Here is a 183,214-nt window from a genome sequence, read left to right as displayed (position 1 = left end):
CCGCCGACAGCGACTGGTTAGCAGTAGAACTCACGGTCACCGTCTTGTTGAAGGCTAGCCAGCCACCGCAGACACAGATTCAGCACCTACTGGAGGAGGTCGTGAGGTTCTCGATGTGATCGACTGAGTCTTGAATAATCTCACAGTACTGTTTAGAGACGCTGATGGACCGCTCGGCTGCGTCCTTGTTTTTCAGTGGCGTCTCCTCGTCCGGTCGGTGTCGAATATCGATACAGCGATCATCCGGGTGAAAGTCTTCCAGATCAATCGACTGTAACGTACCGAGTCGGATGCCGGTGTGCCACAGTAGCGCGAAAACAACGTGCTTGCGGCTGGCGTAGTGGAACCGCTTCAGGTACTTCAGAATCTCCTCGGCTCGGTCGGTGTGCAGTTCAACGTCACTGGCTTCGTCACCCGGCTCAAGCGTCGGTATGAGTACCTGCTCTCGAAGCCCTTCCTCAACAGCATCGATTGCCGCGCAGAACTCCAAGAACATCTGCAGCGTCCGCAGCTCGTTGACCAGCGTAACTCGCTTGATTCCCTCCGACCGCCACGTCCGGTATTGGTGGAGTTTCCGACCAGTGAGGTCGTTCATGTTTTCGAGATCGTGCTCGTCGGCCCATTCTCGGAACCGCGAGAGCCGATACTCGTGGTTCTGCAGTGTCGTCTTCGCTACCTCCGGCCGACGATGTTCGAGATATAGATCAATCGCTTCTGGTGGGGAGATCGGATCTAACTCACTCATCGTCGACCACCTGACCGATACCGCCGTGATAGTTCTCGACGCCCGCCTTCAACCGTACCTTGTCGCGGTCAAGCAACTCGCCGGTCTTCCGATCTCGAAGATCGTAGAACACGCCATCGACTTCCCGATGACGTGCACACCGCTGACACCAGAAGTGGTGGTTCGTCGGCTCCCACGACCGGTGACCATTGGGGCAGGTGAACCGCCACCTGTCCCGGCGGTTCTCAATATCTACAACCTGTTTGTTCTCTGTCGACATCACGTCTCGCTGACGGATTGGGGGATAAAAGATCAAATCCTCGTGCGCAGAGTGAAAGTGAAGGTTTCGGCGAAAGTGAAACTCTTGGGTACTTGAATGCGGTGCTGTCGGTCGACGTGCGGGAGGTTGATTACTCCCGAGATGGTTTGCTATCATGGCTTTCGTGCTACCTCACGGAAGCCCGCGCGGACCTGCTGTCCTTAGCAGCGGGGTCCGCTATTGCGTACAGTAGATCTATCGAGCAGCGATAGGTACGCAAGTGCTTCCGTTGTTGACGAACAGGACTACAATAACTTATACTTTGATGCTACTTGGTATTAGAAACGAACTAAATAGGATCACAAATGTGGCCTCAGGAGATGTTATGATGCATAGGCTGTTAGCTAAGCTATGCGCCCGCTAGTGTCGTGGATGACTAAATCGGATCCAGTGATCCTAGAGCTACTCTGTGAATCTGATTTGGAAATGCCGCCAGTAGTCATTTCACATAATATTGAAGGATTATCTCACCCTACGGTGAAGCGTCGTCTTCCAATACTGGCAGAACATGGGCTCGTTGAGAGAATATCTAGCAAAAGAGGGTACTACCGAATCACTGAGCAAGGTTGTGCCTACCTTTCTGGAGAGCTAGAAGTAAATGACCTTGAATAGGAGAGGCTGATTATGTGGACGCAACGTGTATTCAATTCGTATATTTCCCCTAATCACTTCATTTATGTATGACAAACATAATGACCAATCACAATGCCTTCTGAGAAGCTTATTCCATATAAACTAGAGATCCATGAAAAAAATTATCCAGAGAGCAAGTATGATCTTTCTAGTTTGCATACGAGTGACCCAACGTTACCAGATGATAATATAATAGACAGTATAGAGAATTTTCTAACTGATCTTGAAGGTGAAAATCTCAAGGACCCAAAGAAAGAGAAGACATTCATAGTTGAGCAGCTTCGGCGTAATGGAAACGTAATTGATGGGTATATTTCGACAGGAGATTACGGATACGAAGCGGAACTAAAACATGTCGACACTGGGGATCTAACTCATGAAAAAGGCGAACTTGAAGCGGAACAAATGCCGTTTTATTTCATGTTTTATCTCCCAGAAACTGTAAAGGGTGAAATACACGGAGACGGTGAGCGATTGATATTTGTCTTACAACAAATTAACAATCGTGGTATCAAAACGGCCCTAAAAAATAAGCTTCTGCCATATTTGCTTGAAAATAGTGAAAATTCAGTGGGAAAAGTACGGCCAGTGTACACAACAAGAGTTTACGAGCAATTAATAGACTCAAATCGAGTCATGCGGTTGGATGTACAAATAAACAAATTACCGGGTGACGATGAAAGTAGGTCGGAAATAATTAAAGGACTTTCAGTGGAAGATACGAGAGAACAGACACTTGTTCTAAAAGCAGAACAAGGTGGTTCTATTGAAAAGGCCAAAGAAATTGTCAGAAAATTAAAAGACAGCAACAAAGAATTCGCTGAAATTGTATCGAATGAGGTCGAGCAAGTCGATGCGAAGGTCAAGAATTCTGGTGGCCGCTACGAGACCATACCCTTGATGAAAAATCAGATGGCAATGAGGCGAGATCTGACGGGTGATGGACTTGAATATGATAAGGGTCTATTGACACCAGAATGTCTTCGTGACGAGACAAAAGATCTATTGACAGACATATTCAATTCAGATATAGTGAAACCACCTGAGTTCGGCAATGAATTGGACCGATGATATTCAACAATTTGTATAGGATATGTGAAGACCACTACGGCTCGTTAAATTCCGAGACTGGTTATAAATCACCAGCTAGTGAATTCATTTTGGTTTTTTCATTTGCATTAGTCCCTATTTTAATAGGAACTGTACTCGGTTATTTTGTCACAATTTGGTCTGGTTTCATAGCGGCATCAGCACCTGTGCTTAGCGTTTTGACAGGTTTTTCAATTAATACACTGGTGCTTCTAATGGGATACAGTGAAGAAAATCCACACCCATATGAGCAAAACACGATAAAAAAGACAAAAGAATTTACATTATACTCCATACTTATAGGTATATTAGTGATTATTGTGCTTGTTTTTGGTTTTATATTATCCCGCATAGAGGTCACTTCGCCCAGTGAAATAAACTTCTTAATTTCAGCCTTTGTATATTCGATAATGGCTCATTATTTCATAACATTGTTAGTAATTGCACATCGGCTATACAATCTTGTTCATCCATAGATCGCCATAGTGATGGGGGTGTAAACACAAACAAACGGTTGCACGTCGAAAGATCGGCTTTCCCGTTTTTGCACAACTACTCGGCAGTGAGGTTGTGCAATTCTCCCCTCAATCCGGCCCATGCCCATGGCAATCTCGTCGACACCAAGAGCGATTCAGCCGATGTTTATATACTGAGTCAGGTTCAGTCACCGGAAAATCCTAGGAATCGCGGGGGGTTGTGCAACTATGCGGATCGAGAAAACCGATACACGCGCTCGGAAGTGGGAGTTCCTGAAAGAGGCGACCGGTGAAGATGCGACTTCGAAGGCGCTTGACTGTGCAGCGGACTACTACCTCCGAATGTGGGGCGACACCACGGCAGTCCCGAAGGGCAAGCTCGCCGAGTTGATGACGGCCGCACAAAATCGTGGATCGCTCACACCCGAGGAGATCGCCGAGATACTGGATACCGACGAACTCCCCGTTCGGTGTGAGGTGTCCGTGTCCGTCGGCCGTCAGTGAAACGGCATCAGAGAAAGCCCATCGTCGTCTTCGTCCTTCTCGACGATGATGTGAGCGTCGGCCAGTTCGTCGTTGTCGTCCATCAGTTCGAGATCTCGCAGGAACTCTTTGGGTAGCGTGATGCCACCAGAGCCGTTTCCGAGGTCGCGCAGCTTCCTGATTTCTCGTGCCATACCCCGGCAGGTCATCCGCTAAATATTCAATCTATGGACCTAATCACATTCAATCCAGTATTTCAATTAGACCTTACCTAACTCGGCGAAACAGAGATCGAGACTCTGAGATCTATCTGAGCGTGACCCTGTGAGGCCGGTCCGAGGAACCACCTTGCACGGACCTATGACTCGTATAGATCTCGTATTGGACCGAGATCGGGCGGACCACCGTCGACGACGGGACGGATCAACCACGCACCTTCTCCCATTCGCTTAATGTGCATCAACTGGTCGACCGACTCGTCTTCATCCTCGGGGAGAATCCCGTCCATCTTCAGCTCGTCTTTGTCCAACGCCACCAGTGGGGTGCCGTCGTGTTCTCGAAGCGTTCGGATCATCGAGCAAGGCGGCCATCCGCTTCACAATAGCTTTTCCGGACGGTTTCGGCGATTGATCGCCGTGGAATCGGTGACCGAAACACCGCGGACAGTGCTGCGGGCGGTTCTGGCAGACCGCGTCGACATATCCGCGTGTCCGTGTCCGGACACCCCCACCCGTAGCCCATGGCGACGCGAGGCGTCTGATTCCATGGGCTGCGGGCTGGCGTTCTATATATAATGGCGTGCACAGGCGCGTAACCTAAAAATAAACATTACTCCGTAAAATATTCCAAGACATGAATGATGCGAGTGATGAGAGTTTTTGTGAAATTGTAGAAGGTACGTTCTCAACATCTCAAGAAGATCGTGTAGGAGACGAAATTCCACCAGAAGAATTGGAGCGTCTAAAGGATCAGATTAAAAATAATCCTGAAAAGCGGACAGTACTCAACGAACACAACCCAGATGAGGTAATTGGTGAAATTATAGATGTCTGGACAGAATGGGATGATGAGGGGGAGATACTTTTTCTCAGAGGAAAATTTGGAATATTTGAGAGATTTGAGGATATTGCAAACGAAATGAAAAGTGGTGAAAAAACGGGTTTGAGTATTGGAGGTTACTCATATCCAAACATCTCCAAAGAGGAATGGGGTAATAGAAGCCCAGATGCTCTTGTTGAGATACCTGCAGATGAAAAAAGAGGATTTTATGAAACGATTGAGTCATACAATCTGAATTGCCGGTTGAAAATAGAGAAATCACTGGCTGAAATAGACGTTTTTGAGTTTTTAATCCAGAACCATGAACAGGTGATTGAACTGACAAAAGCTGTAGCTATCTGGTATTTAGGTAAGAAAAGCGGTGATGCGAGTATCGAAATTCCAGAAATAACTTTGTTTAAAAATGAGTCTGATATTAATATTGATATTGATATTGGTAAGGTGATTGGAAACGTGATAAGTGAGTTGAATAAAAGGACTACACAAGATGAAGTTGTACAAAAAGAAGATGTAGAAGATGTTGTGAAAGAAAAAATCGATGATATGTATGATGTGGATAGAGAAAAACAGAGAGAACAATAACATCTATCCATAATCGTCGTTCTCAAATATTGTCTCGTTAATGAGAGTTTCGAGCGCGTCGACTGGAGGCTGGGGGAGGGGGCTGTGGTATTTTGTTGATGTGGCCTTAGCCACACCTGCTAAGCAATAATCGGAACCGCCGGTTCCGGTTCGATCTTGACCGGGCCCATGCCCACGGCGAAGATCGTGACTCACTCGAACCCAAGAATAAATCAGATTTGCACAAGTGGGAAAGCAGAACAAACAGAATTGCTGAAATTAAGTAACTGAATAAAGATGTCTCTCAGCAGTCGGCTGGTTAGGTCGTCGTTCTCCCGTTCTTCCACGCCTCCCATTCCTCCTCGGTCACCGACTCAATGGCGTCTCGGAACTGCCGGGCAGCACTCGAACCCTTCTTCGGGGCGACAGTCTTCGCTTCGAGGCTCTTGTATCGCTTCTTCGTCCCGTCTTCGAGTTCGAGCACAGCGTGCACACCGTGGGCACCGCCCCGGTCGTCGTGTGTGGCGAGGTAGGCGGTTTTGATCTCCCTGATCACCTCTCTCGCCTCGTAGGTGTCTTCGGGCTGGTAGGCGACCGTCAGCAGCTTCCTGCAGTCGCTGGGGTCGCTGTTGACCGTGATGTTGTACTTGCGGCGGGCTTCCGACCACTTCGACCGTGAGCGTCCTGTGGCGGCTTCTGCGGCTGTCAGCACAGCGTCTTCAACAGCCTCTCGAAAGCCCTCCTCGGCAGCCCGAACCCGACTGAGCAACATCTCCCGCTGGTGCTTACTCGCTATCTCAATCTTCCCGTAGGTGTGCCGAAGCACCGACTCACACCGGTCGACTACCTCTCGAATCGTTCGATACGAGTAGTCCGTTTCCTCGGCTGCCTTTGCGGGCGATACTTCCCCACCATCGGTGAGCAAGTACTCGATCACCTCCTTGTCGCTCTGGGTCGTCGTTCCCCACAGCGACATGACCGCTGCTTCCTGGGCGTCTTCGATCTCCGGCAGCGGACAGTCGACGAGTTTGCGTGATCTCTGTTGCCCATCCTCGGCGGTGAAGTAGGGGTCCGGAAAGAACGGCTCACCGCCACAAATCGGCAGTTCAGCCCAGTCGAGCGTGTTGAGAAGCGTTTCCTCTAACTCCCGAACCATGTCGTCGGTATCGTCCCAGTAGACCGTCTCCTCGGTGATCTTGGTCTGGAACGAAACTTCGAGTTTCGGATGGTACAGCGGATCGTCCGGCTCCCGATTCTCCGGATACTGCGAGTAGTAGTGTTTGATTTCCTTACCGAGGGTGTGGCCTTTGATGAGATCGTGTGAACGCCGGTCGCTGATCTGAGTAGAGACGTAGTACCCCGGCAGTTTCCGGTGGTCTTCCTTGTGTTCGCGGTAGCCTTCGCGGTCACCTTCGAGCAACTGGTGAGTCCGGGCTATCGGTCCATCAGCCGCGTACACCGGACCGCTCTGGGATCGATCGATTCGAACATACACCGCCGCGTCGTTCCAGTTGCTCACTTCGTGAGGACTCTGGAGGTACTTCGGGTTCACATCGAAGGCCGTGATTACTTCGAGGGCGAGCTGGTGGTACAGGTCGTGGCGGATATTCGATGCCTGAATCTGCACATCGATGTACGGCCCGCCGAGATTCGGGACTCCACGGACCGGCTCACCGTTGGCGGTCAGGTTCGGCCACCGCGGACGGACTGTGATTGTTCCGCCCCGGACTCGGCGACTCTGGTCGGCCTGATTACCGTTGTAGAGGCTGTCCTTCGCTACGAAGTAAAACCGGAATTCGGGTACCGTCTGCAGTCGGTACTCCTCGTGGTTCCACGGGTCGAGCGGGTTGTCCGTGTCGTAGTCGTAGCACAACGCCCAGCGGTCACCGTCGAACTGAATACTCCGCGTCGGCTTCCCCTCGGTCTGCCACCCATCGTGGTCCTTCCGTATCCGGTCCATCGCAAAGTACGGCCCAAGCCCATGCTCAGCGAATACCAGGTGGAGGTCACCCTCGTGGGGAGCGCACTGCACGAACGTGTCGACGGTCATCTCGAACCCCCGAATCCGGCGAAACAGTTCGAACAGATATGCTCGGCATCGCTGTCGAGCACCCGCCGGGCGTCCGGTTCGCGGGCGGCCAGCCGGAACGTCCGTTCGAACTCTCTGGTCGAACAGATCGCATCGATTCCGCACTCCGGACAGGTTCGACCGATTCCCGTCGACGTGAGTCGCAGGCTGCTGTCGTCGAGCCGGTCGAGGATAGCATCAGCCAACAGTCGACGGTGGCAGTAGCGGTCGTCCTTCTCCCAGCACACCAGCCACACCGTCGTTTCGGCGGCCTGTTCGGCGACGACGTCGACCACTTGGTCGACCGTGGTGAGGTGCTGCTGGTACCGCTCGGCGAAGTTCACCGACTCCCACGCAACCTGTGACGGATTCGAATAGCCGTCTTCCTCGGCAGCGTCCTCTACCTGCTTGTAGGCGTCCAGTAAGTCCGACGGCGGTGCGAGGGCGTCGATGTTACGCTCTACGAGGTCGTCTATCCAATCCTGCGTGTATCGGACGACCGAATACACCACGTCGTCGGCAGCGGGTTCGGCCTCTTGGTTCGACAGCGCCCAGAAGTAGGTCGTTCGAACCGTCATGGCGACCCCCTCCGAACCTCACTTTCGTCGAAGATCCGGCTCCACGCCAACTGAGCGTAGTCGGCCCGATCTCCGGTATCGATCCACGAAAATACGAGGCTGCTAACCGACGTGGCAGGGACGACCTTCGCGGCGATTACCGAGCGCTCCGGTCGCGGTTCACAGACCGCGAACAGGTAGACACCCGCCTCGTCGACAAGCCGCTGGTGTTGTTTGCGTCGAAGTTGGAACCGTCCGCGTCGCTGGGATTGCCCGTAGACGGCCATCGCCGACTTGATTTCAACAACCGTCCCCACTTCGAGCACACACAGCCCGACGAACGGCAGCATGGGCGATGGGCAGAGGAGTTCTGAAACCCGCGCGTCGTAGTGGCGGGCTTCCGTGTCAGCGACATACTCCAATTCAGGGTGTCGCTGTATCACCGCACTCTCGGCGTTCTCCCCGCCCCGCTTCGAAGATGCCGCGCGGCTCATTGGCACCACTCCGCTGTTTCGCTGCCGTGTCGACCGGGCGATTCCTGCGGGTCCGGCGTCGACACCTCAAGTCCGGCTGCACTCCCCTCTCGGAGTCGAACCAGTGTGTCGCAGTCGTGACACCGATGAGCGCGGTTGTCGTCGTCACCGTAGACCCGGCGGAAATCCCGCGTGACGTAGGAATCGCAGTACTTGCACCGGGATTCCACCCCTGCCGCGAGGTTCATCGGCATGAGGCGACACCTCCCGGTCCCTCGGCGTGATCAGCCGACAGCGTGTACCTGGCACTGCGACCGAGTGCTATCGCTATCGGCAAGGGAAACGGCTCAAACGCAAACCTACGGATAGAGCCACTAGGAACGCCAAATATGAGGTGGAGAGAACCCTCTCCATGGCGTTTAATTACAAGTGGACTCGCTGGGATTTGAACCCAGGGCCTCTTCCTTGCGAAGGAAGCGATCTACCGCTGATCTACGAGCCCGCATCCGAACAGAGCCGAGCACCGCACTTGTATGTTCTGTTTCGCCCTACGTATCCAACACGCCAGCCGCCCCCGCCAGCAACCCGAGCAACAGCCCAGTGAAGTGGGCCACCAGCGCGACGCCCGGTCGGCCAGTCGCAATTGTCACCACCAGCGCCGCCAGCGCGAACAGCGCGAACTGCGCCCGCGGCGGGAGCCGGATGCGATCCAGGAGCGTTGAAGCCACCACGTTCCCCGCCAGCAGGTAGCCGAAGAGTCCAAAGACCGCGCCGCTCGCGCCGAGGACCGCCGTGCCGGGGCCGAGGAGGCCGGTCGACACCACCTGTGTGATCCCCGCGAGCGCGCCCACCGTGAGGAAAAACAGGTGGAACCGCAGGCGCGTGGTTCGGCGTTCGACCAACAGCCCGGCCAACAGCAGTGCGAGGCTGTTCGACAGCAAGTGCGGGATCGAGCCGTGGGCATAGACGCTCGTCACGATCGTCCAGGGGTTGGCGGTGATCGGCGGCGCGAGCACGAACAGTCCGATAAGCCCGACGAGGCTGGTGACTCCCTGGAGGGCAAAGACGATCACGAAAAGCAGGAGGGTTTCCAGTGTGGGGCTCCGTGAAGAGGCCATACTGTAGGTTGGTCGACCAGCTTAAAAAGCGATGTTGTGATCATAGAGCAGGGTGTTGGGGGCTTTCTGATTCTCCACAGTCGACACTCCAGCAGTCGACCCACAAACCCAATTACAGACAGTCGACACCCCAAACCCGACGATACCAGCAGCTCACCCGGATAAAACAAATGAAAGGTATGAGGCGCGGGACGCCTTAGCGCCGCGGTGGGTTCGGTCGCAGATCGACGAACGAGCCGCGACCGCTCGGTACCGAAGATCGGCCTCGAATCAGTCTTCGAGGACGATCTCGATGCTCACGTCGTTGGGCACCTGCACACGCATGAGCTGTCGGAGCGCACGTTCGTCGGCATCCAGATCGATGAGCCGTTTGTGAACGCGCATCTCCCAGTGCTCCCACGTGGCGGTCCCTTCGCCGTCTGGCGACTTCCGCGATGGGATGTTGAGCTTCTTTGTCGGCAGTGGGATCGGGCCACTCAGCGTGACACCGGTCTTGTCTGCGATCTCCCGAACATCGTCGCAGATGTTGTCGAGATCCTCGGGGTGCGTGCCAGCGAGGCGGACGCGTGCTTGCTGCATTATCGCTCGTTGACTTCGAGCACTTTGCCTGCCGCGATGGTCTGACCCATGTCACGGACGGCGAAGCTGCCGAGTTCCGGGATGTCGCCGGATGGCTCGATGCTGAGCGGTTTCTGCGGTCGAACGGTCACGATTGCGGCGTCGCCCGACTTGATGAAGTCGGGGTTCTCCTCGGCGACCTCGCCGGTCGCGGGGTCGAGCTTCTGATCGATCGACTCGATCGTACAGGCGACCTGTGCCGTGTGGGCGTGGAAGACCGGCGTGTAGCCAGCCGTGATCACGCTGGGGTGCTGCATGACGACGAGCTGGGCCTGGAACGTCTCGGCGACGCTCGGCGGGTCGTCGGCCGGACCACAGACGTCACCGCGGCGGATGTCGTCCTTGCCGATGCCACGAACGTTGAACCCGACGTTGTCGCCGGGGCCCGCGCTCGGGACTTCCTCGTGGTGCATCTCGACGGTCTTGACCTCGCCGCCGACATCGGAGGGCTGGAAGGAGACGTTGTTGCCTGCTTCCAGCGTCCCGGTCTCGATACGTCCAACCGGGACGGTACCGATACCCGAAATCGTGTAAACGTCCTGGATCGGGAGTCGGAGCGGCGCGTCCGTCGGCGGCTCGACTTCCGGCAGGTCGTTGAGCGATTCGAGCAGGGTGTTGCCGTCGTACCAATCCGTTTCGTCGGAGGCTTCGGCGATGTTGTCGCCCTCGAAGGCCGAGATCGGGATGAACTCGGCGTCGTCCGTGTTGAAGCGGACCTGCTTGAGGAGCTGGGTGACCTCTTCGCGGACTTCGTTGTAGCTCGACTCTTCGTAGTCGACGAGGTCCATCTTGTTGACGCCGATGATGAGCTCGTTGATACCGAGCGTTCGGGCGAGGAAGACGTGCTCGCGGGTCTGGGGCGCGACACCGTCGTCGGCTGCGACGACGAGGACCGCGTTGTCAGCCTGCGAGGCTCCCGTGATCATGTTCTTGACGAAGTCACGGTGGCCCGGACAGTCTACAATCGTGAAGTAGTATTTGTCCGTGTCGAATTCCTGATGGGCGATGTCGATGGTGACACCGCGCTCTCGCTCCTCTGCGAGGTTGTCCATCACGTAGGCGAACTCGAATCCACCCTTGCCCTTCTCTTCGGCTTCTTCTCTGTGCTGTTCAATCACGTGCTCTGGGACGGACCCTGTCTCGAACAGGAGTCGTCCGACGAGCGTGCTTTTGCCGTGGTCGACGTGGCCAATGATGGCCAAGTTCTGGTGCGGTTTCTCACTCATGGTAAGTAACGCGCTAAGGCGCTCTGTGGGGAGTCTTTTGACTGATTCCCGTAAAACCATTTCGATACGTCTCCCCCAGCACCACCACGCTGTCTTGCGGTTTGTGCGAGCAAGTGACACACACGACGCCAGTATTCGACAGCCGATCGTCAGCCGATTGCCAGCCGATCGGCCACGGTCGTTTTTTAAGTCTCCGTGAGCGTACGACGTGTAATGAACGCTGGCCGCAGCCGACTCTCAGTGGGCTGTCTCCTCGTCGTCCTTCTCGCCCTCGCTGCCAGTGGTGGTGTGTCACTCCTCGCCGACCCCGTCGACGCCCAGTCGGGGTCAGTGTTCGTCCAACAGGACGCGATCGCCGCCGACGAGATCCGGATCTCGATCGAGCTTCGAGAGGACGGCTCGGCCGCCTGGAGCCTCGGGTTCTGGCGTGTCCTCGACGATGACGACAGCAGGACGGCCTTCGACTCCCTTCAGCGCGACATCGAGTCCGACCCGCAAAACTACACCGCGGAGTTCGCCACCCGCATGGAGACCACCGCCGACGCCGCGAGCAACGCGACCGGCCGGGAGATGGCCGTTGGCAACGTCACCGTCGGCACCGAACAGCAGTCGCTGGCCCGGGAGTACGGCGTCATCCGCTACAGCTTCGAGTGGGAGGGGTTCGCCAGGACCGACGGCGAGGAACTGTATGCGGGCGATGCGATCGAGCGGCTGTATCTCGGCGACGGTACACGCCTCCTGATCAGCTGGCCGGAGGGGTACGACCTCCAGGAGGTCGCGCCCGATCCGGATAACCGACGCGAGACCGCCGTGCTCTGGCAGGGGTCGGACACCGAGTTCATCGCCACCGAGCCCCGTGTCGTCGTTGCTCCGTCGGGACTCGGTCTCGGGGCTATCGCCGGACTGCTGGCTGGGTTCGCACTCCTTACGGGCGTTGCTGGCTGGATCCTCCGGCGACGGTCGGCCGATGGCTTCCCTGGAGCAGAAACGGATGGACCTCCTGAAACCCCGCCCGTCTCCGCCGACTCGGAAGCCAACACCCCACAGACCGATCCGGACGCCGAACCCGAGTCGGTAGAAGAAGACACCAGGAGCGACGCTCAGCCGGACCCATCGCTGTTGAGCAACGAAGAGCAGGTCATGCAACTGTTGGAGGCCAACGGCGGCCGCATGAAACAACAGACGATCGTCGAGGAACTCGGCTGGACCGACGCCAAAACGAGCAAGGTGGTAAGCGGGATGCGCGAGGCCGGAACCATCGAGTCGTTCCGGATCGGTCGGGAAAACGTCCTCACGACACCCGACGCCGACCCGCGGGAGCCGGGTCCATGAGCGGGACACGGCAATCGGCGGTTCTCGACACAATCGACAGACGGAAGCGGATTGAAAACGGACGAAAATGGGCGACAACACCGCCAGTATATAACACGATACGAGACCTACACCGAGTACAATGAGTCGAATCGGGACTATCCTGCTGGCGGTCGCCCTCGTGAGTGCGCTGGTGGCGGTGCCGCTCGGCGTCTCCGCGGCGGCCACAGTGCAGATCGAGACCAACGAGAGCGAGCAGGTCGCACCGGGTGAACGACTGGCTGGCGTCGTCGGCATCCAGGAGGCCGCCGTCTCGGGAGATCTCTCGGAGCGACGCTACGAGGCGCGACTCGACCGCGCCGACACCGACGCCGAGCGGGCCGCGATCGTCGCCGACCGCCGCGATGAGATCGACCGCCGACTCGCCGACCACACGGCCGAACTCGCCGAGCTCCGGGCGGCCCGCGAGGCAGGCAACATCACCGAGGGCACCTACCGCGCGAGGGTAGCGACGCTCGCGGCTGAAAAAGGCAGTACCGAGCGGGCAGCCGAGCGGGCCAGCGAGACCGCCCGCCAGCTCCCGGCAGCGGCACTCGACGCACGCGGCCTCAGCGTCGAGGACCTCCAGGAGCTTCGAGCCAACGCGAGCGACCTCGGCGGGCCGGAGACGGCCGCGATCGCGCGCGAGATCGGCGGGCCGAACGCCAGCACCCCCGCCGTCGGTCCGCGGCGCGACGATCCCGCCGCGTCGGCTCCGGATCGAAACGCCAGCGACCGAGCCGGAACGACCGACGACCGCCAGCCCGGTAGATCCGGGGCGCGTACGGTCGACGGCACCAACCGGTCGACCGGATCGAGCGGTGCCGACGGCGCAGCCGGAGCCGAGGAGTCGTCACACCCCCGTCAGGGCAATCCGGACGGCAGTGGCCAACAGAATACGGCCAACCGGAACGGACCGGCGGAGCCGACAGATCGGGCGGAGAACGCGCCACCCGACGCTGGCCAACGCTCGAAGGGGCAGTAACCGACAATCCGGTTATTACTCGACAATCAGCACCCGATTCGGCGTCGATACCCACTGCGTCCGTTTATAAATAAACACCCGCTAACAAATACAGACAAGCCCGGCACGGGTTCGGTGGACTCACATTCGCCCGCGCCGCCGTCAGTGGCTCAGTCGACCAGTCGGCTCACGTCAGACAGCACCGCGGTCGCCGTCTCGGGACCGCCCGCACCACGGCCGCTGATGTTGAGCCGTCCGGCGTGGGTAGTCTCTAGCTGGACGATGTTTAAGGTCCCCGTCACCGACAGCGGGCCGTCGGCGGGCACCAAGCGCGGTCCCACACTGACGCCCTCGGGCGTCGACTCGCCGATCAGCCGGATCGTCCGGCCGTCCTCGGCAGCGAGATCGAGGGCGGTCCCTGGAATATCGGTGATCCCGTCGACCACCGCGTCTTCGAGGGTGAACTCCTGGTCACCATCGGCCAGAACGTTCGAGAGGATGACGAACTTGAGGGCGGCGTCGATCCCCTCCACGTCGAAGGTGGGATCGGCTTCGGCGACACCGAGGTCTTGGGCCTCCGCCAGGACGTGCTCGTAGTCCAGCCCCTCGGCGGCCATCCGCGAGAGGATGAAGTTGGCCGTCCCGTTGAGGACGCCGCGGGCAGCGGTGATGTGGGTCGGGCCGAAGTCCTCGATCGTCGAGAGGATCGGAATCGCGCCGCCGACGGTGGCCTCGAACCGGATCTTGCCCTCGCTGTCGGCCTCCAGTTCCCGGAGCTCGCCGTAGCGTTCGGCGACCGGTCCCTTGTTGGCCAGCACGACGTGTTTGTCGCGTTCGAGTCCCTGCTTGACGTGCGAGAAGCCGGGCTCGGCGTCGCCCAGCGTCGTCGGTGTGGCCTCGACCAAGACGTCGTAGGCACCGCCTACCGCGTCGTCGGGGTCGGCCTCACCGACGACGCCCTCGTCGGATTTGCGCTGCAGGACGGCTTCGGCGTCGACGCCATCGGGATCGACGACGGCCGACGAGGAGTCCGCCACTGCGGTGACGGTGTGGCCGTACTCTTCGGCGAGTTCGACGACCGACCGGCCGACCGCCCCCGCGCCGAGCACACAGAGCCGTGCGCCGCTCATTGGCTCGCCTCCGTGAGGGGTTGAATTACTTGGAGCTCCTTGTCGGCAGCGATCTCCTGGAGCTTTGCCAGCGCATCGCCGTTGGTCCCCGACCGGGTTTTGAGTCGGAGCCGCGCGCTCGACGTCTCGTCGCGGCCACGCGGGGCCGACAGGGAGAGATCGGTCAGTGAGGCGTCGGCACAGGATTCGATCTGTTTGAGCGTATCCGAGAGGTCTGTGTCGACGAGGTGGCCGACCAGAATGACGACCAGCTCCTCGTCGTACCGCTCGGAGCCCGCCTGAACCACGTTGACACCGGCCTCGCGGAGCGATTCGACGATAGTCTCGAAGCGCGTGGGCGCACACGAGATGTCGACCTCGACCGGAATGTGGCCCCGTGGGGTGAGGTTCCCACGTTCGTGGTAGATCGACAGCAGATTGCCGCCCGCCTCGGAGATCGGCTCCAGGGCGCGAAGCAGCTCGCCCGGCTCGTCGACGAGTTCCAACCGAACAGTGTGGGTCTGGACCTCGCCGCCAGTGTCGCTCATCGGGTCACCTCCGGGGCCGACGACCGTGTCGTGTCCGACCGACAGCAGATGCTCCCTCGTGCGATGCTGACCCGTCGGACTGCGGCTGACGTTCCCGTCCGCATATACATCAACCGTGTTTTTTCAGCAGGTATAAGACTTCATCGAAGCCTCGCCTTGCCAGTGGGTCGTCGATTCGTATCGGGCCGGGAGATCCACCGCAGAAAACGCTGCCTACCAACCGGTAGGCACTGACTAAAGCGAGTCGGGGCCGGGGAGATCGCATCCGGCCGGTAGATCGACTTAGATGTAGTCGACGCTCGGCGGCAGTTCGAGCTTCATCCCCTTGCGCTCTCGGATATCCATGATCTTCTCGTCCTGGAGGTTATCCACGAGCACGCGGAAGCCCGCGTTTTCGGTGTTCCACGAGGCGCGGCCTTCGGTGGCCGAACGAACATCCGAGGAGAAGCCGATCATCTCCTCGACAGGGGCGAGCCCCTCGATCACCATGAGGTCACCCTCCTGGTACATATCGTCGACAGTGCCGCGTCGACCCTGAATCTCGCCGGATGCCGACCCCATGTACTCGGACGGAACATCGATGCGGACGTTCTGGACCGGTTCCAGAAGCTTGATCTTCGCGTCGATCAGCGAGCGGTGGACCGCATCACGGGTTGCCGGAATAACCTGTGCGGGACCGCGGTGGATCGTGTCCTCGTGCAGCTTGGCGTCGTGAAGTCGGAACAGGGCACCCTGGACCGGCTCGGCGGCCAGCGGGCCGTCTTCGAGGGCGTCTTCAAGCCCCTCGATGACGAGTTCCATCGTCTCGTTGAGGTGCTGGATACCCTTCGTCTCGTCGAGCAGGATGTTCGTCTTGAACATGTGCTCGACGTTCTGCGAGTCGTCCTTGTCCATGCCCGCTTCCTGGAGCGCCTCACGTCGTTCGAGCTCGGGCATATTCATCGAGGCCTCGCCGAGCTGGATCGTGTCGACGATCTCCTGGCTGAGGGGTTCGGCGGTGAGGTAGAACTTGTTGTGGTTGTTCGGCGAGACGCCCTCGACTTCGCGGGATTTCTCCTGGGGCTGCTCGCGGAAGACGACGATCGGTTCGCCGGTGTGGACCTGGATTCCCTGATTGTCGCGGATACGGTGAGTGATGACTTCTAGGTGAAGCTCGCCCTGCCCGCTGATCAGGTGTTCGCCGGTATCTTCGTTAATTTCGACGCGAATTGTCGGGTCCTCTTTGGCGACCTGCTGGAGCGTCTTGATGAGCTTCGGCAGGTCGTCCATGCTCTTGGCCTCGACGGATTTCGTGATGACCGGCTCGGAGATGTGTTCGATCGACTCGAACGGTGTCATCTCGACGGAGGAGACAGTCGAACCCGCAATCGCGTCCTTGAGACCAGTGACCGCGGCGATGTTGCCTGCGGGAACCTTCTCGACTTCCTCGCGTTCGCCACCCATGAAGATCCCGACCGACTGGACACGGTTGGTGCCCGCCGTCCCCGAGACATACAGGTTCTGGCCCTTTTCGATGGTACCGGAGAACAGTCGCCCCGTGGCGATCTCACCGGCGTGGGGGTCCATCGAGATGTCGGTCGACATGAAGACGACTTCGCCGTCCTCATCGACAAGGCGCATACTTTCGGCGAGCTCCGATTCGGGGTCGCCACGCCAGACCGTCGGAATACGACGGGGCTGGGCGTCGACCGGGTTCGGGAAGTGCTCGGCGACCATGTCAAGCACGACGTTCGACAGCGGCGTCCGCTCCTGGAGCTCGTCGCGGCCCTCCTCGCCGCTGCGTTCGAGCTCCATGATGTCGCCGAAGTCGATCCCGGTTCGCTGCATCGACGGCATCGAGACGCCCCACTTGTAGAGGGCCGACCCGAAGCCGACCGTACCGTCTTCGACCGAGACGGTCCAGTCGTAGTCCTTCTCCTCGGTCATCCCGCGGATGAGCTCGTTGACGTCGTGGATGACATCCAGGAGGCGCTGCTGCATCTCTTCAGGTCCTTCCTGAAGCTCGTTGATGAGGCGGTCGACCTTGTTGATGAACAGTGCCGGTTTGACACCCTCGCGGAGTGCCTGCCGGAGCACCGTTTCGGTCTGGGGCATTGCGCCTTCGACCGCATCGACGACCACAAGTGCGCCGTCAACTGCGCGCATTGCGCGGGTCACGTCGCCACCGAAGTCGACGTGGCCGGGGGTGTCGATGAGGTTGATGAGGTGGTTGGTGTCCTCGTACTCGTGGGTCATCGAAACGTTTGCCGCGTCGATGGTGATCCCACGTTCCTGTTCGTCCTCTTTGGTGTCCATCGCGAGCTGCTGGCCAGCAGTCTCGTTGGAGATCATGCCAGCACCGGCGAGGAGGTTGTCCGAGAGCGTCGTTTTCCCGTGGTCGACGTGAGCGGCGATGGCGATGTTCCGGATGTGTTCCGGGTTGTCCATCAGCCGTTCACATTCTTGAACGATCTTTTTTCGTCGGCCCATTATACAGGGTGCTACCAGCAGGAGGGTCAAAAGGGTAGTGTTTCGCCCTGCGGGAGTTCCCCCGACTCCGACCGCAGCACGCCGGAAAACCGAGCTCTCAGTGTGAAACAAGATACCATACCATGCGTTCGTAATCAAGCGACGACTGACCCCGAGTCGGGCCGCTACTCGATGGTGTCTTCGGTCGGGATCGCGGCTTCGAGCTCCGGGATCCGTATCGGTCTCGCATGCGAGACGATCATCGTATCGTAGGAGCGATCCGAGGAGACCGACGAGCCGACACTGAGCGAGCTGGCGATCCGCCCCGCGTTCCGACTACCGACGAAGACGATACTCGCGTCGTTGTCCCTGGCGAACTTGCGGATCTTGTTTGCGATCGTGCCCGACGGGGAGTTCCGACCGACCGAAATGTGGTGGAACTCGGCATCCGGGGCGATCTCGGCGACCGACTCCTGGAGCTCCTCGATGATCGCCTCGCCGTCGAACGGTTGATCCGGTTCGATCCAGCCGCGCTCACGAGCGTAGGATTTGTTGTTTCTCGGTACGACCGACACGGCGACCACGCCCTGATCGAACACCGTGTCGAACTGCGCGGCCCGGACAAGCGCCGTCTTCGACAGTTCGCTACCGTCGAAGGGAAAACTAACGTCATTAGTCGGCGGATCCGGTCTGATATCAATAGCGTTTGGTATGGAGTGTTCAGTCTGTTCCGCCATCGTCGGTCGACTCCGGCTCTTCGCAGGCGTCGAGAAACCCGTGGTACGGACAGACGTACTCGTCGCGGATGAGCTTCTCGTCGACGACAGTCAACCCCAAGGAATCCAGCTCCTCGGTGATCCGGTTGAGATCGTCGTGGTCCGTGCCGATGGCGTTGACGTAGACGTTCCGCTCGCCGGTCATGATCTCGCGGACCGCGGTTACGCCGTGGATCTCGCGGGCCCGGTCGGCGAGGCTGTCCCGCTCTGGGATCGGCGCGGTACAGATGATCTTCGTGTACAGCGGGTAGCCCGCCAGATCGTAGTCGATATCGAGATGATACCCCCGGATGATGCCGCGTTCTTCGAGTCGGTTGAGGCGTGTCCGAACTGTACTCGACGAGAGATCGAGCTTTGCGGCGATATCACTGGAGGAAGTCCCCCGGGCGTCCTGCTGGAGGTAGTAGAGAATCCCCCGATCGATGTCGTCCAGCTCCCCGTTTTTCATCGCTACTGTAGGGTGGCGTCCGGGGGACCTATCAGTCTTATGTACGGACCCCCGCCCCGCGGCTGTCGACACACAAGCCGTATATACTCCTATACCTCCCTATTAATAACAATAATCTATATATTCCCGTATTATTTTGACGGATCGTCAATTGAAACCGCAGTTTTATCCGCTCCCGTCATATAGTAGTCGACAACGGACCCGTCAGCCAATAATATTATATGAAAGAGTTAGAACGCGACCTCGGGCTACCCTCGGTGCTTGCGATCAGTATCGGCGCGATGATCGGCAGTGGTATTTTCATTCTCCCGGCGCTGGCGCTGGATATCGCCGGTCCGGCAGTGATTCTCGCCTATCTGTTGGCCGGGCTGCTCGTGGTGCCAGCGGCGCTCTCGAAATCCGAGATGGCCACGGCGATGCCCGAAGCCGGGGGGACCTACATCTATATCGAGCGTGGGATGGGCCCCATGCTCGGGACGATCGCCGGGGTCGGCACCTGGTTCTCGCTGTCTTTTAAAGGTGCGCTCGCGCTCGTCGGCGGCGTTCCCTATCTCCTCTTGCTGTTCGATCTCCCGTTGAAGCCGGTCGCCCTCGGGCTCGCAACGGTGCTGATTCTGGTGAACATCCTTGGAGCCAAACAGACCGGTCGGCTCCAGTTGGTGATCGTCGTCGTGATGCTGGCGGCGCTGGGCTGGTTCGCCGCTGGCAGTGCTCCCAGTGTCCAGTCGGCGAACTACGCGAACTTCTTCGGCGACGGCGTCGGTGGCTTGCTGGCCGCCACCGGCCTCGTGTTCGTCTCGTATGCGGGCGTGACGAAGGTCGCCAGCGTCGCCGAGGAGGTCGAAGACCCCGGCCGGAACATCCCCCTCGGCATCCTGGGTTCGCTGGCGTTTACGACCGTATTGTACGTCGCGGTCGTCACCGTGTTGGTCGGCGTCACCGACCCCGGCAGCGTCGCTGGCTCGCTGACGCCGGTGGCGGTCGCCGCCGAGCAAACCCTCGGGCAGGCGGGCGTCATCGCGGTCATCCTCGCGGCGATCCTCGCGTTGATTTCGACCGCGAATGCGGGCATCCTCTCGTCGTCCCGCTACCCCTTTGCGATGAGCCGAGACCAGCTCGCCCCGCCGACGTTTTCGACGGTCAGCGAGCGGTTCGGCACGCCCGTCACCTCGATCACGCTGACCGGTGCAGTGTTGCTGGTACTGATCGCGTTCGTTCCGATCCTGGATATCGCAAAACTCGCCAGCGCGTTCCAGATCCTCGTCTTCGGGCTGATCAACGTCGCGCTGATCGCCTTCCGCGAGGGGACAATGGAGTACGAACCGGAGTTCACCTCGCCGCTGTATCCCTGGATGCAGATCTTCGGTGCGATCACCGGCGCGCTGCTGCTCACACAGATGGGAACGATCGCGCTCCTCGGCGCAGTTGCCATCACCGTCGGGAGCGTCGTCTGGTATTTCCTCTACGTCAAACCCCGCGTCAGTCGGGAGGGGGCCGCCAGCGACGCGATCCGCCGACAGGTCGGACAGAACGCCCTCTCAGAAGTCGAGACTGCGCCGGGCGACGGCACCCAGGAGGTGCTGGTCGCGCTGACCAAGGAACTCGACGAGGGCCGCGAGCGGGCGCTGATCCGACTGGCCGCCGATATCGTCCGTCCCGAAAACGGGCGGGTCGTCGTCGTCCGGTTCCAGGAGATCCCCGATCAGGCCCCGCTGACCGAGGGGGCCACCGTCCAGTCGTCGTCGGATCGCTCCTTCGAAACCCGGATCGAGGGCCTCGCCGACGACTGCGGGGTCGACATCGAGGCCGACGAGATCGTCAGCCACGACACCAAACACGCGATCGTCAACTTCGCCGACAACCGCGGCGTCGACACGATCATCGCCGAACACGAGCCGCTCCGGCTCCGCTCGCGGATCGTCGGCGACCCCATCGACTGGGTGGTCCGCCATGCGCCCTGTGACGTACTCTTGGTCGACAATCTCGGCTACGACGAGCCCAAACGGGTCGTCCTCTCGGGCGACGGTGGCCCCTACGCCCCGCTGGCGGTCAGCGTCGGCGAGGCCGTCGCCGCCGCCAACGAGGGGTCGGTGTCACTGTGGTATCCGGCCGAGGGGGGCCACACCGACCAGCAACAACAGCGCGTCGACGACTACCAGACGGAGCTCTCGGAGCTACTCTCGGTGCCGGTGGCGGCCGAACCGATGCGGACCGACGGCGGCCAGCTCCAGCAGCCCGATCTGTTGGTCCGGCGCGGCCCCGACCACCGGCTCCGCAGCGCCGTGGTCGACGAGCGACCGACGATCCCGACGCCGGGCTGTACGACCGTCACCGTCTACCCACACGAGTCACGCCGCCCGTCGCTGCCCCGTCGCCTCGTCGAGCGCGTCGTCTTCTAACACTGCCTTCGGCTGCTGGCCGCGAAACACCCATATAGCTGCCCCTCCTTGGTAACAGTACGCATGGATGTTCGAGTGCAAGGAACGGTCGCCCCGGACCCGTTTTTGAGTGCGGCCGCACTCCTGGAAACCGAGTATGAGCTCTCGCGGCCGGTCGACGTCCAGATCCGTGAGAATCCCGACGAGCGAACGTGGGCGGCCCACTACGAGGACCGCCACGTGCTCAACATCTCCCGGCAGGCCGCCACCAGCGTGATGGCCCGCGAGCTCGCCTTACACGAGTTCGCCCATATGGCTCGCTACGAACAGCGGCATGCCTCCCACATCCAGTCGACCGAGGAGGCACTCTTTCTCGCATTGGCTGGCAAATCCGTCGAGCGCCGCAAACTCTCGCATTGCTACCAGATCGCCAACCATATGAAGGACATCTACGCCGATGATATCACCCTCGATCTGGCCCCGGCCACCAAGCTGATCGACTTTTTCGCCGCGAAACTCGCCGACGCGCTGGCCGACCGGCCCGCCGAGGACGACCGGCCGGACTCCCGGCTCGAAACGCCGGGGGCCGACCCCGAGATCACGGCGGTCAACGCCGCCTTCGCCCTCGGGCTGGTCGAGCGTCACGGACTGGTCGACAGGAGCCACCGACTGTACGATCTCGCGGGGGCGGCGGCCGCCGACGCACCGGCAGTCGATCTCTCGGGATTTAAAGAGCGGTTCAAATCGCTCGGCGACGAGCCCTCCGAAAGCGAATATCGCAAGGCACTGGTCGACGTAACGCGGGCCTACGCGACCGCCGAATAGGCGAGGAAGTCGGTAAACGGAAGGGCTTTTCGGGGAGAGTGGTATCCGACAGTATGGGTCAGCTGAAACGTCGGGCAGTCGGCTATGTTCTCGGGATTGCAGTTCTCATCTTCGTCTCCGCGCTCGCCTACCACTTCGGGAGTCTGACCTACGAGCCATCCTACCCCTACTCGTTTCTCCAGTCCGTACAGTTCGTCGTCGAGACGTTTACGGCAACCGGCTACGGCTCGCATTCGCCGTGGGAGAGCCCACAGATGAACGTGCTCGTGATGCTTCTCGATATCACCGGGGTGGCGCTGTTTTTCGTCGCACTCCCGGCGGTCTTTCTGCCGGTGTTCCGACAGGCGATCTCGACGTCGGCCCCGACGACCGTCGACGAGAAGCTCCGCGACCACGTGATCGTCTGTTCGTTCTCCTCGCGTGTGGAAACACTGATCGACGAACTGGAGGCCGACGGCGTTGACTACGTGCTACTGGAGGCCGACGGCGATCGGGCCGACGAGCTCTCCGAGGAGGGGTATCCGATCGTTCACGCCGATCCGGAGTCCGTCGCCGGGCTCAGACGGGCCAACATCAGTACGGCACGGGCACTCGTCGCCGATGTTTCGGACCGGGTCGACGCGAGTATCGTGCTGGCGGCCAGAGAGGCCAACGGCGACCTGCAGGTCGTCAGCGTCGTCGAGGACCCCGACCGCGAACGCTACCACCGGCTTGCGGGGGCCGACACCGTGTTGTCTCCCCGAACGATCCTCGGCGAGAGCCTCGCCGGAAAACTTACGACTGCGGTTCGGACGGATTTCGAGGACGCGGTTTCGATCGGCGAAGAGTTCGCCATCGCTGAGATTCCCATCGACGGCGACTGCGAGCTGGCGGGGACGACGCTGGCCGAGAGCGCGATCCACGAGCGATACGGGGTGACGATCGTCGGCTCGTGGCTCCACGGCGATTTCGAGATGCCGCCCGATCCGGAGTTGGTCCTCGACAGCGGCACCTACCTGATCGTCACCGGCCGAGAACCACAGCTCCAGGAGCTCGAACGCGAGGCGACCTCCGCGGTCCGCCGGTTCAGCCATGGGAAGACGATCGTCGTCGGCTACGGCGAGGTCGGCGAGATCGTCGCCGGACGGCTCGACGAGTTCGACCTTCCCTACACCGTGGTCGACGAGGCCGACCGCGAGGGCGTCGATATCGTCGGCGACGGCACCGACCCCGAGGTGTTGCGGGCAGCGGGCATCGAGAACGCCCGCTCGGTCGTGTTGGCGCTGCCGGACGACACGGCCACCGAGTTCGCGACGCTCGTGATTCGGGATCTGAACCCGGAGGCAGAGATCGTCGCCCGCGCCGAGACCGCCGGGGCCATTCAAAAGACCTACCGCGCGGGCGCGGAGTACGTGCTCTCGCTTTCGACGGTCAGCGGGCGGGCGATCGCCTCGGAGGTCCTCGATACCGAGAAGATCCTCTCGATGGATACCCAAATCGAGTGTATTCGAACGACCGCCGCGGGACTCATCAACGAAACGCTCGCGGGAGCCGGAGTTCGCGAACGCACCGGCTCGACAGTTGTCGCCGTCGAACGTGACGACGAGCTGCTCACTGATCTCGGCCCCGACTTCCGTTTCCAACATGGCGACGAACTGGTCGTCGTCGGCACCGACGAGGATACCAACCGATTTGTCGAACAGTTCGGCTGATCACGAGCCTCAGAGCGTAAACGAGATGGTGTCGGTGATCGTCCCGCCATCGACACCGACGATCTCGATGTCAGCTTGGTACTCACCGCCGTTTTTCGGATCACGCAACCTGTCGATGGTGATCTCCGCGTCGCCGTCGATACTCGTATCTTCCGTGCCGTCTGCGAGATCCCACGTCGCGGTATGGCCGCCGTTGCTCGTTGTTTCCTCGAGTATCGTCACGTCGTTCGTATTCGTGAGGTCGATCGTTACCGTCGGGTCGCTCTCGTTGAAATTCAGGCTCTTCCGGAAGACGTCTGATGGATAACCGATCGTAATGGAGTCGACGTCCTCGTCGAAGTCGATTCCCGGCGTACTCCACGTGTGAATCGACCCGTTTCCGCTCTTGGTGAGCGAGAGGCTCCAGCCGCCGGTCACGGTGATCGGATCGCTCTGTTGGGCCGTATCCCCAGCTACTTCAGCGACGAAATCTGGTTTGTCACCCGACTGACCCGTGTACGTGAACGAGCCGCTTGTCGTCTCGGTGGGATCGAGTGTGTAGTCGGTACTCTTCTCGGTCGACCCGTCGATGTTCAGGTCGACATCCCGAGTGTCGGTTCCCTCTCCAGTGTTGGTTACGTCGAAGGTGATCGTGATCTCGTCGCCAACGGGGACCTCACTCGGCGTACTGAGGTTCGAGATTTCGAAGACGCCATCGCCAGTCGAGGTCGTCAGCGTTGCCCGGATCCGGAACCGATCGCCATCCGATTTGAAGAAGGTCAACGTCGGTTCGTACGTCCCCGAACCCGGGTTGACGATGCCAGCGTTCCCGTTCTGTGCATCGCCGATAGTGACGCGGGCCTCGCCGTCGATAGTTGCGTCATCCGTTATATCGAACGTTGCGGTAGGGCCAGTGTAGTCCGCAGCGTCGAGACTAACGGTTTCGAAACGCGGATTCCCCGTCGACGTATCGTAAAATTCGACCGTCACTTCGGCGTCGGTGAGCAGATCGAAACTCGCGCGGTCGGTGTCGAACTCGTAGTCGGCTTCGATCCGGTCGATGGTTTCACCGGTCGTGATCTCCATCTCCCAGCTATGTGTCGACTCCGTGTTCTCCGTGCCGGGTTCGATATCGAACGACGATGCGTCGTACGTGTTGGCTCGATACGGGACGACTCGAAAATCACTCGTGGATGAGACCGAATCAGCAAACCCTGCGGAAGTCGCTGTGAGACTGCCGCTAATCGTGATGAGTGCGCCCCCGCCGAGGATGAAGTTCCGTCGTTTCATGCGTGCCCGGTCTTCGGTTCCCTGTCGAGCCTGGCAGACGTATCCAGGAGGCCAACAGGGTATGTCGTATCAACCTGTATGGATCGAAGATATATCAATATTCGTGTGTACCGCCGTCGGTCGGCGGTGGACATTGGGCTGCCGCGAGGTCGGTGTCGCGAGCATGTGGGAAACGGGGCCGTTCAACTCATAAAGAGCCGCCGGTCGGCCCGTTCGTGAGTCATTCCCATTACGTCCGCCAGTGGCGCAAACGAGTACATCGCCCCGAGTTCGGCGTCGCGATACTGCTCGCAGACGTCTTCGATGACCGGAAACAGCCTCGACAGCTGCGACTGGATGTCGGTGTGTCCGAACCGGCCGAGCCGTTGGGCAGCGCCTAACAGCCCGGCCACCGTGGAGTAGGCACTGACGACCGCCGCCTCCCGGCAGCCGAGTCCGGCGCGTTGGGCGACCACACCGAGGGCGACCGGATAGTGGCCCGCCGTCCGGCCCTCGTCGACAGCGTTCCGGTAGTCGGCGACGATCCCGTCGACCTCGACCGTACCGAATGGGCCGTTGTCGGTCTCGGCCAGGAGATCCAGGAGCTTCCCACCGGCCTTTTCGGAGCTTTCGCGGAACTCGGCGGGGAGGGTTGCTGCGCCGAGTCGGTCGTCTGCCGCCAGGACCCCATCGAGATCTCCGGCCGCCGCAGCGCGGTGGGCGTGGCCGAGCGCAACGATCTCCGCGGGCCCGATCACACCCTGTAGATAGCCCTTTATAAGCTCGCCCAACTCCTCGCCGGTCTCGATATACCCCTTGTTGATGTACTGTTCGACGCCGTAGGAGGCCGTATACGTCCCGACGGGGAGCATCGAATCCGAGAGCCGCAACGCCGTCAGGAACGCCCCAGAGTCAGTCATGGCTGTGGCCTCCCGGATGGCTGTGATCGTGATCCGACTCGTGGCTGTGATCGTGATCCGACTCGTGGCTGTGATCGTGATCCGACTCGTGGCTGTGGCCTCGATCCGAATCACGACCGTACTCAACCGGCTGGTCGCTGTTTATAAACCGGTCGGCGTCGACGACCTCGTAGCACGTCTCGGTCCCCTCGGGGAGATACGGTCCGAGAACGTCTTCGATGATCGCCTTGTCGGCCGCGACGGGTATATAAACGGTCCCGTCTTCGACCGCGATATCCCAGTGCTGGTTGCCGATTCGGTGGCCGAGTTCGACCGCCGCCAGCAGCGTCGCGTCGGTCGGCTCCAGGAGGTCGATCACGAACGCCTCGCGGGCTTCGAACTCGACGACGACCGCGAAATCGTCCTCGACGACGAGGACATCGCCAGCCGACAGTTCCGGCTGGTCGACGAGCACGCCGAGATCGGTCCCGGCGTCGGTTGCAACGCGGAGCCGTGATTTCCGCCGGTTGGAGCTCTCCAGGACGACCCGTTCGAGAGTCCCGGCGGCCTCGTGGGCCTCGACCCGCTCGGCGAGTGTGGGGTCGTCGAAACGGTTGCCGACGACGCCGTCGACGCGTTTCATCGCTTTTCCTCCCCGATCGGTGCGCCGACACCGAGCAGCGTCTGTCGGCTCTCGTCCCACGCCGCCTCGACTGCCGTCGTCACGTCGGCGCTCCGGTCGCCGAGCACCCGAACCGTCAGCCCGGCGTCGTCCTTTAAAAGTGACGTGCCGCCGTGAACGGCGGATAGCTCGGCGAGCCGGTCGTGAATCGCTTCGGCAAGGTCGTCGAGTTCCTCACAACTGGGTGCGAACACGTAGAGCGTCCCGATGACGCCGAACTCGCCGACAGTTGCCGGATCGCGTGGGTCCCGCTCGCCAGGTCGGAGGTCGACCGCGTCCGCACAGACCAGCGACTCTGTGACCGAGGCTTCCAGGCGACTGTGGAAGTGATCGAAACTGAACGGCTCGTGGTCAGTGAGTCCACTGGGCACGAACACGTCGCCGACGATTACCGTCGCGTCGTCGGCCATCTCGACCGATGTGGTCTGGAGACACCGGGCGTTCTCGTTGAGGATCGTCGGCCCCGGGATGTATTCGAGATGCGCCCCAGAGTCGGCGACGAGCGTAGCGTCCAGATGGGCGTAGCTGGCTTTCATGCTTTGGACCTTCGTTGCGCTCTGGGTCGTCACGTGGGCGCGCGCACCGGGACGAGCCTCGACCGAGAGCGTGTGGCGATCGCCCTGAGTGACCGCGCCGGTCGGGTCCTGGAGGCAGATCGTCGTCAGTCCGGGTGCCGGATCGCTGTCCAGAGTACCGGTGAGATGGTAGGGTACCTTGATGTAATCCGACAGCAGCCGCGTGGGGTTGTCGCCCTCGCGGCCCACCACCAGCTCGGCGACCCCGTTTTTGCCGTGGCCGAACGCCGGGGACTGCGGCAGGTGTTGCTCGCCGTACTCCTGGAAGGCTGGCGGCACCGCTTCCCGTTCGGTGCTCACGCGAACAGAACGCTCCGTTCGATGGCGTCGACGACTTCGTCGATTCCGTCCTCCGCCTTGCAGTCGGTAAACAGGGTCGGCTCCTCGCCGCGGACGGCCTGGGCGTCCCGCTCCATCACGTCGAGATCGGCGTCGACGTAGGGCGCGAGATCGGTCTTGTTGATCACCAGCAGGTCGGCCTGTGTGACCCCCGGGCCGCGCTTGGCGGGGATGTCGTCGCCCTCGGCGACCGAGATGACGAACATGAAGAAGTCCGCCAGCTCGGGATTGAAGGTCGCCGCGAGGTTGTCGCCGCCGGACTCGATCAGGACGACATCTAGTTCGGGATGAGCCTCGGTGAACTCGTCGACTTTGGCGAGGTTCATCGAGGGGTCCTCCCTGATTCCCGTGTGTGGACAGGCCCCGGTTTCGACACCCGCAACGAGGTCCTCGGGGAGTCGGCCCGCGAAGGACTCCTGGAGCTGCTCGGCGTCGGCCTGTGTCATGATGTCGTTGGCGATCACCCCGACGTTGTAGCCCGCCTCGTCAAGCCGCGGCACCAACTGTTTGACCATCGCCGTCTTCCCGGAGCCGACCGGCCCGCCGAGGCCGACCTTGGCGACGTCTCTGTACCCCATCAGTCAAGTTGCTCCTCGCTGTCGGCCCGGATCGGCTCGTGAACCGTCACGAGTTTCGTCCCGTCGGGGAACGTTGGCTCGACCTGTACCATGTCGACCATCTCGGGGACGCCCTCCATGACATCCTCGCGGGAGAGCAGGCTCGTCGCCTCCTTGCGGATCTCGGCGACGCTCTCGCCCTCGCGGGCCCGTTCACAGACCCAATCGGAGATGTAGGCGACCGTCTCGGGATGGTTGAGTTCGATGCCTCTGTCCTTCCGCCGTCTGGCCAGCTCGGCGGCCATGAAGACGGTGAGTCGTTCGTTGTCCTTGGGTGAGAGTTTCATAGCGTGTACCTCTGTGCAAGCGGCAGCTCCTCGGCCGGTTCGCAGGTGACGTGTTCGCCGTCGACCTCGACCTCAAAGGTCTGGGCGTCGATCTCGATGTTCTCCGGCGCGTAGTCGTTGTGCAGCATATCGGATTTACCCACGTCGCGGGTGCCCTCGACGGGCCGAACGGTCGAATCGAGATCCAGTTCCTCGCCGATATCGTTCTCGTAGGCGGCCTGGCTGACGAAGGTGGTACTCAGGGCGTGTTTCGCCTTGCCGACCGCGCCTTCACGCGAGCGCTGCATCACGGGCTCGCAGGTCATCAACGATCCATTGGCCTCGCCCATCTCCGAGTGGACGGGAAAGCCGTTCTTGATGACGTATTTGGGTTTGATGCCGAAGAACGCAGGCTCCCACAGCGCGATGTCGGCCATCTTGCCCGGTTCGAGCGAGCCGATGTACTGATCGATGCCCGCGACCTTCGCGGGGTTGAGCGTGTATTTGGCGACGTAGCGCTCGATACGGGCGTTGTCCGCGCCCGTCCCATCGTCGGCTGGCAGCGGCCCGCGTTGGGCCTTCATCTTGTGGGCGGTCTGCCACGTCCGGCAGATGACTTCGGCCATCCGACCCATCGCCTGGGAGTCGGAGGTCATCATGCTGATCGCGCCCATGTCGTGAAGCACGTCCTCGGCGGCGATGGTCTCCGAGCGAATCCGCGACTCGGCGAAGGCCACGTCCTCCGGGACGTCCGGATTGAGGTGGTGACAGACCATCACCATATCGAGGTGTTCGTCGAACGTGTTCGTCGTGTAGGGCATCGAGGGGTTGGTAGAGGACGGCAGCATATGCTCGTAGCCGATGAGTTCGAGCACGTCAGGGGCGTGGCCGCCGCCTGCACCCTCGATGTGGAAGGTGTGGATCGTCCGCCCGTCGATGGCCTCGAAGGTGTCCTCGACGAACCCAGATTCGTTGAGGGTGTCGGTGTGGATACAGACCTGGACGTCCTCCTCGTCGGCCACGTCGAGCGCACTGTCGATCACTGCCGGGGTAGAGCCCCAGTCCTCGTGGAGTTTGAGGCCGCAGGCACCGGCTTCGATCTGTTCGTGGATCGGTTCGGGCTGGCTGCTGTTGCCCTTGGCGTAGAAGCCGACGTTCATCGGGTACTCCTCGGCGGCCTCCAGGAACCGTTTGATGTTCTCGGGACCGGGCGTACAGGTCGTCGCGCCGCCGCCGTAGCCGCCACCGAACATCGTCGTGATCCCGCTGGCGAGGGCGTGATCGAACAGTTCCTTGCTGTTGAAGTGGACGTGGATGTCGAACGCGCCGGGCGTGGCGATCAGGCCGTCGGCGGGCACCGCGTCGGTGCTCGGGCCGATGATGAGGTTCTCGTCGACGCCGTCCATCGTGTCGGGATTACCAGCTTTCCCGAAGCCAGCGACTTCGCCGTTCCGAACGCCGAGGTCGCCTTTCTGGACGCCGAGGACGGGATCGATGAGGACGACGTTGGTGTAGACGTAGTCGAGCGCGCCCTCCGCTTGTGTGGTCCCCGGCTGCATGCCCATCCCGTCGCGCATCGTCTTGCCGCCGCCGAACACCGCCTCGTCGCCGTAGGTCGTGTGGTCGTGTTCGATCTCCGCGAGGAGATTGGTATCGCCGAGCCGAACCCGGTCGCCCTCCGTGGCTCCGAAGAGGCTCGTATAGTTCTCCCGTGAGAGTTTTCGGCTCATTCTTCAGCCTCCATGTAGCCCTGCTCACGGGCCCGTTCGATGGCTGCTTGCTTTATCTCCTCGTCGTCAAGCGGCCCCTCGACGAGGCCACCCATGCCGTTCATAATTCGGTTGCCGCCGAAGGCCACGAGGTCGACGTCCTCCTCACAGCCTGGCTCAAACCGGATCGCAGTCCCGGCTGGAATGTCGAGCCGCATACCATAGGCAGTCTCACGGTCGAAATCGAGCGCGGGATTCGCCTCGAAGAAGTGGAAATGCGAGCCGACCTGTGAAGGTCGGTCGCCGGTGTTCTCGACGGTGACGCTCGCCGTCTCTCGGTCGGCGTTGATCTCGACGGGTACGTCGGCCGTCAGAAGTTCTCCTGGAACGAGGTCGCTCATCAGGGCTCGTCCCCCATCTCTGCGGTTCTGGTATCGATCAGTTGGACTAACATAACAGATCCTGATTTGTATAACTCAAATAAAACGCTTTCTTTCAGTGTAACTCTGACGGTTGAATCGGACAATCGGGGAGTTATCTATAATTTATACCTCAAAAACTGGCTGCTCGTACATTCTTGTTTTACACAGGGCAGGGAACCCCCGAAGCCACCGACTGTGGTGGGTCAAACCCCGAGTTCAGCTGCCGTCGAGTCGGCGACGAGCTTCCTCGACCGTCAGCGGGATCGGGTCGTCACCGTCGAACAGTCGGACCACCTGCGGCGGCCGGAGGTTGCAGTCGGCCAGCAGTTCGGTATCTGTCAGAATCTCGCGTGTCGGCCCCGAAGCGACCACCGAGCCACCCGCATCGAGCAACAGCACCCGGTCGGCGAGGTGGGGAAGCAGTTCAGTCTCGGGCGTCGAGGTGACGAGGGTGATGCCGTCGTTCGAGAGTTCGGCGAGGAGATCGAGGATTTCGCTTCGGTTGGCCGCGTCGACGTTGCTCAGCGGCTCGTCGAGCAGGAGGACTTCAGGGTCGACGGTCAGTGCGCTGGCCAGTGCCGCCCGCCGCTGTTGGCCGCCGCTGAGCCGGAACGGCGGTTTCGAAAGGAGCGAGGAGAGCCCGAGCCGCTCGGCGATCGCCTCGACGCGGCGGTCGACGTCCCGCTGAGGGGCGTCCTGCTGGGTCGGGCCGTAGGCCAGATCCTCCCGAACGGTCGGATTGAACAGGTAGTCGGCGGGGTTCTGGGTGAGCACGCTCAGCCGATCCCGGACCGAATCGGCGTCGGTCGTCTCGCCGAAATAGTGGAGCGACCCCGCGTCGGGCTCGATCAGTCCACCGAGGACCTGCAGCAGCGTGCTCTTGCCAGCCCCGTTGGGACCCAACAGTGCGACCCGCTCGCCGCGCTCGATCCGGACGTCGACGCCGTCGAGTGCGGTAGTTCCGTCGGGATAGCTGTAGCCCAAACCGATCGCCTCGATCACCGCCTCGCCATCGTCCGGGTTGGTGGTCGATACATCCCGGTCGGCGTCGGCGGTGTGATCGTCGCTGGTCGTCACGCGACGGTCACCCCGAGAACCGTCACGGCGACGACCAGCCCGAAGGCGAGATCGGCCCGCCCGAGCCGGGTGGGCGGCCGGTGGGGCGTGCCGCCGGTGCCGCCGCGGGCACGGGCGGCCCGCCCGACGCGCTCGCCGCGTTCGAGGCTCCGCAGCAGGAACGTCCCGAGGAAGTTCCCCGAGTCGCGCCAGGTCCGCCGGAGATCGGGGTCCGTGAGCGTCCGACTCCGGCGAGCCCGGACCATCCGTTCGAGTTCGGCGAAAAACACCAGCAGATACCGGTAGGTGATCGCCAACAGCAGTACCGCGATCCGGGGCACCCGCAGCCGGTCGAACCCCGACAGCAGCGTCGAAAACCGGGTCGTCAACAGCAACAGCGACAGAAAGCCGACACAGGCGGCCACCCGGACCGTAAAGGTCGCCACGTAGTCGACGCCCTCGACCGACAGCGGGACGACCGAGAGCTGTGGGCCACCCATCAACACCGCCTGTGGCGCGACGACGACCGCAGCAACGAGGGGTGGCCCGGCCAGTCGACCGAGGAACGTCCGAAGCGGAATCCGCGAGGCGACAGCCAGTAGCACCGACAGGACGACCAGGGGACCGACGATCCGCAGTTCCTCCTGGAGCACCGTCACGACCACGAGCGCGAAGACGCCGACGACTTTCAGGCTCGGTGCGACCGCCTGCAAAAAGCCCTTCCGAGTCGGAAGCTCCTCGATCAGGAGGAACCACTGTGCCCGGGAAGCGATCGCCGCGACCGTCCGGTCGAACACGTCACTCCGCATTCGGTTCGGTGCCGAGCAGCCGACCGATCGCCCCGGCGACGACCAGCGTCAGCGCAGTCCCGACGACCGCCGCAACGACGGTGCCCGGTGCCGTACCGAGCCCCGCTACGGCGTAGTCCGGCATGAGGGCGATCCCGACGGCCTCGGCGCTGTCGGCCGCACCGGTGGCCTCGGCGGCGTTTTCGAGCGGTTCGGCGTAGCCGACCGCCCCGGCCGCCCAGCCGAACAGCGGCGTGAGCAGTGTCAAAACGAGCAGTATCGCCAGTGCGCGGGGGAACCAGTCGGGACGGGCGTTCACGAAGGGCTCACCTCCGCGGCGGCGGTCGGCTGGAGATCGGGCCGGGCCTCCGCGAGGAACCGGTAGACGACCGCCGTGATGGCCCCCTCGATGAGGCCGAGAACGAGGTGGCCGACACCCATTATCGACAGCGTCGTCAGCAGCTGGTACTCGAAGGCCGACGACAAGCCGAGTTGGAGCCCGGCGGTCAGTGCGCCCGCGGTGATCCCCAGCCAGCCCGCGACGAACGCCGCCCGGTACTCGCCGTAGGGGGCGAGCAGTCGGTAGAACCCGTAGCCGACGTACACCTCGACGATCGCCATGTTGAACACGTTGGCTCCGAGGACGACCAGCCCGCCGTCGCCGAACACCAGCGCCTGAATCGTCACGACGGTCGCCACACACAGCGCGCCGAGATGCGGCCCCAACAGGATCGCGGCGAACGCGCCGCCGACGAAGTGGGCGCTCGTCCCGCCGGGAATCGGCCAGTTAAGCATCTGTGCGGCGAAGATCCCCGCGGCGACCACGCCCAACAGTGGCGCGCGACTCTCGGGAACCCTGCGACCGACGCGCCGGGCGGCGAGCCCCAGGATCGCCACCGAGAGCGCGCCGAACAGCACGGCAATCGTTATGTCGACGTATCCGTCCGGTATATGCATATCTGCCGTATCATCCGTCCCTGCAATAATACTTTGGTATCGTGCAGTATTATTGGATCGAAGCAACCATTCATATATGTCTCTTGAAAATAGGTGGACGTATGACCGACGACCTCGACCGTATCAGTCTCACGCTCCCCTCGACGATGACCGACCGGCTCGACGGCATCGTCGACGACTGGGAGTACGATAGCCGCTCGGAGGCCGTTCGGGACTCGTTGCGGGATTTCTTTGGGACCTACGAGTGGGAGACCGGCGGCAACGGCCCGTTTCACGGCACGATCGTTGTCGTCCACGACCACCACGTAGCGGGGCTGGCCGACGACCTCCAGACGATCCAACACGAGATGGCCGACGTCATTACGTCAGTCCAACACATCCACCTCTCGCATGACTCCTGTATGGAAACGCTGGTCGTTACCGGAGCTGGCAGCGAGATCACCGACCTTGCAAACCAACTGCGGGCGCTCAGCGGCGTCCAGCAGGTCAAGGTGATCGTCGTCGACGAGTAGCAACCGCCGGAGAGACCCCATCTCGACGGTGTCGACCGACACCGCGACCACACCTCGCGCGCTGGCGATCCGTCGACGATTTTTCCCGATCTCCCTCGGCTACTATCGCTCCGCTCGACTAATTACATTTAATTAAATATAATTGAATGCAGTTTTGATAACAAACATTCAGCTAACCGAGAAAATAAGAAACGTTCGTCAACACTGATTCGGAGAAACACCCATCAAATACGGATATATCGAATATATAAGGAAATATCAATACCTACTACTCCCCTGTAGAATATATTTTATCAGGAGATATTGTCTGAAAACATTTTTATATACCTCCCATCTTCACCGTTCTGTCGAACATGAGTAGACAAACGATGTCAAAACGAACTGATCAAGCCGAATATACACACAATTTTGTCGAAGTTCTTGGTGATCTTCAATGAACTCTGATCGCGTCTCTCGCCGCTCGGTACTGGCTGCGGCTGGGACCGGACTCGGTATGTCGGTCGCTGGCTGTTCCGGTAGTGGTGGCGGCAGTAGCGGTCCGACGGTCGGTATCCTGGAGGATCGCTCGGGGAACTTCCAGCTCAACGGGACCTCGAAGTGGCAGGCCACGCGGCTGGCGATCGAAGAGATCAACGAGAACGGTGGACTCCTCGGCGAGCAGATCGAGATCGTCGACCCCGACCCACAGTCGGACAACTCACGCTACCAGGAACTCACCGAGCGACTAATCTTACAGGATCAGGTCGACGCGCTGTGGGCGGGCTACTCCTCGGCGACACGGGAGGCGATCCGCCCCATTATTAACGAAAACGAGCAGCTGTACTTCTACACCACCCAGTACGAGGGCGGCGTCTGTGACAACACGATCTTCCCGGTGGGTGCGACCGCCCGCCAGCAGCTCGGGATCGTCACACCGTACCTCGCCGACGAGTTCGGCGAGGACATCTACATCATCGCCGCCGACTACAACTTCGGCCAGCTGTCGGGCGACTGGGTCAACGTGTTGGCCCAGGAAAACGGCTACAACATCATCGGCGAGGAATACATCCCGCTGGACGAGACCGACTTCTCGTCGGTCATCAACCGGATCCAGGACGAAGACCCCGACTTCATCATGTCGATGCTGGTCGGGGCGAACCACGAGAACTTCTACGACCAGCGGGCCACAAACGGGATGGAGGACATCCCGATCGGCACGTCGACGGCGATGGCTCAGGGCCACGAACACATCCGCTACGACCCGCCGGCGCTGACCAACGTCTACGCGGGCGTCAGCTACATGGAGGAGCTCGGCGACCTCCGGGAGGGCGAGAACTTCGTCGAGGACTTCTACGACCGGTGGCCGGACGCCAACTACCTCAACCAGGAAGCCCAGAACAACTACTTCTCGGTGTACCTGTGGGCCGAGGCCGTCAGAGAGGCCGAGACCTTCGATCAAGAGGCTGTCATCGAGGTGCTCGAAGAGGGCCAAGAGGTCAGCGCCCCCTCCGGCGAGCTCACCCTCGACGGGGCGACCCACCACATGGAACACGAGATGCGGGTCGCCGAAGCCGACGAGGAACACGAGATCTCCTTTACCAACAACGAGCGCATCGGCCCGAGTTTCCTCCGCGAGGAGGTCGAGGGCGGCGCAGGCTGTGACCTCCGTGAGGAAGACAAGACCACCCAGTACGTCCCCAGTGACGTCTACGACGTCTAAGGTGTACCAATGAGCATCTGCAGACAACCACCAAGCCGTCGGAGGTCGGTGCGCCGTGATTGAGGTGGCAGCGACGCCGCTGCAGCTATCGGCCCCCAGCCTCGGAGCGCTGTTGTTCCAGTTCCTCAACAGCTTCGGTTTCATCATCCTGGCGACCGTCGGACTGGCGATCATCTTCGGGATGATGGGCGTCATCAACCTCGCCCACGGCGAGTTCATCCTGATCGGCGTCTACGGCACCGCCCTCACCTACCACGCGGGCGTCCCGCTACCGCTGGCGATGGTCGCTGGCGTCGTCGTCACGACGATCTTCGGCGTCATCGTCGAGCGAACGGTCGTCCGCCATCTCTATGACCGGCTCTTGGATTCGATGGTCGCAACGTGGGGGCTGGCACTGGTCATCTCCCAGCTGCTGTTGATCGTCTTCGGGTCGAGTCTCGACAGCATCTCGACCCCCATGGGCAGCGTGAGCTACGGACCGTTCAGCTCCTCGATCTACCGGAGCATCTTCCTGCCGATCGTCGCCGTCGCCGTCCTCGGCGGCCTCTACGTCCTGTTTACCCGCACCGAGTTCGGCGTCAAGGCACGGGCGACGATCAAGGACCCCGAGACCGCCCGCGCGATGGGCGTCGATACCGACCGGATGTACGTCTCGACGTTCGCCATCGGCTCCGCGCTGGCGGGGCTGACCGGCGCGCTGTACGCCCCCGCGCTGGGATCGATCACCCCGAACCGCGGAAGTACATTCCTCGTCGAGGCGTTCGTCGCGGTCGTCGTCGGCGGTCCCTCTGTCATCATCGGCACGCTGTCGGCGTCGGCCGTCCTCAGCGTGTTCAACGCCACGGGGAGCTTCTTCTTCGGGACGTTCATCGGACAGATGCTGCTGTTGCTCGTGGCGATCGTCGCGCTGCGGCTCCTGCCGGATGGGATCACCGGCTACGTCAAAGACTGGCAGCAACGCCGGAGGGCCGAGCAATGAGCGAGTCCGTCGACGCCGAGGCATCGGTGCTCGACCGGCTCCGCGGTCGGCTCGAAGGGCCCAACACCTACGGCAACTCTCTGCCGTTTTGGGCCGTCTTCGCGGTCGTGATCGCTGGCCTCGCCCTGTACCCACAGTTGGTCGGGGTCTACACCGTCATCCAGACCTCCCGCTACTTCGCGCTCGCGTTCCTCGCGTTGAGCCTCAGTTTCATCTGGGGGTACGCCGGGATTCTGAGTTTCGGTCAGGTGGCCTTCTTTGGCGTCGCGGCCTACACCTTCGGGATCATCGGCCTCAACTTCAGCTCGGCGACCGAGATCATGGCTGCCCTCGTCGGGGCCATCCTCGTCGGCACCGTCGCCGCGGCCATCGTGGGCTACTTCATGTTCTACGGCGGGGTACGGGACACCTACGTCACGATCATGACGCTGGTCATCGCCCTCGTGTTGAACACGTTCATGGCCCAGACTGCTGGCAGTGAGTGGGCCGTCGGCGTGGCCCAACTCGGCGGCTTCAACGGGATGGATATCCCGAGTCTCACCCTCGGCATCGGCCAAAGCGGCTTCGTGCTCGAACGGGCGGCGCTCTACTACGCCCTGCTCGCCGCACTCGTGGTCACCTACCTCGGTCTGCGCGTCCTCGTCAACAGCAGCTTCGGGTTGACGATGGTTGCGATCCGCGAGGACGAGGCCCGAACGAGGACGTTCGGCTACGACGTGCCGTTCGTCAAACTCGTCGTCTTCACCATCGGCGGCGCGCTGGCCGCCGTCGGCGGCGTCTTCTACGGCAGTTGGGGCAACTACATCGATCCAACCGTCTTCGGCATCGCCTTCGCGGCGCTGCCGGTCGTCTGGGTCAGCGTCGGCGGCCGCGAGTCGCTGGTCGGGGCGCTCGGTGCGACGGTGCTCATCGAGCGGATGCGAACCGAACTCTCCAGCGGGATCGGTCCCATCGGCTCCGAGTGGGCCCTCGTCATCGTCGGCGGGCTCCTGTTGGGCGTGATCCTCTTCATGCCTGCCGGGGTCGTCCCGACGGCCGACGACCTGATCGCCCGACTGCGCGACCGCCGAACCGAACGCGGACAGTCGACCAACACACCAGAGGAGGCAATCGAATGAGCACCCAGGACATCAACGTCAGACAGAAACCTGCCGTTGCCGCAACCGGTGGCAACACCGAAACCTTGCTGGCAACCAAAGCACTCACGAAGAACTTCGGCGGCCTCACCGCCGTCGACAGCGTCGACTTCTCGGTCACCGAGGGGGAGATCCGGTGTCTCATCGGCCCCAACGGGGCGGGCAAGTCGACGCTCCTGGAGCTGATCACCGGCCAGCTCTCGCCGAGCGAGGGCGATATCTACTTCGACGGCGAGGATCTGACCGGCATGGAGACGCACAACCGGATCGACACCGGCCTCAGCGTCAAGTTCCAGTCGCCGCACGTCTACGAGAACCTCACCGTCGAGGAGAACCTCCAGGTCCCGCTGCAGCGAACGGACCGCGATACCGAGACCGTATTGGCCGAGACCCTCGAACGGATCGACCTGACCGAGAAGGCCGACGTTCGGGCCAGCGAACTCTCCCACGGCGAGAAACAGCGGCTCGAAATCGGGATGGCGGTCACGCTCGATCCGACGCTCATGCTGCTGGACGAACCCGTCGCCGGGATGTCGGTCGACGAGACCGCCGACGTCGCCGAGCTGATCCGCTCGCTGCACGACGACGGGATGACGTTCCTCGTCGTCGAACACGACATGGAGTTCGTCCGCCGGATCTCCGATCAGGTCACCGTCCTCAATCAGGGCGAGATCTTCCGGCAGGGACCGATCGAGGAGATCGAGGCCGACGAGGCCGTCCGCCGGATCTACCTGGGTGAGAACGCATGAGCCTGACCGTCTCGAACCTCTCGGCGGGCTACGACGGCACCCCGATTCTCCGGGACGTCGACTGCACCGTCGAAGACGGTGAAATCGTCGGTGTCGTCGGCCGCAACGGCGTCGGCAAGACGACACTGTTGAAATCGGTGATGGGGCTGCTCAAACCCGAAGCCGGAGCCGTCCAGTTCAACGGCGAAGATGTCACCGCCGAGTCAGCGGACGTCCACGCCCGGTCGGGGATCGGCTACGTCCCGCAGGGCCGTGACGTGTTCCCCGGCCTCAGCGTCGAGCAGAACCTCCTGATCGGCGAAAACATCGGTGCGGGCGAGGAGACGCTCTACGATCGCGTCTACGAGTACTTCCCGATCCTGGAGGAACGCGCCGATCAGGACGCCGGGACGATGAGCGGCGGCCAACAGCAGATGCTCGCCATCGGGCGGGCGCTGGTCGGCAATCCCGACCTCCTGCTCGTCGACGAACCCTCCGAGGGCGTTCAGCCGTCGATCGTCCAGTCGATCACCGAGGACCTCACACGGATCAACGAGGAGTTGGGAACGACGATCCTCTTCGTCGAGCAGAACTTGTCCGTCATACAGGGACTGGCCGACCGCTGTTATGCGATGGACCACGGCCGGATGGTCGACGAACTCAACGGCGAGGCGCTGGCCGACCGCGACCAGCTCGAAGAGTACCTCGTCGTCTGAGCATCCCACACCGTGTTCCTTTTTAAATAACGACCGACAGCGGATGCTATCCGTCGACTGAGCAATTTAAAAACGATAGCTGTCGCTCACACGCTTATAAAACGAAAAGTCGGCTCCTGGATTAGCGGGCTGCGGCGGCGACGCGTTCGCGTTCTTCCTTCTGGTTGATCGCGTAGGTGCCGACGTCGTAGTCGGCCGCGCCGGTGAGCTGCTGGGCGAGCGCCTCGGCAGCACTCGTCGACGATTTGTAGCTCGCGTTTTTGGTCCCCTCGGCGAGGAACTTCAGCGCCTCGTCGACTCGTCGCTGTGGGGCGACGTCGACGGCCTTCGGAACCGAGATGCCACCGTATTTGAGGCGGACGGTCTCCTCGCGCGGGGCGGCGTTCTCGACGGCGGTGACGAGCACCTGGATGGGATTCTCGTCGGTCCGCTCGTGGACCTGCTCGAAGGCGTCGCGAACGATGTTGGTCGCGCGCTGCTTCTTGCCGGTGTTCTCCTCGGTCTGCATCAGGCGGTTGATGAGCCGCTCGACGATCGAGATCTCGCTTTTCTCGAACTGTTTCGAGGCGTGTCGACCCATCGTGTGGGCGATCGGCGTGACGTTGAGGTAGCGCTTGGTCGAGGGGTCGTCGTACTCGATCTCGCCGACCTCCCAGACGCCGAACAGCAGTGCGCTCTCGACTCCGTCGTCGCTTGCTTCGGCATCGGCTGCTTCGGCGTCGGCTTCGGCTGCCTCGGCCTCGACATCCTCGTCGACTTCGTCCGCATCTTCGGGGGCGTCAGGTTCGCTCTCGGACATTATCGCACCGGTTTCTCGGCGTTGCCGCGAACGAGTTCGATCATCGAGACGCCGTTTACCTTCTCGACTTTGTAGTTGACACCCGAAAGGTCGCCCATTGCGCGACCCTTCGCGCCACCGATCCCGGCGATCGTGACCTCGTCGTGTTCGTCGATGAAGGAAATCGCACCGTCACCGGGACAGAAGGCGGTGACCTGTTTGCCGTTCTTGATCAGCTGAACACGAACGCATTTTCGGATCGCGGAGTTCGGCTGCTTTGCTTCGATGCCGACCTTTTCGAGGACGATGCCGCGGCCCTGCGGCGCGCCTTCGAGCGGGTCGGACTTCTTTTTGAGCCCGCGCTCTCGTCGAGCGTACTCGGAGTCGGACCAGCGTCGCTTCTGCCGGTCCTGCTTGAGCTTCCGGGCGGCATATTTGCCGTTAGCCATGTAGCACTCCCTTTCGGATACGGCTACTTAAGCGTCCCTCTTTCGGCCTGTCGAAACGGGCTGAGATCGCTTCTTAGGGGTCGCTAATCGAATCTGAGACTGTTTCACACAACGACCAGAGAACGACTCGCAGGCCACGAAACGCATCGAGAGCCGCTTACAACGAGTCGACCGTCGCCGATAACAACGGTCAGCGACGGCCGTGTTTTTAAGTCAGCTGGATGTCGTCGATATCGTGCTGTCGGCGCGCCAGCCGCCGGGCGGTGTCGATATGTTGGCCGTCCGCGCCGATGGCGACGCCGCGGTCGGCTTCGACGACCTCGACGTAGGCGACAGTGTCGCCCTGTTCGGAGATCGTCACCCCGCGGACGACCGCAGGCGCGAGGGCGTTCTCGACGAACGCTTCGGGCGTCTCGGCGTCCTCGACGAGGTCGACCGTGCGACCGATCTTTTTCTCGACGCGGCGGACGGTCCGCCCGTCGGGACCGATGGCGTCGGCCATCTCTCCCGCGGGGATCAGAAAGACGATCCGATCGCTCTCGACGAGACAGTCCGTCGGGCTGACGCCGGTCTCCTCATCGAACAGCCCGATATACCGCCGTGCCTCGTCGGAGAGCGTGACTTTCATATTAGTCGTCAGCCGGGTTGGCGTCGATCGAGCCCATGCGGAGCTTCACGTCGCCGGTCCCGAGTGCGATCGGTTTCCCGGCGATGACGTTCTCGATGATGCCATCGAGGTCGTCGCTCTGGCCGTGGATCGCGGCGTCCAGGAGGTGGTTGACCGTCACCTCGAAGGCAGCCCGCGCGAGCACCGAGTCCTTCGAGCCGGAAATCCCGTGTCGACCGATCGACTCGATGGTTCCTTCGTTGGTCATGATATCCGCCACGAGCATCAGGTGGCGGATGTTCACGTCGTCGAGCCCCTGTTCGCGGAGCGTGTCGCTCGTCTCGTTGATGATCGCCTCGCGGGCGGCCTCGATCCCGAGTTCCTCGCGGATCTCGTGGATGTTGTTACAGGTCGAGCGGCTGGCGTCGACGCCCTCGATGGTGAGCACGTCGCCGAAGGCCGACCCCTCGGTGTAGAGGACGAACTCCTCGCCGTCGTCGGTCTCTTCTTTCCGAATGACGACGCGGGAGATGTCCTCGATCCCCTTGAAGACGATCTCGCGGAGGCGCTCGACCAGCTGGAGCAGCTCCCGGTAGCTCGGCTCGTTGGGGCCGAACTCGATAGCCATCCCCTGCTGGCGGGTCGAGACACCGAGGTTGTCCTCGATGGTTTCGGCGATCTCCTGGGCAACGAGGTTGGCGTCGTCGACCGTCGGCCAGCGTTCGAGGAGCGTCTCCTCGTTGAGATCGATCCGGACGAGCATATCGGCCACGTTCGTCGAGACATCACCGAGCGCGAGGATCTTCGTCGCTTCGAGCGCCCAGACGACCTCGTGGGCCTTCTCGCGGTCCTCGGCGTACTCGTCTTCGAGATACACCGTCATCATCGGCGTATCCGGCGTTTTTCGAGCATCCACCAGCTCGATTAGCCGGGGCAGGCCCTGAGTCACGTCGATCTCGGCGACCCCCGCGTAGTGGAACGTGTTCATCGTCATCTGCGTTCCGGGTTCGCCGATCGACTGGGCCGAAACCGTCCCGACGGGTTCGAGGGGGTCAACACGGGTGTCGACGTACTGCGATTCGACCGCACGGGCGATCTCGTCGGCCTGCTCGGTCGTTACGCCCTCACGGGCTTCGATGGTGTCGTAGACCCGGTCTTTGAGTCGGCGGGGCAGATCGGTGTCTTCGACGACTGCCTCGATGTCGTCGGTGATGTGGTTGTAGTCGGCCATGGAATCGTACTCGGCGTCAGTCATCGGATTCCACCTCCTGGAACCGCGGCTCACTACGCTCTGAAAGGTTCGTCGGCGGCTCGCGCCGACCGAGGAACGCTTCCTTTTCGCCCTCGCTGTCGAACTCGGCGTCGACGACGCGGTCGGTGATCGACTCGACATCGATATCGAAGTCGTCGTCCGAGGAGACACGCACCGGCGAGGTGCCGTCCTCGCCGAACTCGAACTGGATGACCGTATCCGAGGTGTCCCGAACCGTCCCGTCGTACTGGACTTCGAGCTCGGACAGCGCGTTGATCAGGCGGCGCTGAAGATATCCGGATTTCGAGGTCCGGACTGCCGTATCGACCAGCCCCTCGCGGCCACCCATTGCGTGGAAGAAGAACTCCCGCGGGGTGAGCCCGCTACGATACGAGTTCTCGACGAAGCCGTGAGCCTCCGCGGAGAGGTCGTTCTCCTCGTAGTGAGCGAGGGTCCGGTCCTCGTAGCCACGATTGATCCGCTCGCCGCGGACTGCCTGCTGGCCGACACAGCCAGCCATCTGGGTGAGGTTCAGCATCGAGCCACGGGCCCCCGAGCGGGCCATGACGACCGCCGGGTTGTCGTCGCTGAAGTGGTCGTCGGCGATTTCGCCCGCCGAGTCCCGGGCCTTGCCGAGCGTCTGCATGATCTTCATCTCGAGGGTTTCGTCGACCGTCCGGCCGGGGAGCGATTCGAGCTCGCCCGCCTCGTAGGTGTCGATGAGTTCCTCGATACGGTCGTAGGCGTTGTCGATCGCCTCGTCGACCTGCTCGTCGGCGACTGGTGGGATGGACTCGTCGTCGATCCCGATCGAGAACCCGAAGTGCATGATCGCACGCATTGCGAGGGCGGCGACCTCGTTGATGAACACGCGGGCGCGTGTCTCGGAGTACTGTTTGACGATGGTATCGACGATCTCGCCGCCGAAGGCACCGACGGCGTCCTCGTCGATCGTCCCTTCGAGCAGTTCGCCGTCCTCGATGACGACATCCTCGCCGGTCGAGGACGTGAAGTCGAGGTTCAGCCCGTCCGGAAGGAGCAGCGAGAAGACTGTCCGGCCGCTCCAGTAGGGGCCAGCCTCGTCCTCGCCGTCGGGGTCGGGCAGTTCGTCAACGCGCGTCGCTCGCAGCAGATCGAGCGCCTGCGTCTCGGTGAAGTGGGGATTGTCGTTGGTCAGCAAGTAGGTCCCCGAGATGTGGTCCTGGATCGCCCCGATAATGTTCTCGCCGAAGCGCGGCGAGAGGATCTGCTCCTGGACACGCATCAGCACACGGGCCTCCGCGCGGGCCTCCTCGGTCTGCAGCGCGTGGAGGTTCATCTCGTCGCCGTCGAAGTCAGCGTTGTACGGCGGACAGACAACCGTGTTGAGTCGGAAGGTCTTGTACGGCATCACGACGACCTCGTGGGCCATAATCGACATCCGGTGGAGCGACGGCTGGCGGTTGAAGATCACGATGTCGCCGTCGACGAGGTGGCGGTTGACCTCCCACCCCTCCTCGATCTTCGTCGCGAGCTCCTCGCAGTTTTTGGGTGTGACCTTCAGTCGGCGGCCGTCGGGCCGTTTGACGTAGTTGGCACCGGGATGTTTCTCGGGGCCGTTGGCGACGTACTGCCGGGCCTCCTCGGTGTTGCGGTCGGTGACGTTGATCGTGATCGTCATCTCGCTGGCCACGCGGTCGGGAATCCCGACCTCGTTGAGGCTCAGCGTCGGGTCCGGGCTAATGACGGTACGCGCCGAGAAGTTGACGCGTTTCCCCGAGAGGCTGCCACGGAAGCGTCCCTCTTTGCCTTTGAGTCGCTGGCTGAGGGTTTTGAGGGGTCGACCCGAGCGGTGGCGGGCGGGTGGGGTGCCCGAAATCTCGTTGTCCACGAAGGTCGTGACGTGGTACTGGAGCAGCTCCCACAGGTCCTCGATAATGAGCTGGGGGGCTCCTGCCTCGCGGTTCTCCATGAACCGCTGGTTGATGCGGATGATGTCGACCAGTTTGTGTGTGAGGTCGTCCTCGGAACGCTGGCCGTTGTCGAGGGTGATCGATGGACGTGCGGTCACCGGCGGCACCGGCAGCACGGTCATGATCATCCACTCGGGCCGGGAGTTCTCCGAGTCGATTCCCAGCACTTCGATATCCGAATCCGGGATGTCCTCGAACCAGTCCCGGATGTCGGAGGGCATCAGCTTGTTCATGTCCTCTTCGGTGAGGTCGACGTCGAGTGCCTTTTCGAGGGCCCGTCGGTCCTCGTCGAGCGGGCGGAACTCGCCGCCGAGGATCTGGTTGATCCGCTCTAAGGAGATGCCGGTCTGGTCGGCCAGCTCCGAGGGACTGATTCCCTCGTCGTCTTCGTCCTCGTCGTCGGGCTGCATCGCTTCGGCGATGACTTCCGAGTATTCGGATGCGAGGACGTTTTCGACCTCGTAGTAGGTCGTCGGCTTTTCGTGTTTGATGTCGGCCTGCGGCGAGCCGCAGTGCGGACAGGTGTTCTGCTTGCGGGCCTCGCGGACGGCCGATTTGAGGACCGTATCGGGGTCCTTGCCGAGTTCCTCCGCGCGTTCGAGCTGGTCGCGGAACTCCTCTTTTTTCTCCTCGACCAGCGTCAGGCTACCGCACTCCCGACAGGTCGCCCGCAGGAGTCGGCGCATCAGCGTCGTGAAGCCGACGTGGATGACCGGTGCGGCGAGTTCGATGTGGCCGAAGTGACCCGGGCACGACCCGGAGTGCTGGCCACAGGTCCGGCATTCGAGACCGGGATCGATCACGCCGAGCCGTGGGTCCATCAGCCCCATGTCGATGGGGTAGCCGTCGTCGTCGTAGGTGTCGGCCGTGATCACTTTCGTGGCCGACAGGTCGCGGTACGTCTCGGGATCCATCAGTCCGAACCGGATCCCACCGAGCTGTTTTGGTGTTTGCATTGACATTGTGTGTTGGCCCTTAGACTGCGTCCTCGAGTTCGAGTGTTGGTCGGATGCCGAGCGCCATCAGTTCATCAAGAAGGAGCTTGAACGCGTAGCTGATCTCCAGTTCGTGGATGTTGTCCTCGCTGCCAGTCGCCGGATCGTAGACACGGCGCTGTTCGCGGTCCTGGACCGCGATCATTCCCGTATCGGCCGAGACGTAGACCGTCTCCTTGTCCGAGGAGTCGAGCAGGCGTTCGTTGAGCACCATCGCAGCCCCGTGGCCGATGATGGTGTCCCGCTCCATCTCGCCGACACGGAGGCCACCCTCACGGGCACGCCCCTCGGTCGGCTGGCGAGTGAGAACCTGCACAGGCCCGCGGGAGCGGGCGTGCAGTTTGTTCGAGACCATGTGGTAGAGCTTGTGGTAGAAAATCGTGCCGACGAAAATCTCGGCGTCGATCTTCTCGCCCGTAACGCCGGAGTACATGACCTCCTTGCCGGAGGATTTGAAGCCGTGGTCTTCGAGGGCTCCGCGGAGTTCCTCCTCGTCTTCGCCCTGGAACGGCGTCCCGTCGACGCGCCGTCCTTCGAGCGCGCCAACCTTCCCACCGAGCATCTCCAGGACGTGGCCCACAGTCATCCGCGATGGGAGTGCGTGCGGGTTCAACACGAGGTCGGGAACGAGTCCTTCCTCGGTGAACGGCATATCCTCCTGTGGTGCCAAGTGCCCCACGACACCCTTCTGACCGTGCCGGGAGGCGAACTTGTCGCCGAGCTCCGGAATCCGTTCGTCCCGAACTTTGACCTTCGAGAGCTTCGAGCCGTCCTCGCCCTCCATCAGCGTGACCGTGTCGACGACGCCGTCCTCGCCGGAGCGCATCGTCACCGAGGTCTCACGCCGCTTCTGGGGGCTGAGACCGCCCATGTCGTCGGGCTCTTCGAGGAACCGCGGTGGGCTGGTCTTGCCCAAGAGAACGGAATTCTCGTCGACCACTGTCTCGGGGTTGACGAGCCCGTCGTCGTCGAGGTGGGTGTAGGCGTCTTCCCCGCGTGCGCCGCGGACGTCCTGACTCGGGATCTCGAAGTGGTCTTCCTGACCGCCGGGGTAGCGTCGTTCCTCGCCCTCGTAGGTTCGGAAGAAGTGCGACCGCATGAGGGCCCGGTCGACCGATCCCTGATTCATCACGAGCGCGTCCTCGATGTTGAACCCCTCGTAGCTCATCACGGCGACCGTGAAGTTCTGGGCTGCGGGCCGATCGTCGTAGTTGATCTGTTCAGTGGTCTGCGTCTTGACCATCGAGAGCTGCGGGTAGTGCAGGAGGTGCTGGCGCGTGTCGGGCCGGATCCGGTAGTTCGCGGATGGCAGCCCGAGCGACTGTTTCATCATCCCTGCGCCCATCGTAATCCGGGGGCTGGCGTTGTGTTCCGGATACGGAATCATCCCCGCACCGATCCCGAAGATCAGGGAGGGATCGATTTCGAGGTGGGTGTGTTTCTCGGTGATGTCGTCTTCGTCGACCGCGATGAGGATGTCCTCTTCCTCCTCGGCGTCGATGAACTCGACGTAGCCACGGTCGACGAGGTCCTCGAACTCGAGGTCGCCGTCCTCGACGGCCTCGATCTCCTCGTCGCCGAGCAGCGGCTCGCCGTTTTCGACGACGATCAGCGGGCGGCGGGCCCGACCGGCGTCGGCGTTGATGATGACCTCTTGGGTGCGCCCGCGTACGGAGACGTTGACCATGTCCGAGACGTCGCCGCGGCGGCGGGCTTCGCGGATCTGTTCGGCGAGCTGTTCGGGGTCCGGGTGGGTTCCAACCAGACTACCGTTGACGTATACTTTCGCTTCTCGTGCCTGAGCCATTGTTAGTCGTCCGCCGGGGTGCTTCGTTCAATGCTGTCAATGCCGGGGATCCCCTCGACTCCCATCGACGACAGCTCTCGTTTCAGTCCCTGTTCGTCCTCGATATCCTGACTCAGCTCCATCGCTTGGGCGAAGTTCTTCACCAAGCCACAGTTCGGCCCCTCCGGCGTCTCGGAGGGACAGATGCGACCCCACTGGGTCGCGTGGAGGTCCCGTGCCTCGAAGTGCGGCTGCGAGCGGGACAGCGGCGAGCGGAGTCGGCGCAAGTGAGACAGAACGCCCATGTAATCAGTTCGGTCGACCAGCTGGCTCACGCCGGAGCGGCCACCGACCCAATTGCCCGTTGCAATCGGGTGTTCGAGCCGTTCGGTGAGTACGTCGGAACGAACGACGGTGCTGACAGAGAGATCACGGTTCCGCATATTGGCGCGTTCGAGCTGGTATTTCACGTCCCGCGAGAGTTTATTGAGTGCGGTGCGGAACAGATCGGTCATCAGATCGCCCGAGACCTTCAGGCGTTTGTTGGCGTAGTGGTCCTTGTCGTCGGCCTCACGGCGGTCGAGTGCGAGCTCGAAACAGGCCTCGGCCATTCGACAGAGGTAGTAGGCCTTGTTGATGCGGATCTCCTCGTCTTCGGCCCCCTCCTCGTGGAGGTGCGGCAGGAGATACCGATCGATGACGTAGTTCGCCCGTTTGAGCTGGTAGTTCTTTCCTTGACCACTTGCGACGCGTTTGCCCAGCGTCTCGATGGCCTCCTCGGTGGTCTGGACCGAGGCTTCCTCGAGGTTTTCGAGCATGAACTTCACGATCTCCGGATCTTCGGAGACGCGGTGGACGATCTCCTCGTCGGATTCGAGCCCGAGTGCCCGGACGAGCGTGACGAAGTCGACGCTGCCCGAAACCGATGGGAAGCTCACTTCGAGGAGCCCTTCGCGGTTTCGCTCACAGAGGACGAGCGCGCGGTAGCCACGGCGCTGGCTGAACGTTTTGGCGACCTGGATGTCGTCGCCGTACTTGGTATCGTGTTCGGCCAGGATCTTGTTCGGCGCGAGGTCCTCGCTCGTCATCAGGACGCGCTCGGAGCCGTTGACGATGAAGTAGCCGCCGGGATCGACGGGGTCCTCGCCGATCTCAATCAGTTCCTGGTCGGAGAAGCCCTGGATGTTGCAGTTCTGGGAGCCGACCATGATCGGCATCCGGCCGACCTTGGTTTCGGTGGAGTCGACGACCTGTTCGGGTTCCTCGTCGCCGCCGCGGATGATCGACATCTCCATGAAGACCGGAGCGGCGTAGGTGATGTTCCGGAGGCGGGCCTCCTGCGGATACAGGAGTTCTTCGGAGCCGTCGGCCTCACGCACGCGCGGTGTGAGGATTCGGATGTCGCCGAGCTCGACGTAGACGGGCTCTTGGCCCTCCTTGTCGCCGATGTCGGTGTCGATCGTCTCCTTTTCGTCGACGACCTGCTGCATGCCGCGGTCCAAAAACGCGTTGAACGAGCGGAAGTGGTGTTCGGCGAGTCGGTCCTCCTCGAAGTACTCTCGGGAGATTGTGCGTCGGTCTTGCCGGTTCATTCGATCACCAGTCGGTATGAGGTCGCGGTGTCGGTGGTCCGCGAGTCACGAACGATTTCGATTACGTCACCCGGTGTGGCGTCGTCGGGGAGTGCGGGATCGTTCAGTTTGATTTTCGGTAAGTCGGTACGGCTGAGACCATACTCCTCCAACACCGAGTCGATCTCGGCGTCTTCGAGGACGGTATGATCCGGGACGAGTTCATGTTGGCTGACATCTACCATGGGTGAGTTGTCTGTCGGTGGGAAGAAGCTACTGTCACGAGATACTACAGCCAGTTACTGATCCGAGCCATATAACAGTTGCCAACTCCGCCCGACACCAGCGGCTCACCGACCGCAGGAGGGCGTGATACTGTATGGCAGGCCGTCGACTACTATAGGCTTTTGGGCCAGTTCGGTACCGGCTACCACGCGGCCTTCAAAAAGGAAGCCTTATTTGTGTCTCGGGGAGACGTTGTAGTACGGTTCGCCCGGATGGTGTAGTGGCCCATCATACAACCCTGTCACGGTTGTGACGCGGGTTCAAATCCCGCTCCGGGCGTTTATAACCCGGCAGAATCAGCGTCGCGTCTATTATAAAAAGAACTCACGAATCCGAATCGCCGAGTCGCCGCAGGAGCGCGCCAGCCGCGCCGAGTCCGGCAATCGCGGCTCCTATGCCGAACCCCAGGGTTTCGAGGTCGGTCGACCTGCCGTCAGCCGACGCCCCAGACGTGTCGGGAGTCGGCTCGGTCTCGACCGCTCGGTTCTCTAGCGTCGACTCTTCGACCGGCAGCTCGTCGCTCGTCGAGAGCTCAACGGGGGCCGGAAGCGGGCCGGATCGTAGATTGATCGAAACGAGCTGGGCCGCTTCGAGGCTACTCGTCGTGAGAATGAAGCGCGGATCTTCAGCCCAGTCGCCGGTTTGCATACTTTCTGCGAGCCCCGGTGCCATCCCGAAGGCGTTGATGACCTCGCTGTCGTCGACAACCAGGAGGCACGGCTCCGTGTTCTGGGGGTCCTGGTCGTAGGTACATCGCGAGCCACCGTCCTGTGCAACGCCTGTGTCGACGAGCTGCTGTTGGAACCGCTCGGCAGCCGACGCCTCGACAGTCACCGGCACATGGGGGCCGGTTCGATCGCCTTGGGTCGCCGAGCCGACGCTCTGGAAATCGTTGCTCGTGAGCGCGCCCTCGTCGGTGACGTACTCCCCCTGCTCGTCGTGGTAGATGTCGATCCGAACGACGCCGCGGCTGCCGATGAGGTCCTGGATGTCCTCAATATCTTCAGCGTCCTCACCGGAGACGCCGATCACGAGTACGAGGCCGGTGTCGTCGCGTCCCTGCCGGACGGTGGCGTCGTCGATGTCAGCGGCCGCCAATCTGGTCTGGATGACGCCGATCGACTCGTCGCGGGTCTGCTGTGTCAGGCCCTCGGTGATCTCGTCGTAGCTGTAGCTGCCTGCGTCCAGTGCAGTCTCAAACTGGTCGACTGAGACGCCGGAGTCGACGACTTCGATAGTTCCCCCATCGTCTCCGGACCCCAGTCGGGCGATCACGTCCCGCTCGGCCGTCTCGGGGAGTTCGTCGGCGACCGCTGCAGCGGCTTGGGCCTCGCTGTCGCCACCGAAGTCGACGCTATCGGCGGTTCGTCCAACGAGTTCGGTACGAATCCACGTTCGGTCGGCATCACCCGACTGGAAGATCGGGGTGGCAGCCCCAGCGCCCGTCATCCAGACAGCGCCAGCACCCACAGCAAGCGGCGTCTGTACGGCTTGGCGCCGACTTAGTCTCACGGTCGGGTCCGCCGAACCCCCGTTGTTGGAAACCATTAGTTCGTAGTTTGAACATGTCTTCTTAGTAATTATGGTGTATTGACTAATTGGATGTGGTGAGTCTGGGCTGAGGAGTCGCCCGGGATTCTGTGATCGTTCACTGGTCGTCGGGACCGATGCCACCCTCGTCCAACTCGGTTCCGTCGGTCGACTCGGTCTCGGAGTCGACACTATCGGTCGTTTCACCGTCGTCACTATCGGTCCGTGGCGGTCGGTAGCAGTAGAGATAGCCGTCGTGGCGGACGTAGTAGGCGTCATCGTCCGGATCTTCGATGACGCTGTTGTCGGTATCGATGGCGAAGTCGACCAATCCAGCCAGCGAGTCGGCGTCGGCCTGTGGGAGTTCGAACGCCTCCGAAGGGAGTTCGATCGTCGAGATCCACTCGTCGAACGTCTCGCGGTCGTCCTCGTAGGCCAGTCTCGCCCGTTCAGTCTCCGAGAGTGTCGATCGATCCGAACGGACGACGCCACCGAGCAGCCCCAGCGCAACCACAAGCAAAAGCGGTCCACCGACGCTCCGGAGCGGGCGATCGTTCCGGTCGACGGTCACCGGCCGTGTGGTCTCGTAGGATTCGACCGTCGGTTCGGCGTCTGTGACGCTGTAGGTCGTGTCACTGACTGTCACGGGCATGGTGTAGGTCGCCGTCTCGTCGACGCTATCGCCATTGATCTTGCCCTGAGCAGTGATCGTCGCCCGAACGAACACCTCGACCTCGCCGGTGGAGCCACCGAGTTCCTCCTGGATTCGGCCGATCCGTTCGGTGACCGCGCTCATATCCTGGGAAAACGAGACACGAACGGGCTCTCCAGGAGGTACTGACTCGACAGTCGCGTCGTCGAGGGCGCTACTCGTCTGCCAGTAGACCGTCGGCTCGGTGCCCTCGCTGTCGGGATCGACCTCCCGAAGCACCAGCGACAGCGACACGTCCTGATCGAGGTCGCCGCTCTCACGCGCGTCGTACGTAGTCCGGAACGTCCCATCGAGTTCCGGCGAGAGACGGGTGTAGTAAACTGATCGGTTTTCGAGGGTCGTCCCGACCGGAAACAGGGAGTTGTCTTCTTGAACGGTCGCCGAATGATCGAACGCCCCGGTTTGCTCCCATGAGACCGTCGACTGCTGTTCGGTCGTCGTTGCGGCCCCAACGTGTGCCGTATACGTCAGCCACCCACCCACAAGGACACACCCGAGAAGCACCGCACAGACAACAACGAACTGATTGTCGAGAACGGCCCGAGCGCGGCGTCGCCAGTCATCCATATTGGTTGTTAATTAATCCTGTTTAGCTTAGTTATTCGAACCATTACACCCGTTAGGGGCGGATTACTATCGGTAGAGACTGTTTACTAGCCGACGGAGGTGCGTCGACACCGGGACCTCACGGCTTCGCGTCCGTATTCGGAGCCGATCTGTGCCAACAAGTATGCGGCCGAATAGATAGAAGGAACCGCCGATCAGTGCGTCGATGGCCGCGATCGGGAGCCACGGGTGGATCACGTACAGACTCTGGATCACCGGCTCCGGAAGCACGGCGAGATACCTGTGTTCGGTAACATACCGTCGGTAGTAGCCGGTCTCGCTTGGAGCATCCAACTGGACGGTCGCTGTCTCGGTCGCTCGTGGCTGGACAGTGAGGGTGTGTGGCCGAACAGCAACACCCTCGCTTGCGGGTTCGATATAGGAGACGGTCGGGATGAAGCCACCGTTGTCGACGGGGTATGCCACGTCGGCTGATTCGCCCTGTGGAATGACGGTGGGTTGGTCGGACTCGAAACTCGCACTCACGATGCCGTACTCGTGGGTTCCGGCCGGTGCAACCATCGCCACGGTCGCAGTAACGATCAACAGCAGGGCACAGCCACCAACGAGAACACGTGTATCGAGTCCAGTCTCTCGGGATGTACCCCGGCCAGCCCGCTCCGGGAGATTATCACGGCGTTCACCGACCACATACCAGAGTAGCGTCCCGATAAAAAACGAGAGGGCGAGCGTCTGGGTGTCGACGAGCGATCGGACACCGAGTGCTGCGGCCAACTGTCGCTGTGTCGTATCCAACACGGACTGGACTCGTTCGACACCAGTGCCGAACCCCGGGATCACAACGACCTGCCCGTTGACCTGCAGTGCCTTCGCAACGATCTGTGGCTCCCGTACCGGGGGTTCATCACCGTCCTGATCGGTAAACGGGTTCCCATCACCGCGCGTAATGTAGCCGCGTTCGGTTTCGTCGACGACACGATGGGTCGTCAGTCCACCCCCGTGGAGCTCTTCGGCCTCGAAAACGACGACATCGTCTTCCTCAATTGGGCCAGCTATTTGTACCGGAATCGGCACGAATCCGTCTCCGGGCTCCATCGTCGGCGACATACTTTCGGTTTCGACGTAGGAGAGCAACACCGGCTGTCCGAGTAGTTGCCCGGCAACCAAAGCGAGGATAACGACGATCGCGATGGTGATACTAACACGCCAAACGGGTTCTTCGGTACTCATTGATAACGTATGAAACAGGCTTGTGGTTTGGTGTCGCTCAACAGTCCATTGTAGCACGGCCGAAATGGGGTTCGGTGGTGGTTACCACCGGTGCGCAGGCGAAATACGGTGTTGTTGCCCCCACCAGGAAGCAACTCTCACGACGAGTGTGCGTCGTCTATGTTCGTATCGATCTCCGCCCGCAGGTCGTTCGGGATTTCAGCGGCATCATCCGCATCGTACGTCTCGGATTCGTCGATGTAATCGTCGAGTGTTGGTGCCATCGGTTAGGCCTCCGTTGCAGTGATTTCGATCTGTTCGTCGACACGCAGATCCGGTTCGCCGTCGGCTTCGAACGAGAAGGCGATCAGGTGGAAGTCCTGATCATCGCCCGGCGTCAGGCGGATCGGATTGTTGATCGCTGGCACGATAGCGACGCCCAAAAGCGACTGTGGGAGCTCCGTCTCCAGGAACACGAGTGGATCGATTTCGACATCGATCGCTTGAGTCCCCTGGTTCGTGATCCGAAAGACGTTGAGGAACGTCGACAGCGCGTTAGCGTTGACGCCCTCGCCGCCGCTGATGGCCGTGCCGATATTCGAGTTGCTATCGGTGAGGTCGACCCCGAGCGTGTCCTGTGGTGTCGTATCGGCGTACGCCCCGTTCGGTCCTGGATGGGACTGTAATCCGAGGTACGCACCGGCGTCACCGGAGACGACGACATCGAAATCGCGCTCGGCGGTGACGCTGCTGAACGCGCCGGTGCCGATCGCCGCGCCGCCGCCGACCAGCGCACCGAGACTCACCGCGAATGTTCGTCTGTTCATCGTTGTTAGGCAGTCGCACTGATCGTCACACCGGAGATGATCTCGGCGCTGTCACCGAGTCCGGACCCGCGCGTGTCGATCTGGAGACTGACGACGACGCTCTCACCGGCGTCGAGTGTGACACTGTCCGAACCGAGCTGTGTCCCATTGCTGTAGGGATCACTCACCGAGGAACTGTCGACCGCGTAGAAGCCGATCAGGTCGGTGTTGTCCCCGGACTTCGAGAGGCTGACATCGACCGACTGTGTGCCCTGGTTCGTGATCTGGAACAGGTGATCGATCTCCGTCAGTGCGTTGGGGTTGACACCGTCACCGCCCCCGGCAACGCTCTGGCCGGCGTCGAGGTCGATACTCAGCGTTCCGGATGAGCCGTCATCCGTGACGTACTCTTCGTTCGCACCACCGGTGCTGCTGAGTCCGAGATAGGCCGCCGAATCGTTGGCCACGGCCACGTCGACGTTCCGACTCGCGGTGACACTCGTAAACGCCCCGGTACCCATTGCGGCTGCCCCACTGGCAGCAAGCGATCCAACTCCGACAACAAATTTGCGTCGTTGCATGGTTTGTCTTACCTCGTATTGCGCGCCGCCTTCGAGCCAGAGGCATCGACGCCCCCGTTTTACGGCGCGTACTGATGCCGTAGGGAGAGACACACTTTGGAATGGACAGACTATCAATGAAACAGAAAGTAGGCGAAAGCTGGTAGTGAGTGTATAGTGACGTTCCCAAATCTTGTTAGTCAGTTAGGCAATCCATTCGTCGAACAATCTTTTGTAGAGTAAATTATGCAGGGTTGAGTTGTCAGACATACTGCCTGTGGGCTGATTAGGAGGCGTCTAGAAAGAACGGTGGCGAGATTGTCCCGAGAACCGAGAGGTTAGTAACTGTATAATAACCACGCTGTGGTAGTATACAGCGCTTAACGTGTGGTATGTCGACAGTTACTGAAGTGGTTGGATATCAAGACAGTACGCAAATAGATGACGACTCCCCGCACCGTCCTTCATCCGAGACAACCAGAGACATGTACCGCAGGATGGGTCGACAACGAATGATCTCGAAACGGCAGGCGCTACTGCTGGCAACATTGGGTATGGTCGGCGTTATGATGATCGGTGCCAGCGGTGCGAGTTCAGTGACCGCAGAGCGTGGCGTTGAGATGGCTGTTGCGGGAGATAACGCTGCGGTCGTCGGCTTCGAACAGCGAGCGATTCATACGGCAAACGGGACAACCGAACTTGAACTGACGGTGCGAAATCAGTTCGGTACGGAAATCGAACTCACAGCTATCGAAGTTGGTGTCGGTGGCACGACTGAACACCTCGCTGAAAATAGCCCGCTTGAACCGGGAGAACACAGAACGGAGCGGTTTGTCGGCGTGTCGTGTACCGATGAGATCACAGTCCACGTCTCCGGTACCGATATCGACTCCCGATTCGATCGACCCGTTCAGTGTTAGCGACATCGACTCCGGGCTGAGAAGCCACGTTTCGGATCGACAGTTATCGCCGGGATAGTGGAGTCGGATGAACGGAAGTCGACCAGTCGTCAGGATAGTGGTACGGTATCGCCACACGGAGCGGGGGCAACTAATAAGGCTTAAACGTCTCCCCCGGATACGAATGATTGCAGCAAGCCCGGATGGTGTAGTGGCCCATCATACGACCCTGTCACGGTCGTGACGCGGGTTCAAATCCCGCTCCGGGCGCTTTTTCCGAGCTCAAACCTCCAGCGAGGCGTTTCATCGGCGAGCGATTACAGTGTTCAGTGATACAACCAGAGTGGATTTGAATCATGCTGAGGTTCTGCGAACGTAGCGAGCAGGTTCTCAGCCCGGGTTCAAATCCCGCTCCGAGCGCTTTTCAGACATCGAATCAACAACCAATGAACGCCTGATCCTACCGTTGAACAACTCACCGCAGGAGGAAGTACAGACCGCTACCGATGAGAGCGATCACCAACAGCACGATAATAAACAGCCCCGCGACGGTCGGATAGACGAGTGCAAGCGCAATAAAGAACGTAAAGGCAAACAGGGAAAATAAGACGAGAAACAGGCCGATAGCTGGCTGTTGGGCGGTTGCGAGTGCGATTCGCTCCTGGATGTCGAGTTCGGTCAGGTCGACGTCCGCGGCCGCAGGCTCGTCGGTTGCGGGCCCATCGGCGTCACCCGGCGGTTGTGCTGAGTCAGCCACAGCGGTACGTACGACTGGGGGATTCCTGAGTGTATCGCTTACAGCCGCTCGTCCCAGTCGAGCCACTCGTATTCCCAGCCAGCGGGGGCGAAATATCCCTGTTGGTCGAACTCGGTGTCTTCGCGTTCGGTCCGGTTTCTGACGGGGCTGCTGGCCTGCTCGCCGTCGACCAACATCGGCCGGAACCGCACCGCGCCGAACTGCCCGGTCTCCTGGATAGCTCCGTTGTCGTGGTCGCGGTCGAACGCCACGAGCGTTTGACTGGTCGTCCCGCGGGGGACCACCAGCCGCCCGCCGGGGGCGAGTTGGTCGACGAGCGCCCGCGGCGGCTCGACGACCGCACACTCCAGGAGGATTCGATCGAACGGCGCGTACTCGGGGAGTCCCGTCGCGCCGTCCCGCCGGTCGACCAGCACCTCGTCGTAGCCAGTCGACTGGAGGTTCTGCCGGGCGACCGAAACGAGCTGGCGGTCGATATCGATCGCATGAACGTGGCGGCCGCCAACGATTTCGGCGAGCGCCGCGGCCGTGTAGCCGACGCCCGCGCCGACGATCAGCGTCTCGTGGTCCGGTTCGGCATCCAGCGCGAGCAGCAGCCGGGCGACCAACTGGGGTTGGAGACTACGTGAGCCGGGGCTGTCGCCGTCGGTTTCGGGTTCGGTAAACTCGTGGTGTGGGACCGTCTGGAGGGCGTCGACGAGTATGGGATCGAGCGGCTGGTCGAGGCTGTACTCCAGCCCGTCGACCATGTCTGCCCGAAGCGTTTCGCGATCCATTGTGGGGACTCCGGTGTGGACGGTCTTTAACGGTCGGACCTGTCGGCTACCACGCCGACCACGCGCTGGTGGTCTCGTCGGTGCCGTAGATCCGTTTGATGTCCTTGGCGTAGACCATATCGCCGCGCTCGTCGAACTTGTCGAAGCGGTAGCCCTCGGCGTCGTCGCGGACGAAAATCCCGGTGATCGTGAATTCGTCGTCGCCGAAGGAGTCGGTCTCGCCGACGGTGAACTCGTAGTCACCGGGGACGTTGACCTTCAGGCTCCTGGTGTCGTCCCGCGAGCCGTCCTTGGGGTGGAGGGTCACGTTGACGCCGACGTTGTCGACCGCGCGCGTCCAGACGGTTTCGACGTCTTCCATGATCGCGCTCTCGAAGCGGGCGTCGCTGTCTGTGAGTTCGAGGCCAGTCACCCGGACCTGCAGGATCGCCTCGGGGGTGTCGACGATGAACTCGTCGCCGACTTCGACCGTCTCGTTGGGGTCGGCTTCGAGCCGCGTGCTGAAGGAGTCGCCGTCCTGGGAGACGATGACCTTCTTGTCGACCGCGGGCGTCGACTCGATTTGGGTCTTGTGGACGTGGCTACACTCGCTACACCGGACCGTCACGTCGCCGCCGGGTTTCAGCACCTCGTGGACCGTTTCCTCGCGTGGTGAACAGGAGGGACAGGTGAGTGCCACCCTGTCACCGGCGTCTATGTCGCTCATAGGCGGTTCTCCGAGGGCGGCGGGTAAAAAGTCGTGCTTGTCGAGGCGGTATGGGGGTAGCTACCGTAGCGGACTCCTATTCGGGTAACTCGATCTCGACACCATCGACGTAGACGGTTGGCTCCCGGAGAATCCCGTCGAGATGCAGCGGAGCCTCCGTCTCGCCGCCGATCGAGGCGTTGTCGCCGATGGCGATGTGGACAGTTCCGGCGGCCTTCTCGTCTAAGAGAACCGAGCCGACCAGCTCGTCGACGCCGACGTTCGTTCCGATCCCGAGTTCGGCGAGGTTGTAGGCGTCCTGTCCGGCCTCCTCAGCAGCGGTCTCGATCTGTGCGCGGATCTCGTCGTCACTGATCTCGGTCACATAGCCGTCTTCGACCTCAAAAGTGAGTTGATGGTCGGCATCCAGGAGACCGTGAGGTCGCATCGTCCCATCGACGACGTAGGTGCCGGTCGCACTCTCGGGGCTGACGAACACCTCGCCAGCCGGGAGGTTCGAAAAGTCACCCGGCTCGTGGACGATTCCGGTATCGAGGTGCCACTCGCGGTCGGCGATTGCGAAGGTGATGTCGGTGCCCTGCGGCGAGGTGACGCGGATCTCGTCGGCTTCGCGGACCTGCTCGTGGACTGTTTCGGAGTGGGCGGCGATCGCCTCGTAGTCGGCATCGAGGCCGGTTACGAAGACGTCCTCGGTAATCCCGGGGAGCGTGGCACCGCGGGCACCGGCCTCACAGGCCGCGCCGCGGGCGCGGGTGTGGCTGAGGCTTTTGGTCGTCGGAGCGAGGAAGACGTCGGCCTCCCGAAACGCCGCCGCGATGGGTTCGGGCGGCTCCGCGCCGTGCTGTGGGCCCGGCGGGTAGCGGACGATCACGGGGTCGTCGGTGATTTCGCTGGCGACAGTGTACAGCATCTCGCCGATTCGCTCACGCTTGTCGTCGGTGATGATCAGGCAGGTCTCCTCGCTGCCGAGGTCGTGACACTGGGTGAGTGCCGTTTCGGCGGCGGCTCGAAGGTCGGAATCGGTCATACAGGCCATTGCCGTCGACGCGGGTTAGCAGTTACTGTGTTTGATTCGGCGAACACACTCGTGGGTGGTCGTCGGCAACCGGTGTGCATAACATCCTGTTGACCGTAGCGGGCCGTAGTGATGGAACAGGCATCAGCACAGCCGACACCGGGGAATCGCCTCCAACACATCGGCGAAGCGATTCTCGTCATTGTCGGTGCCTATCTCGCTGCGAGCCTTGCGGTGACTGTCTTCGATCCACTAGTGACCGCTGCGGTCGGTGGTTCGGCCTCGACCAACGCGGTTCGGATCGTCCAGACCGTGTTGCAGTTCGTGACGATGATCGCCGTCGTCGTGGGGTACGGACGGCTCGTCGACACCGAGCGACTGATCAGGGCAGTCGTCCCCAGCCCTCGCGGCGTCGGGGTTATCGTCGGCGGAACCGTCGTACTGTTGGGCGGCCAGTATCTTATCAATCGGCTGCTCGAAGCGATCGACCTCTCGCCGGGGGCTAATCAGGCTGTGCTGGCGGGGGCTGGCGACCCGGTGTACTATCTCGTGATGATCGTCATCTCGCTGCTGTTCGTGGGTCCGGCCGAGGAGCTGTTGTTCCGGGGGGCCGTCCAGGGGCGACTCCGCGAGTCGTGGGGCGCGTGGCCAGCGATCGTCGCCGCGACGGTGCTGTTCGGGCTGATCCACATTCCCGCGGTGAGCGGCGGGTTCGGGGCCCAGCTCTCGTATGCGCTGCTGGCCGGGGTGCTCGGTATCGTGCTCGGCTATCTCTACGAGTACACCGACAATATCGTCGTTCCGGCGGTGACCCACGGCTGCTACAACGGGACGCTGTTCGCAGTCCTGTATCTGGGTGAGATCGGCTATATCGGTTGAGGGGTCACGAAACGGTCGACAGCCGAATCAGGCCGGGTTTTTCCGCGTGAGGTCGCTGCCGCAGATCGGACACCGTTCGTGGTCGTCGTCGAAGGTGCGGCCACAGCCGCCACACTGGAACTGCCACTCCCGCTGCTCGGTGATCCCGTCCCGGGCGATCACCTGGACGGCGACGTTGAGCCGCTCGGCGACGTTCTGCATTGCGTAGTCGTCGGTGACCAAGGTGCCGTCGAGTTCGAATGCGGCGGCCACAAGAAGGAGATCGGTCTCGGAGAGTTCGTCCGCGTCGCCGGTTTCGGTGGCAACCCGCTGGACTTTTTCGGCGGTGCCGTCGGCGGGGATGTGAATGTGCATTCCCGCACCCTCCTCGGCATCGAATCGGAAGGCGTGTTCACCCTCTAGTTCCTCGTGGACCTGTGGCACCGACGCCGTGTCATCGTCGGTATGATACTCGTGAATAAAAGCCGACGTGTCGAGAATTTCCATGCGTTAGCGAGAGACGACGATGTAGTCTTTGACGGCCTGAACGCCACTGATCGGGATCTTGAGCCGACCGGCGTCGTCGGCCTCGAATCCCGAGGAGTGTGCCGAAATCCCCTCGTTGGGGACGACAAGCAGGTTTCGGAGCCCGCCCGTCTTCATCTCCATCGTAATGTTGTACAGGTCCCCGAGTTCGGTTCCATCCGCCCCCATCACCGCTTTCCCGGAGAGGTTTTCGGCGAGTATGTCTACCATACCTCTGCTAACCGGACGGAATTATATAAACGCCACGGGGACTGTCTGACGGTCGTCTGTCGCAACCACGATCCCGACGACTCCGGCGTGTCGGGATCGAACAGTCTGTGGCGACAGCGGTACAGCACCCCACTCGCGTCCATCACTATAGCCCGAAGACGGGATGAACCGGAAGTTGAAACACTTAACACCGACGCCCCACTGGATTCCTGTAAAGCGACCTTTTGAGGTTTTATCCCATGTCTGATCAAGCCCACTCGTTACGTACACCCATCGTTGCCGTCCTCGGCCACGTCGACCACGGCAAGACCAGTTTGCTCGACAAGATCCGCGGCTCGGCGGTCAGCGACGGCGAAGCCGGGGCGATCACCCAACACATCGGTGCGACAGCCGTCCCGCTCGATACGATCTCCGAGATGGCTGGCTCGCTGGTCCAGCCCTCCGATTTCGATCTCCCCGGACTCCTGTTCATCGATACTCCTGGACACCACTCGTTTTCGACGCTCCGCGCGCGTGGCGGCGCGCTCGCCGACATCGCGATCCTCGTCGTCGACGTCAACGACGGCTTCCAGCCCCAGACCGAGGAGGCCATCGACATCCTCCAACGGACGGGGACGCCTTTCGTCGTCGCTGCCAACAAGGTCGATACGACCCCGGGGTGGAACCCGGTCGAGGATTCGCCGATCAAACCCAGCTACGACGGCCAAAGCGACGCTGCCCGCAGCCGGCTCGACGAGAACCTCTATGAGCTGATCGGCCAGCTCTCCGACCGGGATTTCTCGGCGGACTTCTACTGGCGGGTCCAGAACTTCCGGAACAACATCGGCGTCGTCCCCTGTTCGGCGCTCACCGGCGAAGGCGTCCCCGACATCCTCGCCGTGCTGATGGGCCTCTCCCAGCGGTTTATGAAAGCCGAGATGGAGATCGACGTCGAGGGCCCCGGCGAGGGGACCGTCTTGGAGGTCAAGGATCAACAGGGGTTCGGAGCCACCCTCGATGTGGTCGTCTACGACGGAATCATCCGCGAGGGGGATACGATCGTCGTCGGCGCGAGCAACGAGCCGATCGTCACCGAGGTCCGGGCGCTGCTCCAGCCGCGGCCGAACGCCGAGATCCGGGTCGAAAAACAGTTCGAACAGGTCGACAGCGTCGGGGCGGCCGCCGGTGTCAAGATCGCCGCGCCGGATCTCGACAACGCGATCGCTGGCGCTCCCGTCCGGGTCGTCCGCGACCGACCGGAGGAAGACGTGGTCGAGGAGGTGAAGGCTGAACTCGCCGAGATCGAAGTCGGCACTGAAGAGGAGGGCGTCGTCGTCAAAGCCGACACCCTCGGCAGTCTGGAGGCGATGGCCAACGCCCTCCAGGAGGCCGAAATACCGATCCTTCGGGCCGAGGTCGGCGATATCGCTCCGCGTGACGTGGCGGTTGCGGGCACGGCCCGGGAGGCCGAGAACAAAGCCATTCTCGGTTTTAACGTCGATGTGCTGCCGAACGCCGAGCGCGAACTCGAACAGGCCGAAGTGCGGCTGTTCAGCGATGACGTGATCTACCAGCTGGTCGAAGAGTACGACGAGTACGTCGAGGAGATGAAACGCTCCCAGCAGGAAACGATTCTCGACAAGATCATCCGCCCGGCGCGGTTCCAGATCCTCCAGGACCACACCTTCCGCCAGTCCGACCCCGCCGTAGTCGGGGTTGAAATCATGTCCGGGACGGTCAAGAACAACGCCAACGTCGCCAAATTCGAGAACAACGAGCCCGATCGGGTCGGCCAACTGTCGGGCATCCAGCTGCAGGGCGATGACGTCTCGGAGGCCCGGGCTGGCCAGCGTGTGAGTCTCGCTATCGACGGGCCGACAGTGGGCCGACAGATCGAGGAGGGCGACGAGCTGTGGATCGACCTCCCCGAAAAGCACGCCAAAATCCTCGAACAGGAGCTTTCCGACGAGATCCCGGCCGACGAGCTTGAGGCGCTGTCGGGCTATTTAAACAAGCGCCGGAAACGCGATCCGTTCTGGGGCAAATAGCAGCGCTTCGAGAGCCGCTGTGAGGCGGTTCGGCACCGAGACCTGTTTTAAATCACAGAGGAGGCAAATATCCCTAACAGCGTCACGATCCATCGCCTCGCTCCTGGTGTCGTCCGCTGGTCGATGTGACCGGAACTGTCATTTCTAATATAAATAATCGCGATATTGAAACTGATGGCAAAAACATTTATGATTAATCATGTTAGAAATCTATTCATATGGTACAGGAGAGAAAAAAGAGCCAAAAGACACGTCCTGGACCAGTATCCAGACGCCGGTTCGCTCGGATAGCCGGAACGGCTGGCGTGGCCTCGATCGCGGGCTGCTACGGTGCCAGCGGGAGCGAGGGTGTCGAAATCCTGGGCAACCAGAACCTCGCCCAGAACATGGACGTGCAAGCGTTCTACGACGCGGGAGTCTCCGAGAACATCAGCATCGAGATCACCGCCGGCCCCGAGGATACCGACGCACGGGCCGAAGAGTTCGTGACGTTGCTCGATGCCCAACAGGAAAAGCCGGACATCATGGTGATGGACAACGGGTGGACGATTCCGTTTATCGTCCGGGAGAGTATCGTCAATCTCGAAGCGGAGATGGACAGCGAGTTCATCGATCGGGTCAAATCCGAGAGCTTCGAGATGCTCGTCGAGACCGGAAGCCATCCCGACACCGGCGAGCTGTGGGCGATTCCCTTCTTTCCCGACTTCCCGACGATGCACTACCGCAAGGACCTGTTTCGGGACGCAGGCTACACCGACAGCGAGTTCGACCGGTGGTCGACCGACCCACCCTCCTGGAGCGAGTGGAGCGCCAGCGTTGCGGAGGTCCACGACAGTGCCGACGTCGACTACGGCTACGTCTGGCAGGCCGACAGCTACCCCGGCCTCTCGTGTTGTACGTTCAACGAACTCATGTCGAGCTACGGCGGGGCGTACTTCGGCGGCCTCGATACCCTCTTCGGGCCGGTCGGTGATCGGCCCGTGACGGTCGAAGAAGAGCCAGTTATCGAGGCGCTCAACGTCGCCCGCGACATGGTTACTGGCAGTAGCGAGGCCTCGCAAGACATTGCGCAGTGTTCGCCCAACGTGGTGTTCGGCTGGACCGAACAGGAGACCGACGGCGCGTTCGTCGGCGATACGAATGCAGTGGCGATGCGCAACTGGACCTACACGATTCCGCTGGCCGAAGACCAGTTCGAAGGCGGCCAGGAGTTAGGTGTGATGCCGATGCCGTACGGTGTCCCGGAGGGCGAAGCCGCTTACGAGGGACTCGGTGGCACGGCCGCGGCACTGGGTGGGTGGCTGGTGGCGGCCAATCCCAATACTACCGATCTGGGGTCGACGCTGGAGGTCCTCCGGGCGTTCCACTCCGAGGAAATCCAGGCCGCACAGTTGAACGGGCCGGGGTTCCTCCCCCATCAGCCGGATCTCGTCGAGAGTCTCGCTGGCGAGCATCCAGCTTTCGGCGACTACTCCGAGACGCTGCGAATCGCAGGTGATAACACCGTCGCGCGACCGGTGACGCCGGTCTGGTCACAGCAGTCCCAGGAAGCCTACCAGGACATCAACGACGCCCTCCAGGGCCGGAAGCGCCCAACCGAGGCAATGAGCGATTTGGAAGGCGCGTTCATCGACTTGGAGAACATCTCGTGAACACTCGATCCACAACCATGCACCAACCAAATCCCAGGGGAACGGACCATGGCGACTGAACAGCGACAACAGCAACAGGGCTGGAATCCAGTCTCACGCGTCCTCAACTGGATGGAGCAGTTGAGCGAGGAGGCCTACGCCTATCTCCTCTTGGCACCGGCGTTTCTGGTGTTGTTCACGATCGCACTCTGGCCGCTGTGGCGAACGTTCAGAGTCTCGCTGTTCGCGGACAATCTGTTCGGTGCGGCCAAAACCGGCGAGTTCGTCGGCCTCCAGAACTACATCGAGGTCCTCACCAACCAGAACCCACTGCTATCACGACCACTGATCGACCTCACTGGCGGCACGCCGTTCTTCCGCCAGGCACTGTTGGTCACGCTCGCGTTCGCCGTCATCAGCGTCGTCTTCGAGACCCTGATCGGCTTCGGACAGGCCTACATCATGTCCAAAGAGTACCGCGGTCGGCGCTGGGTTCGCGTCGCGATCATCCTGCCGTGGGCGATCCCGATCGTCATTCAGGGAATGCTGTTCTTCCTGCTGTTCAACCCGTCAGTTGGGTTCCTTTCCGATCCATTACAGGCGATCGGGCTGTTCGGCTCAAACCCACTGACCAGCAGCACGAACGCGTTCGTGATCGTCACTGTCGCCGACATCTGGAAGACCTCAGCGTTCATGGCACTGCTGATCCTCGCGGGAATGCAGAGTATCGACAAAAGCCTCTACGATGTCGCAGAGGTCGCTGGCGCGTCGCCGTGGCAGCGGTTCCGCCACATCACCCTCCCGCTGATCTTCCCGGCGCTGATGGTCGCGATGCTGTTCCGCACCATCGACGCCATGCGAATCTACGGGATCATCGAAGCCTCGGGGGCTGGCTGTGGCACGGTTCCGTCGCTGTCGTGCCTGGTCGTCGACACGATGTTCGGCGTCACCCAGGCCTACGCCTCGGCGGCGACGATCGCGTTCATCACGGCGTCGATTATCGCCCTGGTGATCGGCGGCTACCTCGTCGTACTCAAGCTTAGTCCAGAGGGGTCCTACCAATGAGTCAACCAACAGGAACCGAGCGTTCGGATGACGAAACGCGTGGTCCACTCAGCAACTGGGTCGACAGCGCGATCAAGAACCCGAAGAAGGTCTACCGCGCGATGTTTTACGTGGTCGTGATCTTCTTCCTGTTTACCACGCTGTTCCCACTCTACTGGCTGACGATGATCGCACTCTCCAATAGCAACCGCGTCAGCGAGGGTGTCGGTCTCCTTCCTGCTGGATTCGACCCCAGTTCGTTCGTCGAAATCTTCCAGCAGATCCCGCTGCATCTCTATCTGTTCAACAGCTTCGTGTTCGCGACGCTGACGACGATCTTCGTGCTGATCGTCGCCAGCCTCGCGGGCTACGCCTTCGGTCGACTCGAATTCCGCGGCAAGCGCACGCTGCTGTTGACGGTGCTCATAATCAGCTTCTTCCCACCGGCGGCGTTCTTTATACCGCTGTTCCAGCTGTTCACCCAGCAGATCGCCTTCCTAGGACTGACACCGCCGGAACTGTACAGCACGCCCGGCGGCGTCGTCGTCCCCCTGAGTGCGATCTTCATGCCGCTGGCGATCTTTATTCTCACTACCTTCTACAGTCAGATCCCCGATGGGCTCGAAGACGCCGCCCGCATCGAGGGGACGACCCGGCTCGGCGCGCTGTTCCGGGTCATCATCCCGCTGTCAGCACCCGGTGTCGCCACGGCGGGGATTCTGACATTCATCGCGGTCTACAACGAATTCTTCTTTTCGTTCCTGATGACTGGCACGGCGGCCCAGGATTGGGCCCCGATTGTCGACGGCATCATCTCCTACCAGTCGCAGTTCCAGGTCCGGTACGACCTGATGGCAGCCGCCAGTATCGTCGCGGTCGTTCCCGTGGCGATTCTGGTCGTCGTGGCACAGGAAAAGATCGTCAGCGGACTCACCTCCGGAGCACTGAAAGAATAATGGCAACCATCACCCTCCAAGACATCAGAAAAAAGTACGGCAGCGACGTAGCGATAGAAGGCATCAACCTCGACATCAGGGACGGCGAGTTTGTCACGCTCGTCGGCCCCTCGGGCTGTGGGAAGTCGACCACGATCGAAATGATCGCGGGGTTGACCAAACCCACCAGCGGCACCGTCTCGATCGGTGAGCGTGACGTGACGGCCCTCCCGCCGAAGGATCGAGGGATCGCGATGGTGTTCCAGAACATCGCGTTGTTTCCCCACAAAAACGTCTATGACAACATCTCCTTCGGCCTGCAGTTGCGGAACTTCGATAAAGCGGAGATGGATCGACGCGTCGAGGATGCCGCCAACACGGTCCAGCTCTCCGGGATGCTCGACAGAATGCCCAGCGAGATGTCCGGCGGCCAGCGCCAGCGCGTCGCTATCGCCCGGGCGATCGTTCGGGAGCCTGACGTGTTCCTGATGGACGAGCCGCTGGCAAACCTCGATGCCGAGTTGCGGGTCCATATGCGGACCCAACTCCAGCGCATCCACAACAAGCTAGATACGACCATCGTCTACGTTACCCACGATCAGGCTCAAGCCATGACGATGTCGGATCGGATCGCGGTCCTCAACGACGGTGAACTCCAGCAGATCGATCCACCATTGGTCTGTTACCACGAGCCAGCCAACCGGTTTGTGGCTGGCTTCATCGGTTCGCCCGCGATGAACTTCATCAGCGGCGAAATAACCACGGACGGGTTCCGCTCGGATTCGGGACACGGCGATGTTGAGTTCGATCCGGCAGCGATCGGGGTCCAGGCTGGTCAGGACGTGACTCTCGGGGTACGACCGGAACACGTGATTCCGGTCGACGAGGCCGTCGGCGACGTGACCGATACCATCGAGACCTACACCGACGTCATCGAGCCGATGGGCGACGAGATATTCGTCTATCTCGTCACCAGCAAGGGCGAAACGGTCGACATGGAAGACCCCAGCGCCAGCGGCCAGATCCTGATGAACGTCGGCCCCGGCACTGACGTGGCGGAAAACCAGGAGCTGTCGGTTGTCTTCGACAAAACGAATCTGCATCTGTTCGACGCCGAAACTGAGGAAGCACTCGCCCACGGGCTCTCCGAGCCGGTGCGGGTCGACACCAGCGTCGACACCAGTGCAGACTCCGAGGTGAGTAGTGACGACGACTGAGGTGTGTGTGCCACCGACGGTACTGTCGGCAGAGCGGAACGCGGATCCGACCCGTTTGCGTAGAGTCCGTAGAGCACCCGCGCCATAGTATATAAGTAATCTGACTGCAATATATACAGAGTGGGTGAATCAGTATATGACTACGCAACCACGGTTTCGTACTGCGTTTCGAGGCGGACAGCTCACCGAGTTCGATCTCCTGTTGGCGGCGATTCCTCTCATGCTGCTGGCAGGGATTGTGAGTGCATACCTGCTGCCGGTCCCATCGTTCGTCGGGATCACATTGGGTGCAGCACTGGCTGGAACTCTCGTCGGCTACGGTATCTACGCCATCATGCGACTCCAGCCGCCCACCAACACGAAGTCGACGTTCGATGAGCGAGTAAACCGCCTCGACTGACCCCCCTGTTTCACCCTGTTTAGAAGTGTGTGACCGATTCGCTACACCAACAGCCGACAGTAGCGACGCCGGTCACGTGCCGACAGGCAGCTGGCCTTGAACGGTGACTGCTGGCGGGTCGTGTATAAGAATATAAGTATGGTGGGCAGTACATTATATCTAATTAGGTGGCTCGGTGGATGGCGCAGACCCAACACACGGTCGACGAGACGAGACCGGAACGGAACTGTTCGGAGTTCGATCTCCTGCTCGTAGCGATCCCACTGGCGCTGTTGGCAGGCGTCGGGAGCGTCGTCCTCTTCCCGATCCCACAGTTCGTCGGCGTCACGCTCGGTGCGGCTGTCGCTGCGTGCCTCGTGGGCTACAGCATCTACGCCATCGCACAGTCGGCATATATGAGCGCGGAAGAAACCGCAGGTAGCCACCACACGACAGCTGAGTAAAAACAGTCCCGTCGAGCCTGTTCGATCGTGTTATCGGCCGGTCGGCGTGATCCCGTCGCCGACAGCGTCCATGACCTGCATCACGGCACTCGCTGCCAGCCCCTGGGCGACTTCCTGCTGGGTATCCGGATCGAGGCCGCTTTCGAGCTCGTCCGGATCGGGCGAGTAGCCCGCCGTGACCGGATGGCCCGCCGGTGGATCGACGGCCACCGTCGCGGTCGCCCCACTGCCGTAGGTCAGCTCGGAGCCGACCTGATACCCCTCGGGGAGATACGATTGAGTCTCGTCGACGATACCCGCAACCGCGACTCGGAGGGCATCTTTTTGCCCCACAGAAAGATCCTCCGCGCTCGTCGACTGACCCCCACCAACCGGTGTCCCACCTGCTCCGGTATAGTTTCCGTTCATATGAATTGTAGCTACAGTTGGGGAGACGGTCGTAAAAAGGCGTCGCCGCATCACACAGCCGTCTGAGCGACCACAACGGCACTACAGGATCGGCTCGCTCTCGCCGTAGGCTGCCAACACGACGGCGGCCGTGTACTGGCCTGCGACCGGTTCGACAGTCGAGAGATGGACGTCCCGGTCGGTGATCGTCCACTCCCGAAGCTCACAGCCAGCCGCAAGCCCACGCCGGATTTCGGCCTCCACCGCTTCGGGATCGTCCCCCGAGGCCTCGTAGAACAGTCCTGGACCGGGGCCGGTCGCCCAACCGATACCAGTAGTAATCGCTTCGGCGCTACTCTCGGGCCCGGCGACGGTCTTGCCCTGGACGACCGTCAGCCGGTTGCCCGCCGGGCCGAGATCCGGAGCCTCGTCGACGACTTCCAGGCGGCCGTCGGCCGGGATCACCGACGACACGGTGATCAGATTGTAGTTGTGGAGGTTCGCGTCGGCAAGCGCAGCGTCGTAGGCCGACATTTCGGTCGGTGCGACGCCGACCCCGCCCGCGACGTGAATCGTACTCATTACTGTCGGTGGACGCCGACGGGGGTAATCGGTTACGAATCGAGACTAGTACTGGTAGCGCACGACGCCGTGTTCGGTCTCGCCGCGGTCGAGTTTCTCGCGGGCGTGGTCGATGTCCTCGCGGGTAACGGTCGTCCGGTCGTTGCGGATCGCGAACATCCCGGCCTCGGTGACGAGGCTCTCGATGTCGGCCCCGCTGTAGTCGTCGAGTTCCTCGGCGAGTTCGGCGAAGTCGATATCGGGGTCGACGTTGATCTCGCGGCTGTGGATCTCCAGGATCTTCTCGCGACCCTCGGGGCCGGGTTTCGGGACCTCGATGAGGCGGTCGAACCGGCCGGGCCGGAGGATCGCCTCGTCGAGCATATCGAAGCGGTTCGTGGCGGCCATAATCCGGATCTCGCCGCGGTCGTCGAAGCCGTCCATCTCCGAGAGTAGCTGCATCATCGTCCGCTGGACCTCGGCGTCGCCGGAGGTTTTCGAGTCGGTCCGCCGGGAGGCGATGGCGTCGATCTCGTCGATGAAGACGACCGCGGGCTCCTCTTCGGCGGCCAGCTGGAACAGGTCCCGGACCAGCCGCGCGCCCTCGCCGATGAACTTTTGAACGAGTTCGGAGCCAGTCATCTTGATAAAGGTCGCATTGCTCTCGTTGGCGACGGCTTTCGCCAGCATCGTCTTGCCGGTTCCCGGCGGGCCGTGGAGCAACACACCTGACGGCGGCTCGATGCCGACCGCGTCGAACTGCGCGGGGTTATCGATGGGGTCTTCGACGGCCTCCCGGACCTCCCGGACCTGTTCGTCGATGCCGCCGATATCGTCGTACTTCACGTCGGGCGACTCGGTGACCTCCATCGCCTGGGCCCGGGAGTCGGTTTCGTCATCCAGGACCATCTGGACGCCGAACGATTCGTTGATCGCCACCCGGTCGCCGTTTTCGATCTCCTCGTAGAGCTGCGGGGAGACCTCGGTGAGGACCTCCTGGTTGTTGCCGTGCTGTTTGATGATGACGCTCCCGTCATCGGTCAGCTCCTCGACGCTGGCGATGTAGAGCGCCGAGGTTTTGAGCGCCTCGTTGCGCTCTTTGAGCTGGGAGACCTCCTCTTGGAGCTCGCTTCGGCGGTCGGTGGCCTCGGCCAGCCGGTCGTCGAGCTCCTCGTTGACCTCGACGAGCCGACGGAAGTGTTTACGGATCGCATCGAGCCGCTCGGCTGTCGACATATCGGGATCGAGGTCCAGCCGTGGACGGTCGGGAAGCGACGGGCTACGTGACATTTGTTGGCTGTGGTTAGTGCCGGGCGTAAATGGGCCTTTGGGTCTCGGGGAATGTTCGGGCCGCCCAGCAATCGGCACACCTCCCCGAGACCAGCCCTCGGGCAATCGACCGGCGTCAGTAAATCGATCGGCGTCAGTAGGGAGGGCTACCGAAGCTCGTCGACGCGGTCGAGGTAGTCGCCGTACACCGACAGCGCCGACTCGATCGGATCGGGCGAGGTCATATCGAGGCCCGCGATATCGAGGGCCTCAATCGGATAGACGCTGCCGCCCGCCCGGAGCATCTCGCGGTAGGCCGCGGCCCCGTCGCCACCCGTCTGGCCGTCTTCGAGGATTCCCTCGACGATCGCAACCGCCGCCGAGATGCCGGTCGCATACTGGTAGACGTAGAAGTTGTAGTAGAAATGTGGAATCCGCTGCCACTCGCGTTGGATGTGGTCGTCGACCGCCGCTGGCTCGTAGTAGGCTCCTTTGAGATCGCCATACAGCTCGTCGAAGACGTCGGGCGTCAGCGGCTCGTCGTTCTCTGCGCGCTCGTGGATCTGCTGTTCGAACTCCGCGAACATCGTCTGCCGGAAGAGGGTCGAACGGAAGCGTTCGAGATACTCATCCAGGACGTGCAGGCGAAGTTCGTCGTCGTCGACGGTCTCCAGGAGATGGTGGGTCAGCAGCGTCTCGTTGACCGTCGAGGCGACCTCGGCGACGAAGATCTCGTAGCCCGCGTCGTGCCACGGCTGGGCCTCCTGGGCCAACTCCGAGTGCATCGAGTGGCCCAACTCGTGAGCAAGAGTAAACATCGAGGCGATGTCGTCCTGGTAGTTCATGAGGATGAACGGCTGGGTGTCGTAGGTGCCCGAGGAGAACGCGCCCGAGCGCTTGCCGCGGTTCTCGTAGACGTCGACCCACCGACTTTCGAGGCCTTCGGCCATTCGCTGTTGATAGGCGTCGCCTAACGGTTCGACGGCCTCGACGATCCAGTCTTTGGCCTGTTCGTACTCGATATCCGGCCCTTCCTCGCCGGTCAGCGACATATAGAGGTCCCACGGCTGGAGCTCGTCGACGCCGAGTGCGTCGCCTTTGAGTTCGGCGTGGCGGTGGAGGAGATCGAGGTTCTCGTGGACGGTGTCGACGAGCGTATCGTACACTTCCGTCGGAACGTTTGGGCCGTCGAGGGCGGCCTCCCGGGCGGTCTCGTAGTTGCGGGCACGGGCAACTTTGACGTCCTTCCGGATCTGCTTTTTAAGCGAGGTACCGACCGTGTTTCGGACGTTCTCCCACTCGTCGTAATACTGCTCGTGGACCTGTTTTCGGAAGCTTCGGTCCTCGTGTTTCAGCAGTTTCGTGAAATTTCCCTGGCTGATTTCGATCTCCTCGCCGTCGGGGTCTTCGACAGTCGGGAACGTCATATCGGCGTTGGCCAGCATCGAGTAGATGTCGCTCGGCGAGCTGGTGACTTCGCCCAACTCCGCGAGCAGTTCCTCGACCTCCGCCGAGCGGGTGTGCGGTTTGGCACGCAGCACGTCATCAAAGAACTGGTCGTAGGCCGCGAGTTCCGGCACCTCGTCGACGTATTCCTCGATGTCGGCTTCGGTCAGCTCCTGGAGCTCCGGTTCGATGTAGGAGACCGCACTGGATGCCTCCGAGGACAGCGCCTGGGCTTTCCCCGAAAGCGCCTGATACTCCTGGTCGCGGGTGTCTTCGCTGGCCCGGAGGTTGGCGTACACCCCGAGTTGAGAGACCTCACGCATGATCTCTTCGCGGAGTTCCAAGAGCTCCAGGAGTGTCTCGGAACTCTCCGTAACCCGTCCCTCGTAGGCGGTGAGCTCCTCGATCCGCCCGGAGACCGTCTCGAAGTGGTCCGCCCAGGCCTCGTCGGACTCGAAGATGCTTTCGAGTGCCCATGTGTGTTCGTCCGCCAGCTCCGACCGTTCGGGAACCGTACTCATGGGCAACGGAAGGCCGACAGTGAGTGTAAGTCTTGTTACTCGGACGGTTGCGGCGGTTGTGATTTGCAGTAGTCCCCGACCGAACTGCACACGGGGAGTATCGAGCCAGAACGCAGAGAGAGTCACACATACAACGTGTCGGCTCGAATCGAGTAGGAGCCAGTTCCGCGACGCGTTGTGTGCTGATCCGACAGCTATCGGTCGAAACCACGTAACTACGGTTAGGCTCGTCGGACTCATCTCTCACGACAGGTGTCCCCAATGGCAACAGAAGAACACACACCCGAAACCAGCCACGGCATCAACGTCGGCAGCCATCTCGAATTCATCGACTGGATGGCTTCGAACCCCGACGATGCCGCGGTCACGTTCAGCGCAACCGGGACGAGCGAGGACGTCATCAACCGCACGACAGCGACGATCAGCGAGTGGGAACTCGGCGGTGAACGCATGGGTGAGGACCGAGCCCACCCCATCCGGTTCGGCCTGCCACCGGAGATCGAAGAGGCGATGGGCTACACCGAACTCGAAGACCGACAGGAGTCGATCGAGGTCGCACTGGCAGCCCTCACGGCGTGTATCAACGGGACGATCGGCTACAACGCTGTGCGCGAGGGGCTCGACTTCGACGAGGTCGAAACGAGAGTGAGCGTCCCGGTCGACCTCCGCGTGCTGTTCGGCATCCACGACGTCGACCGTGCCGACGAGATGTACGGCGATATCCACCTAGAGGTGACTGTCACAGCACCAGATCTCTCTCCCGAGGAGATCAAACAGCTCTCGACCTACCCGGCCCGGTCGCCGACCTACAATCTCATCATGGGTGCCCAGACCGACGAGATCGACCTGACAGTGAACACGTAGCTGTCTTCACCCCTATTTTTCCGTGAGCCGGTCGACAACTGTCCGGGAAACACGCCCACGGGCGAGTGCCTCGATTGCCCGCTCGCCGAAAGCAACCGCGCCGCTGTCGACGGCCTCCGGATCACGCTTGAAGTCGACACTCCGATACCGAACGTCCGAGAGGACGAGCGGCTCCGGTGGTGCAGGCGGTGGCCGCGGGTCGACCGGTTCGGGGCCGAGGAGATCGTCGACCCAGTCGGCCGATCGCTCGCCGCTGCCGACGATCCGAACCACCGACGCCAGCCGCCGGACGAGCTCGCGGGCGAACCCCCCCGCAGCGACCTCGACTACCAGCCACTCGCCGTCGCGGTCGACACGCCCCGATAGCCCACGCCGAGTCCCGTGGTCGTCGGATGTCAGGTTGTGAAAATCGTTGTATCCACAGAGCACATCGAGTGCCGCGGTGGTCCGCTCGTCGTCGACCGGGGGCCGACCATCGAGGCTTCGGCTCTCCTTCTGGGGTGCATATAAATAGTAGGTGTATACTCGGCGAACCGCGTGGTGGGTGGCATGGAACTCGGGGGCGACATCGGCGCTGGCCCACGCCCGGATCGTGCCGGGGAGTTCGCTGTTGAGCGCCCGCGGAGTTAGCCAGTCGGGACACTCGAAGGCAACCGTCTGAGCGACCGCCGACACTCCGGCGTCGGTTCGGCCCGCCGCCGCATACCCCTCTGGCCGGTGGGCGTCGCTCGGTAGTACCGACAGCGACCGGAGCGCCGCGAACAGCGTCCCCTCGACGGTCGGCACGTCGGGCTGGCGCTGAAAGCCGTAAAACGGGCGGCCATCGTAGGCGAGACGGAACGCACGCATTGGGGAATCTCCGGTCCCGCAGTTTAAATACTCCGTGAGCCGCAGCCGGGAGCGTCAGTGTCGGCGTCGATCCTGCCGGATACACGTGGTCAGTGTTCTGCAACTACTGCCTTACGACGAGTTGGCGTACTGTGTATACCATGTCCCCCGACAGCAGCCCCCGGTCGACGACGGACCCCCATGATCTCGGCGACGGGGACGACCGGCCAAACGTCGTTCTCGTCGTCATGGACACCGCGCGGGCGAAGGAAACCGTCCCCGCGGCGTCCCGAATTACCCCCACACTGGCGTCGCTGGCCGCCGCCGGAACCGAGTTCACCCGCGCCTACACCAGTTCGCCGTGGACGCTCCCCTCCCACGCCTCGCTGTTTACCGGACTGTACACCGCCGCCCACGGAGCCCACGGCGGCCACACCTATCTCGATGCCGACCACGAGACAGTACCGGCGGCCTTCCAATCGGCAGGCTACGAGACGGTCGGCGTCTCGAACAACTGCTGGATCACCGGCGAGTTCGGCTTTGATCGTGGCTTCGATCGGTTTCGGAAGGGCTGGCAGTACATTCAGTCCGATGTCGACACCGGCGCAGTCGTCCGAGCCAGCGGCGTTAGTGAGCGACTAACGTCGTTCAAAGACCAGTTGCTCGCGGGGAATCCGGCGATCACGCTGGCAAACGTTGCCTACGAACGGTATCTCTGTGGCGACAACGGGGCTGCCCGGACGACTGACTGGATCACCGAGTGGCTTGCCGACCGGCAACACAGGCGCACCGACCAGCCGTTTTTCCTGTTCTGTAACTACATCGAGCCACATATCGAGTACGATCCACCCCGGGAGTACGCCGAGCAGTTCCTCTCGCCAACGGCGGTCGACGAGGCGCTCGGACTCCGACAGGACCCGCGGGCCTTCGACGTCGGCGAGTACGACCTCTCCGAGCGGGAATGTGAGCTACTCCGCGGACTCTATCGGGGCGAGCTCGCCTACGTCGACGCCCAGCTCGGTCGGCTCCGTGATTCGATTCAAAAAGCGGGCGAATGGGAGAACACGATTTTCGTGGTGCTCGGCGATCACGGCGAAAACATCGGCGAGTACGGCTTTTTCGGTCATCAGTACAACCTCCACGAGACGGTCGTTCACGTCCCGCTTGTCATCACTGGCGGTCCGTTTCAGGACGGTAGCCAGCGCGATGGGTTCGTCCAACTGCTCGATCTCGTCCCGACGCTCCTGGAGACGGCCGGTATCTCGGCCCCCGAGTTGGCGATGCAGGCACAGGGCCAGTCGTTCCACCCGCGGTCGGCGACCACTCCCCGAGACGCAGTCTTTGCCGAACATATCCAGCCCCAGCCCGCGGTCGACTCGCTGGAAGCCAGATTTGGCGAGCTTCCCGACCGGGTTCGTGGCTTCGATCGGTCGCTCCGGTCGGTGCGAACCGAGGGGGCAACGTATATTCGAGGGTCGGATGGCTCACAGTGGCTCTATCTGGCCGCCGATGGCGACGAACATCACAACCGGGCCGACCAGCGACCCGCACTCGCAGCCCAACTCGACACCCGGCTTGACGACTGGCTGGGCACCGTCGAGCGGGATCATACCCCCGAGACTGCAGTCGAGATGAGCGCCTCGACCGAACAGCGGCTGGCCGATCTGGGCTATCTCTGAACAGCCTCTGCGATCCGAGAGAACGGGTGGGTAGAGAGTGTCTACGAAGCGGTAGACAACACCTACTGGACCGGGAGTTCGAACAGCCCAACAGGGACACGGCGTATTCGGGCGGTTATACGGAGGGTAGCTAAACGACCGAACGGTGTAGCCAGCGGTGGGAGTGTCACTCTCGATGCGCCATCGAGGACTCCAATCCTGTCGAGGCGTGCCGAGTGACACCACGAACAACCACCAATGTCACAGCTACATCCACGAGTCTGGGAGCGCAGTCGGGTCGGTTTCGCCGTCCTCCTGTGTCTCAGCCTCATCGGCAGTATCGTTGCCCCTGCAGCCGTTGCAGCCCAGGGCGAAACCAATGCAGTGAACGTCACCGAGGACGCCTACACCGAGCCAGCGCCGGAGCCCGGCGACGAGTACTTCGAGGCCGCAGCCGACGACGGGAGTTGGGTGAGCTACGTCAACCCCCGCGACGAGTACCGCGATCCGTATCTCGGCGACGGCTCCGGAAAGATCTGCACCGTCCTGCTCAACGAAGCGGGCGAGCCGATCGTCGGCGAGACGGTGCCGAACACGACGGTCACGATCCCGACCGGCGAGACGCTAGAGTGGCACAGTAGTGCCGATCCGATGACCGTCGAGTACCCGCTCACCGAGCACTACGAACGACCGCTCGATGCCGATCAGTTCGGGACCAGCGATGACGTCGCCCAGGGCGACGGCCGCATGGATAGCCACTGTATCGAGTTCCACGGACCTGCCATCGGCGACGAAATCGAGTACGGCGAGGCCACCGTCGACGGCGATCACGCCGACGAGATCGAGGTCGTCGGCTACATCCAGCGGGACGGCTACGCCTGGGAGACGGATATCGACCCCATCGACGCGGCGACCTCATACGAGGATGCTGGCGGTGGATGGACGTTTCGCGAATCGGAGTCACACGGACAGGTCGTTGTCGTCCTCCAACTCACATCGGACGAGTCAGCTGAAAACGGAACCGCAGCGGGCGTCGAGGCGGCTGAATCGACAGCAGACAACGGCACCGAGGCGAACGGCGCTGACGACGCTGCGACGGCCGACGAGGCTCCAGGATTCGGAATCGTCGGCGGTCTTGTTGCGATATTCTCGTTGGTCGTCGGGGCTCGCCTGAGTCATCGGTAGTCGACGGCGTTCGATTTTTCACTACGATGCTGATTACGTAGCTGAATATTGACGCCAATCACCTCCCATCAACGAGCTGTCTGTGAGGCTCTTGCATAACTCAGTAAAACACGTTGATCGCAAAGCAGTCAATGAGCTCACTCAACGGTATTCAGCGAGTTCACTGTCCGTACGAACCCGTCGAACGGACTGCTTCAATCCGGGCGAGAGCCCACAAAACTTCTGCAGCCACGGTTCACGAGTGACCAGATACATTCGACTTGGTTGACGAGGACGCCCTCATCAGTGACGAACTCTTCGGAGTGTGGAACGGTTTTCTCGTTGTCAGAGACGAGTGCCACGTACCCGCGACACCTGTCATGCCGGGGTGAGCGATTTGGCTGATTAAGCAGCGTATCTACGTAGAGTACGAAGGTGATGATAACCTCGTCGAGCGTTCGTCCTTCGAAGAGTGTGTTGCGAGTAACAGTGAATGTGTGTCGGTTGGTTGTTCACACCCAGACACGTTCTACGAGATGTCGTGGTTCCTACCGCTGTTTCACCGAGTTCGGGAAGAATCGTTCGTGATCTCTGCCTCACGAAAAATACAGATAGAGAGACACCATCGGTAACGTATGGTGTCGGGAGTTAGCGGACTCTCGTCTAGTCGTCTCTCACGATTGCGCCACCGTTGAACGAGGTGACATCTCCTGGCGGATCGAAGCTGTTGTCATCCAGCACAGAATCCAGATCCAGATCTCCAGTTTCGTCGATGATGTAGAATTCATCGTCGTCAGTACTGTCTCCGGAGAACTCGTTCGATTCGATGATAATTGTCGCTGCGTCCGCATCTGCCCCTACGATGATGTGGGTGGGTCCAAAGAAGTTATCCGGAGTCGTCGTCTCGATGTCAGAAATGGAATTGTCTTCGATTGTGACATTCGAGGGGCCGGTAGTGCTAGCGCCACCTCGAGCCAGCGAAATAACCTGAGTGAAGCCACCGGGATCGCCACCAGCGGTATTACCCTCGGTGTTCAGATCACTGATGTCATTGTCACTGATCTCACCGGAAACATCGCCATTGAATCGGACCGCAACTGTCGAGCGCGTGTCGAGCAGGTTGGAGATTGTATTGTTTTTGACCGTCACGTCGGTGATCTGTGTGCCGGATTCGTCGATCAGGATCGCTTGCACAGCACCTTGGTCTTCGTCAGTCCCTTCGAGGTCGCTGATTTCGTTGTTATAGATCTTGATCCCGCTGGTGCCGTCATTCGCCAGAATTCCGATTGCGTTCGCGTCGTCGTTCTCTGTTCCAATCTCGGTGATCTCATTATTTTTTATACGCACGTTCTCAGTTCCGGCACTGACAGTTATCCCGACGGCCCCACCGAAGTCGCCCGGATTAGCCGAGATCCCACTTGCCGGATTTCGTATTTCGAGGCCGTCAATCGTTACGCCGTCGGCTTCAATGCTGAATGCAGAAGTGGCGTTCACCTCAACAATCGGTTTTTCGAACCCTTCTATCGTTAGGTTCTCTACGTCGACTACAACCGTCTCGGCGGGTTCCTGGTCCTCGCAGACGATAATCGTATCGCCCTCATTGGCGTCGTCGACCGCCTCCTGGATCGTCTCGTAGCTTTCTTGTTGGGTTTTGTTGACCACTGGCCCGTCGAGATCGCTAGTATTCTCGGCTTCACCGACAACGTGGCCCTGATAGAACAGTTTGACCGACGCCTTGCAGCGTGGTGCGTCGAGCCAGAACGTCTCGGCACTGGCGGGACCGTCGTGAACCGTGATCGTCCCCGCGGCTCCGGTCTCATAGTTGTAGTAGTTGAACGTCCGATCGAAGTCGGTTCCGTCGTGGAGGTAGAACTCGACTTTCCGTTTCGAGTAGTCGACGTCGTTCACGCTGAACGCGACATCATCTGCGGCGAGACAGTCGCGCTCGGTGTTGCTGGCCTTGACATCGATCTGTTCGCCCTCGTAGAACAGTCGAACGGTCGCCTCACCGCCCGAGCCGGTCGCTTCGACATCGAAGTAGGTCGAGCTCTGTGGCTCGATCAGCACCTCACCGCCACGGTCAGTGTTGTAGACGTCGTACTGAACCGTCACCGCCTTTTTGTTCCAGTTGTCGACGCGGTAGCGTGCCGTGTTGTCGTCGCCGTTGACACAGATCGCCACGAGACCGATGTCGTCGGTGTCGATGTCGCCTTTCTTGTCGTAGTCGGTGGGGTACTTTTTCGCGCAGTCGTTGGTGTTTTTGATCCGCTTGTCGCCGATCTTCACCGAGAGGATCTTGTCGTCGGCGTCGATCGCGTGATCGTAGAACTGGTAGATGTCGAACGTCCAGACGCGTTTCCGGTCGTGGTCGTCCTTCTTTTTATGCTCATCGTCATCATCGTCGTGCTCACCGCAGAGACACTTCTCGTCGTCGTGGTCGTCGTCTTTCTTTTTGTCGTCGTGGTCGTCGTACTCGTCGAGATCGTCCTCGTGATCGTCGCCGTCGTGGATCTCTTTCCACAGCTCGTACGGCAACAACTCCTTTTGCTTGATCGTCTGGCGGATGTTCTCGATCCGCTCGTTTTTGGCGTTGTAGGCTCTGATCGTGATCGGGAGCTCGTCGACGCCCTTCTTCAGATGAACGGCCATCGAGTGGCAGTCCTCGAAGTCGATCTCTTTGATGTACTCGGCCTTTTTCTCGCTCGCGCTGACCGTCCCGGCACTGAGACCAGTGCCGCTGATGATCGCGCCGGTCGCTGCGATACCTCGAAGGCTCGCTCGTCTTGACAGCTTTCGTTCGTCGGACATGGTTGGTCCCCCCAGCCCTGATCGGGCCGGTGAGTGCCGAATACTCACTGGATAAACGTATTGTAATCAGTTACCTACAGGCTTTTATGAGACTACTACTGGAATGACCGATTCGCGTATATAACCACTACCGCTACCTGACAACCACTTCGGCTGTTCTCCCGAACAAAACTACAGAAACGGATACGTACAGTCTACAATACGGTGTCTTCGGCCGGTCTCGGCTGAGGGATAACCCCGCCTACCAGCAAGTAGACGGTAGATAATACGGTTCGGTACGGTCGACCCCATCGTGTTGTATGTTACCACACGAGTAGAGGACGAATCCATCGGACGGATCGTTTCCCGAACTCTCTCAGTGTAGCGTTTTGGGCACCCAACCTCGGAGCGAATCGTCGACCTGATCCATCCAGTCGGCCAGTCGCTGTCCCATCGCAGCCCGAATATCGGCATACTGCGGGTGGTCGGCGAGGTTCTGGAGCTCGTGTGGGTCGGTCGCAAGATCGTAGAGCTCGTTGCGGTCGGGGCCGTTGTAGACGAACTTGTACCGGTCGGTGCGGACCATCCGCTGGCTGTAGAGGCCGAACTCGTCGCCGTGGTACTGGGCATAGACGGATTCGGGCCAGTCGGCGGGCGTCTCGCCGCTGAGTAGCGGCTGGATACTCCTGGCGTGGAGCCCCTCGGGAACGTCGGCGTTGGCCCACTCCAGGAACGTCGGCATGAGGTCCTGGAGGCGGACGAACGCATCCGACTGGCTTCCGGCCTCGACGACGCCCGGCCACCGGACGACCAGCGGAATCCGGTAGGTCTCCTCGTACATCATCGGTCCCTTGTTGAACAGGCGGTGGGAGCCGGTGAGATCGCCGTGATCCGAAGTGTGGACCACGGCCGTCTCCGCGGCGAGACCGAGCTCGTCGAGCGCATCGAGCACCCGCCCGATCTGGTCGTCGATCAGCGTCATAAAGCCGAAGTATTTCGCGACAGCCTCGGCCCACGTCTCCCAGTCGAAGCTCGCTACCCCTCGATACTGTAGATACTGCTCGTGGGCGCGTGGCTTGCCGTCGAACGTCTCGGCGTAGGTGCCCCACGGCTCGATCTCGCCCGGATCGTACATCGAGGCATACGGCTCGGGGACGACATAGGGGTGATGTGGCCCTAAGAAGTCCGTGCGGTGGAAGCACGGCTGGCGGTCACCATCGACCCAGCGTTCGAGTGCATTGATCGTCCGCTCGGCCAGAAAGTAGGGCCGCGAGAACTCGACCGGCACCGGATCGGTCCCGGCGATGAGGGTGCCGTCGTCGTTCGCGCCGGTATAGATCCGGTCTTCGACATCAGTTTCGTGAACAGTGGTGCCGTGGGATTCGCGGTAGTGTTCGAAGGCGACATCGAAGTTGTCATGGTGATAGTCGCTCCCACCGAAGTAGCGAAAGCCGAAATCGCCGGGCGTGTGGTTGTGGCTGACGTGCCATTTGCCGAGGTAGGTGTTGGTGTAGCCGCCCTCGGCGAGCAGTTCGCCCAGCGTCGGCAGCCCCTCGGGGAGATCTGTCCGGATCGCATCCGCCTCGTGGCTGTTATTGAGCAGTCCGTGGGCGTGGGGGTAAAGACCGGTTAACAATGAAGCCCGAGCACTCGTACAGATGCTCGTCGGCGTGTAAGCAGAGTCGAACCACATCCCTTGCTGGCGGAGACGATCGATATTCGGCGTTTCAACGGGGAGGCCGTCGGGAGCCACGAGGTCGGCGCGTTCTTGATCGGTCAAAAGCAGGAGGACGTTCGGTCGACTGGCGGACATAGCGTCGACTTCGGCGTCCGTTGTCAAAGGTCAGGTGCCCGCTCGGGTGACCTGTCGAAAAATCGGATATCGTGTCGAACCGGGAAGAGAAGGCTGCGGTAGACCGTCAGCGTCGTCTATTCGTCGTCTTTGTCGTCCGCGTCTTCGAAGTCGGCGTCGACGTACTCGTCGCCCTCACCGGCTGCCCCCTCGGCACCGGGACCGAAGCCGCCCTCAGGGCCACCGGCGGCACCGGCTCCGCCGGGACCGGCCTGGGCCTGCTGGGCCTGCTGTTGGTACATCTGCTTGCCGATCTCCTGGAGCTGTTCGGTCAGCGACTCGGTGACGTCCTGGAGTTCCTCGGTGTCGGCCTCGTCGTCTTCGAGCACGTCTTCGACGTCGTCCATCGCGTCCCGAATGTCGGCCTCGAGGTCCTCGTCGACCTGCTCTTCGTTCTCTTCGAGCAGCGACTCGGCGCGCTGGACTGCGCCCTCGGCGTCGTTGCGGGCTTCGATGCGCTCGCGGCGCGCTTCATCCTCTTCGGCGTGCTGCTCGGCTTCCTCCTGCATGCGCTCGACTTCCTCGTCGGAGAGCCCAGCGCCGCCCTCGATGGTGATCGATTCGGCGTTGCCCGAGCCCTGATCCTCCGCCGAAACGTTGACGATGCCGTCGGCGTCGATCGAGAACTCGACTTCGATCTGTGGCGTCCCGGCCGGAGCCGGTGGAATCCCGCTCAGCATGAACTCGCCGAGCAGTTCGTTCTCGTCGGCGATCTCACGCTCACCCTGGAAGACCCGGACCTGCACCGAGGTCTGGTTTGCAGCAGCGGTGGTGAAGATCTTCGAGGCCTCGGTCGGGATCGTCGTGTTCTTGTCGATGAGTCGCTCGAAGAGCCCGCCTTTGACCTCGATTCCGAGACTGAGCGGCGTCACGTCGAGCAGGACGATGTCGTCGACGTCTCCGGCGAGGACGCCGCCCTGGATCGCCGCGCCCAGCGCGACCGCCTCGTCGGGGTTGACGTTCTTTTTCGGCTCCTGGCCGATGATCTCCTCGACCTTCTCTGCTACTTGGGGCATCCGCGTCGAGCCACCCACGAGGATGACCTCGTCGATGTCGCTGTCGGAGATCCCGGCGTCCTCGATGGCCTGCTCCGTCGGGCCGACCGTGCGGTCGATCAGATCCGAGGTGAGGCTCTCGAAGGTCGCCCGTGTGATCGAGGTTTCGAGGTGGACCGGCCCCGAATCCGTGGCCGTGATGAACGGCAGATTGATTTTGGCCTCTTTGCGGGAGGAGAGTTCGATCTTGGCCTCTTCGGCCGCTTCTTTGAGGCGCTGGAGGGCCTGACGGTCCTCTCGGAGGTCGATCCCGTGGTCGTTTTCGAACTCCTCGGCGAGGTGGTCGATGATGGCGTCGTCCCAGTCGTCGCCACCGAGGTCGTTGTCCCCGTTGGTTGCAACCACGTCGTAGACGCCGTCGCCGAGTTCCAGGACGCTCACGTCGAAGGTGCCGCCACCGAGGTCGTAAACGAGAACCGTCTGATCGGACTCGTCGTCGAGCCCGTAGGCCATCGACGCGGCGGTCGGCTCGTTGACAATGCGGTCGACCTCGAAGCCGGCGATCTGTCCGGCGTTCTTGGTCGCCTGTCGCTGTTTGTCGTTGAAGTAGGCCGGAACCGTGATAACGGCCTTCTCGACATCGTGGCCGAGATACTCCTCGGCGTCGCGTTTGATCTTCTGGAGGATCATCGCCGAGATCTGCTCGGGGGTGTAGGAGTCGCCCTCGATCTCGACCTCGTAATCCTCCTCGCCCATGTGGCGCTTGATCGACTGGATCGTTTTATCGGGGTTCTGTACAGCCTGGTTTTTGGCTGGCTTGCCGACCAGCCGTTCATCGTCATCGGAAAAGGCAACGACCGAGGGCGTCGTCCGGTTCCCCTCGGAGTTGACGATGATTTCGGGCTCTCCACCTTCCATAACCGCGAACGCGCTGTTCGTGGTACCAAGGTCAATACCGAGAATCTTCTCGCTGGCCATGTTGGCCCTAATTACCGGCTTGGATCGGTTAAAGGTTACTAGATACTGCGACACACGCCCAGTCCCTGACGCGGCGCTGTCTTGCGATTATCGAGAACAGAAATCGATCCGCCCGACAGGTTTAGTATGACCGCAATGCAACCGCCGCGTGCTCAGTCGTCGCTGCTGACTGTCACTTGGGCAGCCTGCAGGACTTTGCCTGCCATCTCGTAGCCGTCCTGATAGACGTCGGCGACCGTGCCGTCGGGCTGGTCGCTGTCGACCCGCATCATTACTTCGTGGCGCTGGGGGTCGACCTCGTCGCCCGGTTCCGGCGAGATGATCTCGACGTTTTCCTCCTGGAGGATGGTGTCGAACTCGTCGAGGGTCGACTGGATGCCCGGCCGGATGTCGGCGTCGGCGTCCTGATCGAGCGCCCGGACGAGGTTGCCGCGGATCTTCGTGAACTGCGAGACGAGATCCTCGGCCGCGCGGGCCTGCATCTCCTCCTGTTTGTCTTCCATTCGTTTTTTGTAGTTCTGGAAGTCCGCCCGCGAGCGCTGGAGCTTTTCGGTGAGCTCGTCGATCTCGTCGTCTTTCTCGTCGAGTTCGGCTTCCAACGCCTCGATCCGGGCTTCGAGCTCCTGGACCGATCGGTCGGCTTGGTCGGCTCCATCGGCCTCCGCCTCGACCGTCTCTGTGCCAGCAGTCTCGGCCACGTCGGGCTCCGAGTCCTCGTTGGCGTCGGTCGGTTCGGCAGCCGATTCGTCGACCGCTGCTGGGTCGTCGCTCATATTGCGGTCCAGTCGCTTCGGCGGCTTAAGAGTTCAGAAGCTGACCCATGACCGCCCGATCATCGACCTTACTGGTACATCCGCAGCGGTTGGGCACGGCTGCTGTCTTCGGTGGCCTGCTGCATTCGCTGAATGAGCTGTTGGCGGGCCTGCTCGATCTCCTCGGCGCGCGCCGAGAGGTCTTCGGTCGGCACCGAGATCCCGGCGATGGGTTCGATCCCACCCTCGATGACGACCTGAGAGGCGATCGGATCGGGCAGCTGTGGGTTCGACTCGACGACGAGCCCGACGGCCGTGTTGTCGTGTTCGGTCGCATGGGCCAACAGCGCGCCGGTCGGCCCCGAAATAAGCCCCATCTCAGCGGGTTGGTCGACCCCGGCGTCAGTGAGCCGATCACCGGCAGCGTCGTCGGTCGCAACTCCATATAAACTCGGGACATCGTCGGTCTGGCGTGGCAGTCCGGAGATATAGACAGGCAGCACGTCGGCCTCGGCGAACCAGCCCGCGACACAGTTGCCGAACTCGGTGGCCGCCTCCGGGCCGATCGGCACGTCGCTTTGGATCGCTAACAGATCCCGCTCGGCGTCGACGTAGAGCCGCACCGGTGTCACCAGCTCCCGGCTGTCCTCCTGATACGTCGCCACCGGTGGAATGGTATCGCAGTAGACGTTGGCGTAGTGGTCCATCTCGAAGGTCGCGATGAGATGGTCGACGGCCATCTTCCCGACCAACCCGACGCCCGGGAACCCCTCGACCAGCACGGGACTGTCCAGCGATACCCCCTCGTCGACAATGTCAATCTGTGTCATACTCGACCTACGTCGCCCCGGCACCTAATCGTTGGTGCTGGATGGGTCCCGCTCGATCCGCAGCCACTCCGAAACGGACTAACGGCGGCACTCGAAAGAGGAGTCATGAATCCGTTAGAGCGGTATGCCCCGCTCGTTGACGACCGAGAGGCCTTTTTCGACGCTTGTGAGCGCCCCTTGCCGTCGGTCGTTCGCGTAAATACGATCAGGTCGACGCCCGACCGTGCGCGAGCGGCCCTCGACGAGGAAGGGGTCGGCTACGAGGAGGTCGACTGGAACCCCGAACTCCTCCGGCTCGACGAACGCGGGCCGGGCACATCGTGGCCCTACTTCCACGGCTGGCTTCACGGCCAGGAAGAGGTCTCGGCACTCCCCGCGATCGCGCTCGATCCACAGCCCGGCGAAAAGGTCTGGGACAGCTGTGCCGCGCCGGGCAGCAAAACCACCCAGCTGTCGGCGATGATGGACGATCGCGGCGTCGTGGTTGGCAACGACAACAACCTCGGGCGACTGTCGGCGCTCCGGCACAACGCCGAACGGCTCGGCGTGACGAATCTTGTAGTCACCAAGCAGGATGGCCGGAACTTCTCGCTGAAACCGTTCGGCTTCGACGAGTTCGACCGGGCCATCGTCGACGCACCTTGTTCATGTGAGGGGACGATCCGCAAGAACCCCGACACCCTCGACCAGTGGACCTTGGAGCACGTCCACAGCGTCTCGGCCATTCAAAAGGGCATCCTCTCGCGGGCAGTCCAGGCCACCAAACCCGGCGGTACGGTGGTCTACTCGACGTGTACCTTCGCGCCCGAGGAAAACGAGGCCGTCATCGATCATGTCCTGGAGACCGAGGACTGCGAGGTCGTCGCCTTCGACTGCCCGCTCGAATCGCGGCCCGGCGTCACCGAGTGGGAGGACGACGAGTACGATTCGAGCGTCGAGCAGACCCACCGGATCTACCCGCATCTCAACGATACGGGCGGGTTCTACTGTGCGAAACTGGAGGTAACCGCATGAGCGACCCCGAAACCGACGACACCGGCGAGGGCAGCGAGAGTGACGAGGAGAACCTGCGGGACAACGTCGGCCAGCGGTTCGGTCGACTGCCCGCCACGTCTGCCGACCGCGAAGTGAAAGGGCGGGCCTCCCGCGAGGAGGTCGTCGAGTTCTTCAACGAGCGGTTCGGTATCGAACCCGCGGTCTTCGAGGACTTTTCGTTCTGGGAGAAAGGCAAGGGTAAAATCTGGATCTTCGCCGCTGACAACCCCAGTCCGGTTCGGATCGAGGGGCTGGGGATGACTGTCCTGCGCACGCGCCAGGAACACTGGAAGCCGACCCACAGCGCTGTCCAGCGGTTCGGCCGTCATGCGACGAAAAACGTCATCGATCTCTCACCGGAACAGGCGGCCACCTTCGCCCGCGGCGAGGACCAGGACCTCCCCGAGTGGGACGGCGACTGGGGCTACCTGATCGCCGCCCACGAGCTCGCGGGCGAGCGCGAACCTGTCGGCGTGGCGTTGTATGTCTACGACGAGCTGCGATCGACGGTGCCGAAAGGCAATCAAGAGGCGCTGTCGGTGCTGTAGCTCAGGCAGTCGGCTCGGATCGGCCCATCGCCCACGCACGGATTTCGTCGCCGTACTGGTGCATCAGGATCGTGATTGCGATGCCGAGTGGCGACCACCGATACGCCAGTAGGGCCACCCCGATCAACAGCGCGCCGACGCCTCTGTTGCCCCGGATCAGTGCCCGAATCCCGTTGTACAACACCGTCACGACGCTAAACAGCCGTGACCACTTCGAGCCGAGCAATCGTTTGAGGACCATAGCTACCGGAGGGCCCGAACCAGCAAAAAGGTCGTGGCGGGACGCGACGGCTCGGCCACCGGATCGCTACCAGCTACCGCTTTTTAACTACCCCGCCGGTCAGTCCCTCCCACTCGACGCGGTAGCCGACCGCCGCCAGCACCGCGCTGGCGTCGGTGGGACCGTGCTCGTCGATGACCTTCTCTGCGTCCGAAAATGACATCCCGGCCGAAAGTTCGGTCCCGATCGAATCCAGCACGGCGGGCCGAACCAGCCACTGGCCGACGCGCCGGTGGTCCGGAAACGTCCGGTCAGTGATCACGTCGACCGAGACGCCGTAGTCGGCCGCGAGCGTCTCCAACTCGATCACGTCAGCCTCGGGCTGGAGGTCGTCGGGCAACTCAGCGGCGGCTTCGTCCACGAGGTCGGCCTCGTACTCTCGGAGCACGTCGACCACGTCCTTCACGCGCACCGATCCCGAGTACGGAATCGCCCGGTGGTCGGTCGCCTTGATCGCCTCGCCGACGCCCAGCGACTCGTCGACCGCGACGATGAGGTCGACGTCTTCGACGGTCTCCAACTGACCGAGTTTCTTCTCGACGTATTCGGGCGTCCAAAAGCCCATCACCTCGAAGTAGACCCGAAACTCTCCATAGCGGTAGTCGAAGGCGAAATCCGGGATCATCACGCTGGTGCCCGTCTCCAGGAGCCCCGGTTCACGACGCAACTCCCAGTCGAGATCGAGGCTGGAAAACCGGGCGGCGAAGTCGGCCTCAATGCCGCTGTCGTAACTCGGTTCGGCGACCGGCTCGACGCCCGGCACCGTCACGTCGGTTTCGGTCAGTACGAATTCGCGTTCGGTGCCACGGTCGTCGATCGTCGCCCGGAGCTCCCACTCGGTGCTCGCCGCGACCGACCGCAGCAATCGGGCGAAGGCGGTGCCGTACCGGCGCGTGCGGCGAAACAGTCGGTCGGGGCCGGTGACGACGACCGTCCGCTCGTCGGGACCAGCGGCCTGCTCCTGGCAGTCGATCTCGTATAGCAGGCCGAGCCGTTTGATCGCTGAGACGAGCCCACGGGGGTCGTCGCTCGTCACCGTGACCTCCGTGGCATCGAACAGTGCGGTCTGGGCCAGCGAGAGGTTGTACTGCTCGATCAGGTCGTCGGGGTCCCACCGAGAGTCGAAGGCCGTCAGTCGCTGATTGCAGTCACGATCCGCATACAACGAGTCCTCGACCGCAGCGGTGTCGACCGCAAGTTCGTCGGCCGCAGTTATAAGGGCCTGCTCGCGATCCTCGGATGTGGCGACGCCGACGGTCTCGGCGGCCTCGAAGACCCGCCGCCGCGTTCGTTCGGGTGGGAGTGGTGCGATCGTCTCGAAGGTGGCCTCGCGGTCGAGCAGCGCGGCAAAGCCGCGGACGAGTTTGAAATCGGACTCTTCGCGTTCGATGGCTTCGACCGCTTCGTCGACTTCCTGCCGTGGCTCGTCGACGTGGTCATTATAAACAGCAATCAGTCGAGCGGCGAGTGGCCGATGCTCACGACCGATGAACTCCGGGCGGTAGCTGCCGCCGCGCCGGGAGACGCGAAGGAGGTCCTTCGTCAGCACGACTCAGTGGTAGCTGCCGACTAGTTATAAATATCCCGAGGAGCGGTCCATGTCGATCCGACTCAGCGTCGTCGCTCGGCGACCCGCTCCTCGGCGGTTTCGGCGCTCACGAGTTCGTAGAGGATCGCTCGGCCGCCGTCGTCCTTCGGCCGCAGGATTCGTCCGAGTCGTTGGGTGAACTCCCGTTCCGACCCGCTGCCCGAGAGGACCACGGCGACGTTGGCATCCGGGACGTCGACGCCCTCGTCCAGAACATTTGCCGCGACGATTCGACTGTAGGTCCCATCCCGAAACCGCTGGAGGATCTCCCGGCGCTCGCTGGCCCCTGTCTCGTTGGTGATTGCTGGCAGCAGGAACCGCTCGGAGAGCCGATAGACGAGTTCGGTGTGGGCGGTGAAGACGATGATTCGATCCTCGCGGTGGCGATCCAGGATTCGCGCCAGCTGATGGCGCTTGTTGTCGGCGTTCATCATCAGCTCGCGGGCCCGCTGTTTGGCCAGCAGGGCCTCCCTCGCCGCGGGGTCGTTGCCCGAGCGTTTGACCAACTGGAGGTAGTCGCTCCCGCTGTTGAAGCTGAGATTCGATTTGCGGACGTAGTCGACGAAGGTCCCCTGTGCCTCGTCGTACTCCGCCCGCTCGTCGGGTGTCAGTTCGACCTCGATCCGCCGGATCTCGTAGGGTGCGAGGTGGTCGCCCGCGAGATCGTCGACCGCGAGTTGGTAGACCCGCGGCCCCACGAGGTCGCGGATCGTCTCGTGGGCACCGTCCGGTCGCTCGAACGTCGCTGTGAGGCCGAGGCGGTCCGGCGCGGCCAGCAGGCGGGCGATGTCCTGGTAACCCTCCGCGCCGAGGTGGTGGACCTCGTCGAAGACGACGAGCCCGAAGCGATCGCCGAGTTCGTCGGCGCGCAAGTAGGCCGAGTCGTAGGTCGACACCGTCACGTCCTCGACGCGCTGTTCGCCGCCGCCGAGGCGGCCGATGGGCACGTCGAACTCGGCTTCGAGTTCGCGCTGCCACTGCTCCAGGAGGTCGATCGTCGGGACGACAACGAGCGTTGGCGTCCCGGTGTCGGCGATCGCGGCCAGCGCGATGACGGTTTTTCCCGCGCCGGTCGGGAGTTCGAGCACGCCGCGGCGGTTGCTGTCGATCCAGCCGTCGAGGGCCTCACGCTGGTAGTCGCGGAGTTCGTAGGCCGTCGATAGAGTCAGCGGCTCGGTCGGGCAGACTCGGTCGTCGACATCGGCATCGAGTTCCTGGAGGATATCCTGGATCGGCCCGTAGAAGGAGGCCGGAGCGCGGGCCGTCCCGCTCCGCGGGTCGGCTTCGACCCCCGGCAGCCCACCGAGCGGCGGATCGCTCTCGCGGTCGCTTTCGATGCGGAGGGTGCCGTCCTCGTATTCGAGCCGGACTGTCACTGTCGAAAGTCGACCGGCGGCTATTAAATGCGCTCCGGCTCAGGGTAGCTGTCGGCGACTGGTCGAGACGGAGCTCGCTCTTGGCTCTGATAAAAGCGGGACCGGACCGAAACGGTGCGGCCCAGTTAGCCCAGCAGCACGGTGAGTTTCGGGTTGTTCTTGATGATGTCCAGCTCTTCGATCCACTGATCGAGCCCGAGGATGCGACCGGCACCGGCCGCGCCCAGCGCGAACAGCAGGAAGGCGTAGATCAGGTGGAAGTCGATGAAGATTGCATCCGCGAAGGGGTAGGCCGAGGCCCAGTAGAACAGCATCATCATCGCCCCGAAGAAGGCACTCAGCCGAGTGAACGCCCCGAGGAGGAGCGCGATCCCGACAAGCGTCAGGCCGACCTGATTCAGCGGGGTCAACAGCCAGACCCAGTCGGCCATCGCGGCCCACATATCGACAAGCGGGTTGGCCGGGTCGACGTTGAGCAGGAACGGGCGGGCGCTCCAGTTCGGATCGATGACCTTCACGATACCGGCGTAGAAGAACACCCACCCCATCATCAGCCGCAGTGCGAAGAGGGCGTAGGCGATCCACGTCTCCGAGTACGTGAATTCTACGTCGTGGCCGAACAGCTTGGATGTGGCACTCTTGGACGACATATATGTATCGTACACATACTCTCCAATAAGGTTGATCCATGTTCTCAGCTACTGGGAACAATTCCACCCGACTGGGTTCCCATCGGGTGGGAAGAACAGACTGGGTTTATTAAATTACGCTCCTGACGGTTCAGACATGGATAAGGACTCAGCGATATCTTCGGATCTCGAAGAGACGCTTCAGGGCCACCGACGTGGGGGCGACTCCTCGGGAACGCTGGTCGTCAGCGATCAGGAGGGGTACGTCGGCGACTCGATCACGTTTAAAGGCCGAAACCTCCCGGCCAACGAACGGTTCGAGATCAAGTGGAAGACGACCGACGGTCGCTGGGGCGTCCTCAAGGCCAACGAGGTCGTCGGGGCGCAGTACCACCCACGGACAGAGACCGTCGCCACAGTCACGACCGACGGCTCGGGGGCGTTCGACGAGGAGTGGACGGTCGCCCAGGACTACGGCGGCGAACACCGGATCGAGGTCGTCGACGGCGACTCGACGGTCGCCACGGCGACGTTCACGATCCTCCCACATTTCGAACTCGATCGCACCGAAGCCCCCCTTGGGGACTTCTTTACGATCACTGGCCATGGGATCGGGCCGAACGTCGTCACGAACAACTACCAGGTCGCCTGGGACAACGGCAACGTGGGCTTCATGACGGGCGTGATGAACCGCGGGACTGCAACCGCACGCATCCGCGCGGTCGGCCCGCCAGGGAAACATACCCTCCAGGTGTGGCGTAACTACCGTGGGGTTCCGTACCTCCAGAACAACACCCAGTCACCGTACGGCCCGGTCGCCGACGGTCGACAGTCCCAGTGGACCGTCGAGGTCACCGAGCCGGAGGTCGAACCGCGGACCGCGTGGCTCGACGACCAGCTCGACGAGAACCCGATCAGCATTCACTACCCCGAGATCGACGAGGAGACCGACGCCGAGCTCTCGATCTCGCCGAGTTCGGGCCAGCCCGGGACCTCGGCGTTCATCACCGGCGAGAACTTCCCAGCCAACGAGGAAGTCGACCTGATTTGGTACCGCCACGAGGGCCACCGAGTCAAGGGAATCCCGATCACGCCGGAGCCGAAGCCGGACATGCTGCCGACGGTGACGACCGACGACAACGGGACGTTCCAGACCGAGTTCACGATCCCACAGGGCGAGGGCTCGACGCGGCCGATTACGGCCGCTGTAGAGGGTCGGGAGATCGCGGTTACCGGCTTCATGATGCAGCCCTCCATCGAGACGTTCAGTCCCACAAGCGGCCCCGTCGGGACGACGATCGAGATCGAACTCTCGGGTGTCGGCTGGCCGGTCTACGAGAACGCCCCGTACTTCCTCTACGACAACAAGCCGCTGGGCTACGTCTGTGGACTCACTGACAACGACGGCGGTGGCGTCGTCCGGCTCGAACTCCCGGCCAGCGGCCAGCCCGGCTGGCACTTCATCGACGCCTACCCGTGTATCTTCGAGATGCAGGAAGACGAACCCGACTTCGAGCTGCGGCCACACTTGTCGTATCTCGACAACCACCCGATCCGGCCGCTGCCCGCCTACCACATGGCGTTCAAGATCGAGGAGTAGTCACACCCTCTCGATGCACACCGACCGCCGCTATCAGATGCTTTCGCTTGTTGCCGCAGTACTGGCCTGGCAGCTCGCCGTCGGCGTCTTCGGCGTGATTGATCCTGGAGTCTTGCCGCCGCCAGCGACCATCTTCGAGCGCACGCTCGCGTTGCTCGGTGAACAGTCGTTTCTCGGTCACGTCTCGGCGACCATCGAGCGGACGCTCCTCGCCTCGGTACTGGCGACCGTCTTCGGCGTCAGCGTCGGGGTGCTCATGGGGTGGAACGACACCGTGAAGGCACTGCTTGGGCCGCTGTTTTCGGCTGTCTATCCGATCCCAGTTATCGCGTTGCTCCCGCTTGTGGTACTCGTGTTTAGTACCGACAGCAACGCACTCGTGTTCACGGCCGCACTCGGCGGCTTTTTCGTTGTGATGTGGAATGCAATGAACGGTGCCCGGCAGATACGGCAGCTCTATTTCGATGTGGCGACCGACAACGGTGCGACGAGTCCAATCACGATCTTTCGGGAGATCCTGCTACCCGGATCGCTGCCAGCCATCTTCGTCGGCCTTCGACTGGCGATGAATACGGCACTGCTCATCGTCATCTCGGCGGAGTTGCTAGCTGGCGGGCGGGGACTGGGGTACTACCTCTGGGTATCTTATCAGACGTACTCGCTGGGAGATATCTACGCCACGCTAGTTGTCATCGCCGCTATCGGCGTCGGCATCACCTACGGACTCAGATGGCTCGGCGACCGACTCATCACGTGGACACCCGCCGAGACGGAGCGACCCGCCGAACACACGTTTCGGTGAAACGCTGGCACCGACCCCGTCGGATGGGTGTCGAGATACGAGAGGGGTGCGTTGCGTTCGAACTCTGGGCCCTCGACGGTTCGTCACGCGATGTCGAATCCGCCGTCTCCGACTCCCATGCCGTGGGAATAGGGCGGCTTTTTAATAGGTCGAGAATGCGACGATTACACATGAACCCTACCGAGCGGCCGTCTACCGACGCGACGGGACGACGGTTATCGGCGTCGAAGCCAAACGGGACGGACGCTCACAGCGACGAAGGTACCGCAGTTCCCTCACGTCGACAGTTCCTCGGGGCTGCCGGAGCAGCGACGGCCGCCGCGGTCGGTGGCTGTCTCGGCTCAACAGTTGAGGGAGACGGTGTCGACACTGTCACCTTCGGCACCCTCCCCATCGCGACGGTCGTGCCGGTGCTCATCGCCCAAGAGGAGGGCTACTTCGAGGAACGGAACATCGAAGTCGAACGGGAGCGAATCAACGGCGTCCCGCTGGCGACACCCGAGTTGGCATCGGGCGATATCGACGTCGCCGCCGGATCGTTCGGAGCCAGCATCGCCAACTCCATCGCACAGGACGTGCCCATCAGAATCGCGGCCGACATGGCACAGCACTACCCGAATGCACCGGGCGCAGCGCGGGTCTGGGCCCGCGAGGGGATCTACTCGGAGGATGCCACGTTCCAGGAGATCGCCGACGCAGTCGACGGGCCGCTGTCGGTCGCCCACAACGCTGAAGGTGGCTCGCTGGACTACATCCTCGGTCGGCTGCTTGCCGCACACGATATGACGTGGGATGACGTCGAAGTCAGTGAGATACAGTTCTCGAACATGGTATCGGCGATGATGTCCGGCGACACGGACGTCTGTATTGTACCGGACCCGCTGGGACTGGCACTGGCGAACAACGCCAACGCTGGCCACGTCCTCTATGGATCTGCGGTCGCTCCGCGGATGCAGATTGCGGCGTACTTCTTCGGTGGGCCGTTCATCGAGCAACGGTCGGACGTGGCCGTCCGGTGGCTCGAAGGCTACCTGCAAGGCGTCCGGCGGTACTACGAGATGGGATCGTACCCGAACGACGAGGTCGCGACCCTGATCAACGAGGCCTTCGATATCAACAAAGCGTCGATCAAGTCCTCGGTCCCGGCAATCCCGAACAAGAACGGCCGCGTTAACCAAGACGACGTGATGGCCCAACAGGAGTACCACGCCTGCCGTGGGTACGTCGACGATCCAGTCGACCGGAGCACCCTGTTCGACACCTCGCTGCTGTCGGAGGCACTCGACTCGGTCGGGCGTGTCTCCGAGGACGAAGCGACCCCCTCGCCGGACCAGGTCCGACAGTGGGGAGAGAACGCGCCACAGCCGTACACGTCCATCGGCGAGATAACAGAGCTGCCCGATTTCCCAGACGACACGATCTGTCAGTAACCGACGCCACCGACTATGAACCGAGAGCCACCGAAAGCGTTCAATGAACCGGACTCGAAGGCCACAGCGATGGCCGAGACCAGCTACGAGGCGTCAGCGACCGGCTCGCCGTGCATCCGCGCACGCGGCGTCGGGAAGACCTACTCCAGCCGGTCTAGCGAGGTCGAGGCACTGACCGACGTGGATCTGACGGTCTACGACCAGGAGTTCTTCTGCCTGCTCGGTCCCTCGGGCTGTGGGAAGTCGACGTTCCTGCGCATCCTCTCGGGACTCGTCTCCGAGTACTCCGGCGAGATCGAGATTTCGTCGGCCCGTGCCGACGGTGGCTCCGTGACGAACATGGTCTTCCAGGAGTACGGCATCTTCCCCTGGAAGACCGTCCTCAACAACGTTGCCTTCGGGCTGAAGATGGACGGTGTCAGGAAACAACGCCGCCACGAGCGAGCCCGCAGCTACCTCGAAAAAGTCGGCCTAGCGGAGTTTGCCGACGCCTACCCACACCAGCTGTCCGGCGGGATGAAACAGCGCGTTGCCATCGCCCGCGCGTTCACGAACGATCCCGAAGTCCTCCTGATGGACGAACCGTTCGGCGTCCTGGACGCCCAGACGAAACGCAACCTCCAGACGGAACTGCTCTCGCTGTGGAGCGAGACCAAAAAGACGGTCGTCTACGTCACCCATGACATCGAGGAGGCGATCACGCTGGGTGATCGACTGGCCGTCATGACCGCCAGGCCCGGCGGCGTCAAGGAGGTCCTGGACGTCGATCTGCCGCGGCCACGAACCCGCGGGTCGATTCCAACCGACGAGTTCACGACACTGCGCGAGCGCGTCTGGGAACTGCTAAGCGACGAAGTCCAGCAGTCGGTTACGCGATGAGCCACGCTCGCCGCCGTCGGCACACGTCGACGCGTCGACTCGGGCTCCATCTCGCCCCGATCCTCGCGGTGGTGCTGTGCTGGGAGGTACTTGCCCGGCTGGCGATTCTCAATCCGACTTTCTTCCCACCGCCGTCGGTCGTGGTGGGCGTGACCGGCCAGTTGCTCGTCGAGGGGCCGCTACTCTATCACACCTGGGTCAGCCTGCGGCGCATTCTGATTGCCTTCCTAATAGGTGCCACGAGCGGTATCGCGGTCGGCCTGTGGATGGGGTGGTCGCGGCCGGTTCGACTCATCGTAAACCCATACGTGAGTCTGTTCTATCCCATCCCGAAAATCGCGCTGGTGCCTATCATGTTCACGCTGCTGGGCGTGACCGAGACGGTTCGGGTACTGGCGATGAGCATCGCGGTCTTTCTGTTGGTTGCGGTCAATACGATGGGTGGGGTCCGGCAGATAGACGACGCGTACATCGATGCCGCACTCGACAACGGTGCCGGGACACTGGCGCTGTACCGCGACGTCCTGATACCCGGCTCGCTCTCGGAGATTTTCGCCGGGTTGAGTCTCGGGTTGGGCGTCGGATTCAACCTCATCGTCGTCATCGAGATGCTGGCGGCAAAATCGGGACTGGGCTATCTCATCTGGCGGTCGTGGCGGCTGTTTACGATCCAGCAGATGTATGCCGCGTTGGTGATGATCACCCTGCTGGGTATCGTCTTTATTTACGGCGTGGACATACTTGGCAATCGCCTGACTTTCTGGGAAGCCGAATAGTTACTCGCTGTACTCCTCACGGAGTTCCGGCGGCAGCGAGTCGACGACCTCGTCGCCGGAAAAGCGCTTGATCGACTCGGGGGTAATGTCGGCGTAGTAGCGGTATTTTGTCTTGGTCTCCTCCTCGCCCCAGTCGCTGCCCATGTAGGCCAGTACGTCGGCGTCTGGCGAGAGCAGTCGGCCGTCCATCCCGCCTTTGGTGACGTAAGCGTTCTCGACCTCGCCGAAGTAGTAGGTGCAGTTCATGAACTCGAAGGAGTCCATCACTGAACACTCGATGTTACCGGTAGCGTCGGCCAACAGCGGCACGTCGATCGACTGTCCTGGAACCGTCTCCAGATCGAGATGCTCGATCTTGTCGATGTCGCGGCCGCTGACCATCCCAGAGAGCGTCAGCGCATCGACCATCTCCATCGACGGCGCAGCGAGGACGAACTCCCCGCTTTCCTCGATGAGTTCGTAGGTGAGCGTTTTGTGACTGACCGCCAGCAGATACCGGAACGGGTTGTAGCCCGCCAGCATCCACCAGGAGGCGGTCATGAGGTTCGGCCCGCGCTCGTCGCTGTTGGAGACGACAAGCGAGACTACTTTCGGTTTGAAAAGGGCCTTCGAATCGTACTCCGAAATCTCGTCGAACACGTCGGTTGGATCGGTTGTCATTGGTGAGTGTATCGGCTGTCTGTATAAATACGTCCGCGAAAGCGCAGTCGACTGCCGGGAGGTAGTCGACCCGTGAGGCGGCTACTCCTCCTCGACTTCGGTTTTGATATTGCTGAAGTAGGTCGTGATATCGCGGTTGACGATCGGCCGGAGGAGCCGCGAGCTCATCGTACCGACCCCGCCGCTGATCGAGACCTCCGCGGAGTAGGCCAACTCGGCGGTGCCGTCCTCGACCGGCGAAATCTCCATGGCCGCAAGGATATCGAAATCGCTGCCGGTCTTCGAGTCGAAGGCCGTCGCGCTCGTGACGACGTAGTCGGGCGGGTTCATCTCGACGAACTCGGCCTCACCCGACAGCGAGACGGTCAGATGGCTCACACCCCGCGTGATCTTGACGGTGTATTTGCGCTCGGAGACCCGCTCGATCGACTCCGCGCCCGGCACACACTCGGTCAGTGTTGCCGGGTCGGAGATCGTCGACCAGAGCGCCTCCGGTGTCGTCTCGATGGCGACCGAATCCGAAAACGTCAGCGTCCCGTCGGCGGCCTCGGTGTCTGCCTCCGCGCCGTTCTTGCTGTGTTCGTCCCCGTTGGTCGAATCCGCGTCGGCCGAGTCCGCGTCTGCGGCGTCTCTATCGGCCGATTCAGTGGGGTTCCCGCCGGATGACTGTGTATTGTCGTGATTCATTGGCTGTGTGTACTGTATAAAAATCGGTGCCGGACTGCGTCGGTCGTGGCCTTACAGTTCGATGATCGTGAACTGGTTCGAGGCGATGCCGACGTCGTGGTAGTTGGCGTCGCCGTTGGTGACGACGACGTCGTAGCTGTAGGAGCCCGGACTCAGATCCGCGGTATCCAGCGTCCCGGACCACTGCGGTTCGGAGTCCTCGCCGCCCTCGTTCCAGGACAACTCGACCGGATCGAACGAGTCGTCGGTCGACTCGATGGTCACCGAATCGAGGGTGTCGTTGCCGACGATCTCGCCGCTCGATCCGTCGTAGACACCGATGACGAACGTGACATCCATCTCCTGGGTGAACTGGCGTTCCGGGCCGCAGGATTCGACGAAGCCCACAGACTCCTCGGGAGCCTGGTTGTCCCACCAGGTCTCGGTCGTCACGACGTAGTTGGTCGGGTTGGCCTGCTCGATGACCTCGAAGGAGTCTTCGAGGATCCCCACCGTCTGGTAGTTGGCGTCGCCGTTGCTGACCTCGACGGTATACGAGTAGGTACCGGGTTCGATATCCTCCGAAAGGACGTAGGACCCACCCCACTCGTCGGCGGGGTTCTCCTCGTCGTCACCGGCCCAACTGAGCTCGACCGACTCGCTGCCATCGACGTTGACCACGACGCTGTCGAGGTCCTCGTCGGTGAGCTGCTCGCCCGTCTCGGGATCGAAAATCCCAACGTAGAACACGACCTGCATGCCGGGGACGAAGCGTCGACTCGCCGAACACGCCGAAATGAATCCCGCACTTTCGGGGACGCCTTCCGAACCTGCGCCGGTCTCGGCGGTAACGACGTAGTTCCGTGCGCCGGAGGAACCGCCGTCGGAGTCGTCGCCGCTGCCGGTACAGCCGGCGAGGCCGACGGTCGCCCACGTCGCTGCACCGGTGGCTAACAGCCGTCGGCGCGTGGTAGTCGCCGTTCCCGAGTCGTCCCTACTCGTCCCTTGTGAGTCCGTCCTGTTGAGTTGTTGTCCATCAGATCCCATGGTTTGATCGACTTATCGGATATGTATATAAGGCGTCCTGCTTTATTGGAATCTAATAACCAGTGTTTGCTTTTATATACTATCCGGCAAATACACGCTAGTATGAACCGAGACCAGTCCCCAAAACGGACCGACAGGACCCCCGACGAGTCGTCGGAGGCGACCGATTCGCCGGTGACACGCCGCCGTCTAGTCGCCGCAAGTGCGGCCACGTGGGCCTCGGTCAGTCTCGCTGGCTGTACGTACATCACCGACCCCGGCGTCGAATCCGAGGACGAGCCGACAGTCACCAACGAGACGACGACGACCGGCAACACCAGCAACGAGTCGACCGACAACGAATCGAGCGGCGGCGAGTCGAGCGGTGGCGACGACTGTGCCAGCATCGGCCGGTTCTCCGCGGGGATGGAGGTCGGCCTCCACGTCGGTGTCTTCGACCCCGAGACCGGCGATCCGCTGGGTGCGGAGGCGATCGACTCGGTGGTCGTCGAGTTCCCCGAGGCGGACTACGGCCCGCTCGAACTCAACTGGGAGGGCGCACACGAGGCCTACGACCGCGCGACCTGGGGCTCGAAGATCGTCACCGACGAGGACACCGATCCCGGCGACTACGAGTACGAGGTCCACATCGAGGGCGACGACGCCGACATCGCCACGACAGTCAAAAACCAGTTCACCATCGTCTAATTACGGGGTCGATCGGACGTTGTCGCCAACTGCGACTTTTTAAGCGTTCAGTTCCTCGCCTACCAACTCAGTGGCCTGCCGGATCGCCCGCACCGAACTTAAATACCCCGCGCCGACGCTGGCCTTGAGTGCGTTTGCTGCTTTCCCAGTCACGACTTTCGGGCCGACCTGGGCGACCGCACCGTCGCCGACCGAGACGATCCACCCCGGCACGTCGAATCTGAACTGCGCCAACCGCGGCTCGAATCCATCGCCATCGGAGAGTTCCCAGCCGACAAGCGTCGTGATGTTCTCGGCAGCCACGCGGGCCGACCGGATCGCCGCCGACGCGCTGGCCGGGACTGCCTCGCCGTCGGCGTCGACGATCCGCGCCGCATCGCCCAGCGCGAACGTCGAGTCGGTAAGCCGGAGGTCCGAGCGCACGATGGGGCGATCGCCAGCCATCGCCGCCGACCCGCCGATGCCGCCGGTCCAGACGAACAGATCGTAGTCGATCGACCGACGCTCGCCGCTCTCCTCGTGGCGCGTCTCGATGGTAGACTCGGTGGCCTCGACGACCGCCGTTTCGGTGCGGATCTCGATCCCGCGGCTCGATAGTTCGGCCTCGACGGCCTCCTGGAACCCCGCGGGAAACGCGGGCGCAACCGACCCGAGCTGTTCGAGGACGACGATCTCGATGCGGTCGGCGGCCCCCTCCTCCTCGGCGAGGGTCGCCAACTCCCCGGCGACCTGGACCCCCGAAAGGCCAGCGCCACTGACGACGAACCTCGCGTCGTCGCCCGAATCGATCGCCGCCAGGGCCTGCTGTCGCACCACCTCGGCGTCGCTGATCGATTTAAGCGGCACCCCGTGGTCTTCGATCCCCGGCAGGTCGTAGAAGGCGGTTTCGGCCCCGAGACAGAGCCCGCAATAGTCGTAGTCGAGCGTCTCCCCGGAGTCGAGGACGACACGGTTGGTGTCGGTGTCGACGTCTTCGACGCGAGCAGTCACGATTTCGGCGCGGTCGAACAGCGATTCGAGGGGAACCTCGATGGCGTCTGTGATCGAAGGCCGTCTGATAACGCGGTGGACCTCGTGTTGGACCAGATGCGTCTCATTCTCGTCGACCAGTGTGAGAGTGGCGGCCGCAGGCAGCGAGGCTTCGAGCTTGCGCGTAAGTGTCACACCTGCGTACCCGGCTCCGAGAACAACGACGTGCATACCGACAGTTGGGTCGCCAGCCGAATGAATATGCCGCCGGAGTGTCGCTTAGTCGGCTCCACCGACGCCGATATCGGCGGTGTCACCCGCAGCGAGCCCGAACGCCTCGTCACCGCGACCCTGATTCACATCACACTCGACGAAGCCGTGACTGCCGACGGTGAGCAGTCGGTCGCCGGGATCGACGCGGTCGAAGGTGTCGACGACCGGGGCCGCCACGCCGTTGACGGTCGCCCGTCGGACACCCGAGAGCTCCGCTCCTGGAACGTTCGTGATGACGTTGCCGAAATCGTCGACAACGAGCACTTCGCCGCAGATCGTCTCGCCGTCGCGGGTCGGCGTCGGGAACCGCAGGTCGACACAGGCATCCAGATCGATGGGCGACAGCAGCCCGCTCTCGGCGATTCGGTCGACACCCCGCTCGTGGATCTCGGCGGCCGCAGGTGCGAACACGTCCCGGCCGTGGAACGTCGTTGAGGCCGGATCGTTAACGGCGATCTCGTAGGCCGCGATGGGCGGGTCGCCGTCGGTATCGTCGGCGAGTCGGCGGACGACCGGCCGGAGCAGTCCGTTGTCCGGTGCGACCAGCGCGTGGTCGCCGACGCGGACCGCGATGGCGCGGCGGTCGGTGCCGACGCCGGGATCGACGACCGTGAGATGGACCGCTGGCGGGAAGAGGGGGATCGTCTCCCGGAGCCAGAAGGCCGCGGCTCGCGGGTCCTGTCGGGGGAGGTCGTGGGCGATGTCAACCAGTTGGGCGTCGGTCCGCGAGAGGATCACCCCCTTCATTGCAGCGGGATAGGGGGTCCCGAAGTCGGAGGCGAGCGTGAGCATCTCAGCTGTTCGCGCCGTCGGAGTCGGTGACCTGCTGGATGCGCTGGACGCCGTCACACTCTCGGATCACGTCCACTGCCGGGTCGGGCACCAGCGACGTCCAGTCACCGCCGTCGATCATCCGCTCTCTGAGTTCGGTTCCCTCCAGGACCTCGCGGTGGAACATCGGCGACTGGCGGACCTCGATTCCGGCCTCCTCGAAGAGCCGGATGACCAGCGGATTGTTGGAGAAGGCGACCTCGAAGGAGGGCGACATACTCTGGACATGACTGACCCACACGGAGTTCCGTTCGAGATCCTCGATGGGGACCACGTAGGTGGGCAGATCGAACTCCGCGACCGATTTGGTGATCATCATCACGCGTTCGCCCGCGGTAAAGGGATTCCGCCGGGAGTGGGAGTCTCCCGCACTCCCGATGCCGAGCACGAGCTCGTCGACCTGGTCGGCGATCGCTTCGACCATGTGGTGGTGGCCGTCGTGGTAGGGCTGGAACCGACCGATATAGAACCCTCGCATACCGTGGGCTACCACGCCGCTATTTATAAAGTCGGCGAGTCATGATGGATCAGCGAATCGGCGTGTAGCAGCCCGCTGTGCGGTGATTATCCTGTAGTGGCAGTGTTGGTGAATGGGAGAAAGTATATCAAGCGCCAGTTCGTCTTTTCTGACAGCGAAAGAGTTCTATGAGCAACCCTACGGACACTGACGACGGCCCCCCCGATTCGGGGGTGAACGACGAGACACCGTCCGACACCGACGAGCAGTCCGTCGACAACGAGCACGTCGTCGAAAACGGGCAGCGCACCGACGATGGCTCCGACGACGGGCAGCCGAGCCGCAATGGCTCGGCCGACGACGAGCCGGTGCCATCGGAGCCGGTGGTGACCGACGAGGACCTCTTCGAGTCGACCGAGACTGGCGACCCGCGGTCCCGCGGAAACACGCCCTCGGAGACCGACGGCGACGAGCCGCCGACGATCGACGAACTCGGCAGCGACGTCGAGGTCGACGCGCCGATCGCCGACAACGTCGACGAGGACGATCTGCTGGGTGGCCTGCTGATCGACTCCACCGAGGACGTCTCGATCCCCGAGCGACTCGTCGATCAGGTCATCGGGCAGGAACACGCCCGCGACGTGATTATCAAAGCGGCCAAACAGCGACGGCACGTCATGATGATCGGCTCGCCCGGGACTGGCAAATCGATGCTGGCCAAGGCGATGACCGAACTCCTCCCCAAAGAGGAGCTCCAGGACGTTCTCGTTTACCACAACCCTGACGACGGCAACAAGCCGAAAGTTCGCACCGTCCCGGCAGGCAAGGGCGAACAGATCGTCGACGCCCACAAGGAGGAGGCCCGCAAGCGCAACCAGATGCGGACCTTCCTGATGTGGATCATCATCGCCGTGGTGCTGGGCTACGCGCTCATCATCGCGGGCCAGATCCTCTTAGGGATTCTGGCAGCAGGGATCATCTACCTCGCGTTCCGCTACGCATCGCGTGGCAGCGACGCGATGGTCCCCAACCTGCTGGTCAACAACGCCGACACCACCACCGCGCCGTTCCGTGACGCGACCGGTGGCCACGCCGGTGCGCTGCTCGGCGACGTTCGGCACGACCCCTTCCAGTCCGGTGGAATGGAGACGCCGAGCCACGACCGCGTCGAGCCCGGCGCGATCCACAAGGCGAACAAGGGCGTGTTGTTCATCGACGAGATCAACACCCTCGACATCCGCTCCCAGCAGCACCTGATGACGGCGATCCAGGAGGGCGAGTTCTCCATTACGGGCCAGTCCGAGCGCTCCTCGGGTGCGATGGTCCAGACCGAGCCCGTCCCGACGGACTTCATCATGATCGCCGCGGGGAACCTCGATGCGATGGAGAACATGCACCCCGCGCTCCGCTCGCGGATCAAAGGGTACGGGTACGAGGTGTACATGGAGGATACCATCGAAGACGACCCCGAGATGCGCCGGAAGTACGTCCGGTTCGTCGCCCAGGAGGTCGCCAACGACGGCCGACTGCCGCCGTTCGAGGCAGCGGCCATCGAGGAGATCATCCTGGAGGCCCGTCGGCGGGCGGGTCGGAAGGGCCACCTCACGCTCAAGTTCCGTGATCTCGGTGGCTTGGTGCGTGTCGCAGGCGATATCGCCCGCGCCGAAGAGGCCGAGTACACGACCCGTGACCACGTCCTGCAGGCCAAAGAGCGCTCGCGGTCGATCGAACAGCAGCTGGCCGACGAGTTCATCGAACGCCGGAAGGATTATGAGCTCCAGGTTTCGGATGGCTACCAGGTCGGCCGGGTCAACGGCCTCGCCGTCATGGGCGAGGATTCGGGGATCATGCTGCCGGTGATGGCCGAGGTGACGCCCACCCAGTCCGGCGGGCAGGTCATCGCCACCGGCCAGCTCAAGGAGATGGCCGAGGAGTCGGTGCAGAACGTCTCGGCGATCATCAAGAAGTTCTCGGATCAGAACCTCTCGGAGAAGGACGTTCACATCCAGTTCGTCCAGACCGGTCAGTCGGGCGTCGACGGCGACTCGGCGTCGATCACGGTTGCGACGGCCGTGATTTCGGCGCTCGAAGACGTCGGTGTCAGCCAGAATCTCGCGATGACCGGCTCGCTGTCGGTTCGCGGCGACGTGCTGCCGGTCGGTGGGGTGACCCACAAGATCGAGGCCGCCGCCAAGGCGGGCTGTAAGACGGTCATCATTCCGAAAGCGAACGAACAGGACGTGATGATCGAAGACGAGTACGAGGAGATGATCGAGATCATCCCCGTCAGCCACATCAGCGAAGTCCTGGAGGTCGCCCTCGAAGGTGAAGGCGACAAGGATTCGCTCATTGCCCGGCTCAAATCCATCACCGGCTCGGCGCTCCAGGACGGAAGCGTCGCCGGTCCATCGAGTCCGAGCCCACAGTAACGTCAGTGTCCACATGGCGCAGTGGACGACGTTTGCCGGATTCCTCGGTGTCATTCTCGTTTTGCTGCTCGCGTTAACACACGCCTCTAACTCTGTTTTCGAGGATGCCCCGGGTTCGTCGATCGACTCGGCCGACGTCGCGAACGACGACGTTGCGCTGTCGGCCGACGGGTCGATTCACACGGTCGGCGAATCGGCCGTCGAAGACGAAAAAGCAGATACCTCGACGTCAGCTACAGGACCGGAACTGTCGACGCCCGCGCTGTTGGCGAACGTCGCCGTCTCGCAGGGACTGTTCGCGGTGCTGTTGGTCACGTTGGCGTGGTACACCGAGATTCCGGCGTGGGCCTTCGGTCTCGCTCCGGAGTCGTTCACCCTTGGCGGGGTGGCCACCGGGATCGCCGTCGGCAGTGTCTTTTATATTTGCAATGAGGCGGCGGCCGCAGTCGGGCGGCAGTGGGGAGTGTCGACGCCAAGCGGCCTCCGCGAGGCGCTGGCACCCGAGACGGCCGCCGGGTGGGCCGTCCTCCTGGTGGTCGTGTTGCCGATCATCGCTGGCTTCGAGGAGCTGCTGTTTCGGGGCGCACTGATCGGCGTTCTTCAGGCCGGGTTTGCGGTTCCGGTATGGCTGCTGGTGGTCGGCTCCTCGGTGGCCTTTGCGCTCGGCCACGGCGCACAGGGGCGGCTGGGGATCGTTGTCACCGGACTCCTTGGGGTTGGGTTGGCGGCCGTCTTCGTTCACACCGGGAGTTTGGTGGTCGTGATCGTCGCCCACTACGTCATCAACGTCCTGGAGTTCGTCGTTCACGAAGGGATCGGGCCGACGTGGCTCTCTCAGTGATAGTAATTTGAGAGATACTTTCAAGAGGGACGGTTTCCTTGTCGGCCGCATGGATACCGAGGGGCTCTTCGCGGTCGACCCCGATGACATTCCGCTGTTGGTAGCGACCGGAATGATCGCTGTCGGCTGTATTCTGGTTATCACCGAGATCGGAAACGGTCATCCGCTGGTTCCGGTGTTGGTCGTCGGTGGCACCGTCGCCTTCGTCGCACTGACGCTGTTTCGGATTCCCGAGCGAAACCTCACCGTCGGGGCCGCCTCGCTGAGCATGATCCTCGGCAGTGCGCTGGTGAGCATCGAGTTCCGACTCGCCTTCGAGTTCGACGGCCCGATCGGAGCGGCCTTCTTTCTGTTCGGCGCGATCGGCCTGTCGAGATATATCGACGATTAGTTCGTCTCGTTTTCGAGCCGTCGGAGCGCCGCCGCGATCTGTGGCGGCGTCGCCCCTTGTCCGTCACGAACGCGGTGATCCGGCAGGAATATCGGCAGCGGATTTTCTCGGAGCGCATCCCGAACCGTTGCGATATCGTCGTCGTCCGCGGGGTCGAGCCCGGCGATCCGGGCGAGCCGCGAGACCGTGACCGTCGAGCCCGGCGGCACGGAGTCGAGGGCTTCGAGCACCGCGCGCTGGTCGGTCGGCACCGTCAGGCCGAGTTCGGCGTCGTCGACCGCAGACAGGTCCCCGCCGAGATACCGCTCGATGGCATCCAGCAGCTCGTGGTCGGCCTCGGCGTCGGGCGGCACGTCCTCCGGAAACGAGACGTCGATCGCCCGGCCGCTCGCAATGCCCAGTTGCACCACGCAGTCGAGCGAATCGAACTGTCGTGCGAAGATTCCTGCGGGAGTCATTATACACCCGCTCACGCCTTGGGTGCCTTCAAGGGTTCCGTCTCGTGGCGGAAGTGTTATGTACACATACGTACATCAGTGTACATAGATGAACTACACTGCGGATGAGTTGGCTCCAGCAGTCCAGGAGATCCTGGCGTCGGCCGCCGAGCGGTCGGGCGGCGAAAGCCGAGTGTCGGTCGAAGCCCGCTCGCTGCCAGCGGCGTTTGCGGCCACCGAATCGCGGGGACGCGTGCCGATCATCGCGGAAGTCAAACCCACGAGTCCGACCACGGAGGGCACGAATACGGGGGATCCGGTCGAGCTCGCCGAAGCGATGGTCGAGGGCGGGGCCGCCGCCCTCTCCGTGCTCACTGAACCCGACCACTTCGGCGGCTCCGTGGCAAACCTCGAACGGATTCGGGCAGCGGTCGACGTCCCCGTGCTGCGGAAGGATTTCCTCCTGCGTGAGGCCCAGCTCGACACGGTCGAAAGCGACGTGGTGCTGCTGATCGCCCGCTTCCTGGGCGACGACCTCGAACCGATGGTTCGGGCCGCCGAGAACCGTGGCTTCCAGCCGCTGGTCGAGGTCCACACCGAAGCCGAACTGACGGCGGCGGTCGAAGCAGGCGCGTCGATTATCGGCATCAACAACCGTGATCTGGGGCAGTTGGAGGTCGACCTCGGGACGTTCGAGGAACTGGCCCCCAAAGCACCTGAGGACGTGACACTGATCGCGGAGAGTGGCGTGTCGACGGTCGAAGACGTACAGCGAATGCGCGAGGCGGGGGCCGATGGCCTGCTCATCGGAACTGCCATCATGGACGGCGATCCAACGACGAACACAGAGCGGTTTACAGGAGCACACAATGAGCACTGACGGCAAGTTCGGCGACTACGGCGGACAGTACGTACCCGAGGCACTGATGCCCGCGATCGAGGAGTTAGACGACGCCTACCAGCGGTACGTGTTGGATAACGAGGACGGGTTCATGGACGAGTTCCGCCAGCGACTGGCGGACTTCGGGGGACGGCCCACCCCGCTCCAGCGCGCGGACCGACTCTCGGAGCGCTACGACCTCGACGTCTACCTCAAGCGCGAGGACCTGCTGCACGGCGGCGCACACAAACTGAACAACGCCCTCGGACAGGTCCTCCTGGCGAAATATATGGGCAAAGACCGCATCATCGCCGAGACCGGTGCGGGCCAACACGGCACCGCGACCGCGATGGCCGCGGCCCACCTCGATATGCCCTGCACCATTTATATGGGCGAGCGGGATATCAACCGCCAGCGACCCAACGTCTTCCGAATGAAGCTCAACGGCTCGGACGTCAAGCCGGTGACAGCCGGTCGCGGCACGCTTAAAGAGGCGATTTCGGAGACGATGCGTGACTGGGCCGCAACTGTCGAGTCGACCCACTACGTCATCGGCAGCGTCGTCGGTCCCCATCCGTTCCCGGCGATGGTCCGGGATTTCCAGGCCGTCATCTCCGAGGAGGCCCGCGAGCAGGCCCACGAGAAGCTCGGCGGCCTGCCGGATTCGGTCATCGCGTGTGCGGGCGGCGGCTCGAACACGATGGGCGCGTTTGCGAACTTCGTTGATGATGACTCCGTGGACCTCTACGCGGTCGAGGCGGGCGGTTCCTCGCTGGCGGTCGATGAGGAGGCCGGTGTCGCGCCCAACTCCGCCTCACTGTCGACTGGCGACGAAGGGGTTCTGCATGGCGCGCGAACGAAGCTGCTCCAGGATTCCGTCGGCCAGATCATGGAGTCCCACAGCATCTCCTCGGGGCTCGATTACGCCGGTGTCGGGCCGGAGTTGGCCTACTTGGTCGATGAGGACCGCGTGACGCCAGTGGCGGTCGACGACGATGCCGCCCTCGAAGGGTTCCATCGGCTCTCCCAGACGGAGGGGATCATCCCCGCCTTGGAGACGGCCCACGCCTTCGGCTATCTCGAAGAACACCACGCGGAGTTGTCGGGGAGCGTGATCGTCAACGTCTCCGGCCGCGGCGACAAGGACCTCCAGTCGGCGATCGAGGAGACCGAGGCCCGCGAGATCCCGAACGCGCCGGATATGTCGATGTTCTCGGAGGGGATCTAGATGGCCGAAAACGAAGCCATCGCCGCGGCGTTCGCCGACGGCCCCGCGTTCATCCCGTATCTCGCGGTCGGCGACCCCGACTATGAGGCCTCGAAGGCCTACGTCGAGGCGCTGGCCCGCGGCGGTGCGGACATCATCGAACTCGGCCTGCCCTTTTCGGAGCCGATCGCCGAGGGGTCGACGATCCAAAACGCGATCGTCCGTGCCCTAGAGGGTGGGATGACCCCCGACCGCTTTTTCGAGTTCGTCGAGGAGCTGGATGTCGACGTGCCGCTCGTCTGTATGACCTACTACAATCTTATTTACCAGTACGGACGCTCCCGAGGGGGCGAGCCCGGACCCGAAGCCTTCGTCGAGCGCGCCGCCGAGGTCGGTATTTCGGGGTTCGTGGTTCCCGATCTCCCGGCCGAGGAGGCAGACCCGCTCCGGGCGGCCTGCGACGAACACGGGCTCGATCTCGTCTTCATCGTCGCACCGACGACCGAGGGTGACCGACTCGAAGAGATGATGGAGCGTGTCTCGGGGTACGTCTACGTCCAGGCGCGGCTCGGCACCACGGGCGCGAAAACCGACGTGTCGGATCAGACGACCCGGAGCCTCCAGCGGCTCGCGGAGTGGGACGTACCGAAAGCGGTGGGATTCGGAATCTCCTCGGGCGATCAGGCAGCCAGAATCGTCGCCAACGGAGCTGACGGCATTATCGTCGGCAGCGCCCTGGTCGATATCGTCGCCGCGGGAGTCAACTCGGAGCGGCCAGTCGACGAGACGGCCGAGAAACTGGCTGCGAAAGCCCGTGAGCTCGCCGCTGGCACCCGGGAAGGCGCGGCGCGTCGAAACGCCGACATCGCCGATGCCGATTCCGCCTGATCGACCCACATCGACTCCGCCTGATCAGTCGGTATCGGTACCGGAGTCGCAAGCTACATAGCCCACTACTGACAGAGAGTGACACAACAACTATGTCCGCAGGACTCAGCGCACGACTCGAACGCATCTCCACAGACGGTCGCTACCTGATCGTCCCAATGGATCACGGGCTCACGATTGGAGCCGTCAACGGCCTCAAAGATCTCGAAGGAACGGTCGAATCCATCACCAGCGGCGGTGCCGACGCCGTCCTCACCCAGAAGGGTGTCGCCAACCGCGTCCATCCGCACAAAAACGGCAGCGGCTACATCGTCCACATGAACGGTTCGACGTCTATCGGCCCCGACGAAGACGACAAGCGGGTGACCTGCAGCATCGAAGAAGCGATCCGCGCGGGCGCTGATGCGGTCTCGTTCCACATCAACGTCGGCTCGAACTACGAGCCGAGCCAGATCGAAGCCCTCGCGGAACTCACCGGTGAGGCCGACCGCTACGGCATCCCCGTGTTGGCCATGGCCTACGCCCGTGGGCCGGGCATTCAGGGCGACGAGCCGGAGTATCTCGGCCACGCCGTCCGACTGGCCGAGGAGCTCGGCGCGGACGTCGTCAAGACCGCCTACAGCGGCGATACCGAGAGCTTCCAGCACGTCTGTGAGTCGACGACTCTCCCGATCGTGATCGCCGGGGGGAGCCCGGGGACTGACGCCGAAACCGTCGAGATGGTACGGGGTGCGATGGATGCGGGCGCGGCAGGCATCTCGATGGGACGGTCGATCTTCCAACACGAGGACCCCGAGGCGATCACGCGTGCGGTATCGGCGGTCATTCACGACGATATGGACGCCGAGGACGCACTCGCGGCCGCCGGGCTGACTGTCGAAGCCTGAGCAGCGAGGTCGTATGCCACTGCTGTGGTTCCGTCACGTTCAAGCCGCCGCGCTTTGACCAACAACCAATGACGCGAACGGTTTGGTTGAAGGCCGACGACACGGTCGGCGAGTGGGAGACACGTAAAAAGCGAATCACAGCCGCGATCGAGGCGGGCGTCGACTGGGTACTGGTCGACGAAAGCGATGTCGGCCGGGTCCGAGAACTCGGCGACATCAACGTCGCCGCCTTTCGATCGGACGCCGACATGGTCGACGAGGCCGAAAGCGAGACGGCAGTCGCCGACGCCTACTTCGTCGGGAAAGACGGCGAGGGCGACGGAACGGTCGATCTGCCCTCGGATTTCTCCGGCTCTGCGGATCTGACGACGCTCCGACACAGTGACAACCGGGCACAGGGTGCTTACGTCCGGATCTTCGATCAGGAGTACGAAGCCTTCGCCGAGGCCGCAGCCCACGACGCCGACTACACCATCGTCATCGGCGAGGACTGGACGATCATTCCCCTAGAGAACCTGATCGCCAGAATCGGCGAGGAGACCGACCTGCTGGCGGGCGTGACGACCGCCGACGAGGCCCAGACCGCCTTCGAGACGCTCGAACTCGGCGCGGACGGCGTCCTACTGGACACCGACAACCCCGACGAGATCAGAGAGACCGTCGAGGTCCGGGATGCCGCCGAGCGCGAGACGCTGGATCTCCAGTACGGCGAGGTCCTGGAGGTCGAACGCACCGGGATGGCCGACCGGGTCTGTATCGACACCGGGAGCCTGATGGATCACGACGAGGGGATGTTGATCGGCTCGATGTCCCGCGGACTCTTCTTCGTCCACGCCGAAACCGCCAAGTCGCCGTACGTCGCCTCTCGGCCGTTCCGGGTCAACGCCGGTGCGGTCCACGCCTACATCCGGACGCCCGACGGCGGCACGAAATACCTCGCCGAACTCAAAAGCGGTGACGAGGTTCAGGTCGTCGACACCGCGGGCAACACCCGCGAGGCGATCGTCGGCCGCGTGAAGATCGAGAAACGGCCGATGTTCAGAGTCGAGCTGGACGTTGACGGCGATCGGATCGAGACGCTGCTGCAGAACGCCGAGACGATCAAAGTCTCGACCAGCGAGGGCCGAAAGGCCGTCACTGATCTCGAAGCTGGCGACGAGATGCTGCTGTACTACGAGGACGTGGCCCGACACTTCGGCGAGGCCGTCGAGGAAAGCATCATCGAAAAGTAATCAGGTACGTACCACTCAGTAGGATATCACTGTTCTTTATACCGCATGGGCACACAGAGTGGTGTATAATGATCGGGGTCTCCGACACCCAGCCGACGAACGAGAAATATGCTACGGCTGGTCCCTGCGTGCTCGGCCCCATTGGTGACGGAACGGCCCGCCGACGCGCCGCCTCGGTCGCCCATGCCCTCGCCACGAGCCGCGAACTCGACCTGATGGTCAGCACCGAGCTATCCTCGGACCACAGCGAACAGCTCCCCGAGAGCCACCGCGAGAGCCACTGTTCGTCGACAACCGGCATCGAAACTGGGAACACGCTCGATCCGGTCGTCAGTCGGCACAACCCCTCGGCGCTCGTCGTCAAACGGAACGCCAGCGGGCGTCTGTTGGGCGGACTGTTCTCGGACCGTGCCGAACGGCTCTCGACGACGACCGACGTACTGACCGTCGACGGTCGGGGAGATACCGACCGGATCGCCTCGGTTCTCGTCCCGATCGCTGGCGGCCACCACAGCCAGTTGGCCGTCGAGACCGGTCTCGCAATCGCCCGCGCGAACGATGCGGCCGTCGACCTGTTTCACGTGATCGAAGACGACAGTGAGGAAGCACGCGATCGGGGCCAAACGCTCCTCGATTCGGTTCTGGCGACCATCTCCGACGGCGAGGCCGACCGCGTCGACACCTGGCTCTACGAAGCCCCGAACGCGCCCGAAGCGATCACCGAACAGTCGAACTACTACGATCTCACCGTCATGGGCGCGCCGACCGACGGCCCGCTCGAACGCTTCGTTTTCGGGTCGACATCGAAACAGGTCCAACGCGAGGCCGACTCGCCCGTGATCGTCGCTCACGCAAAAGACACGGAATAATGCGCTTCTCGGAACGCGTTGTCAGACAGTAGCCACCAGCCACTGGGTATTTCGCCCGGCAGTGGCGTCGATACGCCGCAGGATTCCCGCGTTAGTCGTCGCCGACGCCGTCGGCCAGTCGGTCGGCAACGCCGGTGTAGCCGGTCGGCGTCAGTGCGAGCAGCTCCTCGCGGACCGGCTCGTCGACATCAAGGGACTCGAAGAGGTCGTAGAAGTCTTGGATCGTCACCTGCTTGCCGCGGGTGAGGTCCTTGACGCGCTCGTAGGCGTCGGTGTCTCCTTCTCGGCGGAGGATCGTCTGGACGGCCTCACCGATGATCTCCGGGGTCGCTTCGAGCTCCTCGGTCATGACCTGTTCGTTGGGGACGATCTTATCCAGTCCGGCAGCGGCCTTTTTGTAGCCAATGAGACAGTGACCGAAGGCCGCGCCGATATTGCGCTTGACTGTCGAATCCGACAGATCCCGCTGGAGCCGCGAGGTCGTGATGTAGTCGCCGAGGAAGGTGAGATCCGAGTTGGCCTTCGAGAGATTGCCCTCGCTGTTTTCGAAATCGATCGGGTTGACCTTATGAGGCATCGTCGAGGAGCCGGTTTCGCCCTCGACGGTCTGCTGGCCGAGGTAGCGATCCGAGATGTAGAGCCACATATCCCGGTCCATGTCGATCAGGACATTGTTGACGCCGCGGAGGGCATCGAAGACAGCTGCGAGATCGTCGCAGGGGTTGACCTGCGTGGCGATTTCGGTGTGATCGAGGCCGAGATCGGTGACGAACGATCGGGAGAAGGCTTGCCAGTCGACATCGGGATAGGCGGCGTGGTGGGCCGCGTAGGTTCCCGACGCGCCTGCGAGTTTGCCCGAGAGGTCGTCGGCTGTGGCCTGCAGGCGGCCGATGGCCTTGCCGAGCCGCGAGGCGTAGACGGCCATCTCCTTGCCGAAGGTCGTCGGCGTCGCGGGCTGGCCGTGGGTCCGGGCGAGCATCGACAGGTCACCGTGTTCGTGGGCGAGGGCGACCAGTTCGTCACGGAGCGCCTGAAGAGCGGGGATGAGCACGGTTTCGACGGCCGGTTTGACCAGCAGTCGGTGGGCGAGATTGTTGACGTCCTCGCTGGTGAGGCCGAAATGAATCCACGGGTAGAGTCGTTCGGCGTCGTCGACGGCGTCGGCCTCGTCGAGCTTGATGCGAAGGAAGTACTCGACCGCCTTCACGTCGTGGTTCGTCGCCGAATACCCATGTGAGCCGTCTACTTCGAGTGCCTTGATCAGCCGGGCATCGTCGGCATCGAACTCGTCGTAGGTCGCTTGGAGAGCGGTCGACTCGGCCTCGGAGAGCTCGATCGGCACCGCATCAAGATCGGCCAGTGCCAGCAGATAGTCGGCCTCGACCTGTACACGGGCCTGCATGAGTCCGGACTCGCTGGCGTAGGGTGACAGCGGGGCCGTCCGTCGGGCGTATCGGCCGTCGAGCGGCGAGACCGCCGCCAGCGGGTCGGATCGCGGGAGTTCAGTCATACCGGAGTCTGGTGGCGGTACTCGCAAAAGAATGTCGATACAAACCACCACTCCCGTGTATAGGATTCCGGCACGCAGCCACGTTCGACGGAAGATCTATCCGCGAACGTGCACACTGACCACAGTCGACCGCAACTGTTTTTCGGTCGCCCCGGGTGCCCCACATATGGTCAAAATCGCAGGCTTAGCGAGCAATCGCGGCCGCAATCTGCTGCATATCGCCGACCGGATGCCGGGCGGTGCGGAGCTGTCGATCGTCCTGACGAACGAAGACGGTGCCCCCGTCCTCGAAGGGGCCTCCGAGCGTGGGATCCCCACTGAAGTCGTCACCCGTGAGGAGGGCGAATCACGGGAGTCCCACGAGGAGCGTATCCTGGATACGCTAGAGGGGTACGATTTCGACATCGTCTGTCTCGACGGCTATATGCGCGTCTTGACCGAGGCATTCATCGACAACGCCCCCACGACGCTCAACGTCCACCCGTCGCTCCTACCCGCGTTCCCCGGGATGGACGCCCACGAGCAGGTCCTCGAATCGGGCGTTCGGATGACCGGCTGTACGGTCCACGTCGTCACCGAGGAGGTCGACGCCGGACCGATCGTCACCCAGGAGGCTGTCCCGGTCTACGAGGACGACGCGGCCGACGACCTCAAAGAGCGTGTCCTCTACGAGGCAGAGTTCACCGCCTATCCGCGAGCAGTCCGGTGGTTCGCCGAGGATCGGGTGACCGTCGAGCACGAGGCCGAAACGGTCGCAATCGAGGGCGACACCGGCGGGGACTTCCCGCAGCGTCGACTTGTCTCGGACGATCTCGACAGCACGCTCCGCTACGGCGAGAATCCGCATCAGGAAGCCGGGGTGTACGCCGATGCGACTTGTGAGGAGGCGAGCGTCGTGGCCGCGCCGCAGCTCAACGAGGGCGCGAAGGCGCTGTCGTACAACAACTACAACGACGCCGATGGCGCACTCAACCTGATCAAGGAGTTCGACGAGCCCGCCGCCGCGGTGATCAAACACACCAACCCCGCGGGCTGTGCGACCGCCGACTCGATCGCCGAGGCCTACGACAAGGCTCTGCGGACCGACGCCAAGAGCGCCTTCGGCGGGATCGTCGCGCTCAACCGCGAGTGTGACGCCGAGACCGCCGAGCAGGTCGTCGACTCCTTCAAGGAGGTCGTCGTCGCGCCGGGGTACACCGACGCAGCGCTCGACGTGCTGACCGACAAAAAGAACCTCCGTGTACTCGATGTGGGCGAACTCGGCGAGGTTAGCGAGCGCCTCACGGAAAAACCGCTGGTCGGTGGACGGCTCGTCCAGGAGCGCGACCTCGCCTCGCCGTCGATCAACGACTTCGAGGTCGTCACCGAACGCGAACCGACCGACGAAGAGTTGAAGACGATGAAATTCGCGTGGCAGACCCTCAAACACGTCAAATCCAACGGGATCATCTTCGCCTCCGGGACTGAAACGGTCGGCCTCGGTGTGGGGCAGGTCTCGCGCGTCGACGCCGTCGAACTCGCGGCCAAGAAGGCCGAGCGCGACGCCGACGGCAAGAGTGCCGAGGGGGCCGTGATGGGGTCTGATGCCTTCTTCCCGTTCCCGGACGGGATCGAGGCTGCGGCTGAGGCTGGAATCGAGGCCGTAATTCAGCCTGGCGGCTCGGTGAATGACGAGGACGTGATTGAGGCGGCCGACGAACACGGGATGGCGATGGTGTTCACCGGGATGCGGTGCTTTAGACACGACTGAACTGTGTGAAGGAGTGTCTAAAGTCAGCGAACGCAGTGAGTTCGCGCGATTTCCGGCATGACTGAACGGAGTGAAGGAATGCCGGAAGTCAGCGTGTGAGCGAAGCGAACACGCGCGATTTCCGCCACGACTGAACGAAGCGAGGGAATGGCTAAAGCCAGTAAATCGACCCACATACTTTTAAATACTAAACAGAAGCACCGATTAGTAGTCGACTCATAGTTATAAATAGCCGAAACAGCCAGCCGTCGGTGAGTCCAGTAGTTGACGCCTACTTATAAACAGCCAACAGGAAACAGTCCGTTCAGTCGTCGCCCGTTTTTGGTGTTTCTCCGGAGAGATACCGCTCCTGGACGGCCTCGAAATCCGCATCGTCTTCGGTCAGGTCCTCCCAGGCGGTCAACCCACGCCCTTCGGGAGTGCCGGGGATCGTGAGGTCCAGCAGGAAGCCGATGACGCCGCCGACCGCGATACCGGTCGTGCCGACGACGAACACGGTCTGGGCGACGAGTTCAGTCCCGAGGACGACACCCGCCACGGGCACGTCCGTGAGGATGGCTTGGATGGCCGCCGCCCCAGAATCACCGGCCAGATTCGAGACGTACGAGGGGATCGACAGGCCGCTGAGCAGGGTAATGCCGATGATGAACACGTTGCGGTTCTCGTTGAGGTCGACGTACTGGAGCTGCGAGAGCCCGACGCCGATGATCTGGGCGAACATCACCAAAAACAGCCCGCCGACGATGGGGCTCGGAATCGTCGTCACGAGCCCGCCGACGAAGCCGAGATAGCCCGCGATCAGCATGACGACCGCGCCGACCTGGACGACGTAGCGGGAGGCCACACCGGTAATCCCGATCGCACCGATGTTCTCGGAGTAGGAGGTCGAGCCGTTGCCGGTGCCCATGAGCCCGGCGAAGACGTTGCCGATCCCCTCCATCCCGAGGCCGTGGTTGATCCGCTGGGCGCTCGGCGCTTTCTCGCCGGAGATCCGGGCGACGGCGTAGTAGTCGCCGAAGCTCTCGATCATCGAGGCGACGACGCCCGCGAAGATGCCGACGATGAACGCCGGGGTGAACTGCGGCATCCCCCACTGCAGCGGGACGATCGGCTGGAGCAGGCTCGTCTCGGTGGCCCGACTGAGGTCGACGAACGCGCTCGAATCCGAGGGAATTACCCCGGTGACCGAAAGCACCGTGGCGATGAGCCACGCGCTGGCGAGGCCGAGCAGGACCGGATACAGTTTGAACAGCCGACTGGCGTCGCTGAGATACTGCGAGAAGCCGATGATCAATAGGAGCGTGAGCCCGAAGAGCCAGATGCTCTGTGTGCTGGGGTCGGTGATCTGCGGCACATCGAACAGGGCGAGCCCGACGAGTGCGATGATCGGTGCAATGACGACGGGGCTCAAAAACCGTTTGAGGTAGCCGAACAGCCCCAGATAGCCGATGAGGATCTGCAGGGCCCCCGCGACGATCATCGCGCCCTGAAGCTCGACGATCATCGTCTCCCAGCCGCCGCCGGAGGCGGCGATGACGCCGACGATCGCCAGCGCGGGCGCGAGGATCGCAAAACTGGCCCCCTGGACCAGCGGATAGCGGTTGCCGATCGTCGTCTGTGCGAGCGTCGCGATCCCGGAGACGACGAAGAAGGTGCCGACGAGCCGCGCGGTCGCGTCGGCGGGCATCCCCATCGTGCCCGCCAACACGAGCGGCACCGCGATATTCGAGCCGATCATCGTCAGATAATGCTGGAGCCCCAGCGCTATCGACTGGCCCGTTGGTGGTTTCTCCTCGATGCCGTACTCGACCATCTGCCCGTCCGTCGACTGGTGGTCCGGTTGATTGTTCACGGTAGGTTACCCGTAGGGTCCCAGTAGTGTGACGAACGCCCGACGCACCACTGACACACCCTCTTGCTATCCGTTCTCGGAGTAGCCTACTTTTATTGATCGCTTTACGATCCGATAGGAGAGCCGGATAAACGTGACAATAGCACAAAATACGGGATCGAAACCGCGATACGAGCGGTCGCTGGCAGCGGCTGGCGTCGGCCTTATATACCGGGGACGCCGAACGCACCGATTCCGAGGCCGAGGACGGCGTTGACGACAAACAGGATGACCAGTGCAGAGAGCCATGCCCCCGCGCCGATGATCGCGGCGTTCCGCCAGCCGCCGGGATACCGCCAGTTGATGACGCCGATCCAGACGACCAGCGCGATCACGGGGCCGACGAGCGGAATCCAGGAGGTGAGTCCCCAGCCGACCGCGCCGAGAACCGCTGTCACGACGGCGTGGCCGTAGTCGTCGACGTCGATGAGCACACGCGCACTCAGGTAGATGGCAAGGCCACCGATGAGGAGAGCAATACCAAAGGCAAAGATCGAACCAACAAACGGGATTAGCATACATACCGCACAGTCGCTGGCGGGGTATAGTTGGTGATGGGCGTCGGTGAGACGGATTGGTTCTCGGAGGCTCCCCGCACGTCCAGGACGCATATGTTGGTATAGAATTAATAGTTCAGACGCTGAATGTATGCGTAGATGACGACACTCGTGAAGATAGTGTCCCCGAGCCGTCGGTGGTCTCCGTCGGCGTTCACTGGGCAGCATCGATCCGAGACCAGCGACCGGACCGATGGGTAACGGACCGACAGCAGTCGATGCCGCACAGCTCACCGACGTGAGGCTGTTGTTGGTCGACGACGACGAGCAGTGGGCTCGTGTCACGGGCCGCCTGCTCGAATCGGCCCACGAAGCCTTCGAAGTCGATCTCGCAGACAGCCTCTCGGCGGGCCGAAGCCGGTTCGAGGCAACCGACCCCGACTGTGTGATCTGTGACTACCAACTCGGCGATGGCACCGGGCTTGACCTCCTGGAAACAGTCCGCGAGAGCGATGCCGACCGGCCGTTCGTGCTAGTGACCGGCAAGGGCGACGAGGCGGTCGCCAGCGAGGCTATCGGCCGCGGTGTGACCGACTACATCCCCAAGAACCACGACGACACCGACGCGACGCTGCTGACGAACCGCGTCACGAACGCCGTCGTCTCGGCCCGTGCCCGCCGCCAGCTCGATCGCGAACGCCGCGGGAAGGCTGCGGCCCTCGAACTGCTCACGTCGACGACAGATATCGGCGAGCTGTCGGCGGAGTTCTGTCGCATGCTCGTTGAGGATCACGGCTACGCTGGGGCGTGGATCGGTGCCGTCGAGGACGGCGAGATCGTCCCGCAGGCCGTCGAGGGCTGTGGAGCATATCTCGACGGGATCACCAACTCCGGCGTCGTGGCGACCGACGACCCGGTGGTCATGGCTGCGAACCGCGAGGAGTCGGTCGCCCTTTCGCCGACCGACGTCGACGGCAGGGCCAGCAAACCGGATTCCGAACAGCAGGCTGCACTCGACGGTGACTGGCAGCAGCTCGCCGTCGACCATGGCTTCGTGACCGCAGCAGGGGTTCCGATCCGCCGAGAGGGAGTCCGGATCGGTGTGCTCGGAGTCTATCGGTCGGCACAACAGCAATCGTTCGATGAGCGACAGTGGACGCTCCTCGAAGAGTACGCCCGTATCCTCGGCTACGCACACCGAACCGCGGAGTTGAAGCGGTCGCTGTTGGCCGACGAGGCGGTCCACCTCGATATCGAGATCACGGACACGACGGCCCCGATTGCCGAACTCACCGACCAGTTGGCTACCGGGGTCTCGGTGGAGGTTCCGTCGACGATCGAACAGCACGACGGGACAGCACTGTATCTGACGCAGCTTTCGGGGACGAACCCCGAGGCGGTCGAAGAGGCCACCGAAGCCTGCGAGTCGGTCGATATCGGCGACATCTCGGACGACGAGGACGGGGTTCGATGTGATCTGTACAGCATGGTCAGAACACCCGAAGACGTGTTGGCGGCCAACGGTGCCACGGTCGAAGGGACGGTCGGGGTCGACGGCACAACCACGATTTCGGTGTCGCTGTCCGACCATGATTCCGTTGGCGACGTTACCGAGGCGCTCAGAACGACCTACGACGACGTGACGGTCAGTCGGGTCTGGAGCCAGCAGGATCGACAACCAGAAACAGGCAGCGACGAGCTGGTGGAATCACTGACCGAACGGCAGCGGAGCGTGCTCCGCCACGCCTACTTCGACGGCTACTTCGAGCAACCCCGCGGCGTCAGTGCGACCGAACTCGCAACGAAGTTCGACCGCTCGCGGACGACGATGACACAACATATGCGAACCGCCCAACGGAAACTGTTCGGCCAGCTGTTCGACCAGTAATCGACACCAACAGGTTCATCGACAGCCGAAACAACCACACAAGGTAGCGAGGACGGTTCGACGGTGCCGGTTTCATATGGAGGTATGCTATTTATGCTGGTGTCGCAACAGGATATGGGTGGGAGTGTGGGTTGAGTACCAGCTGGGAGACTGGTACGCTACCTCCGGGGAACCACGCAGCGTTCTGCAGACGGCCCCCACAACGGCCCTCCACTGACCCCCGCACACTGCCCCCTCGGCGGTTTCTTTCGGCCCGAACCGATCAGCCATCGCACTGCCGAACCACATTACTCGGTCGTCTCGACCTCGAAGCGGGCCCCGCCGGTATCGCTGTCGACCACGTCGACTGTCCAGCCGTGGGCTTCGATGATCGTCCGAACGATCGCCAAGCCGAAGCCGGAGCCCGAGCCGGTACTCATCCCGTACTCGAACAGTTCGGACCGCTGTTCCGGACGAATCCCGGGGCCATCGTCCTCGATATAAAATCCGTCGTCGGTCGATCCGACACGGACCGTGGTTGCTGTATGGGCTTGTTCACCACCCACAGCCTCTACGCCATGGGTGACCGTGTTCTGAAAGAGGTTCTCGAAGACGCGCTGGAGTCGGCTGGGGTCGGCACGAACCGTGCTGGTCGATGCGATCTGCAGGTCGAGCGAGCCCGTCTCGACGAAACTCCACGCTGATTCGGCAACCGACTGCAGGTCACAGGTCGTCGGCTCCTCGACATCCGTGCTTTCGCGGGCCAGGCGGGGGAGTTGGTCGGCGAACTCCTGGAGGCGCTGGTGGGTCGCTTCGAGATCCGCCAGCGACTGTTCGACCGCCGGGTCGGCCTCGCCGAGATCCGCCCGGAGGAGTCCGGTGAGCTTTTCGGCCGTCGACAGCGGCGTTTGGAGATCGTGGGAGACGACCCCGGCGAGTCGTTCGAGCTGTTGGTTTTTCTGTCTCAGCTGCCGGGTCAGTCGGGTGAGTTCCTGTTCGCGCTGTTTGCGCTCGGAGATGTCCCGCACGTTGACGACCACGCCCTCTAAGAGCGGATCGTCGAGGTGGTTGTGTCCGCGGGCCTCCATCCAGCGGTAGTTGCCATCGCTCGTCTCGGCACGGTACTCGATGTCGATCCCTATCGCCGAGTTTCCGAGCGCGTCGGCGAAGACCTCGTGGACGTGCGCCCTGTCGTCGGGATGTATATAGTCCAAGGCGTCGGTCCCGATCATCTCCTCGGGCTCGTATGTGAGTACGTCCTCGATGCCGGGTGTGATGTCGATGATCGTCCCCGACTCGTCGACGATGGTCACGTAGTCGGTCGAGAGTTCGAACATCCGCGAGTAGCGTTCCTTCGTTTCTTCGAGGGCGCGTTCGGCCTCCTTGCGCTCGGAGATGTCCCGCACGTTGGCCAACATACCGCCGATCAGTGGGTCTTCGAGGTGGTTGGTTCCGCGGCCTTCGAGCCAGCGGTACTCGCCGTCTGCGCCCTGGACACGGAACTCGATGTCCAGTTGTCGGTCCGGATTCGCAACCACCTCCGCAAACGCCTCGACGGCTTGCTGTTTGTCCTCGGGGTGGACGTAGCTGAAGGCCTTCCGACCGATCATCTCCTCGGGGTCGTACCCCAATATCCGTTCGACTCCCTGTGTAACGTCGATGATGGTCTCGGATTCGTCGACGATCGTCACGTAGTCCGACGACTGCTGGAAGATGCGCCGGTAGCGCTCTTTGGTCGTTTGGAGGGTCTCTTCGGCGGCCGCTCGGTCGGTGACCTCCTGGAGGCTGATCACCGTCGCCGTCGCTCCGCGGCCGTATTCGAGCATCGAGGTGTGGGGATCGAAGACCCGTGTTTGCCCGGCGGCCCGGAGTTCGATGGTGGCGCTTTCGGTGTCGTCGAGGACGGTCGACAGCGCCGGGTTCCGGTCCTGGAGCTCCTCGCCGGTCATCCCCACCGAGATATCGAGGATTTCGGTCGCCCGCTCGTTGACCTCCGCGACGACGGAATCGGCATCCAACACGAAGACGGCCTCGGGGATGGTGGCTACGGTCTGCCGCCATGGGGCCGGTGACTGCTGGAGGAACTGGTGGCGGGTGATCGTGGCCGCAAACAACAGCCCCGAGAGCGTCCACCCGATCGGTGTGGGATCGAAGTACGGCGGGACAACGCCGAGTACTTTGACCGCCCCGAGGGCCGAGACGATCACCATCGAAACCAGAATGACCGCAGCCTGTCGTTTGCGGGCAGGCTGTGTCGACCGTAGCAGCTCGCCGAACACCATCCCGGCGGCCATCACGACCAGCGTATACCCCATGCCGACGGTGACGAGTGGCTGAATCGACCCCTCGTTGGCGGGAATAAGAATCTCGTTGATCAGGTGTGGGTCGGCCGTCGTATACACGAGGGTCCCGGGATTGAACCACCCAGCCACGAACAACAAGGTTGGTGGCACGAACAGCCCGAACACCGCCCGCGGCGGCGACGTTTTGAACGTGAACTCATAGGAGAAGATGAAATAGCAAATGCTCGCTGTCGGGATGGTCAACACGACCACGTTGGCCGCTACAAACCGGAGTTGGGGTGTCTCGACGAGCGCGATCAGTCCGACCGACACAGACCACACCATCCCACACACCATCGCTCGCTGAAACCATAGGACGGCTGGCTGATGCCGATAGTTTCGCAGCCAATACACCGCCAGCAGCGGTGGAATCCCACCGGCCATCATTATCAGTCCGGCAGTCGACGGTGTGGGATAGCCGAACATGAGATGGGAACAAAACAACTGATTGGCAGATAAGTCTTTATTTATATCATATTTTAATGATTATAACGGCCACAGCCAGCAGGCAACCATGACGGTCGCTCACCGGCAGCAAACACAAAGAGCCGACCGCCGTTCGAAAACCGGAACCGGAGCGCGGCGAGCCGTTTACAGGAAGTCTTCGATCGAGTCGGCGACCTCTTCGGGGGTATCGCCGACCGGCACGCCAGCGTCATTGAGCGCGCTGATCTTTGACTCTGCGGTCCCGGTGCCCGACCCCGAGACGATGGCTCCGGCGTGGCCCATCCGCTTGCCCGGCGGCGCGGTCCGCCCGGCGATGAAGCCCGCCACGGGCGTGTCCATGTTCTCGGCGATATATTTGGCGGCTTGCTCTTCGTCCTCGCCGCCGATCTCGCCACACATCACGACCGCATCGGTCTCTGGGTCGGCCTCAAAGGCCTCCAGGGCGTCGACGAACGACGTCCCGATAATCGGGTCGCCGCCGATGCCGATCGCCGTCGTCTGGCCGATGCCGCGCTCGGTGAGGTTCGAGACGACCTGATAGGTCAGGGTTCCCGACCGCGAAACCAGCCCGACGTTCCCGGACTCGAAGATGTTGCCCGGCAGAATGCCGAGTTTGGCCTCGCCCGGCGTAATGATTCCTGGACAGTTCGGGCCGAGCAGTTTGGTATCAACCTCGCCGAGTCGCTTGTTCACTTTGGCCATGTCCTGGGTCGGCACGCCCTCGGTGATTGCAACGACGAGATCGAGGTCCGTATCGAGGGCCTCGAAGATCGCATCGCCCGCGAACGCTGGCGGGACGAAGACCACGGAGGCGGTTGCGTCCTCGGCTTCGACCGCTTGGTCGACGGTGTCGTAGACGGGGACGCCCTCGACCTCCTGACCGCCCTTACCGGGCACCGCGCCCGCGACGACATTCGTGCCATAGTCCAGCATCTGCTGGGTGTGGAACTTCCCCTCGCCGCCGGTGATTCCCTGCACTACCACTCTGGTGTCGTCATCGACAAAGATACTCATTGTGCCACCTCTTCGGCGTTTTTGACTGCACGCTGAACTGCCTCAGCAAGCGTCGCTTCGACCTGGACGAGGTCGGTGTTCAGAATCTCCATCCCCTCTTTGGCGTTAGTTCCGGCGAGCCGGACAACGACCGGTTTGGGGATCTCGTCGAACTGCTCTAAGGCTTCGTTGATCCCTTTCGCTACTTCGTCGCCGCGGGTGATCCCGCCGAAGATGTTGAAGACGACGCTGTCGACGTTCTCGTCGGAAAAGACCATATCCAGCGCGTTGGCCACGCGTTCGGCCTTCGCGCCGCCGCCGATATCCAGGAAGTTCGCTGGCGTCCCACCGTAGTAATCCACAAGGTCGAGGGTGGTCATTACGAGACCCGCGCCGTTGCCGATGATGCCCGTGTTGCCCGAGAGTCGGACGTAGTCGAAGCCGTACTCCCCGGCCTTGCGTTCGAGATCGTTCTGGTAGGCGTCCTCCTCCATCTCGGCGAGATCGGGATGGCGGAACAGCGCGTCCTCGTCGATGTTCATGACGGCGTCGGCGGCGATCACGTCGTCGTCGGCCGTGATCATCACCGGGTTGACCTCGATGTCGCTGGCGTCGTTGTCCTCATAGAGATCGTAGAGCTTCGAGAGGATCGAGGTGACATCGCGGGCGTACTCCGCGGGAACACCGGCATCATACACGACCTTTCGGGCCTGGTACGGATGCAGGCCGAAGGCGGGGTCGATGTGTTCCTGAGCGATAGCCTCGGGGTCTTCTTCGGCGACCTGCTCGATGTCGACGCCGCCTTTGGTCGAGACCATCGCGACGGGCTTGCCCTCGCCGCGGTCCATCGTCACGCCGACGTAGTACTCGTCGACGAAGTCGACGCCCTGTTCGACGAGCACGCGATCGACGGTGTACCCCTTGAGATCCATGCCCAGAATGGCATCCGCTGCCTCGCGGGCTTCGTCTTCGTTGGTTGCGATCTTGATCCCGCCGGCCTTCCCGCGGCCGCCGACGTGGACCTGTGCCTTGATCGCTGCCGGATAGCCGATCTCTGCGACGGCATCGAGCACGCCCTCGACACTGTCAGCAAGTTGAGATTCAGGAACCGGAATCCCTGCTTCCGCAAAGATTTCCTTTGCCTGATACTCGTGAAGTTTCATACGTCCATATGGCGGCGTGACAGATGCTTAAATCCCGTTCATTTGCCGCAAGTCGACGGGTGAGATAGTCGGCCCTGCGTGACTCTCAGTCGCGCCTGAACTGTGCCTTTTGCGCGTCGGCCCGAAGGGACCCTATGGCACCGCAGATACTGGTCCCACTCGATGGCTCGCCGCTCGGGAACAACGCCCTCAGCGTCGCCCTCGAAGACTACCCCGACGCCGAGCTCCACGTTCTGCACGTCGTCGATCCGAGCGAACCGGGGTACAGCTACGCGTCGCTGGGTGTCGACGCCTACGGCAGCCCACAACACGGCAGCCAAGCGTGGTACGACCGCGCCGACGAGTACGCCGCCGAACTGTTCGAGACCGCCCGCGAACGTGCCGCCGACCACGACGTCGATCTCACGACCGAAACACGGGTGGGCCGTCCCGACCGTGAGATCGTCCGCTACATCGAAGACAACGACATCGACCACGTCATCCTCGGGAGCCACGGCCGCGACCGGGAGTCCCAGACGCTGGTCGGCGGCGTCGCCGAGGCGGTCGTCTTCCGGTCGCCCGTGCGCGTGACGCTCGTGAAATAAGTAGCGAGAAATCAACTGGTGGCCAACCACTCGCGGAGGAGGCCACCAAGACCGACGGCGAGGCCAGCCGCTGCAGTGAGGCTGCCGCCGGTGACAAGCGGGTTCACGGAGTGGGTGTTGCAGCCGTCGGTGTACTGAATCGACAGACCGTCGACGCCGGTGAGGCTGTAGCTCGGGTCGTGGTCCTCACAGAAGACTTCGGTCGATCCCCAGAGGAAACCGAAGGCGACTGCCGACAACAGTGCCACAGCGAGTCCACTGCCCAGCAGGAGGACGCCGACACGTTTGAGTTCCATAGCCCACATAGCAGCGTCGATACTATATTTCCGGGGATTCAGCCCTCTGTCGACCGCTCGCGGAGACTGCCAATGAGACCGACGACGAGGCCAGCAACCGCGACGTAGAAGCCGCCAGTGACGAGCGGGTTGATCGTGAGGCTGTTGCAGCCATCGGAGATGATCCAGAACCCATACGAGATCCCTTCGAAGTGGTAGGCGGGCTCGTGTCCTGGACAGGCGACGACCGTACGCTGCATCACGAGTCCGACGACGACGGCCGAAACCAGCGCCACGCCCAATCCAACCCCGAACAGCAGAATGCCAGCGCGCTTGAGTTTCATAGCCTCGAATGTGTAGCCACTACTACCTATTCTTCGGTTCGGTCGATGGTACGCCCCTCAGTCGTCGAGATCGGCGTACCACCGGACGAGCCCGCACTCGGGGCAGATGTAGCCGAAGACGTCGACTGTCTCTTTCGCGCCGAGGGAGCCGAGGATGCCCTCGCGGGGTTCGTCGGTGCGGAGTTTGATTTTCTCGCGGTCGAGGGCAGTCGTCGGCGTGGCTCGTTCGAGGCTCACGCCGCAGTCGGGACATCGGGGGTCCATATGGGTTGGTTGGTGGGTATGCGTGTAATTCTGTGGGCGGGCGTCGACCAGAGTGAAAAGAAAGGACTATGTAAATCGGTGGCCCGAGTTGTAGGTGGAGTCCCGTGGTGTAGTGGCCAATCATATGGGCCTTTGGAGCCTATGACGGCGGTTCGAATCCGCCCGGGACTATTTTGCGGCGAACAACGGTCGTGAGCCGCAACTATCACTCTGCGGATTCGACACACAGAGGACGAGCGGTGCGAGGTCGCTTGCGACCTCCAAAGCGAACGGCGAAGCCGTGAGCGGAGCGAATCCGCCCGAGACGATCCTGCTGCGAACAATCATCGTGAGCAGCAGGAATCCCGCCAACCAACTCGAACGAATGGCGTATTTTAATACGGGTCTTTGTCTGTAGCTACACGTACCACGCGCTCGGCTCCAGGAGAGCCACGCAATCGAAGGCCTCCAGGACCGAGACGCCACCCACGCGGCCGGACGAACGAGAAGACACAACCTATGACAGACGACCATTATCAGGTCACCCTCGGCTCGACATCCAGAGTGCGGGCCGATCTGCACGAGGTGACCGATCTCGACGCCGTCGACTGGGCGTTCGAAGGCTGGGACACCCACGAGTACACCCACGGCCTCCACCCGTATCCGGCGCGGATGGCGCCCCAAATCGTCCGGGCACTGCTCGGCTACTACGAGAACCAGGGCGTTATCGCGCCCGGCGACCTCGTCTACGATCCGTTTTCGGGCTCCGGGACGACCAGTGTCGAGGCGCGGCTCGCGGGCTACAACACGAAAGCCAACGACATCAACCCGCTTGCGAAACTGCTCACACTCGCCAAGGCGCGACCGCTGCCGCTCGACCAACTGACTGCCTTCCAGGATGACCTGATGGACGGCCTCGCCGTCGAACTCCGCGAGGTTCGCGAGCGGTACGACGCCGGGGAGTCGTTCCCCGAGATCGACGATCCCGAGGTGCGAGACGGCTGGTACCCCCAGCCACAGCTCTGGGAGTTGTGTGTCATCCGCGACCGGATCGACGACCTCGAAACCGACTGGGAGACCGACCACGCCGCGGATCTCGCTCGGTTCGCCCGGGTCGCGCTCTCGAAGACGACCCGCAAGACGAGCTACCAGCGGAACGGCGAGTTCAAACGCTACCGGCTGGCCGAGGCCGACCGCGAGCGCCACGATCCGGACGTCTACGAGAGTTTCGAGAGCGAACTCACAGCGAACGTCGAGAAGATGGGCGAGTACGCCCCGGCAGTCGATCACGACTGCTCCTCGGAGGTTTTTCTGGCCGACTCCAGGACCGCCGCAGACATCGAGACGAACAGCGTCGATATCGTCATCACCTCGCCGCCGTACGGTGACCACACCACGACGGTCGCCTACGGGCAGTTCTCGAAAGATCCCGCGATCGTCGCCTGGCGACGCTCATATGAGGAGATGCAACGCGTCGACAAGATCGGCCTCGGCGGGTCGACGCGGACGCTCGAACCGCTCGAAACGCTCGAACAGTGGTCACCGGCGCTGGCGGCCACGCTGGAGACGCTCCGCGAGAAGGAGGGGCGAGCCGACGACGCGCTCGAATTTTTCACCGACTACTACGCCGTGATGGAACAGGTCGCCCGCGTTCTCAAACCGGGGAACCCCGTCGCGTGGGTCGTCGCCAACCGGACGATGTCGCGGGTCAACATTCCGACCCACCTCATCACGAAGGAACTCTGCGAGCAGATCGGGTTCGATCACCAGCAGCTGATCGCCCGAGAGATTCCCAGCAAGACCCTCCCGTGGGCGAACGCCCCGGAAAACACCCCCGGTGTCACGGGCGATCTGATGGCGAACGAAAACATCGTCGTGATGACCGCACCCGAGGAGTAGTCCCGGACTACTCGCCGTCGAAGACCTCGGTAACCTTGTCGCGGGGAATCCAGTGGACGCCCGGATCGTCCTCGATTTTGACCCAACTGTTGTAGATCTCGACGGCGACGTCGTTGTACTCTCCCATCTGCGTCTGGACGGCCGCGACCTCGATCCGCGTCACGAAATCCGTATCACTCATCATCAGTCACCACTGTCCGGTTTTTATTCAAGATACCTTACTGTTCCCCCGGCCGACACGTCCGGGCGATGCGAACGCGCTTTTATCCCAGCGGCTGAATATTCCGAACTGACAAATGCATCAGCCGACCACGCCCGAGACTGCGATCACGGCGGCCGCGAGCCACATTTATAAGCATCTCACGGGCGGGATCGGGTCGGACCTCGACGCAGCGGTCGAGGCGTGGTGCGAACAGCAGGGCCTCGACCGGCTCGACGACCCCCGCGAGATCGTCGCCCGCCAAGCGGCGTTTAATACCCTCCTCAAGTCGACGTTGTACGAACAGTACCACCGGCAGGGCCGACTTCCCGAACTCCCCGCCGACCCGCGAGACGCCTTCGAGAGGGCCCGCGCGGAGACCGACGACCCGGCGTTCACCGAGTACGTCCTCGACGACGTTGCCAGCGTAGCCGACGCCACCGTGCTCACCGATCTCCTGGACGCCCGCCACGAGCTGGTGGCGGCCGACGAGCCGAGCGAGGCGATCGGGCGGCTCTTCGAGTCGCTCACCCCACAGTCGGCCCGCCGCAAACTCGGTCAGTTCCGCACCCCGCCTGCGATCGCGTCGTTGATGGCCGAGTGGCTGATCCGTGACGGCACCGAGACGGTACTCGATCCGGGGATGGGTGCGGGTGCGCTGGCGGCGGCCGCTTATAAACGGAAACAGGCGCTCGTCGACCGGCCGCCGCTGGCCGACATCCACGGCGTCGACCTCAACGAGCTCGCCGTCGTCATGGCCGCGACTTCATTGGCCCTTTTAAATAACGGCGAGCCGCACAACCTCCGCGTCGGGGACTTTCTCAACGCCGATCCCGACGACCTGGAGCCGGTCAACGCCGTGATCTCGAACCCACCGTACTCGCGGCACCACGAACTCGATCCGACTTATAAAGAACGCGTCAACGCGCAGGCCGAAACCGAAGTCGGCGGCTCGGTCAGCGCGCTGTCGCCGATGTACGCCTACTTCTACTACCACGCTGCCGAGTGCCTCGCGCCCGGCGGTCGGCTCTCGTTTATCACGCCGAGCGAGTTCCTCGAAACCGGGTATGGGGAGTCGCTGAAGCAGTTTTTGAGCAGCGAGTTCGACATCCGCGCGCTGGTGTTGTTCGACCGCGACGAGGCCAAATTCGACGAGGCGCTGACGACGAGTCTGGTGAGCTTTCTCGAAAAGCCGGATGGAGACGACCCGTCCGACCTGACCCGGATCATTCGCGTCGACGCCGACCCAAGCGAGGCCGAGCTACTGGCCGCAATCGACGGCGACCGCGAGGGCGAGACCGACTGGGGGTTTATAAATGCCGTGCCGCAGGCCGACCTGGAGCCCGGCGAGAAGTGGACCGGACTGTTCGATCCCCTGGAGATCGAGACGGACGACCTGGTTGCCCTCTCGGCGCTCGCGACCGTTACACGGGGGATCGCCACCGGGCAAAACGACTACTTCTGTCTCACCCAGCAAGCGGTCGACGAATGGGGCATCGACGAGCGGTATTGCTCGAAGATCATCCGCAACGCCCGGAGCGTCCCCGGCTACGAGTACACCGCCGCCGACTGGGAGGCCGACCGCGAGGCTGGCCGCGAGGTCTGGGTGCTGTACCACCTGACCGAGCTCGATTCGGAGATCGCCAACAGGCTCCAGACGACCGAGGCGGACGAAACCCGACCCTTCGACGACGAATCACCCGCTGGCGAGGCGGAACTCGACGGCATCGTCGGCTACCTCCGCCACGGTCTGTCGGACGAAATTGCCGCAAACGACGGCTATCTCGCCAGCCACCGGACGCCGTGGTACGTCGTCGACCGCCGCGATCCGCCGCCAGTGGTCGTCACCTACATGAGCCGCGGCGGGAGCCGCTTCATCAGAAACGAGACCGACGCCCGAACCCTGAGCAACCTCCACGGGCTGTATTTCGATGTCGACCTCACCGACAGCGAGCAACGCGCCCTGTTGGCATATTTAAATAGCGAGTTCGCCAGCGAGGTCGTCCGGCGGTCGGGTCGGACCTACGCCTCGGGGATGGACAAGATCGAACCCAACGAACTGGAGGGCGTGCCGGTGCTCGACCCCCGTGGACTCGACAGCGAGACGGTCGACGCGTTGGCCGCGCGGTTCGATGACTTGCGGGCGGCCGCCCGCGAGAATACGGAGCAGTCGACCGAGGCGGCAGTTGCGGCGATCGACGAGCTGTTGGTGCGGATTCGGTAGCGAAGCGTTAGGACAGTTCGAAGGTCCAGGAGCCGAACGAGAGGACTTCGATGTAGCCGACACCGCCGACCTCCTGTGAGAGGCGTTCGTCGGCCTCGCCGTTCACACTGAACACGGTCAGCGATTCTCCTCCCTCGCGGTCGGTGACGAATACCCTGTGGAGTCCCTCACCGGTCACTGAAAAGCTGAATTCAGTGTCGGCCTGCTCGCCGAAATCGATCGGCCCGATCACGTCGTACTGCTCGCCCTCCCGTTCGATCGGCAGCGAGGTGCCGACGCCGTCCTCGTAGACCGGGAGGTCGTAGACCGTGGCGGTCCATTCGGCATCCGCCTCGACCACTCGAAGCACGTAGGAGCCCGCCGCAACCGGCAGCAGCGAGCGGCCGTCGTACGGCCCGACAGCAGTGACGACCGACGAGACCACCGACTCGCCGACGTCGGCCCCGTCGGTTTCGTTGGCCGCCGAGACGCCCGACTCGTTGCCGGAGGGCGCTTCGGAGCTGTTCGTTTCGTCCGTCGATTCGTTGGCAGTCCCTGTCTCGGAATCGTCCATCGCGTCCGGATCGGCGAGGACGACGGTGAAGTTGTCCGAACCCATGTGTTCGACATCGACGAGCGTCGGGCCCGCCAGGGAGATCTCGAAGCGATCGCTGGTACCGACGCCGTCACCGGATAACTCGACCGTCTCGCTGTCCGGATACGGCGGGTACTCGTTGCCATCGGCGGCCGAGGTACAGCCAGCAACTGATCCAACGACACCCGTCGCCGCAAGCCCGAGATACGTTCGTCTCTTCATATCGGACACTCAGAGCCGGTTCGTCTAAACCTGTTGCCCCGATTCTCAGTCCTGAAAGCGACATCCTACTCGGTGGCGAACGCGACGGCCTTCTCGACGTAGTCGACCGCCCCCTCGGGTGTGTCGACGGCCTCGATCCACGGCAGGTCGTGGGTCCGAAGCCCGGCCACTGGCCGATCATAGACGTTGGCGAAACCGATCTCCGAGAGCGTTCCGCCGCTGCCGGTGATGGCGATCACGGCCTCGCCGTTGAGCGGCACCAGGACGTTCCGGGCGTGGCCCATCCCGGTCGCAATCGGCGTCGAAACCCACTCGTTGGCCGCCGAGCGGTCGTCGACCGGCAGGATGCCGATCGTCTCGCCGCCCGCCTCGCGTGCGCCGCGACAGACGGCCTCCATTACGCCAGCCATCCCGCCGCAGACGACCGTGTGGCCCCGCTCGGCCAGCAGCCGTCCCACCGCCTCGGCGTCGGCCTCGGTCTCCGCATCGAGTGCCGAGCCGCTGCCGATCACGCTGATTCGCATGGGTGGAGGTCGACCCGAGGAGCGGAAACCGTTGGCGGTTGTGGCGATCGCCGCACCGCTCGCAGACGCCCCCGGCGAGTAGTGATCCCGAGCGGATGTTTCATCGAATGAGAATTCGGGGCCCATTCATAACCCGGAAGCACAATTGATCAGATATGGCAACAGTAGTGGTCAGTGATGATGCGATGATTCGCACCGAGACGCTGCAGGCGGTCCTCGGCGACGAGGCGGCGGTCGTCTCGGCTGCGATGGACGACGTCGAGGACACCGTCGCGGCCGCCAGCGAGGCCAGCGGGCTGGTCGTCGACGTCAACACGCCGGTTCCGAGGGTCGTCTTCGAGGAGTGCGACCGGCTCCAGATCGTCGCCCGCGCCGGCGTCGGCGTCGACCGGATCGATTTCGAGGCGGCGGTCGAACACGACGTGACCGTGACCAACGTCCCGGACTACTGTACCGAGGAGGTCTCGACACACGCGGTATCGCTGCTGTTGGCCGGTGTGCGGCGACTCAACACCTACGACCGGGCGATCGAAACCGGCGGCTGGGACTGGACCGACGGCCAGCCGATCCACCGGCTGACCGAGTCGACGGTCGGGTTTCTGTCGTTTGGCCAGCTCGCCAAACGCACCGCCGAAAAGCTCGCGGGGTTCGACTGCCGACTCGTGGCGGCCGACCCCTACGTCGAGGCCGAGGCGATGGCCGACTACGGCGTCGAGAAGGTAGCCTTCGACGAGCTGTTCGAAGAAGCCGATCACATCTCGATCCACGCCCCGCTCACCGACGAGACCCACCACCTCTTCGACCGCGAGGCCTTCGAACGGATGAGCGACACCGCCGTCCTCGTCAACGTCGGCCGCGGGCCGATCGTCGACGAAGATGCCTTGCTGTGGGCCCTCGAAAACGACGAGATCGCCGCGGCCGGACTCGACGTCCTGGAGGACGAACCACCCGAGAACTCGCCGCTGGCCGAGCGCGACGACGTGATCCTCACGCCACATGCTGCCTTCTACTCGGAGGAGTCGCTGACCGAGCTCAACGAACAGATCGCCCGTGGCATTCTGGCGGTCTTCGCGGGCGAGCAGCCCGAAAACTACGTCGACCCCGAAGCCGACTGGCTCTGAGCAGGGTCGACACTGTTCTCATGAGGGAGTGAACGCCTCCCCGAACGGTCACCGCATCCGTTCGGTGTGAGTCTGAACGCGATTCATTGCGTCAGGGACCGACGACTACCTATGGCAACAGTAGTCACGAGCGATGCCGCCGTAATTCATCCTGAAACGATACAGTCAGTCCTCGGCGACGAGGTCACGATCGAGCGGGCAACAATCAGTGCCGAAGACGACATCATCGACGCCGCAACCGACGCCACAGCCCTCATCGTCGGTGTCGACGACCAAGTCACGGCAACAGTGTTTGACCACTGTGAGCAGCTGCAGATCGTCGCCAGCGCCGGTGTCGGCGTCGACAACATCGACGTGGAGGCGGCCGCCGACCACGACATAACGGTGGTGAACGTTCCGGAGTACTGCACCGAGGAGGTCTCGACACACGCCGTCTCCCTGCTGTTGGCCGGTGTTCGTCGGCTCGGCGTCTACGACCGGGCCGTCGAGCGCGGCCAGTGGAACTGGCAGGACGGGCGACCGATTCATCGACTCAGCGAGCAGACAGTCGGCTTTCTCTCCTTCGGCAAACTCGCGAAACGCACCGCCGAAAAGCTCGCGGGGTTCGACTGTGAGCTGGTCGCTGCCGATCCCTACGTCGATAGCGAGGAGATGGCCGACTACGGTGTCGAGAAAGTGGCCATGGATGAACTCCTGAACCACGCGGACCACGTCTCGGTTCACGCCCCACTGACCGAGGACACCCGGCATCTGTTCGACCGCGACGCGTTCGCAAAGATGAGCGATATGGGGGTCTTGGTCAACGTCGGCCGCGGGCCGATCGTCGACGAGGCGGCCCTGCGGTGGGCCCTGGAGAACGACGAAATCGGAGCCGCGTGTGTCGACGTCCTGGAGTCCGAATCTCCCGAGGAGTCCCCGCTCGCAGAGCGCGACGACGTGATTATGACGCCACACGCAGCGTTCTACTCCGAGGAGTCGGTGACCGATCTCAACGAACATCTCGCCCGGGATATACAGGCTGTGTTCGACGGCGAAGAGCCCGAGGGACTGATCACCCCTGCGTAACGCTGAGAGCGACCTGAGTGGGCTGCTGTTGGTGACTGCTCGACACCGCCACCGCTGGCCGTTTCAACAACGCTTACCACGAATCGGTCCGCATCTTTGGCCATGACAGTAAGCGACTGGGGCGACTGGCTCCCGAAGGCCGTCGAGGAGGCCGACCCCGAAACCGTCTCGATCTGGTATCTGGGCTGTAACGGGTTCGTGATCAAAGGTAGCGAGGGGACGACACTCTGGATCGACCCCTACGTCGGTCTCGGTGATCCGCCGCGGACGATCCGCATGGTTCCGGTGCCGTTCGATCCCGAAGACGTAACCGAGGAGGCCGTCGACGCCGTCCTCGCGACCCACGAACACACCGACCACACCCACGGCCCGAGTCAGGGACCGCTGCTCGAACGCGGAGCGGACTTTTATGCGCCCGACGACAGCCTCGCGGTCGCTTTCGACGACGAGGAATGGCTGGATACATACGACGTGAACGAGTCCCAGTTCAACGAGGTCACCGAGGGCGATCAGCTGACAATCGGCGAGTTCACGATTGACGTCGTGGAAACCGAGGATTCGGACTCGACACACCCGGTCGGCTACATGATCCAACACGAGTCGGGGACGGTCTTCCACGCTGGCGACAGCAAGCCGTCGAGCAACTTCACTGATCTCGGCGAGAGCTACGACATCGATCTCGGCATCCTCGCCTTCGGCGCGATCGGCAACATCCCCGACAAAGAGACCCGCGAGCCGGTCCGGACGAAGTGGTACGCCACCGAAAACGAGACGGTCAAATCCGCCTCGGACCTGCAGCTCGACCGCCTGCTGCCGTCCCACTGGGATATGTGGAAGGGGATGACCGCCGATCCGACTGCGCTCCATCACCACGCGCAGTCCTACGAGTACCCACAGCGACTCGAAATCGCCGAGATCGGCGACCGCGTCGACCTGTAGCCTCGGCTCAGGACTGCGCCATCGGTCGACCAACCGGCGGTAGACCACAAATAAACCACAGTTTTTGGTCACACTAATGCGGATTATTTAAACGAATAATTTATTATATCTACTCTAGAGAAACAGTTTGTAACGAGAGGTTGGATCAAGAAAACGAACGGTCGTTTTAAGGGTCGAGATGGCTAATAGCGCACTGTAGATCAGTGCGTACCGTCGCATAGCCACTCAATGGCACTGTAGAGCGATTTAACCATGACAACAGACTACCAATTCCCTACGTGGTTTTGGGACCCGGAGACGACAGATGAAGACCGGCACATCTGGATGACACAGGACCGCTGTCGACGCCAAGCGATGCGGCAGGATACGCCGTGGGCGCGGGCGGTCCGCAAGCAGATCAAGCGCGAAACACGCCGCCAGGAGGCCCGGTCGGGGACCGTCGACGTCACGGATTACTGCTGAGTCGGCGGTCCGAGGCTCTTTTTTTGTCCATCGACACCGTAGCGACAGCACTCACTCCTGTCAGTCGACGAGCGGTTGGCTATCAAACACGAAAACCAGCCCGTACATTTTAAGACGCTGGTGTGAAACACCCTTTTATGAGCCAGGGGTCAGACAGTAACGAGCCTGTGACTGTTTCGAAAGACGGGATCACCGTCGAGAAAACGGTCACTGCCGAGGAGTTCCCCGTCCCAGCGGTCGTTTTTCTGCTTGCCTCGAACAAGTCAGAGCCAACCCACGTGCGGTTGACCGACCAGATTCCCGAGTCGTTCCCGATGGAGCGGGTGGGGTTCCACCCGGAGTTCGAGAGCGACCAGTGGACGGCGTACAAGGACCACCGTGTCGAGTTCGAGCGCGATCTCGATCCCGGCGAGGAGGTCAAAACCGTCTACGGGATTCGAACCGACGACACGGGCGACCTCTCGTCGTTCCTCATCGAGCCGACGCTCAAGGAGCTCTCGGCGAAAGAACAGGAGGAGGCCGCCGACATCGAGGGCGTGTTGGGCCCCGACAACAGCCAGCTCGTCCGAGACGTGCTGTCGGGGAACCGCAGCTCGCTGCCCGGCGTCGACGGCGAGGAGGCCCCACAGGACCCGCTCAGCGACGATGGGGGCGATCCACTCGCGGATGCGACCCCCGGCTCGGTTTCCGACGGTGAACTCGGTGACGTCGAAGCCGCCGACGAGGAACCGGCGGAGCCGACCGGCCTCGATGCAGCGGCCGACGACTCGGAGCCGTCTGCCGATCAGCAGCCCGACGAACCGATCGCGGAGGCCGAAACCGACGAACCGACGGTCGACGAGAGTGCCCCATTCGCTGATGACGACGATACCGCATCGGTCGACCAACCCGACGATACATCGGTCGATCAGGCCGGTGATACCCCAGCAGTCGGCGATTCCGGCGAGGCAGCCGACGAAGACGACGGCGACGTGAGCGCCAGCGAGAGCGCCCAGCCGATCGATGACGAATCGGCCGACGCAGACGCACTGGACGCGGACTCGACTGACGACGGAGTAGAGATCGATCCGGACGACAGCGAGTCGGCGACCGTCGACGACGCGGACCCGGATACCGACAGCGACCCCACAGCCATCGACACGGATGACAGCGAGCCACAAGCCGACACGGAACGCGACGATTCACACGTGACAGCCGACCCTCAAGCCGTCGACGACGACCTCCAGCCAGCCATCACAGCAACCCCCGCGGTCGACGGCGAGGCCGACGACTCCTCGTCGGTCGTCGCCGTCCAGGGCGGCATCGCCGCCGTGCTCGCGGCGGAGCTCAGAAATGACAACGTCTCCGAGGAGGACCGCGCCCTGCTCGAAAAGGAACTCGGCTCGGGCGTCCCCCGGAGCGTCGATGTCCGACTCAATCGCGTCCAGTCGCAGGTCGAAGACCTCGCGGCCTACACCGACGCCCTCGAGGAGTTCATCAACGAAAACGGGACGGCGACCGAGATCTTCGGCGACCTCCGGTCGGACGTCGAGGAGCTCTCGAAGGAGATCGACGAGATCTCGGTCAAACTCGACTCGGCGGGCTCCGAGCGGGCCGATCTCAGTGCGGACCTGACGAGCCTGCGGACCGGCGTCAACAGCGTCGAACGCGAGGTCGAGGCGCTCGACGACCGCGTCGAAGGAGCCGAAGAGTCGGTCGACGACCTCGGCGAGCGCGTCGAGGGGGCCGAAGCCACTGCCGACGCGGCCGAAACGCAGGTCGACAAACTCGACACCTCGGTCTCCAAACTCTCCCGGGACGTCGAGAGCGCGACCGACACCGCCGAGAGCGCCGCCGCCGACGCCGAGGGCGCGGTCGAGACCGCCGCAATCGCCGAGTCGGCTGCCGAAGAGGCGACCGACGCGGTCGAGGATCTCGATACGGATCTCGACCACGCCTTCGATGAGATCGGCGAGATCGGCGAGACGGTCGACGCGCTGGACGACGACCTCTCGGAGCTCGACGGGGATCTCGGCGAGGTGAACGAGGAGCTGGTCGATATCAACGACGACCTCGACAGCCTCGACGATACCATCCGGTCGAGCAAGCGGCGGCTGCAGTCCGATATCAGTGATCTGCGGGACGATCTCAACGCGCTCGACGATCTCGACTCGAAAGCCGACGCCGGGGAGGTCGCATCGGTCCGCGACCGGGTCGACGAACTGGAGGCCGAGATCGACGCCCTCGAACAGTTCCGCAACCAGCTCTCCAGTGCCTTCGGCGGCGTTGGTGGCGGGGCTGGCGGCAACGGCGGGGGTGGCGACGGTGCTGACGGCAACGTCGACAACTGATCGGCGGCAACCGACGACAGCAGCAACCGAACGGTAGCGGCAACCGAACGGTAGCGGCAACCGAACGGCTGTGGATGGCAGTGACTGACGCACGGCGGGCGAAGCGGAATCTGTTTAGGAGCCGGTTCCGACACTCCGACAATGAGCCGAACGGTTCCGGTGGCGGTTCCCAGAAAGGGTCGACCGCTCGAAGCGGTGTTCGAACGACTCGCCTCCGTTGCGGATTGTGAGGCGCTCGCCGACTCGGTGAGTTCGACGCTTCGCTACGAGAAAGCGATCACCAAAGGCACCACCGACCCGGACCATGGCCCCTACGAACGGCTCGCTGACTACAGCGATCCCACTGATCCGTTTGCTCCCGAGTACACCCTCCTGCGGGACAGCCGCGACGGGTTCCCCCGGCGTGTCGTCTTCGACAGCGCGACCGTCGACCTCGGCGACACCAAGCTCCAGCTCATCGGCCGCGAGGAGCCGTTTCGGGCGTTGCGGACCCACGAGTTCGCCCTCGGTTTCGACAGCGCCGATCTGGTGCTCGAAGAGGTCGTCGAACTCCAAGCAGCAGGGCTGGGATCGCTGGCCGAGATCAACCGCCGGATCAACCCGAAAGACACCGACGTTCGGGTCGTCACCGGGCTCGGTGATACGGTCTACCATACGCTGATGGCGACCCCGGAGCTCCTCAACGGCGAGGACCTCGACCGCTCGTTCGTCGACGCCCACGAGGGGCCGCTCTGTATCTCGCCGCGGTATGAACGGCTCGTCGAGGCCGTCCTCGGCACCGACACCATCGAGGGCGTCGAGTTCGTCTATCCCGACGAAGAACGTGAGGAGGAGGCCGCGATCGCCGACAGCGGCCTCGGCGTCTATCTCACGATGACCGGCTCGACGGCCCGCGACTACGGCCTCGTCCTCGGCGAGCACCTCTTCCCCAGCGAGACCGTGCTGATGGAAAACGCCTCGGAGGGCGATGCGACCGTCGACGAGATAAAAACCCTGCTGGGCGAGGCTGTCGAAGAGACCGAACTCAGCGTGGCGTAAGCTGCTGGTGGGTATCCCACGCTTCCTGGACACTACGCTTTTTCGACGCGCTACCGACCCCTCGACCATGCCCGACGAGAGTGACGACACCATCGTTGCGGACGAGACCGTCACCGACGCGGCCAGAGACCGTCAGTCCGAGCGCGCCGACCACGTAACTGAGATGATCGGCGACGAGGCGGCGGGACTGCTGGAGGACCGCACCTATCCGACGACCAGCGAGGAGCTGGCCGACGAGTACGCCATCGAGGCGATCGACCTACCGAATGAGACCGAATCCCTCGGCAGCGTCTTCGACCGGCTCCCCGACGAGGAGTACGCCAGCGCGGCAGAGGCCCAGCAGGCCGCCGCCCGAGCGGTCGCCGACGGCCCCGCGGTCACCGACACCGAACGGACGGCCGATCTCTACGAGGACGAGTCGACGCGCCGCGAACCCGACGACGCCGAGGCCGACGACTCGCCGCAGATGGAACCCACCTTCGAGGAAGACGAACTGGACGACGAGAGCGACTTTTAAATACCGATTAGCGCTCGGCGAGGTCAATATATTGGGTCCATGCCGGGTCGATATCGGGGGCGACGATCCGCATCGGTAGCTCCTGGTCGTCGACCGGCGGCGCGGCGGGCACCGACGCCAGCGGCTGTTGACCGGCCACACACAACACCAACGCGTCGACGATGTCGTCGCGGGCGACCTGATTGAAGCGGTATTCCTCACACGCGTCTTTATAAATCGGCTCCCAGTCGTCGCTCCACTCGCCCAGGACACCGAACCGAGCGGCGCGACCGATCGCGCCCGATTTCGGGTGTGCGATCGGATACCCCCGATTCAACCGTGCGAAACAGAGCTCGGGGTGGCTCTCGTAGACATCGGCTCCTGGAGGTGCGTCACGCAGAGACCGATCTATCGCGGCGATCTTCTCGGTGATGTTCCAGGCCTGCTGTGAGATCCCGGCGTCGAGCTGCTCGCGTTGCAGTCGGTTCGCCCGCTCGTAGCTGGCGGCCTCGCCCGCCTGCTGGCGGTATTCGACGACCGCTCGACAAGGGGCCGGAAACACCGACGACCCGCGTGCACCGAGCCACTGCCGGGCGAGCCGGTCGCAGGCTCTCGATCCGGTGGATTCGAGCCCGATCGGAATGTCGACCAACAGCCGGTCGGCATCGCTGTGAGCAGCAAACAGATCGCGGACCGTTTTATAAAGGCCGTGCTGGAGGCCGTCACCGGCGATCCACACCGCAAACCAGCCGCCAGCACAGCCGTCGACGCCGACGACGCGGCCGGTCGGCTCGGCAGTCAGCCGTGAGTCGTCAGCCAGCCGTGGGTGGTCAGTCATCGCGCTCGCTCCAGGAGCCGTCCGCAATCGAAGCCAGTAGCATCGGTGTTACGTGGTTACAGTGAAGTCCGCGAACTGATATATCGGTTCGGACCCGATATGGGACAATGAGCGATGAGATCCCCGTCACGGCCGACCGGCCCGACAGTGCGATCAGCGTGACCGGCACCGACCACATTTCGATCATCGGCAGCAACGAGGAAGATACAGTCGACTTCTACCGCGATATCCTCGGGATGCCGCTGGTGTTGCGCCAGCCGAACCTCGACGACCCCTCGATGACGCACCTGTTTTTCGACACCGGCGACGGTCGGATGGTGACGTTCTTCGTCTCCGACCAGCCGTCGAACCGCGGCGGCCAACGGCCCGGTATTGGAGCCGTCCACCACCTCGCCTTCTCGGTCGACCCCGAGCGGTTCGAGGAGACCAAAGCCGCCCTCGACGAGGAGGGAATCGGCTACAACGAGTTCGATCGCGGCGCGTTTCACTCGCTGTATACCACCGACCACAACGGCCTCGTCATCGAGTTGGCCACTGACAAGTACGACATCCCCGACGATCGCCGCGGCGAGGCACTGGCGACCGCCCAGCGGATTCGAGTCGCGGCGGGGGCCGCCTACGTCGAGGACGACCACCTTGCGGCGGCCCTCGACGAACTCGGGATCGAGAGCGAGCCGGTCGACCTCGACGAAGCCGACTCCGGCGTCGGTGGGGTTTAAATGCCGAGCCGCGACAGCCCGCCGGATGCGTTCGGCTCCGCGTATCGGCTGCTGTCTACGGCGGTCACCCCGCGGCCGATCGGCTGGATCAGCAGCCGGAGCAAGGCGGGCGTCGACAACCTCGCGCCGTACAGCTTTTTTAATGTCGTCGCGATCGATCCGCCGGTGGTCATGTTCGCGCCGGTCGGCAGCAGCGAGTTGAAGGATACACCCCGGAACGTCCATGAGACCGAGGAGTTCGTCGTCAACGTCGTGACGGGCGACCTTGTCGACCGAATGAACGCCACGAGCGCGACGCTCGAACCCGGTGAAAGCGAGTTCGACCACGTCGGCATCGAACGCGCGGCGTCGGTCGCTGTCGATCCACCACGCGTTGCGGCCGCGAAAGCCGCCTTCGAGTGCGAACGCTACGACTGGATCGAGGTCGGCGGCAGCGTCCTGATCCTCGGCGAGGTCGTCCACGCCCACGTCGACGAGGACGTACTGACCGATGGAAAGATCGACATCGAGAACATCGATACGGTAGGTCGGCTGTCGGGGAGTCAGTACGCCTCGACCGCAGAACGGTTCAGCATCGACCGCCCATCCTGACTACTATTTAAGTAGTCGCTGCCTAACTGGCGGCTGTCTGGCTATCACCTGCTGTATTTTCGGCCGTGCGTTTTTGTACTCACAGGCGACAGGTCCGGTATGATACGGGTCTCGGGTTTGCGGAAGACGTACGGTGATTTTGCGGCCGTCGTCGACAGCTCCTTCGAGGTCGAAACCGGTGAGATCTTCGGCGTCGTCGGGCCGAACGGGGCCGGAAAGACCACGACGCTGAAGATGCTCGCCGGGCTGATCGAGCCGACCGCAGGCAGCGCCGAAGTCGCGGGGTTCGACGCCCAGAACGCCGAAATGCGCCACCGGCTCGGCTTCCTGCCCGAGGAGTCGCCCTTATATCAGGATATGACGCCCACCTCCTATCTCACCTTCTTCGCTGATCTCTACGACGTGCCGCGGTCGGTTGCGAACGAGCGGATCGCCGAGACGCTCGACCGGCTCGATCTGGAGTACCGCGACCGCCGCATCGGCGATATGTCGAAAGGGATGAAACGCAAGGTGGCTATCGCCCGCTCGCTGATCAACGATCCTGACGTCCTCATATACGACGAGCCCGCCAGCGGGCTCGACCCCCTGACGACGAACTCCGTCCTGGAGTTCACTCGCGAACTTCGGGACGACGACAAAACGGTGATCTTCAGCGCCCACAACCTCTACCACGTCGAATCGGTCTGCGACCGGATCATCATCATGAACGAGGGCCGGATCATCGCCCGCGGGACCGTCGAAGCGATCCGCGAGGAGTACGGCGAGACGACCTACCACGTCTTTAGCGACATCGACCTGCCCGAAACCGACCCCACGAGCGACGGCCGACACCGGGCGGTCGTCGACTCGATGGATGCAGTCGAGGGGCTCCAGGACGCCGCGGCAGCCGCCGGTGGGAGTGTAGTCGACATCCGGACCCACGAGCCGAGCCTCGAAGAGTTGTTCCTGGATCTCACGGGCCGACAGATGGCCGGGCCGCGAACCGCTGCGGCGACCGCACCGGCCGGTGGTCGGGATGCCGACACGGCGGCCGACACCGCGGTCGAGCCGGAGGAGCCACGGTGAGCTTCAGGAGTCGCCTCCGCCACATCTGGCGGATCGCCCGCTGGGAAGTGAGTCTCGGCTCGACGAGTCTCGACCGCCGGACGCTGCTGGCCGGGGTGGCGCTGCTGCTGGTGGCCGGTGGGATCGTGGGCGCGGGACTGGCCCTCGGCGTCGAGGGCCTCTCGCCGACTCAGGACATCTACCGCGTCGGCATCGACGACGACAGCCCCTACTACGACGTGGTTGCGGACGACGCGGCGCTCTCCCCACGGGAGCCCGACCGCGAGAAACTCGAAACCGGCGAGTTGGACCTGCTCGTCGCTCCGGCGGGCAACAGCGGAACGGTGTCGCTCACGCTCGACGGCAACGACGGTGAGGGGGTAGTCGAGGCTGGCAGGCTCGGCCAGTCGACGGTCTCTGTTGCCCACGCACCGACCGAAAAGGGGACGGCGGCACTGACCACGTTCCGGGCGGCCGTCCAGGGCTACAACGACCGGCTGATGGCGCTCGAACCGAACGAGACCGCCGCCTACCCGGTCTCGGTCCGACTTCAGTACCGGCCACAGTCCTCGCCCACGGGAACCCGTGGCGGCAACAGTAGCGACACCGACGCCGGGAGGGATGACGACACTGAGACCGAGAGTGGTGACGGCGCAAACGACGATGAGAACGGTGGATCGAACGAGGGGAGCGACGGCGACCAGTCGACCGATGACGGCACGAGCGACGAGTCGACTGACGATGCGAATCTCGATGTGGACGACGAGCGGGACGACCCCGATGTCGACGACGAGGGCGGTTCGTTCCTCGATGGGCTGCTCAGCGGCGGGAACTCGCAGGGATCGCCCGCCGAGATCAGTCCACCCTTCCCGTTCAGTTCGCTCGTGTTGGCGTTCGTCTTCCTCGTGCCGATGAACTTCATCATCCAGGCCTACGGCGGGACGATCCTCAACGAGCGGATCAACCGCCGGGGTGAGCTGCTGTTGGTCGCACCGATCCGGCGGCTCGACATCGTCGCGGGCAAAACCCTCCCCTATCTGCTTGCCGCGGTTGTCGCCATCACGGGGATCAGCCTCGGCGTCGGCGGCGGGCTGCTGTCGGTGGCGGCCGTGCTCCCAATTGCGCTGGCGTTCCTCGCATCGACGTTCGTCGGCGCGATGTTCGCCCGCTCGTTCAAGGAACTCACGTTCGTCACCGTCACCGTCTCGGTGTTCCTGACGACTTACGTGTTCGTCCCGGCGATCTTTACAAATGTGACGCCGATCGCGCTCATCTCACCGCTGACACTCGTCGTGATGGAGCTCCAGGGCGAGGCGGTCGGCCTCGGCGGCTACGTCTTTGCGACCGCGCCCTTCTTCCTCGGCTCGGCGATCCTCTTCCTGCTCGGGGTTGGGGTTTACCGCGAGGAGGATATGTTCACCCAGAAGGCGGTGCCGCTGAAGTTCCTGGATGCGATCGACGCGCGGCTCCGCGGCCCGAAATCGGTCGCTATCGCCTCGGCGCTGACGATCCCGTTCGTCTTCATCGGCGAACTGCTGGCGATCGCCGCGCTGTACGTCCTGCCGATCGAGATCACCGTCCCGCTGATCTTGGTCGTCATCGCGGCCATCGAGGAGGTCGCCAAGAGCATCCACATCTATGCGGGTATCGAGAGCGACCGGTTCGACCGATCGATCAAGACCGCGCTGCTGTTGGGCGGCCTCTCGGGGCTCGGTTTCTTCGTCGGCGAGAAGTTCACCGCCATCGCCCAGATCGTCGGCCTCCCCGAACTCGTGTTGGGACAGGCGACGCTGACCCCCGCGGGGGTGACACCGGCGACGACGCTGGCGTTGTTCCTCGGGCCGCTCGTGTTGCACACGGTGACGGCGGCGGTCTCCGCGCTGGGTGCCCGGAAGGAGTTCCGGTGGTATCTGGTGGCGATGCTGGCGGCGACGCTGGTGCACGCCGCCTACAATTTCGCGGTGGTGAGTGCCTATGTCTGAGCAGAGTGCCGTCGAACGGCTCCGGGCCCGGCTCCGAAGCCAGCGGCTCACGATCGCCAAACGAGAACTCCAGGTGTTGAGCCGCGAGAAGACGATCGTCCTCGCGTTGGTGATCCAGCTGTTCGTCGCGGGCTTTTCGGGCTTCCTCGTCGTCGGGCTGGTGTCGCTCTACGATCCCGGCAGCGTCGAGGGGTACGGCATCGAGGCTGCGGTGACCGGCGAGGCCTCCGACGAGATGCTGGCGGCGATGGCCGACAGCGACACGCTCAGCGGCACCGAGTACAACTCCACGGCAGCGGCGTTCGTGGCCTTCGACGAGGGGCGCACACAGGCGGTGTTCGATACGTCGAGACGCGACGGGACGATCGAAGTGATACTGACCGCACCGGAGGGATCGATCGAGACGACACTGGTGGTTGCCGAGAGCCAGGAGGTACTGCGGGCGCTCGAACGCCAACAGCGAACCGAGCGCGCGGCCTCCCTGGAGGTCGTCCCGCTGGATCTCCCGCCGGACCGCGGCGGCAACCCCTACTTCGACTTCACCTACACCGTCTTGCTGCCGCTGTTGGTGTTCCTGCCGGTGTTCATCAGCGGCTCGATCGCCGTCGACTCCATCACGGAGGAAGTCGACCGCGGCACCCTCGAACTGCTGCGCGTGGCCCCGGTCTCGTTGACCCAGATCGTCGACGGCAAAGCCCTCGCCATGATCGCTCTCGCCCCGCTACAGGCGATGACGTGGCTGGCGTTGCTCTCGTTGAACGGCGTGGGGATTGCGAACGGCGCGTGGCTCTTCGCGCTGGCGACCGCCGCCTCGGTGGTCGTGGTCGCCGTTGCGGTCGGCATCTCGCTGGTCGCCGCGGATCGGCGGTCGGCCCAACTGCTGTTTTCGGTCGGGGTGCTGCTGCTGTTTGCGGCGGCCTCGTTCCTTCCCGGCAGCCCTGCGAACACCGCCGCGTTGCTGGCGATCGATAGTGCGACCCGATCGACGTACGCGGCAGTTGTAGGCTATCTGGTGGTGGCCGCGGCCGCGGCTGGCGTGGCTCGATGGCTGGCGGGACGGGTTGACCCCAACGAACTGTAAACGGCTACTGGTGAGATGTTTTAAAAGACGCTCGGGCGGTTGAGTTGGTGAATTTGCTCGTCAGTAGGTCAGTACAGAGGGGGGGACACACGACCGGTCTGGGCACATAACTCAAATAATTCGGCAGCGAATCGGTCGTCATGAACGGTGAGCCGCTCGACAATCTCGACCGCCGCATTCTGCACCTGTTGCAGATAGACGCCCGCGGAGCCTCCGATACGAACATCGCGGATGAAACGGATGTCACTGGCACGACCATCCACAATCGAATCCAGCAACTGGAGGAGAAGGGCATCATCACCGGCTACAATCCGGAACTCAACTACGAGCAGGCGGGGTATCCGATGCAGGTGTTGTTCATCTGCTCGACGGCCCTCTCCCGCCGGTCGGAGATGGCCGAGAAGGCCCTCGAAGTGCGGGGTGTCGTCAACGTTCGGGAGATGTTGTCCGGCGAGGAAAACCTCCACGTCGAGGTCGTCGCCGAGTCGACCTCCGAGATCGAGGAAAGCACCGACCAGCTAGACGACCTCGGCCTGCGAATCGTAAGCAGCAACATCCTGGCAGAAGAACACATCCAGCCGTGGAATCACTTCCACCAGGAGTTCGCCGACGAGGACGCCAACGCGCCCGAGGAAATCGGGTCGAACAAAGAGTAGCCGCCCGCCGAACTGACGGTATCAGTTGGAATTCTGCACTCCCGCCCGCGCTTTCGTAGTCCACTCACTCCGTCTCCTTGGAGAACTCAAGCAAACACCCGGTTTTGCTCGTTTTATCAAATAGTCAGAATTATCATCAAAAAGATGTTAAGTCAGTTCGGCCCGGACGGAAGACAATGGCATCACAGACTAGGTCGGGATTGGACGAGACGTTCGATGTGTTGACACACCCTTACCGGCGGTACGTGTTGTACTATCTGCGGACGCAGGCCGAGGCAGTCGACATCACTACGCTCTCAGCAATGCTCGCTAACGAACTGGAGGGTCCGTCCGCGACGGCTGGGGAGAAGACGCCCAAAGATATCGAGATCGCCCTCCATCACATCCATCTCCCGAAACTCGCCGACGTTGGCCTCATCACGTTCGCTCACGACGAGCGAGCGATCGAACTCGACGAAATAACTGGGCACAGCCAGTTCATCGACCAAGCCGCGCGCGTCGATGGCTATGCACCGCCCGCCGCGGGCGATTGAAAACCGCGCCTCGACCACGTCGTCGCTGATGATAAAGGAAAGCAAACAGCTGAACTGACGGCGATCGACTCCTACTCCATCGGTTCGATCTCGGCTGGCGTGGGGGTTCTGTTGGCCGGTGGCCGTTATGTAAGGACGGCCGTGTTGCCTCGCGTCTCGACCAGATCAGCGTCGACTTTCTCAGCCAGTTCTTCGGCCAACTCCTCGGTGTCGTCCGTGCCGCGGGCCGCCCGCAGGAACTTGACTTTGACCAGTTTGCGGTCCTTGAGTTGGCCGCGAAGCTCCTCGGTCACCGCGTCGATCCCGCTTTTGCCGACCCAGACGGTCACGTCGAGGTCGTGGGCCTCCTTCCGGAGTTCGTGATCTACCATACCGTCCAAAACGGGGCGGTCCGTTTCAACCTTTATATAATCCAGTGGAAACGCCGCCGAATGGCAGATCAGTAGACGGCGAGTCGCCAGAGCCACTGGCCGAGCGACGGTGGACCCAGTTCGTGAGGGCGTTGGACGTCGTAGCCCACCTCGAACTCGTGGTCGTTGTACCGATCCACCGCATACGCATCACCGTCCTGTTCGATCGTGGCGTTCAGTCGGTTCTCGACGGAGACGAGCGTCCGGCTCTCCCGGTCGACGACCGCACGGACCCGCGATTCGCTGACGTTACTCGCCTCCTCCGGACGGTACCCAATGCCGAATTCGGCGACGTCGACCGGATCTCGGAGTTCGAGGACGAGCCGACTTTCGGTCTCGGAGACGGTCTCCCAGCCGTCGACGGTCCTGTCGAGCGGCGTCAGGGTTCGGTTCCAGTCGTAATAGTCGCTGTATCGCAGATAGCTCGGCATCGCCCGGAGCGTCCGGTCGTCGGCGGTGGTCTCCGACCCCAGCGAGAACAGGCCCGCCGGCTCCATCCGTGACGGGTAGCCGGCTCCGGTGTCGGCGTAGATGTCGGGTCCGCTCGCTTTGCCTCGCGGTAACCCCCGATACTGTCGATCCGAACGGTCGTGTTGATACTCGAGAATGAACGGCGACGACTCGTCGGCGTTAATCGATACCCGATAGCGGTGGTCCGCCTGCTCGGTGTTGTCGACCGCGGTCGCGTAGGCCGCAGTCGGCTCGTCGCCGAGCGGCTCCGGCGACTGATCCAGCGGCCGGAGTTCGGCGAGGCGGACCGCACTCGCCCCAACCAGCAGGCTCGTGACGAGGAGTCCGACCACCACCAGCCGTCGCGCCGACACCGACGGGGTCGACCGGAGCAGCCGACCCGCCGGCTGGTCGGCCGTCCGGATCGAGTGAAACGCCGCGAGAAACGCGAAGCCGAACGCGAGCACGACGAACACGACGGTCCCGGCGACGACACCGAACTCCAGCAGCGAGCCGGTGCCGCGGGTGTAGGGGACCCCAACGAGGAGTCCGCCGATCACCGCCCCCAGAAGGACGAGGTGGACAGCCATCGCCGTGGCCGCGGCCCGCGGTCGGTGTATCGGCTCGACGAGGGCCGTTTTCATCGCCTCCTGGATCGGGACGCCCGTCGCGACCCGACTGATTCCGCCGGCGACGAGCGTCCAGAGCAGCACCGTGCCGACGGCGATTCCAAGCAGTGGTGTCGTAAACTGGACGAACACGCCGAGGTGGTCGCCCTCTCCGAAGAAATAGAGCGCCGCTCGAAGCGGGGTGTCGACCAGCAGAAAGAGGGCCGCTGCCCCGAAAACGGCCCCAGAGTGTGCGACGACTGTCAGTCCGACCAACCGAGCGGCCAACTGCGTGTCGACGGGACGGTCGACGGTCTCGGTAGGGTCGCCGTCGACGTGTCGTCGGAGTTCGGGCGTGGCGGCGGTGTAGGCGAGCACACCGAAGACGGGCGGGAACAACACGCCGACAATCGGGACCGCAGCCATCCCGAGCCCGATTCGGACGATGATCTCGGCGAGCGCGCCCGCAGCCATAATCGCCAGCAATCGGGGACTCGAAAGCGTGACAGCTATCGCACGACGGAGCGTCGACATAGCCGAACAGTCTTATTCACAAACAATAGTGTGTTCGGTTGCTGTGGCCGGGCGGAGCTACTGCTCCGGCGGCGGGCTGACGTATTTGAAATAGCCGAACAGACCGACTGCGAGCACGAAATAGTAGATGGCCTGTGGCCACGATGCGGGCGCATAGGACCACGCCAGCGAGATTGTCAGGAAGATCAACCCCGACATGACGACGTCTTCGATGATGTTTGTCTCGTATTTCCGCATCCGATCGAGAACCGATTTCGGTCGACTCACTGACCCACCCCAGCGCCTCGACCGATCGGCCGTAGTTGGTGTCTCATTACCACACTGTTGTCCTGAACGATTTATAAAGGGCTAGTCACTCCCGACGACGGCTTCGATCTCCTCGTCGGTCGACTGCGGCTCGCCCCGGTAGAGGACGACCAACAGCCCCAACAGGAGCGTTTCGAGGATCTTCGAGGCGAGATCCAGCGGCGTCGCCAGCAGGTGTTCGACGACCAGGCTGACGGTCGACTGGTCGTGGGTGATCGGCGCGGGGGCCCACGGCCAAAAGAAGCCGCCGTGGCCCGAGTAGGCGTGCCAGACCACGTAGCCGACGAGATAGACGAGCATGAGGCCGATTCCGGCGAGATAGATCGGCTCCGGATCGCGGCCATCGAGGATCTGGGCGATCCCGAAGAGGATGGCGACGCCCGAAATGATAAACAGCGCCGGGCGGGGGTCGGGGACCATCCCTGCCTGAAACTGTGTGAAGAGCCGTGGAAACGCCCAGTAGAGGTGGATCGCAGCCACCGCAACCGCAAGCAAGCCCGCCGCATACCGGACTCCAGTCCGTGACATAAGCGCAGTAGGAAGTCGACGCTACTGAGCGTTACGAAGCCGGGTGGCCTCCAGGACACCAGGCGGTTCGACGAGCGAGCCATCAGTGACGCACGGCAAACGGTTCGACGGGCGAGCCGACAGTGGCTCGCCCATCGAATGTAACAAAAGCTATCGGGTCGGCCGAGAGCAGGTAGAGTATGACAGGGTTTTCCTCGCGCGTCGAGCGCATCTCGATCAGTGGCATCCGCGAAGTATTCGAGGCAGCCGGTGACGACGCGATCAATCTCGGGTTGGGCCAGCCGGACTTTCCGACCCCGGACCACGCCCGCCAGGCCGCCGTCGACGCCATCGAGTCGGGGGAGGCCGACGGCTACACCGGCAACAAGGGGATCGAACCACTCCGCGAAGCCATCGCCGCCAAACACGAACGCGATCAGGGCGTCGAGATCGACCCCGACGACGTGATCGCCACCTCCGGGGCCAGCGAGGCGCTCCACCTCGCCCTTGAGGCCCATGTCGACCCCGGCGAGGAAGTCATCATTCCCGATCCAGGATTCGTCTCCTACGACGCACTGACCAAACTCGCCGATGGCAAGCCAGTCCCAGTGGCGCTCCGGGATGATCTCACCCTCGATCCCGCGGCCGTCGAGGCGGCCATCACCGACGACACCGCGGCGTTTATTATCAACTCCCCGGCGAATCCGACCGGCGCGGTCGCCAGCAAGGCGGACATCCAGGAGTTCGCTCGCATCGCCGACGAACACGACGTGCTCTGTGTCTCCGATGAGGTCTACGAGTACACCGTCTTCGACGGCAGCCACCACTCGCCCATCGAGTACGCCGAGGGCGACAACGTGGTCGTCGTCAACTCCAGTTCGAAACTGTACTCGATGACGGGCTGGCGGCTGGGCTGGGTCACCGGCGCAAGCGAGCGCGTCGATCGAATGCTTCGGGTCCACCAGTACGTCCAGGCCTGTGCGAGTGCGCCCGCACAGTACGCCGCCGAGGCCGCCCTTACCGGCCCGCAGGGAATCGTCGCGGAGATGACCGATTCCTTCGAGCGGCGGCGGGACATCCTGCTTGACGGTCTGGCCGACCACGACATCGACTGTGCAACCCCCCGCGGGGCGTTTTATGCGATGCCCGAGGTGCCCGAGGGGTTCGTCGAGGAGTGTATCGACCGCGGGGTGGTCGTCGTCCCGGGCGACGCCTTCGGCGCGGGCGGCGAGGGGATGGCACGGATCTCGTATGCGACCGACGAGGCAACGCTGCGTGAGGCCATCGAGATCATGGGCGAGGCCGCCGCAGCGGTGCGCTAACACGACCCGAAGCGATTGGCCGACTGGCCGGAGAGTCGGCCAGTCGGGACGGTGCTAAGGGGTTTTGCCGTGCGGACCGCTGTTGTTGTCATGGATGATCGTCTGCTCGTGCTCAACCGGGACGACGACTGTGTCTCGGTCGTCGATCCCGAAACCGGCGAAACCATCGAGGAGATCGACACGGATTTCGATCCGGTAACGATCGAAACCTCGCCGGACGGGGGCAAAAGCTACGTGACCTGTGCGCAGGGCAACGCGCTGAACGTCATCGACAACGAAACCTTCTCTGTCACCGGCCGGATCGACCACGACCTGTTGGATCACCCCAGCGGACTCGCCGTCCGGACGCGCGCCAACGAGCTCTGGTTGGTTTCCCGGAACAACAGCCGGGTGTTCGTCTTCGATATCGAGAGCGACGCGGTCCTGGACGTGATCCCGACCCACCAGTCGCTGTCGAATACGCTGTCACTGAACGCCGACGAGTCGACTGCCTACGTCACCAACAGCAACGGCAACACCCTCACAGTCATCGACTGTGACCAGCGACGCATCGCCGTCGACGTCCCCGTCGGTGACGGTCCGGAGGGGGTCGCGGTCAACCCCGAGACCGACAACGTCTATGTGACGATTCAACACGAGAGCCGACTCACCGTCCATGACCCCAAACACCACGATGCTCTCTACGAGACGGAGTTGGGGAGCTCGCCGACCGGGATCGTGTTCGCACCCGACGGCTCCCTCGCATTGGTTCCGAACCGGCTGTCGAACGACGTCTCGGTCATCGAGACCCGCTTTCACCGCTGCGGCGAGGGGCGACCCTGGGAGGTCGAACGGATTCCGGTCGGCATCTGGCCCGGCGAAGTCGTTTTTAACAGCGACGGCTCGCTGGCCTACGTGACGAACAACAAAACCAACGACGTCTCGGTGATCGACACGGAAGCCCGCGAGGAAGTCGACCGGATCGACGTGCGAACCCGTCCCAACGGGATCACGTATCTCTCGCGGGACTGACCGACGCCGCGAGGGGCGTTATCCCGTATTCTTCATGCCTGCCGCGATGCCGTTGACCGTCAGCCGGAGGGTGCGCTCCTCGGCCTCGGTGAGGTGGGTCTGGCTCAGCAGGTGGGTCTGCAGCAGGTTCAATGGATCGACGTAGGGGTTTCGCCGCTCTAAGCTCTCGTCGAGCCAGTCGCGGCGCAGCAGATCATCGCGGCCGGTGATCTCGGCGGTGTAGTCGACGGCCTGTTCGTACTCGCCTTCGATCCGTGGTTGGAACTCCTCGCGGAGCTCGCTGTCGGCCAGCGAGGCGTACTCGTCGGCGATTTCGAGATCGGTTCGCGTCAGCGACAGCGCCGCGCGGTCGAAGGTGGTCCGGAAGAAGGCCCACTCGTTGTACATCTCCTGGAGCGTCTCCATCTCGCCGCCGTCTTCGAGGTAGGCCTCGACGCCGGAGGCAAGCGAGAACCAGCCGGGGAGGATACACCGCGACTGGGTCCACGAGAACACCCACGGGATCGCCCGGAGGTCCTCGACCGATCGTTCCTCGGATCGGGAGGCCGGACGGGAGCCGAGGTTCAGCTCCTCGATCACGGTGATCGGCGTCGCCTGCTCGAAGTAGGAGACGAAGCCGTCGGTCTCAAGCAGATCGCGGTAGGCCGACCGGGCCGCGGTCGCCATCGTGTCCATGGCGTCGGCCCACTCCTCGGGAACCTGTTCGACCGGCTCTTCAAGGGCGTTGTAGCGGGCCCGGATCTGCGCGTCGAGCATCTGTTCGAGGTTGCGCTCGGCGATCCGTTCGTTGCCGTACTTTTCGGCGATGGCCTCGCCCTGCTCGGTGAACTTGACCTGGCCGGTGACCGTCTCGTTCGGCAGGGCCAACAGCGCCTTGTTCATCGGGCCGCCGCCACGGGAGATCGAGCCACCGCGACCGTGGAACAGCCGCATCGTCACGTCGTAGTCGTTGGTGATCTCCGCGAGGCGTTTCTGGTTCTTGTAGAGGTCCCAGTTCGCGGCGAGGAAGCCGTTTTCCTTGTTGGAGTCGGAGTAGCCCAGCATGATCTCCTGGGTGTTGTCGCGGGCCTCCAGGACCTGTTTGTAGGCCTCGTTTTCGAACAGCGTCCCCATGATCCGGTCGGCGCCGTTGAGTGCCGACTCGGTCTCCAGGAGCGGCACCACATCGAGTCCGGCGTGATCGGGCAGCGAGACAGCGCCGACCTGGTCGGCGAGGAACAGGACTTCGAGAACGTGGCTCGGCTCCTCGGTCATCGAGATACAGTAGGTGTCGATCGCCTCGACGCCGAACTCCTCTTGCCAGTCGCCGAGGGCGGCGAACCGGGTGAGCACTTTCTCGGCGACCTCCGAGACGTCGCCGGGGTTCTCGGGATCGATGATCGGCTCGTCCTGGAGGATCGCGTCGGTCAACAGCTCGACGCGTGCGTCCTCGTCGAGCTCGCGGTAGTCGATGCCCTCCTCGGCGAGCGCCTCGTCGATGGCCTTCGTGTGCTGGATGCGGTGGTCACGCAGGTCGAGACTCGCCAGCGAGAAGCCGAACGTACTCACTTGCCGGAGCAGCGGTTCGACGAACGCTTCGGCGATGTCGCTGCCGCCGTAGGCCCGCAAGCTGGCGTCGATGGTCTCTAAGTCTTCGAGGAGCTGGTCGTCGTCCTCGTAGCCGCCGGGCCGAACGTCGCCGATACGGTTGAGTCGCTCCCGCATGAGGCGGAGTTTCTGACGGTACGGCTCGTCGGGGTAGCGTTCTTCGGCCTCCTCGGTGATCATCGGGAACTCGTCGAGGTCGGCCTCAAGCGAGGCCTGGAAGGCCCCGGTGGTCGGATACCGGTCGCCGTCCTGGCTCAGGACCGCCGAGAGGCGTTTGAGCTGCGTCCGGTAGCGTTCGAGGACGATCTCCCGCTGGCGTTCGAGGGTGTCCTGGGTGACGTCGACCGTCACGTAGGGGTTGCCGTCGCGGTCGCTGCCGGCCCACGAGCGGAACTCGAACAGTTTCGGCAGGTCGATGTCGGGGTACTCGTCGGTGACGATGTCCTCGAACTCCGAGTACACCTCGCCGGTGACATCGAACAGCGTGTTTTCGAGGTACCACTGGATGTTGCGGGCCTCGTCCTGCGGTTCGGGGGGTCGCTGTCTGACCTGACGGGTCTGCCAGAGGCTCGTCACCTCGGCGTCGATATCCCGCCAGACGCGCTCGGCCTCGCGGTCGGTCAGCGACTGGGCGTCGAGCGTTTCGAGGTGGTCGGCGATCGACCGGAGTTTGGCCTTGACGGTGCCCCGTCGAGCTTCGGTCGGGTGGGCCGTAAACGTTGGCTCGATAAGCACGTCGTTGAGCACCGACCGGACCGTCTCGGTGTCGGCTCCGGCCTCCGAGAGCTCCTGGATGGTCTCGTTGAGACTGTCGTCGAGGGTGCCCTCTTGGGAGCCTTGGCGCACGGCGCGGACGCGCTCGCGCTCTTCGGCGAGGTTGATCAGCTCGAAGTAGGTGGTAAAGGCCCGCGCGACGTCACCCTCCTCGCTGGGCGAGAGCTGTTCGAAGGTCTCCCGGAGCTCCTCCCGGGAGTCGATATCGCCCTCGCGGTAGGCGATTGCAGACTGTCGAAGTTCCTCGACGGTTTCGAACGATTCGGTCGATGTCTGTTCTTTGAGTACGTCCCCGAGCAACGCACCCAGTTCCCGGACGTCCTGGCGAACGCCCCGATTGTGTAATTTCATACCATATGGTAGCTGCACCCACTGGTAAAAGTCTCACCTTGTTCGGAGACGAGTCAATGATGATAAATAATAGGAAATGGGACACGGGTAGCGGCGTCCGCAGACGACCGGCGACCGGACGCGGAGCTACCAGGAGAAGGGGAATCGAAAGTCGAGAAACGGAGAGCGAACACGGCGGCTCAGCAGTCGGGATCGAGTACCGCAGCCGAAAGACTGCGAGTAACGACGGAGAAAAGGCCAGCCTGCGTTCAGTCCGAGATGAACTCGTTGTCCCGCCAGTCGACGCCGGATTTCCCGGAGTTGTTCTTCCGGGGGTTCTCGACGACCTCGACGGTCGCCGAGCGTTTTTCGCCCTCGACGATCCGCGTGGCTTCGAGATCACCGTCGTGTTCGGTGATCGCCGTCAGCGTCCCCTTCTCCGACAGGAGGGCGATCTCTTTGAGCACGAGAAACATCGGGTACTGGACAGCGGTGTTCTGGAGGACGGTCTCGCGGTCGCCCTTGAAGCAGGCGAACTCGACGAGTTCCGAGGGGATCTCCTCTTCCTCTTCGTCGCCCCAGCGCGGGCCACCGGCTCGCGGCGGCTCCTCCTCGTAGACCCGCGTCTCGCTGACGCTGGCTTTAAGCTGGGCGGTCGGCGTGTACTTGCTGAGGCTTTCGTCGGTCGCCTGCGCCTTGATGATCAGCGTGTTGTTGCGTCGAGTGATGTCGACGTCCGCGATCTCCTCGGGGAGATCGGGATTCTCGTCGAAATACGAGTGGACATCTTCGAGTGGCAGTTCAAGCGTCGAGTGGAGACGGAATACGCGACCTGTCATGATGGAATTGGATTCACGAGTAGTTCCCCGCGGCTGGGCCGATACCTACTGCTAGTAGGGGACGGTGATTATTTATATCTGGTGAGAATACTGTACTAGTTCCCGTACGAAAGACTCTCAAGAGACTGTGAGAATTCCGGCCGACTCAGGCCGACAGCTCAGCTTCGAGCTCGCCGCGTTCTTCGAGTTCTTCGAGAATGTCGCTGCCGCCGATGAACTCGCCGTCGACGAACGTCTGGGGGATCGTCTCCCAGCCGCTATGAGCTTCGAGTGCCTCGCGGAACTCGTCGAGCGCCGGGAGCACGTCGACGGTTTCGAACTCCTCTCTGTGGCTACCGATGAGTTCCAGGGCCTTCGCGGAGTAGCCACACTGCGGCATCAGCTGGTTGCCCTTCATAAAGAGGACGACGTCGTTCGATTCGATGGCCTCGTCGACCTGCTCGGCGACTTCCTCGGCATCGAGGTCGCTGTCGGGTTGAAATGACATACCGTTACTTGCACGGGGGCGGGGAAATGTATTGCGCCCCGTGGTGGCCCGTGGGTCGACCCGCTACTCGTCGCGGCCGACGCTGACGACGTTGATCAGCGAGTACACCGGGACGCCGTCGATCTCCTCTAACCCTTGTTTGTCGACCAGTACCACACAGCCGACGGGCTCGCCACCGCGGGCCCGTATCGCCTCGATTGTCTCCCGAAGCGTGGTCCCCGAGGTGATCGTATCGTCGACGATGTAACACTCCTGGCCCTCGATGGGCGAGAAGTTCCGCGAGAAGCCGCCGCCGAGTTCGTCGATATCGCCCTCCTCCCACTGGTGTTTGGCCGGGGCGTAGGCGCTCAGATCGGTGTCGAGTTCGCGGGCGACGATCGTCGCCAGCGGGACGCCCGCCTTCTCGATGCCGACCGTCAGCCGGACGTCCTGGCCCTCCTTGGAGATGATGTCGGCCATCGCTTGGCTCACGTGTGTGAGTCGCGCGCTGTCCCGTCCGATGGCGTTCCAGTCGACGTGGATGTCCTGCGGACTGGTGGTCTCGCGGACCGTCGGCTCGGGCTCGGTATCAGTGCTGCTCTCGGTGCCGCTGCGCTCGACGAGCCAGCTTGCGGTTTCTCGGGAGACGTTCAGTTCGTCGGCGATCTCTCCCTTCGAGAGTCCGCGCTCGGCCAGCTCGGCCGCACTCTCGATGAGGGTGTCAACGTTTTTCATATGTGCTGAATTGGACGGCGTTTTTTATAGTGGTGTCGTCGTCGTCGAAGGCCGCCGCGAACTCGTCGAGGCCGTAGATTCCGGTGACGAGGGACTCCAGGAACCCCTCCGAAAGCGACCCCAGCGACTCGACGGCGGCCTCGAACTGACCGACGTTGGAGTTGACGCTGCCGATGACGGCCTTGTTGTGAAGGACGAGCTCCCGGTGGAGCCTGCCGCCGTTGATTTCGAACGTCCAGTCTCCGGGGACGCCGAGCGCAGCGAGCACGCCGTTGGGGGCGAGCGCCTCGATCGCCTCGAAGGGGTGTTTGGCGTAGCCCGTGGCCTCGTAAATGAGGTCCGGAGCCTCGTAGACGTCCGGGATCTCCGGGACTGGGGTGTCGTTACTATTTATATAGGTGCTGCCGAGCGATTCGATGATGTCGATCGTGGGATCGGGGCGCTCGCGTCGACCGAGACAGTACGTTCGCTCGAAGCGCTGCTCGAACATGGCCAACGTCAGCAGGCCCAGACTGCCGTTGCCCAACACGAGCGCCGATTCGGGGGCCCACTCGAAGGCCGATCGGCTGGCCTCAGCGTGTTCGACCGCCTTTTCTGTGATCGAAATCGGTTCGACCAGAAAGCCGTACGCCGCGAGTTCCGGCGGCACCGCGACCAGCTTCGAGGCGGGGCTGGTGAAGTATTCGGCCATGAAGCCGTGTGCGCCGACGATCCCGCGCTCGTAGTACTGGCCCTCGGGAGCCATGTCGGGCTCGTCGTTCTCGAAATACCGGTTCGGGCCGTTGGGCGGCCTGCGGACTGTCGGGACGACTACGTCGCCTGCTTCGAGGTCAGTGTCGTTGGGATCTTCGACGACGCCGACGGCCTCGTGGCCGAGGACGAGGAAGTCCTCACCCTCCGGCGAGCCGCCGTGGCTGCCCGCGATCACTTCGTGATCGGTGCCGTCGACGCCCACCCGGAGCGTCCGAACGAGCGCCTCGCCCGCCTCGGGGTCGGGTTTCGGGATCTCCATGAGTTCGGCCTGTTCGGCCCCGTCTCTGACGCCAATCGCTTTCATTGGCACGTGGTACGCCGCGGACGCTGAAATAGTTATTCGTCTCCGAGTAAATTATTTGACTCGCAGTCAACAGCCGCAGTCGGCGACCCTGTGGGGGCGGACGGGCGGACCCGTCGGGACCACAAAACCGGTCGGCGACTGCGGGCCGCGTGACTGACCAAGCCACTGTGGGAGCACTAGTCCACAGCGTGTCGGCGCTCCTGACGAAGCCGCGCCAGCGCGCCAGCTAGTTATCGAACGTATGTCTTGAAAAAGACTTGTGTTAGACTAAATTCGGCCATTGTACCGGCAGATTCTATTCGACTCCGCTATATATGGGGTTTCTTTCGACGGTTCGACGGTTCCACGCGATAGAATCGAACGTTCGTCTGTCGATCTATCGATTAGCGGACATAGTAGGGGTCGCTACCAGCGATGAAGCGGCCGAGATCGGTCTCCCGGCGGAAGTCCGTCGACCGGAGTTTGGTGATGGCGTCGACGAGCCGTTTCCGGTCGTCGTCGGTCCAGGAGGCGGGCTCCTTGATCGGCATGACGAGCCAGCCGCTGCCGCGGATCTCGGTGGCGTGGAGCCGGTCCATGTCGACAGTCGTCTTCCAGGCCTGGGCGGTGTACTCTTCGAGGACGTGGCGGGTCGCCCGTTCGCCGACCGGGAACAGGACGTGGGCGGCGATCGCTCGGAGTTCGGCGTCGAAAAACCGCTCCATGTCGGTGTACGCCGCCTCCGTCGGCGTTCCACCGGGGTTGGGGACGCACATGTGGAGATACGAAAAGAAGGTTTCGCCGACTACGGGTTCCGCGCCGGTCGTTCGGAGCAGGCCAGCGGTTCGGAGGGCCTCCTGGAGCCGCATCCCCGCCTCGCAGTCGGTGAACGGGACGCCACTTTCGACACCGCCGTGGACGCCCGGATGGTCGCCGATGACGTGGAAGGCGGCGTTGGCGTCACCGTACCCCGGGACGAACCGCCCACAGGCGGGCTCCATCCCGAAGGGGTTGCTCGTTCGGTCGGTAACGTTTTTCACGATACGAGGTATCTCAGGAGGGAGTATATGTCGACCGATTCGAGACGCGGCGGGTCGGACGGCGACTTAGAGCTCGACGCCCGAAGGGATGAGACTCTGGCCGCGGAGGAGTTCGCCGTCGTCGTCGTAGACGAGGAAGGTGTCCTTGTCGTAGGTGATCGTCTCGCCGTCGGCGACGATCTCGATGCGATAGCGGCCACTGGAGTCCGTCTCCCGGCCGTACTCGCTGGCGGCGTGGATGAACTGGAAGACGTCGTCGGCGTCCTCGTTGGTTTCGAAGATGAAGTCGCCAGTCAGTCGGTTGGCGACGCTGACGACGCCGGTGGCGGTCGGATCGTCCTCGATGGACTCGGTCAGCCGGAAGGCGACATCGACCATATCCGCCGTGAGGCGGTCGCCGTCGGCACCAGTCAGGCGGTCGTAAAGCTGTTCTGTCGTGCCGGAGACCGAGATCCGAGCCAGCGGCTGGCGGGGATCACTGTCGGTGTCAACCCACTCGTGGTTACGAACGTCGAGGTCAAACTGTTCTCGCCGCATTAGATACCGAAAGATTGCGCGTCCGTGCGTATCAACGTAACGCCTGCTTCTCGACAGGTTTTATCAGGGCCACCGACCCTCCCTTCGGTATGGTATGGATTCAGCGGGAGCACGCCGCCGGGCTGGCCGTGCTCTCGGCGTGGCTCGGGGCCCTGTTGCCGTGGAACGTCACCTACAGCACCAACGGCGGCCCCTGGGTGGTGTTCGTTCGATTTCCACTGTTCGAGTTCCAGTACACGAGCGGCTTCGGTCCAGGTGTCGACGGTGGCGCGCTCCGGACGGTCCTCGGGGCGATCGCCCTCCAGTCGGGACAGGGCCTCGAAACGGCGACCGTGGTGTGGGGCGGCGGCGGGGCGGTCATGCTCGCGGCGCTCGGGCTGTCGGTCGTCTACTACGCCGACCGGTCGCTGCTGGAAGCCGCGTCGGTCCATCCGGTGCGGCTGATGGGTGGATTGCTCGGCGTCGCCGCCCTGCTGTTTGCGGTCGCAACGGTGTTTGTCTGGACCGGGGGTTTCGGCGGGACGCCGATCCCGATCGGCGTGCTGTTGCTCGGACTGCTCGCGTGGGTACTGCTGCGTGTAGAACTCACCGACCGACCGAACGATACCACTGCATCCGAAAAAGATGCAGTCGACCAGTCCTAACAGCGCCGATTACTGCCGAGCAAAGTAGGTGATGTCCCGTTCGAGCTCGAATCCCGGCGGACAGCCGACCTTCTCCAGACAGTCCGTACACAACGGTTTGAACATCGAACGCGTTTGCTTGTTGAGCCCGACGGCGTCTTCGAGGTCGATAACCTCCTCGCACTTGCTACACTCGATCCGGTTTCCGTCTAAGATCTCCATATTTGGGATACCATGTCAGTAGTCATAATACTTTATCTTATTCTATCATTTAAAAAGAAAGAGGGGTGACGGCCCCAGCTATTTAGTTCGGCTCCGTCTCTGCAACGTATGGCGAGCTACGATGCGGTTGCGGATCTCCCGGTGCGGATCGACGACGTCGAGTACAGCCGCCGCGAGCGCGAGACGACCAGCGATTTTACCAGGGTGTCGACGATCATCCGGCTCCACGGCGACGGCGAGACCGGTCTCGGCGAGGACGTAACGTATGAAACGGCCGATCACGACGCCCTCCAGGAGGCCGCGCCATCGTTCGATCTCGCTGGCGACTGGACGGTCGACTCGCTGTCGGCGCACCTCGCGGCGCGGGACCTGTTCCACGGTCGCAGCCCCGACCAGGAAGCCTTCCGCAACTACCGGCGCTGGGGCTTCGAGAGCGCGGCGCTGGATCTCGGCCTCCGGCAGGCCGACACCGATCTCGCGGGCCTCCTGGATCGGACGTACGACCCCGTCGAGTTCATCGTCAGCACGCGACTGGGCAGCCCGCCGTCTACCGACCGGATCGAGACGCTGCTGGCCCGCGACGAGCGCCTCGAATTCAAACTCGATCCGACCGACGAGTGGACGCCGGAGCTCATCGAGGCGATCGCCGACACCGACAGCGTTCGGATTCTCGATTTAAAAGGCCACTACGAGGGGACCGACGTCGATCAGGCACCCGATGCCGCGCTTTATAAGCAGTTGCTCGAAGCGTTCCCCGAAGCGGTCATCGAGGACCCCGCACTGACCGCCGACACCGAGCCGCTGTTCGACGGCCACCGCGGGCGGGTCTCGTGGGACGCCCCGATTCACGGCCTCGCGGATGTCGAGGCGCTGCCGTTCGCTCCGGAGTGGCTCAACATCAAACCCTCGCGGTTCGGCTCGATCCGGTCGCTGTTCGAGACGATCGAATACTGTCTCGCCGAGGGGATCGAGCTGTACGGCGGCGGCCAGTTCGAGCTCGGTGTCGGCCGCGAGCAGCTGCAGGCGATCGCCTCGCTGTTCTATCCCGACGGCCCAAACGACATCGCTCCGGCGGCCTACAACGTACCCGAGCTTGACGCTCAACTCCCGCGGAGTCCGCTGTCGCCATCGGAGACCGAGGGGTTCCGCTGGTCGTCGACCGGTGGGAAGTAGCCACACAGTCGGCAGCCGACCGTCTCGGCGTCCACAGTCGACGGAGTGAGACAATCACTGATCAGCGAACAATCCAAATACTAGTAACGTCTGATTCGTCTGAATACAGTACCAGTACGACTGGTAACTATCATGTCCATTCACTTATTACTGCTGACAGACAACTAGACGTCAATGGGAGAGCATGGGGAGCACAATCAGCAGTCGAGCCGCGGGGGGGGCTCACCGAGTGTAGCCAGCGGCTCGGGGGTATTGGCCGAACTCGTAGACGAGGCGGTCGTGACGGTCGACACAGGCGGGGTAATCAGTGCCGCAAACAGCCGGTTCGAGATCTTGACCGGCACCGCGGCCGCCGAACTGATCGGTCGCCCGTTGTCGGCGTTTGTCGTCGAGAACGACGCCGAGAAGCTTGGGGCGGTGCTTCGTGCCCTTCAGAGCCGGGAGCACGGCGAACAGACGACCATCGGGGTGAGTCTCCGAACGGGCGACGAGGCAGTGGTCGCCTGTCAGCTCTCGCTGGCGGTCGACCGGTCGACGAACGGTTCCGAGACGGCCACCGGGATCGTCGGCACCGTCCGGCCGGTCGACATCGCCGACGCGGAGCTGAAACGCCGCGCCAGCCAGCAGGCGGCGGTCGCCACGCTGGGCCAACTCGCCATCGAATCTGACGACATCGACGATCTGATGGCGGAAGCCACCCGGCTGGTCAGCGAGACACTCGACTGTGACTACGCGAAGGTATTGGATTTCGATGCCGACCGCGACCGGCTTCTAGTCCGACAGGGAGTCGGCTGGCAAGCCGGAACCGTTGGCACTGCGACGGTTGCGGCGGACACGAACTCACAGGCGGGATATACGCTGCTAAACGAAGGGCCGGTAATCGTCGACGATCTCGAGGCCGAACCCCGATTTAGCGGGCCGGAACTACTGACCACACACGATGTCACCAGCGGTATTAGTGTCGTTATCGGGAACCACGAAACGCCGTGGGGAATCCTTGGCGTCCACGACACGCGCCACCGGCAGTTCACCGACGACGACGCCAACTTCGTCCAGAGTATGGCCAACGTGTTGGTGTCGGCTATCGATCGACACGAGCGCACACGGGAACTCCAGCGGTACGAACGCATCATCGAGACGGTCAACGACGGCGTCTACACGGTCGGTCCGGAGGGTCGGTTCACGATGGTCAACAGGGCCTACTGCGAACTGACCGGCTACGACCGCGAGGAGCTGCTAGGTGCCGACACGTCACTGCTGATCGAGGAGTCGGTAGCCCAAGCCGTCTCGGAGATAGAAGCCGAGATACTAGCCGAAACCGTCGACACCCCGACGATGGAGGCAGAAATCCAGACGGCCGACGACGACTCGGTCACTGTTGAGGCGACGTTAGCACTGCTCCCGAGCGACGACGAGTGGGAGCGGGTCGGGGTCGTCCGGGATATTAGCGAGCGGAAAGCATACGAACGCCAGCTCGAAACCGAACGGACGAAGCTGGCGGCGCTCAACGAGGTGAACGCGGTTGTCCGGGAGATCACGAACGCGATCCTCGACCAGTCGACGCGGAGCGAAATCGAACAGCTGGTCTGTGAGTCGCTGGCAGCATTCGACTCCTACCGGTTCGCCTGGATCGGCGAAGTCAACGCCCACACACAGGAGATCGACCCGCTCGCGGAGGCGGGCGTCGACGGCTATCTCGACGACACGGAGATTTCGACCGACCCGGCCGATCCGATGAGTCGGGGGCCAGCCGGACGTGCAGTCGAAACCCAGCAGCTACAGGTCTCCCAGGACGTGTTTTCCGATCCGCGCTTCGAGCCGTGGCGAACGAGCGCCGAACAGTGGGGTTACCAGTCGGTGGCCGCGATCCCGATCACACACGACGGCACACTGTACGGCGTCCTCGGGCTGTACGCCGACGAGCCGGACGCTTTTTCACCGGAGAAACAGGCCATCATCACACAGCTGGGCGAAATCGTCGGTCATGCGATCGCCGCCGTCGAGCGGAAGCAGGCGCTGATGAGTGATGTAGTAACGGAGGTCAAATTCGAGGTCAGAGGTGTCTTTTCGCCCGCTGACGCGACCTTCAACAACAAGATAGTTTTGGATCACGTCGTGCCGGTCGGTGACGACACCTATCTCCAGTATGGGCGGACCACCCCGGAGATGGCGTCGACGCTCGAAGAGTTCGAAGCACAACATCCGTCCTGTGAGTCAGTCACGATTCTCAGTGAAATCGAGTCCGAAATCCGCTTCGAACTGCGTGTCACGGAGCCGCCGGTGACCTCGCTGGTCGCCGCTGCCGGTGGGTCGGTCAAAGAGGCACGCATCGAGAACAACGACCTTCGGATGACGGTCCACCTGCCACAGAGTGCGGACGTACGGCGGCTCCTCGACCGGCTTCAACAGCAGTATTCGGCAGTTCGGCCGATCGCCCGTCGACAGGTCAACCGGTCCGAAACGTCGCCGGAACGGATCATCAACACATGGACCGACGAACTCACCGACAGGCAGCGTGCCAGCCTCGAAGCCGCCTACTTCGCGGGCTTCTTCGAGTGGCCACGCGACAGTTCGGGCAAAGACCTCGCCGCAACGATGGACGTCTCGTCGGCGACGTTCCACCAGCACCTCCGTGCAGCCGAACGAAAACTGTTCGAGATCCTCCTCGATGATCCCGAAGTGAAGCCGTCCATTCCACAGTGAGCTCAACGATCGCCGAGTGCCAAATCGATTTTAAAAGCGGTATGGGAGGGTCAGTCGAGTTCGGTCAGCAGATTGTACACGTAGATCGTCCGTAACATCGCCGCGGAGGCCCCGCGGTCGAAGACGAGTCCGTCGGTCGACTGAACGTGATCGAGCACACCCTCCGAAGCGTGGTCGGGGGCTGCACTCAGCCCGCAGTTGTCGGCTGCGACCCACTCCATCACCCGCAGATCGGATTTGCTGTCGCCCATCACGAGCACGAACGGATCGTCGACGCCCACTACCTCAAGTGCGGCCTCGACTCCGGCGGCTTTGTTGAGTTCCAGCGAGCCGATTTCGGCGGCGTCGGCGTGGTAGTAGGCGACATCGATCCGGTCGAAGATCGATCGGAGGTCATCCGGAACCTCACTGACGCTACAGTCGGGCAGCGCGTCTTCGCTCACCAGCACGTCGTGGATTTCGGGGTCCGCATCGGCGTAGTAGGCCCGGGCTACCGCCGGGAGCGAGTGATCACTGTCGGCTCTCTCGGTGTCGACGGCGATGCCGACGGCCTTCGCCAGGAGATCGATCAGATAGACGAGTCCGGCGTCGATAACGTCGGCCGCCCGCTGGCTGCCGGTCTCGAAGTTCGGCTTGAGCGTGATGTTGAACTCGTTGCCCTGGAGGTGACAGCCGCGGCGGAGCTCCGGGGGTGCCTCCGGCAGCACGCGACTCCGAACCGAGTCGAAGACCTCCTGGAGATCCGGATCGAGCCCTTCGTACAGCAACTGTTTGGTCTCCGAGCCGTGGCCGGGTGTGAAGACGCCAGTGCCTGCTTCGTAGACGATACTCAGCTCCCCGGAGTGGACGATCTCGCTACCCAGCCCCTGGATCATGAATCCCTTGACGTTTTCGAGCGTCTGGCCCGTACAGATGATGATCGGCACCCCGGCCTCGTGGAACTCGACGAGGGCGTGGAGCGTCTCTCTGGGGATTTCGTTGTCGGTCCCACCGGCCGACCGGAGCGTTTCGTCGACATCCAAGACGAGGGCGTTGACCGCGCGGTTGTAGCTGCTGTGGAGATCGAGCGCGGTAAAGGCCTGATCGCGATCGGCGCGGGCGGCGATCTCGGCGACCGTCTCGCCCTCGGTGGGGTCGCTATCGGTGAAACTGGCGGCGATTTCGGCCTTCAGTCGCCCGAGTTCGTCGGAGGCCTCCTCCCAGTGGGAGAGCGCGACCGGCGAATCGACTGGGGGAAACAGATCGACGAACCGCTGGTGGGCGCGCAGTGTCTCGGTATCGAACGCCTCGTAGAGTCGGTGGAGGCGGTCGTAGCGTTGGGGTGCCATGTTGACTCTCCCCACTACGGATATAAGAGCGACTCGGCCCACGAAGGTCGGTAGTGTCTCGTGACAGGTTCGCGGCTCGGCCGACTGCAGCCGAAGGCGAAATCGAAACGTCAGCGCGGTTCCTGGAATCGCTGTGGTAGATAACCGCAAGTCGGACCTGAAAATCGATAGAAAACGTCGAGTTCGTCAGGCTCCACAAGCACAGTGATCTCACGCCGGAGAGGGGTCTACTTCCAACTGTGCTCGGAACGTGGCAGCTGCTCGCTTGCCGTGATCGTTCGACTTGGGAAAAACTCACCCACGCTGAGGAGTCGGGCAGTCGCATTTCGGTGGCCGAATTGGCCGATCACGCTGGCGGGTCGGGAGCCAGCGAGACGCCGGGTTCGGATCGGTCGATGCTGGCAGTTCGACGGACTAAACCGCAGGGCGACCGACAAAGCGAGCAATGAAGGGATTCGTCGTCGGCGGTGTGAGTTCGGGTGTTGGTAAGACGGTCGCCACGCTGGCGATCATTCGCGCGCTCGACGAGGCGGGTTTCGCGGTCCAGCCAGCCAAAGCGGGCCCTGACTTCATCGACCCCAGCCACCACGAGGCGGTCGCGGGTCGGCCCTCCAGGAGCCTGGATCTATGGCTCGAAGGAAGGGAGGGACTGGCCCGCAACTACGCCCGCGGCGAGGGCGACATCTGCGTCGTCGAGGGTGTGATGGGCCTCTATGATGGCGATGGCTCCAGCACTGCGATGGTGGCTGAAGCGCTCGATCTCCCGGTCGTCCTCGTGGTCGACGCGAAAGCAGGCATGGAGAGCGTCGCCGCCACCGCCTACGGCTTCCGGGAGTACGCTGCAGCGATCGGCCGCGAAATCGAGGTGGCCGGAATCATCGCCCAGCGTGCCCACGGTGGTCGACACGAGCAGGGGATTCGTGAGGCACTTCCCGAGCGTATGGACTATTTCGGGCGGATTCCGCCGTCCGGTGACCTCGAAATCCCCGACCGGCATCTCGGCCTGGAGATGGGTGAGGAGTCGGCGTTGCCACAGGACGCGCTTTCGGAGGCGGCCCAGCAGCTCGAAACCGAGCGGCTGGTCGACGTGGCGCGCGAACCGCCGCAGCCTCCCGAGCCGTCAGGGAGGGTCGAACCGACCGATGCGACGGTCGCCGTCGCCAGCGATGCGGCCTTCTGTTTCCGGTATCCGGCCTCGATCGAACGCCTCCAGGAGCGGGCGACCGTCCAAACCTTCTCGCCGGTCGCTGGTGATCCGGTGCCCGACTGCGACGGGGTGTATCTCCCCGGGGGCTACCCCGAACTCCACGCCGCCGAGCTGGCCGCGACCGACACGCTCGCCGAACTCGGCGACCGGGCCAGCGACGGCCTGCCAGTCTTCGGGGAATGCGGCGGCCTCATGGCGATGAGCCAGTCGTTGACCACGGCCGATGGGGCAACCCACGAGATGGCCGGTATCCTCCCGGCAGATGTCGAGATGCAGGACCGCTATCAGGCGCTCGACCACGTCGAACTCGAAGCCACCGCGGGAACGCTGACGGCCGGAGCGGGTGAGACGATCCGCGGCCACGAGTTCCACTACTCGAAAGCCTCGGTCGACTCGGATGCCCGATTCGCCTTCGAGATCGTCCGCGGCGACGGCATCGACGGCGACCATGACGGGCTCCTGGAGTACGACTCGCTGGGCACCTACGCCCACGTGCATCCCGAAAGCGGGGCGTTCGACCGGTTCGTCGATCGACCCCGCTGACTCGCTTCAGTAGCACCCACATACCATCCCGAAAACGGAGTAGTACCGACCGATACCGCGCTCAGTCGCTCGAATGAATACCGCTTGCGGATGAATTCGGAATCACAATCACAGTGTGAGTTGTTGTCTAACATGGGCTCCGAGAGGAGCGTGAGCACTATGTCGACAGAACATACACGGCAACAGGAAACGCAGGTCGGCGTCGGGTCGAGTCTGTGGACTGGATCGCTACTGATGGCACTTGCCGGAGTCGCGTTTATCGGCTACGGGATCGTCTTTCTCGTCATGAACTTCTTCGGGAGTGGCCTCGAACTCGGGGTGAGCCACCTCGGCGGGCTGACACTCGCGGAGTTGGACCCGACCGTCGCGTTTTATATCAGCCACCTCCACGTCGCCGTCTCCGGATTCATCATCTCGACAGGGATCGCCGTCGCGGCGCTTTCGTGGTTCGGCGTCCGCCAGCGCCTGCGGTGGGCGTGGGCCACCGCCATCGTCGTCGCAGTGACGGGGCTGGCGATCGCGCTACCGATGCACTACATGGGCGGCTTCGCCCACGACTGGCTGACCCACCTCGGGCCGATCTACCTCGCAACGATCGTCTTCGTCGTCGGTGTCGTGCTGGCGTACAAAGGGTTGGATGCAACGGCGTGAGACCCGTTTAGGGCTCTATTTTTATATTGACGCCCCGCAGTGCGGAGGACTCGTATGATAAACCGGGGTATATCATCATCTATTTGCTCGGTGATATTTATGTGGGGGCAGTCCGTATCAATGACTGTATGAGTTCCCTTCAGTCGGTGACACAGCGCGTTTCGACGGCACTCCAGCGGAGTTCCTACCTCGCGGCCACGGTCGCGGTCGCCATCGCCGCCGCCAGTGTCGGCTACGGGCTGACCAACAACGACCTGCTGACGGCCCTCGGTGCGCTCCTGATCGTCCCGAGTATCGTGCTGCTCTACGAGATCGGCAGCCGGGACCACAGCGGGGAGTTCGACGGAACGCGACGCCAGACCAACTGAATCAAGCGATTGCGGTTCGCCATCGTCGACCGCTGTGGGCGCTGCTGGTCGGCTGTCTCGAACGAGTGAGACTGTTTTGTTGGACGGAAATCGTTAGCGCCCGGAGAGAAGGGAGAGCCGTTATTTCAGTCGTTCCTGGAGGAACGACGGGTGGGCGGCAGTCACGCCATCGATGTCGAGGATGTCGTCGCTGATCACGTCGCCGAGTGCGTCGCCGTCCTGGGCCCGGACCTCGGCCATCAGCATGTGGTCGCCCGACGAGGTATATAAGGCCTCGACCGACTCGAGGGCCTTGAGCGCGCGGGTAGCCTCGACGTACTGTTCGCTGGCGACGTCGATGCCGACCATGGCGATCGATTGCGAGGAGAGTTTCTTCGGGTCGACGTCCGCCGAATACCCGACGATCACGCCGTCGGATTCGAGCTTTTGAATGTATTTGCGGACCGTCGGCTTCGAGACCTCCGCCCGCTGGGCGATCTCGGAGTAGGAGGCCTGTGCGTCGTCCTCCAGGACAGAGAGAATACGATCCTCAGTCGAGGTACTACTCATGCGTATATATTTTGCTCCAACGAAAAAATACCTTGCGAACGGAAAAGCGTTTTCGCGCCGTCGAAACCGAGGGGCCGCAGCCGACTATTTGTGCTTGTCGAGGAACAGGTCAGCCGATCGCTCCCACTCGTAGGAGTCGTCGAAGTAGCGCTCGGCCAGCGGCTCCTCGGGCATCTCGCCGATCGCACGCTTCTCCTCGCCGTACGATGGGCGGTCGTTATCGACGTAGAACCGGCCGGTCAGGACCTTCCCTTCGTGGAGGGCCTGCTCGGTCTCGGCCATCATATCGGCGGCCTCACGTCGGTCCGTTGGGTCGAAGTCGTAGTCGTCGGACTCGTTGACGTCGATGTAGGGGACGTACTGTCGGGCGTCCTTGTTCCAGGTCGGACACTGGGTGAGGAAGTCGATGTGCGCGAAGCCGTCGTGCTCCATCGCCTCGACGATGATCTCTTTGGCCTGGTTCGGGTTGACTGCTGCCGTCCGTGCAATGTAGGACGACCCCGAGGTAAGGCTGAGCGACAGTGGGCGAAGCGGCTCTTTGGCGCTGCCGTGTGGCTGGGTTTTCGACTTGTGACCCTTCGGGCTCGTCGGCGAGGTCTGGCCCTTGGTGAGGCCGAAGATCTCGTTGTTGAACACGATGTAGGTCATGTCGTGGTTCTCGCGGGCGGTGTGCATGAAGTGGTTGCCACCGATCCCGTAGCCGTCACCGTCGCCACCGGCGGCGATCACTTCGACGCCGGGGTTGGCGAGTTTGGCCGCTCGCGCGACCGGCAGCGAGCGACCGTGGATGGTGTGGAACCCGTAGCTGTCGAAGTAGCTGTTCAGTTTGCCCGAACAGCCGATCCCCGTCGTGAGCAGCATCTCCTCGGGAGATTTGCCGAGCTCTTGGGCCGCGCCCTTCAGTGCCTTCAGGACACCGAAGTCACCGCAGCCGGGACACCACGTCGCCTGTGGTTCAAGCTCCGGCGTGTAGTCGTTCTGGTCTACTTCGCGTCCTTCACCGATTGCTGAAAATGCACTCATGGTTAGTCACCTGCTGCTGGGACGAATTTGGTTTCGATGCCAGTTAGCTCTTCGTCCTCGACGATTGTCGTGACGAAGCCTTCGACGATGTCGGCCGGCTCGAAGGGGTTGCCGTTGTACTTGAGCAGGCTCGACAGTTTCTCGCCGTACTGGCCGAGTTCCTTCTGGGTCAGGCCGCGGAACTGCGCGGAGGCGTTCATCTCGACGACGAGCACCTCGTCTACGCTCTCGATGAACTCGCTGACCTCGTCTTTCGGATACGGTGCCATATCCGAGACACCGAGGGACTTGACCGAGTACCCCTGGTCGTTGAGTCGGTCGACGGCCTCTTCGACGGTTCCCTGCGAACTGCCGAAGGTCATCAGACCGTACTCTGCCTCGTCGGGACCGTGGTAGGTCTGGTGGGTCTCGTCCTGCGAGGAGAGATCCGCCGAGATGGCTTCGAGCTTCTGGGTCCGGCGGTCCATCTGGGCCACACGGTTCTCGGGGGACTCCTCGATGTGTCCCTCGGGCGTGTGTTCGTTACCCGTCGCGAGGAAGCGACCGCCCTTCTGGCCGGGGATCGACCGCGGGCTGACGCCGTCTTCGACGTCGTGCTGGAAGCGGCTGTACTTCCCACTCTCGTCGTGTGGGGCCTCGGCGAGCTCGTCTTCGGTGAGCGTCGAGCCGAGCGATGGGTTCGGCTCCTCGTCGAAGACCGACGCGGGCACGTTCATCAGCTCGCCGCCGAGCTTCTGATCGTAGAGCACGATCGCCGGGATCTGGTACTCGTAGGCGATCTGGAACGCACGCCGGGTCTGGGTGTAGGCCTCGGCGACCGTGCCGGGCGCGAAGACGACGCGCTGGGAGTCACCCTGGGAGGTGTACAGCACGTGTTCGAGGTCGGCCTGTTCGGGCTTGGTCGGCAGTCCCGTCGAGGGGCCTGCGCGCATCGCCTCGATGAGGACGACCGGCGTTTCGGTCATCTCCGCGAGGCCGAGCGGTTCGCTCATCAGGGCGAAGCCGCCACCCGAGGAGCCCGACATCGCCTTGGTGCCGGCGTGGCTGGCACCGACTGCCAGCGCCGCCGCGGCGATCTCGTCTTCGACCTGTTCGGAGATCCCGCCGACTTCGGGCAGGTTCTGGCTCATGATGGTGAAGACCTCGGTCCACGGGGTCATCGGGTAGCCCGCGATGAACCGGCAGCCCTCGTCGAGCGAGCCGTAGGCGATCGAATCGGAGCCCGAGAGCAGGACCTGCTCTTCGTCGTGGCTCCCCTCGGGGATCTTGACGTCGTGTGCGTCGACGTCGTACTCCTCGTCGACCATGTCGTGGGCGTTGTGGAGGATCTCGAGGTTGGGTTCGAGGATCTTCTCCGGCATCGCCTCGGTCATGAGCTCTTCGATCCATTCGAGTTCGATCCCGGCGAGCGCGCAGGTCGCGCCGACACCGGCAGTGTTCCGCATGACCTCACGGCCCTGTTCGCGGGCCATCGTTCGGAGGTCGAGATCGTAGACGTGCCAGTTGTTCTCCTCGACGCGCTCGTCGAAGTTCTCGATCTCCGAGGCATCCAGGAGCCCCGAATCGTAGATGATGACGCCGCCCTCGCGGAGTTCGTCGAGGTTCTCCGAGAGGGGTTTGATCTCCTCGTTGCCGTACACCGAGCCTTCCTTCGGGTTGCGTGCGAAGGAGTCACCCAGCGCCAGCAGGAAGTTGTAGCCGTCGCCCCGCGATTTGACGGGGTCGGCCGAGGCGCGGATCTCGGTGTAGGTGTGGCCGCCGCGAATCCGCGACGGATAGTGTCGGTGTGTGAATACGTTCAGCCCCGAACGCATCAGGGCTTTCGCGAAGTTCTGGCTCGTTGAAGCGATCCCGTCGCCGGAACCCCCTGCAATTCGCCAGATGAGTTCGTTATCGGTCATAATTTGAGGTCACGGCCCCTCTGGGCCACTAGTATCCGTGATTTGCCAGCCCCGGGTAAAAGAGTTTGCTATGGATTGCCAAGGAACAATAATGAAAGACTCTGTTCGTTGAATAAATGTCCAGTAGGCGACCACGAGCACCCCGATATACTCGGTACTATTCAGATATAGTAGACAGCTATCCGGATATGACACGGAACCCCACACGGTTCGGCAGACCAGCCGACTAACGTGGCTGTTCGATGATACGAATCGCCCTCAGTCGTTCGTGGTCGGTCCTACAGTTCGTGCAGACGTGGGAGACAGTCAAGTTCTTCGGTACGTCATCAATAGTTAAATAAATAGATTTGATATTTCAGATATCACGGCCGAGCCAAGGGAGGACGACACCGGTGGTGGCGGTGTCGGCAGCGCAGCAACACCCCCGAGGTCGGTCGGGGACTCATAACGCATGCACACAGGAGCACTCGACAGCGGGGACCGCGGCGCATCGCCAGTGGTGGGCATTATTCTACTGGTCGCAATCACGGTGATTCTGGCGTCGGTGGTCGGCACCTACGCCTTCGGAAGCGGCGGCCAGGTGCCGGGGGAGCCACCGCAGACGTCATTCAGTTTCGACTACGACGAACAGACGAATCTGACGATTAGCCACAACGGGGGTGAGAACCTCGACAACGACACCATCGAGGTGAGAATCGACCGCACGGAAGCCTATCCGGAGCCCGATACGGCGGCGACAAACATCACGGACGCCTCGGGGTGGTCGACCCCGATCTCGTCGGGTGACGACCTGGAGCTGTACAACGACTCCGGCGAGCCGATCGCCAAAGGCGGCGACACGGTGCGGATCGTCTGGCTCGACCCCTCGGGCGGCGCGTCGAATACGCTCGACGAGGACGAGTGGCCCAACTGACGGCGACCACTCAGTAGCGAATTGGCAGCCGCCCGAGCAGTAGCCGAGGCCTGTCGGCCGAGACGGCCCTATCGGGCCGTCACAGCGTGTCTCCGGAGGAGTATCAATCGTGAAAAACACTCACAAATATTTAAGTAAGCACATAGCCACTGTCAGGATATCACGACTGTACAGGGGACACGAGAGCGCCGACACGGGCACCCCGCAGCGGGCTCACTGTCGGCTGGCACTCCGGATGACTGTCCTCCTGGTACGGTCACGTGATTCAAGGAAATACCATGTTCAAAGAACTATTCACAGACGACTCGGACCGTGGCGTCTCGCCGGTCATCGGCGTCATTCTGATGGTGGCCATCACCGTCATTCTGGCAGCCGTAATCGGCGCGTTCGTCCTCGGCCTCGGCGATCAGGTTTCAAACAACGCACCACAGGCATCATTCAGTTTCGAATTTGCTGATGATAATGTGACAGTTACGCATAATGGCGGAGACAACATCCCCAACAGCACACTAAATGTAACTAATAGTAGTGGCGGTGTGACGTTCGCCGAAGATCCAGTCACCACTGGTGATAGTGTGGAACTTGGGTATTCATCTGGAGAAGTTATAAGAGTAATATGGAATAATCCAGCTGGTGGATCTTCAAATGTTCTCGCCGAGCGCCAAGCTCCACAGTAGCTGAATAAAAACTACAGGTTTCATTTTTAAATCAGATACCATAGAGTTTAGTCAGATTCGGCCCGACTAAAACCAGTCGAATTTTTTATAATTATTTGCCTCTAGTAGGATTTTAGCTGAGGAGTAATCTAATTGTGCTTTAAATAACTTTCCATTATGAATAGGTAGTCGACTACTCCATATTATCCGGACTGCGCGGGTGGTAGTCAGTATCGTACTCGCCCACGTCGCCATCGAGTCGGTCGGGGTTGATGCGGCCCGACAGCAGCATGAAGTCGACGATCTGCAGGTTCAGCATGGCCTCGACGACCGGGACGCCACGCGGCGGCAGGACGGGGTCGTGTCGGCCGACGACCTGGATCTCCTTTTCCTCGCCGGTTTCCCAGTCGACCGTTTGCTGCTTTTTCGGGATCGACGTGGGGGCGTGCCAGGTCGCCTCGCCGTAGATCGGCTGGCCGGTGGTGATGCCGCCTTGGAGCCCGCCGTGTTTGTTCCCCTCCGGGACGGGGTCGCCGTTGTCGTCGAACGCCCAGTCCTCGTTGCGGTCCTTGCCGGTCCACTCGCGGGCCTCCTTGCCGAGGCCGAACTCGACATGGGTACAGGCGGGAATCGAAAACATCGCCTGGCCGAGCCGCGAGGGGAACGAGTCGAACCGCGGCGCGCCCAGTCCCCGAGGAACGCCGCGAGCCTCGAAGTAGATCGAGCCACCGATGGAGTCGCCTTCTTTCTGGTATTTGTCGGCGAGATCTCGCATTTCTTCGGCGGCCTCGGGATCGGCACACCGGATCTCGTTTTCTTCGGTGTGTTCGAGCATGTCCTCCCACGTCACCTTACCGGCTTTCACGTCGCCGATCTGGTTGACGTGAGCCTTAACTTCGATCCCGTGGGTCTCGTTGATCTTCTTGGCAATCGCCCCGGCGGCGACCCAGTTGACCGTCTCCCGCGCGGAAGAGCGGCCACCGCCGCCCCAGTTCCGCGTCCCGAATTTGGCGGAGTAGGTGAAATCGCCGTGCGAGGGGCGAGGGGCGGTGACGTAGGGCTCGTACTTGCCCGACTGGGCGTCTTTGTTCTCGATGACCATCCCGATCGGGGTGCCTGTGGTGTAGCCGTCCTGGACCCCGGAGTTGATCTTCACCGCGTCGGGCTCCCCGCGGGAGGTGGTGATCATCGACTGGCCGGGTTTCCGCCGGTCGAGTTCGCGCTGGATGTCCTCGGCGTCGAGTTCGAGGCCTGCCGGGCAGCCACTGACGGTGACCCCCATCGCCTCGCCGTGGCTCTCGCCGTAGGTCGTCACTTCGAAGAGCCGACCGAACCGATTGCCGTTCATACCGACTGGTGTGTTCCCAGCCCATTTGAACCTTGCAATCCACGCGGGCGGCCACCCTCGGCGAGCCGCACCGCGCTCCGGTCGACAGCCAGCGCCGTCGGCGAGGCGGAGTAATAAAAGACTGCACCGCAGAACTGCTGCCCGGCAGTGGCGTTAGTCGTTGGTGACCGGACCGGTCGACATCCCGTCGATACCGTCGACCGACACCGAACCGGTGAGTTCGGTGTGCGGGTACGGCATCCCGACGCCCTCGGCGTCGAAGCGGTTCTTGACGGCCTCGACCCACTTGGTTCGCACGCCGCCAGCGCCCGTCTCTCGGGGGTTGATCCAGACCCGACCGTTGAGAACGACTGCCGAATCCGCCAGCCCGGTGACGGGTGCGGTCGGTTCGGGGTCGGCGAGGATGCCGTCGATCTTGTTGGCCTCGTCGATGATGATCTCACGGGCGAGTTCGATGTCGGCATCGTACTCGATGCCGAAATCGAAGGTAACCCGCCGAGTGTCGTTGGCGACGGGGTTCATCACGACCGAGTTGGCGAGATCGCCGTTCGGCACCGTGACCTGCTCGTTGTTGAACGTATCGAGCTTCGTCACCCGAAGGTCGATCTTCCGGACGATCCCCTCGTTGCCGTTCCACTGGATGTGGTCGCCGACCTCGAACGGTTTGTCCTTGAGGATGAAGATGCCCGCGACGAAGTTCTCGATGATGTCGCCCGCCGCGAAGGCCACACCCAACGCGAGCGCACCCGTGATCGTCGCAAACGCCGTCAGGATCGCATCGACGCCAGCGACCGCCGCCGCGACCGCCACTGCGCCGAACAGCGCGACCGCACCCGCGATTGACGATCCGAGACTGACGACCGCCGGGGAGAACTCACGCGAGTCGAGTGCCCGTTTGACCATCCGCACGAACACCGACTTGCCGATCCGGTAGAGCACTAGGAAGGCAACGATGAACGTGAGAACTCTGACGCCGAACGCAAGCACGAGATCACCGTACTGTGTGAACAGTTCACCAACGCTGGTGGGGATTCCTTGCAGTATTACTGATAATGCCACAGACATACACGTCTCTGATGAAGTATAAATCTATGTGGCTGGCAGCTGCTACCCTGGCTCGTTCCCGACGCAATCATCGACCCTCCTGGAGTCGCTAATCGTGTGAGAGACCGCCACACGACGGAGGTTCACGCGGGTCACGATCGGCGGAGAGGCCGCCGGAGAGTCATATCGAAAACTGTGCTATCGTAGTCTTATTATATACCCACCGTCGAACAGTAGATGACAACCCGATTTCGTATCCGTTGATGACTCACCCCGATACCGCTTCGTCGCTCTCTCGCCGCGCAGTCCTTGCTGGAGCCGCGGCTTCGGCGGCCGCGAGTGCAGGCTGCGTGGGCCCGCTCCAGAACGTCGCCGACGACGGCGAACAGTCACAGCTCACCCTCGAAATCAAGGCCCTTCCCGTCGACAGCGACCCCTACGGGATTCGGATCGCCCAGCGGCTGCGGTCGAACCTCGAAGCCGCCGGAATCAATGTTCGCCTGCGGTTGGTCAGCATCGGGCAGTTCACCGAACAGGTTCTGTTGAACCACGACTTCGACATCTACGTCGGACAGGCCCCCTTTAGGCTGCCGCCGGACCCCGACGCGCTGTATCCGCTGTTCGAATCGACCTATACTGCCGATATCGGCTGGCAGAACCCCTTCGGGTTTACCAACCTCACCTGTGACGATCTGCTTGCGGCCCAGCGGTCACAGGCGGGGGATGACCGACAGCAGACGGTCACCACGCTTCAGGAGACACTGGCCCGCAACCAACCCATGTCGCCGCTCGTGGTCCCCGAGCGACTCACAGGCGTTCGGACCGACCGGTTTACCGGCTGGGACCCCGACGACCGGGAGGCCGCCCGCGGCGGCCCGACACGGCCGCACAACCTCCTGCTGTTGGAGCGGGCCGACGACGCACCCGCAGAAGACAGGACGCTCCGGCTGGCGACCGCCAACGACCGGCTCACCTCGAACCGGAACCCGATTTCGGCGGCCTACCGTCAGGAGGGAACACTGCTCGATCTCGTCTACGATTCGATCGCTCTCCAGCATGGCTCGGAGTACGTGCCGTGGCTCGCCCGCGAGCTCACCTGGCTCGACGGCGACGGGCCACCCGAAGTCGAAATCGAACTCCGCGAGGACCTCCTGTGGCACGACGGCGAGCAGCTGTCGGCCTACGATGTCGGCTTTACCTACGCGTTCCTCCAGGACACCTCCCTCGGTGCGGCGAGCCGAGCGATCCCGACCGAACGGTTCCGGGGGCCGGTCTCGCTCGTCGAAGACATCACGGTCGAAAACGGCCACCGACTCCGCCTCACGTTCACTGATACCATCCGACCTGTCGCCCGTCGGGCCCTGACGGTGCCGATCCTGCCAGCCCACATCTGGCGCGACCGGACACGGCTCACCGGCGGGTCGAACCGCGCGAGCCGGACGACACTCGCACTCACCTCGGCCAACAGCGGGGCCATCGGGAGCGGTCCCCTCCGGTTCGAAACGGCTGGCGATAGTACCGCCGAGTTCTCCGTGTTCGACCAGCACTTCCTCTGGCCGCAGGTCACGTCGGGAGGCGGTAGTGCGAACGAAACGGAGCCCGAAACCGACTGGTGGTCCTCGATCCTCGACGGCCAGGACGGCAACAGCGACGAGGAACCGGTTACCAACGGCACGGCCACCCCATCCGACCAGGACGTACCGACAGTCACCGACGGCGCACAACCACCGGAGCCGTATGGCGGAGTTCCACCGTTCGATACCGTCACCGTGGAGGCGGTGTCGACGACCGCCGTGGTCGGCCTCGTCGAAGCGGGCAACGCCGACGCAACAGTGGGACCAGTCGACACGGGGGTCTCAACGGTCGCCGAGAACAGTGCCGAGATCGAACTTATCGAGAGCCAGCCAAACGCGTTTTATCACCTCGGCTTCAACACTCGCCGAGAGCCGCTTCGGAACCCGAACGTCCGACAGTTCGTCGCTCAACTCCTCGACAAGCAGGCGCTGGTCGAAGAGAGCTTCGACGGCTACGGGACGCCAGCGGCGAGCCCGCTGGCTGGAACCGACTGGCTCGCCGAGTCGCTCCAGTGGGACGCCGAAACCGACACTGATCCGATCGTCCCGTTTCTCGGCACTGATGGGGTGCTGTCGGTCGAAGACGCACGCGAACAGCTCCGGGAACTCGGCTATCAGTACAACAGCGACAACGAACTCGTTTCATAACCATGCTACGCGCAATCCTCCTCGAAGTCACGGCCGTCGTCGCCATGTTCTGTCTAGTCGGCGCGGTCACGCTCGTCGGGCCGAACCGACTCGCAGCCCTCCGGACCGAGCTCCGGCCCCGGCTCCGTGAGTCGGCCCCCTATCTGGCTGTTCTCATCGTCGTGTTGATTCTCAACTCGATCACCCGCGATTCGGCCCAAGACCTCTCCTGGCAGATCGGCTACGAGATCACCTATCTGTTGGCGGCCTACGACGCCGGGATCGTTGCGACGATTCAGTCGTTCGAATCCCAAGCGCTGACGACGTACTTCTCGTCGGTGTACGTCTATGGCTACGTGTTCGTGTTGGTCTTTCCCGTGTTGGCCTACCTCGCGCTGTCGGATCGCAAACCCTTCCAGCGGCTCGTCGTCGCCTACAGTATCAACTACTTCATCGGACTCACGTTGTACATCCTCTTTATCGCCTACGGCCCGCGGAACTGGTATGGTATCGAGGCGGGCGCAGAGGCAGCGAAAGTCGTCTACGAGAACCACCTGTATGGAATGACCGGCTCCGAAACGGCAAACGAGCTACTCACAAGCGAGGTCAACAGCCGAACCAACGTCTTCCCGTCGCTCCACACCTCGCTGTCGGCGACGGTCGCGCTGTTCGCCTACAAAACGCGGGAGGCCTATCCGATCTGGCTCGGGATCGCAACCGTTCTCGCGGTCAGCATCATCATCTCGACGATGTACTTGGGGATTCACTGGGCCGTCGACATCCTCTTCGGGCTCGGACTGGCGGGGCTCTCTGTGTACATCGCCGATCGATTCATCGAGTAATCCGACTGCGGACTGGTGGCTTCAGCTGAAATCCTCCAGCGAACTGAAATCGTCGACCGGCATCACCGAGTAGTCGACCGACAGCGTGTCCTGTGTGGCTCGGATCTTGCCAACGAACGTCGAAATCTCGTCGAGTCGGCCTTCGAGGACGAACAGCTCCATACAGTAGTGGTTGCCGACGTGACTGTGGAAGTTCGAGGCGACCAGCCCCTCGTGTTCGTGCCGCAGCTGCATCATCCGCTCTTCGACGCTGGTCGTCTCGTAGTTAAACAGCACCGTCACGATCGAAATCAGATCCCGGTCTTCGAGCCGCTTGTCCTCGAACTCGCCCAACAGGTTCCGGGCGGCCTCCCGGACGACCTCGCTGCGACCCGTATAGCCGTGTTCGTCGGCAAAGGAGTCGATTCGACTGAGCAGATCCTCCGGCATCGAAACGCTAACGACAGTCATATATTAACACACTGCCCGTCCAATAATAGTTCTTATTATTAGGGCTACTGACAGGCGCGGCTGGCCGGAGTTCGGGGGAGATCCTGACACTGATGTGACAGTGGGTAGCGGGAGCTACGCGCCGTAAGTGTCTTTGAGATACGTCGAGATTTCGCCGCTGTCGGCCAGCCAACCGTCGGGGTGGTCGTCGTCGACCAACACCGGTACGCCCCGCTGGCCGCTGATCGCTTCGAGTTCGTCCCGGTCGGCTTTCGACTCGGGGACGACGACCTCCTCGTAGTCTACCTCCAGGACGTCGAGCACGCGACGAACGCGTTTGGAGTACGGACAGTCCGGCCGATCGTACAGTTCGATGGCTGCCATACCCCACGATACATCTACTGTCCTCATAGTTGTATGTCGGTACTGTATCACCGATACACAACCAATCGGCGACCCGACTAGAGATACAAAATGTATGACGGGACGACTTTCCTACCGGAAAGTAGTCGCTGGCTATCAGTCGACGCCGGGTCGATCGGCCAGCCCCTCTGGCTTCGTCAAACAACGCGAATCGGGGAGTCGCTGGCACGACGACGCTTATGCCTCGTTGAACAACGCAGATCGAAGATTTGCTGGCCCGACGAAGCTTACGCTTCGTCGAACAGGGTTTCGCCGTCGACCATCTTCTCTTCGACGACATCCATGTCGAGGGTGACGCCGAGACCCGGTTTCTCGGGGATCTCGATGTAGCCGTCCTCGATGACGTCCTCTTCGACCAGGTCCTCCCACCAGCCGAGTTCGTAGCTGTGGTACTCGACGGCCAGCGAGTTGGGGATCGCCGCGCCGACGTGGGCCGACCCCATCGTCGCAATCGGTGAGGCGACGTTGTGCATCGCCACCGGGATGTAGTACATATCGGCGAGATCGGCGATCTTCCGGGTCTCGCGCATCCCGCCTACCTTCGGCATATCCGGCGCGATGATGTCGACGGCCTGATTTTCGATCAGGCGGCGCTGACCGTGTTTCCGATAGACGTTCTCGCCGACGCCGATGGGGGTAGAGGTCGACTGGGTAACCTCCCGCTGGACGTCGTGGTTCTCCGGCGGGACGGGGTCTTCGAGCCACCAGACGTCGTAAGGTTCGAGTGCCTCGGCGAGCCGTTTCGCACTTCCACCGGAGAACGTCCAGTGGCAGTCGAAGGCCACGTCAGCCCGGGAGCCGACGCGTTCGGTCACGGCCTCGACGATGCTGACTTTGTGGTCGATCTCGATGCCGCGCAGGTGGCGGTTCGCTCGATCCTTCTCGTGGCCGGAGGGAACGTCGAGATCGAACTTGAGGGCGTCGTAGCCGAGTTCGTCGACGACGCGTTCGGCCTCGTCGGCACAGGCGATCGGGTCGGCCTCGTCGGCCGTGTGGCAGTCACAGTAGACCCGAACTTTGTCGCGGTATTTGCCGCCCAGCAGCTGGTAGGCCGGGACGCCGAGGATCTTGCCCGCCAGATCGTGGAGTGCGACCTCGATACCCGAAATCGCGGTGACGGTGACCCCGCCGATGGAACCCTCGCCGGACATCTTCTGGACGAGGTGCTCGGTCATTCGATCGATATCGAGGGGGTTCTCACCGATGACAAAAGGTTTCATCCGCTCGATGAGCTCCGGCGCTCCCGCACCCCAGTAGGCTTCGCCGGTGCCGACGATGCCCGCATCGGTGTAGACGCGCACGAGCGTCCAGGGGAAGTTGCCGTCGACCATCGTCGTCTGTACGTCGGTAATCTCGACGTCGCGGTTGCCGCCGCGCTCGCCGGTGACACCCATCGTCTCCGCGGAGAGTTCCCGCATCGTGTACTCCGCGTTCGGATCGTGGAGTTCGTCGTAGCTGACCATACTCCGGCTTCTATTCCCAGCCGTAAATAGTGCTGTCGTTCGTCGACAGGCGTCATACCTCGCACACACGGCCGGTAGAGAAAATTTATTATACTTTGAGTAAATATTTCTATCCTGGAGATCCGTCTCAGTAGCCTCGTCGGTGAACCCGAAGATTCACTCCCACGGCGGCCACAACGACACCAATGAGCGGTACGGAACTCTCACAGACCCGTGCGTGGGTGCTTGCGGCCCGCCCCCAGACGCTGCCAGCGGCGGCCGCACCTGTCGCTGTCGGTGCCGGGCTCGCGTGGCACGACGGCGTGTTCGCACTGCTGCCGACACTGGCGGCGTTCGTCGGCGCGGCACTCATCCAGATCGGCACCAACTTCGCCAACGACTACTACGACGCCATCCAGGGCGCCGATACCGAGGCCCGCGAAGGGTTCACCCGCGTCACCCAGTCGGGGCTGATCGCCCCGGATCGAGTCAAACAGGCGATGTATCTCACCTTCGCCGCCGCGATCGGCGTCGGGAGCTATCTCGTCTACGTCGGCGGCCTCCCCATCCTGGTTATTGGCCTCCTCTCGGTCCTCTCGGGCATCGCTTACACCGGCGGCCCCTACCCGCTCGGTTACCACGGCCTCGGCGACCTGTTCGTCTTCGTCTTTTTCGGCGTGATCGCCGTCATGGGAACGTATTATGTACAGGCTACCGCCGTGCTCGCCGACCCGCTGTCAACGACGATCCCGCCGAATACTCTCACGTCGACCGCGTTCCTGGCGAGCCTGCCGGTGGCCGCGCTATCGACGAACATTCTCGTCGTCAACAACATCCGGGACCGCGAGGAGGATGCCACGACCGGCAAGCGAACCCTCGCGGTGCGGTTCGGCTACCGGTTCAGTCGGCTCCAGTTCGCTGGCCTCGCTGGCCTCGCCTACGCGGTCCCAGTCTGGCTCTGGCTGGCCGAGGGGTTCGCTGCGACGGTGTTGCTCCCGCTGTTGACGCTCCCGATTGCGGCCGTAGTCACACGGACCGTCTGGACGGAAACCGCCGGAGCGACGCTGAATCCCGCACTGGAGACCACCGGTAAACTGCTCGCGGCCCATGCCCTGCTGTTCGGCATCGGGTTGGCAGTCTGATGTGGGTCGACCCGTTTTCGCTCCGGTTGGAATCGCCGCTGGGGACCGCGGCCGGTGAGATCACAGAGCGGCGTGGGTTTCTCATTGGGCTCGGTGAGGGCGAGATCCGGGGCGTCGGCGAAGCGACCCCACTGCCCGGCTGGACGGAATCCTACGAAGCCTGTCGAAGCGCTCTTGACGAGGTTACAGAGGCCGTGTCGACGGATCCGATCAGTGAAGTCGAAACGCCCGATCCGACCGAGACACCCGCGGCTGCCCACGGCGTCGACCTCGCCACACTCGATGCAGTCGCACGACGTGATGGTCGACCGCTGGCCGCGGTGCTCCGCGAGCGGGGCTTCGACGCCGACGAACCGATCTCCGATTCGGTACCGGTCAACGCCACCATCGGTGATGGGACAGTCGAGGAGACGGTCGACGCGGCCACCGCTGCCGTCGAAGAGGGGTTCGACTGGCTCAAACTGAAGGTCGGCGTCGGTGAGCCGGAGGAGGATCTCACGCGGGTTCAGGCGGTCCATAACGCAGTCGACGACGGCGTTAGCCTCCGCCTAGACGCCAACGGCGCGTGGGACCGATCCACCGCAAGGCGGCTGGTCGACCGGCTGGCCGAGACCGGGATCGGATATCTCGAACAGCCGCTTCCGGCCGAGGACCTCGCAGGGCTCGCCGAACTTCGCGGTCGTGGCGTCGACATCGCGGTCGACGAGTCGCTGGCCGCGACCTCCGTTGAGGCGGTCGTCGAGGCGGTGGCGGCCGACGTGGTCGTCATCAAACCGATGGCGGTCGGCGGCCCGAGTCGAGCAGTCGAACTCGCGGCAGTCGCTCGCAGCGCCGGGGTCGAACCGGTGGTGACGACAACCGTCGACAGTGTCGTCGCCAGAACGGCTGCGGTCCACGTCGCGGCCGCGATTCCGAACGTGACTGCCTGTGGACTGGCAACCGGCTGGCTGCTCGCGGCGGATCTCGCGGCCGATCCCGTCTCGATCAGCGATGGCCGGGCGAGCCTCCCGGCAGGCTACGGACTCGGTGATGGGTTTGACGCGGTACGACGCGGGAGAGCTGATTTATAAGGCATCCGTGGCTGTCCGGCAGGGATTGCGATGATGGATTATTAGTAAAGGGTAGCTACTCCTCGACGACTTCGACGACGCCGAGCATCCCCTGTGACCGGTGTGGCGTACAGGCGTAGCGATAGACACCCGGTTCGGAGAACGTATACGTGAACTGCTCGCCCGCACCGGTCAGTATCTCGCTTTCGAAGACGCCGTCTTCTTCGACGACGTTGTGACCGCTGCCGAGATCGGTCCACTCCCAGCGGACCTCCGTCTCCGGCGATACCCTGACGGCTGCCGGATCGAACGCATACCCCGATTCAGCACCGACGGTGACTGCTACTTGGTCTTGGCCCGTTCGGTCGACAGTCTCCTGGAAGTTCCTCGCGTTGTCGAGCCAGCCGTCGTAGGGGCCCTCCTCGCCGCTGGAGCCGCCGAGACAGCCAGCAGTCGCAGCCATTCCACCAGCAATGGCAGTCAGCACCGTTCGTCGGCGCGGAGCAGTATCCATAGTTTCAGTAGTTGCTCGGGACCTATGAGTCATGCTTTTTCGAGCGACCGCCGCGATCCCGTAGGCTGAAACGGTCGGCGGTCCTACCGACCCCTATGAGCCACTGGACGGATGCGATCATCGGCGAGCGAATGGCAGTCGACGGGTCGTTCAGCGACCGGGTGACCGCCTCGCAGTTCTCCACGGCCGAGTGGGATCTGATTATGACGGCGACCGATCTCGAAATGGTCGAGGCCGAGGACCCCGAAGCCGCACGGATCGTCGCCAACACCGACGACGTGGCCGCGATCATCCCGGAGCTCGAATCGATCCGCGCCCAAACCGCGGCGATGGGCGGCGGACCCACCAGCGAGGAGCAGACGCCCAGCGGCGGCGGGATCGTCGGCTCGATCAAGCGCGCGCTCGGATTGGGAAGCGATGGCGACGACGGTGACGGAGTCGACGGAGAGAAGCTGGCGGCTGCCGAGGAACTCACCGCCGAGTACGCCGAGGCGCTACAGACGCATCTCGAAGAGGCCGACCGCTTCGAGCAGGCCAGACAGGCGTATCTCGACCGTTAGCCGTCGCCGCTTCTGAACATCGTGAGCTCCTCGGCCTCGTAGATGTTCAGCAGCTCGGTGACGATTTCGTCGTACGTTTCGTCGTCTTCACGGAGTCCATCGAGCCGGTCGACAGTCTCCTCGTCGAGTTCGATCTGGACCATACGG

At 62.6% G+C, this 183,214-nt stretch carries 183 protein-coding genes, 4 tRNA genes and 1 pseudogene; 81 read left to right on the top strand and 107 right to left on the bottom strand.

Annotated features, from left to right (window positions below; all coding sequences use genetic code 11):
* Nucleotides 1-79 precede the first annotated feature (79 nt).
* Nucleotides 80-745, bottom strand: coding sequence for a tyrosine-type recombinase/integrase (locus tag NO877_RS04750; protein WP_256395155.1), 666 nt, complete (start codon nucleotides 743-745; stop codon nucleotides 80-82).
* On the bottom strand, nucleotides 738-1,004 hold the full coding sequence (locus NO877_RS04745) for a hypothetical protein (protein ID WP_256395154.1): 267 nt from the start codon (nucleotides 1,002-1,004) through the stop codon (nucleotides 738-740). The genes NO877_RS04750 and NO877_RS04745 overlap by 8 nt, the downstream gene beginning before the upstream one ends.
* A 744-nt stretch (nucleotides 1,005-1,748) precedes the next feature.
* Between NO877_RS04745 and NO877_RS04740 the strand changes: the two genes are divergently transcribed.
* The 3 genes from NO877_RS04740 to NO877_RS04730 all read left to right on the top strand — a co-directional run bounded on the left by NO877_RS04740 (nucleotide 1,749) and on the right by NO877_RS04730 (nucleotide 3,745).
* Nucleotides 1,749-2,747, top strand: a complete 999-nt coding sequence (locus tag NO877_RS04740) for a hypothetical protein (protein ID WP_256395153.1) — start codon at nucleotides 1,749-1,751, stop codon at nucleotides 2,745-2,747.
* The gene (locus NO877_RS04735) at nucleotides 2,744-3,241 is read left to right on the top strand and encodes a hypothetical protein (RefSeq protein WP_256395152.1); all 498 of its coding nucleotides are present in this window, start codon (nucleotides 2,744-2,746) and stop codon (nucleotides 3,239-3,241) included. Before NO877_RS04740 ends, NO877_RS04735 begins: the two co-directional genes overlap by 4 nt.
* Nucleotides 3,242-3,469: 228 nt before the next feature.
* On the top strand, nucleotides 3,470-3,745 hold the full coding sequence (locus NO877_RS04730; protein WP_256395151.1) for a hypothetical protein: 276 nt from the start codon (nucleotides 3,470-3,472) through the stop codon (nucleotides 3,743-3,745).
* On the opposite strand, the gene NO877_RS04725 is transcribed toward NO877_RS04730, so the two are convergent.
* Both NO877_RS04725 and NO877_RS04720 read right to left on the bottom strand, forming a co-directional pair.
* Nucleotides 3,739-3,918 carry a DUF8053 family protein gene (locus NO877_RS04725; RefSeq protein WP_256395150.1) on the bottom strand — a complete coding sequence of 60 codons (180 nt, stop codon included), beginning with the start codon at nucleotides 3,916-3,918 and terminating at the stop codon, nucleotides 3,739-3,741. The genes NO877_RS04730 and NO877_RS04725 overlap by 7 nt on opposite strands.
* A 164-nt stretch (nucleotides 3,919-4,082) precedes the next feature.
* Nucleotides 4,083-4,298, bottom strand: a complete 216-nt coding sequence (locus NO877_RS04720; protein ID WP_256395149.1) for a DUF8053 family protein — start codon at nucleotides 4,296-4,298, stop codon at nucleotides 4,083-4,085.
* A 278-nt stretch (nucleotides 4,299-4,576) separates the two neighbouring features.
* On the opposite strand from NO877_RS04720, the gene NO877_RS04715 reads away from it, so the two are divergent.
* Complete coding sequence (locus NO877_RS04715) at nucleotides 4,577-5,365, top strand: hypothetical protein (protein ID WP_256395148.1); 789 nt, start codon at nucleotides 4,577-4,579, stop codon at nucleotides 5,363-5,365.
* A 298-nt stretch (nucleotides 5,366-5,663) separates the two neighbouring features.
* Here the strand turns inward: NO877_RS04715 and NO877_RS04710 are convergent, their stop codons facing one another.
* The 8 genes from NO877_RS04710 to tuf all read right to left on the bottom strand — a co-directional run bounded on the left by NO877_RS04710 (nucleotide 5,664) and on the right by tuf (nucleotide 11,404).
* Nucleotides 5,664-7,394 carry a DUF7845 domain-containing protein gene (locus tag NO877_RS04710; RefSeq protein WP_256395147.1) on the bottom strand — a complete coding sequence of 577 codons (1,731 nt, stop codon included), beginning with the start codon at nucleotides 7,392-7,394 and terminating at the stop codon, nucleotides 5,664-5,666.
* Nucleotides 7,391-7,990 carry a DUF488 family protein, N3 subclade gene (locus tag NO877_RS04705; RefSeq protein WP_256395146.1) on the bottom strand — a complete coding sequence of 200 codons (600 nt, stop codon included), beginning with the start codon at nucleotides 7,988-7,990 and terminating at the stop codon, nucleotides 7,391-7,393. Before NO877_RS04705 ends, NO877_RS04710 begins: the two co-directional genes overlap by 4 nt.
* Entirely contained in the window at nucleotides 7,987-8,463 is a 477-nt protein-coding gene (locus NO877_RS04700; protein WP_256395145.1) for a PD-(D/E)XK family putative nuclease, read from the bottom strand. The genes NO877_RS04705 and NO877_RS04700 overlap by 4 nt, the downstream gene beginning before the upstream one ends.
* On the bottom strand, nucleotides 8,460-8,696 hold the full coding sequence (locus tag NO877_RS04695) for a DUF7563 family protein (protein ID WP_379826922.1): 237 nt from the start codon (nucleotides 8,694-8,696) through the stop codon (nucleotides 8,460-8,462). Before NO877_RS04695 ends, NO877_RS04700 begins: the two co-directional genes overlap by 4 nt.
* 176 nt (nucleotides 8,697-8,872) lie before the next feature.
* Nucleotides 8,873-8,944, bottom strand: a tRNA-Ala gene (locus NO877_RS04690).
* A gap of 46 nt (nucleotides 8,945-8,990) precedes the next feature.
* Nucleotides 8,991-9,560, bottom strand: coding sequence for a rhomboid family intramembrane serine protease (locus NO877_RS04685; protein WP_256395144.1), 570 nt, complete (start codon nucleotides 9,558-9,560; stop codon nucleotides 8,991-8,993).
* A gap of 270 nt (nucleotides 9,561-9,830) precedes the next feature.
* Nucleotides 9,831-10,142, bottom strand: a complete 312-nt coding sequence (rpsJ, locus tag NO877_RS04680) for a 30S ribosomal protein S10 (protein WP_379826938.1) — start codon at nucleotides 10,140-10,142, stop codon at nucleotides 9,831-9,833.
* The gene (gene tuf / locus NO877_RS04675; protein ID WP_256395143.1) at nucleotides 10,139-11,404 is read right to left on the bottom strand and encodes a translation elongation factor EF-1 subunit alpha; all 1,266 of its coding nucleotides are present in this window, start codon (nucleotides 11,402-11,404) and stop codon (nucleotides 10,139-10,141) included. The genes rpsJ and tuf overlap by 4 nt, the downstream gene beginning before the upstream one ends.
* A 213-nt stretch (nucleotides 11,405-11,617) precedes the next feature.
* Between tuf and NO877_RS04670 the strand changes: the two genes are divergently transcribed.
* Together NO877_RS04670 and NO877_RS04665 are read left to right on the top strand one after the other, a co-directional pair.
* Nucleotides 11,618-12,736 carry a helix-turn-helix transcriptional regulator gene (locus tag NO877_RS04670; RefSeq protein WP_256395142.1) on the top strand — a complete coding sequence of 373 codons (1,119 nt, stop codon included), beginning with the start codon at nucleotides 11,618-11,620 and terminating at the stop codon, nucleotides 12,734-12,736.
* Nucleotides 12,737-12,857: 121 nt separating this feature from the next.
* Nucleotides 12,858-13,739, top strand: coding sequence for a hypothetical protein (locus tag NO877_RS04665; protein ID WP_256395141.1), 882 nt, complete (start codon nucleotides 12,858-12,860; stop codon nucleotides 13,737-13,739).
* Nucleotides 13,740-13,888: 149 nt separating this feature from the next.
* On the opposite strand, the gene NO877_RS04660 is transcribed toward NO877_RS04665, so the two are convergent.
* The 5 genes from NO877_RS04660 to NO877_RS04640 form a co-directional block, all read right to left on the bottom strand.
* On the bottom strand, nucleotides 13,889-14,848 hold the full coding sequence (locus NO877_RS04660) for a homoserine dehydrogenase (RefSeq protein WP_256395140.1): 960 nt from the start codon (nucleotides 14,846-14,848) through the stop codon (nucleotides 13,889-13,891).
* Nucleotides 14,845-15,375, bottom strand: a complete 531-nt coding sequence (locus NO877_RS04655) for an amino acid-binding protein (RefSeq protein WP_256395139.1) — start codon at nucleotides 15,373-15,375, stop codon at nucleotides 14,845-14,847. Before NO877_RS04655 ends, NO877_RS04660 begins: the two co-directional genes overlap by 4 nt.
* Before the next feature lie 282 nt (nucleotides 15,376-15,657).
* The gene (locus NO877_RS04650) at nucleotides 15,658-17,844 is read right to left on the bottom strand and encodes an elongation factor EF-2 (protein ID WP_256395138.1); all 2,187 of its coding nucleotides are present in this window, start codon (nucleotides 17,842-17,844) and stop codon (nucleotides 15,658-15,660) included.
* 164 nt (nucleotides 17,845-18,008) lie between these two features.
* Complete coding sequence (locus NO877_RS04645) at nucleotides 18,009-18,560, bottom strand: universal stress protein (RefSeq protein ID WP_256395137.1); 552 nt, start codon at nucleotides 18,558-18,560, stop codon at nucleotides 18,009-18,011.
* Nucleotides 18,544-19,047, bottom strand: a complete 504-nt coding sequence (locus tag NO877_RS04640; RefSeq protein ID WP_256395136.1) for an Lrp/AsnC family transcriptional regulator — start codon at nucleotides 19,045-19,047, stop codon at nucleotides 18,544-18,546. The genes NO877_RS04645 and NO877_RS04640 overlap by 17 nt, the downstream gene beginning before the upstream one ends.
* Nucleotides 19,048-19,268: 221 nt before the next feature.
* Here NO877_RS04640 and NO877_RS04635 point away from each other — a divergent pair, with 221 nt between their 5' ends.
* The 3 genes from NO877_RS04635 to NO877_RS04625 all read left to right on the top strand — a co-directional run bounded on the left by NO877_RS04635 (nucleotide 19,269) and on the right by NO877_RS04625 (nucleotide 23,941).
* Entirely contained in the window at nucleotides 19,269-21,446 is a 2,178-nt protein-coding gene (locus tag NO877_RS04635; protein ID WP_256395135.1) for a universal stress protein, read from the top strand.
* Between the two features lie 63 nt (nucleotides 21,447-21,509).
* Nucleotides 21,510-22,250 (top strand): DUF5781 family protein, encoded by a 741-nt coding sequence (locus tag NO877_RS04630; protein ID WP_256395134.1) that lies wholly within the window; start codon nucleotides 21,510-21,512, stop codon nucleotides 22,248-22,250.
* A 53-nt stretch (nucleotides 22,251-22,303) separates the two neighbouring features.
* Nucleotides 22,304-23,941: a potassium channel family protein gene (locus NO877_RS04625; protein ID WP_256395133.1), complete on the top strand. Its 1,638-nt coding sequence runs from the start codon at nucleotides 22,304-22,306 to the stop codon at nucleotides 23,939-23,941.
* A 9-nt stretch (nucleotides 23,942-23,950) separates the two neighbouring features.
* Here NO877_RS04625 and NO877_RS04620 read toward each other — a convergent pair whose 3' ends face one another.
* From NO877_RS04620 to NO877_RS04565, 12 genes are all read right to left on the bottom strand, one after another.
* Entirely contained in the window at nucleotides 23,951-25,210 is a 1,260-nt protein-coding gene (locus tag NO877_RS04620) for a COG1361 family protein (protein ID WP_256395132.1), read from the bottom strand.
* Nucleotides 25,211-25,392: 182 nt separating this feature from the next.
* Nucleotides 25,393-26,109 carry an urease accessory protein UreF gene (locus NO877_RS04615; protein WP_256395131.1) on the bottom strand — a complete coding sequence of 239 codons (717 nt, stop codon included), beginning with the start codon at nucleotides 26,107-26,109 and terminating at the stop codon, nucleotides 25,393-25,395.
* The gene (gene ureE, locus NO877_RS04610; RefSeq protein WP_256395130.1) at nucleotides 26,102-26,731 is read right to left on the bottom strand and encodes an urease accessory protein UreE; all 630 of its coding nucleotides are present in this window, start codon (nucleotides 26,729-26,731) and stop codon (nucleotides 26,102-26,104) included. Before ureE ends, NO877_RS04615 begins: the two co-directional genes overlap by 8 nt.
* Entirely contained in the window at nucleotides 26,728-27,645 is a 918-nt protein-coding gene (locus NO877_RS04605; RefSeq protein ID WP_256395129.1) for an urease accessory protein UreD, read from the bottom strand. Before NO877_RS04605 ends, ureE begins: the two co-directional genes overlap by 4 nt.
* Entirely contained in the window at nucleotides 27,642-28,262 is a 621-nt protein-coding gene (gene ureG, locus NO877_RS04600) for an urease accessory protein UreG (RefSeq protein ID WP_256395128.1), read from the bottom strand. Before ureG ends, NO877_RS04605 begins: the two co-directional genes overlap by 4 nt.
* Nucleotides 28,262-28,588, bottom strand: coding sequence for an urease subunit gamma (locus NO877_RS04595; protein ID WP_256395127.1), 327 nt, complete (start codon nucleotides 28,586-28,588; stop codon nucleotides 28,262-28,264). Before NO877_RS04595 ends, ureG begins: the two co-directional genes overlap by 1 nt.
* A complete protein-coding gene (gene ureC, locus NO877_RS04590; protein ID WP_256395126.1) occupies nucleotides 28,585-30,297 on the bottom strand; it encodes an urease subunit alpha in 1,713 nt (570 codons plus the stop codon). Before ureC ends, NO877_RS04595 begins: the two co-directional genes overlap by 4 nt.
* The gene (locus tag NO877_RS04585) at nucleotides 30,294-30,677 is read right to left on the bottom strand and encodes an urease subunit beta (protein WP_256395125.1); all 384 of its coding nucleotides are present in this window, start codon (nucleotides 30,675-30,677) and stop codon (nucleotides 30,294-30,296) included. Before NO877_RS04585 ends, ureC begins: the two co-directional genes overlap by 4 nt.
* Before the next feature lie 237 nt (nucleotides 30,678-30,914).
* A complete protein-coding gene (locus tag NO877_RS04580) occupies nucleotides 30,915-31,700 on the bottom strand; it encodes an energy-coupling factor ABC transporter ATP-binding protein (RefSeq protein WP_256395174.1) in 786 nt (261 codons plus the stop codon).
* Nucleotides 31,701-31,771: 71 nt separating this feature from the next.
* The gene (cbiQ, locus tag NO877_RS04575) at nucleotides 31,772-32,563 is read right to left on the bottom strand and encodes a cobalt ECF transporter T component CbiQ (protein WP_256395124.1); all 792 of its coding nucleotides are present in this window, start codon (nucleotides 32,561-32,563) and stop codon (nucleotides 31,772-31,774) included.
* A complete protein-coding gene (locus NO877_RS04570) occupies nucleotides 32,553-32,861 on the bottom strand; it encodes a PDGLE domain-containing protein (protein WP_256395123.1) in 309 nt (102 codons plus the stop codon). The genes cbiQ and NO877_RS04570 overlap by 11 nt, the downstream gene beginning before the upstream one ends.
* Nucleotides 32,858-33,499 (bottom strand): energy-coupling factor ABC transporter permease, encoded by a 642-nt coding sequence (locus NO877_RS04565; RefSeq protein WP_256395122.1) that lies wholly within the window; start codon nucleotides 33,497-33,499, stop codon nucleotides 32,858-32,860. Before NO877_RS04565 ends, NO877_RS04570 begins: the two co-directional genes overlap by 4 nt.
* 101 nt (nucleotides 33,500-33,600) lie before the next feature.
* Between NO877_RS04565 and nikR the strand changes: the two genes are divergently transcribed.
* The 6 genes from nikR to NO877_RS04535 all read left to right on the top strand — a co-directional run bounded on the left by nikR (nucleotide 33,601) and on the right by NO877_RS04535 (nucleotide 39,269).
* On the top strand, nucleotides 33,601-34,011 hold the full coding sequence (gene nikR / locus NO877_RS04560; protein WP_256395121.1) for a nickel-responsive transcriptional regulator NikR: 411 nt from the start codon (nucleotides 33,601-33,603) through the stop codon (nucleotides 34,009-34,011).
* Between the two features lie 433 nt (nucleotides 34,012-34,444).
* Nucleotides 34,445-35,710, top strand: a complete 1,266-nt coding sequence (locus tag NO877_RS04555) for an urea ABC transporter substrate-binding protein (protein WP_256395120.1) — start codon at nucleotides 34,445-34,447, stop codon at nucleotides 35,708-35,710.
* 55 nt (nucleotides 35,711-35,765) lie between these two features.
* Nucleotides 35,766-36,689: an urea ABC transporter, permease protein UrtB gene (gene urtB / locus NO877_RS04550; RefSeq protein WP_256395119.1), complete on the top strand. Its 924-nt coding sequence runs from the start codon at nucleotides 35,766-35,768 to the stop codon at nucleotides 36,687-36,689.
* Nucleotides 36,686-37,807 carry an ABC transporter permease subunit gene (locus tag NO877_RS04545; protein ID WP_256395118.1) on the top strand — a complete coding sequence of 374 codons (1,122 nt, stop codon included), beginning with the start codon at nucleotides 36,686-36,688 and terminating at the stop codon, nucleotides 37,805-37,807. Before urtB ends, NO877_RS04545 begins: the two co-directional genes overlap by 4 nt.
* Nucleotides 37,804-38,574, top strand: a complete 771-nt coding sequence (locus tag NO877_RS04540; protein WP_256395117.1) for an ABC transporter ATP-binding protein — start codon at nucleotides 37,804-37,806, stop codon at nucleotides 38,572-38,574. The genes NO877_RS04545 and NO877_RS04540 overlap by 4 nt, the downstream gene beginning before the upstream one ends.
* Nucleotides 38,571-39,269: an ABC transporter ATP-binding protein gene (locus NO877_RS04535; RefSeq protein WP_256395116.1), complete on the top strand. Its 699-nt coding sequence runs from the start codon at nucleotides 38,571-38,573 to the stop codon at nucleotides 39,267-39,269. The genes NO877_RS04540 and NO877_RS04535 overlap by 4 nt, the downstream gene beginning before the upstream one ends.
* Before the next feature lie 121 nt (nucleotides 39,270-39,390).
* On the opposite strand, the gene NO877_RS04530 is transcribed toward NO877_RS04535, so the two are convergent.
* From NO877_RS04530 to NO877_RS04495, 8 genes are all read right to left on the bottom strand, one after another.
* Nucleotides 39,391-40,068 (bottom strand): 30S ribosomal protein S7, encoded by a 678-nt coding sequence (locus tag NO877_RS04530; protein ID WP_256395115.1) that lies wholly within the window; start codon nucleotides 40,066-40,068, stop codon nucleotides 39,391-39,393.
* The gene (locus tag NO877_RS04525) at nucleotides 40,068-40,496 is read right to left on the bottom strand and encodes a 30S ribosomal protein S12 (protein ID WP_021073582.1); all 429 of its coding nucleotides are present in this window, start codon (nucleotides 40,494-40,496) and stop codon (nucleotides 40,068-40,070) included. The genes NO877_RS04530 and NO877_RS04525 overlap by 1 nt, the downstream gene beginning before the upstream one ends.
* Before the next feature lie 208 nt (nucleotides 40,497-40,704).
* Nucleotides 40,705-41,124, bottom strand: a complete 420-nt coding sequence (locus NO877_RS04520; protein WP_256395114.1) for a NusA-like transcription termination signal-binding factor — start codon at nucleotides 41,122-41,124, stop codon at nucleotides 40,705-40,707.
* A gap of 1 nt (nucleotide 41,125) precedes the next feature.
* The gene (gene rpoA2, locus NO877_RS04515; RefSeq protein WP_379826936.1) at nucleotides 41,126-42,334 is read right to left on the bottom strand and encodes a DNA-directed RNA polymerase subunit A''; all 1,209 of its coding nucleotides are present in this window, start codon (nucleotides 42,332-42,334) and stop codon (nucleotides 41,126-41,128) included.
* Between the two features lie 16 nt (nucleotides 42,335-42,350).
* On the bottom strand, nucleotides 42,351-45,263 hold the full coding sequence (locus NO877_RS04510; RefSeq protein WP_256395173.1) for a DNA-directed RNA polymerase subunit A': 2,913 nt from the start codon (nucleotides 45,261-45,263) through the stop codon (nucleotides 42,351-42,353).
* 19 nt (nucleotides 45,264-45,282) lie between these two features.
* Nucleotides 45,283-47,109: a DNA-directed RNA polymerase subunit B gene (rpoB, locus tag NO877_RS04505; protein WP_256395112.1), complete on the bottom strand. Its 1,827-nt coding sequence runs from the start codon at nucleotides 47,107-47,109 to the stop codon at nucleotides 45,283-45,285.
* A gap of 2 nt (nucleotides 47,110-47,111) precedes the next feature.
* Nucleotides 47,112-48,680, bottom strand: a complete 1,569-nt coding sequence (locus tag NO877_RS04500) for a DNA-directed RNA polymerase subunit B'' (protein WP_256395111.1) — start codon at nucleotides 48,678-48,680, stop codon at nucleotides 47,112-47,114.
* A complete protein-coding gene (locus NO877_RS04495; protein WP_256395110.1) occupies nucleotides 48,677-48,904 on the bottom strand; it encodes a DNA-directed RNA polymerase subunit H in 228 nt (75 codons plus the stop codon). The genes NO877_RS04500 and NO877_RS04495 overlap by 4 nt, the downstream gene beginning before the upstream one ends.
* Nucleotides 48,905-49,150: 246 nt before the next feature.
* Between NO877_RS04495 and NO877_RS04490 the strand changes: the two genes are divergently transcribed.
* A tRNA-Asp gene (locus NO877_RS04490) sits at nucleotides 49,151-49,223 on the top strand.
* Nucleotides 49,224-49,268: 45 nt separating this feature from the next.
* Here the strand turns inward: NO877_RS04490 and NO877_RS04485 are convergent.
* From NO877_RS04485 to NO877_RS04460, 6 genes are all read right to left on the bottom strand, one after another.
* Entirely contained in the window at nucleotides 49,269-50,492 is a 1,224-nt protein-coding gene (locus NO877_RS04485) for a preprotein translocase subunit SecD family protein (protein WP_256395109.1), read from the bottom strand.
* 100 nt (nucleotides 50,493-50,592) lie between these two features.
* Nucleotides 50,593-51,753, bottom strand: a complete 1,161-nt coding sequence (locus NO877_RS04480) for a DUF5305 domain-containing protein (RefSeq protein WP_256395108.1) — start codon at nucleotides 51,751-51,753, stop codon at nucleotides 50,593-50,595.
* Nucleotides 51,754-51,819: 66 nt separating this feature from the next.
* Nucleotides 51,820-52,983 carry a S26 family signal peptidase gene (locus tag NO877_RS04475; protein ID WP_256395107.1) on the bottom strand — a complete coding sequence of 388 codons (1,164 nt, stop codon included), beginning with the start codon at nucleotides 52,981-52,983 and terminating at the stop codon, nucleotides 51,820-51,822.
* 137 nt (nucleotides 52,984-53,120) lie between these two features.
* Complete coding sequence (locus NO877_RS04470) at nucleotides 53,121-53,246, bottom strand: hypothetical protein (RefSeq protein ID WP_256395106.1); 126 nt, start codon at nucleotides 53,244-53,246, stop codon at nucleotides 53,121-53,123.
* Nucleotides 53,247-53,249: 3 nt separating this feature from the next.
* On the bottom strand, nucleotides 53,250-53,789 hold the full coding sequence (locus NO877_RS04465; protein WP_256395105.1) for a hypothetical protein: 540 nt from the start codon (nucleotides 53,787-53,789) through the stop codon (nucleotides 53,250-53,252).
* A gap of 5 nt (nucleotides 53,790-53,794) precedes the next feature.
* Nucleotides 53,795-54,349 carry a DUF1102 domain-containing protein gene (locus tag NO877_RS04460; protein WP_256395104.1) on the bottom strand — a complete coding sequence of 185 codons (555 nt, stop codon included), beginning with the start codon at nucleotides 54,347-54,349 and terminating at the stop codon, nucleotides 53,795-53,797.
* Between the two features lie 491 nt (nucleotides 54,350-54,840).
* Between NO877_RS04460 and NO877_RS04455 the strand changes: the two genes are divergently transcribed.
* Both NO877_RS04455 and NO877_RS04450 read left to right on the top strand, forming a co-directional pair.
* Complete coding sequence (locus tag NO877_RS04455) at nucleotides 54,841-55,248, top strand: hypothetical protein (RefSeq protein ID WP_256395103.1); 408 nt, start codon at nucleotides 54,841-54,843, stop codon at nucleotides 55,246-55,248.
* Between the two features lie 176 nt (nucleotides 55,249-55,424).
* Nucleotides 55,425-55,497: transfer RNA gene (locus NO877_RS04450), tRNA-Asp, on the top strand.
* Between the two features lie 205 nt (nucleotides 55,498-55,702).
* Here NO877_RS04450 and NO877_RS04445 read toward each other — a convergent pair.
* From NO877_RS04445 to NO877_RS04430, 4 genes are all read right to left on the bottom strand, one after another.
* Nucleotides 55,703-55,984: a hypothetical protein gene (locus tag NO877_RS04445; RefSeq protein ID WP_256395102.1), complete on the bottom strand. Its 282-nt coding sequence runs from the start codon at nucleotides 55,982-55,984 to the stop codon at nucleotides 55,703-55,705.
* A 38-nt stretch (nucleotides 55,985-56,022) separates the two neighbouring features.
* On the bottom strand, nucleotides 56,023-56,760 hold the full coding sequence (locus NO877_RS04440; RefSeq protein WP_256395101.1) for a protein-L-isoaspartate O-methyltransferase family protein: 738 nt from the start codon (nucleotides 56,758-56,760) through the stop codon (nucleotides 56,023-56,025).
* Nucleotides 56,761-56,806: 46 nt separating this feature from the next.
* Nucleotides 56,807-57,466 carry an HVO_0476 family zinc finger protein gene (locus NO877_RS04435; protein WP_256395100.1) on the bottom strand — a complete coding sequence of 220 codons (660 nt, stop codon included), beginning with the start codon at nucleotides 57,464-57,466 and terminating at the stop codon, nucleotides 56,807-56,809.
* 76 nt (nucleotides 57,467-57,542) lie between these two features.
* Nucleotides 57,543-58,493, bottom strand: coding sequence for an aminopeptidase (locus tag NO877_RS04430; protein WP_256395099.1), 951 nt, complete (start codon nucleotides 58,491-58,493; stop codon nucleotides 57,543-57,545).
* 120 nt (nucleotides 58,494-58,613) lie between these two features.
* On the opposite strand from NO877_RS04430, the gene NO877_RS04425 reads away from it, so the two are divergent.
* Entirely contained in the window at nucleotides 58,614-59,360 is a 747-nt protein-coding gene (locus NO877_RS04425; RefSeq protein WP_256395098.1) for a CPBP family intramembrane glutamic endopeptidase, read from the top strand.
* Between the two features lie 27 nt (nucleotides 59,361-59,387).
* Here NO877_RS04425 and NO877_RS04420 read toward each other — a convergent pair whose 3' ends face one another.
* Together NO877_RS04420 and NO877_RS04415 are read right to left on the bottom strand one after the other, a co-directional pair.
* On the bottom strand, nucleotides 59,388-59,846 hold the full coding sequence (locus NO877_RS04420; RefSeq protein ID WP_256395097.1) for an NOB1 family endonuclease: 459 nt from the start codon (nucleotides 59,844-59,846) through the stop codon (nucleotides 59,388-59,390).
* A 3-nt stretch (nucleotides 59,847-59,849) separates the two neighbouring features.
* Nucleotides 59,850-60,095: a PRC-barrel domain-containing protein gene (locus NO877_RS04415; RefSeq protein WP_256395096.1), complete on the bottom strand. Its 246-nt coding sequence runs from the start codon at nucleotides 60,093-60,095 to the stop codon at nucleotides 59,850-59,852.
* Nucleotides 60,096-60,334: 239 nt separating this feature from the next.
* Here NO877_RS04415 and infB point away from each other — a divergent pair, with 239 nt between their 5' ends.
* The 7 genes from infB (at nucleotide 60,335) to NO877_RS04380 (ending at nucleotide 67,792) form a co-directional block, all read left to right on the top strand.
* On the top strand, nucleotides 60,335-62,122 hold the full coding sequence (gene infB / locus NO877_RS04410) for a translation initiation factor IF-2 (RefSeq protein ID WP_256395095.1): 1,788 nt from the start codon (nucleotides 60,335-60,337) through the stop codon (nucleotides 62,120-62,122).
* 218 nt (nucleotides 62,123-62,340) lie between these two features.
* Nucleotides 62,341-63,774 (top strand): extracellular solute-binding protein, encoded by a 1,434-nt coding sequence (locus tag NO877_RS04405; protein ID WP_256395094.1) that lies wholly within the window; start codon nucleotides 62,341-62,343, stop codon nucleotides 63,772-63,774.
* 48 nt (nucleotides 63,775-63,822) lie between these two features.
* Nucleotides 63,823-64,818: a carbohydrate ABC transporter permease gene (locus NO877_RS04400; RefSeq protein ID WP_256395093.1), complete on the top strand. Its 996-nt coding sequence runs from the start codon at nucleotides 63,823-63,825 to the stop codon at nucleotides 64,816-64,818.
* Nucleotides 64,815-65,753 (top strand): carbohydrate ABC transporter permease, encoded by a 939-nt coding sequence (locus tag NO877_RS04395; RefSeq protein WP_256395092.1) that lies wholly within the window; start codon nucleotides 64,815-64,817, stop codon nucleotides 65,751-65,753. Before NO877_RS04400 ends, NO877_RS04395 begins: the two co-directional genes overlap by 4 nt.
* Entirely contained in the window at nucleotides 65,753-66,949 is a 1,197-nt protein-coding gene (locus NO877_RS04390; protein WP_256395091.1) for an ABC transporter ATP-binding protein, read from the top strand. Before NO877_RS04395 ends, NO877_RS04390 begins: the two co-directional genes overlap by 1 nt.
* A 136-nt stretch (nucleotides 66,950-67,085) precedes the next feature.
* Nucleotides 67,086-67,349: a DUF8015 family protein gene (locus NO877_RS04385; RefSeq protein WP_256395090.1), complete on the top strand. Its 264-nt coding sequence runs from the start codon at nucleotides 67,086-67,088 to the stop codon at nucleotides 67,347-67,349.
* Nucleotides 67,350-67,528: 179 nt separating this feature from the next.
* Nucleotides 67,529-67,792 carry a DUF8015 family protein gene (locus NO877_RS04380; RefSeq protein ID WP_256395089.1) on the top strand — a complete coding sequence of 88 codons (264 nt, stop codon included), beginning with the start codon at nucleotides 67,529-67,531 and terminating at the stop codon, nucleotides 67,790-67,792.
* Nucleotides 67,793-67,822: 30 nt separating this feature from the next.
* Here the strand turns inward: NO877_RS04380 and NO877_RS04375 are convergent, their stop codons facing one another.
* The 4 genes from NO877_RS04375 to pepF form a co-directional block, all read right to left on the bottom strand.
* Nucleotides 67,823-68,200 (bottom strand): DUF5811 family protein, encoded by a 378-nt coding sequence (locus NO877_RS04375; RefSeq protein ID WP_256395088.1) that lies wholly within the window; start codon nucleotides 68,198-68,200, stop codon nucleotides 67,823-67,825.
* A gap of 81 nt (nucleotides 68,201-68,281) precedes the next feature.
* Nucleotides 68,282-68,761, bottom strand: coding sequence for a pyruvoyl-dependent arginine decarboxylase (locus NO877_RS04370; protein WP_256395087.1), 480 nt, complete (start codon nucleotides 68,759-68,761; stop codon nucleotides 68,282-68,284).
* Nucleotides 68,762-68,806: 45 nt separating this feature from the next.
* On the bottom strand, nucleotides 68,807-70,030 hold the full coding sequence (gene pan2, locus NO877_RS04365; RefSeq protein ID WP_256395086.1) for a proteasome-activating nucleotidase Pan2: 1,224 nt from the start codon (nucleotides 70,028-70,030) through the stop codon (nucleotides 68,807-68,809).
* A 146-nt stretch (nucleotides 70,031-70,176) separates the two neighbouring features.
* On the bottom strand, nucleotides 70,177-71,976 hold the full coding sequence (pepF, locus tag NO877_RS04360) for an oligoendopeptidase F (protein ID WP_256395085.1): 1,800 nt from the start codon (nucleotides 71,974-71,976) through the stop codon (nucleotides 70,177-70,179).
* A 261-nt stretch (nucleotides 71,977-72,237) separates the two neighbouring features.
* On the opposite strand from pepF, the gene NO877_RS04355 reads away from it, so the two are divergent.
* Complete coding sequence (locus tag NO877_RS04355; protein WP_256395084.1) at nucleotides 72,238-72,840, top strand: OsmC family protein; 603 nt, start codon at nucleotides 72,238-72,240, stop codon at nucleotides 72,838-72,840.
* Between the two features lie 12 nt (nucleotides 72,841-72,852).
* Here the strand turns inward: NO877_RS04355 and truA are convergent, their stop codons facing one another.
* Nucleotides 72,853-73,689: a tRNA pseudouridine(38-40) synthase TruA gene (gene truA, locus NO877_RS04350; protein ID WP_256395083.1), complete on the bottom strand. Its 837-nt coding sequence runs from the start codon at nucleotides 73,687-73,689 to the stop codon at nucleotides 72,853-72,855.
* A 140-nt stretch (nucleotides 73,690-73,829) separates the two neighbouring features.
* On the opposite strand from truA, the gene NO877_RS04345 reads away from it, so the two are divergent.
* Together NO877_RS04345 and NO877_RS04340 are read left to right on the top strand one after the other, a co-directional pair.
* A complete protein-coding gene (locus NO877_RS04345) occupies nucleotides 73,830-75,347 on the top strand; it encodes a sulfatase (protein WP_256395082.1) in 1,518 nt (505 codons plus the stop codon).
* 237 nt (nucleotides 75,348-75,584) lie between these two features.
* Entirely contained in the window at nucleotides 75,585-76,511 is a 927-nt protein-coding gene (locus NO877_RS04340) for a hypothetical protein (protein WP_256395081.1), read from the top strand.
* A 100-nt stretch (nucleotides 76,512-76,611) separates the two neighbouring features.
* Here NO877_RS04340 and NO877_RS04335 read toward each other — a convergent pair.
* The 6 genes and pseudogenes from NO877_RS04335 to NO877_RS04310 all read right to left on the bottom strand — a co-directional run.
* A pseudogene (locus tag NO877_RS04335) lies at nucleotides 76,612-76,828 on the bottom strand (IS1595 family transposase); the annotation flags it as partial.
* Nucleotides 76,829-77,153: 325 nt separating this feature from the next.
* The gene (locus NO877_RS04330) at nucleotides 77,154-79,298 is read right to left on the bottom strand and encodes a right-handed parallel beta-helix repeat-containing protein (RefSeq protein ID WP_256395080.1); all 2,145 of its coding nucleotides are present in this window, start codon (nucleotides 79,296-79,298) and stop codon (nucleotides 77,154-77,156) included.
* Nucleotides 79,299-79,653: 355 nt separating this feature from the next.
* The gene (locus tag NO877_RS04325) at nucleotides 79,654-81,090 is read right to left on the bottom strand and encodes a sulfatase family protein (protein ID WP_256395079.1); all 1,437 of its coding nucleotides are present in this window, start codon (nucleotides 81,088-81,090) and stop codon (nucleotides 79,654-79,656) included.
* A 116-nt stretch (nucleotides 81,091-81,206) separates the two neighbouring features.
* On the bottom strand, nucleotides 81,207-83,102 hold the full coding sequence (dnaK, locus tag NO877_RS04320; protein WP_256395078.1) for a molecular chaperone DnaK: 1,896 nt from the start codon (nucleotides 83,100-83,102) through the stop codon (nucleotides 81,207-81,209).
* A 152-nt stretch (nucleotides 83,103-83,254) separates the two neighbouring features.
* Entirely contained in the window at nucleotides 83,255-83,875 is a 621-nt protein-coding gene (locus NO877_RS04315; RefSeq protein ID WP_256395077.1) for a nucleotide exchange factor GrpE, read from the bottom strand.
* A gap of 68 nt (nucleotides 83,876-83,943) precedes the next feature.
* The gene (locus NO877_RS04310; protein WP_256395076.1) at nucleotides 83,944-84,684 is read right to left on the bottom strand and encodes a proteasome assembly chaperone family protein; all 741 of its coding nucleotides are present in this window, start codon (nucleotides 84,682-84,684) and stop codon (nucleotides 83,944-83,946) included.
* Nucleotides 84,685-84,789: 105 nt separating this feature from the next.
* On the opposite strand from NO877_RS04310, the gene NO877_RS04305 reads away from it, so the two are divergent.
* Both NO877_RS04305 and NO877_RS04300 read left to right on the top strand, forming a co-directional pair.
* A complete protein-coding gene (locus tag NO877_RS04305) occupies nucleotides 84,790-85,698 on the top strand; it encodes an RsmB/NOP family class I SAM-dependent RNA methyltransferase (RefSeq protein WP_256395075.1) in 909 nt (302 codons plus the stop codon).
* Nucleotides 85,695-86,267, top strand: coding sequence for a DUF7122 family protein (locus tag NO877_RS04300; protein ID WP_256395074.1), 573 nt, complete (start codon nucleotides 85,695-85,697; stop codon nucleotides 86,265-86,267). The genes NO877_RS04305 and NO877_RS04300 overlap by 4 nt, the downstream gene beginning before the upstream one ends.
* A 1-nt stretch (nucleotide 86,268) precedes the next feature.
* On the opposite strand, the gene NO877_RS04295 is transcribed toward NO877_RS04300, so the two are convergent.
* The 4 genes from NO877_RS04295 to NO877_RS04280 all read right to left on the bottom strand — a co-directional run bounded on the left by NO877_RS04295 (nucleotide 86,269) and on the right by NO877_RS04280 (nucleotide 90,161).
* A complete protein-coding gene (locus tag NO877_RS04295) occupies nucleotides 86,269-86,508 on the bottom strand; it encodes a hypothetical protein (protein ID WP_256395073.1) in 240 nt (79 codons plus the stop codon).
* Between the two features lie 73 nt (nucleotides 86,509-86,581).
* Nucleotides 86,582-88,096, bottom strand: a complete 1,515-nt coding sequence (locus NO877_RS04290) for a DUF790 family protein (protein WP_256395072.1) — start codon at nucleotides 88,094-88,096, stop codon at nucleotides 86,582-86,584.
* Nucleotides 88,097-88,158: 62 nt separating this feature from the next.
* Complete coding sequence (locus NO877_RS04285; RefSeq protein ID WP_256395071.1) at nucleotides 88,159-89,511, bottom strand: DEAD/DEAH box helicase family protein; 1,353 nt, start codon at nucleotides 89,509-89,511, stop codon at nucleotides 88,159-88,161.
* Nucleotides 89,512-89,636: 125 nt separating this feature from the next.
* On the bottom strand, nucleotides 89,637-90,161 hold the full coding sequence (locus tag NO877_RS04280; protein WP_256395070.1) for a DoxX family protein: 525 nt from the start codon (nucleotides 90,159-90,161) through the stop codon (nucleotides 89,637-89,639).
* Between the two features lie 136 nt (nucleotides 90,162-90,297).
* On the opposite strand from NO877_RS04280, the gene NO877_RS04275 reads away from it, so the two are divergent.
* From NO877_RS04275 to NO877_RS04255, 5 genes are all read left to right on the top strand, one after another.
* The gene (locus NO877_RS04275; RefSeq protein WP_256395069.1) at nucleotides 90,298-91,740 is read left to right on the top strand and encodes a pseudouridine synthase domain-containing protein; all 1,443 of its coding nucleotides are present in this window, start codon (nucleotides 90,298-90,300) and stop codon (nucleotides 91,738-91,740) included.
* A 13-nt stretch (nucleotides 91,741-91,753) separates the two neighbouring features.
* Nucleotides 91,754-92,542, top strand: a complete 789-nt coding sequence (locus NO877_RS04270) for an ABC transporter permease (RefSeq protein ID WP_256395068.1) — start codon at nucleotides 91,754-91,756, stop codon at nucleotides 92,540-92,542.
* Between the two features lie 170 nt (nucleotides 92,543-92,712).
* On the top strand, nucleotides 92,713-93,972 hold the full coding sequence (locus NO877_RS04265) for an ABC transporter substrate-binding protein (RefSeq protein ID WP_256395067.1): 1,260 nt from the start codon (nucleotides 92,713-92,715) through the stop codon (nucleotides 93,970-93,972).
* Between the two features lie 69 nt (nucleotides 93,973-94,041).
* Nucleotides 94,042-94,851 carry an ABC transporter ATP-binding protein gene (locus NO877_RS04260; protein WP_379826934.1) on the top strand — a complete coding sequence of 270 codons (810 nt, stop codon included), beginning with the start codon at nucleotides 94,042-94,044 and terminating at the stop codon, nucleotides 94,849-94,851.
* On the top strand, nucleotides 94,848-95,627 hold the full coding sequence (locus NO877_RS04255) for an ABC transporter permease (RefSeq protein WP_256395065.1): 780 nt from the start codon (nucleotides 94,848-94,850) through the stop codon (nucleotides 95,625-95,627). Before NO877_RS04260 ends, NO877_RS04255 begins: the two co-directional genes overlap by 4 nt.
* Here the strand turns inward: NO877_RS04255 and NO877_RS04250 are convergent, their stop codons facing one another.
* The 3 genes from NO877_RS04250 to NO877_RS04240 form a co-directional block, all read right to left on the bottom strand.
* Nucleotides 95,628-96,287, bottom strand: coding sequence for a flavin reductase family protein (locus NO877_RS04250; RefSeq protein ID WP_256395064.1), 660 nt, complete (start codon nucleotides 96,285-96,287; stop codon nucleotides 95,628-95,630).
* A gap of 81 nt (nucleotides 96,288-96,368) precedes the next feature.
* Nucleotides 96,369-96,974, bottom strand: a complete 606-nt coding sequence (locus NO877_RS04245) for an SRPBCC family protein (protein ID WP_256395063.1) — start codon at nucleotides 96,972-96,974, stop codon at nucleotides 96,369-96,371.
* A 51-nt stretch (nucleotides 96,975-97,025) separates the two neighbouring features.
* Entirely contained in the window at nucleotides 97,026-98,000 is a 975-nt protein-coding gene (locus tag NO877_RS04240) for a hypothetical protein (RefSeq protein WP_256395062.1), read from the bottom strand.
* 102 nt (nucleotides 98,001-98,102) lie between these two features.
* On the opposite strand from NO877_RS04240, the gene NO877_RS04235 reads away from it, so the two are divergent.
* Nucleotides 98,103-98,687 carry a hypothetical protein gene (locus NO877_RS04235; RefSeq protein ID WP_256395061.1) on the top strand — a complete coding sequence of 195 codons (585 nt, stop codon included), beginning with the start codon at nucleotides 98,103-98,105 and terminating at the stop codon, nucleotides 98,685-98,687.
* Between the two features lie 39 nt (nucleotides 98,688-98,726).
* Here NO877_RS04235 and NO877_RS04230 read toward each other — a convergent pair whose 3' ends face one another.
* Genes NO877_RS04230 through NO877_RS04220 form a run of 3 tightly spaced genes read right to left on the bottom strand, consistent with a single transcriptional unit; the run spans nucleotide 98,727 to nucleotide 101,238 of the window.
* Complete coding sequence (locus tag NO877_RS04230) at nucleotides 98,727-99,887, bottom strand: NAD(P)/FAD-dependent oxidoreductase (RefSeq protein ID WP_256395060.1); 1,161 nt, start codon at nucleotides 99,885-99,887, stop codon at nucleotides 98,727-98,729.
* A 48-nt stretch (nucleotides 99,888-99,935) separates the two neighbouring features.
* On the bottom strand, nucleotides 99,936-100,721 hold the full coding sequence (locus NO877_RS04225; protein WP_256395059.1) for an SAM hydrolase/SAM-dependent halogenase family protein: 786 nt from the start codon (nucleotides 100,719-100,721) through the stop codon (nucleotides 99,936-99,938).
* Nucleotide 100,722: 1 nt separating this feature from the next.
* The gene (locus NO877_RS04220; RefSeq protein WP_256395058.1) at nucleotides 100,723-101,238 is read right to left on the bottom strand and encodes a nicotinamide-nucleotide adenylyltransferase; all 516 of its coding nucleotides are present in this window, start codon (nucleotides 101,236-101,238) and stop codon (nucleotides 100,723-100,725) included.
* A gap of 167 nt (nucleotides 101,239-101,405) precedes the next feature.
* On the opposite strand from NO877_RS04220, the gene lonB reads away from it, so the two are divergent.
* The 3 genes from lonB to NO877_RS04205 are packed head-to-tail and all read left to right on the top strand — an operon-like array spanning nucleotide 101,406 to nucleotide 104,878.
* Nucleotides 101,406-103,646 carry an ATP-dependent protease LonB gene (gene lonB / locus NO877_RS04215; RefSeq protein WP_256395057.1) on the top strand — a complete coding sequence of 747 codons (2,241 nt, stop codon included), beginning with the start codon at nucleotides 101,406-101,408 and terminating at the stop codon, nucleotides 103,644-103,646.
* Between the two features lie 13 nt (nucleotides 103,647-103,659).
* Nucleotides 103,660-104,487, top strand: coding sequence for a CPBP family intramembrane glutamic endopeptidase (locus tag NO877_RS04210; RefSeq protein WP_256395056.1), 828 nt, complete (start codon nucleotides 103,660-103,662; stop codon nucleotides 104,485-104,487).
* Between the two features lie 49 nt (nucleotides 104,488-104,536).
* Complete coding sequence (locus NO877_RS04205; RefSeq protein ID WP_256395055.1) at nucleotides 104,537-104,878, top strand: hypothetical protein; 342 nt, start codon at nucleotides 104,537-104,539, stop codon at nucleotides 104,876-104,878.
* Here the strand turns inward: NO877_RS04205 and NO877_RS04200 are convergent.
* Nucleotides 104,875-105,336, bottom strand: a complete 462-nt coding sequence (locus tag NO877_RS04200) for an MGMT family protein (RefSeq protein WP_256395054.1) — start codon at nucleotides 105,334-105,336, stop codon at nucleotides 104,875-104,877. The two genes, NO877_RS04205 and NO877_RS04200, sit on opposite strands and share 4 nt — an antisense overlap.
* Nucleotides 105,337-105,424: 88 nt before the next feature.
* On the opposite strand from NO877_RS04200, the gene trpC reads away from it, so the two are divergent.
* The 6 genes from trpC to NO877_RS04170 all read left to right on the top strand — a co-directional run bounded on the left by trpC (nucleotide 105,425) and on the right by NO877_RS04170 (nucleotide 111,278).
* The gene (gene trpC / locus NO877_RS04195) at nucleotides 105,425-106,195 is read left to right on the top strand and encodes an indole-3-glycerol phosphate synthase (protein ID WP_256395053.1); all 771 of its coding nucleotides are present in this window, start codon (nucleotides 105,425-105,427) and stop codon (nucleotides 106,193-106,195) included.
* Nucleotides 106,185-107,423 (top strand): tryptophan synthase subunit beta, encoded by a 1,239-nt coding sequence (gene trpB, locus NO877_RS04190; protein ID WP_256395052.1) that lies wholly within the window; start codon nucleotides 106,185-106,187, stop codon nucleotides 107,421-107,423. Before trpC ends, trpB begins: the two co-directional genes overlap by 11 nt.
* Nucleotides 107,424-108,290, top strand: a complete 867-nt coding sequence (trpA, locus tag NO877_RS04185) for a tryptophan synthase subunit alpha (RefSeq protein ID WP_256395051.1) — start codon at nucleotides 107,424-107,426, stop codon at nucleotides 108,288-108,290.
* A gap of 92 nt (nucleotides 108,291-108,382) precedes the next feature.
* Nucleotides 108,383-109,177, top strand: a complete 795-nt coding sequence (locus NO877_RS04180; RefSeq protein ID WP_256395050.1) for a 2-amino-3,7-dideoxy-D-threo-hept-6-ulosonate synthase — start codon at nucleotides 108,383-108,385, stop codon at nucleotides 109,175-109,177.
* A gap of 68 nt (nucleotides 109,178-109,245) precedes the next feature.
* Nucleotides 109,246-110,409: a 3-dehydroquinate synthase II gene (locus NO877_RS04175; RefSeq protein ID WP_256395049.1), complete on the top strand. Its 1,164-nt coding sequence runs from the start codon at nucleotides 109,246-109,248 to the stop codon at nucleotides 110,407-110,409.
* 68 nt (nucleotides 110,410-110,477) lie between these two features.
* The gene (locus NO877_RS04170; protein ID WP_256395048.1) at nucleotides 110,478-111,278 is read left to right on the top strand and encodes a universal stress protein; all 801 of its coding nucleotides are present in this window, start codon (nucleotides 110,478-110,480) and stop codon (nucleotides 111,276-111,278) included.
* Between the two features lie 91 nt (nucleotides 111,279-111,369).
* Here the strand turns inward: NO877_RS04170 and purB are convergent, their stop codons facing one another.
* On the bottom strand, nucleotides 111,370-112,788 hold the full coding sequence (gene purB / locus NO877_RS04165; RefSeq protein WP_256395047.1) for an adenylosuccinate lyase: 1,419 nt from the start codon (nucleotides 112,786-112,788) through the stop codon (nucleotides 111,370-111,372).
* A gap of 166 nt (nucleotides 112,789-112,954) precedes the next feature.
* Between purB and purH the strand changes: the two genes are divergently transcribed.
* Nucleotides 112,955-114,538, top strand: a complete 1,584-nt coding sequence (purH, locus tag NO877_RS04160; RefSeq protein WP_256395046.1) for a bifunctional phosphoribosylaminoimidazolecarboxamide formyltransferase/IMP cyclohydrolase — start codon at nucleotides 112,955-112,957, stop codon at nucleotides 114,536-114,538.
* A gap of 304 nt (nucleotides 114,539-114,842) precedes the next feature.
* On the opposite strand, the gene NO877_RS04155 is transcribed toward purH, so the two are convergent.
* Both NO877_RS04155 and NO877_RS04150 read right to left on the bottom strand, forming a co-directional pair.
* Complete coding sequence (locus tag NO877_RS04155; protein WP_256395172.1) at nucleotides 114,843-116,351, bottom strand: uracil-xanthine permease family protein; 1,509 nt, start codon at nucleotides 116,349-116,351, stop codon at nucleotides 114,843-114,845.
* Nucleotides 116,352-116,593: 242 nt separating this feature from the next.
* Complete coding sequence (locus NO877_RS04150; protein WP_256395045.1) at nucleotides 116,594-116,947, bottom strand: hypothetical protein; 354 nt, start codon at nucleotides 116,945-116,947, stop codon at nucleotides 116,594-116,596.
* Between the two features lie 232 nt (nucleotides 116,948-117,179).
* Between NO877_RS04150 and NO877_RS04145 the strand changes: the two genes are divergently transcribed.
* Complete coding sequence (locus tag NO877_RS04145; RefSeq protein WP_256395044.1) at nucleotides 117,180-118,814, top strand: response regulator; 1,635 nt, start codon at nucleotides 117,180-117,182, stop codon at nucleotides 118,812-118,814.
* Nucleotides 118,815-119,101: 287 nt separating this feature from the next.
* On the opposite strand, the gene NO877_RS04140 is transcribed toward NO877_RS04145, so the two are convergent.
* The 3 genes from NO877_RS04140 to sucC form a co-directional block, all read right to left on the bottom strand.
* Complete coding sequence (locus NO877_RS04140) at nucleotides 119,102-121,561, bottom strand: PAS domain S-box protein (RefSeq protein ID WP_256395043.1); 2,460 nt, start codon at nucleotides 121,559-121,561, stop codon at nucleotides 119,102-119,104.
* A 165-nt stretch (nucleotides 121,562-121,726) separates the two neighbouring features.
* Nucleotides 121,727-122,596 carry a succinate--CoA ligase subunit alpha gene (gene sucD, locus NO877_RS04135; RefSeq protein ID WP_256395042.1) on the bottom strand — a complete coding sequence of 290 codons (870 nt, stop codon included), beginning with the start codon at nucleotides 122,594-122,596 and terminating at the stop codon, nucleotides 121,727-121,729.
* The gene (gene sucC / locus NO877_RS04130) at nucleotides 122,593-123,738 is read right to left on the bottom strand and encodes an ADP-forming succinate--CoA ligase subunit beta (protein ID WP_256395041.1); all 1,146 of its coding nucleotides are present in this window, start codon (nucleotides 123,736-123,738) and stop codon (nucleotides 122,593-122,595) included. Before sucC ends, sucD begins: the two co-directional genes overlap by 4 nt.
* Nucleotides 123,739-123,872: 134 nt before the next feature.
* Here sucC and NO877_RS04125 point away from each other — a divergent pair, with 134 nt between their 5' ends.
* Nucleotides 123,873-124,322: a universal stress protein gene (locus NO877_RS04125; RefSeq protein WP_256395040.1), complete on the top strand. Its 450-nt coding sequence runs from the start codon at nucleotides 123,873-123,875 to the stop codon at nucleotides 124,320-124,322.
* Nucleotides 124,323-124,333: 11 nt separating this feature from the next.
* On the opposite strand, the gene NO877_RS04120 is transcribed toward NO877_RS04125, so the two are convergent.
* The 3 genes from NO877_RS04120 to NO877_RS04110 are packed head-to-tail and all read right to left on the bottom strand — an operon-like array spanning nucleotide 124,334 to nucleotide 125,205.
* Nucleotides 124,334-124,618 (bottom strand): hypothetical protein, encoded by a 285-nt coding sequence (locus NO877_RS04120; protein ID WP_256395039.1) that lies wholly within the window; start codon nucleotides 124,616-124,618, stop codon nucleotides 124,334-124,336.
* A gap of 38 nt (nucleotides 124,619-124,656) precedes the next feature.
* Complete coding sequence (locus NO877_RS04115) at nucleotides 124,657-124,941, bottom strand: hypothetical protein (RefSeq protein ID WP_256395038.1); 285 nt, start codon at nucleotides 124,939-124,941, stop codon at nucleotides 124,657-124,659.
* A gap of 57 nt (nucleotides 124,942-124,998) precedes the next feature.
* Nucleotides 124,999-125,205: a hypothetical protein gene (locus NO877_RS04110; RefSeq protein ID WP_256395037.1), complete on the bottom strand. Its 207-nt coding sequence runs from the start codon at nucleotides 125,203-125,205 to the stop codon at nucleotides 124,999-125,001.
* A gap of 98 nt (nucleotides 125,206-125,303) precedes the next feature.
* Between NO877_RS04110 and NO877_RS04105 the strand changes: the two genes are divergently transcribed.
* A tRNA-Gln gene (locus NO877_RS04105) sits at nucleotides 125,304-125,376 on the top strand.
* A gap of 327 nt (nucleotides 125,377-125,703) precedes the next feature.
* On the top strand, nucleotides 125,704-127,083 hold the full coding sequence (locus NO877_RS04100) for a site-specific DNA-methyltransferase (protein ID WP_256395036.1): 1,380 nt from the start codon (nucleotides 125,704-125,706) through the stop codon (nucleotides 127,081-127,083).
* Between the two features lie 7 nt (nucleotides 127,084-127,090).
* On the opposite strand, the gene NO877_RS04095 is transcribed toward NO877_RS04100, so the two are convergent.
* Nucleotides 127,091-127,264 carry a hypothetical protein gene (locus NO877_RS04095; RefSeq protein WP_256395035.1) on the bottom strand — a complete coding sequence of 58 codons (174 nt, stop codon included), beginning with the start codon at nucleotides 127,262-127,264 and terminating at the stop codon, nucleotides 127,091-127,093.
* 115 nt (nucleotides 127,265-127,379) lie between these two features.
* Between NO877_RS04095 and NO877_RS04090 the strand changes: the two genes are divergently transcribed.
* The gene (locus tag NO877_RS04090; protein ID WP_256395034.1) at nucleotides 127,380-129,506 is read left to right on the top strand and encodes an HsdM family class I SAM-dependent methyltransferase; all 2,127 of its coding nucleotides are present in this window, start codon (nucleotides 127,380-127,382) and stop codon (nucleotides 129,504-129,506) included.
* 7 nt (nucleotides 129,507-129,513) lie between these two features.
* Here the strand turns inward: NO877_RS04090 and NO877_RS04085 are convergent, their stop codons facing one another.
* Both NO877_RS04085 and NO877_RS04080 read right to left on the bottom strand, forming a co-directional pair.
* Nucleotides 129,514-130,302, bottom strand: coding sequence for a hypothetical protein (locus NO877_RS04085; RefSeq protein ID WP_256395033.1), 789 nt, complete (start codon nucleotides 130,300-130,302; stop codon nucleotides 129,514-129,516).
* A 65-nt stretch (nucleotides 130,303-130,367) separates the two neighbouring features.
* Nucleotides 130,368-130,826: a TIGR00725 family protein gene (locus NO877_RS04080; protein WP_256395032.1), complete on the bottom strand. Its 459-nt coding sequence runs from the start codon at nucleotides 130,824-130,826 to the stop codon at nucleotides 130,368-130,370.
* Nucleotides 130,827-130,981: 155 nt separating this feature from the next.
* On the opposite strand from NO877_RS04080, the gene NO877_RS04075 reads away from it, so the two are divergent.
* From NO877_RS04075 to NO877_RS04045, 7 genes are all read left to right on the top strand, one after another.
* On the top strand, nucleotides 130,982-131,947 hold the full coding sequence (locus NO877_RS04075; RefSeq protein WP_256395031.1) for a C-terminal binding protein: 966 nt from the start codon (nucleotides 130,982-130,984) through the stop codon (nucleotides 131,945-131,947).
* A gap of 111 nt (nucleotides 131,948-132,058) precedes the next feature.
* On the top strand, nucleotides 132,059-133,012 hold the full coding sequence (locus NO877_RS04070; RefSeq protein WP_256395030.1) for a C-terminal binding protein: 954 nt from the start codon (nucleotides 132,059-132,061) through the stop codon (nucleotides 133,010-133,012).
* A gap of 102 nt (nucleotides 133,013-133,114) precedes the next feature.
* A complete protein-coding gene (locus tag NO877_RS04065; protein ID WP_256395029.1) occupies nucleotides 133,115-133,951 on the top strand; it encodes an MBL fold metallo-hydrolase in 837 nt (278 codons plus the stop codon).
* A 252-nt stretch (nucleotides 133,952-134,203) separates the two neighbouring features.
* The gene (locus NO877_RS04060) at nucleotides 134,204-134,413 is read left to right on the top strand and encodes a hypothetical protein (RefSeq protein ID WP_256395028.1); all 210 of its coding nucleotides are present in this window, start codon (nucleotides 134,204-134,206) and stop codon (nucleotides 134,411-134,413) included.
* Between the two features lie 137 nt (nucleotides 134,414-134,550).
* Nucleotides 134,551-136,743: an alanine-zipper protein gene (locus tag NO877_RS04055; RefSeq protein WP_256395027.1), complete on the top strand. Its 2,193-nt coding sequence runs from the start codon at nucleotides 134,551-134,553 to the stop codon at nucleotides 136,741-136,743.
* Nucleotides 136,744-136,884: 141 nt separating this feature from the next.
* Nucleotides 136,885-137,781 (top strand): phosphoribosyltransferase HisG-related protein, encoded by an 897-nt coding sequence (locus NO877_RS04050; protein WP_256395026.1) that lies wholly within the window; start codon nucleotides 136,885-136,887, stop codon nucleotides 137,779-137,781.
* 67 nt (nucleotides 137,782-137,848) lie between these two features.
* On the top strand, nucleotides 137,849-138,298 hold the full coding sequence (locus NO877_RS04045) for a DUF5789 family protein (RefSeq protein ID WP_256395025.1): 450 nt from the start codon (nucleotides 137,849-137,851) through the stop codon (nucleotides 138,296-138,298).
* A gap of 7 nt (nucleotides 138,299-138,305) precedes the next feature.
* Here the strand turns inward: NO877_RS04045 and NO877_RS04040 are convergent, their stop codons facing one another.
* Nucleotides 138,306-139,115, bottom strand: a complete 810-nt coding sequence (locus NO877_RS04040) for a DUF429 domain-containing protein (protein ID WP_256395024.1) — start codon at nucleotides 139,113-139,115, stop codon at nucleotides 138,306-138,308.
* 107 nt (nucleotides 139,116-139,222) lie between these two features.
* Between NO877_RS04040 and NO877_RS04035 the strand changes: the two genes are divergently transcribed.
* The 7 genes from NO877_RS04035 to NO877_RS04005 all read left to right on the top strand — a co-directional run bounded on the left by NO877_RS04035 (nucleotide 139,223) and on the right by NO877_RS04005 (nucleotide 145,721).
* Entirely contained in the window at nucleotides 139,223-139,834 is a 612-nt protein-coding gene (locus NO877_RS04035; RefSeq protein WP_256395023.1) for a VOC family protein, read from the top strand.
* The gene (locus NO877_RS04030) at nucleotides 139,835-140,425 is read left to right on the top strand and encodes a flavin reductase family protein (protein WP_256395022.1); all 591 of its coding nucleotides are present in this window, start codon (nucleotides 139,835-139,837) and stop codon (nucleotides 140,423-140,425) included.
* Nucleotides 140,426-140,524: 99 nt separating this feature from the next.
* Nucleotides 140,525-141,490: an ABC transporter ATP-binding protein gene (locus NO877_RS04025; protein ID WP_256395021.1), complete on the top strand. Its 966-nt coding sequence runs from the start codon at nucleotides 140,525-140,527 to the stop codon at nucleotides 141,488-141,490.
* Nucleotides 141,487-143,451 carry a PrsW family intramembrane metalloprotease gene (locus NO877_RS04020; RefSeq protein ID WP_256395020.1) on the top strand — a complete coding sequence of 655 codons (1,965 nt, stop codon included), beginning with the start codon at nucleotides 141,487-141,489 and terminating at the stop codon, nucleotides 143,449-143,451. The genes NO877_RS04025 and NO877_RS04020 overlap by 4 nt, the downstream gene beginning before the upstream one ends.
* Complete coding sequence (locus tag NO877_RS04015) at nucleotides 143,444-144,532, top strand: ABC transporter permease subunit (protein ID WP_256395019.1); 1,089 nt, start codon at nucleotides 143,444-143,446, stop codon at nucleotides 144,530-144,532. Before NO877_RS04020 ends, NO877_RS04015 begins: the two co-directional genes overlap by 8 nt.
* Before the next feature lie 140 nt (nucleotides 144,533-144,672).
* Nucleotides 144,673-145,188: an Lrp/AsnC family transcriptional regulator gene (locus NO877_RS04010; protein WP_256395018.1), complete on the top strand. Its 516-nt coding sequence runs from the start codon at nucleotides 144,673-144,675 to the stop codon at nucleotides 145,186-145,188.
* A gap of 176 nt (nucleotides 145,189-145,364) precedes the next feature.
* Nucleotides 145,365-145,721, top strand: coding sequence for a DUF7344 domain-containing protein (locus tag NO877_RS04005; protein WP_256395017.1), 357 nt, complete (start codon nucleotides 145,365-145,367; stop codon nucleotides 145,719-145,721).
* Between the two features lie 125 nt (nucleotides 145,722-145,846).
* Here the strand turns inward: NO877_RS04005 and NO877_RS04000 are convergent, their stop codons facing one another.
* The 4 genes from NO877_RS04000 to NO877_RS03985 all read right to left on the bottom strand — a co-directional run bounded on the left by NO877_RS04000 (nucleotide 145,847) and on the right by NO877_RS03985 (nucleotide 148,557).
* Nucleotides 145,847-146,092: a YhbY family RNA-binding protein gene (locus tag NO877_RS04000; protein WP_256395016.1), complete on the bottom strand. Its 246-nt coding sequence runs from the start codon at nucleotides 146,090-146,092 to the stop codon at nucleotides 145,847-145,849.
* 68 nt (nucleotides 146,093-146,160) lie between these two features.
* A complete protein-coding gene (locus NO877_RS03995) occupies nucleotides 146,161-147,723 on the bottom strand; it encodes a hypothetical protein (protein WP_256395015.1) in 1,563 nt (520 codons plus the stop codon).
* Nucleotides 147,724-147,780: 57 nt separating this feature from the next.
* Nucleotides 147,781-147,990: a DUF8119 family protein gene (locus tag NO877_RS03990; protein ID WP_256395014.1), complete on the bottom strand. Its 210-nt coding sequence runs from the start codon at nucleotides 147,988-147,990 to the stop codon at nucleotides 147,781-147,783.
* A gap of 81 nt (nucleotides 147,991-148,071) precedes the next feature.
* The gene (locus tag NO877_RS03985) at nucleotides 148,072-148,557 is read right to left on the bottom strand and encodes a hypothetical protein (RefSeq protein ID WP_256395013.1); all 486 of its coding nucleotides are present in this window, start codon (nucleotides 148,555-148,557) and stop codon (nucleotides 148,072-148,074) included.
* 179 nt (nucleotides 148,558-148,736) lie between these two features.
* Here NO877_RS03985 and NO877_RS03980 point away from each other — a divergent pair, with 179 nt between their 5' ends.
* Both NO877_RS03980 and NO877_RS03975 read left to right on the top strand, forming a co-directional pair.
* Nucleotides 148,737-149,858, top strand: a complete 1,122-nt coding sequence (locus tag NO877_RS03980) for a pyridoxal phosphate-dependent aminotransferase (protein WP_256395012.1) — start codon at nucleotides 148,737-148,739, stop codon at nucleotides 149,856-149,858.
* Between the two features lie 90 nt (nucleotides 149,859-149,948).
* Nucleotides 149,949-150,869: a YncE family protein gene (locus NO877_RS03975; protein ID WP_256395011.1), complete on the top strand. Its 921-nt coding sequence runs from the start codon at nucleotides 149,949-149,951 to the stop codon at nucleotides 150,867-150,869.
* An 18-nt stretch (nucleotides 150,870-150,887) separates the two neighbouring features.
* Here NO877_RS03975 and ppc read toward each other — a convergent pair whose 3' ends face one another.
* The 7 genes from ppc to NO877_RS03940 form a co-directional block, all read right to left on the bottom strand.
* The gene (ppc, locus tag NO877_RS03970) at nucleotides 150,888-153,581 is read right to left on the bottom strand and encodes a phosphoenolpyruvate carboxylase (protein WP_256395010.1); all 2,694 of its coding nucleotides are present in this window, start codon (nucleotides 153,579-153,581) and stop codon (nucleotides 150,888-150,890) included.
* Nucleotides 153,582-153,829: 248 nt separating this feature from the next.
* Nucleotides 153,830-154,399, bottom strand: a complete 570-nt coding sequence (locus NO877_RS03965; protein WP_256395009.1) for a DUF7110 family protein — start codon at nucleotides 154,397-154,399, stop codon at nucleotides 153,830-153,832.
* Nucleotides 154,400-154,544: 145 nt separating this feature from the next.
* On the bottom strand, nucleotides 154,545-154,886 hold the full coding sequence (locus tag NO877_RS03960) for a glutaredoxin family protein (protein ID WP_256395008.1): 342 nt from the start codon (nucleotides 154,884-154,886) through the stop codon (nucleotides 154,545-154,547).
* Nucleotides 154,887-154,949: 63 nt separating this feature from the next.
* Entirely contained in the window at nucleotides 154,950-155,600 is a 651-nt protein-coding gene (gene gfcR, locus NO877_RS03955) for a transcriptional regulator GfcR (RefSeq protein WP_256395007.1), read from the bottom strand.
* Nucleotides 155,587-156,657, bottom strand: coding sequence for a glucose 1-dehydrogenase (locus tag NO877_RS03950; RefSeq protein ID WP_256395006.1), 1,071 nt, complete (start codon nucleotides 156,655-156,657; stop codon nucleotides 155,587-155,589). Before NO877_RS03950 ends, gfcR begins: the two co-directional genes overlap by 14 nt.
* A gap of 383 nt (nucleotides 156,658-157,040) precedes the next feature.
* Nucleotides 157,041-157,676, bottom strand: a complete 636-nt coding sequence (locus tag NO877_RS03945) for a uracil-DNA glycosylase family protein (protein WP_256395005.1) — start codon at nucleotides 157,674-157,676, stop codon at nucleotides 157,041-157,043.
* 66 nt (nucleotides 157,677-157,742) lie between these two features.
* The gene (locus NO877_RS03940) at nucleotides 157,743-158,213 is read right to left on the bottom strand and encodes a DUF5793 family protein (RefSeq protein WP_256395004.1); all 471 of its coding nucleotides are present in this window, start codon (nucleotides 158,211-158,213) and stop codon (nucleotides 157,743-157,745) included.
* 89 nt (nucleotides 158,214-158,302) lie between these two features.
* Between NO877_RS03940 and NO877_RS03935 the strand changes: the two genes are divergently transcribed.
* The gene (locus NO877_RS03935) at nucleotides 158,303-158,857 is read left to right on the top strand and encodes a DUF7549 family protein (protein ID WP_256395003.1); all 555 of its coding nucleotides are present in this window, start codon (nucleotides 158,303-158,305) and stop codon (nucleotides 158,855-158,857) included.
* A gap of 9 nt (nucleotides 158,858-158,866) precedes the next feature.
* On the opposite strand, the gene NO877_RS03930 is transcribed toward NO877_RS03935, so the two are convergent.
* Entirely contained in the window at nucleotides 158,867-159,058 is a 192-nt protein-coding gene (locus NO877_RS03930) for a hypothetical protein (protein WP_256395002.1), read from the bottom strand.
* A gap of 108 nt (nucleotides 159,059-159,166) precedes the next feature.
* On the opposite strand from NO877_RS03930, the gene NO877_RS03925 reads away from it, so the two are divergent.
* Nucleotides 159,167-160,231 carry an enolase-like domain-containing protein gene (locus NO877_RS03925; protein ID WP_256395001.1) on the top strand — a complete coding sequence of 355 codons (1,065 nt, stop codon included), beginning with the start codon at nucleotides 159,167-159,169 and terminating at the stop codon, nucleotides 160,229-160,231.
* A gap of 174 nt (nucleotides 160,232-160,405) precedes the next feature.
* Nucleotides 160,406-162,934 carry a bacterio-opsin activator domain-containing protein gene (locus tag NO877_RS03920; RefSeq protein WP_256395000.1) on the top strand — a complete coding sequence of 843 codons (2,529 nt, stop codon included), beginning with the start codon at nucleotides 160,406-160,408 and terminating at the stop codon, nucleotides 162,932-162,934.
* A 50-nt stretch (nucleotides 162,935-162,984) separates the two neighbouring features.
* Here the strand turns inward: NO877_RS03920 and NO877_RS03915 are convergent, their stop codons facing one another.
* A complete protein-coding gene (locus NO877_RS03915; protein ID WP_256394999.1) occupies nucleotides 162,985-164,262 on the bottom strand; it encodes an HAD family hydrolase in 1,278 nt (425 codons plus the stop codon).
* A 445-nt stretch (nucleotides 164,263-164,707) separates the two neighbouring features.
* Here NO877_RS03915 and NO877_RS03910 point away from each other — a divergent pair, with 445 nt between their 5' ends.
* From NO877_RS03910 to NO877_RS03900, 3 genes are all read left to right on the top strand, one after another.
* A complete protein-coding gene (locus NO877_RS03910; protein WP_256394998.1) occupies nucleotides 164,708-166,012 on the top strand; it encodes a cobyrinic acid a,c-diamide synthase in 1,305 nt (434 codons plus the stop codon).
* A 159-nt stretch (nucleotides 166,013-166,171) separates the two neighbouring features.
* Nucleotides 166,172-166,663, top strand: a complete 492-nt coding sequence (locus tag NO877_RS03905) for a hypothetical protein (protein WP_256394997.1) — start codon at nucleotides 166,172-166,174, stop codon at nucleotides 166,661-166,663.
* 128 nt (nucleotides 166,664-166,791) lie between these two features.
* Complete coding sequence (locus tag NO877_RS03900) at nucleotides 166,792-167,031, top strand: hypothetical protein (protein WP_256394996.1); 240 nt, start codon at nucleotides 166,792-166,794, stop codon at nucleotides 167,029-167,031.
* A gap of 120 nt (nucleotides 167,032-167,151) precedes the next feature.
* Here NO877_RS03900 and lrpA1 read toward each other — a convergent pair whose 3' ends face one another.
* From lrpA1 to NO877_RS03885, 3 genes are all read right to left on the bottom strand, one after another.
* Nucleotides 167,152-167,580, bottom strand: coding sequence for an HTH-type transcriptional regulator LrpA1 (gene lrpA1 / locus NO877_RS03895; protein ID WP_256394995.1), 429 nt, complete (start codon nucleotides 167,578-167,580; stop codon nucleotides 167,152-167,154).
* A gap of 84 nt (nucleotides 167,581-167,664) precedes the next feature.
* The gene (locus NO877_RS03890; protein WP_256394994.1) at nucleotides 167,665-168,603 is read right to left on the bottom strand and encodes a thiamine pyrophosphate-dependent enzyme; all 939 of its coding nucleotides are present in this window, start codon (nucleotides 168,601-168,603) and stop codon (nucleotides 167,665-167,667) included.
* Between the two features lie 2 nt (nucleotides 168,604-168,605).
* Nucleotides 168,606-170,504, bottom strand: a complete 1,899-nt coding sequence (locus tag NO877_RS03885) for a 2-oxoacid:acceptor oxidoreductase subunit alpha (RefSeq protein WP_256394993.1) — start codon at nucleotides 170,502-170,504, stop codon at nucleotides 168,606-168,608.
* 451 nt (nucleotides 170,505-170,955) lie between these two features.
* On the opposite strand from NO877_RS03885, the gene NO877_RS03880 reads away from it, so the two are divergent.
* Nucleotides 170,956-171,417 (top strand): type IV pilin domain-containing protein, encoded by a 462-nt coding sequence (locus NO877_RS03880; RefSeq protein ID WP_256394992.1) that lies wholly within the window; start codon nucleotides 170,956-170,958, stop codon nucleotides 171,415-171,417.
* A gap of 278 nt (nucleotides 171,418-171,695) precedes the next feature.
* On the top strand, nucleotides 171,696-172,094 hold the full coding sequence (locus NO877_RS03875; RefSeq protein ID WP_256394991.1) for a type IV pilin domain-containing protein: 399 nt from the start codon (nucleotides 171,696-171,698) through the stop codon (nucleotides 172,092-172,094).
* Nucleotides 172,095-172,266: 172 nt separating this feature from the next.
* Here NO877_RS03875 and aroC read toward each other — a convergent pair whose 3' ends face one another.
* Together aroC and NO877_RS03865 are read right to left on the bottom strand one after the other, a co-directional pair.
* Entirely contained in the window at nucleotides 172,267-173,421 is a 1,155-nt protein-coding gene (gene aroC / locus NO877_RS03870; protein WP_256394990.1) for a chorismate synthase, read from the bottom strand.
* Between the two features lie 153 nt (nucleotides 173,422-173,574).
* On the bottom strand, nucleotides 173,575-174,480 hold the full coding sequence (locus NO877_RS03865) for a mechanosensitive ion channel family protein (protein WP_256394989.1): 906 nt from the start codon (nucleotides 174,478-174,480) through the stop codon (nucleotides 173,575-173,577).
* A gap of 248 nt (nucleotides 174,481-174,728) precedes the next feature.
* Between NO877_RS03865 and NO877_RS03860 the strand changes: the two genes are divergently transcribed.
* Both NO877_RS03860 and NO877_RS03855 read left to right on the top strand, forming a co-directional pair.
* A complete protein-coding gene (locus NO877_RS03860) occupies nucleotides 174,729-176,687 on the top strand; it encodes an ABC transporter substrate-binding protein (RefSeq protein ID WP_256394988.1) in 1,959 nt (652 codons plus the stop codon).
* A 2-nt stretch (nucleotides 176,688-176,689) separates the two neighbouring features.
* Nucleotides 176,690-177,508: a phosphatase PAP2 family protein gene (locus NO877_RS03855; protein ID WP_256394987.1), complete on the top strand. Its 819-nt coding sequence runs from the start codon at nucleotides 176,690-176,692 to the stop codon at nucleotides 177,506-177,508.
* A 21-nt stretch (nucleotides 177,509-177,529) separates the two neighbouring features.
* Here NO877_RS03855 and NO877_RS03850 read toward each other — a convergent pair whose 3' ends face one another.
* The 3 genes from NO877_RS03850 to NO877_RS03840 form a co-directional block, all read right to left on the bottom strand.
* Entirely contained in the window at nucleotides 177,530-177,958 is a 429-nt protein-coding gene (locus NO877_RS03850) for a CopG family ribbon-helix-helix protein (RefSeq protein WP_256394986.1), read from the bottom strand.
* 114 nt (nucleotides 177,959-178,072) lie between these two features.
* A complete protein-coding gene (locus NO877_RS03845) occupies nucleotides 178,073-178,321 on the bottom strand; it encodes a glutaredoxin family protein (RefSeq protein ID WP_256394985.1) in 249 nt (82 codons plus the stop codon).
* Between the two features lie 266 nt (nucleotides 178,322-178,587).
* Nucleotides 178,588-179,823, bottom strand: coding sequence for a mandelate racemase/muconate lactonizing enzyme family protein (locus tag NO877_RS03840; protein WP_256394984.1), 1,236 nt, complete (start codon nucleotides 179,821-179,823; stop codon nucleotides 178,588-178,590).
* 185 nt (nucleotides 179,824-180,008) lie between these two features.
* Here NO877_RS03840 and NO877_RS03835 point away from each other — a divergent pair, with 185 nt between their 5' ends.
* Both NO877_RS03835 and menC read left to right on the top strand, forming a co-directional pair.
* Nucleotides 180,009-180,944 (top strand): 1,4-dihydroxy-2-naphthoate polyprenyltransferase, encoded by a 936-nt coding sequence (locus NO877_RS03835; RefSeq protein ID WP_256394983.1) that lies wholly within the window; start codon nucleotides 180,009-180,011, stop codon nucleotides 180,942-180,944.
* Nucleotides 180,944-182,014, top strand: a complete 1,071-nt coding sequence (menC, locus tag NO877_RS03830) for an o-succinylbenzoate synthase (RefSeq protein WP_256394982.1) — start codon at nucleotides 180,944-180,946, stop codon at nucleotides 182,012-182,014. The genes NO877_RS03835 and menC overlap by 1 nt, the downstream gene beginning before the upstream one ends.
* A 55-nt stretch (nucleotides 182,015-182,069) precedes the next feature.
* Here the strand turns inward: menC and NO877_RS03825 are convergent, their stop codons facing one another.
* Nucleotides 182,070-182,507, bottom strand: coding sequence for a halocyanin domain-containing protein (locus NO877_RS03825; protein ID WP_256394981.1), 438 nt, complete (start codon nucleotides 182,505-182,507; stop codon nucleotides 182,070-182,072).
* A gap of 95 nt (nucleotides 182,508-182,602) precedes the next feature.
* Between NO877_RS03825 and NO877_RS03820 the strand changes: the two genes are divergently transcribed.
* The gene (locus NO877_RS03820; RefSeq protein WP_256394980.1) at nucleotides 182,603-183,067 is read left to right on the top strand and encodes a DUF5799 family protein; all 465 of its coding nucleotides are present in this window, start codon (nucleotides 182,603-182,605) and stop codon (nucleotides 183,065-183,067) included.
* On the opposite strand, the gene NO877_RS03815 is transcribed toward NO877_RS03820, so the two are convergent.
* On the bottom strand, nucleotides 183,064-183,210 hold the full coding sequence (locus NO877_RS03815) for a DUF7557 family protein (protein WP_256394979.1): 147 nt from the start codon (nucleotides 183,208-183,210) through the stop codon (nucleotides 183,064-183,066). The genes NO877_RS03820 and NO877_RS03815 overlap by 4 nt on opposite strands.
* Between the last annotated feature and the right edge of the window lie 4 nt (nucleotides 183,211-183,214).

The organism is Halohasta litorea (assembly GCF_024494645.1).
Classification (GTDB): Archaea; Halobacteriota; Halobacteria; order Halobacteriales; family Haloferacaceae; genus Halohasta; species Halohasta litorea.
The sequence above is the reverse complement of the archived record's forward strand: the minus strand, read 5'-3'. Positions and strand labels throughout refer to the sequence as shown.

Excerpts from the sequence above, each read along its gene's own strand:
- NO877_RS04625 (WP_256395133.1), top strand. The coding sequence starts at position 22,304 with ATGGGTCAGCTGAAACGTCGGGCAGTCGGCTATGTTCTCGGGATTGCA.
- NO877_RS04065 (WP_256395029.1), top strand. The coding sequence starts at position 133,115 with ATGACAGTAAGCGACTGGGGCGACTGGCTCCCGAAGGCCGTCGAGGAG.
- ureG (WP_256395128.1), bottom strand. The coding sequence starts at position 28,262 with ATGGGGTACAGAGACGTCGCCAAGGTCGGCCTCGGCGGGCCGGTCGGC.
- trpC (WP_256395053.1), top strand. The coding sequence starts at position 105,425 with ATGAACTACACTGCGGATGAGTTGGCTCCAGCAGTCCAGGAGATCCTG.
- NO877_RS04620 (WP_256395132.1), bottom strand. The coding sequence starts at position 25,210 with ATGAAACGACGGAACTTCATCCTCGGCGGGGGCGCACTCATCACGATT.
- NO877_RS04125 (WP_256395040.1), top strand. The coding sequence starts at position 123,873 with ATGGCACCGCAGATACTGGTCCCACTCGATGGCTCGCCGCTCGGGAAC.
- NO877_RS03935 (WP_256395003.1), top strand. The coding sequence starts at position 158,303 with ATGGTATGGATTCAGCGGGAGCACGCCGCCGGGCTGGCCGTGCTCTCG.
- NO877_RS04655 (WP_256395139.1), bottom strand. The coding sequence starts at position 15,375 with ATGAGCGACACTGGCGGCGAGGTCCAGACCCACACTGTTCGGTTGGAA.
- NO877_RS04530 (WP_256395115.1), bottom strand. The coding sequence starts at position 40,068 with ATGTCCGAGAGCGAACCTGACGCCCCCGAAGATGCGGACGAAGTCGAC.
- NO877_RS04565 (WP_256395122.1), bottom strand. The coding sequence starts at position 33,499 with ATGCATATACCGGACGGATACGTCGACATAACGATTGCCGTGCTGTTC.
- NO877_RS04650 (WP_256395138.1), bottom strand. The coding sequence starts at position 17,844 with ATGGGCCGACGAAAAAAGATCGTTCAAGAATGTGAACGGCTGATGGAC.
- NO877_RS04435 (WP_256395100.1), bottom strand. The coding sequence starts at position 57,466 with ATGAGCGACATAGACGCCGGTGACAGGGTGGCACTCACCTGTCCCTCC.
- NO877_RS04080 (WP_256395032.1), bottom strand. The coding sequence starts at position 130,826 with ATGCGAATCAGCGTGATCGGCAGCGGCTCGGCACTCGATGCGGAGACC.
- NO877_RS04295 (WP_256395073.1), bottom strand. The coding sequence starts at position 86,508 with ATGGTCCTCAAACGATTGCTCGGCTCGAAGTGGTCACGGCTGTTTAGC.
- NO877_RS04230 (WP_256395060.1), bottom strand. The coding sequence starts at position 99,887 with ATGCACGTCGTTGTTCTCGGAGCCGGGTACGCAGGTGTGACACTTACG.
- lrpA1 (WP_256394995.1), bottom strand. The coding sequence starts at position 167,580 with ATGAGTAGTACCTCGACTGAGGATCGTATTCTCTCTGTCCTGGAGGAC.
- NO877_RS04640 (WP_256395136.1), bottom strand. The coding sequence starts at position 19,047 with ATGAAAAACGGGGAGCTGGACGACATCGATCGGGGGATTCTCTACTAC.
- NO877_RS04340 (WP_256395081.1), top strand. The coding sequence starts at position 75,585 with ATGTCACAGCTACATCCACGAGTCTGGGAGCGCAGTCGGGTCGGTTTC.
- NO877_RS04275 (WP_256395069.1), top strand. The coding sequence starts at position 90,298 with ATGGATAAGGACTCAGCGATATCTTCGGATCTCGAAGAGACGCTTCAG.
- NO877_RS04045 (WP_256395025.1), top strand. The coding sequence starts at position 137,849 with ATGCCCGACGAGAGTGACGACACCATCGTTGCGGACGAGACCGTCACC.
- NO877_RS04250 (WP_256395064.1), bottom strand. The coding sequence starts at position 96,287 with ATGACAACCGATCCAACCGACGTGTTCGACGAGATTTCGGAGTACGAT.
- NO877_RS03850 (WP_256394986.1), bottom strand. The coding sequence starts at position 177,958 with ATGACTGTCGTTAGCGTTTCGATGCCGGAGGATCTGCTCAGTCGAATC.
- NO877_RS04015 (WP_256395019.1), top strand. The coding sequence starts at position 143,444 with ATGTCTGAGCAGAGTGCCGTCGAACGGCTCCGGGCCCGGCTCCGAAGC.
- NO877_RS04395 (WP_256395092.1), top strand. The coding sequence starts at position 64,815 with ATGAGTCAACCAACAGGAACCGAGCGTTCGGATGACGAAACGCGTGGT.
- NO877_RS04235 (WP_256395061.1), top strand. The coding sequence starts at position 98,103 with ATGAACCGAGACCAGTCCCCAAAACGGACCGACAGGACCCCCGACGAG.
- NO877_RS04725 (WP_256395150.1), bottom strand. The coding sequence starts at position 3,918 with ATGGCACGAGAAATCAGGAAGCTGCGCGACCTCGGAAACGGCTCTGGT.
- NO877_RS04150 (WP_256395045.1), bottom strand. The coding sequence starts at position 116,947 with ATGCTAATCCCGTTTGTTGGTTCGATCTTTGCCTTTGGTATTGCTCTC.
- NO877_RS04635 (WP_256395135.1), top strand. The coding sequence starts at position 19,269 with ATGAAAGAGTTAGAACGCGACCTCGGGCTACCCTCGGTGCTTGCGATC.
- purB (WP_256395047.1), bottom strand. The coding sequence starts at position 112,788 with ATGACTGAACTCCCGCGATCCGACCCGCTGGCGGCGGTCTCGCCGCTC.
- NO877_RS04735 (WP_256395152.1), top strand. The coding sequence starts at position 2,744 with ATGATATTCAACAATTTGTATAGGATATGTGAAGACCACTACGGCTCG.
- NO877_RS03950 (WP_256395006.1), bottom strand. The coding sequence starts at position 156,657 with ATGAAAGCGATTGGCGTCAGAGACGGGGCCGAACAGGCCGAACTCATG.
- NO877_RS04730 (WP_256395151.1), top strand. The coding sequence starts at position 3,470 with ATGCGGATCGAGAAAACCGATACACGCGCTCGGAAGTGGGAGTTCCTG.
- NO877_RS04255 (WP_256395065.1), top strand. The coding sequence starts at position 94,848 with ATGAGCCACGCTCGCCGCCGTCGGCACACGTCGACGCGTCGACTCGGG.
- NO877_RS04495 (WP_256395110.1), bottom strand. The coding sequence starts at position 48,904 with ATGGTAGATGTCAGCCAACATGAACTCGTCCCGGATCATACCGTCCTC.
- NO877_RS04300 (WP_256395074.1), top strand. The coding sequence starts at position 85,695 with ATGAGCGACCCCGAAACCGACGACACCGGCGAGGGCAGCGAGAGTGAC.
- NO877_RS04265 (WP_256395067.1), top strand. The coding sequence starts at position 92,713 with ATGAACCCTACCGAGCGGCCGTCTACCGACGCGACGGGACGACGGTTA.
- NO877_RS04720 (WP_256395149.1), bottom strand. The coding sequence starts at position 4,298 with ATGATCCGAACGCTTCGAGAACACGACGGCACCCCACTGGTGGCGTTG.
- ureE (WP_256395130.1), bottom strand. The coding sequence starts at position 26,731 with ATGAAACGCGTCGACGGCGTCGTCGGCAACCGTTTCGACGACCCCACA.
- NO877_RS03880 (WP_256394992.1), top strand. The coding sequence starts at position 170,956 with ATGCACACAGGAGCACTCGACAGCGGGGACCGCGGCGCATCGCCAGTG.
- aroC (WP_256394990.1), bottom strand. The coding sequence starts at position 173,421 with ATGAACGGCAATCGGTTCGGTCGGCTCTTCGAAGTGACGACCTACGGC.
- NO877_RS04535 (WP_256395116.1), top strand. The coding sequence starts at position 38,571 with ATGAGCCTGACCGTCTCGAACCTCTCGGCGGGCTACGACGGCACCCCG.
- NO877_RS04050 (WP_256395026.1), top strand. The coding sequence starts at position 136,885 with ATGAGCCGAACGGTTCCGGTGGCGGTTCCCAGAAAGGGTCGACCGCTC.
- NO877_RS04305 (WP_256395075.1), top strand. The coding sequence starts at position 84,790 with ATGAATCCGTTAGAGCGGTATGCCCCGCTCGTTGACGACCGAGAGGCC.
- NO877_RS04310 (WP_256395076.1), bottom strand. The coding sequence starts at position 84,684 with ATGACACAGATTGACATTGTCGACGAGGGGGTATCGCTGGACAGTCCC.
- NO877_RS04005 (WP_256395017.1), top strand. The coding sequence starts at position 145,365 with ATGGCATCACAGACTAGGTCGGGATTGGACGAGACGTTCGATGTGTTG.
- NO877_RS04500 (WP_256395111.1), bottom strand. The coding sequence starts at position 48,680 with ATGAACCGGCAAGACCGACGCACAATCTCCCGAGAGTACTTCGAGGAG.
- NO877_RS04380 (WP_256395089.1), top strand. The coding sequence starts at position 67,529 with ATGGCGCAGACCCAACACACGGTCGACGAGACGAGACCGGAACGGAAC.
- NO877_RS04260 (WP_379826934.1), top strand. The coding sequence starts at position 94,042 with ATGGCCGAGACCAGCTACGAGGCGTCAGCGACCGGCTCGCCGTGCATC.
- NO877_RS04555 (WP_256395120.1), top strand. The coding sequence starts at position 34,445 with ATGAACTCTGATCGCGTCTCTCGCCGCTCGGTACTGGCTGCGGCTGGG.
- NO877_RS04430 (WP_256395099.1), bottom strand. The coding sequence starts at position 58,493 with ATGACCGATTCCGACCTTCGAGCCGCCGCCGAAACGGCACTCACCCAG.
- rpoA2 (WP_379826936.1), bottom strand. The coding sequence starts at position 42,334 with ATGGCCGACTACAACCACATCACCGACGACATCGAGGCAGTCGTCGAA.
- NO877_RS03875 (WP_256394991.1), top strand. The coding sequence starts at position 171,696 with ATGTTCAAAGAACTATTCACAGACGACTCGGACCGTGGCGTCTCGCCG.
- NO877_RS04090 (WP_256395034.1), top strand. The coding sequence starts at position 127,380 with ATGCATCAGCCGACCACGCCCGAGACTGCGATCACGGCGGCCGCGAGC.
- NO877_RS04475 (WP_256395107.1), bottom strand. The coding sequence starts at position 52,983 with ATGAGTACCGAAGAACCCGTTTGGCGTGTTAGTATCACCATCGCGATC.
- NO877_RS04095 (WP_256395035.1), bottom strand. The coding sequence starts at position 127,264 with ATGAGTGATACGGATTTCGTGACGCGGATCGAGGTCGCGGCCGTCCAG.
- NO877_RS04715 (WP_256395148.1), top strand. The coding sequence starts at position 4,577 with ATGAATGATGCGAGTGATGAGAGTTTTTGTGAAATTGTAGAAGGTACG.
- NO877_RS04225 (WP_256395059.1), bottom strand. The coding sequence starts at position 100,721 with ATGCTCACGCTCGCCTCCGACTTCGGGACCCCCTATCCCGCTGCAATG.
- NO877_RS03985 (WP_256395013.1), bottom strand. The coding sequence starts at position 148,557 with ATGTCACGGACTGGAGTCCGGTATGCGGCGGGCTTGCTTGCGGTTGCG.
- menC (WP_256394982.1), top strand. The coding sequence starts at position 180,944 with ATGTGGGTCGACCCGTTTTCGCTCCGGTTGGAATCGCCGCTGGGGACC.
- trpA (WP_256395051.1), top strand. The coding sequence starts at position 107,424 with ATGGCCGAAAACGAAGCCATCGCCGCGGCGTTCGCCGACGGCCCCGCG.
- NO877_RS04205 (WP_256395055.1), top strand. The coding sequence starts at position 104,537 with ATGGATACCGAGGGGCTCTTCGCGGTCGACCCCGATGACATTCCGCTG.
- NO877_RS04685 (WP_256395144.1), bottom strand. The coding sequence starts at position 9,560 with ATGGCCTCTTCACGGAGCCCCACACTGGAAACCCTCCTGCTTTTCGTG.
- NO877_RS03910 (WP_256394998.1), top strand. The coding sequence starts at position 164,708 with ATGAAGGGATTCGTCGTCGGCGGTGTGAGTTCGGGTGTTGGTAAGACG.
- NO877_RS03845 (WP_256394985.1), bottom strand. The coding sequence starts at position 178,321 with ATGGCAGCCATCGAACTGTACGATCGGCCGGACTGTCCGTACTCCAAA.
- NO877_RS04055 (WP_256395027.1), top strand. The coding sequence starts at position 134,551 with ATGAGCCAGGGGTCAGACAGTAACGAGCCTGTGACTGTTTCGAAAGAC.
- NO877_RS04520 (WP_256395114.1), bottom strand. The coding sequence starts at position 41,124 with ATGAAAGTCACGCTCTCCGACGAGGCACGGCGGTATATCGGGCTGTTC.
- sucD (WP_256395042.1), bottom strand. The coding sequence starts at position 122,596 with ATGAGTATCTTTGTCGATGACGACACCAGAGTGGTAGTGCAGGGAATC.
- NO877_RS04375 (WP_256395088.1), bottom strand. The coding sequence starts at position 68,200 with ATGAACGGAAACTATACCGGAGCAGGTGGGACACCGGTTGGTGGGGGT.
- NO877_RS04615 (WP_256395131.1), bottom strand. The coding sequence starts at position 26,109 with ATGACTGACTCTGGGGCGTTCCTGACGGCGTTGCGGCTCTCGGATTCG.
- NO877_RS04100 (WP_256395036.1), top strand. The coding sequence starts at position 125,704 with ATGACAGACGACCATTATCAGGTCACCCTCGGCTCGACATCCAGAGTG.
- NO877_RS04460 (WP_256395104.1), bottom strand. The coding sequence starts at position 54,349 with ATGCAACGACGCAAATTTGTTGTCGGAGTTGGATCGCTTGCTGCCAGT.
- NO877_RS04705 (WP_256395146.1), bottom strand. The coding sequence starts at position 7,990 with ATGACGGTTCGAACGACCTACTTCTGGGCGCTGTCGAACCAAGAGGCC.
- NO877_RS04060 (WP_256395028.1), top strand. The coding sequence starts at position 134,204 with ATGACAACAGACTACCAATTCCCTACGTGGTTTTGGGACCCGGAGACG.
- gfcR (WP_256395007.1), bottom strand. The coding sequence starts at position 155,600 with ATGAAAAACGTTGACACCCTCATCGAGAGTGCGGCCGAGCTGGCCGAG.
- NO877_RS04670 (WP_256395142.1), top strand. The coding sequence starts at position 11,618 with ATGAACGCTGGCCGCAGCCGACTCTCAGTGGGCTGTCTCCTCGTCGTC.
- NO877_RS04140 (WP_256395043.1), bottom strand. The coding sequence starts at position 121,561 with ATGTTCGGCTATCCCACACCGTCGACTGCCGGACTGATAATGATGGCC.
- NO877_RS04120 (WP_256395039.1), bottom strand. The coding sequence starts at position 124,618 with ATGGAACTCAAACGTGTCGGCGTCCTCCTGCTGGGCAGTGGACTCGCT.
- NO877_RS04480 (WP_256395108.1), bottom strand. The coding sequence starts at position 51,753 with ATGGATGACTGGCGACGCCGCGCTCGGGCCGTTCTCGACAATCAGTTC.
- NO877_RS04110 (WP_256395037.1), bottom strand. The coding sequence starts at position 125,205 with ATGGACCCCCGATGTCCCGACTGCGGCGTGAGCCTCGAACGAGCCACG.
- NO877_RS04750 (WP_256395155.1), bottom strand. The coding sequence starts at position 745 with ATGAGTGAGTTAGATCCGATCTCCCCACCAGAAGCGATTGATCTATAT.
- pan2 (WP_256395086.1), bottom strand. The coding sequence starts at position 70,030 with ATGTCACGTAGCCCGTCGCTTCCCGACCGTCCACGGCTGGACCTCGAT.
- NO877_RS04420 (WP_256395097.1), bottom strand. The coding sequence starts at position 59,846 with ATGGAAATTCTCGACACGTCGGCTTTTATTCACGAGTATCATACCGAC.
- NO877_RS04085 (WP_256395033.1), bottom strand. The coding sequence starts at position 130,302 with ATGAAGAGACGAACGTATCTCGGGCTTGCGGCGACGGGTGTCGTTGGA.
- NO877_RS04345 (WP_256395082.1), top strand. The coding sequence starts at position 73,830 with ATGTCCCCCGACAGCAGCCCCCGGTCGACGACGGACCCCCATGATCTC.
- NO877_RS04010 (WP_256395018.1), top strand. The coding sequence starts at position 144,673 with ATGAACGGTGAGCCGCTCGACAATCTCGACCGCCGCATTCTGCACCTG.
- NO877_RS04210 (WP_256395056.1), top strand. The coding sequence starts at position 103,660 with ATGGCGCAGTGGACGACGTTTGCCGGATTCCTCGGTGTCATTCTCGTT.
- NO877_RS04330 (WP_256395080.1), bottom strand. The coding sequence starts at position 79,298 with ATGTCCGACGAACGAAAGCTGTCAAGACGAGCGAGCCTTCGAGGTATC.
- NO877_RS03905 (WP_256394997.1), top strand. The coding sequence starts at position 166,172 with ATGTCGACAGAACATACACGGCAACAGGAAACGCAGGTCGGCGTCGGG.
- NO877_RS04035 (WP_256395023.1), top strand. The coding sequence starts at position 139,223 with ATGAGCGATGAGATCCCCGTCACGGCCGACCGGCCCGACAGTGCGATC.
- NO877_RS04000 (WP_256395016.1), bottom strand. The coding sequence starts at position 146,092 with ATGGTAGATCACGAACTCCGGAAGGAGGCCCACGACCTCGACGTGACC.
- NO877_RS04645 (WP_256395137.1), bottom strand. The coding sequence starts at position 18,560 with ATGGCGGAACAGACTGAACACTCCATACCAAACGCTATTGATATCAGA.
- NO877_RS03925 (WP_256395001.1), top strand. The coding sequence starts at position 159,167 with ATGGCGAGCTACGATGCGGTTGCGGATCTCCCGGTGCGGATCGACGAC.
- rpoB (WP_256395112.1), bottom strand. The coding sequence starts at position 47,109 with ATGGCTCAGGCACGAGAAGCGAAAGTATACGTCAACGGTAGTCTGGTT.
- NO877_RS03980 (WP_256395012.1), top strand. The coding sequence starts at position 148,737 with ATGACAGGGTTTTCCTCGCGCGTCGAGCGCATCTCGATCAGTGGCATC.
- NO877_RS04510 (WP_256395173.1), bottom strand. The coding sequence starts at position 45,263 with ATGCAAACACCAAAACAGCTCGGTGGGATCCGGTTCGGACTGATGGAT.
- NO877_RS04240 (WP_256395062.1), bottom strand. The coding sequence starts at position 98,000 with ATGGGATCTGATGGACAACAACTCAACAGGACGGACTCACAAGGGACG.
- NO877_RS03915 (WP_256394999.1), bottom strand. The coding sequence starts at position 164,262 with ATGGCACCCCAACGCTACGACCGCCTCCACCGACTCTACGAGGCGTTC.
- NO877_RS03860 (WP_256394988.1), top strand. The coding sequence starts at position 174,729 with ATGACTCACCCCGATACCGCTTCGTCGCTCTCTCGCCGCGCAGTCCTT.
- NO877_RS04325 (WP_256395079.1), bottom strand. The coding sequence starts at position 81,090 with ATGTCCGCCAGTCGACCGAACGTCCTCCTGCTTTTGACCGATCAAGAA.
- NO877_RS04355 (WP_256395084.1), top strand. The coding sequence starts at position 72,238 with ATGGCAACAGAAGAACACACACCCGAAACCAGCCACGGCATCAACGTC.
- NO877_RS04170 (WP_256395048.1), top strand. The coding sequence starts at position 110,478 with ATGATCGGGGTCTCCGACACCCAGCCGACGAACGAGAAATATGCTACG.
- NO877_RS04740 (WP_256395153.1), top strand. The coding sequence starts at position 1,749 with ATGCCTTCTGAGAAGCTTATTCCATATAAACTAGAGATCCATGAAAAA.
- NO877_RS04540 (WP_256395117.1), top strand. The coding sequence starts at position 37,804 with ATGAGCACCCAGGACATCAACGTCAGACAGAAACCTGCCGTTGCCGCA.
- NO877_RS03995 (WP_256395015.1), bottom strand. The coding sequence starts at position 147,723 with ATGTCGACGCTCCGTCGTGCGATAGCTGTCACGCTTTCGAGTCCCCGA.
- NO877_RS04665 (WP_256395141.1), top strand. The coding sequence starts at position 12,858 with ATGAGTCGAATCGGGACTATCCTGCTGGCGGTCGCCCTCGTGAGTGCG.
- NO877_RS04370 (WP_256395087.1), bottom strand. The coding sequence starts at position 68,761 with ATGAGTACGATTCACGTCGCGGGCGGGGTCGGCGTCGCACCGACCGAA.
- NO877_RS03960 (WP_256395008.1), bottom strand. The coding sequence starts at position 154,886 with ATGTCATTTCAACCCGACAGCGACCTCGATGCCGAGGAAGTCGCCGAG.
- NO877_RS03820 (WP_256394980.1), top strand. The coding sequence starts at position 182,603 with ATGAGCCACTGGACGGATGCGATCATCGGCGAGCGAATGGCAGTCGAC.
- NO877_RS03920 (WP_256395000.1), top strand. The coding sequence starts at position 160,406 with ATGGGAGAGCATGGGGAGCACAATCAGCAGTCGAGCCGCGGGGGGGGC.
- NO877_RS04390 (WP_256395091.1), top strand. The coding sequence starts at position 65,753 with ATGGCAACCATCACCCTCCAAGACATCAGAAAAAAGTACGGCAGCGAC.
- infB (WP_256395095.1), top strand. The coding sequence starts at position 60,335 with ATGTCTGATCAAGCCCACTCGTTACGTACACCCATCGTTGCCGTCCTC.
- NO877_RS03900 (WP_256394996.1), top strand. The coding sequence starts at position 166,792 with ATGAGTTCCCTTCAGTCGGTGACACAGCGCGTTTCGACGGCACTCCAG.
- NO877_RS04400 (WP_256395093.1), top strand. The coding sequence starts at position 63,823 with ATGGCGACTGAACAGCGACAACAGCAACAGGGCTGGAATCCAGTCTCA.
- NO877_RS04385 (WP_256395090.1), top strand. The coding sequence starts at position 67,086 with ATGACTACGCAACCACGGTTTCGTACTGCGTTTCGAGGCGGACAGCTC.
- NO877_RS04180 (WP_256395050.1), top strand. The coding sequence starts at position 108,383 with ATGTCCGCAGGACTCAGCGCACGACTCGAACGCATCTCCACAGACGGT.
- NO877_RS04660 (WP_256395140.1), bottom strand. The coding sequence starts at position 14,848 with ATGAGCGGCGCACGGCTCTGTGTGCTCGGCGCGGGGGCGGTCGGCCGG.
- NO877_RS04745 (WP_256395154.1), bottom strand. The coding sequence starts at position 1,004 with ATGTCGACAGAGAACAAACAGGTTGTAGATATTGAGAACCGCCGGGAC.
- NO877_RS04145 (WP_256395044.1), top strand. The coding sequence starts at position 117,180 with ATGGGTAACGGACCGACAGCAGTCGATGCCGCACAGCTCACCGACGTG.
- NO877_RS04585 (WP_256395125.1), bottom strand. The coding sequence starts at position 30,677 with ATGAGCGACCTCGTTCCAGGAGAACTTCTGACGGCCGACGTACCCGTC.
- NO877_RS04455 (WP_256395103.1), top strand. The coding sequence starts at position 54,841 with ATGATCTCGAAACGGCAGGCGCTACTGCTGGCAACATTGGGTATGGTC.
- trpB (WP_256395052.1), top strand. The coding sequence starts at position 106,185 with ATGAGCACTGACGGCAAGTTCGGCGACTACGGCGGACAGTACGTACCC.
- NO877_RS04425 (WP_256395098.1), top strand. The coding sequence starts at position 58,614 with ATGGAACAGGCATCAGCACAGCCGACACCGGGGAATCGCCTCCAACAC.
- NO877_RS03975 (WP_256395011.1), top strand. The coding sequence starts at position 149,949 with ATGGATGATCGTCTGCTCGTGCTCAACCGGGACGACGACTGTGTCTCG.
- NO877_RS04545 (WP_256395118.1), top strand. The coding sequence starts at position 36,686 with ATGAGCGAGTCCGTCGACGCCGAGGCATCGGTGCTCGACCGGCTCCGC.
- NO877_RS03855 (WP_256394987.1), top strand. The coding sequence starts at position 176,690 with ATGCTACGCGCAATCCTCCTCGAAGTCACGGCCGTCGTCGCCATGTTC.
- ppc (WP_256395010.1), bottom strand. The coding sequence starts at position 153,581 with ATGAAATTACACAATCGGGGCGTTCGCCAGGACGTCCGGGAACTGGGT.
- NO877_RS04440 (WP_256395101.1), bottom strand. The coding sequence starts at position 56,760 with ATGGATCGCGAAACGCTTCGGGCAGACATGGTCGACGGGCTGGAGTAC.
- NO877_RS04175 (WP_256395049.1), top strand. The coding sequence starts at position 109,246 with ATGACGCGAACGGTTTGGTTGAAGGCCGACGACACGGTCGGCGAGTGG.
- NO877_RS04630 (WP_256395134.1), top strand. The coding sequence starts at position 21,510 with ATGGATGTTCGAGTGCAAGGAACGGTCGCCCCGGACCCGTTTTTGAGT.
- NO877_RS04710 (WP_256395147.1), bottom strand. The coding sequence starts at position 7,394 with ATGACCGTCGACACGTTCGTGCAGTGCGCTCCCCACGAGGGTGACCTC.
- NO877_RS03815 (WP_256394979.1), bottom strand. The coding sequence starts at position 183,210 with ATGGTCCAGATCGAACTCGACGAGGAGACTGTCGACCGGCTCGATGGA.
- NO877_RS04025 (WP_256395021.1), top strand. The coding sequence starts at position 140,525 with ATGATACGGGTCTCGGGTTTGCGGAAGACGTACGGTGATTTTGCGGCC.
- NO877_RS03930 (WP_256395002.1), bottom strand. The coding sequence starts at position 159,058 with ATGGAGATCTTAGACGGAAACCGGATCGAGTGTAGCAAGTGCGAGGAG.
- NO877_RS04695 (WP_379826922.1), bottom strand. The coding sequence starts at position 8,696 with ATGCCGATGAACCTCGCGGCAGGGGTGGAATCCCGGTGCAAGTACTGC.
- NO877_RS04485 (WP_256395109.1), bottom strand. The coding sequence starts at position 50,492 with ATGGTTTCCAACAACGGGGGTTCGGCGGACCCGACCGTGAGACTAAGT.
- NO877_RS04040 (WP_256395024.1), bottom strand. The coding sequence starts at position 139,115 with ATGACTGACCACCCACGGCTGGCTGACGACTCACGGCTGACTGCCGAG.
- NO877_RS04525 (WP_021073582.1), bottom strand. The coding sequence starts at position 40,496 with ATGGCTAACGGCAAATATGCCGCCCGGAAGCTCAAGCAGGACCGGCAG.
- pepF (WP_256395085.1), bottom strand. The coding sequence starts at position 71,976 with ATGAGTACGGTTCCCGAACGGTCGGAGCTGGCGGACGAACACACATGG.
- purH (WP_256395046.1), top strand. The coding sequence starts at position 112,955 with ATGGTCAAAATCGCAGGCTTAGCGAGCAATCGCGGCCGCAATCTGCTG.
- ureC (WP_256395126.1), bottom strand. The coding sequence starts at position 30,297 with ATGAGCCGAAAACTCTCACGGGAGAACTATACGAGCCTCTTCGGAGCC.
- NO877_RS03840 (WP_256394984.1), bottom strand. The coding sequence starts at position 179,823 with ATGGTCAGCTACGACGAACTCCACGATCCGAACGCGGAGTACACGATG.
- dnaK (WP_256395078.1), bottom strand. The coding sequence starts at position 83,102 with ATGGCCAGCGAGAAGATTCTCGGTATTGACCTTGGTACCACGAACAGC.
- cbiQ (WP_256395124.1), bottom strand. The coding sequence starts at position 32,563 with ATGCGGAGTGACGTGTTCGACCGGACGGTCGCGGCGATCGCTTCCCGG.
- NO877_RS04075 (WP_256395031.1), top strand. The coding sequence starts at position 130,982 with ATGGCAACAGTAGTGGTCAGTGATGATGCGATGATTCGCACCGAGACG.
- NO877_RS03940 (WP_256395004.1), bottom strand. The coding sequence starts at position 158,213 with ATGCGGCGAGAACAGTTTGACCTCGACGTTCGTAACCACGAGTGGGTT.
- NO877_RS04220 (WP_256395058.1), bottom strand. The coding sequence starts at position 101,238 with ATGCGAGGGTTCTATATCGGTCGGTTCCAGCCCTACCACGACGGCCAC.
- NO877_RS03890 (WP_256394994.1), bottom strand. The coding sequence starts at position 168,603 with ATGAGTGCATTTTCAGCAATCGGTGAAGGACGCGAAGTAGACCAGAAC.
- truA (WP_256395083.1), bottom strand. The coding sequence starts at position 73,689 with ATGCGTGCGTTCCGTCTCGCCTACGATGGCCGCCCGTTTTACGGCTTT.
- tuf (WP_256395143.1), bottom strand. The coding sequence starts at position 11,404 with ATGAGTGAGAAACCGCACCAGAACTTGGCCATCATTGGCCACGTCGAC.
- NO877_RS04315 (WP_256395077.1), bottom strand. The coding sequence starts at position 83,875 with ATGAGCGACGACCCAGCAGCGGTCGACGAATCGGCTGCCGAACCGACC.
- nikR (WP_256395121.1), top strand. The coding sequence starts at position 33,601 with ATGACCGACGACCTCGACCGTATCAGTCTCACGCTCCCCTCGACGATG.
- NO877_RS03835 (WP_256394983.1), top strand. The coding sequence starts at position 180,009 with ATGAGCGGTACGGAACTCTCACAGACCCGTGCGTGGGTGCTTGCGGCC.
- NO877_RS04280 (WP_256395070.1), bottom strand. The coding sequence starts at position 90,161 with ATGTCGTCCAAGAGTGCCACATCCAAGCTGTTCGGCCACGACGTAGAA.
- NO877_RS03965 (WP_256395009.1), bottom strand. The coding sequence starts at position 154,399 with ATGACAGGTCGCGTATTCCGTCTCCACTCGACGCTTGAACTGCCACTC.
- NO877_RS04245 (WP_256395063.1), bottom strand. The coding sequence starts at position 96,974 with ATGAATCACGACAATACACAGTCATCCGGCGGGAACCCCACTGAATCG.
- NO877_RS03885 (WP_256394993.1), bottom strand. The coding sequence starts at position 170,504 with ATGACCGATAACGAACTCATCTGGCGAATTGCAGGGGGTTCCGGCGAC.
- sucC (WP_256395041.1), bottom strand. The coding sequence starts at position 123,738 with ATGAAACTTCACGAGTATCAGGCAAAGGAAATCTTTGCGGAAGCAGGG.
- NO877_RS04465 (WP_256395105.1), bottom strand. The coding sequence starts at position 53,789 with ATGAACAGACGAACATTCGCGGTGAGTCTCGGTGCGCTGGTCGGCGGC.
- NO877_RS04415 (WP_256395096.1), bottom strand. The coding sequence starts at position 60,095 with ATGGTAGACATACTCGCCGAAAACCTCTCCGGGAAAGCGGTGATGGGG.
- NO877_RS04270 (WP_256395068.1), top strand. The coding sequence starts at position 91,754 with ATGCACACCGACCGCCGCTATCAGATGCTTTCGCTTGTTGCCGCAGTA.
- NO877_RS04700 (WP_256395145.1), bottom strand. The coding sequence starts at position 8,463 with ATGAGCCGCGCGGCATCTTCGAAGCGGGGCGGGGAGAACGCCGAGAGT.
- NO877_RS04595 (WP_256395127.1), bottom strand. The coding sequence starts at position 28,588 with ATGAAACTCTCACCCAAGGACAACGAACGACTCACCGTCTTCATGGCC.
- NO877_RS04405 (WP_256395094.1), top strand. The coding sequence starts at position 62,341 with ATGGTACAGGAGAGAAAAAAGAGCCAAAAGACACGTCCTGGACCAGTA.
- lonB (WP_256395057.1), top strand. The coding sequence starts at position 101,406 with ATGAGCAACCCTACGGACACTGACGACGGCCCCCCCGATTCGGGGGTG.
- NO877_RS04200 (WP_256395054.1), bottom strand. The coding sequence starts at position 105,336 with ATGACTCCCGCAGGAATCTTCGCACGACAGTTCGATTCGCTCGACTGC.
- NO877_RS03825 (WP_256394981.1), bottom strand. The coding sequence starts at position 182,507 with ATGGATACTGCTCCGCGCCGACGAACGGTGCTGACTGCCATTGCTGGT.
- NO877_RS04115 (WP_256395038.1), bottom strand. The coding sequence starts at position 124,941 with ATGAAACTCAAGCGCGCTGGCATTCTGCTGTTCGGGGTTGGATTGGGC.
- NO877_RS04030 (WP_256395022.1), top strand. The coding sequence starts at position 139,835 with ATGCCGAGCCGCGACAGCCCGCCGGATGCGTTCGGCTCCGCGTATCGG.
- NO877_RS04155 (WP_256395172.1), bottom strand. The coding sequence starts at position 116,351 with ATGGTCGAGTACGGCATCGAGGAGAAACCACCAACGGGCCAGTCGATA.
- NO877_RS04470 (WP_256395106.1), bottom strand. The coding sequence starts at position 53,246 with ATGGCACCAACACTCGACGATTACATCGACGAATCCGAGACGTACGAT.
- NO877_RS04070 (WP_256395030.1), top strand. The coding sequence starts at position 132,059 with ATGGCAACAGTAGTCACGAGCGATGCCGCCGTAATTCATCCTGAAACG.